Genomic DNA, 204,504 nt, shown 5'->3' on the forward strand with positions numbered 1-204,504 from the left:
CATTAAATCTGATTTTTACAAAGTTAATACATAAATAAAAAAACTACGAGAAAAATCCCGTAGTTTTCTATTTACACAATCAGATGGATAGTCCCGACACGAATCACTTCCTTTTTATGTTAGACTTATCTGATAGATTATTTAAATTCAATCTTAAAATCATCAATCAACAATATACTACCAGGAGCTCCTTCATATAAATCTCCTCTTTTACTAGAAGTAGCAACAAATGCAAGTTTATACTCTTTAGAAGCCTCATAAACCCTATTTCCAACACTTACAAATTCTATATTAAATGACTTCCAGCCATTAGTAGCAACTCCACTCTCCAAGTCTGCACGAAGTACAATTGGAGAATTTTCATCGTTAACAGTTTCTCCATTTAAAGTAATATCATTTCCTTCTGCATCTTTAGCCTCATACAAAATTGCATATATAGCACATTGATCTGTTTCATTTAATTCTTTGCCATTAGCATCATAAAATTTTTCACCTGGAGTATATTTATACCATCCTGAAAAACTTACAGGCTTACCTGATGAACTCAATACTCCAAACTTTGTTGCAGTTAAAGGTTTAGAAATATTATCCAATTTAAAAGTTCCTAAGAATACACTACCAGCTGTTATATTGGGACACATAGCACTCATTATGCCTCCAACAAAACCTCCATATTCTTTAAGGTCAGCCTTAGCTTGCACCAAACTAATTGTTTCAAGATGGGCTGCTTTAGTTCCAACTTTAGCTTCCTCTGTTGGAACAACACAATATGGTGGAACAACAACTTGAGGATTATCTTTATGAATACCTTCAAGAGAACTATAAACTAATGCACTACCACCATTTGTAGTACCAAACGACCCCGATGGAGAAAGATAGTGATAATCCTGATCTTCAACCCAAGTTTCAAAATCATAGATACCTTCTTTTGCTAATAAAGATACCGAATACTTAACAACTGTACCATCCTCAGCAGTAACCGTATAAACTACTTTCCCAGTAAAATCCTGAGCGACACCTGATCCTGGAGTTATAGTAGCTTTATCTGAAACAGTAATAGTAGGAACTAAAGCTTGCAAATCTTCCGTAGTAGCATTCTCACTAACTTTAAAAGTTATAGTTTTTGCATCTTCATCAATCACGGGTTGCATGGTTATTAACTCACTTTCAAAGGTAAAACCTGTAATTTTTGCTTCTCCATTCTCATTTCCAGACAATCTATTTCCTTTATAATTAACTTTTACTTTCATTCCGCCAGCTACATCAACATTAATAACCATATCAATGGTTCCATTACCGATCGTACCTGAAACAGAAGTATTACATGAACCAACAACCAATTCTAAAGTTTGACTTCCTGAAAACTGGAAAGCTTCACCATCCTGTTTTAAAGCGCAATTATCCACAGCAATATCACCGATAGTAATATCAGTACCTGCTACATTTATAACAAAATTCTTTAATTCCAACTTAATTGCAGTATCAGAAGCTTTTGATATATAAACTTTCTGAACCATATCAGAAGCAATAGGAGTACTTACACCTACATAATATACATCCATCTTTCCTTTATATGCACCAGCTAACTCACTATCGACAGGATATTTAACATCATCGTCATCATCACTACAACTTGTAAACATGCTCATTGAGCAAACAAGCATAAATAAATACAATAAACTCTTCTTCATAATTCTCTTATTTAGTTAATAATCTATTTACTGCAAAATCGGGTACAAAGTAACATCTTTATATCAAATTTCACAAGGTCCATTCCCAGTATTTTATGATCTATTTTTAAGATTAAAAAAGCATATATGCAGTAAACATCAACTTTTTAAGGTTTATATTTATACTGTATACAACAAAAAGGGAGAAATTAATCCCCCCTTAACTATTCCACTATTCAAAAATATAACTCTATAAAATATATCCTATTATTCGCCAACAACCTCCAGTTCATCAACGATCAACGTACTATTAGCAGCTCCTCTAAACTTATCACCTTCCTTGCTTGAAGAACAAACGATAGCCAGTTTATACTCTTTAGTACTATCATAAACTTTATCAGGGAAGTATTCAAAAGTAAGTTTAAAAGCAGTCCATGCTTCTTTGTCCGTCCCATCTTTCAAACGAGCTTCTGCTACACGATATTCTGAAGTATTGATGTCTACTCCCGTGAGAGTCACATCTTTGCCACTGGCATCTTTAGCCTCATACAATACCGCAGCAATAGAGCACTCATCTACGACATCAAGACCTTCCTCTACCGGTTTTTTAGAACCATCGATATAATTAGTTCCGGCTTTATATTTATATACACCTTTAAATAATTTAGGCTCCTTGTCATAAGCAATACCAAACTTCGTAGATTTTAAAGGCGCAAGCATATTAAGACTGAATACTCCTGTAAATAAAGAACCGGAAGTAATAGGTGCCAAACTACCTAAAGCATGTCCTCTGGAATCCAATGTTACCAATTTGGCAGCTCCACCATTGAAACCTTCAGTTTCTTTCATCACAGGATAGCCAACTTTGACAGCTGAAGATGATCCATTCAGCATTTTAGCACCACCATTAGAAGTAGCTAAGAATCCGGCAGGTTCCGGAGTCCAATAGTTATCATAACTGCTGCCTGCATCAAATTCTGACCATTCATCCAAAGAATATCTCATGATATTCTGAACACCTTCGATAGAAACTGTATATTTTCTTGAGGTCCCGTCTTCTGAAACCACTGTATAGACAACGCTTTTTCCACCGGAGAAATCCTGCGCAACACCACTTGCCGGAGTTACAGTAGCCTTTTCTGATACAGTGACAACAGGCACCAATGCCTTCAAATCATCAGCAGTAGCTTCGTCATTTACCTTAAATGTAATAGCACTCTTTTCTTCGTCGATAATCGGTGCTACTGTCACAACCTCATTGTCGATAGTAAAACCTGTTATTTTTGCCTCTGAGTTTTCACTTCCTGACAGTTTAGTTCCTTTATAGTTAACCTTCACCTCTATTCCGCCTTCTACATCTACATCAATTACCATTTCAACAGCATTCTTACCAACTGTACCCGAAACGGATGTATTGCATGAACCCACAACAAGACTCAATGTTTGATTACCAGCAAACTTATAAGTGTCACCGCTTTTTGTCAAAGCACAATTATCGACAGTAATATCACCAATGAGAAGTTCGGAACCCGCAACGGTAATAGTAAAGTTCTTCAATTCCAGCTTAACAGCAGTATCCGAAGCCTTTGAAATATAAACTTTCTGAACCATATCAGAAGCAATAGGAGTAGATACACCCACATAATATACATCCATTGTTCCCTTATATGCACCTGCAAGTTCACTGTCAACCGGATATTTCACGTCATCATCGTCGTCACCACAACTTGTGAATAGACTTACTGAACAAATAAGCATGAACAAATACAACAATCTTTTCTTCATAATCTTCATAGTTAATTATTAATTCTTTTTTATCACATAAAATCATGCAAAGTAAAAGATTTAAATTAACCATCACAAGTGCCATTCTTGGCATTATATGTTCCATTCTTAATATATTAAATAATGATATTATAAATACGCAGAATTATTAGTCCCAATATCAATATTCCATTCATAAGTAAGAAGAAAAAACGGAAGATTGGTACCACATAAAAGAACATCTTTTTTTTCATACAAAATCCAAAGCATATTATAATTTGCAGGTCAACATAAGACACCCTTCTGACGTGCTGGAAAAGACATTATCATAATGTTTATATCGCGTAGTCCGCGTATAATTCATATAAGCTCCGGTCAGATACACTCCTTTTCGTAGCTTGACATCCAAGCGTAACCCGGTGGCATGAAGAATTGCCGTTGAACGGTCTCCTTGTGCATTCAGCGTTTTCGGATTATAATTTTCCCAATCCATATTGTTAGGATATCCTTTCCAGGTAAACATATGATAGACATCGTAAGTAGTAGATGCCGAAAACTTATCTTTCTTATAGATGAAATTAAACCCGACTTTCGTACTATAACCGCTTGCCAGGTTATAATTGCGCTCCTCCACCCTGTAATAATCACTGAGAGCACCTCCGAGAAGAATCCCATTCAGATGAGCATATCCGTCTATATCCCAACGTTTAAGCAGTTTACGCTTATAGATAAATCCGGCACCAAACGAAGCCGGCGTACAAAACTTATAAGGAGTTTTTGCCGAAACGCGCGATATGGTGTCCGAATCATAGTAGTCAAAATGCTGATAAAGCCCCAAACTCAGATAGTGCTTTTTATTATCGACCAGTTCTCTGCCTGCCAGCCGTCCCACAATATTCAACTGTCCCAATATCGGTTGCGACTTCTGCACATTCAATTTTGCCTTCACAGAGAAATAATCATACGGCTTCCTGTCATCCGCATCAAAACGATCTCCATATTCTACATCCAGTTCGGTGGCAAACCCGACACCCTTATCAAAGATTTCATCTTCCAATTCAAGCGCACGCACTCCCATAGAAATATCCACACTAACATCGGGCACACCAAATTGCTTGCCCGATGTTAAGCGTCTTTTCCAGGCATCTCCGTTGATAATACGGGTAAGACCACGCATAGGAGAAACCACAAACGAGGCAAATTCCAGCCCAAAACGGGAAACACCGGTCTTCCGGTCATCGAGAATAAGATCGGAAGTTCTATAGAACACTTCGCCCAATGCCATTCCGCCAATCGGTGTCGCTATGATATCGTTGGCAGAAGGATATTCACACTCCATAAACATCTCCCACATGAAACTCCCGCCGAAAGCATACAGGCCTGACTGCCAGTAATTATATCCATTCGAGCGGGCGGCATTGAAGTACAGACTGCCATGATAAGGATGCATGAACATATTTGTACCCATGGCATCATTATCCCAGACAAAGCCATGCTTAATATTTTCCTTGATTGTATGCATATCGATATAAGCAAAATCCGCTTTCCGGATGTAGCGGTCGAAAGCCCAGACGCCCATATTGACGCCAAACGCCATCGCTCCCGCACGGATTCCTCTCTTTTGAGAATAATAGGAAATATCCAGTGAATCAGCTGCCTTTGGGCTAGCAATCTGATGTCGTATAGCCAGTTGAGGATAGGCTAAACTAGTAAATATCAAAGATATAAACAGGAAAAATACTGACTTCTTCATGCCACAAACATAGATAAAAAAGTCGAGTTTTATATCTTATGACAGGAAGATTCCCTCTAATCGGACAATATTATTCTTTTTTTGACCAATGAGGTTTCTCCCGTTAAACATACAATTTGTATCTTTACACCATCCTTTAAAAAAATGCCAAAATGAATATTGAAGAGTTCAGAGAATACTGCTTATCACTCAATGGCGTCCATGAGAGGATGCCGTTTACCGATGTACCCGACCCATATAGCCGCGACGTACTCTGTTTTTATGTAGCAGATAAATGGTTCTGCTTTGTAAACATCGAAATATTCGACTTCTGCTGTATTAAATGTAATCCGAACGAATCACTGGAATTACAGGCTGCGTATCTGGGCATAAAGCCGGGATGGCACATGAATAAGAAGTATTGGATCAGTGCCTACTTCAATCAGGACGTTCCGGACGAGAAGATACGGGAACTGGTACAGAAATCTTATGATATCGTTGTGAAAGGCTTGCCAAAGAAAGTACGGGAGGAGATTGTCTCAGCAGCCAAAGAATAAAAAAGCCTGTAAATCAAGGATCTACAGGCAATAAAGAATACTCGTACTCGAAGCGGGACTTGAACCCGCACAGCCGCAATGGCCAAAGGATTTTAAGTCCTTCGTGTCTACCATTCCACCATTCGAGCATCCTTTCAAAGAGAGCGGAAAACGAGACTCGAACTCGCGACCCTAACCTTGGCAAGGTTATGCTCTACCAACTGAGCTATTTCCGCGTTTTTTCAACGGGTGCAAAGATAAGGAGTTTACTTGTTTCTGCCAAACTTTCACACAAAAAAGTTTGGCAGAAAATATTTATCGTCCCAACAATGCTTTCTCTGCTTCTTCCATTCCACAAAAATTAAAGCCGTCAACGACTTGCTGCATCAATGCGGAGATTGCGTCATTGCAAAGATTGCCGATACTTCCTTCATGCGTATGATGTACTTGCTTGTTGTGAGTAAATTTTCCGGCTTCAATGTCCAGTCCCACCTTTTTATATGCATCCCGGAAAGGCATACCTTCACGTGCCAGACGGTTCACTTCTTCTACACTGAAAATAAACAGGTATTTATCATCATCAAGGATATGCTCATTCACCTTTATCTCATTCATAATGTATGTTGTCATCTGCAAGCAGTCTTTCAATTCCTGAAATGCAGGAAGGAAAACTTCTTTTATAATCTGCAAGTCGCGAAAATAACCGGAAGGCAGATTGTTTGCAATCATCATGATTTGCTGAGGAAGTGATTGCAGCTTATTGCATTTGGCACGAGTCAACTCGAATACATCCGGATTCTTCTTATGAGGCATGATACTGGAACCGGTAGTACAATCATCCGGCAGCTTCACAAAACCGAAGTTCTGACTATTGAACATACAAGCATCAAAAGCCAGTTTGGAGATCGTTCCGGCAATGGTAGCCAATGCAAAAGCAACATTACGTTCCAATTTTCCACGCCCCATTTGTGCATACACCACATTGTAGTTCATCGAATCGAAACCGAGCAAATCAGTGGTCATCGTCCGGTTCAACGGGAAAGAAGAACCATATCCTGCCGCAGACCCCAACGGATTGCGATTGCACATCTTGAAAGCTGCCTGCAGAAATTGCATGTCATCTACCAGACTTTCGGCATAAGCACCAAACCATAAGCCAAAAGAAGAAGGCATAGCTATCTGCAAATGGGTATATCCCGGCATCAGGACATTCTTATATCGTTCACTCTGAAGGATCAACACATGAAAAAGTTGTTCGACAGCTTCCGCTATCTCACGGATTTGTGTACGGGTAAAGAGTTTAAGGTCCAGCAAAACCTGATCATTTCTCGAACGCCCACTGTGAATCTTCTTGCCGACATCTCCCAAACGGCGGGTCAGCATCAATTCTACCTGAGAATGCACATCCTCCACTCCTTCTTCTATCACAAACTCACCTTTCTCAGCCGAAGCATAAATATTTTTCAGCTCAGCCAATAACTGCTCCAGTTCTTCTTTTGTCAACAAGCCGATACTTTCGAGCATCGTAATATGAGCCATAGAACCGAGTACATCATGTTTAGCCAGATAAAGATCCATCTCCCGGTCACGTCCCACCGTGAAACGTTCGATATCTTTATTTACCTGCACGGATTTTTCCCAAAGTTTCTGCGCCATAATTGTTTTAAGTAATACTTAATACCTAATACTTATTAATATTGAATCATCGACAGCATCTCGACCATCTTCTCCAAACCGTCCTGGAGAGGCTTCTGTACCATCGCTTTCATGAACGGATTAATGTCCATACCGATAGTCAACTTTATCTTACACTCTTCTTCGGCAGTCTCTACCAACTGAATCCACATATTAAAAGGAAGTGGAGAATTGGTAGTCGCAAGTTTTATACATTTACAAGGGTCACGCTCAACAATCTGCAACGTTATCTGCCCTACAGGCGAAACATTAAAACTCAAGATATCCGAATCGAAACTCAAATCCTGCACCTTATCTTCCGGCAAACGGTCTTTTACGGATTCCAGATTACTCAAGTCTGAAAGTTTAGCATACACACGTTCCTGACTGTAAGGTATTACCTTCACACTACTTTCAAAATTAGCCATAATTCTTTATTGGTATAAAATAAAAGAAAGAACTATCCGAACAAGGATTGTCCGAATGGTTCTTTCTTACTAAAATTTTCTGTCAAATAATACAATATTATTTTCCTGCATCCCAATGGGCAGGGTCTTTACGCCATTCGTTCAATGTTGCAATATCTTCTTCTTCAATATAACCTGTGCGAAGGGCAACATCAAGCACTGCCTCGTAATTAGTCAACGTCACCAAAGGTACTTTGGCATTCTTAAACGCTTCCTCTGCAACAGGGAAACCGTACGTATAGGCAGCTACCATACCAATCACTTCGCATCCGTCGCGACGAATTGCCTCTACAGCCTTCAAACTACTACCACCTGTAGAAATCAAATCTTCAACCACTACAACTTTCATACCCGGACGAAGTTCTCCTTCAATCAGGTTCTCCAATCCGTGATCTTTCGGGGTAGAACGAACATACACGAACGGCAGATTCAATGCATCAGCCACCAAAGCTCCTTGCGGAATAGCACCTGTGGCCACACCGGCAATCGCATCCACCTGTCCGAATCGTTCCAATATCAGACGTGTAATTTCAATCTTCACAAAATTACGAAGAGAAGGATAGGACAGAGTTTTACGGTTATCACAGTAAAAGGGGGATTTCCATCCAGAAGCCCATGTAAAAGGGTTAGCGGGTTGAAGTTTAATAGCTTTAATCTTCAAAAGTTTCTCCGCGAATAGTCTCTCTAAGTTTTTCATAACTAAACTAACTATTAATTATTTGCCGCAAAAGTACAGAAATTGAATGAGAATAAAAAGAAGAATCCGTTTATTTTTTAACTGAATTGTCCCTCTTCCTCCGGAAGTTCGATACAACGACGTATATCTTTGAGCTCAAAACCCCGGCTCATGGCGAATCGCATCAGCTTTCCATTCAGTTCATAGTCGTCTTTCGCATGGATACTTTTCCGCTTGGAAGCCAGCAAGTCACGAAGGATGGAAAGGTACTCTTCATCATCTATTTCATTCAGATGACGCCATGCCACGTCGGAAGGAATCTTCTTCATGTAGAGTCCCTGCGCTATTTTCATCTTCCCCCATTTGGCAAAACGAAATTTATCGTTCACAAAAGCACGACAAAAGCGTTCGTCATCAATATACTTTTCGGTTTCCAGCCGTTCAAGGATACGCGCTATGGTCTCATAGGCTATTCCCCAACGCTGTAATTTTTCATTTACTTCTGCCCGGCAATGTTCTGCGGCGGAGCAATAAGAGGCTACACGATTCAAAGCCTCTTCATCGGTTAATTGTGCACTCATCGGTTAGCTGTAAGTATTCTATCTTTTCCAAATATGTCTTTTATAACACGAACGTCTCGATATTGGTTCATTTCTATCATGCGTATCATGTCTTGTCCGTATGCCTGATTTATTTCAAAATAGAGTTTACCGTCCGGACGGAGCAATTCACGCCCCAACTCAGCAATCCGGCGATAAAAGCGCAAAGGGTCTTCATCAGGAACGAACAGAGCAAGCTCCGGTTCCCAGTCAAGCACATTCGCTTCCATCTCTCTTTTTTCAGTCTCCGTCACATAAGGCGGGTTGCTGACAATTATATCATAAGATCCGCTCTGCATCCCATCAGCAGAAAAAACATCCTGCCTGCAAAATGTGACCTGCGCATCCAGCTCTTCATTATTCTTTCGGGCAATAGCCAGCGCTTCTTCCGAAATATCCCAGGCATCTACTCTCGCTCCCGGCAGACTTTTGCTCAAAGAGATGGCAATACATCCGCTTCCCGTACCTATATCTAATAGGCAACGGGCATCCGGATTCTCTTTCACAATCAAACTCACCAACTCAGCTGTCTCCGGACGAGGTATCAGCACGCCGGGAGCTACCCGGAAGTTCCTTCCACCAAACTCGGCATATCCCCGAATGTACTGTATAGGCTCATTTTTCTGCAAACGGAATATAATGTTTTCTAATTCACGCTGTTTGCATGCAGATAAAATTATATCTTTGCCCATGTAAATATCAAGCGCATCCACCCCCAAAATGTCGCAACAGATCAGCATCGAAAGAGCCCTGACCTCTTCCGGTGGATAAATATCCTGCAATGACTGACGGATGTAAGTAGTGATGCGGTTCATATTTTACAATTTCGGAGTGCAAAAGTAAGAATAATATAGCGAAGAGCACCAAAATGGAAGAAGAAAAATACATGAGACGTTGTATTGAGCTGGCAAAAAACGGACAATGCAATGTCGCTCCAAACCCGATGGTAGGGGCCGTTATCGTATGTGACGGACGTATTATCGGTGAAGGATATCATATCCGCTGCGGAGAGGCGCATGCCGAAGTAAACGCGATTCGTTCCGTCAAAGACGAGTCGTTATTGAGTCGTTCCACCATTTATGTCAGCCTGGAACCTTGCTCGCATTATGGAAAAACGCCTCCCTGTGCTGATCTGATTATCGAGAAACAAATTCCCCGTATTGTAATCGGTTGCCAAGACCCTTTTTCGCAGGTTGCCGGAAGAGGGATTCAGAAGTTGCGGGACGCAGGAAGGGAAGTGATAGTGGGAGTACTGGAAAAAGAATGCCGGCATCTGATCCGGCGTTTTATTACTTTCAACACACTGCACCGTCCTTTTATCACACTTAAATGGGCTGAATCAGCCGATCATTTTATAGATATCGAACGGACTGACGGCAAACCTGTAGTACTGTCCTCTCCCCTTTCTTCTATGCTGGTACATAAGAAAAGAGCAGAAGCAGATGCAATCATGGTAGGCAGACGGACAGCATTGCTGGACAACCCATCACTGACTGTCCGCAACTGGTACGGACGAAATCCAATACGTATCGTTTTGGACCGTGCCCTGTCCCTTCCCCACAGCCTGCACCTGTTCGACGGGGAAGTTTCCACTATCGTATTTACAGCAGAAAAACATTCGGACGAGAAGAACGTCACATACAAGACGATTGACTTCACCCAAGATGTTTTGCCTCAAATCATGGAAGTGTTATATCAACAAAAAATACAGTCCTTACTGGTAGAAGGAGGAAGTCAATTGCTCCAATCATTCATCGACACCGAACTATGGGATGAAGTATATATTGAGAAATGTCCGTGCAAGCTGAATTCCGGTGTTAAAGCACCTGAAATAAGCGATAATTTTAGTTATTCGACAGAAGAACACTTCGACAGACAGATTTGGCGGTATGTTTTCGGAAGATGGCTAAAATAGTTCTATTCAAGGGGTTCTACGTCGATAAAAACAGCGTTATTATCTATAATTTTATATAAAACTTCCCCTTAATGTTCTATATCGGAAAAAATGTTCCTATTTTTGCAACTTGTAAATAAACACAATCTTTCAAATGAGAATAAAGTTTTTATCAATCATTGCGAGTTTTTTCATGGTGTCATTCGTTATTACGTCATGCCTTGACAATGATAACGACGTCAATTATAGTCCGGATGCGACTATACATGCGTTTGAACTTGACACTATAGGTTACGGGGTAAACTATAAATTCACAATTGACCAAATTAGTCGTTTAATATACAATGTGGATTCACTGCCTGTCAATGCTGACACGATCATTAATAAGATTCTGATCAAGACGCTGACAACAGCATCCGGAATCGTGACGATGAAAGATCAGAGTGATCAGGACTCAATCATTAATATAAATGACTCTATTGATCTGCTCAAATATGTAAATGCTCCCGAAGAAGGGAAATATCTGGTACTAAAGGTATGGGCACCGGATATGCAGACACAGAATGAATACAGAGTAAGTGTACGCATGCACCGTATGGTACCCGATTCACTTAGCTGGGGAAAAGAACCGATAGCTGCGAACCCAGCAGGAATTACCGAACAAAAACAAAAGATAGTAACATTAGGTGACAACATATTACTGTTCACCCAAAATAGTGATAAAGTATATAGTACAACGATACCGGCAGGTTCTCCTACTGATCGTTTAAACTATGGGCAAAATTGGGAGTTGAAGAATGCCACCCTTCCTGAAGGTGCTGATGTTACGTCTATTATTCGCTTCGATGAAAAGTTATACTTACTTGCCAATAATAAGGTATATAATTCCGCAGATGGTCTGATGTGGGCCGAAGATGCTGTCCTCACCCCTAGTGGAGCGACTGTTAGCAATTTGATTACCAGTTTCTCAGACAATGATGGTAGTAATCATAAAAAGATTAACGGTATTGCAAGCATAGTTGAGAAGAATGGACAGAAATACTTTAGTTTTGCAGAAAAGACTGAGAATGAATGGAATATCACAACAGGCGAGGAGATAGTGCCTGCAGAATTCCCTGTCAACAATCTGTCAGCTGATGTATACGCAACTGAGAGCGGAACATTGAATGCTATAGTAGTAGGTAATACTGCAGACGGTTTAGACAATGACACAGCTACAGTTGTTTGGGCTTCAGAAGATGGTAAAGCTTGGATTCCGATGGAAATTCCATCAAATAATAATTGTCCAAAGCTGGTAGATCCATCTATTATACATTATAATGACGCATTCTACATTTGTGGAAAAGAGAATAAAGATGATGCGAAAGGATTCCAGAAGTTCTATACATCTCCAACACTGCTTGTTTGGAAAGGTGTAGACAGAATGTTTATGCTTCCCGGGATTCTTCCTCCGGTCAAACTTGAAGGAGGAGTGACACAATATCCTTATTCCGAATACAGCTTCAAGGGAAAAGAAGTAAACTACACAATGGTAGTTGACAGAAACCATTATATATGGATGGTAGGCGGTAAAGGTATCGACAAGATCTGGCGTGGTAGAGTTAATAAACTCGGATTCCTAATACAATAAGAAGTAGTTAAATACGAACCTTATAATCAAAACATGTCCTATATAGAGAAAATAGACAAAAATCGGATTCCCCAGCATATAGCCATCATCATGGATGGGAATGGGAGATGGGCCAAGCAACGGGGAAAAGAACGAACTTACGGTCATCAGGCAGGTGCAGAAACGGTACATAAAATTATCGAAGATGCTGCACGCCTGGGGGTTAAATATCTGACTTTATATACCTTCTCCACTGAGAACTGGAATCGTCCGCAGGAAGAGGTAGCAGCTTTGATGAACCTATTACTGGACTCTATCGAAGAGGAAACTCTGATGAAGAATAATATTCGTTTCCGCATCATTGGCGATATAGAGAAATTACCTGTGGATGTACAGAAAGGACTATCATCATGTATAGCACACACTGCGAATAATACAGGGACATGTCTGGTACTGGCACTCAGCTATTCTTCCCGCTGGGAGATTACTGAAGCTGTTCGACAGATTGCACAGAAAGCGAAAACGGGAGAAATTTCTCCCGAACAAATAACAGATGAATGCATTACTACTCATCTGACCACAAACTTTATGCCCGATCCGGATTTACTGATCCGCACGGGAGGAGAAATCCGGCTAAGTAACTACCTGTTATGGCAGTGTGCTTATTCGGAGCTTTATTTTTGTGATACGTTTTGGCCGGACTTCGACAAAGAAGAACTCTGCAAAGCCATTTATGAGTATCAGCAAAGGGAGCGCCGATTCGGCAAAACAAGTGAACAAATCAGCTAACATAATCCGAAACATCAAATTATAACATAAATGCATTATCGTATTTCCTTTATATTCGTAACGTTTATCTGCCTGTTCTGCTTTGCAGTTACAGGCACTGCGCAAAATGCCGACACCGACGAAGACTCTAAACCAGTTATCTTATACTCCGGAACACCCAAAAAGTATGAGATAGCAGACATTAAGGTAGAAGGCGTAAAGAATTATGAAGACTATGTATTAATTGGTCTGTCCGGTCTGTCAGTAGGACAAACTATCACCGTGCCGGGTGATGAGATTACCGGAGCAATCAAGCGCTACTGGAAACATGGTTTATTCTCTAACGTACAGATCACTGCCGAAAAGGTGGAAGGTAACAAAATCTGGTTAAAAATAAGCCTGACGCAACGCCCCCGTATTGCGGACGTACGCTACCATGGTGTGAAAAAGTCAGAACGTACCGACCTGGAAGGTAAATTGGGTATGGTAAAAGGTATGCAGATCACTCCGAACACCGTTGACCGCGCCAAGACATTAATCAAACGTTATTTCGACGATAAAGGTTTTAAGAATGCAGAAGTGATTATCTCACAAAAAGACGATCCTGCGAACGAGAATCAGGTGATTGTGGATATCGATATCGATAAGAAGGAAAAGATTAAGGTACATGCTATCCATATTACCGGAAACTCTGCAATCAAAACATCCAAGCTGAAGAAGGTAATGAAAAAAACCAATGAAAAAGGTAAACTTCTGAACTTGTTCCGTACCAAGAAATTTGTGCCGGAGAACTTTGAAGCAGACAAGCAGCTGATCATAGATAAATACAACGAGCTGGGATATCGTGATGCTATGATCGTAAAAGACAGTATAGCGCAATACGATGAAAAGACAGTAGACGTATTTATGGATATAGACGAAGGTCAGAAGTATTACCTCCGTAATGTGACATGGGTAGGTAACACACTGTATCCGTCTGAACAGCTGAACTTCTTGCTCCGCATGAAGAAGGGTGATGTTTATAACCAGAAGTTATTGAGCGAACGTACTTCTACAGATGACGATGCAATCGGTAACTTATACTATAATAACGGTTATTTGTTCTACAATCTTGATCCGGTAGAAGTAAATATTGTCGGTGACTCCATTGACCTCGAAATGAGAATCTATGAAGGTCGTCAGGCTACTATCAATAAGATCAACATCAGCGGTAACGACCGTCTGTATGAAAATGTAGTTCGTCGTGAACTTCGTATTCGTCCGGGACAATTGTTCAGCAAAGATGACCTGATGCGTTCTTTACGTGAAATCCAGCAGATGGGACACTTCGACCCTGAAAAACTGCAACCGGATATTCAGCCGGACCCGATTAACGGAACCGTTGATATAGGTCTGCCTTTGACATCCAAAGCCAATGACCAGGTAGAATTCTCTGCCGGTTGGGGACAAACAGGTATCATCGGTAAACTGAGTCTGAAGTTTACGAACTTCTCTGTTGCCAACTTGCTGCGCCCGGGTGAAAACTATCGTGGTATCCTGCCACAAGGTGATGGACAGACATTGACCATCAGCGGTCAGACGAATGCTAAATACTATCAATCATATAGTATCTCATTCTTTGATCCTTGGTTTGGTGGAAAACGCCCGAACTCACTCTCTGTATCGGCTTTCTTCTCAGTACAGACTGACATCAGCAGCCGCTACTATAACTCCAGCTATTTCAACAACTATTACAACAGTTATTATGCAGGCTATGGTGGCTATGGCTCATACAACTACGGTAACTACAACAACTATGAGAACTATTACGACCCGGATAAATCTATTAAAATGTGGGGACTTTCTCTAGGTTGGGGTAAACGTCTGAAATGGCCGGATGACTACTTTACATTGTCTGCAGAATTGGCTTACCAACGCTACAATCTGAAAGACTGGCAGTACTTCCCGGTAACCAACGGTAAATGTAATGACCTTAGCATTTCATTGACTTTGGCCCGTAACTCTATTGACAACCCGATCTTCCCGCGTACAGGTTCGGACTTCTCGCTGTCAGTGCAGTTCACACCGCCGTACTCATTGTTTGATGGTAAAGACTATAAAGGCTATTTCTATGATGCGGACAATGAACGCATTACTCAAGACAACATGAACAAACTTCATAGATGGGTTGAGTACCACAAATGGAAATTTAAAGCCAAAACATATACTCCGTTGATGGACTATATAGCACATCCTAAGTGTCTGGTATTGATGACACGTACGGAATTCGGTTTGTTAGGTCATTACAACAAATATAAGAAATCACCGTTCGGTACATTCGACGTAGGTGGTGACGGTATGACTGGTTACTCCAGCTACGCTACAGAAAGTATTGCTTTGCGTGGTTACGAAAACAGCTCATTGACACCATACGGAAAAGAAGGATATGCTTATGCACGCCTTGGTATCGAATTAAGATATCCGTTGATGCTGGAAACAAGTACCAACATTTATGTGTTAGGTTTCCTAGAAGCAGGTAACGCATGGCATGATATCTCTAAATTCAATCCGTTCGACTTGAAACGTTCTGCCGGTGTCGGCGTTCGTATTTTCTTGCCGATGATTGGTATGATGGGGATCGATTGGGGTTATGGTTTCGATAAGATTTTCGGTAGTAAGGAATACGGCGGTAGCCAGTTCCACTTTATTTTAGGACAAGAATTCTAACAAAAACATGATTTTAATATATAACCACATTCAAAACTAATTATTATGAAAACAAACTATTTATTATTAGGAGCAATTGCTCTATTATCTGCTTGTGCGCAAGAAGAATTCAATGATTCTAAAACAGAAATAGGGACCAATAAAAATGAAAATGTACTATTGAAATCCCAAGATTACAATATCATACATTTCAATAGTACAAAGCATTTTTTTGAATGTTATGATTCTTTGTTTATCAAAGATTATGATGAACAACTAGCATGGACTACTTCTAAAACCTCCAATTCTCTTTTGAAAAATGCCGACTTATGTACAGATACGATAATGTTATCTATGCCTAAAGCATTCCAAGCACTTTTCAATAAAGATCTCGAAGTAGCTATAAACGATTCTATACTAAAATATGATAATGGAAAGCTATATTTAGTAGAAATCAATAATAAAAAGATCTCAACTCCCATTCTATGCGGTGAAACGGATGCTTCTCCTGTAGAATGTAAAGTACAAACAAGAGAAGGTGGATATTTAGGCTATAATGGCATAGGGTTCAGCCATCAGTATAATTTTAGACGTGCATCTTCCAAATATAAATTTAATTATGTACATGAACTTAAATCATATACAACCAGAGTAAATGATTATGTAGCACAAGTTCTTGGTTTTATGGTTAAACTTGAATACAGAGGTCGTGGTAGTTGGAAAGAAGCTAGTGAACCAAGAGATATAACCATGGACTTGAGATGTAGTGTAGCTGCATCAAGTGGTGGTTCAAATTTTGCATTTTGGGATATTGGAAAACGAACATTTACTAGAAGACAATGGAATATAGAAATTCCTGTTGCAAGAATTGTGCCCAATAATGTACCAGAACGTCAACGTCAATGGCTAATAACAATCGTTGGAACAATTTCTCAAACAATATCGGGTGAAAATGATACCAGATGGAATGATAAATTTTAAAAAACAGATATAATTGAAGCGCTATTAATTAAAATCATGTATATTTGTGTTTGAGATTTCTAGGAATCTCAAACACAAATAATTATATTATACTTATAAACTGAACATTATGAGAAAGTCTATTCTATCCATTATGTTACTGTTTGCCATCAGTATGGCAGCTAGTGCACAAAAATTTGCATTGATCGATACGGAGTATATTCTGAAAAATATTCCGGCCTATCAAAGCGCTAATGAGCAATTGCAACAAGCTACGAAGAAATATCAAGGTGAAGTAGAAGCTATTGCCAAGGAAGCACAGAAGATGTTCCAGGACTACCAGGCCCAGTCCTCTACTCTTTCTGCGGCTCAAAAGACTAAGAAAGAAGATGAGATTGTAGCGAAAGAGAAATCCGCTGCCGAACTGAAGCGTACATACTTCGGTCCGGAAGGCGAACTGGCTAAGATGCAGGAAAAGCTAATTAATCCGATTCAGGATGAAATATATGCCGCTGTAAAAGAACTGTCTCAACTACACGGATATGATCTTGTACTTGACAGAGCATCCGCTGCAGGCATCATTTTTGCCAATCCTCGTATTGATATTAGCGATGAAGTGCTGAGAAAATTAGGATATTCAAATTAATTTCATACATTTGCATCGAAAATAACTAAAAATCATTCAAATAAATTATAGAACTATGCTAAAAAAAATTGCACTTGTATTGTTGCTTGCACTCCCAATGGGTGTATTTGCACAAAATCTGAAATTCGGTCATATTAATGCTCAGGAGATTGTTTCTGCAATGCCTGAATTTGCTAAGGCACAATCTGACATCGAAGCATTAGACAAACAACTGACCAGCGAATTACAAAGAACTCAGGAAGAATTCAACAAGAAATATCAGGAATTCCAGCAAGCTATCGCTAAGGACTCTCTTCCTGCTAATATTGCTGAGAGAAGACAAAAAGAACTGCAGGATATGATGCAAAGACAAGAGCAGTTCCAACAGGAAGCTCAACAGCAGATGCAGAAAGCACAAGCTGATGCTATGGCTCCTATCTACAAAAAGTTGGACGATGCAATCAAAGCTGTAGGTGCTGCTGAAGGCGTGATTTACATCTTCGACCTTGCAAGAACTCCGGTTGCTTATGTAAATGAGTCACAAAGTATCAATCTGACTCCAAAAGTAAAAACGCAGCTTGGCATTAAATAAAAAGCTATAAGCGAAAGAAATAACGAAAGGGAAAGAGAAAAGAAGATCATGCTTCTTTCTCTTTCCCTTTTTTCATGTAACTTTGCGTATATAAATTATCATTCATCATGAAGCAACAACTATCTCATATACCCGGCCCTATCGGAGTCTTTGATTCTGGATACGGCGGTCTGACAATTCTCGAAAAAATAAGAGAAGTGCTACCGGAATACGACTATATCTATTTGGGAGATAATGCCCGTGCTCCTTATGGTACCCGTTCTTTTGAGATTGTATATGAGTTTACCCTGCAAGCAGTCAATAAACTATTTGAGATGGGTTGCCATCTAGTGATACTGGCATGCAATACAGCTTCTGCCAAAGCACTACGCAGCATACAGATGAATGATCTGCCGGAGCTTGATCCCGACCGTCGCGTACTGGGAGTGATTCGTCCCACAGTAGAATGTATCGGAGATATTACACAGAACCGGCATGTCGGCATACTGGCAACATCAGGTACCATCAAATCCGAATCTTATCCATTGGAGATACATAAATTATTTCCGGAAATTCAAGTGAGCGGAATAGCTTGCCCGATGTGGGTGGCACTGGTTGAGAATAATGAGTCACAAAACGAAGGTGCAGATTATTTCATCAAGAAATATATTGACCAGCTACTATCTGAAGATCCTCTGATCGACACGATGATTCTGGGCTGTACACACTATCCCATCTTATTCCCTAAAATACGGGAATATACTCCGGACGGTATCCGCGTCATTGCTCAGGGGGAATATGTAGCCGAAAGCCTAAAAGATTATCTGCACAGACACCCGGAAATGGACGCTAAATGCACCCGTAACGGGAATTGTTTGTTTTATACAACAGAAGCGGAAGAGAAATTCACCGAATCTGCCTCTACCTTCCTGAAGGAGCAGATCAGCGTGAAACGAATTTCTCTTGAATAAATTCAGAAAAGAATAACCATTTGTCCCTCTTTTTTGTTATATTTGTAAATAAACAAACCTCTAATGCCACACAATTATGAAAGAAGAAGATTATAGCAGATCCGTAGAAGTATTCTCAGGCTCTCCATGGGAAGCAGAAATCATCAAAGGATTATTGGAAAGCAATAATATCCGTTGTGTCATCAAGGATGGCATTATGGGGACATTAGCTCCTTATATTGCTCCCGCCGTATCCATTCTCGTCACTGAAGAGGAGTACGAAGCAGCTACTGAATTAATCAGAAGCCGCAACGAGAAAGATACTGACTGATGCGATCCAATCCTGTCTGGATATTCTCCAGAGAGTTCGCATAGGAGAAACGTACATATCCTTCACCTCCCGTTCCAAAATCAATACCGGGAGTAATACCGACATGCGCATTTTCGAGCACATCGAATGCGAAACGATAAGAGTCGGCAGTGAATTTGCGTGCGTCGGCAAAGATATAAAAAGCTCCCTGAGGCTCTACTTTTATTTTAAATCCCATTTCCCGAAGCCGGGTAATCATATACCGGCGACGTTCGTCATAGATGTGTTTCATCCGTTCCACATCCGTATCTGCCTGCCGTAATGCCGCTATTCCGGCTTGCTGTGCTATGCTGGACGCACAGATAAACAGGTTCTGCTGCAACTTCTGCAAAGAACGCATACAGGATTTCGGTGCGATCAGATAACCTAAACGCAGTCCTGTCATTGCGAATCGTTTGGAGAATCCATTCAAGACAAAAGCCTTATCAGTATATTCAAGAATACTATGCGCGCGCCCTTCATAGACAAGTCCATGATAAATTTCATCAGAAATAATGGGGACACCCAATGAGGCAACCTCTTTCAGAAAGCTTTCATCCAACAACATTCCCGTCGGATTCATCGGCGAATTAATAAAGATAGCCGCTGTATGCGGAGTCACACATTTACGGATCGCTTCTATATCATATTGCAGTCCGTTCTCCTCTGACAAAGGCACCAGAACAGGTTTTGCCTGGGCAGCCAGCACAAAATTGCGATAACAAGCATAACCCGGATTAGAAAGTATCACCTCACTATCCGAATTGCAAAGCAACATCAGCACCAGAAGAATAGACGGAGAAGAGCCGGAAGTGACCACGATACAGTCCGGATCAACGACCACTCCATATTCACGTTGATAAAATGCGGCTATCTCCCCGCGTAGTTCCGGATCGCCCAATGAATGGGTATAGTGTGTAAGATGTTGATCATAAGCAGCCTTGGCGGCTTCTGCCACACAAGACGGTACATCAAAGTCCGGTTCACCCACTTCCAGGTGGACAACGTCAATGCCTTGTTTTTGTAATTCATTAGCTCGTTCCAACACATCCATCACAATGAAGGAGGTCATCTGTTCTACTTGAGGATTGGTATGTTTCATTGTTTTTCTTTTATCTATCAGGCTGCAAAGATAATTCTTTTCAGCCTGTTTTTGTAACATATCGACAAAAAGCTCTATATTTGTGCTTTCAAATCGTTAGTAAAAATGGAACAGGAATTTACACGAATAGCAGTAAAAGTAGGTAGTAACGTATTGGCACGTCGCGACGGTACATTAGACGTCACACGCATGTCGGCACTCGTCGATCAGATTGCAGAGTTAGACAAATCCGGAGTAGAGATTATCCTCATATCTTCAGGAGCCGTCGCTTCAGGACGCAGTGAGATACACCCGCAGAAAAAGCTCGACAGTGTAGATCAACGTCAATTATTCTCTGCAGTAGGGCAGGCTAAACTGATAAACCGCTACTATGAACTTTTCCGCGAGCACGGGATTCCGGTAGGACAAGTACTGACTACCAAAGAAAACTTCAGTACCCGCCGCCATTATCTGAACCAGAAGAATTGCATGACAGTGATGCTGGAAAACGGAGTGATCCCTATTGTCAACGAGAATGATACGATTTCTGTCAGCGAGCTTATGTTTACAGACAATGATGAGTTGTCGGGCCTCATCGCTTCTATGATGGATGCACAAGCGCTGATCATCCTCAGCAACATAGACGGGATTTACAATGGTTCTCCTGCAGATCCGGAATCATCGGTCATTCGCGAGATTGAACATGGCAAAGACCTGTCCAGTTATATCCAGGCTTCCAAATCCAGTTTCGGTCGCGGAGGTATGCTGACAAAAACAAATATAGCCCGAAAAGTAGCAGATGAAGGCATTACAGTCATTATAGCCAATGGCAAGAGGGACAATATTCTGGTAGATCTGCTGCAACACCCGGAAGAAACGATTTGTACCCGTTTTATTCCTTCGAATGAACCAGTGTCCAGCGTAAAGAAATGGATTGCCCATAGCGAAGGTTTTGCCAAAGGCGAAATTCACATCAATGAATGTGCCACTGATATATTAAATTCGGAGAAGGCTGCAAGTATCCTCCCGATTGGAATTACACATATTGAAGGCGAATTCGAAAAAGATGAAATAGTCCGCATCATGGACTTCCAGGGAAATCAGGTCGGTGTAGGAAAGGCAAACTGTGATTCCAAACAAGCACGGGAAGCCATGGGCAAGCACGGTAAAAAGCCGGTAGTACACTATGACTACCTATACATCGAGTAGATTTATTTCATTTTTCAACGGGCTTTGTGCCCATCATTCGCTATATTTGCACTGTTCATCTTTCTATTTAACGTAAAAAAGGAGCAAATGACTACAAATTTAAACGAAACCTTCGCTGCCGTACAAGCTGCCAGTCGTGAACTGGCTTTACTGAGTGATGATATCATCAATCAGATACTGAATGCGGTAGCGGATGCTACCATTGCCGAAACAGCCTTCATTCTTTCAGAGAATGAGAAGGACCTGGCACGGATGGATCAAAGTAATCCGAAATACGACCGGTTGAAACTTACGGCAGAGAGACTGAAAGGTATCGCTGACGATACACGTAATGTAGCAACCCTTCCTTCTCCTTTAGGAAGAATCCTGAAAGAAACAACTCGTCCGAACGGAATGAAGCTGACAAAGATCAGCGTACCTTTTGGAGTCATAGGCATTATCTATGAGGCTCGCCCGAACGTTAGTTTCGACGTATTCTCCCTTTGCCTGAAGAGTGGCAATGCCTGCATCCTGAAAGGTGGAAGCGATGCAGACGATTCTAATCGTGCCATCATCAGCATTATTCATAAAGTGCTGAAGAAGTTCAACGTCAATCCGCATATAGTAGAACTACTCCCTGCCGACAGGGAAGCCACTGCCGCTTTGCTGAATGCAGTAGGATTTGTTGACCTCATCATTCCGAGAGGAAGCAGCAATCTGATAAACTTTGTACGCGAGAATGCGCGGATTCCTGTGATTGAAACAGGAGCAGGTATATGTCATACTTATTTTGACGAGTTTGGTGACACAACAAAAGGAGCCGACATTATCCATAATGCCAAAACACGTCGTGTCAGTGTCTGCAATGCGTTGGATTGTACCATTATCCACGAAAAACGCCTGACTGACCTGCCGGCACTCTGCGATAAACTGAAAGAAAGCAATGTAATCGTCTATGCAGATGCCCAGGCTTACCGGGCACTGGAGGGGTATTATCCCGCAGAATTACTGGTACCTGCCACTACAGAAAGCTTCGGAACCGAGTTCCTGGATTATAAAATGGCCGTCAAGACTGTGAAAAGCTTTGAAGACGCATTGGGACATATACAAGAAAACAGTTCAAAACACAGCGAATGTATCATCACTGAAAACAAAGAACGTGCGGCCTTGTTCACTAAGATAGTAGATGCAGCCTGTGTATACACCAATGTTTCTACCGCCTTCACAGATGGCGCCCAGTTTGGTTTAGGTGCTGAAATCGGCATCAGTACCCAAAAGCTGCATGCCCGTGGTCCGATGGGACTGGAAGAAATCACTTCCTACAAATGGGTGATTGAAGGAGACGGGCAAACCAGATGGTAAAACAAAACGGTGACCACAGGGCATAAGACATGAATCAGGGTTGATAAACCGTAAACAACAGATTGGATAATAACGATTAATGATAGATAAAATGAAGAAATTTACTTGTGTACAGGACATCGGCGATTTAAAATCAGCCCTTGCAGAAGCATTTGAAATTAAAAAGGACCGCTTCAAATATGTAGAATTGGGACGAAACAAGACATTGATGATGATCTTCTTCAACTCCAGTCTTCGTACTCGTCTTAGCACACAGAAAGCTGCTATTAATTTGGGAATGAATGTGATGGTCCTAGACATCAACCAAGGCGCCTGGAAGCTGGAAACAGAACGTGGCGTCATCATGGACGGTGACAAACCGGAGCACCTGCTGGAAGCCATTCCCGTGATGGGCTGTTATTGCGATATCATCGGAGTACGCTCCTTTGCCCGTTTCGAAGATCGTGAGTTTGACTATCAAGAGACCATCCTCAATCAGTTTATTCAATATTCCGGACGTCCGGTATTCTCTATGGAAGCAGCTACGCGGCATCCGCTGCAAAGTTTTGCCGATTTGATTACCATTGAAGAATACAAAAAGACCGCACGCCCTAAAGTCGTCATGACTTGGGCTCCGCATCCCCGTCCATTGCCACAGGCTGTTCCCAATTCTTTTGCCGAATGGATGAATGCCACTGATTACGATTTCGTGATCACCCATCCGAAAGGATATGAGTTAGCTCCGCAATTTGTAGGAAATGCCAAGGTAGAGTATGACCAGATGAAAGCTTTCGAAGGAGCAGACTTTATATATGCCAAGAACTGGGCTGCTTATGCAGGAGACAACTACGGGCAGATATTAAGCAAAGACCGCGAGTGGACAGTCAGCGACCGCCAGATGGCAGTAACCAACAATGCATTCTTTATGCACTGCCTGCCTGTCCGTAGAAATATGATTGTTACAGACGATGTGATTGAAAGTCCTCAGTCTATTGTTATTCCTGAAGCTGCCAACCGTGAAATATCGGCTACGGTAGTTTTGAAGAGATTGATTGAAGGGCTATAAAAGTACTAAAGACCGTTCTCATCATTATGAGAGAAAACACCCCCTATTACAGTGAGCTGTTTTTTTCATAATGATGAGAACGGTCTTTTAGTGTTCTATTTCTTTTCCGGCTGCCTGCCAGGCATTGAATCCTTTGCCAAGCTCTATAACCTTATACCCTTTTTCACTAAGAATCGCAGCAGCTTTCTTGCTTCGTTTACCACTACGGCAATACAGAGCTACCGGTTTGCTCTTTTGCAATAACGAATCCGCCATTGAAGCAAAAGAGTCATCCATCACATTAATATTGATCGTTCTGGCAATATGTCCTTCTGAATATTCAGCCAGTGTACGGACATCCAGACGCTGCACTTCTTCATCCTGAATGAAAGAATCGAACTCATCTACATTCACCGTTTTAAAATCTCCTTTCTGCTGACAGGAGAAAAGAGAAGAGAGAAATAAAAATAACCCCACGACTAATTGATTCATTTTAAACATATACACTACATTATTCAATTCTCATCCGGAATATATTCAAATCCCGGATTACAATACTTTTTTGACTCTACTACCGTACCACTTGTATCTGTGGTATGATATTTGAATTTTATTCTGATTGTCTGATGCGGATTCTCTTCATCCACATATTTCGTCAGAGGAACAGAGACATAGGCGCGACGATTGTAAATCTCCTCATCCCCATTTGCGTTGTGGAACAGAGACAAAGTAACGACTTTCTCATCCCCCTCTGACTCAACGCTCTCTTCGACCATCCCAAAAACATGCTGTTTACCACTATTGATATCAATCTTCACATTCAAGATCATATTCAAATAGTCACGTCCCATCCAGATACTGGTCACGTCAACCGGATCGTACTTCAGTCCTCCCTCAAAAGCCGGATCGGTAGCTTCTTTAGGCTCCGGGGCCACTACCGACTGCAAAGAGTAAATGACAGCAGTAGCATCATCCGAATTTACTTCATAGTTACTTATCACACGTCTGGCTGTGTTCGGAGAAATGCTTGAACCGGTACGGTCCTTCGAAACAGTCAGCAACTTTCCCTTATCAGGAAGCAGACTCTTTATCAGTCCATCCGCTCCAGCTTTCACTGTAACAAACTCCAACTTCACAGGAGGATAATAGTAATCTTCATCATCCCCGCAGGCAGTCATCAGGAAAAGCATTCCCAAAAGCCAGACTGTATGTAACTTTACTTTATTCATTGGCAAGCAGCTAAATAGTTTACCAGTGGATTGGCATACATTAATAACAATTTTCCGCGCAAAAAGTCTTCATCTTTATTCGGAATCTTTATTTTGCCCAGTTGTTGCTCAATATAGGTAACGAATCGTTGTTTCTCCTCGGATGTGTAATGGTCAGCAAACTCAGATGTGTTATTCAGCCAGTCATAGGCAACGTAGTTGCCCGAATAAATCCGGTAGTTACCATGAATCCTCCGGTCAATACAAGCAGATATGCCGGAAAACAGCTCCTGTTTCGGCAACGAACGGTCTAACTGCTCCAACTTGTCGTTGATACAGGGAGCTGTCTGAAAATGAACTTTCCCTTTATATCCGAAAAGACCGGTCTGCATACTGATCAAATCGTCCTGAGTCGTTTTCTTGTATCCTTCTATATCTCTTTTCAACTGAAACTCCTGTGCCTTCAGAAAATCACAGGGATCATATTCATATGAAATGGCAAGAGGCGCAATATTCATCTCCATCAAACGATCGATTAAATCGCCTTCGCCACCCATGGCCAGCATCTTCAGCACACTGTCCTGTGTACGGTCATTCGAATCTTTGGCACGTCCTTCGCGCTGGGCAATCCAGATAGACTGTTTCTTCTCATTAATGGTATAATGCATATAACGGGACATCCTTGCCGAAGATTCAAGCATCTGCCGCATGGTCAGCGCCCGCTGCACGATAAAAGATTTATTGACACGTACCAACTTCTTGATCCATGGATAAACCAGCAGATTGTCTCCAATCGCTATCTCTACCGTATCCATCCCCTGATCAATCAGCAAGATGGAAAGGAAGCCCGAATCCAATATAATATCCCGATGATTGGAGACATACGTATAAGCTTTGCTTTTATCCGGTAAAGCCGTATGATCCAGAGTCAGCCCATCCGTATGGTCCGCAGCTATTTTCCACAAAATACCATAACAGAATGTTTCCTGAAAATCCAGTTTGCTTTTGCAAGCGCGTATCTTCTGCGCCAAAAGTTCAAAAGGGACATTCGGTATTGCATCAGTTGCTGCTTTTTGGAAAGCAGGGTCAGCAATCAGTTCCTCAAAGATTTGAGGAAGTTCCTCATCATTGTAAGGACGAATCTCATCAAACTCTGTAGTAGCCATAAGCTATGAATTTTATAAATAAGTATCAGGTATTAAGTATAAAGTATTAGGCTGCGCTGTAAACCACCCGGAATTAATACTTATTACCTAATACTTAATACTTAAAATTTATTTTCTATTATATCAGTCATCACATCCTTTATATCCAGACCGGCAGCACGCACTTGCTGGGGAATAAAGCTTGTAGCGGTCATCCCCGGAGTCGTGTTCACTTCCAGCAGATTGATCTTCTCGCCGGCAGTCACAATATAGTCCACACGGATGATACCGGAGCAGCCCAATATATCATAAATAGCCGAAGTCAGCATTTGCACACGATTCGTCAATTCGTCCGAAATGCGTGCGGGAGTGATCTCGTCTACCTGACCATTATATTTTGCATCATAATCAAAGAACTCATTATGCGTCACTACTTCCGTAGGCGGGAAGATCACCGTCTTGTCTTTGGTTTTATAGCAACCGCAGGTTAGCTCCGTCCCTTCCATAAATGCTTCAACAAGCACTTCCTGCGCTTCTTCAAATGCCTTAACAATGGCCGGTTGTATTTCTTCTTTCGTCTTAACCTTTGTTACACCAAAACTCGAACCTCCCAGGCTCGGCTTGATAAAACAAGGCAAACCGATCTTTTCCATTACATCTTCATCGGAAACCGATTGTCCCTGACGCAGCAGCAATGATTCCGCAATACGTACACCAAAGGCTTTCAGATATTGGTTGCAGGTAAACTTATCATAGGTGATCGCTGCAGCCAGCACCCCGCAACAGGAATACGGAATGTGCATCATATCAAAGTATCCCTGAAGACGACCGTCTTCACCCGGAGTACCGTGAATGGTGATATAGGCAAAGTCAAACTTAATCTTTTCCGCACCCAGCATAAAGCTGAAGTCATTGCGGTCTACCGGTGTTTTTGTACCATCCGGCAGCTGGACTTCCCAGCGGGTTCCCTGCATCTCAACAATATACAATGTATACTTTTCCTTATCTATGAAGGAATATATTCCCTGTGCACTACGCAGGGATACATGAAATTCGGAGGTATCACCTCCGGCTACGATAGCAATTGTGCGTTTCATTCTATTTCTCTGTTACTTATATAGCCTCGCCACTTCTCGATAAGCTGGGTCATGTCATCCGGAAGTTCGGAAGTAAAGTACATCTCTTCGCCTGTGACGGGATGTACGAACCCCAATGTCATAGCATGCAGAGCCTGCCGGGGACAAGTGTCAAAGCAATTATTTACAAATTGTTTGTATTTACTAAAGTGGGTACCTTTCAGTATTTCGTCACCGCCATAGCGTGCGTCGTTGAAAAGTACATGCCCGATGTGTTTCATGTGAACACGAATCTGATGAGTACGCCCTGTTTCGAGTATACATTCTACCAGTGTGACGTATCCCAGCCGTTCCAACACCCGATAATGAGTCACCGCGTGTTTGCCCATTGCCGGGTCGGTCATGACTGCCATCTGCATCCGGTCTTTCGGATTGCGGGCGATGCTGCCTACGATTGTACCTTCATCCTGTTCCACATTTCCCCAGACAAGGGCACGATATTTGCGTTTGGTCGTCTTATTGAAGAATTGTATTCCAAGATGAGTCTTGGCGTCGGGTGTCTTGGCGATTACCAGCAGCCCGGAAGTATCTTTATCTATGCGGTGGACAAGCCCGACATGAGGGTCATTGGCATCATATTCGGGAATATCTTTCATGTGCCATGCCAGTGCATTCACAAGCGTACCGTGATAGTTTCCATGCCCCGGATGTACTACCAGTCCCGCAGGCTTGTTCACTACCATTACATACTGATCTTCGTAAACGATATTAAGGGGAATATTTTCGGGAATAATCTCGTTCTCGTAACGGGGGCGGTCCATCATGACGGTAATGACATCGAGCGGCTTTACTTTATAGCTGCTCTTCACCGGCTTACCGTTGGCCATGACAAATCCATCTTCGGCAGCCTTCTGAATACGGTTGCGCGAAGCATTAACAATACGTTCGAACAGATATTTGTCGACTCTGACCATTGCCTGTCCTTTGTCTACGACCACCCGGAAATGTTCGTAAAGCTGAGATTCATCACCGACAGGTTCTATGTCATCCAAATCATTTTCCAGTTCATCCGGAAGTTCTTCCTCGATCATGTGAGTCTGTTTCGTTATTTATCAATTAAAACCAGCTGTCATCCTGACTTGAAGGGGATTCTGATGCAGCAGGTTCCTCTGTTCCTTCAACATTTTCTATAGAGTCGCTTTCCAACGGTTCATTTTCTCCGTTTCCTACCATCAGAGTCAATGCAGCTCCCAAAGGTACCTTATCTCCCGCTTCTAATGAACGTCCCTGATATTTGATACCGTACACCCAGTCCTTCTCACCGTTCATCAGCTGAATCTCAGTCAGTTTGAATCCGGCAGCAAGCACTTTCGCCTGTGCCTGACGCAGGGAACTGTTGTCCGCTACATCGGGAATAGCACGCAAGGGGATGCTCAGTGTATTTATAGTCAGATAAATGGTACGGCCTTCTTTTACTTTTTGTCCGGCTCCCGGATTGACATCGAGCACAATGCCCGCTGCCTTATTCTTCACATAATTGGAATCGGAAACGACACATACCAACCCATGATTGCGGAACATTTTAGAAGCTTCTTCCACTGTCATCCCTTTTACATCGGGAACGACCACAGCTTCACCGTGACGGGTATAAACATCCAGCCATTTCATCACGCCAAACACGATCAGCACCACTGCCACAATCATGACAACGATATTCACCCAAAAATATTTATTTGTTTTAAAAGAAAAGAATTCTTTGATTGTCATACGCTTTGCTGTTAATCCGCGCCAAAGATACTACAAATTAGTTGAATTTCGGAATAGTGAGCAATGAAAATGTCCCTGCATAAATGCAAGGACACCTATCATCACCACAATTGCTGCAACTATATTCCCCACTCTTATAGATTTCAACAACCTTATATCTTAAGATGCGGCTTCCGGATTCTCTGAACACAACCGTCCGTCACATATATTCCGTCTATGATCTGTGACAAAGAAAGCTAAAAAGTGACAAAGGGAATTCCATTAAACATTATTTAATACACTATTTAACTACTGCACCGGGAATCCTGTATTTTTTGCCATAAAAAGGAAGTTATGACCAACTTTAATGGAAACGAGAGCAAACAAAAAAGGCGGAGTTTTGAACTCCGCCTTTTTTGTTTCTGAGTGATGATTACCACTTCTGTCCGTTGTACTCATCAGAAACAGTCAGTTTCTTTCTGCCTTTCGCACGGCGAGCAGCTAATACTCTACGACCATTAGCCGATGCCATTCTCTCACGGAAACCGTGTTTGTTTTTTCTCTTTCTGTTAGAGGGTTGAAATGTTCTTTTCATTACTGTATCTTGTTTTTATGTTATTATTCTACGTAATCGGGCTGCAAAAATAGAGACTTTTTTTAAATTAACCAAGCGATAACTCATTTTTGCTCAAAAGTTTTTGTGTTTTTTACCGATTTAGATTACTTTTGCACTCGAATTACGAAGAAAACAATTAAATAACAATAATATAATAAGAAAAACAGCAGTATGATTAATGCTCAAGACATCAAAAACGGAACTTGTATCCGTATGGACGGAAAGCTCTATTTCTGTATAGAATTCCTGCATGTGAAACCGGGTAAAGGTAACACTTTTATGCGTACTAAACTGAAAGATGTAGTTAGCGGTTACGTTCTCGAACGCCGTTTCAACATCGGTGAAAAGCTGGAAGATGTACGTGTAGAACGTCGTCCGTACCAGTTCCTGTATAAAGAAGGAGAAGACTATATCTTCATGAATCAGGAAACTTTTGACCAACACCCTATTGCTCACGACCTGATCAACGGTGTAGATTTCCTGCTCGAAGGTGCAGTGCTGGACGTTGTTTCTGACGCTTCTACCGAAACTGTACTTTATGCAGACATGCCGATCAAGGTTCAGATGAAGGTTACTTATACAGAACCGGGTATGAAAGGTGATACAGCTACCAACACACTGAAACCTGCAACAGTAGAATCAGGTGCGACGGTACGTGTTCCTTTGTTCATCAGCGAAGGCGAAACAATTGAAATCGACACTCGTGACGGTTCTTACGTAGGACGTGTGAAAGCATAAATGTCATACAAATGACACAAAGAAACGGTGGATTTGCTTCGGCACTTCCACCGTTTTTTATTACCTTTGTCCATCACTAACCCTAATATTAAGATACAAAAGAATGAAAAAGTTAATTTACACACTACTTTTTGTCCTCATATCCGTTGCAGCCAACGGTCAGGCAAAGTATGTATTCTATTTCATCGGCGATGGAATGGGAGTCAACCAGGTAAACGGTACGGAAATGTATCAGGCAGAACGACAGAACGGACGTATCGGCGTTGAACCTTTGCTGTTCACTCAATTCCCCGTAGCTACCATGGCAACCACTTTCTCTGCCACCAACTCTGTAACTGACTCTGCAGCCGCAGGTACTGCACTGGCAACCGGCAAGAAGACCTACAACAGCGCCATCTCCGTAGGAGAAGACAAGAACCCGATTGAAACTGTAGCCGAAAAAGCGAAGAAGGCCGGAAAGAAAGTAGGCGTCACTACTTCCGTCAGCGTAGACCATGCCACTCCCGCCGCTTTCTATGCTCATCAGGCAGACCGTAATATGAATTATGAAATCGCCATTGACCTGACCAAAGCAAACTTTGACTTTTATGCAGGCGGTGGTTTCCTGAAACCTGACAAGACGCACGACAGGAAAGACGCTCCCAACATCTTCCCTATTTTCGAAGAAGCAGGCTACACCGTAGCACGTGGCTACAACGATTATAAAGCAAAAAGCAAGGATGCCGGCAAAATGATCCTGATACAGGAAGAAGGCAAAGACCCTTCTTGCCTGCCTTACGCTATCGACCGTAAAAGCGATGATCTGACTCTCGCTCAAATCACAGAAAGTGCTATCGACTTCCTGACCAAAGGCAAGAACAAAGGTTTCTTCCTGATGGTAGAAGGTGGAAAGATAGACTGGGCCTGCCATGCCAATGACGCCGCTACTGTATTCAACGAAGTGAAGGATATGGATGACGCCATCAAAGTAGCTTATGAGTTTTACAAGAAACATCCGAAGGAAACTTTGATCGTTGTTACCGCCGACCACGAAACCGGTGGTATCGTACTGGGTACAGGCAGATATGAGTTGAACCTGAAAGCGCTGCAATATCAGAAACATTCCGCTGACGGATTATCCAAGCAAATCAGTGAGCTGAGAAAATCGAAAGGAAATAAGGTGACTTGGGAAGACATGAAAGAATTCCTGGGCAACGAAATGGGCTTCTGGAAACAATTCCCTATTTCTTGGGAACAGGAAAAGAAACTGCGTGACGAGTTTGAACAATCCTTTGTCAGAAATAAAGTGGTATTTGCCGAAAGCATGTACTCCAAGAGCGAACCAATGGCAGCACGCGCTAAAGAAGTAATGGATCAGATATCGATGGTAGGCTGGGTAAGCGGCGGTCACTCTGCCGGTTATGTACCGGTATTTGCTATCGGTGCCGGTTCTCAACTGTTCGGTGAAAAGATTGACAATACCGAAATCCCTAAAAGAATCGCAAAGGCGGCAGGATATAAATAAGAATATCTGCCTTTCCTAATAAAGAGTGCCAATTGTCTTACGGCTGACATCCGTAGATAATTGGCACTCTCTGCATTGTACACACAGTGCCACGCCTTTGGCACAGTTATGCCACCGTGCTGGCACAACTGTGCCAATGCGATGGCACGGTTGTGCCAAAGGCGTGGCACAACACAGCGCTAAGCTTCTTATGAAAAAGGAGCTATAGGTTCATTACATCTTGTTCAAACTGGTCTTTATCTCCGACAGCTTTATTGCGCATTCTACTCCGGTAATTATAGATTGTTGCCAGAGAATAGCCCAGAAAATGAGCAATCTTGTTGCTGTCTACCACTCCCAGACGAATAAGGGCAAAAATCCGAAGTTCCGTTGTCAACAGTTCATCCGATTTAGGATAGACTCTTGCCTCTTCTACCAGCAGATTATTGAAAGAAGTGATAAAGTTGGGGAATAATTTAAGGAAAGACTTATCAAATTCATTATAAAATTCATTGCGTTCATCCCGGATGAACTGTTCGGACTTGATTGCTTTAAACAGGTCGTCTATGCGTGATGACATGGCAAGCTTAGCCAAGGAGCGACGATATGTTTCCAGCTTATCGAGATAATTAACACATCTGTCCAGATAGCGGGCTATATATACTTCCTTTATTTTTCCGGTCTGCTCCAACTCCTTGTTTACCACAGACATTTGTTTGTTGGCCAAACTCAGATTCCGTCGCATCACAGATATCTTTTTCATCCAACGATACAGATAGAAGATAGCAATCAGAAGAAACAGGGACAGCAGACTCACACTAATCAACATGGCACGGGACACGGCACGTTCTTTTTCTTCTTTCAGTTTATAAGCCTTGTCGATAATCGGGAAGAACTCCGTTACTTCAATGAATCGCAGACGGGCATTACACGCCACGGCATCTTCCATCGAACAACTTAAATATTTGTAAGCACGGTCAATATCCCCCAATTCGTACATCAAATGTGCGAGTTTCTGTAATGAGGCATACTCCCTGACAGAAGACTCCAGATCGGCAATAGCTGTCAGTATCAGATAGTAGACTTCTTTCTCAACATCTTTTTTCACGCTATATGCCTCAGAAAGAGTATAATAGATATATACTTTCTGACGCTCGTCTTCCATATCCTTCAGTGCATCGTTCAACATGCCGACAGCCGTATCAGCCTTTCCATTCATGATGCATCTTTCCGCTAAAACAATCGTTTTGTTTGCTTCCGGAGGCATGGCGGCAATAATGGAATCTCTGTACAAGTCGGTCTTTTTCAGGTATTTTTCTTTTTCATTTTTATTCGTTGTATAATCGGCAAGCCATCCGTAACAGGCACGATACGTCTGATAATAAGACAACAAGGTCCATTCATTCAATTCTTTAGGATTGATCTTCGCCAATTGTTCCATAGCTTCAATGTACATTCCCATCACACCCATCGCCGTAGCACGGTTAATGATAATCTCATTTTCCAGCTCCGGACGGTTCAGTTGTGGCAGTATCTCCATTTCACGGTTAATGTAATGAAGCGCCGAATCCGCCTGATAATGCAGGTAAGCACCAAAGAGGGACGCATACAACTCATATTTCCGCACAGGATCGGTAGAATGGGCAAGCTGTACTTTCAAATCGGTTATTTCTTTTTCCCTCTGAATTTGATAAGTCTCCTTCTTACTTATAATATCATCCAGCTTTTTGAGAACTGCCTTATTCAGGTCCGTATGCTTTGCAAACAGAGAAAGAGGAGAAACTAAAAGCAGAAACAAAAGATAACAGGTTAGATTTCTCATAAGGTACTTTTTTAAAGATGATACAAATATAATGATTATAGTAATAAAAACGAAAAATATCGTCATAACTATTTTCATTTTCACTTGTATTTTTCGATAGTGCAAAGAATCATAAGCAGCTTATTATCAACAATATATTCTAAACGAGCATTTATATTTTTATTCTAGCTACAGTACGGCATACCCGATTCCCCTACATTTGCATCATCGGTTCTCCCGAACAAATTTTAAAAATCTAGTTACCATGAAAAGGAATTTATTATTCACTATCTTACTATTATTATTACCCGGTTTTCATCAGGTATTTGCGGCAAACGCTATAAAGAAAGTAGCTCCTGCCTTTTGGTGGGCAGGCATGAAAAATCCCGAATTACAAATACTATTATATGGTGATCGCATATCATCCGCAGACGTCAGTCTTTCTTCCGGTGACATTACGCTGCAAGAAGTGGTGAAGCAGGAAAATCCGAATTATCTGGTTTTATATTTAGACCTTTCAAAGGCTGTCCCACAAAACTTTGACATCATCCTGACACAAGGCAAGAAGCAGACTAAAATCCCCTACGAGCTTAAACAGCGCAGACCGGATGCTTCGGCAGTTGAAGGTTTCGATTCGAGTGATGTACTTTATCTCATCATGCCGGACCGTTTTGCCAATGGTGATTCTTCCAACGACGTCATTCCCGGAATGCTGGAAGGAAATGTCGATCGCAACGAGCCTTTCGCACGCCACGGAGGCGATTTAAAAGGAATAGAAAATCATCTGGACTACATAGCAGACCTTGGCGTCACCAGCATATGGCTCAACCCGATTCAGGAGAATGACATGAAAGAAGGTTCTTATCATGGGTATGCCATTACCGATTATTATCAGGTAGACCGCCGTTTCGGCAGCAACGAAGAGTTCCGTAACCTTACCCAGGCAGCCAATGCCAAGGGGTTGAAAGTGGTGATGGACATGATCTTCAACCATTGCGGTTCAGACAATTACCTGTTCAAGGATATGCCTTCCAAAGACTGGTTCAACTTCGAGGGCAACTACGTGCAGACCAGCTTTAAGACTGCCACTCAAATGGACCCGTATACCTCCGATTACGAAAAGAAAATAGCCATCGACGGTTGGTTCACTCTGACCATGCCTGACTTCAACCAGCGCAACCGCCATGTTGCTACTTACTTGATACAAAGCAGTATCTGGTGGATAGAATACGCAGGTATCAACGGTATCCGTCAGGATACGCATCCTTATGCTGATTTTGATATGATGGCACGCTGGTGCAAAGCAATCAACGAAGAATATCCTAAATTCAACATTGTAGGTGAAACGTGGCTGGGCAGCAACGTACTTATCTCTTACTGGCAAAAAGACAGCAAACTCGCTTATCCGAAGAACAGCAACCTCCCTACTGTGATGGATTTCCCGCTCATGGAAGAGATGAACAAGGCTTTCGACGAAGAGACTACCGAATGGAACGGAGGACTTTTCAGACTCTACGAATATCTGTCACAAGACATTGTTTTCAGTCACCCGATGAACCTGCTGACGTTCCTCGATAATCACGATACTTCCCGCTTCTACCGTTCGGAAGCAGACACAAAAAATCTCGACCGATACAAACAGGCCCTGACATTCTTACTGACAACCCGTGGAATACCGCAGATATATTACGGAACTGAAATCCTGATGGCAGCTGATAAAGCAAACGGAGACGGACTGCTCCGCTGTGACTTCCCCGGAGGCTGGCAGAATGACACAAAGAACTGCTTTGATGCAGCCAACCGCACTCCACGACAGAATGAAGCTTTCTCCTTTATGCAAAAGCTGCTCCAATGGAGAAAAGGAAATGAAGTGATCGCCAAAGGACAACTGAAACATTTCGCCCCGAATAAGGGTATCTATGTTTACGAACGTAAATACGGTAATCAGTCAGTCGTTGTCTTCCTGAATGGTACCGACCGGGAACAGACCATTGACCTGACTCCCTATCAGGAAGTACTTCCTGCTCCATCTGCTTTCGATTTATTGACAGATAAAAAAGTTGAATTAAGAAATGAATTAACACTCCCAAGTCGCGGAATATACCTTTTATCCTTTTAAACAAGTTCACTTCGACTTATATTTATCAGGAAACAAAAAGAAGATAAACATCTGTAAAACAAAATATTATCATTAATACCAACTTGTATTTTTATTCTAGATAGCCCAAAGTCCCGGGATGGTTGCTATATTTGCAATATCCGGAACAAACCGGAGTAAAAATATTAGTTAGCTTATAATTTAATACCATAAATAGAATGAAAAAGAGAAAGATTTTATCGCTCATCGCATTCCTTTGCATCTCATTCATTGCGAATGCACAACAGAAATTAACCTCACCGGACAACAATCTGGTAATGACCTTCCAAGTGGACGCAAAAGGTGCTCCAACGTATGAACTGACATATAAAAACAAGGTGGTGATCAAGCCCAGCACCCTCGGACTGGAATTGAAGAAAGAGGATAATACCAGAACCGACTTCGACTGGGTAGACCGCAGAGACCTGACCAAACTTGATTCTAAGACCAACCTATATAACGGTTTCGAAATAAAGGACGCCAAGACGACTACCTTCGATGAAACCTGGCAACCGGTGTGGGGAGAAGAAAAAGAAATCCGCAATCACTATAACGAACTGGCAGTCAACCTGTATCAACCCATGAATGACCGTTCCATCGTTATCCGTTTCCGTCTGTTCAACGACGGCCTGGGATTCCGTTATGAATTTCCCCAGCAAAAGGCACTGAATTACTTTGTTATCAAGGAAGAACATTCTCAGTTTGCCATGAACGGTGACCACATCGCTTACTGGATACCGGGTGACTATGATACACAGGAGTATGACTATACCATTTCCCGCTTATCGGAAATCAGAGGCTTGATGAAAGAAGCAATCACCCCGAACTCTTCTCAGACTCCTTTCTCACAGACAGGTGTACAAACCGCATTGATGATGAAAACGGATGATGGCTTATACATTAATCTTCACGAAGCCGCCTTGGTTGATTACTCATGTATGCACCTCAACCTGGACGACAAGAATATGATATTCGAATCATGGTTGACACCGGATGCCAAAGGGGACAAAGGATATATGCAAACTCCCTGCAACACTCCCTGGCGTACAATTATCGTAAGCGATGACGCCCGCAACATTCTGGCTTCCCGTATCACGCTCAACCTGAATGAGCCCTGCAAGATAGCGGATGCCGCTTCTTGGGTGAAACCGGTGAAATATATCGGTGTATGGTGGGACATGATTACCGGAAAAGGTTCATGGGCTTACACCGACGAACTGACCAGCGTAAAACTAGGTGAAACAGATTACTCCAAAACAAAACCGAACGGCAAACATTCTGCCAACACCGCTAACGTGAAACGTTATATCGACTTTGCCGCAGCCCACGGATTCGATGCTGTACTGGTAGAAGGCTGGAACGAAGGCTGGGAAGACTGGTTTGGCAACAGCAAAGACTATGTATTTGATTTCGTCACTCCTTATCCCGATTTCGATGTGAAGGAAATCCATCGCTATGCAGCCGGCAAAGGGGTCAAAATGATGATGCACCATGAGACTTCCGCTTCTGTACGCAACTACGAACGCCACATGGACAAAGCTTATCAATTTATGGCAGACAATGGATACAACTCTGTAAAGAGCGGATACGTAGGCAACATCATTCCTCGCGGAGAACATCACTACGGACAATGGATGAACAATCACTACTTGTATGCAGTAAAAAAAGCCGCTGACTACAAGATCATGGTGAATGCACACGAAGCAACCCGCCCAACCGGTATTTGCCGTACGTACCCTAACCTGATCGGCAACGAATCCGCCCGCGGAACAGAGTATGAATCATTCGGAGGCAATAAAGTATATCACACAACGATTCTGCCTTTCACACGTCTGGTCGGTGGTCCGATGGACTACACTCCCGGTATCTTCGAAACTCATTGCAACAAGATGAATCCGGCAAATAATTCTCAGGTCCGTTCTACCATTGCACGCCAGCTCGCATTATATGTCACGATGTACAGTCCTTTGCAGATGGCTGCCGACATTCCGGAGAACTACGAACGCTTCATGGATGCTTTCCAATTCATCAAAGATGTTGCCCTTGACTGGGACGAAACAAACTATCTGGAAGCAGAACCGGGAGAATATATCACAATTGCCCGCAAGGCAAAAGGCACGGACGACTGGTACATAGGCTGCACAGCGGGTGAAAACGGCCATACCTCCAAGCTTGCATTCGACTTCCTGACTCCGGGCAAACAATATGTCGCTACGGTTTATGCTGACGCCAAAGATGCCGACTGGAAAGAAAACCCACAGGCTTACACCATCAAGAAAGGTATTCTGACCAACAAGAGCAAATTGAATTTGCACGCAGTCAACGGAGGCGGATACGCAATCAGCATTAAAGAAGTAAAAGACAAATCTGAAGCAAAAGGTTTGAAGAGATTATAAAGAGAAAGAGATTGAAAGACAGAGAAATTACAATTCGATAGAACAGAGTGTTTTCAAACGCTAGGTATTAAGACGAAGAAAAGGTTTTCAATAGGTATTTTTTAAGAGAGAATGATAAGAGAATTTACAAATTAACTTTAAATACAGAAACATGAAAAAAGGAAACTTTATGTTAAAGGTCCTGCTTATGCTAATAGCTGGAATATTCTTGTCCGTTGGCGCATTTGCTCAGCAAATAACCGTCAAAGGAATGGTAAAAGACGCAACGGGCGAACCGGTTATCGGCGCCAATGTTGTGGTGAAAGGCACTACCACCGGAACAATTACCGATTTTGATGGCAACTTCCAGTTGTCTGCCAGGCAAGGCGACATAATTGTTGTTTCATTCATCGGATACCAACAGAAGGAACTTCCTGCTGCTGCGCAAATGAATGTAATACTGAAAGATGATACGGAAATACTGGACGAAGTAGTAGTAATCGGCTATGGTCAGGTGAAAAAGAACGATATGACCGGTTCGGTGATGGCTATCAAGCCCGATGAACTGAGCAAAGGTATTACCACAAACGCGCAGGATATGTTATCCGGAAAGATTGCCGGCGTCAGCGTTATATCAAATGACGGTACACCGGGAGGTGGAGCACAAATCCGAATTCGTGGCGGTTCCTCTTTGAATGCAAGTAACGACCCGTTGATTGTCATTGACGGTCTGGCTATTGATAACGAAGGTATCAAAGGTATGGCAAACGGATTGTCTATGGTCAATCCTGCTGATATTGAAACCCTTACAGTACTGAAAGACGCCTCCGCAACTGCTATCTACGGTTCGCGTGCATCCAATGGTGTGATCATTATCACTACTAAGAAAGGAAAGAACGGACAGGCTCCGAGTATAAACTATAATGGTTCCGTATCCTTCTCCAAGACTCAAAAACGGTATGATGTGTTGAGTGGAGATGAATATCGTGCTTATGCCACTCAATTGTGGGGTGATAAACTGCCGGCTGAACTGGGTACCGCCAATACGGACTGGCAGGACCAGATATTCCGCACTGCTGTCAGCACAGATCATCATGTTTCTATCAACGGAGGATTCAAGAACCTGCCTTATCGTGTGTCTTTAGGCTATACAAATGACAATGGTATTGTGAAAACATCCAATTTCCAGCGCTTTACCGCTTCTGTGAATCTGGCTCCTTCATTCTTCGACGATCACTTGAAGTTCAACATCAATGCCAAATACATGAATGGTAAGAACCGCTACGCCGACACAGGCGCCGCTATCGGCGGAGCATTGGCTATCGACCCTACCCGTCCGGTTTATTCTACCGACGATCCTTACCAGTTTACAGGCGGCTACTGGCAGAATATAAATTCTACCTCAGGCTTCAGCGACCCGAACTGGAAATATACATCCAATCCGAATTCTCCCCAGAATCCGCTGGCTGCACTGGAGCTTAAAAATGACAAGGCAAACAGTAACGACTTTGTTGGAAATGTGGATGTTGACTATAAATTCCATTTCCTGCCCGACCTCCGTCTGCATGCAAGCATAGGTGGAGAATATGCAGAAGGTACACAAACGACGACTGTTTCTCCATACTCGTTCGGAAATAACTATTATGGTTGGAATGGTGATGTCACCCAATATAAATACAACCTTTCTTATAATATATATGTACAGTATATCAAGTCTTTAGGTGCAAACGACTTTGACGTCATGGTCGGCGGTGAAGAACAACACTTCCATCGCAACGGATTTGAAGAAGGTCAGGGCTGGGACCCCTATACTCAGGAAGCTCATGACGCAAAACTGCGCGAACAAACAGCGTATGCCACCAGAAACACTCTGGTCTCCTACTTCGGTCGTCTGAATTACTCCCTGCTGAACCGTTACTTGTTTACCTTTACTATGCGTTGGGACGGCTCGTCACGTTTCTCTAAAGACAATCGCTGGGGTACATTCCCGTCATTGGCACTGGGATGGAAGATAAAAGAGGAAAACTTCCTGAAAGATGTAAATGTCCTGTCCGACCTGAAACTGCGTCTGGGCTGGGGTATTACCGGACAACAAAACATAGGAGATGATTTCGCATACCTTCCCCTGTATGTAGTCAATAACGAATATGCCCAGTATCCTTTTGGCGATACTTACTATTCCACTTCCCGCCCGAAGGCTTTCAATGAGAATCTGAAATGGGAAAAGACTACTACCTGGAATGCCGGTCTGGACTTCGGATTCCTGAATGGAAGAATTACAGGTGGTATTGATGGCTATTTCCGTAAGACGGATGATCTGCTGAACAGCGTAAAGATTCCCGTCGGTACTAACTTCAACGCCCAGATGACACAGAATATCGGCTCTTTGGAAAACTACGGTATGGAGTTTTCCATCAATGCTAAACCGATTGTGACGAAAGACTTCACTTGGGACTTGAGCTATAACATCACATGGAACCACAACGAAATCACGAAGTTGACGGGTGGTGATGACAGCGATTATTACGTAGAAGCCGGTGACAAGATTTCCAGAGGCAACAACACCAAGGTACAGGCAAACAAAGTAGGCTATGCAGCCAATTCTTTCTATGTTTACCAGCAGGTGTATGACGAGAACGGCAAACCTATTGAAAACATGTTTGTCGACCGTAACGGAAATGGTACCATAGACAGCGGAGATAAATATATCTACAAGAAACCGGCAGGCGATGTATTGATGGGACTGACTTCCAAAATGCAATACAAGAACTTTGATTTCAGTTTCTCACTGCGTGCCAGTCTGAACAACTATGTATACTATGACTTCCTGAGCAACAAAGCCAATGTCAGCACTTCGGGACTGTACTCGAATAATGCATATAGCAATACGAGTGCCGAAGCTGTCGCACTGGGTTTCAGCGGACAAGGAGATTACTACATGAGCGATTATTTTATACACAACGCATCATTCTTACGTTGTGATAACATCACACTGGGCTATTCTTTCCAGAATCTGTGGAAAGGTCAGACATACAAAGGTATTGGCGGACGTGTATATGCAACAGTACAAAATCCGTTTATTATCAGTAAATACAAAGGCCTTGACCCGGAAGTCAAAAGTGGTATCGACGCCAATCCATACCCCAGAGCCATGACTTTCTTACTAGGTTTGAGTCTGCAATTCTAAATTACATTAAATCAATTTATCATGAAAACAAGATATATCAAACAACTATTTTCAGCAGCACTGATCACAGTTCTCTCACTGGGAGTAACTTCATGTATCAACGATCTGGATATTAGTCCCATCGACCCTCAGACAGGAGGTAGTTTCGATCAGCAAGGAGTATTTGTGAAAGGTTATGCCATGCTGGGCGTAACCGGACAAAAAGGTATCGACGGCTCTCCTGACCTGGACGGACAAGATGAAGGTGAATCCGGTTTTTACCGTACCACTTTCAACTGCAATGAGTTGCCTACCGATGAATGTCTCTGGGCATGGCAGGAAAACCAGGATATCCCCCAGCTTACAAGCATTAGCTGGAGTCCTTCCAGCCAGCGTACAGAGTGGGTTTATGTCCGTTTAGGATATGACATCACACAATATAACTTCTTCCTCGACCAGACCGAAGGTATGACAGATGCGGAAACACTGCGCCAGCGTGCGGAAATACGTTTCCTGCGTGCCTTGCATTACTGGTACTTCCTCGACTTGTTTGGAAAAGCTCCGTTCAAAGAACACTTCAGCAACGATTTACCTGTTGAAAAGAAAGGTACGGAACTCTATACCTACATTCAGAATGAACTGAACGAGATTGAAGGTGATATGTATGAACCCCGTCAGGCTCCTTTCGGTCGTGCCGACAAAGCTGCTAACTGGTTGCTCCGTGCACGTTTGTACCTGAACGCCGGTGTATATACCGGACAAACCGACTATGCAAAGGCGGAAGAATATGCCAGCAAAGTGATTGCCTCAGCATATAAATTATGTACCAACTACAGCGAACTGTTTATGGCCGATAACGATGAGAATGAAAATGCCATGCAGGAAATCATTCTGCCCATTCGTCAGGATGGTGTAAAGACACGTAACCATGGCGGTTCTACCTATCTGGTTTGTGGTACTCGCGTGGCCGGTATGCCACGTATGGGAACAACAAATGGCTGGTCCTGTATCTTTGCCCGTGCAGCCATGGTGAAGAAATTCTTCTCCAATCTCGAAGATGTGCCGATGTTGCCCACCGATGTGGAAATTCCGACTAAGGGGTTAGACACGGATGAACAGATCGATGCTTTCGATGCTAAATACGGCATCCGGACAGAAGATATGATTAAGGCTGCCGGTGACGACCGTGCCATGCTATACTCCGGTGTAGGAGGCGGCAGACGCAAGATTCAGACAGATGCTATCAGCGGATTCACCGATGGACTGTCTATTGTAAAGTGGCAGAACTATCGTTCTGACGGAAAGCCTGTCAGCCATGCAACATATCCCGACACTGACATTCCTTTATTCCGTCTGGCAGAAGCCTATCTGACACGTGCGGAAGCTATCTTCCGTCAGGGAGGAGATGCAACGGCAGACATCAACGAACTTCGCAAACGTGCCAACTGTACAAGAAAGGTACAGACTGTAACCGAACAGGAACTTATCGATGAATGGGCACGCGAGTTCTATCTGGAAGGTCGCCGTCGCTCAGACTTGGTTCGTTTCGGCATGTTCACAACCAATAAATATGTGTGGGACTGGAAAGGCGGAGCTATGAACGGGACATCTGTCGCTTCATACTACAATTTATATCCTATCCCTGTATCGGATATAAACAACAATAAGAATATGTCACAAAATGAAGGCTATAAATAACCAGTAGTTCATCCTTATATAAAAGAATGCCATTATGAAAAAAATATCCAATATATTACTTGCTGTCACCTTCGCACTGCCACTATTCACAGCTTGCGAGACAGACAACGACAGCAACCCGATCCTGAATGAGCCCGATACATTTACGCTCAATACGCCTGCGTATGCAGCCAACAATGTATATGACCTGAAGAATGCTCAAAGTGTAGAACTTACTTGTTCTCAACCGGACTACGGTTTTCCGGCAGCTACCACATACACGGTACAAGCCTCTTTTGAACAAGATTTCAAGGAAGCAACAGATGACAGTAAAGCCAACTATACTGTGTTGGAAAACACGTACCCGACAGCAAAAATGAATGTGGATGCTTCCGAGCTCAACAGCGCACTTCTCGACTTATGGACTGCCGTAAACGGAGAACAGGCAGCTCTCCCCACCGAACCGATAGCTGTGTACATCCGCTTGAAAGCCAACATCACAAGCAGTGGAAAAGGGATCTGTTTTTCCAACATAATTGAGTTGCCCAACGTATTAATCTCCAAGAGCACCAGTTCATTGACACCGCCTAAGACCATGTTCATCGTAGGTTCTATGCTGGATGCCGACTGGAAAGTATGGAAACCGATGGCAGGCGTCTACGGCATGGATGGTCAATTCTATGCCATGGTTTACTTCGATGCCAACTCCGAGTTCAAGTTCGGTACCAAAGAAAATGAATATATCGGTATTAATGACAACCGCGTGACTGTTACTGACAAAGCCGGAGCCGGAGTAAGCGGTAATGATAACTTCATCGTAGAAAACGCCGGATGGTATCTCTTCTATATCAAAGCGGCAGTCAAAGGTTCCGACTATGCGTTCACCATCACATTCTATCCGGCTGAAGTCTATTTGTTTGGTAATACAACCGGTGGCTCATGGGCATTTACCGACAGATGGAAGTTTGCGGTTCCCGCTACCAAAGACGGCAACTTCGTATCTCCTGCCATGACTGCGAGCGGAGAGGTCCGCATGTGCTTCAAGACAGACCTCGACTGGTGGAGAACAGAATTTACACTCCACGACGGTGAAATCTTCTATCGTGATTTCAATCTGATTGACAGTTGGACAGAAAAAGGAGAAGGTTATTCCGTACAGGGTTCAGCCGGCAATGTAATGTACTTGAACTTTACGGCAGGCACAGGAGAAAAGAAGTAATTAACTTTAAAAGAACGATTCATCATGAAAAAACATTTAATATACACAGGGATGTTTCTGGCAGCAATCGGGTTTTCTGCCTGTAACGAAGATTTCAAGGACTGGGCTGATCCCCAGTCCAATCCCCAGGAAGAGTCGGCAGGACAGTTGACCGCAACTTTCGCAGCCGGCAAAGATGCCAGCATTGTAATGGATGCAACCACAGCAGATTCCGTAGAAATTGCGAAGTTAAGCTCAACCACGGCTGAAGAAGGCAGCAAAATCGCAGTGAACTCTCTGACACTGAACGAGAATCACACAATCCCATTTACCATGACAGAAGACAATGCCTTTAAAGTAGCATTGTCGCAACTGGACAGTGTGACACAAGAAGCTTACAAAAGTCGTGCAAGCGTGGAACGTGAATTGAAGATCGCGATTAACACCTCTGCCGTTACTCCTTCCGGCGAAGGTATTCAGCTGGTGGGAAATGAGGTGAGCATCACATTGAAGCCTGCCGCAACTCCGGCAGTTGATCCCGACGGATACTATGTAGTCGGCGATTTCACAGGTTGGAATGGTACCGGTGCCCAATTAATGAAGAAGGATGCTCTCGATGAAAATCTGTATACACTGGAAACCGAAATAGAAAGTACTTCAAACTTCAAGATTTTCCCGGCTTCGGCTATTAACGGAAACGATATCGATTGGGACAAAGCTCTGGGAAGTAGTGTGGACGGTGACGACTCCGGCGATAATTTTGTCACCTGGACCAATACAGGAGCTATAAATACGGCACTGGATGGTAAAATCAAAATCTCCTTCGACGCCTACAACTATCGTTTTACGGTGAAAGACAATAGTGCGCCCACCGAACTTTATATGACAGGCAGTGCTTATAACTGGGGAAATCCTGCCGGTGATCCGAATGCATGGAAGGAGCTTGTTCCCGTCAACGGAACAAAGGGAGCTTTCTGGGGAATCTTCCATTTTGCTGCCAACGATCAGGTGAAGTTTGCACCGCAAGCCAATTGGGGTAATGACTTTGGTTTTATAGACGCCATCTCACAAGAATCCAAAGACCTTGCCGGTCTGTCGGACGAGGGAGGCAACTTAAAAGTCGGTGTAGCCGGCTGGTATCTGGTATATGTTTCTGTTATCGGCGATAACAAAGTGATAGAATTTGAAAAGCCGAATGTATACTTAATGGGCGACACCTCTTACGATGGTTGGAACGCACAATTGGTAGAACAGGACTTATTTACCGTGCCCGGAACCGCTGATGGTGAATTCGTTTCTCCGGCTTTCCTGAAAGATGGTGCAGTGCGAATCTGCGTAAACCCGAAAGCTGTCTCTGCCGGCGACTGGTGGAAAACAGAGTTTATCATCTTCGACGGACAAATAGCTTATCGTGGCAACGGTGGTGACCAAGCCGCAGTACAAGGTAAAACCGGACAAAAGGTTTATCTGAACTTCGGCAACGGAACAGGCCGTATCGAATAATACCACAAGAAATCCGAAAAACAGGGAATGGCCGTCGCGAATACAATAGAATCGGGACGGCCCTTGTTTTTCCAAGAGATTACAGTTATTGTTTTTAATACATCATCATTATGAAGAAACATCTCCATTTTTTATCTCTCCTGTGGCTGTCGATGCTCCTGGCATTCATGACCGCTTGCAGCGATGACAAGAATATCACCGAACCTACTCCAGATCCCGAACCGCCCGTCGAAGGACAATGGACGGCACTCGCTGCCTCTCCCGACACATGGGACGAAACCAAGCGTGCAGACATCTCCTACCAACTACTGGTCTACTCCTTTGCCGACAGTGACGGAGACGGGTATGGAGATCTGAACGGCATTACCCAAAAACTGGACTACATCAACCAGCTGGGCGTGAAAGCTATCTGGCTCTCCCCCATCCACCCCTGCATGTCTTACCACGGATATGATGTGACAGACTACACGAAAGTGAATCCGAAACTCGGCACAGAAAGTGATTTCGACCGCTTGGTTACGGAAGCGCATAACCGGGGGATCAAGATTTATCTGGACTACGTAATGAACCACACCGCTACAGATCACCCGTGGTTTACCGAAGCCTGTTCATCATCTGAAAGTCCGTATCGCAATTATTATTCTTTTTCCGAAGATCCGAAAACCGATATTGCGGCAGGCAAAATAGATATGATTACTCAGGAAGGGACAGCCGGATACAATGCCGCGGAATGGTTTCAGGTTTCCGACGAGACCAGTGCAGTGAAAGGACTACTGAAATTTACACTGGACTGGAGCAATGCATCTTCTCCCACCCTTATCGTCACTACAGGAGCCAAAACAGACGAAGACAATCCGGACACAGGCACCACCAATGCCAAGTACTTATACTACGGCGACGGTATCTGCAAAAAGTTTTATGACAAAGGAAACAACCTCTATGAGCTCACTGTTGATTTTGAATCTACCTGGGGGCTTCTGATCCGTACCAGCAATGATTCCTCCTGGCCAGCAGGGACAAAATACGGTGCATCTTCCTCATCCGAGAAAGTCACCCTGAACAAAGAGTTCAAACTGACCAACGCCGGTACTCCTGCCAACATCATGTTCGACAGCCAGCAAATCACCTACTTCCACTCCCATTTCTGTACCGATTGGTTTGCCGACCTGAACTATGGTCCGGTAGATCAAGCCGGTGAGTCACCGGCCTATCAAGCGATAGCAGATGCGGCAAAGGGATGGATTGCCCGCGGTGTGGACGGTCTCCGACTTGATGCCGTGAAACACATTTACCACAGTGAAACCAGTGAAGAAAATCCCCGCTTCCTGAAAATGTTCTACGAAGACATGAACACCTGCTACAAACAGCAAGGACATACGGATGACTTCTATATGGTAGGTGAAGTTCTGTCGGAATATGATAAAGTAGCTCCTTATTATAAAGGTCTGCCCGCTTTATTTGAATTTTCTTTCTGGTATCGGCTGGAATGGGGGATCAACAATAGTACCGGATGTTATTTTGCGAAAGATATCCTTTCTTACCAACAGAAATACGCCGGCTATCGCAGCGACTACATCGAAGCTACCAAACTGAGTAACCACGACGAAGACCGTACATCATCCAAGCTCGGCAAGTCCGCCGACAAATGTAGACTGGCAGCCTCCGTCCTGCTCACTTCAGCCGGACATCCATACATCTACTATGGTGAAGAACTGGGTCTTTACGGAACAAAGGATAATGGAGACGAATACGTACGCAGCCCAATGTTGTGGGGAGATAGTTACACGACCAGCTATACCGACAAGACGGATGCCACCGTATCGAAAAACGTGAAAACGGTAGCCGATCAACAAACGGACGCCCACTCACTTCTGAATATATACCTCACCCTCACTCGGTTACGCAACACTTATCCGGCACTGGCAGAGGGAAGTATGACCAAGCATCCTGTCTACAACGAATCGCAGGAAAAAGATTATAAGCCGATTGCCGCCTGGTATATGACAAAGGATCAGGAGAAATTGCTTGTCATCCACAACTTCAGCGGAACGGCAATGCAACTTCCACTAACAGACAAGATTGAAAAAGTATTGTTTGTAAATGGCGAAGCGCAGCAAAATACGGACAATGACAATTATACCTTAAAACTGGGAGGATATGCCTCTGTAGTATTCAGGCTGAGCAACTAAATACATTAAGACCACGTCTTCACATTCTTCCATGTTATGTGTGAGAATGTATGAAGACGTGGTCTTATATTATATGAATGGAATATCAACGTTTTGATCAATAAGAATCAAAACTGTGTCTCTCCTTCTATATACTCTTCAAGGAAAAGATTTACACCGTCGAATACAGCATATGAAAAATAGTTGATCCAATCGCCCAGAATCAGCACACGGGAAGTAGCGCTCAGCATTAAATCCAGTTCGATGTGACGATGTCCATAGATAAAGAAGTTGATATTGGGATGGCTTCGCAGATACTCCTTCGTATAAAGCACCAGGTGTTCCTTATTCTCTCCCATATAGTCCGGTTCTTTTCCGTCTACCCGTTTTTCACGGCTATGTTTCGCCCATGTCAACCCTAACTCTACACTCCAACGGGGGTGGATGGCAGAGAACAAAGTCTGTAATGTCTTGCTATGAAACATCCAACGCAGCAACTTGAACTTCTTATCCGGATCGCCCAGACCATCACCATGGGCCAGATAAAATTCTTTTCCGTAAATTTCCGTAGTCAACGGTTCGCGGTGAATAATCACTCCACATTCCTTAGCCAGATAATCCCCACACCAAATGTCATGGTTACCGGTAAAGAAATGCACTTCCACACCCATATCTGTCAGTTCGGAAAGCTTTCCCAGAAAACGGGTGTAGCCTTTAGGAACAACCAACTGAAATTCGTACCAGAAGTCGAACATATCTCCCAACAGGTAAACAGCAGAAGCTTTATGCTTGATACTGTCGAGGAAGTTCACCAAGCGTCGTTCCTGTGTACGTCCATGTTCTATGGCACGTGAACCAAGATGCGCATCGGAAAGGAAATAAACGTTCTTCATGAGTTTTGAGTTTAGAGTTATAAGTAATGAGTTTTGCCACTATTCATTATCAAAGCATTACAGGAAACCCAGTTCCAGTTTTGCTTCTTCGCTCATCATATCTTTATCCCATTCCGGTTCGAATACCAGATTGATAGTGGCTGTAGTCACCCCTTCTACCGATTCCACCTTTTGGCGGATATCTTCCATAATAAAATCGGCTGCCGGACAATTGGGAGCTGTCAACGTCATATCGAGTACTACATCTCCGTCATCAGAGACGTCTATTTTATAAATCAGTCCAAGATCGTATACATTCACCGGGATCTCAGGATCGTACACCGTCTTTAGCATGGCTACGATCTTTTCTTCTATTTTAAATTTTTCCATAGGGCTTCCTTATTAATATATATTGCAAAGATAAGAATAAATTTATTCAGAGCAGTCCTTCGTCGGCAAAACTGTAAAACTTATCCTCACAAACAATAACGTGGTCTATCAGGTGAATGTTCATTGTGTCGGCTGCCTGACGAATGTGTTCCGTCAACGTCCGGTCCGGTTGACTGGGCTGGATATTTCCGGAAGGATGGTTATGTACTACGGCTATTTGCGTAGCCCTTTGCAGCAGTGCTTCCCGAAGAATTGTACGTACGTCAGTATAAGTTCCGTCTATTCCACCGGTACTGATACGTACCTTATCGATCAGTCTTGTTGCCTGATTCAATAATAAAACCCAGAACTCTTCCTGTTCGAGGTCGCACATCACAGGTTGGAAAATGTCATAGATATCTTTTGAGCAAGAGATGCGAAGGCGTTCTTTGGTATTTTGCAGCTTCCGCCGTTTGCCGAGTTCCAAGGCAGCCATTACGGTGATACTCTTCGCCGGTCCCATTCCTTTGAAACGGGAATAGTCGCAGACTTCCCACTTTGCCAGAGAATTCAGATTGTTATCACAAGAGAGAAGCAGGCGCCTCATCAGTTCGACAGCACTTTCTTCCGTATTTCCGGAGCCTATTAATATTGCGAGTAGTTCGGCATCACTTAATGCGGCTGCTCCTTTCTCCATCATTTTCTCCCGGGGACGGTCTTCTATTGCCCACTGGTTAATGGATAATTTGTGTTTGTTTTCCATTATCTGTATATTGAGGATACAAAGGTAGCCTTATTTAATTAAACGGCACAGGCTATCGGAACAGGAATTTGTGCACTCGAATTCTTTTTTATGTACTAATGCCCTTTATCTGACACCCGGCTGTCGTGCTACTCTCCTCAACCCTACTTATAAAAGTTACTTCGGAAAGCCTCGAACTCGTCTTTTCCCCTTACACAACGTTGCCACCACGCACGCCAGAATCCTGTTCCATAGCCGATCAGCTGTATAAAAGCAGCCGATATAGAACAAACACCAATATGCAGACTCTTATTCTGAATGGTAGAGTCCAGACAGACCAGCAGCCCATAAAGGATAATCGGGGTAAAGCTAAAGAGACAGAACGGAGTTCCCAGCAATAACAACACTACCCCCAAAGTAAACACCGCAGGAAGCAGATGCACCAATTTCAAAGAATCGGGATATTTTTTATAAAGGTTAATGCGGGCAATACCGGAGTTATGGACTTGCTTAAAGAACTTCTTCATGTCAGTCCGACGCTTGTGATATACCCATGCGTCAGGGAAAAGACGGCAAGTATAACCACCTTTAAATATACGGATACTGAAATCAATGTCTTCCCCGAAACGCATTTTGGAGAATCCTCCCAAAGCTTCATACACTTCGCGACGGACTCCCATATTGAAGCTACGCGGATAAAATTTATCCATCTTCTTCTTTCCACCACGAATACCGCCCGTTGTAAAGAAGGAAGTCATTGAATAATTGATGGCTTTCTGAATATCCGTGAAAGAGTCGTGTGCACGGTCAGGGCCGCCAAACGCATCAGCAGGAGAAGCCAACAACTCTTTCTCTATGGCATCAAAATATCCTTCGGGCAAAATGACATCAGAGTCCAGTATAATGAGATATTCGCCTTTACTTCGCTCTGCTCCGTAGTTACGAGTCTGCCCCGGTCCGGAATTTGCTTTAGAGAAGTATTGAATGTCCAATCGATCTGTATATCGGTCTACGACTTCCTTACAAGGGATAGAAGAACCATCTTCCACTACCACAACCTCAAAATCTTTAAAGTGCTGTGACGCGAGACTTTGCAGTAATTCATCCACCTCATCGGGACGATTGTAAACGGGGATTATGACGGAATAGCGCATATAATAATCTGTCTAAAAATATTTTGTACGCAAAGTAAGGTAAAAAAAACGAGACTTATAAAAGAGTCAACAGTAATTTTGCCAATCAAAAAAGGCGGCCCTGTGATGGGAACCGCCTTTTTCATATCAGTAAGTTAATGATTACTTTTTCAGAATATCCATTGTATCCGATGCAATCAACAGTTCTTCGTCTGTCGGAATCACAACTACCTTCACTTTAGAGTCTGCAGTAGAAATGACAGCTTCTTCACCACGAACTTTTGCATTAACAGCGCTATCCAGTTTAATGCCCATGAATTCCATATCCTTACAAACGGCCTCACGACACTCAAACTGATTTTCACCCACACCACCTGTAAACAATATGATATCTACGCCGCCTAATGCCGCAGCATAAGCACCGATATATTTCTTAATACGGTAGTAATACATCTTTTCAGCCAAAATAGCTCTTTCGTTTCCGTTAGCACAAGCAGCCAACAGTTCGCGCATATCGCTTGATACACCTGAAATACCCAGTACACCGCTCTTCTTGTTCAGCAAGTTAGAAACCCCTGTTGTATTCAAGCCTTCTTTTTCCATGATGAATGTCACTGCACCTGCATCAATATCACCGCTGCGAGTACCCATCATCAAACCTTCCAACGGAGTCAGTCCCATTGTCGTATCCATACATTTACCATCTTTGACAGCAGCAATAGAACCACCGTTGCCAATATGACAAGTGATGATTTTCTGTCCTACCGGATTAACGCCCAGAAATTCGCATACACGCTTTGATACATAACGGTGAGAAGTTCCGTGGAAGCCATAACGGCGTACACCATATTTCTCATACATTTCATAAGGAATAGCATACATGTAAGCATAATCCGGCATAGTCTGATGGAAAGCTGTATCAAATACGCCTATCTGAGGAATGTTGGGAAGAATAGCAGAAACGGCATTCACACCTTTCAGATTAGCAGGATTGTGAAGCGGAGCCAGATCATTGCAAGCAGTAAAAGCTTCCAGCACCTCTTTGTTCAGCAATACAGATTCACTGAAACGTTCACCTCCATGTACCATACGGTGACCGACAGCATTGATTTCATCTAATGACTTAATAGCCCCGTATTCCGGATTTATCAATGTATTCAAAATAAATTCAACGCCAATAGTATGTTCCGGAATATCTTTTTCAAGAACTTTCTTTTCGCCATTCGGCAAAGTTAATTTAAGGAAAGAACCTTTCAGACCGATTTTTTCGATACCACCTTGAGCTATTACTTCTTTAGTGGTCATATCGAATAATTTATATTTGATAGATGAACTACCACAGTTCAATACTAGAATTTTCATATTGTCTTTACTACTTGATACTTAATACTTATTTATTATTTTTTGCAGCAATAGCCTGATTAGCTGTAATAGCAATCATACGATATACGTCTTCGATGGAGCAACCACGAGACAAATCGTTCACCGGACGTGCAATACCCTGAAGGATCGGACCGATAGCGTCAGCATGTCCCAGACGTTGTACCAGCTTATAAGAGATATTACCGACTTCCAGACTCGGAACAATCAGTACGTTAGCCTGACCGGCTACATCAGAACCCGGAGCTTTGCTTGCGCCCACTTCAGGAACAAGAGCAGCATCTGCCTGCATTTCGCCATCCAGATCAAGTGTAGGAGCCATCTCTTTTGCAATTTTGGTAGCTTCCACCACTTTGTCTACTACCTCATGTTTGGCAGACCCTTTGGTAGAGAAGCTCAACATAGCCACTTTCGGATTTTCAATACCGGCAACGGCTTTTGCCGTTTGTGCCGTGCAAACAGCAATCTGCGCCAGCTGGTTAGGGTCCGGAACCGGAGTAACGGCAACATCACCCATTACCAGAATACCGTTCTTACCATATTCGGGAGCATGAGTCAGCAACAACATTGCGCCAGATACACAAGTGATACCCGGAGCTGTCTTGATAATCTGCAAAGCAGGACGCAATACGTTACCTGTCGTGTTGCGGGCACCTGCCAGCTGACCGTCAGCATCACCATTCTTAATCATTAAACAACCATAGAACAAAGGATCATTTGTCAATTGACGAGCTTCCTCAATAGTCATCCCCTTCTTCTTACGAAGCTCACACAACAGCTGTGCATACTCTTCGTGTTTCGGAGAAGTTTCAGGATCGATAATAGTAGCTTTGCTGATGTTGCCCAGCCCCCATTTTACAGCAAGTTCGTTAATTTCAGCGGGTTTACCCAGTAAAATAAGGTCAGCAACTTCATCTGTCAAAATCTGATTGGCAGCTTTTAATGTGCGTTCTTCAGTTCCTTCCGGAAGAACAATACGTTGGCGGTCTGCTTTCGCACGAGCCACGATTTGGTTGATTAAATTAAGCATAGATATATTTGAATAATATTATAAACCTTGTTACGATTTGTAATTTGCGCTGCAAAAGTACTCAATTTTGCAATATCCACATTACAATTTCGGCTATTTTTCTTTTCCAAGTCTAAAATATTATAATATTTAACACTGTACTTCTATTTTTTCTACCTTTGCAGTGTTTTCAAACAAATCAATAGGTAATTAGTGTATGATACGTCAGTGTGCCATTTTATTTGGCTGTTTGGCTTTGGGTGAATTAATCGTTTATTTAACAGGGATCAAGCTCCCCTCCAGCATCATCGGTATGCTGCTGCTCACCCTCTTTTTGAAATTAGGCTGGATCAAACTGCAGTGGGTGCAGGGATTGTCCGACTTTCTGGTAGCTAATCTGGGCTTCTTTTTTGTCCCTCCCGGAGTAGCGTTAATGCTATATTTCGATGTAATTGCGGCGGAATTCTGGCCGATAGTCATTGCAACGATCGTCAGTACTGCTCTTGTATTGGTCGTTACAGGATGGGTACACCAAATCGTACGTAAAATCAGATTGGCGCGCCAAATTAAATTAGCACGCAGCCTTCACTTAACAGATAAAATCAATCTAACACGTAAATTCAATGAGCTTTTTAGAAAATAATTTCTTCCTGCTAGCTGTCACCTTTGGTGTTTTCTTCTTCGCTAAATGGCTTCAGAAAAAAACAGGATTAGTATTACTGAACCCGATATTACTCACAATCGCTGTGCTTATCATCTTCCTCAAAATGACGAATATCTCTTATGAGACTTATAATCAGGGAGGGCATCTCATCGAATTCTGGTTACGCCCTGCTGTCGTAGCTTTAGGAGTTCCCTTATATCTTCAGCTGGAAATGATTAAGAAACAGTTGTTGCCTATCCTTTTATCTCAATTGGCAGGCTGCATTGTCGGAGTTATTTCTGTGGTATTGATTGCTAAATTTATGGGAGCCTCACAAGAAGTAATTCTTTCATTAGCACCAAAATCTGTAACAACCCCCATTGCGATGGAAGTAACCAAAGCTATCGGAGGTATCCCGTCACTGACCGCCGCTGTCGTAGTAGCAGTAGGACTATTGGGAGCAATCTGCGGTTTTAAGACGATGAAAATTATGCATGTAGGCAGTCCGATAGCGCAAGGACTATCAATGGGAACAGCCGCCCATGCTGTCGGTACATCCACCGCAATGGACATCAGTAGTAAATATGGAGCCTATGCCAGCCTGGGACTTACACTAAATGGAATATTCACCGCATTACTGACACCGACCATCCTGCGATTATTAGGTGTTTTGTAAAAACAAAATTCTTTCATTTTCCGTTATATAAAGAGTTAAACGCAAAAAGCATTTATGATTCCATTTAAAGACATTACATTAGCAGACAAAGACACAATAACCGCATTCACGATGAAAAGTGACCGCCGAAACTGCGATCTTTCATTTTCCAACCTCTGTAGTTGGAGATTCTTGTACGATACTCAATATGCAGTTATCGACAATTTCCTGGTATTTAAATTCTGGGCAGGAGAGCAACTGGCATATATGATGCCTGTAGGAAGTGGCGACCTGAAAGCCGTTCTACGGGAATTAATAGAGGATGCCGATAAAGAAAAGCATAACTTCTGTATGCTGGGAGTTTGCAGCAATATGCGCGCCGATCTCGAAGCTATTCTACCCGGCCAGTTTACCTTCACGGAAAATCGTGACTATGCAGACTATATATATCTAAGGAGTGATCTCGCCACTCTGAAAGGAAAGAAATTTCAGGCAAAAAGAAATCACATCAACCGATTCCGTAATACGTATCCCGATTATGAATACACACCGATTACTCCCGACCGTATTCAGGAGTGTCTGGACCTGGAAGCCGAATGGTGTAAAGTGAACAACTGCGACCAGCAGGAAGGAACGGGGAATGAACGCCGTGCCCTTATTTATGCTTTACATAATTTCGAAGCACTCGGCCTGACCGGAGGTATTCTCCACGTCAACGGGAAAATTGTAGCATTTACTTTCGGAATGCCTATCAATCATGAAACATTCGGAGTGCATGTAGAAAAGGCAGATACCAACATTGATGGTGCTTATGCCATGATTAATAATGAGTTCGCCAATCACATTCCCGAACAGTATATCTATATCAACCGGGAAGAAGACTTAGGTCTTGAAGGTTTGCGCAAGGCAAAGCTGTCTTATCAGCCGGTGACTATTCTTGAAAAGTATATGGCTTGTCTGAAAGATCACCCAATGGACATAATCAGATGGTAATAATATAAGGTATGACGACAAAAGAAAAGGTTAAGGCATTATGGCAGTTATGTTTCGACGATAGTGAAGAATTCGTCGAAATGTATTTCAGACTGCGCTATAAAAATGAAATAAATGTGACTATTGAAAGCGGGGACGAAGTGATTTCTGCTCTCCAGATGATCCCTTATCCCATGACTTTTTGTGGAAATACAGTACAGACCTCTTATGTTTCGGGTGCATGCACTCATCCGGATTTCCGCGGAAACGGAGTGATGCGCGAATTACTTTCCCAGGCTTTTGCACGGATGCTTCGCAACGGAACGCATTTCAGTACATTGATTCCTGCTGAACCGTGGTTATTCGATTATTATGCACGGATGGGATACGCTCCTGTATTCCGGTATTCGACCAGAGAATTTACTGTTCCTGAATTTATCCCCTCGAAAGAGATTACAGTTACAGCAGAAATCAATTGTCAAGAGGAAGTTTATCAATATCTAAATAAGAAACTAACTGAACGCCCCTGCTGTATTCAGCATACTTTCGAAGATTTTCAGGTTATTATAGCCGACCTGATTCTGGGTAACGGAGCTTTATTTATAGCCAGACAAGAGAACCGGATCATCGGTATGGCTATCGTATATAGAGGAGAAAAGCAAATTGTTATCAATGAACTTTTTGCAGAGACTAAAGATGCCGAACATAGCTTATTGCATCACATTAAGCAACATACAGGATGCAAAGAGATGCTTCAGCTACTTCCTCCGGATAGTTCACTGACGCTATCTCCGCTAGGTATGGCACGTATAATCAACGCCAAAGAAGTGATGCAATTATATGCATCGGCATTCCCGGAAGATGAGATGCAGCTGGAAGTGCTGGATAAACAGTTATCCGTAAACAATGGTTATTATTACTTATGCAACGGGAAATGTATGTATAGCACCGAGCGTTTACCCGGTGCACATATCAAAATGAATATCAGCGAACTAACCGACAGAGTATTTCAATCGTTCCAACCTTATATGCATTTAATGCTGAATTGAAATATGCTCCTGCCCCGAGAAGTTCTATTTGTCGCCATTCAAATAGCGCACCCGTTCGCAGGCGGCCAGCAGAAAAGCGCCGACCCCAAAGTTAGAAGTAGAATTTGCATCTACTACTTGTCCCGGTATAGCTTTCTCACCAATAGGTTGCACATAGCCAATCTTCCCATCAGGTTGTAAAGCGACTGTTGACAAATATTTCCACGCTTTGTCTACGACAGGTTGATATTGGCGGGAATCGAGAAAACCATTATTAATCCCCCACTGCAATCCATAAGCAAAGAAAGCTGTCCCGCTAGTCTCAGGTCCCGGTGCATGTTGAGGATCAAGCATACTGCGTGTCCAATATCCTTCAGGTTGCTGACAAGCAGCAACAGACTTTGCCAATGTACAGAAACGATCTGCATATTCCGGACGATATTTATCTGTTTCGGGAAGATCTTTCAAGACTTTTGCCAGTCCAGCCAGCACCCACCCGTCTCCACGAGCCCAAAAATCTTTCTTTCCATTTACGCTTTTATGCTTAGGATATACATATTTTCCATCCCGATAGTAAAGTCCGGCTTCTGCATCATACATGATACTGTCAGCATAAGCAAGATACTCATGCAACTTCTCCAGGTAGAGTGGATTCTTAGTAATGTTATACAGTTTTGTCATTACAGGCATCACCATATACAAGCCATCTGCCCACCACCAATAATCATTATTAGGGGTACTCATCTGATATTCCATCACTTCACGGGCGCGGGCAATCTTGTTTGTATCCGGCTCTAAATTATATAAATCGGCATAAGTTTGAAAACAAATCTGATAATCACCGAAAAGTACATAATCATTGCTTTCACCATAACTGTACTTCCAGTTGGCTTTATTATCAGACTTGGCACCTTTCCATTCGTTATGTTCCGCCCACCCTTTCGAATATTCCAGATATTCCGGCTTGTCCGTCAGGAAATAGGCTTCCATATTTCCGGTATGATAAGCGGCATTGTCCCAAAAAGAACGCCCATGCTCCGGATGGTTTGTTTGCCAATAGCCATTTACTTTATGAATGATATCAATAACTTCTTTCGAAGCAGTCTTATTTTTATCTGTGCAACCAGCACACACCAGACTTCCTAAGAGGAATGCCGATAATAACGTTGCGTATATTTTTCTCATATCTTTATTTATTTGTATTCGTATTTGTTTCCAGCACATAAATCATTTGCGGCTCGATTTCTGCCGTACGTTCACCATCTCCTTGGCGGGTATGCTGTACAAACAGATGCAGTTTCCACCGTTCCTTCCATAGCTCGGTATCATGAGACGGTTCCCAGGCATCCACTGAAAAATCAGTTAAATCCGTTACCGACCATTTACCATGGCTGACATCGGTTGTATGTGCCATCGACACACGGCTTCCCCGTTCCTCGTCACGGAAAATATAGAATATCTCTTTATCCTCCACTACAATGCGGGGACGGGCAACAGGAATCATCTTCGTGCCGCCTCCTTTCAATGAAAACGGAGTTTTACGATCAGTCACCTGACGATACTTCCATGTTTTTCCATCATTCCAGACAATACGGTATTGAGGAACATCACTCCCCGGTTCTCTCCAGTAAGTTGCAATATAAGGTTTTCCATCGGCATCGGCACTCATGCTTGTCTGGTTAATCAACTCGCTGTTTTGAGGGATGCGACAGGCATATTCTGCGTTTGAAGCAGTGATAGGAAGCTGATATTTTTCTCCATTCGATTGATACCAAGTCACCCCATTATCAAAAGAACGTGCATAGCAAAGATCATGATTGGTCTCTACATGCCAAGTCTCACGCCATACCCATGACAGATGGATGGTTCCTTTCTCGTCCACATACAGTTGCCAGTAAGCATTCCGCTGATTCTCTCCATCAATCAGAACATCCTGTACACGAGTCCAGGCATGATTCTTCAAAGAATAACGATTCATCACCAGATTTCCGCGACCGGAAGAACCGGAACGATAGGCAAACAGCAAATCCCCTCCGGATAAAGGATAAAATTCCGGATAAGTGACATTACCTTCATCTACACCGGTCATCGGCACTTTTTCTCCTAACTCCAGAGAGCCGGGAGCTATCCCCCGGCAATAATTCAACTTATGCCCATGATGATCGAAAGAAACATGCAAGTATCCTTCCCCATCTACCATCATACTAATAATATTATGAGCGTCTTTTACATTACCTTTGTATTGTGTACGGTGTATTGTCCATTTTTTAGATTTCAGCTTCCGTTTGCCAAGTACCAGATACCCTTCGGCATCGTAGTAGCTAATATACTGCTCCCCCTTATGTGTCACCAAGGAATTGTTACGGAATACCGCTGTATTGACAGAAGTACAACTATATCCCTTAGCCACTTCCACCAATCTCTGTGAAAGACACACAGCAGAAACAGAGATCAGCAAGAAAGTTAGTAGTAGTATCCGTTTCATCATCTATTTCTTCTATTTATCAAAGATTTCCAAGTTCCACTTTTCATGCCAGGGTATCGTAATCGCTCCGTTCTTTATCAATACAGGCAGCCATACATAGCGTGAATCTTCCAGGTCCTTCTTTTTCCAACGGTCAAACATGGCAATATATGCATCCTTCTTTCCAATTATCGGCTGCACATATGTACTCTGTGCATAGAAGGTCTTATCCGCATCCGGTCCTGTACAAGGATTGCCTATTGTTTTCCATGTGCCCATAATGGAGTCAGCAACAGCAATTTCTGCAATATTCGGGTCCCACCCTGTGCAACCGGAACTTAACATATAATATTTACCATTATACTTAAAAACTGCCGGAGCTTCACGAGATTCTTTTATGAAATTACGTGTAAAACGTCCGCTTGGTTTCAGATAATCATCCGTCAGGAGACTGATGTACATAGTCTCGTTGTTTTCTGACGAGTAAAATTGGTAAGCTCGTCCGTCGTCATCTACAAATACGGTCTGGTCACGGCTCATTACATCGTTCGGACGGAAACTTCCCAGATAAGTAAATGGCCCGGCAGGAGAATCGGAAACAGCCACCCCTGCACACGCCTTGCTATAATCTGCACTCTCCACATGCGCCCACATCACAAACTTACCAGTCTTTTTATTATAAATTACTTTGGGGCGTTCCAATACTTTAGACGGATGGAGATCATGGTTCGGATCGTCTTTTACTGCCGGCAGGACAATGCCTTCAAATTTCCAGTTCAGTAAATCTCTGGAAGAATAGCAACCTACTCCCGTCACATCTGTACGATAGCATTCCCATGTAGCCCATTCCGGTAATATCGTTTTTCCTTTTTTATACTCTCCGTACCAATAGTAAGTGCCCTCATGATAAAGCAGTCCCCCACCATGAGCATTAATAGGGTTACCATCCGTATCTTTCCATACTTCACCGGGCATGAAACTTGTATTTTTCTGCGCTTGCGCTTGTATCGGCAGCAGCCCCATAAACATGACTACCGGCAATAAGAATTTAGCTATATACACCATACTTTCAAATTATTCATGATATTATTTAAGATTTATCGTCCACAAAGATACTGGATACATTAAAGAAAAGGGTTCAGAATTGTGTCAAAAAAGGACCAAAAAACGACCAATATCCACGAATTATAAGCTATTTGGGAAATTCTTTACCTTATTTCACTTTATCTACCCATTGAACTCAAGTTCTATTATATACGATATCAATCGATTTTCCACCTATCAACCCATTCGATAAAAGGAGTACCTTTTTCATTAAATTGGATAGGCAACCAGATATAACGTGAGTCTTCCAGACTCTTCGGGCGCCAGTTATCTGCCATAAAAAGGAACTGTTTTTTATCCGGTAAAGGAAGTATATAGGTACTCTGTCCGCCAAATGTTTTATCTGCATTTTCGCCTATACAAGGATTTGGAAGTTGCTTCCATTCTCCAAGAATAGAAGTTGCAGTCAACAAACGAGCTTTATTAGGGTCCCATCCTGTACAGCCGGATGTTATCATCCAATAAATCCCATCCTTTTTGAATATAGCAGGAGCTTCATTATGTCCACCGGGAAAAATCCGAATATATTTACCACTATGGTTGAGATAATCGTCTGTTAATTCCGCAATTTGCAAAGTAAGATTCTCTTCTGAAGAATAAATGTGATAAGCTTTTTCATCATCATCTACGAACAAAGTCATGTCCCGGGACATCTGTCCACCTTCCAGATCACGTTTCACAAACATACCTTTCCGAATTGCTTCATACCATTCTGGTGTCCACCATTCTTTATATTGTTCAAGATTCCATTTTAGCTTGCGTTCTTTCTTAGTCATATTCAAAGGATAAATGCCGGGATTCACACGCCCGGAACGAATAAAGCGATATGGTCCGACAGGCGAATCACTTACAGCAACAGCCGTACGGGCAGGTCCATATCCTTGTCCTTTCAGTTCGAGATGCAGCCACATGACGAACTTTCCGGTCTTCTTATTATAAATAACCTTCGGACGCTCCATGATACATCCTTTCTCAATATCGCTTCCTGCTTCTTCGGAAACTGCAAAAACAATTCCCTCATTTTTCCAGTTAAGTAAATCAGTGGATGAGTAGCAAGCTATGCCTTTTTCTGTGACGAAACCAGTAGCCGGGCGATGTTCTCCAAACCAGTAGTATTTGCCTTCATGAAAAAGTATCCCTCCGCCGTGTGCATTAATCAGCTCACCATCCATATCTCTCCAGACTTCTCCAGAAGCTATTTTTTTCTCTTTCTGATAGACTCTGACATAATCAATCTCATATTTCATTGGCAAGGCGGCCTCATCAATCGGTCCTCCATTAATGCCTCCAATGGCTAAATTCAATAAAAGATACTGTGGTCTTGTAAAAGGATTGGTTCCCTTTCCTATTTTACCATTTATGGTATTCTTTAAAGGTATCTCATTTAAAAGTTCATCGTCCAGATAGAGTTTGATCGCTTCTTCATCCCAATCCATTCGCCAGATATGGAACTTTGAAGCCCAATCCGGATCTTTATCGGTAAAATGTGAATAAGGAGTTGCCTGACTATCCCATTTTGCATGCCATTGCCGATCTGTTCCCCATGCAGCATTTGCAAGAATATGAGGTACTCCTTTGATTTGGTAATACTCCATAATGTCAATTTCACCACATGAAGGCCATTCCATATCACGTCCCAAAGCCCAGATAGCAGGCCATGCACCTTTCGCCACCGGAATACGTGCTTTTATTTCAAAACGCCCATACAAAAACTCTTTTTTCCCGGCAGTAGTGACTGACGAAGAAGTATATTCTACAAACTCTCGTTTTTTGCGCCAGTCTTTGCTTCCTGCTACATAAAGGGGATTCTTTCTATCTTTCTCCTTTCGAGCTTCTATTATGAGATATCCATTTCTGCAGATTGCGTTATCCTGTTGATACCATTGGGCTTCTTCGTTACGTGCATATCCCTGTTCAAAGTTCCACACAGAAGAATCCAAAGGACCATCCGTTTCGAATTCATCACTCCAAACTAATCGCCAATCATTCTCCGCTAATGTACATAGTGAAAATGACAAGCCCATCATTAAATTTACAATCTTTACTATCTTCATATAAGTCTGTTTTTCTTTGGGGTTCCAAAACCTATTGATTAATTTATCCTCCGAAAGATAAATTAGTAGTATTCATTATCGACAAAAATAAGAGTCCAATAATAAATAAAGGTACAGAAATCATGCAATTAGGTCGAACTTTAGATAAAGCCTACCTAAATGACCGACATTCGATTCTATTTGAACGATTTATAGACTAGATCTAGCATGCACTTTATATCGACAAATATCCGGGTATGTCTATCATCGTCATAAACAAAAAACTTAGAGAAGTAACATTTCTCAATTCCACAATATAAAAATTTAGAAATTATCAACAAAGCCAAATTGTGCTGTTATAGTAAGGTACACCTATTTCCTAGATGTACCTTACATAGAGTCATCTACTAGCTTTTATTCTTTACGATAGTAGCTTCTGTTCGATATTCTTTACCATTCTCCATATAATGATACCAAATAGTAAATGTATGCTTCTCTACATCAAAAGTCCCCCCTCCTTTAAGAATAGGAAGATCTTTCCAAGGTTCTATTGTAACCGTATTATCCGTCGGATTAACAATTAATTTCATCGCTGCTTTATCAGCATTAGTTAACTCTTCCGATTCAACTTTATGAAATAGACGAACTGTATACTGGTCAACCGCAATCATTGTACGCGGTGTATTTAAAGAAGATGTTTCACTTACGATTGGTTCATCATTTTCATATCTGACATTTGTTCCACTGATGATATATGTTCCTGAGTATTCATTGACCATTTTGAGATTCACCATTAAAACTGTATCAGTTGGGGTTGGTTCATAATCACTCACTTCTGCTATTCTCAACGGAATAATATAACGCTTATCACAATTTACCTGATCTGCATAAATATGGATAGGAATACGTACATACTCTTCTCCAGCTTTAATAGTGCCTTCCCATGAAGGAATATTGTATAACTCTTGAGGCATAGCTTCATAAGGGATATCATCTCCTACCACATTTTTCTTATTATAATTATCAATATTAATGTAGTCTGCTTGCTCCAGTCTTATAGTTACATCATGATCTAGAGAAACAGTTCCCCCTATTGCCACAGACACAAATATCTCCCGTTCACTACCATAAGCAACCTCCTTTCCTTGCAGTTTATCATAAGCACCAACCAAATAAACCTGCTTTATATATTGTTCTCCATCTATTGGATTTTCAACATTACATGAAGCTAATACAAGTAGAGAAAAACTGAGACACAAGCATCTTGTATAATTAAATAGTTTCATTTTTCGTTCTTTTATAGTTTAACATTATCATTCTGATCACCATCCTGGATTTTGATCAAGTTTCACATTTTTATCCATTACGGTCTGAATAATCGGATAGAACATCAATTTATTGGATATAGTATAAATTGAGTATTGCCAAGTCATTGCCGTCCGCTTATGGTATGCCTCTCTGTTACTACTTTTTGCATTCACATTCATACCATAAAAAGTACCTACATTCTTAGTCAAGTCTCCCCAACGACGTAAATCAAAAAAGCGCCTACCTTCCAAAGCAAATTCTACTTGACGCTCTCTTTTTATTATCTCACGCATTTTTGCAGGATCATTTAATTCTGCATCTGTTACTCCTGGTAAACCAGCACGGAAACGAATCATGTTGAAATATTTTCTCATTTCATCCTTATCCCTTTTCACCGTAATATTATTATCCTCATCTGTATACACAACCCCTTCTTCCATCTCGTTCATGGCTTCTACATAGTTAAGCAAAATTTCAGCATAACGAATAAGGGGGAAGTATTTACTTCTATAACCTCCTTTTGGACTATCCGAAGTATGAACATATTTACAACAATTATAGCCACTAAAACTCTTATCGTCAGGATGATCTCCCCAAGCAGCCCCAGTGCCATCAATATAGTAAGTCACCTCCAGATTCTTCTTGTTAGGTTCAGTACCAGCATAGGAACTCGCTTCCCAATAGCGGTGATTAAAAGCAATAGTAGCATAAAAACGCATTTCACGATTATCATACATCTTTGCAACCTGAGCAGGCATTTGATAACCTGAAAAACTTTTCCCATTATTTCCAATAGGTTTCCATGCTTCTGCCTCAACAGGATAAGGATATTCTTGACTTGATTCATTAATATCATACCCATCAACCATTTTGTAGGCATCCACTAATTGCTGGCTCACATTCAATCCATTACCTCCTCCCATTACTGCAGGAAAAGCAACATATAAAACATCATTATTAAAACCAGCTGTCCAAATATATTCTGAAACATTCAACGCTAGCTCTTCACCTGTAAACATATCATTATAAGATCTAAAAGGATCAATGTCTCCAGCACCATTAGGAAAATTTCCATTTGGCACATTTTTAGGTAGTTCTGGTGTATCTGCATCTTTTGGCACTGTAAATAGAGCATATTTATCTAAATTGATCACTCTTTTTGCTGCCGCAGCAGCTATTCCCCATTTCTGTAAATCTTTTGTTTGAGAAATATATGGCACACCATCTATATGACGAATAAAATCATAATAATAAGGATTACCATTAAACCACGGACTAGCAGCCTCTAAACGAATACGAGAAATTATAGACAATGCAGCACCTTTTGTAGGAACACGATAAGTAGATACATCTGGACGTTCATCTAACAACATGGCAGCAGCAGATTCCAAATTCTCACAAATATAATCTACACATTCATCATAAGTTCCTCTAGGAAAACTTAAAGATTCAGTCGAACCATTAGTCGGCAACGGATCATCCGGCAAAATGGGTACAGGACCATATTGTCTCAATAAACTATAATATAGATAAGCACGTAAGAAGTGAGCACGTCCGGTAAAATCACGACGATCTACCTCCGAGATATCTTCGCATTCGTGAATTCGTTGAATTACTTGATTGGCACGCCGAATACCTTTATAAAATCTATTATAATAATCATATGAACTACTAAAACGATCGATTTTACCCTGAGCATAATCAACAGGAGTCATTTTAAAAGAACAAAAAGCTTCATCAGTAGTTAACGCAAAAGGATCTTCACCTTTCCACCACAAGATTTCTTCACGCGGTAAATACATAGAAGCACCATTTATATATTGCTCGAGCAAAGATTTACGTTTAAATATAGAATCAAGACTAGTCATATCATAAATATAGCGATCTACATCCAGATAAGAGTCACAAGAACACACACTAAAAGCCATGACAGCAGTAATGCCTGCAATAACTATACTTCTTATATTTTTCATATTTTTTGTCCTCATTAAAAATTAAAATTCAACTGCAATGTATAAGTACGCTGAATAGGATATTTAGTTCCATTACCACTAGCCTGTCCCGGGTCCCATAACTTAATATCATCCCATGTACATATATTATTAACAATAAAACTTATGTCAATACCACTTACTCCTATAACGTTACTCAACCACGGATGTGCATAAGAATAACGTGCCGTAAGATTCTTAAAACGCAAGTAACGATTATCTGCTAACCAAAAAGTAGATGCACGATTATTATTCTTATTCTCTCCATATGTTAAACGAGGAAAACGAGCATTTGGATTCTCTGTTGAAGGATTTCCAGAAATTTCACGTGAAGTCCAGCGATTAGATGGCTCTGTTACAATATTCAACAAATTACCTCGGCTTTCCCATGCAAAAGGATAAAAACCAGTACCACCATAAAAATAATTGCTGTGCCCAGCCCCTTCGAAAAGAGCACTTAATGAAAATTTCTTCCATCTAATTTCTGCAGCAAATCCATATTGCAATTCAGGAGTTGCAGAATACGAAAGTGGCACTTCATCATCAGAATTAATAACTCCATCATTATTCACATCTTTATATTTGATATCACCCGGTAGAACTACACTCTCAAAAGTCTGCTTGGGACTACTTTCAATATCAGCTTCATCTTTAAATAAACCTAAGGCAATCAAACCTCTTTGTACACCATTAGGAATGCCAATTCGCGATTGATAAGGATAACGAATACCTGATTCTTCCCAATTAGTAACTTTATTTCGCGAGTAAGTAAAATTGGCACGTAAAGTCATTCTCCAATCTTTATTAAATGCATGATCAAAAGAAATGTTACCATCAAAGCCATGACTTCTCATACTTCCCATATTGGCCCATGGAAAATTGACTAATCCTACTTCAGTTGGAATAGTAGCACGTTGTTGGAATATTCCAGTACGTTTATCATTGAAATAGTCAACAGTAAACTGTACTTTCTCATGAAATAAATGAGCATCTATACCAATATCAAATTTATGGGCGGTCTCCCAAGTCAAGCCGTCAGTACCAATTTGGTCTTCTCCTAAAACCCCGCCACTAGCCCAGGAAGTTCCTGACATTCCTGAATAAATAGTTGTTAAATATGGAAAACGTTTACCTCCAATACGATCATTGCCTACCAAACCATAAGAAGCACGTATTTTAAGGAAATTCAAAAACGGGATTTTTTCTCTTAGGAAGTCATATTGAGTAGGAACCCAACCACCAGAGACCGCTGGAAACCAGCCGAAACGTTCACCTGTCGGAAACTGTTCAGAACCCGTATAGCCAATATTGAATTCTGCAAAATAAGTATCCTTAAAACCATAAGTTACACGACCAGATAAAGACTCATAACGTGTAGGAATCGCTGCCAAATTATCATTAGCATCTGAATTTGAATTACTTTGCAAATAAAAAAGAACCAATCCACCAATTCTATGCTCACCAAAAGTACGGTTGTAGTTTCCTGTTAATTCCCAATAATAGGAGCGTGCGCTATAAACATCCTTACCAAAAGACAAATCTTTCTTCTCACGAGTCCTTTTCAAATTCAAACTTCCATCAGCATTTCTACCATCAGCATAATAAAGATCTGGCATCTTTGTACGAGTAATATTATGCTGCGATTCACCATTGTAAGAAAACACACCTTTAATATCTAAGCCTTTTGTTATAAAAGATAAATCTTGTTTCAGAGTTACCAATAATCCCGTATTTAAACGTCTATTTTCTTTAAATCCCGTATAATTTAATTGAACATAAGGAGAAAGTTCATCAGCATTAGCTCCATAAGTAGCCAATGAACCATCAGAGTATTTGACCGGAGTTGTAAGTGGAGTCAAGTTTGCCTGTGCTTGCCACAAAGCATCATTATTATCACCAAACCCCGGAGCATTTTGATTTACAATCACTTGATTTAGTTTAAGCCCCAAATTGGTTGTTTTTGTCAAGTTTACATCCATGTTCGCCAAAAATGAATACTTATGATAGCTAACGTTCGTATCATATTTATTTGCTGATTTATCCTGCTTAAAAACTGCATCTTTATTCTGTATACTCAATGACATATAGTAACGAGCTGCAGTACCACCACCAGCAACACTTAAAAAATGTTGATTCTGCCATACATGATCTTTCAAAATCACATCCCTCCAGTTCACATTAGGATACAAGTCCTGATCCATGCCTGTACGAATCAATTCCATTGCGACATCAGAATAGATAGGATCTTTACCACGAGAAAGACGAGCTTCATTTGCTAATTGAGCGTACGAATAAGCATCTGCATATTCTGGCATACGTGCAGACTCACTCATTATCAAATTTGTTTTAAAATTAATTCTCAGCTTTCCCGCCTTACCACTTTTTGTTGTTATTACCACCACTCCATTCGCACCACGTACACCATACACAGCAGTTGCGGAGGCATCTTTCAATACAGAAAAACTTTCTATATCTGAAGGGTCAAGATCATTTATATTTCCTTCTACACCATCCACCAATACCAAAGCAGAGGCATTGGCTCCAAAAGTACTAATACCACGAATCCAGAATTCTGAAAAGTCATCTCCAGGCTCACCACTACGAGTCACAGCAATAATACCTGGGACATTTCCACCTAACATATTAGAGATAGAAGTACCTGGTTGGTCCAGAATTTCCGGTTTCACCACTGTAATTGCCCCCGTCACAGAAACCTTTCTTTGGTTAGCCTGTCCAACAACTACAACTTCATCCAGGTCACTAACATCGGCTTTCATTACAATTTTGATTTGCTCTTTGTTGCCTGTTACAACATACTTCTCATTTTTAAAACCTACATAAGTAAAAAGCAATGTTGTTTTATTAAGAAGATTCGGTAAACGGAACTTACCGTCCAAATCAGTGACTGTTCCTTGGGAAGTATTTGCTTGATTAACCACACTTACCCCTATTAAAGGTTCACCGTTTTCGTCCATCACTGTTCCAGCGACCATAAATCCATTTTGTCCCCACGACATCGAAATACATGAAAACAAAAGCGAAATAACAATTAATAATTGTTTCATATATATTTTAATTTAAGATTATTCTACTGCAAATTTTCTCACTACACATCCCCAACGCTCACCGATAAAGAAATTTTCTTCATCATCCATACAAACAACATAAGGATAATTAAAAGTAGATTCTAAAGGTAATCCATCAACGCCGCCACTTTTCTGATATTGTCCAGCAACAGTAGTAAGCATTCCATCAATACGAGAAATTTTTCGTAAAGTATAACCCTGCGAATCACAAAAATATAAGTTACCACTTTTATCAAAAGTAATACCTGCCGGGTTTCTCAATGTAGCTTCCAGGCGAGGTCCATCTTTCCCGCCAATCGAATTAAATCCGGCATAATCCTCCACAGTTTGCCCATCATGAGAAACTTTATAAATCCCTTGCGCATTTTGTAGAGAAAGATAAAAGCAGTTTTCAACAGGATTAAATGCCAAGTAAGAAGTCTCTTTATCAACCTTTCCACAATTTGAATTCAAAATTTCAACATTCTGCGGATTAGCAATTTCGACTCTTCCAAATTTACCATTATGGTCGCGGAAATAAAGATATTTTTCATCATTATCTAACGCACAAGAATGAATTTGCCCTGTGACGTTTGCTATTCCAGAAGTCAAACGTTTAGAAGTCCATGAGTTTTCCCTCGCAAAATAATAAATAGCATGAGGGCTAACTGTTTGAATAACATAAACTCTAGTACGATCTTTTGTGACAGCAGGTTGACCTAGTTTAAAACCTGAGAACAGGGTTGAAACCTTGTTGTCATCAATAGAAACCATACGAACACGTCCATCATCTCCTTCACAAACTATCAAGTTATTTCCTACCACTGAAGCAATACCAGAAATCTTCCCAAAACGTGAATCAATCAATGTCCCATCTGTATAGCCTCCAACTCCCGATTTGCCAGCAACTGTAGATACCTGCTCCACTTTCACATAACGAAAAGTTTGTGGAGATTTACTTTCCTTTCCGTCTACAGTAACAACTACCTCATTAAAGCCATCCTCTTGTTTAGGCATAATCCCATATAAAGTCTCTCCGTTTGTACTGACGAGTACAGCTTCACGATCACCATTAAAAATTACCTTAATTTTTGATAAGTCATTGCCAAAATTGCTTCCTTTTATAACAAAAGGAGTTTTATATCCACCAGAATCAGGTAATATTGCAGTTATTTCCACAGGTTTACTCGAATCATAGGCTGTACTGACATAAGTCGGAGTAACATAAGCATAGTCCTCCTTACAAGAAAAAAGAAGACCGACTAAAAATAAAATACTAAATGTGGATAAGACCGTCTTAAGTACATACCCCACATTCATACTGGATTTCTTTCTTTTCATGCTATTTTTTTTTAAAAGGTTAATAAAGTTATTTTCTATTCTACCGAAAAAATGATTGAAAGTAGTATTGAGATATTTCTCCGTTATCACAATGCAAATATAGGTGCGAACATCTGCACTTTACTCTAAAGATAGTTCTACAAGGTCGAATTTGAGATATTCGACATATTTGAATTATAATTCGACATAGAAGGTTTATTTATATTCTCCCCTGTTATATTACAGCAAAAACATAGTTCACTAATATATCTACATATCTAATTATAGCATAATTAACTTAGAATCAAGTCTACTCTAATATCTTCAAGTCCATATTTTAGTTCGTATGATTATACTCCTTCGAAAGAAGCACTATAATCAATCTTTCATAGAAGTATAGTCTCCGAAAGAAAGACCACAGCCCTACGAAACAATTTGTGTACCTGAAGATAATATCCTTTATTATTAACACACTACCTCATTCTGATACAGAGAGAGGTTTACAATAAACTTAAAAAAGATAATTCAAAAGGCAATTTTACTTAGTCTTTTTCTTTCTCGATAATAAATCGTTCAATATATTCAGACGGTAACATACCAAACTCCTTTTTAAAACAAGAACTAAAATACTTAGGATCATTAAAACCTACTGCATAAGCTAATTCGGAAACACGAATATTGATCCCTTTTTCTTCCATAATCCTACAGGCTGCTTTCAAACGAACATTACGTATAAAAGAAGAAGTATTCAAACCTGCTAAAGACTTCAACTTTTTATATAAAGTAGATTTACTAGTTAACATTTCATCCGCAAATTGCGCTTGATCAAAGTTGGGATCTTCTAAGTGGTTATTTACACAATTAATAGCACGTTGAATAAAATCCTCATCCAAACTGGTATAATTTAAATCTTTCACTTCAAATACAATTTGATTTTTAAAATCATGTGCCATTCGTGCTTTATACTTTAACAAATTGCGAATACGTGCATGAAGAACTGTCAAATTAAAAGGTTTACTAATAAATGCATCCGCACCAATTTCATAAGCTTCCGCTCTATCCTCTTCCTTATTCTTAGCAGTCAATAAAATGACCGGTATATGACTAATCTCCAAATGCCCTTTCACATATTTACAAAATTCTATCCCATCCATTTCAGGCATCATTATATCAGATACAATTAAATCAACATCTTCATTTTCTAATACTATAATACCTTCCTTCCCATTTTCCGCAGTGAAAACATTATATTCGCGGCCCAATAGTTTTGTCATCAGGTTTAGTAATTCCTCATTATCTTCCACTAACAATATGGAATTGGCTTTTGTCGCCAATTCTTGGACTTCAGCAATAACATCTTCCGGTGTATCCTCGTAATCAATAGCTGTTTGCCTCAAAGAAATAACTTCGTCATCAATTTGCTCTTCATCATAATAAGAACGCTCAATAGGGATTCGTACAATAAACTCGGTACCATGATCTACCTCACTTTCTACTGAGATTGTTCCCCCATGCAATGTAACCAAATCTTTTGTTAATGAAAGTCCGATGCCCGTACCAATAGTATTAAATTTACGATAATCCCCCTCATAGAATCGTTTGAAAAGAGTTGCTTGTTTCTCTCTTGAGATACCCTTTCCATTATCTTTAACCCTCAATAACACAAACTCTCTATCTTCTTCATCATAAGATAAAGTTACTTGGATAAATCCATCTTCTTTATTATATTTAGCGGCATTTGACAATAAATTATACATGATTTTATCTAACTTATCTATATCAAAGTAACCAACAATAGATTCAGGGTCACAAAGAAGTGAAAAATGTATCTTACGTTTTTTCACTAAAGGCTTAAAGCTTTCAGTCCCTGTTCTTACAAAAGCAGCAAGATCTCCTGGAGAGACTCGTAACTTCAAATTACCAGTTTCCGCTTTACGAAATTCAAGAATTTGTTGTAACAATCGAATTAGTCGCTGAATATTACTATTCATTACAGTATATAAGTCATTATGACTAGGTGCCTGTGTTTTCAACTCATCAACTGTTGCCGAAATAATTGTTAATGGAGTTAATAATTCATGGGTAATATTAGTAAAGAACTGCAACTTAGCGTGATTTAATTCTTCCGCCTTTGCCTTCTCCATTTCACGAAGCCGTAAGGCATTCTGAAGCAATATACGTTTTTTAATTGTACGGTAAATTAAGACACCAATAACCAATACCAATACCATATATAATAGATAAGCCCACCAAGTTGCCCAAAACGGAGGAAGGACTACCACTGTGAATTCACGTACATAACCACTCCATTCTCCGTTTTCATTCGTTGCTTTCAGTTGAAACGTATACGTTCCACTTGGCAGATTGTTATAATAGGCAAAACGACGATCTGCATCCGTATACTGCCAATCCCGGTCAAAGTTCTGGAGACGATAAGCATACCTGTTCAGTTCAGGATTCTTGTAAGTAAGAGCAGCAAATTCAATGCTAAAATTATTGTATTTATAGGGAAGTTCAATCTTACTTGTATAGGTAGGCATTACCGGAGAAATCTTCTGCTGTAGCTCAACCGGCAAGTTTTTAAAAGAGTGGTTGAATATTTTAATATCTGTTATCAGGAAATTAGTTTCCTGAGATGGGATTTCCATTTTATCGGGAAAAAAACTATTGTAGCCTTTATGGCCTCCAAAGAAGAGTTCTCCATCACGGCTACAAGACGAATTGACAATAAAGTTATCTTGTAGTCCATCAGCAGAAGTATATATACGAGTCGAAAAATCATTTCCAACAGCAGCCACATAAAGTTTCACCAGTCCGGAAACTGTTCCCAGCCATAAATTTCCACTTTTATCTTCTTCTATACTAACGATAACATCTCCCGGAATGCTATATGTCCGTGTCTTTTCTTCAAACTGTCCCGTGCTACGATTATAAAGGTATAATCCTCCTCCCTCTGTCCCCGCCCATAATCGTCCAAAACGGTCAATATGCATGCAGAGAACTGTATTCGTGATTAATTTACGGTTATGAAAACTATAATTCTCATACTTCAGCGTTGAAGGTTGCCGAACATCTCCCGTTATATGAATCACACCAAAATTGGATGTAGCCAACCAAACACTGTTATCCATATCCTGCACGATATCTCTTACATATATCCATCCAGCAGACAAGCTATCATTAAAATTCATTGTTTCGAAGCGATAGTCAGTACCATCAGATAAACGGACTCCTATTCCTCCACGCGTACCAACCCAGCAATTCCCTTCATAATCTTCATATAAAGCCGATACACAATCTGAAGTGAGAAAAGCACTATTCTTCGTTGTTAAGTGCTTCACCTTCTCGCCTTTCCGATAGACGTAAATTCCTCCGTTATACATACCAAACCAGATATCACCACTTTTTTTACGCTGAACAACCGCAAAAAGAGAAGGCAAATCTTTTACACCTGAAAATTCCGGTATATGTGAATACATCTTTAGTTCGCCCGTCACATACTCTCTACGCGCTAATCCGTAAGTTCCAACTCCAATCCATAAATTTTGATCTGAATCGGCAAATAACGTACGAACAGAAGTTACCGGAATATCTTCATCACCGAAATTAAGTGTATGCAAAGCAAATGCAGGTTGCCGTGTATCAGCCATCAAAACTCCACCGCCAATGGCTCCTATCCACATATTCTTCTGACTATCACGCATAATTGAATTTACTTCGTCAGAAGGAATACGATAATCAGATTTCCCTGATTTATAATTAATAAAGGAACTCGACTCATCAAGTCTTAAAATACTTAATCCACTGCGTGTACCAACCCATAAAGTATGAGTATTTATATCTTCAGCTATATCATATACTATATTATCGGATAAACTTGAATCATCGCCATTTTCATGCAGGAAACTTTGGTAAGACACATTCTCCATATCTTTAGGATTCCGTAGTTTAAAAAGTCCATAGCCCCAGCTTCCTACCCAAATATCTTTATTACTATCTTCATAAATAACATGAGAAGAATATTGCTCATTAATTTTGGGATATACTACTACTTTATCTGTAGATGGAGAATAACGAAATAACCCTTGTGCCCAAGTTCCAATCCAAAGATCGCCATCTGAATCTTCTAATAAAGATTTGATTGTAACATATCGTAGCCTGCCATCTCCAAATTCATCTCCACAGACAACAAAAGTGTCTTTCTCCGGAACATAGCGGCATAAGCCATTATCAGTACCTACCCAAAGAGTATTATCACGAGTCACACATAGTGCAGACACTACATTATTAGATATGGATGGCGCTTTGTACTTTTTGATCTCTCCTGTTCTCTTATCCATCACATTCAATCCTTCCGATGTACCAATCCAAAGATTATTATTATTATCATCAACCAGGCAAGTGATGCTATTAGTGGTCAATAAATCCGGAGAATAAAGATTGGATTTATAAAGCGTCGTTTCATATCCATTATATTGGCATAATCCATTACGAGTAGCGAACCAAATAAATCCATCTCTATCTTGATATACTTTTTGAACTTCATTGGTTGGCAGTGAATGTGGAGCGGAAAGTTGCTTAAATTTCAAGTTATAGATAACTTCTTCAGTTGCCGACAGCAAAGTGAAGTTAAAGAGCATGAATGAAATGAAGAAGCCTAACTTATATAAGAAAGTAGTAATTCTTGTGTTTTTCATATAACCAGATTTTGTTCGTTCAAACGCAAATATAATAATCTTAATTTATATATACGACCAAAATTATGAATAAAAAGATTAATAAACAACGACTAAATAATAGTATAGACAGATATACTGATAAGTAGAACATTTTGAAGGAAAATTCGCCTTAGTAAGCAACCACTAATAGCAATTATTCCTACAAAAAAAGACAGTGAAAGCATGCCTCCACTGTCTCTTCTTTCATTTTTATAATATCACTGAAATAGAATTGTTTTTGTTTCTTTTGCAGATAATTGAATTATTACCTGTTTCTTATCCTCCGAGATACGAATAGATTTGACAGGACTCAATTCCTTCTTGGAAAAGGTATTCTTACCATCATTCTTTTTCCATAATTGAAGCATTACATAGATTTTACTGTCAGTTAGTTTATCAGAAGTCATAATCAAGCCACACTGATTACTTACCGGATGTAATCCCTCCGGATACATTGTATATACTTTATTCCAACCAGCCAATGGTATCATTGCAAGCTCATATTCTCCATTAGACAAAACTGGCACTTCCTGTCTATCTACTTTCCGGGATGTTTCTTGGATATTTGTATTCAGACGGGGAAGAGAATAATGTCCTAAACATATCTCTGTCGGCTCAGATACTGAAACCTTATCCACTCTCAGTATTCCGTTTGGCAGCGGAATATCAGCCAGTTGGTACTTTACAGTACTATCTGTTTCGAGCACAGCATCACGACGGTAAATACCATCTTTAAAACTCTGGAATGTATAAAGCCGTAATACCTCCCATTCACCTTTCTTGTTCTTTGTTCCGTAATTCATGGATATTTCCCCGTTATTTCCGTCCGCCATCCACGGAAATTCCGTGTTGTAAGCCAACTTATTGTAGTTTTCTGTACTACGGAACTTTTGCCAGTCCTTTGCAACCGTTTCATGACACCATGAGCGCATCTCGGAAGCACCACTATTCGGATAATTCGTTATTAGCAAATTGGTTCCCGGTTGAAACTGATTATACACATTTCCTTTTTTCAGCTCTTTTTCCCAAGGGCCAGTATTTTCTTTAGCAGTCCAAAACTCAGCATCTTCCGGCAGCAACAAACTTAGGAAAGCTTTACCACACCAGTATACGCTACCACGACAGCTATAGATCTGTACGGCAGGAGCAAAAGGCTCGTAAAAGCCCATTGTCGGAACACCATCTTCTAGAAATTCCGGTCTTTCCAGAAATTGTAATAAAGTAGAAGATGCTATTCTTCTTATCCACCCATAATTTACTTCACCGCTCTGATCATATTCAAGCAAAGCAAGTGGGGCAACTGACGCAAAACGATAGCAGATACTTCGTCCCCACATATTCATCTTACCATCCCGACTGAACATATACGGATAGTTAGCTACCATATCATGTTGATTTGCCAAGAATTGCTGTGCCAACTGAGGATACTGCTTCTTCCCAAACATCTCCGCCCAGATAGGGCCATAGGTCTGGTATGCCCATGCACTGTAATAGTCATAAGCCGGAGCATCGTTGTACCAGCCTTCTCCACGATAACGTGCCAGGAGTTTCTTTAAGTTTGATTCTAAATAATCATCATTCACGACATAGCCCTGATCTTTCATAAAACTTAAGATAAACACATTGAAGAACATCCAGTTGGAACCGATAGTCGGTCCCTCTCCATAACTCAGCATGGTCGCAGCAAGCGAATCCTTTTGTGATTTCGTCAACGGGTCCCACAAAATAGCCTGGGCTGCTTTCATTGAAATAGCCAAAGAGCCTAACTCAAGTAAAGTCTGACTGGGACCTCCCTTACGATGAGGAATATAACTCTTACTTTTCGGATTAGAGAGATTCACCAATTGATGCCGATAATAGTCTGCCACCTTTATTCCGTTCATCACTAAATCCGGGTTATCTTTCAAAAGAGGAGCAGCCACAAACAAGGTTCGTGCCAGTCCCTCCAGCTTGGCAACCGGAACTTGTCCGTCATTATTGGGATATGTTTTGTCCAGTTGCTTCGGAAAGTACATCTGATCGTCCAATGTATGAATATAATTGAATGCACCTTGCAGCAAATATTCGCCCGCCTGTATCCAATGTTGGCGTGTCATTCCTGTATAAGGACTTCTTTGATAATCCGGTTGCTGTACGGTAAACACATTTTCTTGTGCAGCAACTGATCCCCCCAACAAAGAGAGAACAAACAATGCAAGGATTCCTGCCACACTATTTTTTAAAGCTCTCCTTCTCATTTTATTTCTATTTTTTGATCCAACAGTCCGTTAATATATACACATAATACACCTTTATTATACTCCCACTTTAGCTTGAAGCTTTCATACTTTTGTGGAGTGTACCACTTACCACCTGTACTGCGCGAAGTTGTTTTCCAGCAATCAGATGTTCCGAGTATATTGGAACTGGTATACACCTTTCCTTTATATCTCACTTCCGGCTTCATCGTTTTCCCATCCAGATAATACTCAAGATCACCCAGTTGCAAAAGTGTGCCTTGATAATGAGCGGCATCAAGAGTGACCGTTTGTTCCAGTGTAAAAGCCTTCTTCGGGTTGAACTTGAAATTCTTCTCCGTTACAAGATTCTTTTTCTTCTTTGCATCCGGAAAGCCTTTAAAATCACAAGCAATTCCCGTGCAGTAACCTTGCGGATAACGTGAGCTGACAATCCAATCATAATAATTGCCGAACATCCACGTAAGTCTCAAAGGTGAATCTTCCGAACCAGGTATTATATAAGGACGGACATTATTATACTGCGAGTCTTTCGTGACTGCTTCTGTAGAAGCAATCTCCCCGTCTTCATTCAACACAAATTTTATAATCTCGTAGACTTTCCCCTGTTTTCCTTCCACAGGCAGCGAACAATACACATGATTAGTATTCGACGGATCTATAGCCATACCGGCACTATAACATTTTTCCAGATTAGGGGTCTGATGAAAATGACCGCCGGCATTGGCTAGAAATGTCATCTTCCATTCGTGCCCGTTCCACTTCGCATAGTAGTAATCATGGGAGTTCTTATCACTGCTGATACGTACCATGGCAATAACCGGATGATTATTCTCATCCGAAGCAACCTGCCACACCCAATCACGCGCCGACGAATGATCGACCAAAGTAGATGGATACCGGCGTACATAGTCAGTCGTCTTGTTCACTTTAAAGGTACCGTCGGCAATAGCCGAAAGAATATTTCCCCTGACATCCTTCAGCTGCAAAGAGCGGATGTCGATATAATTAAAATACAGAAAATTAGGTTCCTCATTGTCCGGATGTCCGGTCGTATAAGCAAAATAAATCTTATCCTTTCCATTCGACATATACTTGGCATAAGGACGGGCACCTGTAGACTTCACTATCTGATAAGGCCCCCAGTCTACCTTTACCTGATCATCCTGATCGGGCAACGACAAGCGGGCAACAGTAGGATGCCAGCCAATCCCCCGCCAACACAGATAGATATGCTCCGGATCATCCGACAAGATAAACGGAGACGGATAAGTGGTATTATCCTTCGTTTTAATCACCTTTTCATCTCCCAGTGTCGTTATGTCTCCGGGAGTGCGGGAGATACGATAATAGAAACAAGGCTCATCCGTATGGCGCGAATAAAAGATCATGATCCGTTCGTCCGGCAATACCAGAAACGTCGGATTATTATGGTCATCCGGCTGAAAATAAGAGCGGATCAACACCTCATCCTGCCGCTTCTTTTTAAAGTCATACTGCATAGCTTTAATATTGCCATGTACATCAATATAACCGATATATGTCCTGTTTATCGTACCTTTTTTATTTTCATAATGCAAAGCCCGCGGATCGGCAAACCAGCACCAGGCTCCTTCGGCAGTTACTTCATGCCCTTGTGCCGGCCATAAATGACAGAATAAGTATAAAATCAGAAAAGGTAAAATCAGTTTCGCTCTCATAGTAATAATATATTTTTAGATCAGTGCAAAAATAGTGCTTTATAATCAAAAGGATATCCGAATACCGTTCATTAAAGTCTAAATTTAGTTCACAACTTCTATTATGAATGATAATTATCCCCCTTTGACAGATATGTGACCCTTCTTTTATTCAGATAAGACCTATCTTTGTAGCATACGAACTAATAATTATATCTACCTATCATGAAACATTCATTCATCAGAATTATTCTATTTAGTTTGTTCCTTATCGGAACAATGCAAGGCGTAGCACAGAATAAAAAATCAGGCAATCCTATTCTGCCCGGATTCCATGCCGACCCCGAAGTATTGTATTCCCATCTGACAAAACGTTATTATATTTATCCTACCAGCGATGGTTTTCCGGGATGGGGCGGAAGTTATTTTAAGGTCTTTTCATCGAAGAATTTAAAGACGTGGAAAGAAGAAACAGTTATTCTTGAGATGGGCAAAAATGTCTCCTGGACAAATGGAAATGCCTGGGCTCCTTGTATCGAAGAAAAGAAAATAGACGGAAAATATAAATACTTCTTCTATTACAGTGCCAATCCAACGACCAACAAAGGCAAACAGATAGGGGTCGCCGTAGCAGATTCCCCTACCGGACCTTTCACCGATCTGGGTAAACCAATTATCACCTCCTCCCCCACAGGAAGAGGACAGCAGATTGATGTGGATGTATTCACCGACCCTGTATCGGGCAAAAGCTACCTTTATTGGGGCAACGGTTATATGGCAGGAGCCGAACTCAACGACGATATGCTGTCCATCAAAGAAGAGACCATCAAAGTTTTAACGCCCAAAGGGGGAACCCTGCAAACTTATGCCTACCGTGAAGCACCTTACGTGATTTACAGAAAAGGAGTTTACTATTTCTTCTGGTCTGTTGACGATACCGGTTCACCGAACTATCATGTGGCTTACGGCACTGCCCGGTCACCACTCGCCCCGATTGAGGTAGCCAAAGAACCGATCATACTCATCCAGAATCCGGAAAAAGAGATCTACGGCCCTGCCCACAATTCTATCCTGCAAATACCCGGAAAAGATAAATGGTATATCGTATACCACCGTATCAACAAGAATCACTTGAAAGACGGACCGGGCTGGCACCGTGAAGTATGCATCGACCGGATGGAATTCAATCCGGACGGAACAATCAAACCGGTCGTTCCCACCCCATAACAAAGAAACGAGCTATTCATTCTAAAATAATACCAAGATGAAAAACATTCTGACTGCAACATTCCTGACTTGCCTCTGCATCACAGGAAATGCACAAATTAATCATGGGTATCCTATTGACCCTGTACCTTTTACCTCCGTCAAAGTGACGGACAGTTTCTGGGGACAGCGCCTTCAGGCGAGCCGTGAAGTAACTATTCCTTTGGCATTCAGCAAATGCGAAGAGACAGGGCGTTACGAAAACTTTATAAAAGCGGCCCACCCCAGCGATACATATAAAGTAGAAGGATTCTCTTTCGACGATACCGACGTATACAAAACAATAGAAGGAGCCAGTTACTCCCTGCAGACCTATCCGGACAAGAAGCTGCAAAAATACATCGACAGTATACTCGTCATTGTTGCCGGAGCCCAAGAACCGGACGGCTATCTCTATACCGCCCGTACCATGAACCCGAAGCATCCGCACAACTGGGCAGGAAAAGAACGCTGGGTAGCCGTAGAGAACCTGAGCCATGAATTCTACAATCTGGGGCACATGGTCGAAGGAGCCGTAGCGCATTATCAGGCTACCGGAAAGCGAAACTTCCTTGATATTGCCATTAAATATGCCGATTGTGTCTGCCGCGAAATCGGCAACGGGCCCGAACAAAAGAAATATGTACCGGGACATCAGATAGCCGAGATGGCTCTAGTCAAGCTCTACATGGTGACAGGAGATAAAAAGTATCTCGATCAGGCAAAGTTCTTCCTGGATACCCGTGGATACACAAGCCGGAAAGACGCTTACAGTCAGGCACACAAACCCGTAGTAGAGCAGGATGAAGCCGTAGGACATGCCGTGCGTGCCGTTTATATGTATTCCGGCATGGCAGATGTGGCAGCCATCACCGGTGATAGCAGCTATATTAAAGCGATTGACAAAATCTGGGACAACATCGTCTCTAAAAAGATTTATATAACCGGAGGTATCGGTGCACGTCACGCAGGCGAAGCATTCGGTAACAACTACGAACTCCCCAACCTGTCCGCTTATTGCGAAACTTGTGCGGCTATCGGCAATGTGTATATGAACTACCGTCTCTTCCTGCTTCATGGAGATGCCAAGTATTTCGATGTGCTGGAACGCACTTTGTACAATGGTCTGATATCGGGTGTATCACTGGACGGAGGTTCTTTTTTCTACCCCAACCCACTGTCTTCCAGCGGAAAATACAGTCGCAAACCTTGGTTCGGTTGTGCCTGCTGCCCTTCCAATGTCAGCCGTTTCATCCCGTCGTTACCGGGATATGTGTATGCCGTGAAGGACGATCAGGTATACGTGAACCTCTTCCTCTCTAACAAGGCCGAGCTGAAAGTGGATAAGAAAAAGATTATTCTGGAACAGGAAACCGATTACCCATGGAAGGGAGACATCCGTCTGAAAATAGCACAAGGCAATCAGAACTTTACGATGAAGCTCCGTATTCCCGGTTGGGTACGTGGAAATGTACTGCCCGGTGACCTGTACGCTTACGCTGACAATCAAAAACCGGTTTACCGGGTATCCGTCAACGGACAGCCAGTAGAAAGCGACGTGAACAACGGCTATCTCAGTATCGCCCGCAAATGGAAAAAAGGAGATGTAGTAGAAGTACATTTCGATATGCTTCCCCGAATAGTAAAAGCAAATCCGAAGGTAGAAGCCGACCGCGGTCGCGTTGCCGTTGAACGCGGGCCCATCGTGTATTGTGCAGAATGGCCGGACAACAGATTCAATATACACAGCGTACTTCTCAACCAACATCCGCAATTCAAAGTAACAGAAAAACCTGAGTTACTTTACGGTATCAATCAACTAACAACCGATGCACAGGCATTAAGCTATGACATGGCAGGAAAGTTGGTAGCTAAAGACGTAGAACTCACTCTAATTCCATATTATGCCTGGGCGCACCGTGGTGAAGGTGATATGGAAGTATGGCTACCCATCGATGTAAGTGCCACTTCAACACAGCTACAGGAAGCAGGAGTATGGGAGGATAACGGATTCTTTAAGAATTAATACGAACGTTGTGAAATGAAGAATGATGAATGAAGAATTACTTTGCAGCATGATAGCGCAGCCAATTCTTCATTCATCATTCTTCATTCTTCATTTCCACGCAGTTTTCAAGCCTACGTCGCCTGACAAGCAAAATCTTATATCAACAGAGGAAAAAATCAATCAGCCAATATCCTCACATTCGGCGAAGGAACCCGGAACCAATATTCCGTCCATCTTCTTTCCTGTCCCGGAACCGTAAAAGATAATTTGATTAGATTATCATGCAGTCGTTCCACACTGATTTCATTCTTTGTTCCTTGTGTAAAAGTAGGATCAAGCGATCTGTCCACCATTTCCACATAAGTGTTATCCGACGGCAGACTGTACTCACCTTGACAATAAATAACTGCATTTGACTTGCCATCCATACCGGCTGTCATTATATTCATGAATGTTTGGTCAGCCGACACAATCTTTAATACAGGAAATAACAGTATTTTATATCCATGTTCGCCCGGCTGTACGGAGCAACTTTGCCATACTCCTTGCAAAGACCTGTTTTCCACTTCCTGTCCCAACGGCACCACAAGTTCGGGGAAATTAGGCCTCGGTGTATCCTTTCTAGACAGATTAAACATGATCGGAGCAGTGAAACGTACTTTCACCGCCTCACCTCTATCCATTCCCGGTTTCCATTTAGGCATTGATTTCACTACACGTAACGCTTCTTCGTCCAGCAAGGGGTCGACTCCTCTTATAACTTTGGCCTGATCCAATGTTCCGTCTTCCATAATGACGAACTGCACAATCACACGACCGGAAATCCCCTTCTTTTGTGCTTCCACAGGGTACTTGATGTTTGTAGACAGAAACTTCATCATAGCTTGTATCCCTCCCGGAAATTCCGGCAGTTGATCGGGCATCAGATAAACTCCATCACTATCCACCTTCTCCACAGGCTTCTGCTGGGCAAACGAAGGCAGGCATACCAATAATACGAGAAACAGACCGAATAATTTTGTGTTCATAACTATCATATTTAAAGGTTAAACAATTACCGCAAGATAGTGTATTTTTATTGAAACACAGCAAGATTCGTCTGTTTCTTTTCACATAATGAAAAAAATATCAACGCGCTACCAGTACAGCACCTCCTTGCGACCGAATCTCCAGCTGCACTTTACCATTCTCCTTCACCTTCAGCGATGTAAGTTGCGGCTCCCCCTTCTTGTCATCCTTATAAAGAGCCACCGTCTTTCCGGCAAACATCTCCAGATCCAATTTCAGTTTCAACGGTTCCTTTCCGGCATTCACAGCCGCCAGATACCAGATATCTCCATGCCGACGTGCCAACACCACATATTTACCCGGATAACCATCGACGAACCGTGTTTCATCCCACGTTGCGGGTACTTGCTTCATAAAGTCCATACAGACAGCCGGAACATCGTTCAGATTGTTCGGAGCCAATGCTAAGTTCTGAACCGGATTCTGGAACAGAACGGTAGTCGCCAACTGGAACACATCCGTAGTCCGGCGCGTTGTACCACCGTCATTATTACGGTTCAGACGCTTGTTCAGGAAACAACCGCCAAACTCCATCGATCCCACCGTATTGCGGATAAACGGATGAAGGCATGTATTGAATGCCTCCTCATCGCAGAAATGCTGGTTGAACACCATATTCTCCGATGCCAGCACCGCTTCACTACCTACATAGTTCGGATACATACGTTCCCATCCGCGAGGCAATGTACAGCCATGGAAGATAACCATCAACCCATGATCGTCCGCATCACTCAGGATATCTTCATACAACCGCATCGTCTCCTGCTTGTCACCTCCGAAGAAATCGACCTTGATTCCCTTCACACCCAGACTTTGCAGCCATCTCATTTCACGTTTACGGATGATCGCATTGTCCATCCGGTTTACCGGCCCCTGTTCAATGTCATTCCAATAACCGGAAGAACTATACCATAAGAATAATTCCACTCCCTTACTACGTGCATACTCAACCAGTGACTTCATACGCTGATGTCCGATTCTCGTATCCCACCAGTTGTCTATCAACACGTACTCATATCCCATCGCCGAAGCCAAATCAATATAACGCACCTGATCATCATAGTTAATACTGCCGTCCTGCCAAAGAATCCAGCTCCATGTACCGCGACCGAAACGATACTCATGTTTCGTTTCATAAAGCGGACTTACCACGTCCCACGGAACAGTCGTTTCTACAATCGGTTTCAGATTATCTCCCACCGTGATCGTACGCCACGGAGTAGCACCGGGCAATGCAAAAGCAGGAGCGACCGTCCCGTTGCCATTATTTTCTTCCGCCATCGGAAAAGCGACCGTATATAGATTTCCTTCGCTCACGTCACTCAACCGGGAACCGCAATAGCGACTGTCCACACCCGTCTCGCTGACCAGTACCCAGCCGGCATCCCCTACACGGAACAAACAAGGGAAGGTATATCCATGTCCATACTGCGAACGTTCGCTCATCGGAGCATCTGCCTTATATTCTTCCTCATAGCTGGGTTTCGTACGTTTCCAGCCTATCATCGCATCGCTCTGCGGACACAGGAAAGTAGTAGTCTGTTCGGGAAAGCGGAAACCTGTCTTTTCCTCATTCACCGTCACACTGGCTCTTCCACCCTGATGCGGCAAAGTATAACGGAAAGCCACATCATGATCACTCACCCGAAAGACAACTCCAAGTTTCTGCCCTTTCTCATTCTCGAAATGACAAGTCAGTTCATTCGCACGGTAATGTACTTCGGAGACCTTAATACGCGTCTGCCGGTAGACAGTGTCGATCTTGTCAACGGAATGTCCGGCCAGTTTGAGATTCTTCGTAAAATCACCGATATTGGTATCCATACCCAAAGGGGACTTCTCCAGCATCGTTTGTCCGTTATAACTGACAGAATAGCAAGGTTTCGTCTCGTTCTGAGCAAATACCGCCAACTGCAACTTTCCGTCCGGTCCCTTTACAACTACATCCTGCGCTGCAAGAGTACCCATACCAAGAATTGCCACCAAAGCACTTACAAGTTTCTTCATAATATTATTCTTCGTTTTATAATTAAAATGCTTTCCTATTATACCGAAAACAAAAATAGGAAATATAATTATCTCCGCACACAGGCTTCAGGCGTTTGCATGATTTCTCCCCCCTCTTTGATTGATATACAGACATCCCCTCCCGAAACTCCTTATAAAAAGAATCGTTTGACTAAGTATAATCCCGACTTTTTCTATCTTTGTCATCGATAACCATAATCCGTATCCTAATGACGGCAAATAACCGGAAAAACACCAGAATACTCCTATTCCTCATCCTATGTATCAGGATGACGCTGACTGTGAGTGCCGGCGACTTTCTGTTTACGTCGGTCAATACGGCTCAAGGATTGAGTGACAACCAAATACGCTACATGCTCCAGCTACCCGACGGAAGAATGGTGTTTACCACCAACGGGAGCGTCAATCTGTATGACGGCGTGCATTTCAGCTACCTCCACCGCAAGGCAGAAAACGTCTATCCGCTGAAACAGTATGACGGATACTACCGCATCTATCAATGCGGGGATTCTCTTCTGTGGATCAAAGATCGTCATAAACTGATGTGCATCCATCTCCCTCAAGAAGAATACATTGCCGACCTCGACTCTTATTTTCGGGAAAGAGAATATACACGAACCGGTAGAAGACCTTTTCGTTGACCATTCGGGACGTATCTGGCTGCTTACTTCCCGGACATTGCAGGAACTGAAAACAGGCATCCGCATGGCTCTGCCGGAGCATGAGCAGCGAAAGCTACAGGACGTAAATTCAGACGAACGCGCGATTTATTTATTCTATCACACGGGCGAAGTAGCCTGCTACGATCCGAAAACCGGCAAACGACTGTACGAACGGGCAGCTTACCCCGCATCCGAACGGGAGAACTTCGGGTATACCTCTCTTGTCGTTAAAAGCGAGAAAGGATTCTACCAGTTGCGCAATGGACGCAAAGGAGGACTATTCTACTTTAATCCGCAAAACCGGACATGGCAAAAGCTGTTCGAGCAAGACTACACGCTCAACACCTTAATCGTCACCCCACAGAGCGAGAAAGCATACGTCAGTTGTTACCACGGTTTCTGGATCATCGACCTCAAAAACGGGGAACAACAGTATATTCCCGTACTGGAAACAAAGAAAGGACAGCTCGTTTCGACCGAAGTCAGCACCATCTTTCAGGATGCTCAGGGCGGATTGTGGATCGGCACATTCAATCGGGGATTGCTCTATCATCACCCTGCCATGCACAAACTGCTGAACGTCAGCCGTACTTCTTTCCCCGTATCACCGGAAGAGGATGTAACCGTCGAAGCCTTTGCGGAAGACGACGACCACCACATTTATCTGAAAAGTCATTCTAAAATCTATCAGTTGACGACCGACAAAGAAGGTGCCCGTATCCTAGTGCCTGTATCAGCCTCATCGATTTCTACAGAAACTGCAAGAGCGCTGAACCGGGGAAGTGGAAACCAATCGTACAGAAACCAATCGTACACCGCTTTATGCACCGATTCACGAGGATGGACATGGGCAGGAACAGCCGACGGACTGGAGCTTTTCACTGATAACGGGCAAACGCCGGACCACACAGCCTCCCCCCGTGTCTTCTATCGTGAAAACGGACTGAGCAACAACTTCGTGCAGGCAATCATCGAGGATAAGAATAACAATATCTGGGTGACTACCAGCAATGGTATTTCGCGTATTCATGTCCATCCGGAGAATCAGGAGGTCGGTTTTACCAATTTCAACCAGTTAGACGGCGCATTGGAAGGAGAATATATGCAAGGAGCCGTCTTCGAATCTTCCGACGGCACACTTTATTTCGGAGGCATCGACGGCTTTACCATTTTCTGCCCCGACCAGGAACTCGCCACTCCGGGACTGCCCTACAGACCGGTCTTCACCACCCTGCGTCTATATGGTGAGAAAGTCAACACCGGAGAAAGGTACGGAAACCGCATCATCCTGCCCCAAGCTGCTCCTTATACCACGAAGATAGAACTGGACTACAACCAGAACTTTCTGACCTTCGAATGTTCGGCACTGAACTACGTGAACAGTGAACGTACCTATTACCGCTACCAACTGGAAGGAATCGACAAACAATGGATGAACGCCTTCGCAAGCGGACAAGGGAACGCAACCGTCGGCAATGGTATCCTGCAGGCATCTTACACCAATCTGCCACCCGGAGAATATACATTCAAGGTTGCCGCATCCGACAACCTGTTGCAATGGAACGAAAACATCACAAAGATACAGGTCACCATCCACGCCCCTTGGTGGAAAACGACTACTGCCTACGTTCTGTATACAGTCGCCCTATTACTGATCGTCTCAGGCAGCATCCGCCTCTATATCTATCAGACAAAGAAAAAGATGGAACAGCAACATAAAGAAGAAATTCTGCTGCTCCGTATCCGCAACCTGATAGAACAATGCAATAACTATGAGGCCGAACAGAAAAACCGTTCGGAGAAAAAGGACTGCCCCCATCCTGCCTGCGATACGAACGCGACAGCATCTGATAATGGCTCAGCCTTCCTGGTACAGGCCATCGAACTGGTGGAAAAGAACCTTGACGTAAGCGGCTACTCCGTAGAGCAACTGAGCCGTGACCTCTGCATGGAACGTACCGGACTTTACCGCAAGCTAGTGACTTTGCTCGACCAGTCTCCCAGCCTGTTCATCCGTAACATCCGTCTTCAACGGGCAGCACAGTTGCTTGCCGAAGGCCAACTGAGCGTAACTGAAATAGCGGAGCGTACCGGTTTCAGCAGTTCCAGCTACCTAAGCAAATGTTTTCAGGAAATGTACGGGTGCCGTCCGTCGGAATATGCGGAGAAAGCGAAGAAATCAACCTGATTGTTGTTTGTTTCAACCTGGCTATTGTCAGCGAGAAGCCCTTCCGCCCTACCTTTGCCGTATCATAAAGCACTTTTAAAAACCATGAAAATGAATCTTAGAAAAACAGGCATCCTGCTGGCATGGGCAACGATCATTGCCGCAAACGGTACGGCACAAAACGTACAACGCACCTCCCAAGGCATCAAGTATGCAGCACAAGGGATGGACGTCAGTATAGAATTCTATTCGCCTACTATCGTCCGGGTATATAAAACACTAAGCGAAACGGCTTCCGACAAGGAAAGCCTCGTCGTCACCAAAGCACCGGAACAGACCTCGGTTTCTTTCGGTGAAAAGGGGAAAAATGTGACATTGAGCAGCAATGCCATCCAAGTGGAAGTGAACCCCGCAACAGGTGGTATCCACTTCTTCGATACGGCAGGACAACGACTGCTGACAGACAAAGACTACGGAACGCAGTTTACTCCTTTCAACGATGCCGGCGTCCCGTCGTACAATGTCCGGCAGGCTTTCTTGCTGGATAAAGACGAAGTCATCTACGGTTTGGGGCAGCAGCAGACAGGGAAAGTGAACCAGCGTAATCAGAAACTCTTCCTCCGCAACCAGAACATGAGTATCTGCATTCCTTTCATTCACTCTATCAAAGGCTATGCCCTCTACTGGGACAATTACTCTCCCACCACCTTCCTCGACAACCCGCAAGAGACATCCTTCGACTCGGAAGTCGGTGACTGTGCCGACTACTACTTCATCTACGGCGGCAACGCCGACGGAGTCATAGCCGGAGTACGCGACCTGACAGGTCAAGCTCCTTTGTATCCTCTCTGGACTCTCGGATTCTGGCAATGTCGCGAACGCTACAAAAGTCCGGATGAACTATGCGAAGTCGTAGACAAATACCGTGAACTGAAAGTTCCTCTGGACGGAATTATCCAGGACTGGCAATACTGGGGTTGCAACGAAAACTGGAATTCCATGAAATTCCAGAATCCCCGCTACATCAACAAAATGGGTGATCCGGAATACATGAAGTTTCTCCCCAACGGAGAGGACAAGAATGCCAACTACGGAACTCCCCGCATTAAAAGCCCCAAAGAGATGATAGACTATGTACACAAGCAGAACGCACATATCATGATCTCAGTATGGGCCTCCTTCGGACCGTGGACGGAAATGTACCAGAAGATGGACAGTCTGAAAGCACTGCTCCACTTCGAGACGTGGCCGCCCAAAGCCGGAGTCAAACCTTACGACCCATATAATCCGGCAGCACGGGATATCTACTGGGCGGCGATGAAAAAGAACATCTTCGATCTGGGTATGGATGCATGGTGGCTCGACTCCACCGAACCGGACCATATGGATATCAAAGACCAGGACTTCAATACACAGACCTATCTGGGGTCTTTCCGCAGAGTACACAACGCCTTCCCCTTAATGTCCAACAAAGGGGTATACGAACACCAACGCGCCACCACTTCCGACAAGCGCGTATTCCTGCTCACCCGTTCTTCTTTCTTGGGACAGCAACGTTATGCTTCGCATTCATGGAGCGGTGACGTCGTTTCGACCTGGGACGTGATGCGCAAGCAGTTAGCTGCAGGACTGAACTATACATTATGCGGCATCCCCTACTGGAACACAGATTTAGGCGGCTTCTTCGCATGGAGATATAACAATAATGTCAACAACATCGCTTATCATGAATTGCACGTCCGCTGGTATCAGTGGGGAGTATTCCAGCCTATCATGCGTTCGCACAACTCCAGCCCGGTAGCCGTGGAGATATACCAGTTCGGCAAGAAGGGCGACTGGTCTTATGACGCACTGGAAAAATACACTCATTTACGTTACCGCCTGTTACCCTACATTTACAGCACTTCCTGGGAAGTGACCAGCAAGGCAGGCAGCATCATGCGCCCGCTTATGATGGATTTCCCGAAAGACAAAAAGGTGCTCGATATGGACACTGAGTATATGTTCGGACGTAATTTCCTGGTCCGCCCGGTAACAGATTCTCTGTATACTTGGCAAGACGAAAAACAGAACGGTCACCAGAAAGACATGAGCAGGATCGGAAAAACCGATGTTTACCTTCCCCAAGGTGCCCGCTGGTTCGACTTCTGGACCGGACAAACACTGGAAGGCGGACAGACACTCCAGCGTGAAGTACCGATTGACATTATGCCGATCTACGTTCGTGCCGGTTCTATCCTCCCCTGGGGGCCCGCCGTACAATACTCTACGGAAAAGAAATGGGATAATCTGACCATCCGTATTTATCCGGGAGCAGATGCTGAATTTACCCTTTACGAAGATGAGTTCGACAATTACAATTACGAAAAGGGCGCCTATTCCACCATCGCTCTGAAATGGAACGACCAAGACCGTACACTAACCATTGACGACCGGCAAGGCAGCTACAAGGGAATGCTGAAGAACCGTAAGTTCAACCTGATAGTAGTGGAACCGGGAAAAGGCTGTGGTGACGGTGACTCAGCTACATTCGACAAGTCCGTTTCTTACAGAGGAAAGAAGGTGGTTGCAAAGTTATAAATTGACAAGTAACAAATATTTAGGCACGGATTACACGGATTTCACGGTTTTAAGAGATTGGATAGACTATTAAAAACCGTGTTAATCCGTGTAATCCGTGCCTAAATAATGGCAAACTACATACTTCTCTCTTCAGAATAAAACACGTTTTCTTATTGTCACTTATCACTTTTAGGTATAAATCACTGATTACAACACATTTATCGGTGACAATAGCCGGTGATAATAGAGTGATAATACCGCATATCATCCTTCTTATTGTCACTTTCCAAGTGTTATACCATTCTCAGGCTATTAATACCTGAGATGTCACCCATTAACAATTGACCGGTTGATTAAAACCAATCATGCGGTTGATTGAAGCAAAGCGACAGGTGCTCCAGAAAGTTTCAAGCGCTTGAAACTTTAGTTTCTAAGGTATGAAACTATTGTTTCCAATGCTTGAAACTAGAGTTTCTCCTATTTGAAACTTTAGTTTCACCCGCCTGAAACTAATTTTGGAACTACGTGGTATGATTCTTCCTCCTACTTACCATGACCTCCTTCCCCCCTTAACAAAAAAGCTAGTCTGATTTCCTTCAATCGAATGAAAGAGAATCAGACTAGCCGTAACAAATAGACAAACCTCTATTGAAAACCTGTTTATTACCTTATCATTTAGCCTTTTGTGTCTTCAAGCGGATGACCGTGAACGAATAAGCCGGCAGTTGTTGCTTGAAGTTGGCCCCTGCCTCTATCGTATCTGTCACCGGAAGCGGAGTAGTCTCCGGTGCACCTGCCAATACAGTGCGCGTAGCGGAAGACTGGATACCGTCAATTCCCGGTAACTGAACCTCCGTCTCTATGCTGACCGGCAACATATTGACCAGCTTCACAATCACATCACCGGTCTTGCTGTCACGAACGATGGAAGACCCAACGCGAAGTTTCACACGGCTGTCCTGATTGTCCAGACTGATTTGTGAAGGAATATAATGATCGCCTGCATGCTGACCGTACAGTTTCTGCACATAGTATCCTGTTGTCGGTTTCACTTCCCGGTTGTTGAAGTAAATCAGGTCCGGATTCCACTGCGTACGTCTTTCTTTTGCCAGCAAGGGAGCATAGGAAGTCATGTGTACCACATCCCCGTTGCGTTCCAGCGCTGTCAGATAGAGTGCTTCGGTCAGAGCTGTCTCCATATTCGCCTTGCGTCCGGGAATATGGGTGGCATATTCACCCAGATATACTTTCGTCTTTTTGGAACGATCGTACTTGTCGTAGAAGTCCTGATTGTGAAGGAACCATCCCGGAGACTGATAATAATGTTCGTCCACCATCGGGATACCGAGCTTGTCCGCCAGTTTCCAGCCTTCCACATAGTCCGTACCTTCGTTGAAAGGACCTACCGTGCCGACAACGATGATCTCCGGATACTTCTCTTTGATGGCATTAAAGATCATCGTGAAACGTTCCTCAAAAATGTCGGTGATCAGGTCTTCATTACCGATACCGATATATTTCAGATTAAAAGGTTTCGGGTGTCCGGATTCGGCACGTATTTTACCCCATTTTGTTTTCTTCGCATCTCCGTTCGCCCATTCTATCAGGTCGAGGATATCCTGAATGTAAGCATCCATTTCGCTCATCGGGATACCGCCTTGCTGACCGCCTCTCAAATCACCATGACAGGCGGAGTTCTGACAAGGAACACCTGCTGCGAGCACCGGAAGCGGTTCTGCGCCTATATCTTCACAGAACTGGAAGTATTCATAGTAACCCAGCCCCATGCTTTGATGATATCCCCAAAGGTTACGGGCAGATTTGCGGGCTTCCAACGGCCCGATGGTATTTTTCCACTGATAAATGTTCTTCAAGCCGTCTCCATGTGCCACACAGCCACCGGGGAAACGGACAAAGCGCGGGTGCATATCGGCAAGTGTCTGTGCAAGGTCGGCACGCAAACCGTTCTTTCTGCCTTTGAAAGTGTTCTGCGGAAACAGGGAAATCATATCCAGCTCCACCGTACCGGCTGATTGCGGCTGGAGTTCCAGATGGGTGTCAGCCGATGCCTTCGCTGTCAATACCGCCTGATAAGTTTTCCACGAACGGGAAGAGACAGTAACTGTCGTTTCGCCCTGCACAGTGCCGTCGGCATCCACAAGGCGTACCAGTATCTTATTGGTTTTACTGCCTTCGGGGATGCGACCGAACAATGAAAGATGATACTTCTCACCGGCTTTAAGGGCGATTCCATCGAAACCGGTATTGGTCAGTGCGGCTCCCGGGCGGTCGACATTCAGGACTGCATAGTGCGAGTTGTTCGGATGGACAGGGTCGGAGGTTTCTATCGCAAAGGTAGCTTTCTCCCCTTTCAGGCTCCAAGAGTGGGTACTGTTCCAGTTCTTATCTCCTTCCCGGTCGGACGGGGTGTATTCGAAGTCCCGGTTCTGAATCAGTTCGGCATACAGGCCGCCATCGGCGGAGTAGTTGATGTCCTCAAAAAAGATACCCATCAGTAAGTCACTGATCTCTTTGGTTTCTTCCGGTTGTGCTGTGACGGTAGCCTTCACCGGTTTCAAGCCGGCAAAACGTTCTTTGTCCTGCACAGGTCGTTCGCCATACAGGGAGTTACGGTATTGATTGCGCTCGTAAGTTTTCGTCAGTTCGTCCACTACCGACCAGGCTACCCGGTTGACAGTTCCCGTTTCTTCCTGTCCGGCAATCTTTGCTTTGACTCTGGTTCCTTCAAAATCGGATGTAGTACGGGGATATTGCTGGGCTTCCCAATAGATCAGGTCTTTTGATTTAGCCTGACCGTATCCGTCGTGGTCATTCAACTTCCAGATACAGAGCCATTCTCCGCCGGGAAGTTGTTTCAAATTCGGGTCGAGCATCTTTTTCTGCGATCCCCAACGACCATAGTCACAACGAATATAACCGTGTCCCGGCCCGATCTCAAACCAATGCTTCCCGTCCATGCTCCAGGCAAAGCGGAGTCCGCTTCGTCCGTCGTCCCCCCGGGTGGCGTAAGCAAAGAGGGATACCGAATCGGGGGTACTGGTGGTCTCATGAGTTGCGGCACACAGGGGCTGCTGCAACGATACTAATAATACACTAAATAGCAGAAGTAAATGTTTCATGGTATAATTTATAATATAAGATCATTATAACGGCAAAGATAAGATCTTTCCGGCTTGTCCGGCAACTACAATCTCTGCAAAAAAAGAGCGCATATTCACTAAAAAGGTGGAACAGGAGTTTTTTCATGGTATTTATTTGCAAGGTTACATCTTATCGGGTTTGCCGTATGCTTTGAACAGGCGTTTCAGTTCCTTGTCGGTAATCGGCATTACGGTGCCGTGACGCGGATGGAAGTCCATGCTGATCGCATGGTCAATCACTTTAAAGTGGTCCAGATCCGTACTTTCCGTAAACTGATACTTGCCTTTCATATATACATCGTACATCAAGATATACTTGTCCGTACCTATCAACGGGAAAATGCCGGAGCCTTCTACCGCCTCCTTCGTCTGTTGCTTGTAATCTTCCGATTCTTTCCATTGTCCGGAGGTCAGAGAAGCAGTCGTAGCTTTCTTGATACCGTTGCCGTGTCCTTCCGTTTTATAGAACAGATGGTAAAGTCCGTCTTTGTAGATGATGTCTCCGTCAATGCAGGACTTTTTATTCTCCGGAATAAACAAGGGCTTCGGTTCCCCCTCTATATCAGTGAAGTCTTTGTTGGCATATGCGTAGTAGATGATGTCCGGCCCATTACCGTGCTGCATCGACCAGTATACCATGTATTTCTTCGCCTCCCGGTCATAGACGGTTTGCGGTGCCCATACCCGTTTCAGGTCTTCCTGATCCGGATATTTCTTCTGGATATTCACGACATTGGAAGTCCAGTTGATCAGGTCCTTCGATTTCAGCAGAATCATGGCACGGTTGGAACTCCATCCGTTGGCAGAAACCATATCGGTACCGACCATATAGAATGTTTTTCCATCTTCACAACGAAGGATATGCGGGTCGCGTACTCCTCCCGTAGAACTGATCTCGCGGGAGTCGATGACCGGCTGGTTTCTGTTGAGCGCATAGTAATTGTATCCATCGGGGCTGACAGCCATACGAATGGCTTCCTCACTCATCCTGTTTCCGGTAAAATAGACAAACAGATAGGCAGATTGCCGGCTGTATCCTGTCAGCACTCCTGTAAAGAGGAGTGCCAGAAGGAAAATATACTTTTTCATATTCATTTGAGGGTTAATACTTAAAATCAGACGGTTTGACATACACGCGGTATTCACGGATCATGCCCGGGTAGTTCTTTTCGGCACGGGGCAGATAGCGGAAGCCCGTCACTGTTTCCACCTTGCTCAGGTCGATTACCAGCTGATGAGGATAAGCGACATTGTCTACAGTCATCCAGAAGGTAGATTCCTGCAAGTCGAATATCTTGTCTGCCGTCCGGTTGCCGCTGCGTGTTTCTTCGCTATCGGCATAACGGATTTTCCAATGTTCACGGGATACAGGTTTGCCGTCGGCACCCAGCACATCAAATTCTGCAATGGCGGCGATATTGTTATTAGCCTGTGGAGAGAGTGCTTCCAGGCAGAAGAAACGTCCTTTTACCGGAGCCGCGAAACGTACTTCCTGCCAGCCGTTACCCGGAGTGAAGGCTCCTTCGTGCGCCACTTTCTCTCCTGTCAGTTTCAGCTTTTCTCCATCCTTGCGGTGGGTTTCCGGTGCTTTCTCACGGAGTACGTCGAGGATGGGTTTCTTCAATCCTTTCATCGAGGCTTTGGCAGGTCCCTTCAAATCGAGAACGAGGATTTCATTCTCGCCTTCTTTCAGCCAGCAGCCCGGTATGAAAAGTGTCTGTTGAGGGCCGATTTCCCAGAAACGCCCCATCGCATGACCGTTCACCCATACCATCCCTTTGCCCCATGTACTCATGTCGAGGAAGGTGTCACCTACCTTGTCGAGTTTGAAAGATGACTGATAGTAAGCGGGCATAGTCGGTAATATCTTCGTATCCTTGTATTTCTTATTCTTGATAAATGAGTAGTCTACCGGGAAGTTATAGACAGTCCAGTTTTTCAGTTCTTTCGTCCGGTCGCCTGAAAGGAGTTCTACCTTCTCCGTGATTCCCTTCCGGTCGTGAATGGACTTGTCAAAGTTTACACGTCCCATTGCCTCCACCAGAATATCCAGTTGCGTACCTTTCTTCAAGGCCGGTAAGGTAGTGGTAAACTCTCCCTTGCGGCGGTCGAGACGTGCCAATAGTTTGCCGTCAGCAAAGATTTGCGCCCAGTCGTGCACTTCCGTGATTTTTAATGTAGTGCCTGAGCTCACGGCTTCGGGCAATGTAGTACGATACAGGATCGTTCCCCAGCCCTGGTTGAATTGCTCCATCGGCTGGATATCCACTGACTGTCTGGCAGCCGGTAAATTAGAGAAAAACGGAGCTACTTTGGTAAAATGAAATTCAGGAATCTCAATAACAGGCAGTGCATCAGGTACTTCCGGCAATGCTTCACCAGCCGGAAGATAAGTTTTCAGCAGATCGCGGAGGAGGAAATACTTCTCCGTCGTCCATCCGGCTTCGCTAATCGGAGCATCGTAGTCGTAAGAACTGCACATAGCGGAATAAGCAGGATTGTTGGCACCGCCCCAATGTCCGAAGGTCGTTCCTCCGTGAGTCATGTACAGGCTGAAAGAAATGTTACGGTCGAGCATCTCCTTGATACCCTGTACCATATCTTTGGCAGGGCGGGTTTCATGCTTCCGTCCCCAGTGGTCGAACCATCCGCTCCAGAATTCGCTGCACATCAGCGGAGTTTCCGGACGTAGTTCTTTTAATTTCTTGAATTGCTGGTCTATATTGGCGCCTGTTCCGAAGTTGATGGTCCAGATCAGGTCATCGAGCGCATTCCTGGTAAAGTTACTGCTCCAGTCGCATTGGAAGAGAGGCACGTCGGTGAATCCGGATTCACGCACCAGATCGCGTACGGCTGAAACATAAGGCTTGTCAGTGCCATAAGAACCGTATTCGTTTTCTACCTGTACCATGATAATATTTCCGCCTTTGTTCACCTGTAGCGGTGCCAGTTGCTTGCCGACTTCTTTCATGAAGATGCCCACACGCTCCATGTAGTAAGGATCGAGCGTACGAAGTGCCACATCTTTCTTTTTCAGCAGCCACCAAGGCAGTCCGCCCATTTCCCATTCCGCACACACATACGGACCGGGGCGGACGATGACATACATACCGTGTTTCTGTGCGGCACGACAGAAGGCTGCGATATCATTCTGACCTGTAAAGTCAAACTTTCCTTCTTCCTGTTCGTGTATATTCCAGAAGATGTAGATGCAGATAGTATTCATCCCCAACGCCTTGCACATCTCGATGCGATGATCCCAATAGGCTTGCGGAATACGGGTATAGTGCAACTCGGCAGCTTTCACTACAAACGGTTTCCCGTCCAGCAGGAATGTGTTCTTGCCTGCCTCAAATTTACGGGCAGTAGTCTGTGCCTCTGCACTACTGAAAAAGATGACTGTAAAAAGTACCAGTAAAGCAATTAATTTGTTTTTCATGTCCACTCCAAATATAGTATTTTAATAGTATACGGCAAAGATAGGGCATCCACCTAAATCGGCAGGGATAATTATCATTCAAAAAAGGTTAGAAATAAAGCAAAATACCGCGAAATGGAATGTTTCAACCAGATTAATGTACTAAATTACATGAGGGGTAGTAAAAAGTAATGGTCAAAAGATGATGGTCATAAAATGACCATCATCTTTTGACCATTATCCAAGTCTATCGATACCCGACGTCTACAATCCGCTAAAATCAACCCCTTCAAATACCAGCGAAGGGATACGCCAGGAGGAGTTCAGGCGCGGGTCGTTTCCTGTTGCAACCAGTGAGTTCCACAAAGTGATCAGGTTACCGGTAACATTCATTTCGGATACCGGTTGTGTCAGCTTGCCGTTCTCAATCAGGAAGCCTTCGATACCATAAGAGAAATCTCCGGTCGAACTGTTGTTGTTGCCACCATTAAAGCCCGTCACGAGAATCCCTTTATCCACTCCGGCAATCAGTCCTTCGAGATTCTTACCTCCCGTTTCCATCACCAGAATGGAAGAACCGCTGATAGTCGGATCAACTCCCATCTTCTTAGCATTGTAGGTATCAATGAAATAAGTATTCAGCACCCCCTTATCGAAGATGGAACGACGTTCCGTAGCAATCCCTTCATTGTCGAAATAGCGGGCACCGGAGGCTTTTACCAGATGAGGTTCGTCCGTCAGTGTCAACCGGTCGCCGGCTATCTTTTCATTCAGTTTGTTCAGTAAAAAAGAGTTCTTCTGTTGCAAAGCCGAACCGTTCAGCGCACTCATCACCGGACTCAGCAAACGGCTGGAGTTCATCGGATCGACCACCATCGTATATTTGCCGGACTGTACCTTCTTCTGTCCCAGTTTGCGCAACACACGTTCCAGCGCTTTCTGTCCGATTCCTTTCTTGATCAGATCGTTCATATAAAGCGACGACTCATACCAGTAAGCAGAAGGACGTGCCTCTCCTTCCCCCTTAATCGTAATATCGGCAGAAAGTGAATACCACGTGCTTTTCGTCTCTCCTTCGAAGCCATTGCTAATCAGACGATAAGCAAAATTCTCGCCATCACTGTAGGAGGAACCGACAGAGATAATCCGTTCATCCTTACCCAAGGCTTCTTCCGCTACGGCTTTTGCCATGGCTACCTTATCATCCGGGTCGAATGATGCAAATTTGGCATCATACAGTTTCAGATCCGGCTGCCCTCCTTTATAGTAACGGGAAGGGTCTGCCAATACACGTGCTTCGTCTTTAGCCAGATAGCGTGTAGAGTCTATTCCGTTTTTGATAAATGTTTCCAGTTCTTTCCGGTTCAGGCGGTTGGTAGAGATACTGCCGTAACGCCCGTCTACATACAGGGAAAGGCTTAGCCCGCCTTCCGATGCCTGCTGCAATCTGTCCATCTTCGCATCGCGCAGCTCAAAAGAAGTGTTCGAAGAGGAATATAAAAGGACTTTTGCTGCCTGGCAGCCATTCTTCAGGGCATAGTCCATTGCCCATTGTGCCAGTTTTTTATTTTCGTCTGTAATCATAGGTTCGTCTTTTTAAAGTAAACATTTACTTTTAGTTCTCTCCGCCGACAGTCAGTTTGCTAACCAAAGCTGAAGGCATACCGCAAGTTACCGGACAGGATTGTCCGTCTTTGCCGCAAGTCCATGTACCATTATCGATCTTTGCGTTGGTCGCTACCATCGTGATGTCCGCCAAAGCTTTCGGACCATTACCGATGATATTAATGTCCTTGATCGGTTGTGTCAGCTTGCCATCTTCAATCATGTAGCCCGACTTCACAAAGAATGTAAAGTCTCCGGCACCGATCTGTACCTGACCGTTCGTAAAGTTATCTACAAAGATTCCTTTCTTTACAGAAGATATAATATCCGATTCATTCACATTTCCGGCCTCCATATATGTGGCACGCATACGGGGGATCGGCATATTGCGGAACGACTCACGGCGTCCGTTGCCGGTCGGTTCCACTCCGTAATGCTTCGCGCTGATACGGTCGTGGAGATAGCTGGTCAGCACTCCGTCTTTAATCAGATAGGTTTTCTGTCCTTCCGCACCTTCATCGTCGAAGTTCACCGACCCCCGATTGAACGGAATAGTACCGTCATCTACCACGTTGATATGTTCGCTGCAGACTTTCTTGTTCAGCTGGTCGGCAAATATGGAAACGTTCTTCCGGTTGAAATCCGCTTCAAAAGTATGTCCGATAGCCTCGTGAAGCAGGATACCCGATCCTCCGGCACCCATAACTACAGGCATTTCACCTCCTTTAGGTTTGATGGCCTTGAACAGAAGAGAGGTCTGGTCTACCGCTTCGCGGGCGATAACGTCCACCACTTCGTCCGACAGGAAATCGAACCCTCTGCGGTAGGCACGGGCAGCATAGCCGTTCTCCGTCCTTCCGTTTTCTTCCATGATGCACACTGCCCCCAGCGTCACCATCGGACGATAATCGTAGAACATCACGCCTTCCGAATTGCAGAAGAAGATATGCGAGGTGGTGTCGCTTTGGCTTGCCTGCACTTTATGTACCCGCTTGTCCAAAGCAAATATCTGGTCATTCAGTTTTTGCAGATAAGGCATCTTATCCTTCAGACTCACTTCCTCCCAAGGGGAAGCTACGGTATAATAGTTCTTTTTCAGTACCTTTTCGGTGAGATTCAGAGGTTTATTGCCTTTGTTGGCAGAAGCAATGCGGGCGGCTGTGCGGGCAGCTTTCAGCATATCCTCCAATGTAATATTCTCCACGTAGGCATAGCCGCTCTGGTCTCCAATCAGCACACGGACTCCGACTCCATAGTCTATATTCGAATAACTGTTGTTCACCGCTCCATCCATCAGGCGGATACTGTTTGTAATGGTGTGTTCAAAGAAAAGATCGGCGTAGTCGCCTCCTTTCTCCAATGCTGCAGCGAGCACTTTTTTCAAGTCTGCCTCACTCACTCCGAAATGATTCATAGCCAAAGCAACTGTTGCCTTCTTGTCAGCTCCTTCGCCGCCCAATGCACCTGGGGTGGCCAGAGCCATAGCAGAACCTGTCGTCAATGAGCCGAGTAAAGCTATCCCTCCGGTTTTTAGAAAATTTCGTCTGTCCATGTTCACTTATATTTTAGTTTCAGTTATCTTTTGTCAGCAGACTTTCCAGTTCTTCGGCATTCAGACGAAGGTAGAATTGTCCGCGATAAGCCACAGAAATAGATCCGGTCTCTTCGGAGACGATGATGGCATGCGCATCCGACTTTTGCGAGATACCCATAGCCGCACGGTGACGCAAGCCCAGTTCCTTCGGAATATTCAGGTCGTGCGATACGGGAAGGATACAACCCGCCGCTTTGATCCGCTTTTTGCTGATGACCATTGCCCCGTCATGCAGAGGACTGTTCTTGAAAAATATATTCTCAATCAGACGCTGACTGATAGTCGCATCTATTATTTCCCCCGTCCGGACCACTTCGTCCAAAGGAGTGGTATGCTCGATCACGATCAATGCACCTACTTTCTGCTTTCCCATACTCAGGCAGGCCATTACCACCGGCATGATATCGTCATGTTTCAAAGCTTCTTTCTTCGATCCGCTGAAAAAGTGCGCCAGCGCACTGACATGCCGATGAGACCCCAATGTCAACAGGAAACGGCGAATCTCATCCTGAAAAAGAACAATCAAAGCAATCACCCCCACATTCATCAAGGTATCGAATATGGAACCCAGCAGTTTCATTTCCAGGATCTGCGTAACGACCAGCCAGATCAGGATAAACACCAGAATGCCGGTAAAAACCTTGATAGAGCCGGATGCCTTCATCAGCTTGTAAGTGTAATACAACAGCAGGGCAACCAGCAGTACATCGATAAAATCTTTTATGCCAACGTCAAAAAACACGGTATTCGTTCTAATTATAAGTTAGTAATTTATCTTAGTTTCTCCACAATCCGGACAGCTTCCACCGCTTCGCGCACATCATGCACCCGAAGAATGTTCGCTCCTTTCATCAAAGCCACTGTATCCAGTACGGTAGTTCCATTCAAAGCATCTTGCGGAGTTCCTCCCAATAGTTTATAAATCATTGATTTCCGGGAAACACCGACTAACAGCGGAAGTTCGAAAATGCTGAATTCTTCCAGATGGGCCATCAGTTCATAATTATGTTCCAATGTCTTTCCAAAGCCAAATCCCGGATCGAGTATAATGTCCTTCATGCCCAAGTCACGAAGCTGCTGCACTTTGCGTGCGAAGTATATGAAAACTTCTTTGATCAGATTGTCATAATGAGGTTCTTTCTGCATGTTTTGGGGAGTTCCCTGCATATGCATCATGATATAAGGCACTCCCAGTCGGGCAACCGTTTCAAACATCCGGTCGTCCATTTCACCGGCAGCGATATCATTCACAATAGCTACGCCATAGTCCTTCACACACTGCTCGGCTACATCCGCCCGGAACGTATCTACCGAAACAATCGCGTCCGGATGGTTACGGTTCACAATTTCCAGTCCGGTGCGTAAGCGGTTCATTTCTTCCCCGGCAGTGATATGTTCGGCATTCGGACGCGAAGAATAAGCTCCGATATCAATGATAGAAGCACCTTCATCGATAATCTGCCGTGCCCGCACCGCAATTTCCTCCTGCGTCTGCATCCGGCTACCGGAATAAAAAGAATCAGGCGTCACGTTGAGAATACCCATCACTTGCGGAGTGGTCAGATCGAGCAGGCGCCCTTTCACATTTATATAAGTTGGAGAGATCAATTTCATTCTTGATTATATTCCAGTTAGACTGTTGCAAATGTAGATAAAAAATGCAAGTATTCGTATTAAAATTAGGAAATAAACGTATATTTGCAATCAATAGAATGACCGAAAACGAGTGCCATGAGCCAATTGTACCGAATTATCTTAGGATGTATTTTCTCCCTTTTGTTCATCGTTATTCCTGCAAAAGCCCAGAAAGAGGCTGAAGTTTATAACGTGGATTCTTCCCTGTATGCTTACTATCAGCGCTGCCAGGAAAATCTGCTGGAGCCTGTCGTACTCAGCATGTCTGATACGCTGTTCCACATGGCCGCAGAGCAAAACGACCAGCGGATGCAAGCAGTGGCTCTCTCTACCCGGTTAGACTATTATTATTACCAGGGAAACAATGAAGACAGCGTGGTTTTTCATACCAGTAAGGTAAAACAATTCGCAAAGGAAACCCTGCAACCCAAGTACTATTACTTCGCTTGGGCAAATCGGCTGATCCTGTATTACCTGAAAACAGGGAGAAGCAACATCGCCCTCTACGAAGCCGAGAAAATGCTGAAAGAGGCGCAGGAAGAAGACAACAAGACCGGACTTCTGTACTGCTACAACATCATGTCGCAGATTTACACGATCAAGAACTTTGATGTCATGGCCTCCGAATGGCGCCAAAAAGAAATCGAACTGACCGAGAAATACAAATTAGAAAACTATAACATCAGTAATACATATGCCCAACTTGCCAGTTACTATACTACGCATCACCAGCCGGAGCTGGCAGTAAAAGCTCTGGAAAAAGCGGTAAGAACAGCTAATTCTGCCAGCCACAAGATACTGGCAAAGCTGGCATACGTGGATTATTACAGTGAATCCGGTGACTTTCCGGCAGCCGAGAAGATGCTGAAGGAATGCAGGGAGCTGTTTGACCAGGACAAAAGGCTCGACTCGCTCAAAAAAAGGTTTTACCGCACGGAATCTTTCTACTATCAGCGTAGCAAACAGTTCGTGAAAGCACTGGAAGCTACCGAGAAACAGGAAGCGGAAGAGCAACGGCTGAATGAATATGCCATGAACGGCGAACAATACCGTATCAAAGGAGAAATCTACAAGCAGATGGGCAGACCGGAGGAAGCGATTAAGTTCCTGCAAAAATACATAAGAGTGGACGATTCTTTAAAAATTGCCAACGAGCGACTCGCCAGCAGTGAATTTGCCACCCTGCTGAATGTGGAAAAGCTCAATGCGGAGAAAAAAGAATTAATGCTCCAGGCGAAAGAAAAAGAGTTGAGCAATAAAACGACGCTGATTATTTCATTGATTATCCTGTTAGGTATCCTTTTCCTGTTCTTATATCGGGAAGGCCGCCTGAACCGGAAACTGAAAACTTCGGAAAGTGAACTAAAGATTAAGAATGAGGAACTGACTCATTCGAGAGAGGAGTTGCGCAAAGCCAGAGACCTGGCAGAAGCGAACAGCCAGATGAAAACAACTTTTATTCAGAGTATGTCTCATGAAATACGGACACCGCTCAATTCGATCATAGGTTTCTCGCAAGTATTAAGTGATCACTATGGCAATGAGGAAACGAAAGAATTCGTCAACATCATCAAAGCCAACACCGACGACCTGCTCCGGCTGGTTACCGATGTGCTGACTCTGTCAGAACTCGACCAATACGACAAACTCCCTACGGACATCCGGACGGATATTAATATAGTCTGCCAGATGTCCATCGAAGCTGCCGGCGTGCAGGAACGGGATACCGTAGCGTTTCATTTCAGGCCGGAAAGGGAGAATCTGATTATACTCAGCAATCCGGAGCGCATATCACAGTTACTGACCAATTTGATACATAACGCGATAAAGTTCACGGATCATGGCAGCATCGAATTAGCTTATTCGGTGTTGGAAGCAGAAAAGAAACTTGAAATCAGCATTACCGACACAGGTATAGGGATACCGAAGGAGAAACAGGAAGCGGTATTCGAGCGCTTCTTCAAGATGAACTCCTTCTCACAGGGTACGGGCCTCGGACTGTCGATCTGCCGGACGATTGCCGAGAAGTCAGGAGGAAGCCTCCGGATCGACCCTTTCTATACGGACGGCTGTCGGATGGTGCTGACTCTTCCCCTGATATATGCCTGAGTAAAAAACGACTCCAACCGATACCAAATCCGAAAGAATAGCCTATCTTTGCAGCGTTTAAAATAAAAGCCCAGGCTATGAATCTTTCTGCTCTTTACCAGATTTTTCTGGATTGCCAATTGGTGACTACCGATAGCCGGAACTGTCCGGAAGAGTCACTGTTTATCGCTTTGAAAGGCGAGTCTTTCAATGGAAATGCATTTGCCGGAAAAGCATTGGAAACCGGTTGCGCTTATGCCATCATCGACGAACCCGAATATGCGGTCGAAGGAGACCAACGATATATACTTGTAGACGACTGTCTGCAAACACTGCAACAGCTTGCCAATTACCACCGCTGTCAACTGGGTACCCAGGTCATTGGCATCACCGGAACCAACGGTAAAACAACTACGAAGGAACTGATTTCCGCCGTACTCTCGCAAAGCCACAACATTCTTTATACATTAGGGAATCTGAACAATCACATCGGTGTACCCTCCACCCTGCTCCGCCTGAAAGCGGAACACGACCTTGCCGTCATCGAAATGGGTGCCAACCATCCGGGAGAAATCAAGTTTCTCAGTGAAATCGTAGAACCGGACTGTGGTATCATTACCAATGTAGGCAAAGCTCATCTGGAAGGTTTCGGTTCTTTCGAAGGAGTGATAAAGACCAAAGGAGAACTTTATGACTTTCTCCGTAAGAAAGAAGGTTCCACCGTCTTTATCCATCATGACAACGCCTATCTGATGAATATAGCCGGGGGACTGAATCTGATTCCTTACGGCACGGAGGATGACCTTTACGTGAACGGACGAATCACCGGCAATTCCCCTTATCTCACTTTCGAATGGAAAGCCGGCAAAGCCGGTGAAACCTATCAGGTACAGACGCAACTGATCGGAGAATACAACTTCCCGAACGCGCTGGCCGCCATCACCATCGGTCTCTTCTTTGGAGTGGAAGCCGCAAAAATCAATGAAGCCTTAGCCGGATATACACCGCAAAACAATCGCTCTCAACTAAAGAAAACGAATGATAATACGCTGATTATCGACGCGTACAACGCCAATCCGACCAGCATGATGGCTGCTTTGCAGAACTTCCGCAACATGGAGGTACCTCACAAGATGCTTCTTTTGGGAGATATGCGTGAACTGGGCGCCGAAAGCGCTGCCGAACATCAAAAGATAGCAGACTACATCAAAGAATGTGATTTTGAAGAAGTATGGCTAGTGGGAGAACAGTTTGCAGCAGCAGAACATTCCTTCAAGACCTACCCGAACGTACAGGAAGTAATAAAGGAACTGGAAACCAACAAGCCTAAAGGCTATACCATCCTCATCAAAGGTTCTAACGGCATCAAGCTTAGCTCGACAGTAGACCATTTTTAGTTCTTCATTCTCGGTCGAACGACATAATAGGCGATCAGACTCGCCAATGTCGCTCCCGTTGAGTTGGCGGCAAAGTCCAGCCAGTCTCCTCCCCGGTAAGTCGTGCAATATTCTTGCAGCAACTCCACACAGCCGCTAAAAAGTATGGGACAGAGGAATGCTCCTACCCATGCGTGCCATAATGGTGCATTATCGCGGTGATGCGCCCGCAGAAACTCCAGCCACAACATTCCGGACATACCGAAATACATGCAGATGTGAACTAATTTATCCAGGTTCGGTATTTCACTCAAGTCCGTTTTAGGAGGTTTGAAGAAAGACAGATAAATCACAGTCAAGATTATAAAAAGCGAAATAGGATATTTCTTAATATAAGATAGCATATCTAAATAAAATTACAATTTCGGTACAAATATAACTATCATTTTCTATATTTGCATTTTAATACGTACATTTTATAACGATTTGTAAGACAAAACAAGATTTATGACAAAAAATGATAGAGCGAACTTCGGGAGTAAAATAGGCGTAATACTTGCTTCCGCTGGCTCAGCAGTAGGGTTGGGAAACATCTGGAGATTTCCCTATGAGACGGGTAATCACGGTGGCGCAGCCTTTATACTGATCTATTTAGGATGCGTTTTTCTTTTGGGACTTCCCATTTTAATTGCCGAATTCCTGATCGGGCGCCGTTCGAGGGCAAATACGGCGGGAGCCTATCAGAAATTAGCTCCCGGCACTCATTGGCGCTGGGTAGGACGCATGGGTGTTCTCGCCGCTTTCCTTATTCTCAGTTATTACTCCGTAGTGGCAGGATGGACGTTGGAGTATGTGTTTGAAGCTCTTACAAACGGCTTTTCAGGCAAGACTCCTACAGAATTCATCTCTTCTTTCCAACAGTTTTCCAGCAATCCGTGGCGACCGGTTTTGTGGCTGGTTATATTTTTGACGGTTACTCATTTTATTATTGTCAAAGGAGTCGAGAAAGGGATTGAGAAATCTTCCAAGATTATGATGCCTACCCTGTTCATTATCATATTGATACTTGTGATCTGTTCGGTTACCCTGCCCGGAGCAGGTGCCGGTATCGAGTTTCTGTTGAAACCGGATTTCAGCAAAGTAGACGGAAATGTATTTCTGAGTGCGATGGGACAGGCTTTCTTCTCCCTAAGTCTGGGAATGGGATGTCTCTGCACCTATGCTTCTTATTTCAGTAAGGAAACCAACCTGACCAAGACCGCATTCAGTGTAGGAATTATAGATACGATCGTAGCAGTATTGGCCGGATTCATTATTTTCCCGGCTGCATTCTCCGTAGGAATACAACCGGATGCGGGTCCGAGCCTCATCTTTATCACACTGCCTAATGTATTTCAACAAGCGTTTAGCGGAGTGCCGATACTGGCTTATATCTTCTCGGTGATGTTCTACGTATTGCTTGCAATGGCAGCACTGACTTCTACTATCTCCCTGCACGAAGTAGTCACTGCTTATCTGCACGAAGAGTTCAACTTCACACGCGGCAAGGCGGCCAGACTGGTGACCGGAGGATGTATCTTCTTAGGTATCCTCTGTTCATTGTCGCTGGGAGTCATGAAAGGATTCACGGTTTTCGGATTAGGCATCTTTGACTTGTTCGACTTTGTCACAGCGAAGATCATGCTGACACTCGGAGGTCTGTGTATCTCCATCTTTACCGGATGGTATCTCGACAAGAAAATCGTCTGGGCGGAGATCACCAATGACGGTTCGCTGAAAGTTCCTGTGTATAAACTGATCATCTTTATATTAAGATACATTGCACCGATTGCCATCTCCCTGATCTTTATCAATGAGTTAGGGCTTATCAAACTATAATGTGGAAAGACTTTTTTTACTTCACTAAAACCGAACGACAAGGCATTATCGTCCTTGTCGTTCTTGTTATAGGGGCATATGCTATCCCCCGACTCTTGCAGGCTTTCTCTCAACCGGAGAAAACCAATCCGGCTGAACAGGTAAAAGCCGAAAAGGAATATAGTGATTTTATCTCTTCCGTGAAGAAACTAAAGCCAGACAAGAAATATCCTGATTATACAAACAACCGTTCATCAGCAATCCATCCGAAAAAAGAAATCAGGCTTGCCACATTCGATCCGAATATGGCTGACTCCACCACTTTCCTCAGTCTCGGTTTACCTTCCTGGATGGCAAGCAACATTCTGCGATACCGCAACAGGCAAGGCAGGTTCCGGCGCCCGGAAGACTTTCGGAAGATATACGGGCTGACAGAGGAACAATACCGCACTCTTCTCCCCTATATCCGCATTGCCGAAGAGCCGATTTCCCCAGATACCAGCCGGCTACTAGTAGTACAAGCAACAGCACAACATGATACTTTAATGAAGTACCATCCGGGGATTATCATCGACCTGAATCAAGCGGATACCACCGAACTGAAAAAGATTCCGGGTATCGGAAGCCGGATTGCGCAGTCGATAGTGAACCGTCGCAGATTATTAGGAGGGTTCTATCAGATAGAGCAGTTGGAAGAAATTCGCCTGAAAGTGGAAAAGCTCCGGTCGTGGTTCTCTGTGGATGCCACACAGATTCACCGGATCAACATCAACAAGGCAAGTGTCGAACGAATGATGCACCATCCGTACATCAACTTCTATCAAGCCAAAGTGATTGCGGAATACCGGAAGAAAAAAGGGAAATTAAGAGATTTGAAGCAACTGGCACTTTACGAGGAATTCACTTCGGCTGATTTCGAACGAATCATGCCTTATATTTGTTATGACTGATATGCACCCACGTTATTTACGGTTGGCAGAAACACATTTGTTGTGATATATAAAAAAAGATGCATTCCTATCACACCAGACAAGAATGCATCACACACAAACAAAACAAACACTCTACTGACATCTTCACAGACTTACGTAGAGAAGCGACTATAAATATATAGCTAAAAGATTGAACTCACACAACCTTCTAGTGATTTGGTATCCATTTTTAGAAATTTGGTTCCCTTATTAATCTTTTTTAATTGTGCCATCCACCATATGTACCGTTCTATCGGTGATTTTAGCCAATCCCTCATCATGAGTGACTATCACGAAAGTCTGTCCCAGACGGTCCCTCAGGTCGAAGAACAATTGGTGTAAATCTTCTTTATTGTGTGTATCCAGGCTTCCGGAAGGTTCGTCCGCAAGGATGACAGCGGGGTGATTGATCAACGCACGGGCTACGGCAACCCGTTGCTTCTCTCCCCCCGACAGTTCGTTCGGCTTATGAGACGCACGCTCGGTGAGTCCCATGAAAGCCAGTATTTCCATAGCACGGTCGGTAGCTTCCTTAGACGATACTCCGGCAATAAATGCAGGGATCATCACGTTCTCCAATGCGGTAAACTCCGGCAGAAGCTGATGAAACTGAAACACAAAGCCGATATTCTTATTGCGGAAGGCCGAAAGTTCTTTCTCCTTCATCCGGCTGACGACAGTTCCGTCAATCGCTACCGTACCCGCATCCGGCTCGTCGAGCGTTCCCATAATCTGCAACAGGGTGGTTTTTCCGGCACCGCTGGGACCGACAATACTGACGATCTCTCCTTTATTTATTTCCAGATCAATGCCTTTCAGCACCTGCAAAGAGCCAAAACTCTTGGTTATTCCTTCTAATTTGATCATAATAGCTTCTTAGATTCGTTTAATGACATATTCCGCCAGATAGCAGCCGAAAACCGCCGGCATATAGCTGACCGTTCCACAGGTAGATTTCTTATTCCGTTCGTCGTCGGTGAGCAATACCGCTTTCGGGTCCGCCTGCTCGGTACTGAATACGACAGGCAGTTTACGCTTTACCCCCATCTTCTGCAAACGCTTCCGCACTGCTTTGCTGAGCCCGCAATGATAGGTATCCCAAAGATCAGCAAAACGTATCTGCGTTATATCGCTCTTCGCACCGGCTCCCATACTGGAAACAATCTTTATATGACGCTTCATCGCCTCATAAATCAGAAAACATTTAGGACTGATCGTGTCGATGGCATCCACTATAAAATCGAATCTGGCAGAGTCCAGCAATTCGGGAATATTCTCGTCTTTCAGGTAAACGGGTAAGACGGTGAGTTCAATATCCGGATTGATATCCTTATATCGTGCCGCCAGCACTTCCGCCTTCGGCATCCCCAGAGTAGAGTGCATGGCAGGAAGCTGGCGATTCATATTGGTAGGCTGCACGGTATCGGCGTCTACAATCGTCATCCGCCCGACCCCTGCCCGGCAAAGCATTTCGGCAGCATACGCCCCTACGCCTCCCAGACCGACGACCAGTACATGCGAAGCCCGGATACGCTTCATTTTATCTTCTCCCAGCAGGAGTTCCGTCCGTTGTTGCCAGTTCTCTTCCATCAGCTTTTCTTAAACCATTTATAAAACCATTTGCCCACCTTTTCATAATGCTGCGATTCGTTGTAGCCACGCGGGTCGGAGAAAGATACAATTTCCTGCGGATCACCGAACTGGTCGGGATACAGGATAATCAGACTGTTGTTCGAGAAGTATTTGCTCAACTGTGCCGGCAGACGTTCGAAAGAAGGATCATACGAGATAGAACCCCGGCGGGCCGAGATAACGACGAATAAATGATCGTAGTTCACCTGTCCGGTCAACAGCAAAAGATCGCCCCACTCTTCGAGCATGGAAAACTCGGTCGGAGTGCCGCTGAATTTCTTCTTTACCAGTTGTTGCAGGCGCATCAGTGTACGTTCGTTGGCGAAGAAATGTACGCGACAGCCAAGAATACTTCCCATCCGGCAGAAATGCTCTACCCATTTGGAGAAGCCTGTTTCAAATTCGGCTTTAGGCGGAACAGCGATGATAATACGGCGGAGCGTATTGACCGGCATCAGGAATTTGGCTATCATCACTTCGCGGTGAGTACCTTTCAGCAGACTTTCGGCAAGGTTTCCGAAAAAAGAATCGACAATATTGGCCTTGCGGTGCAGACCGATCACTACATCCGTAGCTTCATATTCCTTGATGGTATGTATAATTCCCGAAGCAATGTTCAAATCATAACGGCTCACCATCGTCACCGGGACATCGGCGGCAGCGGCAATCATCGCCGCTTTTTCCAGATTCCGCTTGCCTTGCAGTTCTTTATTCTCCGAGCTGTTATTGTCATTAATCACATTCAGGGCAATCATGCCATTCTTCTGCTTGGTATCTTTGATGACTAGCGCAAGATTGACAAGGTTCTCAATCGTTTCCGGATTGGCTACCGGAATCAAAATCTGTTCCATCGTTTTCTTCACGCCCTTATCTTCCGGCTGCGTATCTTCATTCAGTGCAAAACGACGGGCGGAGCGTTCCGTTACCAGCGAACTGATCACACAGGTGAAAAGAATCATCACGACCGTACCGTTCAGCACATCATCATTGAGCAGCCGCTCGCCGTTCTCCATGATGATTTCGTGTCCGATCAGCACCGCTGCCAGTGTGGCTGCCGCCTGCGCATTACTCAATCCGAAGATCATGCTGCGTTCATTGGACTGCATACGGTAAATCTTCTGCGTGAGCCATGCTGCCAGCCATTTGCTGAAAGTAGCTACCACCGTCATGACTATCGCCACTTTCAGCGCTTCGCCACCTGTAAACAGACTGCGGACATCAATAATCATGCCGACACCGATCAGGAAATAAGGAATGAACAGGGCATTTCCTACAAATTCCAGCCGGTTCATCAATGGAGAAACATGAGGAATCAAACGGTTCAAGACCAAGCCTGCCAGGAAAGCTCCCAAAATACCTTCCATCCCAACAAACTCCATCAGTCCGCCGCCGAGGAAGACCATAGCCAGCACGAACACGAACTGCATCACACTGTCGTCATACTTCCGGAAAAACCAACGTCCGATACGGGGGAAGAAAAAGATGATGAGAAAACCCAGAAAGGCTACTTTCGCCACAAGGAATACCCAGAACAGACCGTCGACAGTGCCTTTGAACATTCCGCCTATGACAGCAAGGATGATCAGGGCAAGAGTGACCGTAATCGCCGTACCGCCAATCGTAATATTGACACTGCGCAAACGGGACAACCCGTAACGGCTGATAATAGGATAAGCAATCAAGGTATGGGAAGCATACATACTGGCAAGCAATACGGCAGTAAGAAAACCATACCCCAGCATGCTCATACTGCTCCATATACCCAACGCCATAGGAATCAGGAAGGTAAGCAAGCCGAAGACAACACTTTTCATCCGGTTTTTCTTGAAGTCTTCCATGTCCATTTCAAGTCCGGCAAGGAACATGATATAGTAAAGTCCGACTTTACCGAACAATTCGAAACTGCTGTCACGATCGAGCACATGGAATCCGTGTTCGCCGATCAGCACACCCGCCAGAATCATACCGATAATATGAGGTATATGAAGGCGCCCCAGAATCATCGGAGCAAACAGAATTATAATTAGTACCAAAAAAAACACCCACGTCGGATCAGTTATTGGTAACGCTAAATTGAATTCAAACAGGTTCATAGGTCCGTGGTTTTAGGATTTCAATGCAAAGGAACAAAAAAGTTCGCATACCTCCAATTCATAGGTAGATAGATTGAAATAATAATTCTTCGACAAAAATGCGGTTTATATGGCAAAATGTTATAATTTTGCAGCCAAATCTATCCTATTCGTCAGAACTGGAAGATAAATACAGTATTCACATTTAACAAAAGAAAAAGATGAAAGTAGCTATTGTTGGCGTAAGCGGAGCCGTAGGACAGGAATTCCTGCGCGTGCTCGATGAGAGAAACTTCCCGATGGACGAGTTAGTTTTGTTCGGTTCTAAACGTAGTGCCGGAACAACTTATACTTTCCGCGGTAAACAGATCGAGGTCAAACTCTTACAACACAACGATGACTTTAAAGGAGTAGACATTGCTTTCACTTCTGCCGGTGCAGGAACATCCAAGGAGTTCGAGAAAACAATCACCAAGTATGGTGCTGTGATGATCGACAACTCCAGCGCTTTCCGTATGGACGCTGATGTACCTCTGGTAGTGCCCGAAGTAAATGCCGCAGACGCGTTGGAGCGTCCGCGTGGCGTCATTGCCAATCCTAACTGTACAACTATCCAGATGGTAGTTGCACTGAAAGCCATCGAACAGCTTTCTCATATAAAAACCGTGCATGTTTCTACTTATCAGGCTGCCAGCGGTGCCGGTGCTGCCGCTATGGACGAGCTGTACGAACAATACCGTCAGGTATTGGCCAACGAGCCTGTGACTGTAGAGAAGTTTGCTTATCAGCTGGCATTCAACCTGATTCCGCAAATCGACGTGTTTACAGAAAACGGTTATACCAAAGAAGAAATGAAAATGTATAACGAAACACGCAAAATCATGCACTCTGACGTGAAAGTCAGCGCAACTTGTGTACGTGTTCCTGCATTACGTGCTCACTCTGAAAGCATTTGGGTGGAAACAGAACGTCCGATCTCTGTGGAAGAAGCCCGCGAAGCATTTGCCAAAGGCGAAGGACTGGTGCTTCAGGACAACCCGGCAGAAAAGGATTATCCGATGCCGTTGTTCCTTGCAGGCAAAGATCCTGTCTACGTAGGACGTATCCGTAAAGACCTGACCAACGATAACGGACTGACATTCTGGATTGTAGGTGACCAGATCAAGAAAGGTGCCGCGCTGAATGCCGTGCAGATCGCTGAATACCTGATCAAGGTAAAGAACGTATAAGATATATAGATAAGACCAGAATAAAGGTCGGCTTGCACTGTGACGATTGTCGCGTAGCAAGCCGGCCTTCTTTGTTTGCTTTGAAGCTACACACACTTTCTTTCCACATCTTCCAGTATCATCAGGCTATTCCCTATTCCCCTGTAGTTCCAAATTCAGTTCCAACCGTTGAAACAGCGTGTTTCATGCCTTGGAACAAAGTATTTCAAGCAATGAAACAAACTGTTTCAAGTAATGAAACAAAGTGTTTCAAGCGGTGGAACAAAGTGTTTCAAGCGCTTGAAACTTTTTGAAACACCTGTCGATAGAGTTGAATGAACCGCACCATCCGGTCAGGTTGACCGGATCTGTTGCTCCAATTCACCTGTTCTTTCAGAAGGCTTGAACCATTTATCGGCCAATAATGCATGACGTCTCAGCTATTAACGTCTGATTTATCAGTTATTAACAGCCGGGACATCAAGCATTAATAGTTAACATATCAAGCATTAACACACTAGAAATCAACAAATAACATCAGGAAAACAATATACTACAGGACAAAAACAGAGTGAGAGCAAACGCTTGCTCTCACTCTGCTACCACAGTTGCTACCATAGCTGAAACACCGATGAACAAAGGGATACAGACAGACAGTGAGAGCATGGGAGCAAAACCTATGTTTAATTCACTTGGAGAGAAAAAGCAGGAAACGGAATCAAGCTATACCTATTTATGGGTACTCATATACCTAAAATTAACCATTATTTGCGATTGTACCATTGGCGATATAGAGCGAAATTTGCACAAAATTTGTTCTATGAGATCTTCTGCACTTAAAATAATGCTTTGCTTGCTTCTTTCTTTCACTGTTTTCAGAATTGAAGCCAGCCCCAACATTTATTCTATCTCCGGTCGTATCTCCGACGAAAGGGCGGGTTCTCCATTACCCGGTGCATCCATCCTGATCAAAGGTACCTATTTGTGGGCAATATCCGATCAAAAGGGAGAATTCACGATACAAGGAGTACAGGAAGGCAAGTATAATCTGGAAGTTTCCTTCCTCGGCTATGTTCCGGCCACAGTTCAAGTGGATGTGAACCATCCTATAAAAGGATTAAAAATACTGTTGAAAGAAAATACGCTCGCATTGGATGATGTGGTGATTACCGCACAGGCTCCCAAAAGCGAACTGAATACAACTCTTGTCATCGGAAGTAATGCGTTGGAACACTTGCAGGTATCTAATGTAAGCGATATCTCTTCCCTTCTTCCGGGAGGGAAAACGAAAGTTCCGAACCTGACCAACAACAATGTATTTTCATTAAGAGACGGAGGTTCGTCTGCAGGTAACGCGGCATTCGGTACGGCAGTAGAAGTGGATGGCGTACGCATTGGCAACAATTCCTCTTTTGGTAACATGAGCGGAATAGACACCCGCAACATTAGTGTAGCAGATATCGAGTCGGTCGAAGTCGTTACAGGAGTACCTTCGGCAGAATATGGAGACCTGAACAGCGGTATGGTGAAGATACATACCAAAAAAGGCAAGACCCCGTGGAATATTCTCCTGTCTGTCAATCCCCGTACAGAACAGGTTTCCTTTTCTAAAGGACTGGATTTAGGGAATGACAAAGGTACTGTCAACATCAGCGGCGAATGGACCAAAGCCACTCAGAAATTAACTTCACCCTATACATCTTACACACGAAGAGGATTCTCTGCCGGCTATAGCAATACATTCCGCAAGGTGCTTAGATTCGATGTCGGATTCACCGGCAACATTGGAGGTATGAACACCAAGGACGATCCTGATGCATACACCGGAGAATACACGAAAGTAAGAGACAATGTATTTCGGGCAAACACCTCATTGACATGGTTGCTCAACAAGTCATGGGTTACCAACCTCAAACTTGACGCATCCGTATACTTCAATGACAATCACTCGCACGCGCATACCTTCTATTCTTACGCGTCCGAACAGCCTGCCGTTCACACCGAACAAGAAGGCTATTTCATTGCCAACAAATTACCATATACCTTTTTTGCCGACCAGATCATCGATTCCAAAGAACTGGATTACGCCGCATCACTGAAATATGAATGGAACCGACGGTTCAACCATGTGAACAGCAATCTGAAGGCCGGTGTTCAATGGAAAGGGACAGGAAACGCAGGAGAGGGAGAATACTATCAGGACCCTTCGTTAGCTCCTAACGGATATCGTCCGCGTCCGTACACATCTTATCCGTACATGCACAATGTTTCGCTTTATGCAGAAGAAAACTTATCATTCCCTGTCGGCAGCACAATGGTAAGACTCATGGCAGGCGTACGTTGGGAGAATCTGTTCATCAGCGGTACACAGTATGAGAAGTTGAATACGGTATCTCCCCGTTTCAATGCCCAATGGCAGTTGAACAGCCACATTTCCATCCGGGGCGGATGGGGAATTACCGAAAAGCTGCCGTCGTACTATGTATTGTATCCCAGACAGGAATACCGGGATATCCAGACATTCGGGCTTTCTTATAATAATAATGAGTCATCCTACATCTATTACAGTCAGCCATACACGTTGCTACACAACGAAAAGCTGCGCTGGCAGCGGAATCAGAATGCGGAACTAGGTATTGACATGAACATGGGCCGGACAAAAGTTTCATTGGTCGGATATTTCAACCGAACGAAACTGCCTTATAAATATACCAACAGCTATACTCCGTTTTCATACAATGTGCTTCAGTTACCGGACGGATTCAGCATGCCCGCCAATCCGCAGATCAATGTGGACAACCAGACGGGAATGGTCTATATACGGGAAAACGAATCCAGCTATTGGACACCGATGGACGTAAAAGTAACAGATCAGACATTTGTCAAGTCTGCTTCACCGGATAATGGAACGGATGTAGTCCGCAGAGGAGCCGAAATGATTGTCGACTTTCCGGAAATAACTCCTATCCGTACACAAATCCGGGTAGATGCCGCCTATACGTATAGCAAATACATTGACAATTCGCTATCTTACTATTATCAGAACGGATGGTCGCACACCAGCCTTGCCAACCGTTCGTACCAATATGTAGGTATTTATGCCAATGGCGACAATCCATCAGCAACAGCCAACGGCAAACGCACACACTCACTGGATGCAAATATCACAGCGATTACCCGTATCCCCAAAGCCAGACTGATTATATCATGCAGGCTGGAAGCTTCTTTGGTGAAGCGGTCGCAAAACATATCCGAGTACAACGGCAGAGAATATGCTTTCAATGTCAGTCAGGACAATCATACAAAAACAGGAGGAAGTATTTATGACGGCAATTCTTATACGGCCATCTATCCGGTGGCATATCTCGACCTGAACAATGAGGTGCATCCTTTTACCGAGGCCGAAGCCGGAAATCCGGAATTTGCCCATCTGATACGCAAGTCGGGCAACGCCTATACATTTGCCGCAGATGGATATGATCCTTATTTCTCCGCCAATATTAATATCACCAAAGAGATCGGTGACCATGTATCTCTGTCTCTCAATGCTATTAACTTTACCAACTCACGACCGTATGTGAAATCGTATGCAACCGGTGTCAGTGCCGTTTTCACTCCGGATTTCTATTACGGACTCACTTGCCGCGTTAAATTTTAAACTTATGAAGCGATCTATATACATATTATTAGTAACTGTTGTTTATGCCGTAGCCGGATGCACGGACATCGACAAGGCCAATCCTTATGATGACCAGCTGCATACGCTGCAAGTCACCGCCGTTTATCCGGATGAATACGCTGAATATCTCCGGGAGGGAGTGACTGTGAAAATAGAGGATGTGGACCGTGGCAACTCTTACCGGACAAAGACCGACAAGAAGGGAACGGCACAATTCTCACTGACCAATGGTATATACCGCATACAGGTCAGCGACAAGAATGGAACGCATATCTTCAACGGACTGGCAGACAATGTGAAACTGGTCAACAGCGACATGACCTTCAGTCTTCCATTGACTCATTCCAGAGCCGGAACAATCATTATCAAAGAAATCTATTGCGGAGGATGCAAAAAGCTGCCACTGGAAGGAGATTACCAGTCCGACAAATACATCATCCTGCACAACAACGATTCGGAAGTACAGTACCTCGACAGCTTGTGCTTTGGAGCACTCGATCCTTATAATTCACACTCTACCAATGTATGGGTGACACAAGACGAGATGACCGGAGCAACGATCTTCCCCGATTTCGCCCCCGTTATCCAGTGCATCTGGCAGTTTGGCGGTACCGGCAAATCGTTCCCCCTCCAACCGGGTGAAGATGCAGTCATTGCCATCAACGGAGCGATCGATCATGCGGCGCAATACCCGCAATCTGTCAACCTGAACAAACCCGGGTACTTTGTATGCTATAACAATGTTTATTTCCCGAATACGCTGTACCATCCGGCTCCGGGCGATCAAATCACACCGGACCACCACCTGAATGTAGTCATCAAGACAGGACAAGCCAATGCGTATTCTTACTCGATTTTTTCTCCCGCCACCATCATCTTCAAGGCTAAAGGGACTACCATACAGGACTATGTTCTTGGAGCGGGCAACGTCATACAAAAGCCCGGAAGCACAGTGGACCAGGTCATAAAGATTCCTCTGGACTGGGTGATTGACGGAGCGGAAGTATATTATGGCGGTTCTTCAAGCAACAAAAAGAGAATCTCCCCTTCTATTGATGCCGGCTACGTCACCCAAAGTGCAACGTACAGCGGACGCAGCCTATATCGCCATATAGACGAAGAGGCCACGCAGGAGGCAGGCTATGAGGTAATGGCAGATACGAACAACTCTTCTACCGATTTTTATGAACGGGATAAACCATCATTGCATGAGTAATATGAAAAGAATCTATATAGAATGTCTGCTGCTGTGTATCGTGTCCGGAATATCGGCACAGACTTATGACATAGTAGAACGACGCAACTCATGGAACGCCGGAGCCAATGTCACAGGTATCATGATGGAGAACACGAACGCCTCCTATGCCGAATTGTATGGCAGCAATAATCAGGGTGACTTCCGCAACTCTTACGAGGCAAGCAAGACGTGGAGTGCCGGAGCGACAGCGAAGTCCATTACGCATCTGAAAGATTACTCTTTAATCGGATCATTCTCGTTCGACCACACTTCCGGCAAGGATATGAGCGGTTCTATGTTTATCCATCCCGGATTTTATCCTGTAGATATTCTGGAGTTCACACCCGGACGCAAAGACCTGCAAACTTACTCCTTTATGGGAGGTATAGCCACCAATTTGAACCCGAACTGGCGTCTGGGAGGAAAGATAGACTTTGCTTCTGCCAACTACTCCAAACGAAAAGATGTGCGTCATACCAATTACCGACTGGATCTGCAAGTGGCTCCCGGCATCATGTATCATTCGGGAGAACTGGCCATCGGGCTTTCCTACATTTTCGGTAAAAACAGCGAATCAGTCAAAGCGGAAGTAATCGGTACGGCAGAAAGTCTGTACAATGCTTTTCTGGACAAAGGATTGATGTACGGAGCCTACGAAACATGGAATGGCAGTGGCATTCACCTGAGCGAATCGGGCATCAACGGTTTCCCTATCAAGGAGTTATCACACGGAGGAGCACTGCAGTTTCAATGGAAGGGTTTCTATGGTGATATTGAATACACCCATTCTTCCGGCTCTGCCGGTGAAAGAGAAACCATCTGGTTCAAATTTCCCACTGACCGGCTCACTTCCCATATCAGCTATCGTTTCAGGCAAGGCAGTAACGAGCATTTTATCCGATTCAATCTGCAATGGTCTCATCTGGTCAACAATGAGAATGTGCTGAGTAAAGAGACTGTCAACGGAGTGACAAATACTCATATTCATGGTTCGAACCGTATCTTCGAAAAAGAAGTTTTCACGGCCAATCCCGAATATGAACTAATGAGCCGTCGGGGAGAAGTGCGTTTGGGAACGCATCTTTCCACCTTCAAACAACTCACTACCCAGATGTATCCTTATGTAGCTTCACAAAAGATGTTTTGCAGCCGGACGTATGTTTCCGGAGTGCTCCATACGGGAAAGTTAGATTTGAAAGCAGCCGTCTCTTTCTCGACAGGAAACTCCAGCGAGAAAAACAGGACTGCCGAAACGAATACGGAACCCGGTGATCCTCCGTATCGTCTGACAGATTACCACAATCTGCAAAACGAATATGCAACGGCTTCCCAAGCAACTTTCAATCTCGGATTACGCTATAACTTCAACCGGGGAATTTATGCGGAAGTTCAGGGCAGCTATACACACGGCTTCAACCTCCGGTATATAGAAGGTTCGAGCCGCTGGAACGAAACGATTAAGTTAGGTTATACTTTTTAAATTTATTCTTTTACATAATATAAAACTATCTAATGATGAAAAAGGGGATATTATTTGTGCTGGCAGCAGCGTTTCTGGCATCCTGCCAACAAGAAGAAGAGAACGGAGTTGTATCATCGGTCGACCGGGTGACTATCACTCCTATTATTACACGTGCCACAGAAGTCAACTTCGAGAATCAGGACCAGATTGGTCTGAGTATCACTAAAGAAGACGGTACGGAATATGCCAAGAATGAGCTTATGACTTTCAATGACGGTGCTTTTACCGGAAGTCTGAAATGGTATCCCGAAGGGGCCGACAAGTCTTCATTCGTGGCTTATTATCCGTATACCTCAGCCGGTGTACCGACTTCATTCACCGTGCATGCAGACCAGAGCGACAAGTACGGAATCTCCGACTTTATGGCGGCAAGCAAATCCGAAGTACTTCCTTCGGCTAACTCAATCAGCATGGTCTTCAAACACATGCTTACCAAAATGGTCATCAATGTGACAAACGAAACTCATTTAGATATTTCGTCGGTAGTTCTCAAAGGGGCTGTTCCCACTGCCAATATCGATCTGGCTACCATGAAGGTAACCGCAAGCGAGAGTGCCGCGGCAGCAAACGTCACAACACAACAGGTGACAAAAAACACCACTTACCGTGCTATCGTAGTTCCACAGACGGTTGCATTCACTCTTGCTGTAACAACCTCAGACAATAAGACTTTGACGCAAAGACTCGCATCTACAACGTTAGTTCAAGGTGGTCAATATAGTGTCAATGTCCGTGTATTGTCCGATGATATCATTGTGACGCTCAGTGGTGAGATAGAAAACTGGACGGAGGAAGGAGAAATCGGAGCAGATAATACGGTTCCTTTTGAAGAGCATCTGGACGAAAACTATTTCTTATATGACGAAGTAAAGTATAATACCGTAACTCTTGCCAACGGTACAATATGGATGGCTGAACCACTTTGCTATCTGCCTAAAGGATATACTCCATCCAGTGACCCGACAGCAGATTCTCATATTTGGTATCCATACGAAATCGTAGACGGTGCAACAACCGCACTAACAGACAATGCTTCTGTAAAAGAGCTGGGCTATCTATACGATATGGAAGCCGCACTTGGTAAAACTATAACCGAAAGCAATTATAATACTTTTGAAGGAGCACAAGGAATTTGTCCGAAAGGCTGGCATATACCGACACGTATCGAATACTTCAATCTTGTTGGTAAAACTACAGCTGATGCCGATGGTAAAACACCGGATAATAGTCAAGATGCCCTCTTCTATGATAGCGGCTATGACGGAGCCAAAATTCAATCCCTGATTGATGCCGGACTCAATTACAAATTCTCCGGAACTCGTATGATGGCAAATTTCACTGCCACTCCCAGTTATCAGAAGACTGTAATATCCAGTGCTACCAGTACAAAGACAGAATGGTATAATAAACCTGCCTTGAATCATTATATGACTTCAACTGCCTATAAGCCAGTGTACAATGCATCAAAGGTACTCACGAACATCCAGTTCTTTGGATTGATGAGTACATTTACATCCGCCAGATATCCGGAAGGCAGATTGTCATTAAGTTACATCAGCATGAAGTCCGGTCAGCAACTCCGTTGCGTAAGAGACAAAGCAGCAGAATAAAATTTTAAACTATATATAAAACAAGCTATAACAATGAAAACAAAAAGACTAAACATCGCAATCGCCCTACTGGCGGTTGCCCTCATCGGAACCTCTTGTGGAAACAAACAACAGAAAAGTTCCTCGGACACAACAACAGAACAGGCTACATCGTCTGCTTTAGAAATTGACTCTCTTCTTGCCAATGCCGAAAGTCTGGCAGGGCAAGAAGTAACCATCGAAGGTGTTTGCACACATACCTGCAAGCATGGTGCCAGGAAAATCTTCCTGATGGGTAGTGACGACACACAAGTGATCCGCGTAGAAGCCGGCACACTGGGAGCATTCGACCCGAAATGTGTGAACTCCATTGTCCGCGTCACCGGAACACTGAAAGAACAGCGCATTGACGAAGCTTACCTCCAGAACTGGGAAGCACAGCTCAAAGCACAAGCTGCCGAAAAGCATGGCGACGGAGAAGCCGGATGCGACTCTGAAAAGAAAGCACGCGGTGAAACAGCCAGCACTCCCGAAGCCCGCATAGCCGACTTCCGTGCCAAGATAGCAGACCGGAAAGCGAACAGCGGTAAAGAATATCTGTCTTTCTATTTCATGGAAGCTAATTCGTATGAAGTGGAGTAACAGCATCCGTAAATGGAGTCGACTGATACACCGTGATTTATCATTTTTCTTTGCCGGAATGGTCTTGATTTATGCCATTTCCGGCATTGTAATGAATCATCGTGACACTATCAATCCCAACTTCTCCATCGAACGGAAAGAATATAAGATTACCGGGAAGCTACCGGGCAAAGAGGGAATGAAAAAGGAAAAAGTACTTACCCTGCTACAACCATTAGGAGAGGAAGGCAACTATACCAAACACTATTTCCCGAAAGCGGACATCATGAAAGTATTTCTGAAAGGAGGGTCCAACTTGCAGGTAAACGTCAGTACAGGAGAGGCTGTCTACGAGTCAGTCACCCGCCGGCCACTCATCGGAGCAATGGCACGTTTGCACTACAACCCCGGACAATGGTGGACTTACTTTGCGGATATCTTCGCAGTCGGCCTCATCATCATCACCCTTTCCGGAGTCATCATGCTGAAAGGCAATAAAGGTATTATCGGCAGAGGAGGAATAGAAATGATTGTCGGAATTATCATTCCCGTCCTTTTTCTTCTCTTCTTTTGAACAGAATAACTGATATAATAAAATGGAACAAATTATAGAATGTAACAACCTGACGCACTATTACGGCAAACGGTTGATTTACGAGAATCTCAGTTTCACAGTCCCCAAAGGACGCATCCTCGGACTACTGGGCAAGAATGGTACCGGAAAAACCACGACCATCAACATCCTGAGCGGCTATCTGAAACCACGCTCCGGAGAATGCCGTATCTTCGGGCAAGAGATACAGACGATGGCTCCGGCATTGCGCCGCAACATCGGACTGCTGATCGAAGGGCACGTACAGTATCAATTCATGACCATCACGCAGATAGAGAAGTTCTACGCAGCCTTTTACCCGGGCCAATGGAAAAAAGAGGCTTACTATGAGCTGATGAACAAGCTGAAAGTAGCTCCCGGACAGCGTATCTCACGCATGTCTTGCGGCCAACGTTCACAAGTGGCTCTCGGACTGATCCTGGCGCAGAATCCCGAACTCCTTGTATTAGATGATTTCTCACTCGGGCTCGATCCCGGCTATCGCCGCCTGTTTGTGGATTATCTTCGTGATTACGCCCGCTCCGAAGGCAAAACCGTCTTCCTGACCTCGCATATTATTCAGGATATGGAGCGACTGGTAGACGACTGTATCATGATGGACTACGGAAAGATTCTGATTCAGAAACCGATTGATGAATTACTGAAAGAAGGACGCCGCTACACATGTACTGTTCCCGAAGGTTACGAACTTCCCGCATCCGATGATTTCTATCATCCTTCCGTTATGAGGAATACGCTGGAAACATTCTCCTTCCTTCCGCCTGCAGAGGCAGAAGTGAAACTGAAATCAATGTCAGTGCCTTATACGGACTTGCATAGCGAGCATGTGAATCTGGAAGACGCCTTCATCGGTCTGACCGGTAAATACTAAGGTTTCCATCATTCACAAATCAAAATTCACCAATCAAAATTCCAAAAGAATGTACGCTATATTTTATAAAGAATGGATAAAGACCCGGTGGTATTTTCTACTTGCCGTGATCACGACGCTCGGTTTTACAGGCTACTGTATGCTTCGTATCAACCGGGTAGTAGAAATGAAAGGCGCTGCGCATGTATGGGAAGTCATGATGCAACGGGACGCCATATTCATCGAGATGTTACAATACATTCCCCTGATTGCCGGAGTACTGATGGCTGTCGTGCAGTTCGTCCCCGAGATGCAGCGCAAATGTCTGAAGCTGACCCTGCATCTGCCTTATCCCGAACTGAAGATGACGGGCAATATGCTGTTCTCCGGTTTAGTGTTGCTGCTTGTCTGCTTTGCTTCCAACTTCCTGCTGATGGAAATTTATCTAAGCGGAGTGCTGGCTCACGAACTGAAGAATCATATATTGCTGACTGCCCTCACGTGGTATCTTGCCGGTATTTCCGGATACCTGCTCGTCGCATGGATCTGTCTCGAACCGGCATGGAAACGCAGAATCATCAATCTCATTATCACCGTGCTATTACTGCGAATCTTCTTTCTGTCGCCCACACCGGAAGCTTACAACAAGTTCCTCCCGTATCTATTGGTTTATACTTTGCTGACCGCTTCTTTCTCATGGCTTTCCATAGTGCGGTTCAAAGCGGGAAAACAGGACTAAGAGAATGAAGAATGAAGAACTAAAAATGAAGAATTAAATAAAGATGAAACGTTTCAGTACCATACTATTATATGTCACCATCGCGTTCCTGCTTCTCTGGCAGTTGCCTTGGTGTTACAACTTCTTTGTCGTAAAACCGGAGAAGACTCCTTTTACGCTATATAGTTTCGTGATCGGCGACTTTGCCTTAATGGGACAGGAAGAAGGAAAAGGAACCGTACGTCGCGATGCTGCCGGAAATATTTATTCCGAAGCGGCCTTCGACAGTATCCTCCCCATGTTTTATTTCCGCCAACTGATGTCCGACGAACGCTTCCCGGATACAATTAACGGGATAGCCGTCACTCCGAAAATCGTACAGACGGAAAACTTCAATTTCCGCAGTGTACCTACGGATATCAATGCTCCTTCTATCGGCCTTTATCCTTTGTTGGAGTCCATGTCCAGACGTGTGGACCTGAAGATGCCGGATGATGTATTCCGCATTACGTCCAAAGGTATTGAGTTTATCGATATGGCTTCGAATAGTGTAAATGCAGAAAAAAGCCTTCAGTTCACAGAAGCGATGGCGAAGAAAGATTTTCATTTTCCTGCCATTGAGATTGTAGGAAATCCTACGGTGAAGAAGGAGTACGATGAAGGATATCTTCTGCTGGATGCCGACCGTCGTCTGTTCCATCTGAAACAGGTGAAAGGACGCCCTTATGTCCGCGCTATTCCGTTACCCGAAGGACTGACATTAGAGCACCTATATCTGACGGAATTCAGAAACAAAAAGACGCTTGCCTTTCTGACAGATGTCAATAATGCCTTTTACGTGCTGAGAAGCCGCACATACGATATAGTGAAAACAGGCATTCCTGCATTCAATCCCGAAACGGATGCACTGACTATCATAGGCAATATGTTCGACTGGACAGTTAGGGTGACCAGCCCGGCCTCTGATAATTATTATGCTTTGAATGCGGATGATTATTCACTGATAAAGAAACTGGAAAATGAATCGAATACGCATTATATGCCCGGTATTACTTTCACTTCTTATACAGATAAATATGTGATGCCGCGTTTTGAGTAATCGATAAAGGGTTGCCCCAAGTCTTGTTACAACAGACCTGCGGCAACTCTTTTCATTAAACGACATATGTATGTAAAACTAAAGTAGCTATCTTTTATTTATTCAACATTATACCTTATCTTTGCCTCATCAAACAATTATCCACACCGCAATTGCCTCTGCGTAACACACAAACAAATACGGTAAAAAAGATAACAACTATAATTATAACCGTATGAAAGTTTGTAAAGCCCTGATTCTTTTGAGTCTTTTCATGGTTGCATTCTACAATTGTGCACCTCCGCCCGATGAAGACACAAAGGAAGAAACAGGAGAAGACACCACTACAGCCGAACTTCCCTGGACAGGAGAAACGGATAAATTTACCATTAATACCAAAGAAGGAGTACATCTCAATGATCCGGAAGAAGATGCCGGCACAGCCTACATCACATTTCCGTCTTCTTCCGTCCATAATACCCGGTGGGAGTTTGGAGTACGTCTGACATTTAATCCTTCTGCCAACAATTATGCCCGTTTTTATCTTACTTCCTCTTCAAATGTCCTTTCCGGTGAATTAACCGGATATTTTATTCAGATAGGAGGAGCCAAAGACAACGTGGCACTTTACCGGCAGAACGGGGCAGAATTAAAACTGTTAGCTTCCGGCAGAGAGCTTATGAAGGGGAACAACTCACCTAAACTCTACGTCAAAGTAGAATGCGACAACAATGGATACTGGACTTTCTGGACACGGTTGCTGTCAGAAGAAGAATATACGAAAGAAAAACAGATCAAAGACAGCAGCATACAAAATTCCGTCTGTTGTGGCATATACTGTGTTTACACAAAGACCCGCTGTGACGGCTTTACTTTCCATCATATACAATTATCCAATGATGTGGAGACAACTACGGAACCGGGGGAAACACCGGATCATCCGGAAGAACCTGAAACACCGGAAAAGCCCGTTCTCCCCGATTACCCGGAAGAAGTAAAGAATCTATTATTGTTAAATGAAATCATGTATGACAACGCAACATATGGTGCAGAATACATAGAGCTTTACAATCCATCCAATTCCACCGTTTCGGTCCCGTCATTAAAACTATTGAGGTACATTGACAATGGTTCCGGTACAACGCAAACCACGACAACTGCCATCTTGAAGCATCCGGACAAGAATCAAAGGCTGGACTTTCCTCCTCATGGATATATCTGTCTGACAAAATCTGCTGCCACACTTATCAATAAACACAAAGCTGATAAAAATAATATCATACAAATATCCACTTTCCCACGAATAAACAATGATGGAGGCTATCTGGCCATAACCACCAATGAAGAAAAACCAAGAATCATAGACAAATGCATTTACTCCGACAAGATGCATAACGAAGGAGTAAGAAACCAGGGTGTATCTCTTGAAAAGAAATCACCGGAGCTAAAGTCGGCTCTAAAATCGAACTGGAGTTCCTCAAAAAACGCAACAGGAGGCACTCCGGGAAGAAAAAACGAACAAGAATAAAAGTTTATAGATTAAAATCCCTACATTTGTCAGCAAAGAAGTAAAAAGAGTTTCGGATGATTTCATCCACAAACGAATTTAAACAGCAGCTATGAGTCCAATCATCTTATCTGTTACGATTATAGCCTATTTTGTGATCTTGTTTACCATCTCCTACATAGCAGGACACAAAGCAGACAATGAAGGATTCTTTGTCGGGAATCGTAAATCAGCATGGTATATCGTTGCTTTTGCCATGATTGGTTCTACTATTTCGGGAGTCACCTTTGTATCGGTGCCGGGTATGGTACAAGCCAGCAGCTTTTCCTATTTACAGATGGTATTGGGATTCATCGTCGGACAGTTCATCATTGCCTTTGTACTTGTCCCTTTATTCTATCGGATGAAATTGGTTTCCATCTATGAATATCTGGAGAACCGATTCGGAACTTCCTCCTACAAAACCGGTGCGTGGTTCTTTTTCATCTCCAAAATGTTAGGAGCAGCCGTACGGTTATTTCTGGTATGCCTGACCTTACAACTGCTTATTTTCGAACCCTTCGGCATTCCTTTCCTGGCAAATGTGATTCTTACCGTATTTATCGTCTGGCTTTACACATTCCGGGGAGGAGTAAAATCATTGATCTGGACTGATGTGCTGAAAACATTTTGCCTGGTCGTCTCTGTTGTACTTTGTATTTATTATATTTCTTCGAGCCTGCATTTGAATTTCGGCGGTTTAATCAGTACCATTTCGGATAGCGATTTATCCAAAATGTTTTTCTTCGACGATGTAAATGATAAACGATATTTCTTCAAACAGTTTCTGGCAGGCGTATTCACAGTGATTGCCATGAATGGGCTCGATCAGGACATGATGCAACGAAACCTTAGTTGCAAGAACTTTCGGGATTCGCAAAAGAATATGATCACCAGTGGCATTTCACAGTTTTTCGTGATATTGCTTTTCCTGATGTTGGGAGTATTGCTTTATACATTCACAGCCCGGCAAGGCATAGAAAATCCGGCTAAAAGCGACGAATTATTTCCCATGATTGCTACCGGAAACTATTTTCCCGGAATGGTGGGCATCTTGTTTATTATCGGGTTAATAGCCTCTGCCTATTCTGCTGCCGGTTCGGCACTAACCGCTCTGACAACTTCTTTCACAGTAGATATCCTCAATGCCCATAAGAAAGAGGATGCGATTCTCAGCAAAATACGAAAACATGTTCATATCGGTATGGCCGTTATTATGGGAATTGTTATTTTTGTATTCAATCTCCTGAATAATACCAGTGTCATTGATGCTATTTATACATTGGCAAGCTATACGTATGGTCCTATTCTCGGGTTATTCGCTTTTGGCATATTTACCAGGAAACAAGTTTATGATAAATATATTCCGTTGGTAGCTATTCTTTCTCCTGCACTTTGCTACATATTGCAAAGTCACTCGGAAGCCTGGTTCAACGGATATCAGATTAGTTACGAGTTGCTTATACTTAATGCTCTCTTCACCTTTTCAGGACTTTGCATACTAATAAAAAGGAAAGACAAAGTAAAAGTATCTGCAAACTCTCCCGATTAAATAAAAAATTAAAGATGAAAATTACAATCAACTGTTTCCTGCCTTTTTGCAGACAGGAAGAAACGATACAGACAGTTAAAGAATTACGCACATCGGAATTGGTAGATAAAATCTATTTGCTGGTACCGGAAGCTACCGATATCTGTCTACCCGGATGTGAACTGATTTCTATAGCGAATATCCAGTCGACAGAAGCGATGAAAGCGATCGCTTCCCATTCCAATGGAACATATACCTTACTTTACACCAAGCATACTGAACTAAAGCTGGGATTATTCGCTCTCGAACGAATGGTTCAAATAATGGAAATGACGCAGGCAGGCATGGTATATGCCGACCGTTATCAGCAAGTGAATGGTATACGGAAAGCGGCTCCCGTTATCGACTATCAATTCGGCAGCCTGCGTGATGACTTTGACTTCGGTTCTGTCATGCTTTTCCAAAGCGAGGTTTTCAGAAAAATGGTAAAGGCTACCAAAGAAGACTATCAGTATGCAGGATTATATGATTTACGCCTCAAAATCTCTCAAAAGAAAAAACTGGTACATATCAACGAATATCTATATACAGAAATAGAAAACGATACCCGGAAAAGCGGTGAGAAACAGTTCGACTATGTAGACCCGAAAAATCGCCGGGTGCAGATAGAAATGGAACAGGCATGCAGCGAACATCTGAAAGCTATCGGCGGATATCTGGAACCCTGTTTTCAGTCAGTCAACTTTTCAGCCTCTACTTTCGAATATGAAGCATCTGTCATTATTCCCGTACGCAACCGTATCCGTACTATCAAAGATGCGGTCCGCTCCGCTTTGAACCAGCAAACCTCTTTTCCATTCAATGTCATCGTAATCGATAATCATTCTACAGACGGAACCACAGAAGCCCTTCGGGAGTTATGTACTGATTATCGGCTGGTTCATATAATCCCCGAAAGAAATGATCTCGGTATCGGAGGATGCTGGAACACAGGTATCCATCACGAGAAATGCGGCAAGTTCGCTATCCAACTCGACAGTGACGACGTATACAAAGACGAGCATACTTTACAAATCATGGTAAACGCTTTCTATGAACAAAACTGCGCCATGGTAATCGGTACCTATATGATGACAGACTTCAACATGAAAGAAATGGCGCCCGGCATCATAGACCACAAAGAATGGACTCCCGAGAATGGTCGCAATAACGCTTTACGCATCAACGGACTGGGAGCTCCCCGTGCCTTCTATACTCCCCTCCTCCGGGAAATCAACGTGCCGAATACCAGCTATGGAGAAGACTATGCACTCGGACTATGCATTTCAAGCAATTATCAGATAGGCAGGGTATATGATGTCGTTTATCTCTGTCGCCGCTGGGAAGGTAATTCGGACGCTGCATTAGCCATCGAAAAGGTTAACCAGAATAATGTATACAAAGACCGTATCCGCACATGGGAATTGCAACGGAGGATTCAAGTAAATAAAATAAAGCTGAAACCTCAAAAAGCAATCCTACAATTAATTGAAGAACAGACCCACTCATGGGAACTTGCCAAACAGAACTATCAGGCATTGGAAGAGTACCGAAAGCAAATGAAAAAAATGAGTCTGGCCGGAAAGGATTTCGATATGCTTGTATATACCTTTCCTAATCCCAAACGCATACTTTCGGCTACTGCGCAGACAGACACCTCCTCCATTCATGCACGCCCCTGCTTTCTATGCCAGGAAAACCGTCCGCAGGAACAAAATTTTGTCAGCTATAAAAATTATCAGATATTGGTAAATCCTTACCCCATATTCAAACAGCATCTGACAATTATCGACAGAAAACATACACCACAATCCATCGTCCAACGTTTCGATGATATGATAGATTTCTCCAGTTTGCTGCAAGAGAACTTCATTTTATACAATGGTCCCGAATGCGGAGCATCTGCTCCGGACCATGCTCATTTTCAGGCTTGCGGAAAAGAGGAGGAACTGGAAGGTGCACTAAGTGCGGATTGGCACAAAGAATTGTTGATTGAGAAGAGTAATGTAGAAATACATTCGATTGACAATCCAGTCACTGCAATTCTTATCCAGACAAAGGACAAAGCAACAATGTCACGTACATTCAAGCAGCTTTACGATATACTCGCTGCTGATAAAAACGGAAAAGAACCAATGATGAATATCCTTACCTGGTACGGTTTGGAAAAACATAAAGATTTTTTCCAAGGATACTACGAATCTGAATTGAAAGATTTGACACTGCGTTATCACTGCATGATCTTCCTGCGTAGCAAACACCGTCCGGACTGTTATTATGCAGAAGGAGATGAACAAATTCTTATCAGCCCGGCTATTGCCGAAATGAATGGCATATTTCCTGTTGTCCGGGAAGAAGATTTTCCCAAACTGACTCCCGAGAAGATATATGAAATCCGTCGGGAAGTTTCTATGCCTCAGGATGAGTTTATAAAAATTACAGAACGCATAAAGGCAGCATTATGAAAGAACCTCAGATAACAGTCGGTATCCTTTCCGGAAAAGAAATCGAGTTCTTTCTCCCGGAAAGTTTCGTTACCCCCGATGGCACGATGGCATCAGGGATACAAAAGGCTGTTTTTCAAAAAGGAAAGATATACTGGCAAGGGAAAGCATATAATGAATTATCATTCTCTCCCATACAGGATACTGATACTTTCTTTGAGCTAAAAGATGTTACCATCGGCATCAATTTCCATTGGGAACGCAAAGAAACACAAAGATTCAAAGGGAGTCTGAAAATAATCGTTGAAGAGGAGAGGCTAACAGCTATCAATGTAATTTCCATTGAAGAATATCTGACTAGTGTGATTTCATCGGAAATGAGTGCCACTGCTTCTTTAAGTCTCTTAAAAGCACATGCAGTCATTTCCAGAAGTTGGCTGGTTCATAAATTAAGAACGAGAAACATTCTAAATGAAGAATTAAGAATGAAGGATGAAACATTAGGGATGGCTACACGAAAAGAAAACACAGTCGGTTCTTCCTCCTCTACTTCTGATGCTTCACTCATCAAATGGTACGATCATGAAGCACATACACACTTTGATGTTTGTGCCGATGATCATTGTCAACGTTATCAGGGAATTACCCGTACTTCCACCCCACAAGCTATCGAAGCCGTATCTTCTACCAGGGGAGAGGTGCTTGTATACGAAGGAGAAATCTGTGACACACGTTTTTCCAAATGTTGCGGCGGCGCTTTTGAAGAGTTCCAAAATTGCTGGGAAAATGTCAGGCATCCATACCTGACCGGTCAACGTGATGCCTCTGCAATCCACCTGCCCGACCTGACGATAGAAAAAGAAGCAGAAAAATGGATACGTACATCACCTTCCGCTTTCTGCAATACGCAAGATAAAAGAGTGCTGAGCCAGGTTCTCAACAACTATGATCAGGAAACAATAGACTTCTATCGTTGGAAAGTCAGTTATACCCAACAAGAACTTTCAGCACTGGTCCATAAACGTTCGGGAATCAATTTCGGAGAAATCATAGACTTGATTCCTGTCGAACGGGGAACTTCCGGACGTCTTGTACGATTAAAGATTGTAGGTACTTTACAAACGCTTATTATCGGAAAAGAACTGGAAATACGCCGTACCTTATCCCCTTCCCATCTTTATAGTTCCGCATTCGTGGTTGACAAAGAAGGGGAAGAGGGTCAAGTACCCACCCGCTTCACTTTCACCGGAGCAGGTTGGGGGCACGGAGTAGGACTTTGCCAGATAGGTGCGGCAGTTATGGGTGAACAGGGATACAACTATAAAGACATTTTATCCCACTATTATCCTGGTAGTGTGCTTGAAAAACAATACGAATAATTCTAAGATCAATACCATGATGACAATAAGAGATACCAATCACAGTATGTCGGTAAAGCGTAGAAATCCCTGGAACTGGATTCCTACACTCTACTTTGCGGAAGGACTGCCCTATGTAGCCGTAATGACAATCGCCGTCATTATGTATAAACGGCTGGGATTGTCAAACACAGAAATTACGCTTTATACCTCCTGGCTCTATCTGCCATGGACCATTAAACCGTTATGGAGTCCTTTCGTTGATTTGGTAAAAACAAAACGTTCCTGGATCATTGCGATGCAAGGTTTAATCGCCGCAGGATTTGCAGGCATCGCCTTTTTTATTCCGACAACACATTTTGTACAACTAACTCTGGCTTTTTTCTGGCTGATGGCATTCAGTTCGGCTACTCATGACATAGCGGCTGACGGATTCTATATGCTTGGACTAAATAACAAAGAACAGTCTTTTTTCGTAGGTATCCGAAATACATTCTATCGTTTTGCCAATATCTTCGGACAAGGTATTCTCGTCATGCTCGCCGGATGGCTCGAAACCTCACAAGGCAACATTCCTTTGGCTTGGAGTATCACTTTTTATCTGATGGCAGGATTATTTCTTGCTCTCACCCTATACCACCGGTTCATTCTTCCACATCCTGATACCGATATCAAACGAGAAGGACTCACGGCCAGTAAGTTGCTCGAAGATTTCTTAAAGACATTTATATCTTTCTTCCAAAAGAAGCATCTGGGACTCATGTTTTTCTTCTTGCTTACCTACCGGCTCGGAGAATCACAACTAGCTAAAATAGCCTCCCCCTTCTTACTGGATGATGCAGAACAGGGAGGCTTGGCGCTTTCTACCGCCACTGTCGGAATGATCTATGGCACAATCGGTGTCATCGCTCTGCTTCTCGGAGGAATTATCAGCGGTTTTCTGGTTTCACGTGATGGCTTTAAGAAATGGATATTACCAATGGCACTGGCTATTAACCTCCCCGACCTCCTATATGTATGGATGGCAGCAGCTACACCGGATAACCCCCTATTTATCTCCATTTGTGTAGCTATCGAGCAGCTAGGATATGGATTTGGATTCACCGCCTATATGCTTTATCTGATTTACATTGCAGAAGGAGAACACAAGACAGCTCACTATGCCATAGGTACCGGTTTCATGGCACTGGGCATGATGATTCCGGGAATGCCTGCAGGATGGATACAGGAGCATATCGGATACACGAATTTCTTTATCTGGGTATGTATATGTACGATTCCCGGTATCATAGCGTCATTAATGATCCGCAATCGACTGGACGATTCATTCGGAAAAAAAATATAGAACAGAATTACTTATAACTTAACACATTAAAAAAGTAACAGTCATGAATGTAACAAGTAACAAACGCCTATTGGCACTCGATGTAATGCGAGGCATTACCATCGCCGGAATGATTTTAGTGAACACCCCCGGCTCCTGGCAACATACGTATGCCCCTCTCAAGCACGCTGAATGGATCGGCTTGACTCCTACTGACCTCGTATTTCCCTTCTTCATGTTTATCATGGGGATTTCGACGTACATCTCTTTACGGAAGTATGATTTTACCTTCAGTATACCTGCCGGTTTAAAGATACTCAAACGAACGGTCATCATCTTCTTAATCGGCATCGGTATCAGCTGGCTTTCCATTCTCTGTTTCCAGCATGATCCTTTTCCAATAGATCAGATTCGCATTCTTGGGGTCATGCAACGGCTTGCTTTGGGATATGGAATTACTGCATTGGCCGCTCTTCTTATCAAACATAAATATATTCCGTATCTGATAACAGTTCTTCTGATCGGTTATTTCATGATTCTTGCCGTTGGTAACGGATACGTCTACGACGAAACAAATGTCCTTTCTATAGTGGATCGTGCTGTATTGGGCCAGGCGCATATTTATGGTGGTGCCATTCTGGACCCAGAGGGTTTATTAAGTACGATTTCTGCCGTCGCTCATGTAATGATCGGTTTCTGTGCAGGCAAACTATTAATGGAGGTAAAGGATATCCATGAGAAACTGGAACGTTTATTCCTGATAGGCACTATCCTCACTTTTGCTGGTTTTCTACTAAGCTACGGTTCGCCAATCTGCAAAAAGATATGGTCTCCTTCTTTTGTTCTGATCACTTGTGGTATGGGTTCCAGCTTTTTAGCACTACTTGTCTGGATCATCGACATCAAAGGCTACAAAGGCTGGAGTAGATTCTTCGAATCATTCGGAGTCAATCCACTTTTTATTTATGTACTCGCTGACATTCTGGCAATTCTTTTTGCTATGATTCCAATGACTTATGCCGGCGAACCAACTTCTTTACACGGATACATATACAGTGCCCTTTTGCAACCGGTTTTCGGAGACAAAGGAGGCTCTCTCATATTTGCCCTGCTCTTTGTCCTCCTCAACTGGGCAATCGGCTATATACTATATAAAAAGAAAATATACATTAAGATATGATACTTATTGCAGACAGTGGCTCTACTAAAACCGATTGGTGTGTCGTACTCAACGGCACGCTGATCAAACGAATCGGAACGAAAGGGATCAACCCTTTCTTCCAATCGGAAGAAGATATTCAACGAGAACTGACCATTTCTCTCCTTCCTCAGCTACCGGAAGGAAAGCTAAATGCAGTCTATTTCTACGGAGCAGGTTGTACAGCTGAAAAGGCTCCGGTTCTCCGGCGTGCCATCGCTGACAGTTTACCAGTCATCGGTAATATAAAAGCAAACTCGGATATGCTAGGGGCAGCCCGTGGATTATGCGGACATGAGAAGGGAATTGTCTGTATTCTGGGTACCGGCTCCAATTCCTGTTTTTATGATGGAGAAGAAATCGTAAGTAATGTCTCACCACTAGGTTTCATCTTAGGCGATGAAGGAAGTGGGGCGGTTTTAGGAAAGCTATTGGTCGGAGATATTTTAAAGAATCAGCTCCCTGCCCAATTAAAAGAAGAGTTTCTAAAGCAGTTTGATCTGACAGCACCTGAAATTATCGACCGGGTTTACCGTCAGCCATACCCCAATCGCTTTTTAGCAAGCCTTTCTCCTTTTCTTGCACAGCATCTGGAGGAACCGGGCATCCGCACAATAGTGCTTAACAGCTTTATCGCTTTCATCCGCAGAAATGTGATGCAATATGATTATACACAGTATCCTGTACGTTTTATCGGCTCCGTTGCTTATTGCTACAAAGAAATACTCCAGGAGGCGGCAAAAGAAACCGGTCTCGGAATAGGAAAGATACTTCAAAGTCCGATGGAGGGATTGATAGAATATCATACTTCTGCCAACCACTTGCTATAGGCTACATTTGCAGGCAGGCAGAAAAGAATGTGCTAAAATTTCAGGCACGGATCACACGGATTTCACGGTTTTAAGAGATTAGATGGACTATTAAACCGTGTTAATTCCGTGAAATCCGTGCCTATATAATAACATTATAAAATGTTACTTTTCACATCCGGCTTATCATCTTTAGAATTCCACCAATATACGGAATACTTTTCCCGGATTAGCTACCCACTCCTGCATTGCTTCCAAAGCTCCTTCAGGTTTTGCAATCTTGGTTATCAACTCTTCCACCGGACAATTTCCCGCCTTCATATAATTGATCACCGCACGGAAATCCGCAGGTAATGCATTTCTGGAACCACGAATATCCAGTTCTTTCTGCACAAAGTATTTCGTCTGAAAAGCGACTTCGCTCTTGGCATAACCAATGCAAACAACACGCCCCGTAAAACCGACTTCATCCACAGCCATCACATAAGTAACCGGACTACCGACCGCTTCAATAACCACATCAGCACCCAATCCTTCTGTAATCTCCTGCATCCGTATATGCACATCCTCTGTTTTGGAGTTAATCACATAAGAAGCTCCGACTTTCTTCGCAAACTCCAGTTTCTCATCATCCAAATCGACAGCAATCACTGTTGCCCCCCTTAATGCAGCACGTACAATAGCACCAATACCAATCATACCGCAACCAATCACCATCACATACTCATTATCAATAACCCGGGCACGGGAAACAGCATGGAATCCTACACTCATCGGCTCTATCAAGGCACAATCCCGGGAAGAAATGTCGCCGGCAGGAATAATCTTAGTCCAAGGTAAAACGGCATATTCGCACATTACCCCATTCCGCTGTACACCCAACGTTTCATTATGTTCGCAGGCATTGACACGACCGTTACGACATGAAGCACATTTACCACAGTTGGTATATGGATTCAAAGTCACATTCATACCCTTCTCGAAACCTGCCGGAACATCTGGTCCGATTTCTTCGATCACTGCTCCCACTTCATGTCCCGGTATTACGGGTAACTTTACCATCGGATTACGTCCCAGAAATGTATTCAGGTCGGAACCGCAAAAACCGACATATTTGATTCTTACCAATACTTCACCGGTACCAGCAACCGGTTTTTCCAGTTCAACCACCTTCATTTCGAAGGGATTGACAATTTGAACTGCTTTCATCTTATATATTTGAAATAAATTTATTAATCGATTACCTTATAACCTTTCCAACCGTAATAGGCACAGAAGACGAAACAAATCATCGGTACACAGTATGCTACATAATAGATATGTTCGTGAGCGTGCATGAAATATGCCGTCAACTGAGGAAGGCAGGCATTGCCGACAATAGCCATCACCAAAAAGGCAGAGCCACTCTTTGTCTGATCTCCCAACCCTTTCAAAGCCAAAGAGAACTGAGTGGGATACATGATAGACATGAAGAAGGAAATAGCCAGCATAGCATACAACCCGATCATCCCTCCGTATATCATTACTACTCCACAAAGAAGAATATTCATCAAAGCATAGAGGAGTAACATGTCCTGCGGACGGAATTTCACCATCAAACCCGTACCGATCCAACGTCCCAGAAGGAAAGCAAGCATATACAGTCCGAAGAAAGTGGTCGCAGTATCTTCCGGAAGTCCTGCATAGGTACAGCAATAAACAAGAAACAGGCTATTGATCGCCGTTTGTCCACCATTATAGAAGAATTGCGCAATCACACCCCAACGTAAATGCGAGTGTTTCAACACTCCAAAGTCTATCAGTTTTTCCTTTTTATCAATGGGTACTTTCTCATCCTCATCTCCGATCTTCGGCAGTTTTGAGAATATAAATACGAAAGCAATGGCTAGAAGCAACAAAGCCAATATCAAATAAGGAAGTTTCATTGCATCCGTTTCCAACTGTATATAAGCCTGCCAACCACCCGGATAATCCACAGGAAGCGTCTCTCGCGTATAATGCGATCCACTCAAAATCAGTTTGCTGAGAAACATGGCGGCAATGAAAGCCCCAAGCCCATTAAAAGACTGTGCCAGATTCAATCGCCGGGAAGCCGTTTCGGGTGTTCCCAACACTGTCACATACGGATTGGCAGCCGTCTCCAGAAAACACATGCCTGTAGCTATGATAAAGAAGATACAGAGATAAGCCCAGTACTCTTTCAAGATAGCAGCAGGAAAAAAGAGCAAGCCTCCGACTGCCGCCAGCACCAGACCAAAGATAATCCCTGCCTTATAACTATAACGTTTCATAAACATAGCAATAGGGATAGGGAAAATAAAATAAGCCAGCCAATAGGCAGTTTCTGTAAAAGAAGCTTCAAATGTGTTTAGTTCGCAGGTTTTCATCAACTGTCTGATCATGGTAGGAAGCAAATTACTGCTGATCGCCCACAAAAAGAAAAGACTGAAAACAAGTGCGAGAGGAATGGTATATGTATTTTTCTTCATTTGTACAATTATTGTTTCATGGTATAGTTATTCTTCTTACTCGGACATATTTTTGATATAGGGAAGCGTAGGAAGACCGGCAAATCCATAGAACTCCCTCGCATTTTCTCCTAGAAACAAAGTTTTCTCGCCTTCTGATAATTCCGGAGACTTCACCACAAAGTCATAAGACATCTTGTAGGTAATAGCGGTAATGGTGCGCGGATAATCCGATCCCCACATCAGTTTCTCTATTCCAACCAGATCGGCAGCTTCACGAATCGCTTTCACCGCTCCCTTAAATGGATAAAACTCATCATTGAAAAGCCAGGTAATCCCACCGGATTCAATCATTACATTCGGATGGCGTGCCAGTTTAATCTGCTCCTTCCAGTCAGGCAGCGTAACCATCCCGAAATGGCCGATAGCAATCTTCAGCCGGGGGCATTCCTGAATTATCTCTTCCATTTCGGGAACCTGTGTTGCCCCGTCCGCCAAATCGATAGACAGTATTACATTCCGCTCTTCCATATAATGAAACATTGCCATCATCTCCTCGTTGTTCAACATCACCCGTCCTTCTTTTAGCAATAAGCGTTGAGCAGGAATCTTTATGGCTTTAAAACCTTCGGCCATAAGAGCTTTGGCTTGTTCTAAGAATCCCGGTTTACGAAACTCACACATACCGCAAACAAAGAAACGGTTAGGATAACGGGAAACAACTTCTGCCAAATACTCATTCTGAATCCCATCGATAAATTCCTGCGTGATGACAGCCGCAGCTACCTGCGCATAGTCCATGTTCGAAAGGAAAACCTCTGCACTATTGACCCCATCCACCATAAAAGGAGGAACCATCTGACGGATCTCTCCCATAAATAGCGAGCGTCCGTTTTCCAGTGTCCGGATGGGAAGATCATTCACCACAGTATCCTGTCGCAGCCATAAATGGGCATGTGCATCAATAATCGTATCATTCATAAGATTGGTCTGCTTTTAAGAGTTTGCCCAACTCACACGTTTCTGATCTCCGATAATGTCCTGTACTTCACGGACGAGTTCCCAGTCAACGGGCTCTTCGATAAAAGCGATGTTCTTTTTTACATTCTCCGGATTAGTGGTGCTGAACAGTGTAGTCGCAACCTTCGGATTACTCACAGAGAACTGCATGGCAAGCTTTTCTATCGGATAGTTTTTAGCTTTACAATGTTCCATCGCTTTCCGACAAACATCTACCAGTGGCTTAGGAGCCGGATGCCAAGCCGGAACGCCCCGTTCGCTTAATAGGCCCATCGACAAAGGGGAAGCATTGATCACACCGATTCCTTTCAATTCGAAATAATCGAGAAAATCAGCCAGTTTATCATCGCAAAGACAATAGTGACAAAAACTGAGAACAGATTCAATAGTTCCGCTTGGTGAATGATCTATCACCCATTTCAGATTTTCAAGTTGCAAGTCAGTGATTCCGACATGGCCTACCACCCCTTTCTCACGCAGCTCGACTAAAGCAGGTAATGTTTCATTCACGACCTGATTCAAATCTGCAAATTCAACATCATGCACATTAATCAAATCGATAAAATCAATGTTCAAACGCTCCATACTTTCGTATACACTCTCCGTTGCACGCTTTGCCGAGTAGTCCCACATATTGACTCCATCCTTGCCATAGCGTCCTACTTTCGTAGAAAGATAGTAACGGTCACGAGGAATATCCTTCAGTGCCTTGCCAAGAACAGTCTCCGCCTTATAATGCCCATAATAAGGGGATACATCTATAAAGTTCATTCCTGCTTCGATGGCCGTAAACACAGCTTGAATGCCTTCCTTTTCTTTTAGATCATGGAAAACTCCTCCCAAAGAGGAAGCTCCGAAACTGAGAGATGATACCTTCATCCCTGTCTTTCCGATTTCATGGTATTGCATACGTATAGGGTTTTAAATTATTTTGTTTGCGACAAAAGTAGGTCAGGAACACCTCTCAATGGACAAGAGAAGGGCGAAAAAGCAACGTAACGGTTTACGTAAAAAATCTTTCTTTAAATGTAGCTACTTATCGAGGAATATGCTTTCTTTGTAAACGAATCAAAGTTGGAAACCTTTAATAAACCGGAGACCTTTCAATGGAATACCAAAAACATACCTCACTCAAGGATCTCGCTCAAGCATTGGGTGTCTCGATTCCTACCGTATCCCGGGCACTGAAGGACAGCCCGGAAATCAGTCGCGAGCTTTGTGCTAAAGCCAAGCAACTGGCCAAAGATATGAATTATCGTCCTAATCCTTTCGCCATGAGCCTGCGCAAAAATGCGCCGCGCATTATCGGGGTAGTAGTTCCGGACATAGTCACCCACTTTTTTGCCTCTATCCTGAACGGAATAGAGAATATGGCAATTGCCAACGGGTACTTTGTAATTATCACAACTTCACATGAATCCTTCGAGCATGAGAAAAGGAATATAGAAAACCTGGTTAATATGCGGGTAGAAGGAATCATTGCCTGCCTGTCTCAGGAAACAACTGACTTTGCTCATTTTGTCGCATTAAAGGAGATCAACATGCCACTAATTCTGTTCGACCGTGTTTGCCTGACTGATCAATTCTCGTCGGTAATAGCAGACGGAGTTCAATCTGCACAGATGGCTACCCAACATCTGTTGGACAACGGAAGCAGACGGATCGCTTTTATCGGAGGTGCCAATCATCTGGATATTGTAAAGAGAAGGAAGCACGGTTATCTGGAAGCCTTACGTGACAATCGGATTCCTATTGAAAAGGAATTAGTCGTTTGCCGAAAAATTGATTATGAGGAAGGTAAGATTGCTACGGAAACATTATTATCTCTCCCCCAGCCTCCCGATGCTATTCTCGCGATGAACGATACATTGGCTTTTGCCGCCATGGAGGTGATCAAAAGTCACGGGCTTAGCATTCCCGGAGATATTGCTATCATCGGATATACTGACGAACAGCATGCCAACTATGTAGAGCCCAAATTATCTGCTGTATCACATCAGACTTATAAAATGGGAGAAACTGCCTGTCAACTGTTGATTGAGCAGATTAAGGGAGACAGAACAATTAAACAAGTGATCATCCCGACACATTTACAGATAAGGGAGAGCAGCATTAAAGAAAATAATATAAAAAGCGCTGTATCTACGTAATTATAGATACAGCACCTTCCATATATAAAGAGAGTTTTATCTTATTATTTCAACTCTGCTTCAGTAGTAGCGAAATCAAGCAATGTGATATCAAAAACAAGAGCCGAATATCCCAAAATGCCAGTAGTACCACTGCTTCCATAAGCATACTCCCAAGGGATATAAACCTTCCAGCGGTCACCAACTTCCATTCTCTGAAGCACTTCACCCCAGCCGGTAATTACCCCGCTGACTTGGAAAATAGTTGTAGGAGAATCTCCTTCACTTGGATTTTCCTCATTTACAACCGGATTATCTCCTTTGAAGTTACCATCAAAATATTCTCCTAAAATATTCGTTCCTTTATAATATACCTTCACATAGTCAGTATATTTAGGACTTCCCGCCTTTACTACATGATCAGTCATTGACGGCATTACTTTATAATAGATGTAATTACCGGGAGCAGTCAACATCTCTATGCGTTCCAAGCCTCCTCTACCAGAAGCCGTAGCATAGACATTCGCCAAAGAGTCAATATATGCCTCGTTCCGCGCACGCCAATTGTCATATTTACCCACTTCTTCCGTTTCACTACAAGAAACAAATGCCAAAGTCAGTAATACTAAGGAGAATAAATAGATTTTTTTACTCATTCGTTAAAGGTTTATTGTAAAGTTTTCAATAATGAAGTGATGCTCACTCTGTCTGCGATAATATTATTCAGTTCAGAGATAGCTACACGTTCTTGCTGCATCGTATCACGATTACGCAATGTTACACAGTTATCTTCCAGTGTCTGATGGTCTACAGTCACGCAGAACGGAGTACCGATGGCATCCTGACGACGATAACGCTTACCAATACTGTCTTTTTCATCATACTGACAGTGGAAATGGAATTTCAGAGCATCGATGATCTCACGAGCCTTTTCAGGCAGACCGTCTTTCTTCACCAAAGGCATTACAGCCAATTTCACCGGAGCCAGAGCAGCCGGCAATTTCAATACAACGCGGCTCTCACCATTTTCCAATTGTTCTTCGCAATAAGCTGCACTCATGATACTGAGGAACATGCGGTCCACGCCAATTGAAGTCTCGATCACATACGGAGTATAAGACTCGTTCAGTTCCGGATCGAAATATTTGATGCTCTTTCCTGAGAACTTCTCATGTTGAGACAAGTCAAAGTTCGTACGTGAGTGGATACCTTCCACTTCCTTGAAGCCGAATGGCATCAGGAATTCAATATCTGTAGCAGCATTTGCATAGTGAGCCAATTTATCATGATCGTGGTAACGATAGCTGGCATCTCCAAAGCCTAATGCCTTGTGCCATTTCAGACGGATTTCTTTCCATTTCTTGAACCAATCCAATTCAGTACCCGGTTTTACGAAGAACTGCATTTCCATCTGTTCAAACTCACGCATACGGAAGATGAACTGACGGGCAACGATTTCGTTACGGAAAGCCTTACCGATCTGAGCAATACCAAAAGGAACCTTCATACGACCGGTCTTCTGCACATTCAGGTAGTTTACGAAAATACCTTGCGCTGTTTCCGGACGAAGATAGATTTTCATAGCACCGTCAGAAGTAGATCCCATCTCAGTAGAGAACATCAGGTTGAACTGACGAACTTCCGTCCAATTCTTCGTTCCGGAGATAGGACATACAATTTCTTCATCAACGATGATCTGGCGAAGCTCATCCAGATTATTGTCGTTCAGCGCTTTTGCAAAACGAGTATGAAGCGCATCGCGTTTTGTCTGATGTTCCAGCACACGTCCGTTGGTAGAACGGAATTGAGCCTCATCAAAGGTTTCACCGAATCTCTTGGCCGCTTTTGCTACTTCCTTATTGATTTTATCGTCATATTTAGCCAACTGATCTTCAATCAGTACGTCAGCACGATAACGTTTTTTAGAATCTTTATTGTCAATCAAGGGGTCATTGAATGCGTCTACGTGTCCGGAAGCCTTCCAGATAGTAGGATGCATAAAGATGGCAGAGTCGATACCGACAATGTTTTCGTGCAACAGTACCATACTGTCCCACCAATATTTTTTAATGTTGTTTTTCAATTCAACGCCCATCTGACCGTAGTCATATACAGCGCCTAGTCCGTCGTAGATATCGCTTGAAGGAAATACAAAACCGTACTCTTTGCAGTGCGATACAAGTTTCTTAAAAACGTCTTCTTGTGCCATTTTCTTATATGTATCTATTAATTTGAATTTGCTTTTTTCCAAAAAAGTGCCACAAAGATAGGCATTTATCTCATAAATAAGACAGGGAGGGTATTAATTTATCTTATTCTTCTGTTTGTTCATCCTACTAAAAGTGTGAAATTCATGTACTATACCGATCTACTTTCCATCATGACATGTGTTTTTAGTCTTTTTGACGCAGACTTTCTTTGTATGATAATGCGAATAAGCATTCGTGTTATTATTGTTTACCATAGCAACTATTTTATAAGAGAGATACTATACATCCTCCATCGAGATATATTGAAAATAGTTTATCTTTTACACAATGACTATTTGAACGTTTCTAATAAATTCTTTCATCGTTTATTAGAAACGTCTCTCTAGTTTATTATAAACGCGAATAGTTCCTTTTGCAGAAAAAGTCTCAAATTTATGCAACAAAAAAGGCTGTAAATCCACTAAAGATTCACAGCCCATTGTTTACACATGAGTTCCCAGCAGGTTATCACTGGCTGATTTTTCCTGTTATATTGTTAGCATATTACACCTATTTTGAGGTAAACACATGCAGATAAATGTTGCAATAAACAATTCTTTTTTCATTAATTTCGGTTTTTAGTCAGGCTTTATAGCCGACTACAAATATACAACATAAAAAGAACGTTGTCAAGTCCCTGGGTAGTTTACTCACGAAAACAAAGGATGATTGGAGTTGTCAGTATCATAAAAAACGTGAGTTCTTTTCGTCCTCATATGAATTAATTTCGTATTTTTGCGTGCACATCCCCTTTTTTTTGATGTAAAGAAGATAATTTGTTGTAAAAGCAAAGCGAAGATTGATATATGAGTGACGAAATCAACGAGATAACGGAAGAACATTCAGACTACAAACCGGCGGACGCGCGGGACGAAAACGTAAAGCATCAGTTAACAGGCATGTACCAGAATTGGTTTCTGGACTATGCTTCTTATGTGATTCTGGAACGTGCCGTTCCCCACATCAACGATGGTTTGAAGCCTGTGCAACGACGTATTCTACATTCCATGAAACGGCTGGACGACGGACGGTATAACAAAGTGGCAAATATTGTGGGACACACCATGCAGTTCCATCCGCACGGTGATGCTTCTATCGGCGATGCACTGGTACAGTTGGGGCAGAAAGACCTGCTGATTGACTGTCAGGGTAACTGGGGTAATATTCTCACCGGAGACGGTGCGGCAGCTCCCCGTTATATTGAGGCACGCCTTTCCAAGTTCGCATTGGACATCGTATTCAATCCTAAAACCACCGAATGGAAACTGTCATACGACGGCAGAAACAAAGAACCGGTGACTCTCCCTGTCAAATTCCCTCTATTGCTGGCACAGGGAGTGGAAGGTATTGCTGTCGGACTTTCATCCAAGATATTACCTCACAATTTCAACGAACTTTGCGATGCCTCTATCAGCTATCTGCGTGGAGAGTCGTTCCAGCTATATCCCGACTTCCAGACAGGCGGTTCCATCGACGTTGCCAAATACAACGACGGAGAACGTGGCGGAGCGGTAAAAATACGTGCTAAAATCAACAAGCTGGACAACAAGACACTGGCTATCACGGAGATTCCATATGGCAAGACTACCTCTACCGTCATCGACTCTATCCTAAAGGCAGTTGACAAAGGAAAAATCAAGATACGTAAAGTAGACGACAACACAGCTGCCAACGTAGAGATACTGGTACATCTGGCACCCGGAACATCATCGGACAAAACAATTGACGCATTATATGCCTTTACCGACTGCGAAGTAAGTATCTCCCCCAACTGCTGTGTGATTGATGACAGCAAACCCCACTTCCTCACTGTCAGCAAAGTGCTGAAAAAGTCGGCAGACAACACACTGGGACTGCTGAAACAGGAACTGGAAATCAAGAAAGGGGAAATACTGGAATCACTCCATTTCGCTTCCCTCGAAAAGATATTTATCGAAGAACGCATCTATAAAGACAAAGAGTTCGAGCAATCCAAAGACATGGACGCTGCCTGCGCACATATCGACGACCGCCTGACTCCTTTCTATCCGAGCTTTATCCGTGAAGTAACCAAAGAGGATATTCTCAAACTGATGGAAATCAAGATGGGACGCATCCTGAAGTTCAACACCGACAAAGCCGATGAACTGATCGCCCGTATGAAAGAAGAGATTGCCGAAATCGACGATCACCTCGCTCACATCGTGGACTATACCGTAAACTGGTACCAGATGCTAAAAAACAAATACGGAAAGAACTTCCCGCGCCGCACCGAACTGCGCAACTTCGACACCATCGAAGCCGCCAAAGTGGTAGAAGCCAACGAGAAACTCTACATCAACCGCGAAGAAGGATTTATCGGAACAGCCTTGAAGAAAGACGAATTCGTCGCCAACTGTTCAGATATCGATGATGTAATCGTCTTCTTCCGGGATGGTAAATATATCGTCACCCCGGTAGCCGACAAAAAATTTGTAGGCAAAAACATACTTTATGTCAATGTCTTCAAGAAGAATGACAAGCGAACCATCTACAACATCACTTATCGGGACGGCAAAGAAGGAACGACCTATATCAAACGCTTTGCTGTAACAGGTGTTGTCCGTGACCGTGAATACGATGTCACACAGGGAACGCCAGACTCACGTATCACTTATTTCAGCGCCAACCCGAACGGAGAAGCCGAAATCATCAAAGTGACATTAAAGCCGAACCCACGCGTAAGACGCATTATCTTCGAACGTGATTTCAGCGAAATCAGCATCAAAGGACGTCAGGCACAAGGAGTGATCCTCACCCGTCTGCCGGTTCATAAGATTGCCTTGAAGCAAAAAGGCGGTTCCACCCTCGGAGGGCGAAAGGTATGGTTCGACCGTGATATCCTGCGCCTCAACTACGATGGACGGGGAGAATATCTGGGAGAATTCCAAAGCGACGACACCATTCTGGTGGTGCTCAACAATGGCGAGTTCTACACCACTAACTTTGACCTGAGCAACCATTACGAGGACAATGTCAGCATTGTCGAGAAGTTTGACCCGAACAAGATATGGACTGCCGCGCTTTATGACGCCGACCAGCAGAACTATCCATATCTGAAACGTTTCTGTTTTGAGGGTTCCAACCGCAAGCAGAACTATCTGGGAGAAAATAAGAATACCCGTCTGATCCTCCTGACTGACGAGTACTATCCTCGTCTGGAAGTTATATTTGGCGGTCACGACAGCTTCCGTGAAGCGATGGTGATTGATGCGGAAGAATTTATCGCAGTGAAAGGTTTCAAAGCCAAAGGGAAGCGAATCACTACCTACACGGTGGATACCATCAACGAGCTTGAACCTACCCGTTTCCCGGAACCGGTAAAGGAACAGCCCGAAGAAGCGGCAGAAGAACCGGAAAATCTGGACCCGGACAGCGATAAAAGCGAAGGGGACATCATTGATGAAATTACGGGACAGATGAAGCTGTTTTAGCTAACGTATACATGCGGTAAAAAATACCCAATGTGCCAATGAAGAAAAACTTATTATACCTAGGGCTGACAGGATACCTCCTGTTCGCCCTTTGCACAAGATTACAGGCGCAGACCGACAGTCTGCAAGCTCATCGCTATGTAACACGTGCCACCATGTACGGGGTCGGATTTACCAACGTGTTCGACACCTATCTTTCGCCTCAGGAATATAAAGGAATAGATTTCCGCATTTCCCGCGAGACGATTCGGATGACAAAATTGTTCGACGGAAATGTTTCTGTGCAGAACTTCTTTCAGGCAGACGTCGGCTATACACATAACCGCGCAGACAACAACAATACCTTTTCCGGACTCGTCAACTGGAATTACGGCCTTCATTATCAGTTTCGTCTGACCGAAAACTTCAAGTTACTGGCAGGAGGACTGTTTGACGCCAACGGAGGCTTCGTTTACAACCTTCGCAATAGTAACAATCCGGCTTCTGCACGGGCATATGTCAATCTGGACGCTTCGGGAATGGCCATCTGGCACCTGAAAATCAAACGCTATCCGATGGTGCTCCGCTATCAGGTCAACCTGCCGGTGATCGGGCTCATGTTCTCACCGCACTACGGGCAATCTTATTACGAAATTTTCTCACTGGGTAACTCCGGCGGAGTCATCCAGTTTACCTCTCTCCACAATCAGCCCTCCCTTCGTCAGATGCTTTCTGTCGATCTGCCAATAGGATATACCAAGATGCGTTTCAGTTATCTGGCAGATTTGCAGCAATCCAACGTAAACGGGATTAAGACACATACTTACTCTCATGTATTTATGGTAGGGTTTGTGAAAGACCTGTATCGGCTTTCCAACAAAAAAGGTACAGGGCTGCCTTCATCGGTAAGGGCATACTAGAATAAGTGGAAAGTTGAAAATTAAAAGACTATAGACAAGAACTGAAAGATTAAGAATGAGAAATAGAATTATACAAATACTTTTGCTGCTCTGTTGCCTCCCCATACAGACGGGATGTATCGGAGAAGATGATTTCGCAGATGATCCTGTAGGAAACTTCGAGCAACTGTGGAAGATCATTGACGAACGGTATTGCTTTCTGGACTCGAAAGGCATTGACTGGGACGCTGTTCATGAGAAATACAGCAAACTGATTGTGCCGGGCATGTCCAATGACGACCTTTTCGATAAACTTAGCGAGATGCTCTATATCCTGAAAGACGGCCATGTCAATCTTTCATCCGCCAAGCGTGTCTCTTATTACGATGCATGGTATCAGGGATATCCGTGGAACTACCGGGAAGATATTCTGTACCAATACTATCTGGGTAGTGCCAGCAAAGACTACTACACATCGGCAGGTATGAAATACAAAATATTCGATAACAATATCGGATATATCCGCTACGAAAGTTTCAGCTCCGGAGTTGGTGATGGCAATCTGGATGAAATCCTTGTCTATCTGGCCACCTGCAACGGACTGATTATCGATGTACGTGACAACGGAGGAGGTAACCTGACCAATTCTTCCCGCATCGCCGCCCGATTCACCAACAATAAAATCCTGACCGGATATATACAGCATAAGACGGGAACAGGACATAGCGACTTCTCCAAACCGGAACCAATCTATTTGGAACCTTCCAACAGCATCCGGTGGCAAAAGAAAGTCGTCATACTGACCAACCGCCGTTGCTACAGTGCAACCAACGACTTTGTTAATCTGATGCGTAGCATAGACAACGGCAATATCATCCAAGTCGGTGACCAGACAGGAGGCGGTTCGGGACTTCCTTTCACATCGGAATTGCCAAACGGGTGGAGCATCCGCTTCTCCGCCAGCCCCCATTTCGACAAAAATATGCAACCACTGGAAGAAGGTATTTTACCTGATATAGACATTGATATGACTGAAGAAGACCAGTCCAAGCATAAAGATACGCTGATTGAAAAAGCTTTCGAAATCTTAAGCGAATAACTTTATTGCCTAATTATTTGTCAAATCAGAAAATCTTCCTATCTTTGCACCGCTAAACAAAAAGCGACGCATGCGGATGTGGCGTAATTGGTAGCCGCGCCAGACTTAGGATCTGGTGCCGTGAGGCGTGTAGGTTCGAGTCCTATCATCCGCACAAAATAAACTAGAAAGCCTTCAAGATTATTCTTGAGGGCTTTTTCATTGATTACACATATGAAAAAACATCAACTTTGCTGCATCGGTCATATTACTTTAGACAAAGTAGTCACTCCTCTAAATACAGTCTACATGCCTGGAGGTACTGCTTTTTATTGTTCACATGCCATTCGTCATTTCAATGACATTGACTATGCATTGATTACAGCCGTCGGTGCTACAGAAATAAAGGTAGTAGAAGAACTGCGTGAAACTGGGATCAATGTTACTGCATTACCCAGCAAACACTCCGTATACTTTGAGAATATCTATGGAGAAAATCCCGATGACCGCACACAACGTGTATTGACTAAAGCCGATCCTTTCACCGCTTCTCAACTCCGGGAAATAGAGGCGGAGATTTATCACCTCGGGTCCCTGTTAGCTGATGATTTTTCTTTAGAAGTGATTAAGGAGTTATCTCAAAAAGGGCTGATAGCTGTCGACTCACAAGGATACCTGCGTGAAGTCCGCGATACCCATGTATATCCGGTAGACTGGACTGACAAACGGGAGGCCCTGCAATATATCCATTTCCTGAAAGTGAATGAGCATGAAATGGAAGTGCTTACCGGACTTTCCGATCCTCACGAGGCAGCACGAAAACTGCATGAATGGGGAGTCAAAGAAGTATTAGTCACATTAGGCAGTATGGGGTCTCTCATATTCGATGGAAAAGATTTCTACCGAATTCCTGCTTATAAGCCTCAGCAAGTAGTGGACGCCACTGGCTGTGGAGACACCTACACAATCGGATATTTATATCGACGGGTATCGGGTGCAAGTATCGAAGAAGCAGGCCGATTTGCTGCTGCCATGTCTACATTAAAGATTGAAAAATCCGGTCCTTTCTGTGGGAATAAGGAAGATGTATTGCAATGTATGAAGACTGCAGAACAAATGTTCTGAGTTCAAAGCAGATATCTACTTTCTTATTTTAAACACCGGAGCAATCTCATTCACTCGTTTATCAGGCATATTAATAATAAGTCCCTGATCAGTACGAGTGAATGTAACCTTTCCGTAACCTAGCAAGTCGATTCTGCTAATCTTCCCGGGATACTGTTCACTTCCTGCCGCCAACGATTTAATAATGACCTGTTTCTCTTCCGGCCATGCCAGCACTATCGCATATAAATTCTTGTCAGTTTGTGTAAACCGAATTTCTTTTGAAGTTGCTCTATTATAAGTTCCTTCATTGAAGCCCTGCGCATTGATAGGAACGGAAGATTCTGCTATCGGACCTTCTCCAAAGACTTTCCACGGACGGGTATCAATAATACCTTCTTTATTAACAGCCATCCAGTCGCCCAAATCATTTAGAATCACTTCTTCTTTTTCATCAAATGTCCCATCTGCCCGAAGAGGAACGCTGAGCAACAGATTACCATTCTTACTGACAATATCGACTAAGAGTTTTACAACTGACGCTGCCGATTTATAACCATTGTGTTCATAAATAGAAGTGTTATAATGCCAACCGCCAATACATGAGCACGACTGCCAGGGTTCTTCGATAATCCTATCCGGAGCACCACGTTCCACATCCCAGACTAAAGCTTTACGTTGTTGTTCATCCAGTATCTTAGCGAGCATCACAGCTTCCAGCTTACCTTTATGATCCGCCATATTATGATTATAGAAATGCGCGGCAATCTTCAATCCCGCATCACTGATAGGATAAAAAGGAAGTACAGTCACATCAAAATAAATCAAATCCGGATGATACCGGTTGATAGCATCCAAGGTACGGTCATAGAAATTCGTACAATATTCCTGAGTAGGCAGACAAACACCCTTTCCCCATGCCCATTGCTTATGGATCATACCATTGCTCCAGCTGCCTTCACTCAGCGGATGATTCTGTGCATATAAATCCTGGGGGTCATACCCTTCCCACCATTTTCCTTTACCATCCTCCTTAGTCAGCTTTCCATCATAAGGAATACCGGCTTTCGGACCTTCCCTGTCATAACGCTGTGAAGGTTCATACCAGGTCCAGGCGTGATCGGCATGGAAGCTAATTCCAAAAGGAAGCTCATATTTACGTGCTGCTTTCTCCCATTCCGCCAGAATATCTCTTTTTGGGCCCATATTCACCGAATTCCACGGCTGGTATTGGCTATCCCAAAGATCCATATTATCATGATGATTGCCCAATGCAAAAAAATACTGTGCCCCTATCTTCTTATATAGTGCAACCAATTTATCCGGGTCCCATCTTTCGGCCTTAAACAGAGGGATAATATCTTTAAACCCCACCTCTGACGGATGCCCATAATGCTTCACATGATGATTATAAGCCCTTGAACCTTCAAAATACAGTTCACGCGCCATCCAGTCACCGGAGCCCTCTACACACTGTGGTCCCCAATGCGCCCAAATACCAAACTTGGCATTTCTAAACCATTCCGGTACTTTATAATTTCGCAGAGATTCCCAGGTAGGCTTAAACTTTCCTTCCATCATTTTTTCATTCTTTTCTGAGACAGGTACAGAATAATCCTGAGCCATTGCCATCTCTGCCGATAATAACAGAGCAGAAGCCAATAATAATAGTCTTGTTTTCATGGTATAGTTATTTATGTATTCCTCCACATTTGTGTGAATGCAAAGATAAAGAGCAATTCGGCATTTCTACTATCTAAAGACGTCATCACATAGGACATTATCGATTTTTATATCTAAAAACAGTTCTTCCGACACGAAAACGAGTGATTCAAGATGAAATAATAGCTTTTCCATTGGATAATAAATATAGTTATCGTTATTTTGCAAGCAGCTTTGTTTTCTATTCAATCATTTGAACCATGACACAATCAATTGACCAGCTACATTTGCTTATATTAAACGTAGGACTAGCCATCCACAACGCAGACTGGAATTGGAGAAACGTGAACAGTCCATTCACCAGACTTTATTATGTAACCGAAGGGGCTGCCCGTATCCTATTGCCGACAGGGATACAGGAATTAAAGCCGGATCATCTCTATCTGGTTCCATCATTTACAACTCACAGTTATTTGTGTGATACCCATTTTGTCCATTATTACCTTCATATATACGAAGACCACCAATCAGAATCAAGCATCCTGGAGGACTTTAGTTTCCCGACAGAGATACCGGCAGGAGATTTAGAACTGCCTCTTATTAAAAGATTGTGCGGAATAAATCCTACCATGCAGCTACCACAATCCGATCCTACAAGCTACGATAACAACCCCACATTAATCAAGAACATCATAAAGAACAAACAACGCACCTTTTGTGACAAAGTAGAATCACGGGGAATAGTTTATCAGCTCATGGCACGTTTCTTAAAAGACGCCCAGCCTAAGACAGAAATAAACGATGACCGGATTCAAAAAGTACTTTCTTATATCCGAAAGAATATTTATAAAACAATAGATATAGATTCATTGGCAGCAATCTCCTGTCTGTCCAAAGATCATTTCATCCGACTTTTCAAAAAAGAAATAAACAACACACCATTGCAATACATCAACCAAAAGAAAATAGAAAAAGCACAGCTTATATTGATAACAGACAGTATGCCGGTAAAGAACATATCTTATCTGCTGGCTTATGAAGACCACTCTTATTTCAACCGCTTATTTAAAAAGCTGACAGGAGTTACTCCACAGCAATACAGAGATAGGTACAAGAAATAATAATACAGTAAATTACACTCCCATATCCAGCCATTGTTTTTCAATATTTGTCCGCAAATAATACCTGATTATGAAGTTATAACAGCAGAGAACATTTCTAGCTGATTATTAAGGCATTAGCAATATCTATTTTTTGGTTTAAAACCAATGCCCCGTTCCTTTAAAACCAACGGCATGTTCCTCGGTGAGGAACGACCTGTTTCTTTTAAAGGAACGGGGCACTACGATTTTCCCTACAGATATTTGTTCTTGTTTTTAACTATCCTTTAGTCCTTATCTCTCTTATACTTTTCTCGTTTTTTCCTGTTCTGAATAAGTTGCCCTACAAAAACACCACTCATTGTGAAAATCATTGCAATGGAAGCCGAGTGCCAACGACTACTCTCCGTACATAAAAGGATAGTAAACGCCCCAAAAATTACAACAAAGAATAATGCTAATTTAATATTATCTTTCATAATTCCTTGAGCACTTTAATTTAACAATCAGGAAATAAGCGCTTTGCAGAAAGATACCAATAAAAATCACTTTTATGCCATCAATATCAAAAGTATGCTCACGCAGAACTTCTACTATTTTTAAAGAACCCAATAGTGCAATCATAAACGTGAAAGAGTATCGCAAAGCCCCATTTCTGATTCTTTGATATTCAATCTTCGTACTTTTGCAGGCCCAAGGGAAAAGACACACCAAACTACAACTTATAAACACAGATACTATGGTATCATATAAGAAAGGGATCATAAGCACCTCATATATTCCCCAAACGGCAAGTAGTATAAGGATAATGATATCAGCTACATTCTCTTTTACATATTGCATAACATTAGTGTATTTTACGACGTTCTCTATAAAAGTCATATACCAATAATAAGGCTGTAAGAGCCAACATTATAAGCATAAAAGTATTAGGATATTTCTCATTTATTCTCATTTTATAGATGAATAAATAAGCAACAGGCAATATCCATATCCTTTTAAGAAGCATTACCAAAATTCTTCTCATATTACTAACCCTCCTCAATGCCACTAAGACATTTAACATTTCTGATTATCAAGACCTTTGATGTTTTTTTTCGTGGATATTTATATTAAAAGCAAAAAATTAACCCCAATTGGAAATCAAGACGCCGTACATAGATTCTATCAAGTTTATCAGGTCGCAACGTTTCTTCCACATCATCAAGTGTCATTTTTATCTTTTTAAAATCGCCAGTTAAAATCGAGAATCCTCCGTTTACTGCAAGATGGCCTGTCAACTTATATTCAATTCCAAAATCCATATTCCCGGCAAATGCACCGGAGCTACATTTAAAATCAGCATTACTACGCCCTTCGTTTCGATAATGCAGATAACCAACTCCTAACACATAACTAAAAAAAGTTCTTTCGTTTATTGGTATTTTAAATCCGAGTTGTGGTCCTAAGTACCAAAGATCCACATTGTCAGCAACATTCGTGCCATCATCAAGACCATAATTGGCAGAAGTACCGGAGAGGTTAAATTTTAATCCGGCAACCCAAAACTTATCAATTCGATAGAGCGCTTTCACATTACACATCAAACCTCCATCATACCCTCCACGATAACCAATACCAAAAGGTGACAAGTTTGATTTTCCAAACAATACACCTTTTCCACCCTCTACTGAGATAAAAAGCTTATCTTTAGAGAAACTTTGTGCAAATCCCACCATAGCAGAAAGCACAAATAAGAAAGATAAAATAAGTTTTCTCATCTTACTATTTTTTATGTCCATAGTCACATGAATAATGACATTAGATATCACCAATTCATGTGACTATTGCTGTTTACACTTATTATTACGGCTTTAAAGAGACAACCTCTTCCGGCTCTATCCACAAGATCGCACTACTCTCCGCGACTACCACAGAAGAAACCAGGGCCTTACGTTCAGTAAGTGGTAATTGAGCATCAGATATAATCTGTACACAACCTTGTGTATATTCTTTCAAATCATCTTCATTAGTTATCAGACTTGCTGTTGAAACATAGCTATGAATCACATCCAACTGCTGAGCATACTCAGGCGCTTTCGCTTTATAGTATGATATTAATTGTTCATCACTTTGCATAAGCTCAGATGTGAGTGGCATCGTTTTTACATTATTCATTATTGCATCTTCATCACTTGCAGACAAAGAATAACCATATTTTTCCGCTTTGGGCACAATAAGATTTGTCCATTCTTCAGCTGTCAAATTCTGATCAAAGATACCTTCATTCTCTTCTGCTATTTCAAGAAGAATTGCATTATGCGAAAATCCAATGCTATCCTCCTGTTCCATTAAACAAGGAATATCTCTTACAAAAGCCACTTCGTTAGGAAGTTCCGGTCTAGGAACAACATAAGCACAAGATGCACCTAACGCAGAAAAAATAGCACCACCAATTAGTGCACCTCCACCTCCAAGAGAAGAGCCTAATAATGCACCCGTAGCATCACAAGCCAACACAGTTCTGAACCACTTCCAAAATCCTCTTGTACTTGTGGACGTAGCATGAGTCGCAGCAAAATCTTGGCTATAAAGATTTAAAGCCTCGTTCAATTTCACATAATTTACTTCAACTTCTGTTTTCTCTTTTACATCTGTTTTAACGTCGTCAGAACACGAAACGCAATAGAAGCTACATAGTAATAGCATAAATAACAATTTAGTTTTCATAAAATCTTAGATTTAGAACATTATTGATTATAACTCTCCAGTTTTAGAATACAACACTCACGAAACTTGGAAAAAGATGAATGTTAATAATAGAACGTTGGCCTCCATTCTTTTTTATTGTTAGTTCCACAAGGAATATAGTTTTTTGTAAAAACACCGTAAAAGTCACTTTAGGATTATTGTAACAAACGTATATTCACAATTTATTTCTTATTGCACAGTAAATATACCTTCCAACAAACAATCATCCAAAGTAATATAGATAGTATACTCTCCTTTATCGCAAGATGACATATCAATCATGACAAAGTTAGTGTTGTGATAAGTTTTGGAATGCACAATTTCACCAGTAGCTTTATTCGTCACAGTAATGGTAGCATAATCTTTCGTTCTATCGAAATTTACATTAAGAATATTAGAAAGAATAGCACAGTTCTCAGAAGGAGGGAAAATGGGTATTTCCATTGGATTGGGGCGTGCTTTTCTTTGCAAACAAATATCATGCGCAGATGCCCACTTCCCTATTACAAGCAAACTACAAAGTAGTAATAATAGTTTTATTCTCATAACACTTGCTTTTATTGGTTATGGTACAAATGTAAGGGATAAGACTTAAATAAATTCAGCTATCTGGTCACAATTAAGTTACAAGATTAAATATAGGCCTCAGTAGTAAGTTACAAAAGAGTTACAGAAAAGTCACAAAGATGTCACACACCCAGTAAACCTCTATAGAACAAGGTATTGTCGTGTAGTCATCCATTCAAAAAAGTCTTCACCCAATTTAATTTTCATACGACTTTTCCTACTTTTAAATGCTCCTTCAGAAGCACGTGTACATAATAAGATTGTTTCTTTAGAGCAACCCAACAAAAAAAATGCGCAATGAAGCAAGTCCTCTTTTGTTAAATCAACGTGTTGAATTTTCAATTTAAGCATAATGTCACCAAAAGTTTCATAAATACTCTCACAAATTATCTGCCCTTCTTGAATACTTAAAGAGACATCAACTCCCATCTTTTTCTCTAAGAAAAGAAGTTTTTCATAAACTTCCGTCCTTCGAAACAACTGAAGACAAAGTTTTAAACTCGGCTCCAGCATTTTTATAAAATCAGATTCACTATTATCCTGACCTTCAATGTCTCCAGAAAGAATATCCGTACGGTTCTTCATTAACTGACTTTGCAGTTCAAGATATTTCTTTTTACGACTTTTATCAATCAAAAGATAAACCGTTCCTCCAATGATAAAGAAGAGCAACAGTAATAAGACCTCTATCTTATATCTTCCTCCGAGTTTCTGTTGATAAAGTTCGATTTCATATTTATCAACCAAATGAGCTGTTTCTACCGCCTTTGTCGTATCGTAGATCGAATCAAGATAATAGATAAAAGAATCTGCAGCCTCTATAACAGCAGGATAATTTTTCTCCTCCTTCTCTAGTTTATATAATTCGCCATAACTCCCTCCACGATTATATATATAAGGAGAAGATTTACTCCGATTCAAATAGTATCGTGCAGAATCTATTTGATGCAAGTTTCGCAGAATCCTTCCTTTCCAGAGATATTCTGTGAATAAACTAGTACCTGCAGGTGCAGAAGATATAGAAGCAGATATATATTGATTTGCCTTCTGAGATTCTCCTTCTTCGCTATATAAAATACCCAATTCACCCAATATAAGAGATTTATAATAATCTTCCCCTATATTTTCAGCAATATCCAATGCCTCTTGATAATAGACCAAAGCACTATCCAGTTGATGTTGAAGCATAAAAACATACCCTATTCCTCTGACAGCATAAAATAAGCCATCATCTTTCTTTTGCTTAATATAAATTTCATGCGCTTTATGATGCGCACGCATAGCATCCTCATAAAGATTCTGCTCCTCATAGCATCCCGCCAAATTCTCATAAATTGCCCCCAAATAAAGATGTTCACTCTCTTTAGGAATAACCTTCAGTGCTTGCAAAAAATCTTTCACTGCTAAATCCATACACCGCATATCCCGATACACGCAGCCCCGATAATAATAAGCCTGCATTTTTCGCTCATCATTCCAACTTCTTTTATAATAATCTACTGCATACCGAATTAACGAATCACTTGATTCATGAATATACATCTTAGTTCTTGCGCGAGTTAAAAATATTGCATAATCAGCCCTATTAGAACCAGACAATTTTTCCACATGTGGAATCGATTCAAGAATAGCCAAAGCACTGTCAGGAAACTCTTGCATCAGCGAATCGGCACGATGTAAAAGAGACGTTTTATCACTATCTCGATGGCAGGCAAAGAGAAATATGAAAAAGAATAATCCTGTTATTGAATATTTATGTAATTTCATTATTTCTTTCGTTTTACAAATGTACATAAAGAAAAGCAAACAAGCAACAAAAAGACAAATAAAAATAATCTACACCTACTCTGACAATGTTAAAATTGAGCTTTCTATGTCTTTCCAAAATCTTTTTTGCATTTCATTTGTTCACTTTGTTACTTTCGCCGGAAGACGGCAGAATAAACTTCAACCTAAATAATAACGAATGGAAAAATTTAATGCAATGAGGACTAGACTTTTACAAGATCTTCAAAAGAAAACCATCTGGTTTAAGAGCATAGTGGCGCTCACTTGCTTGTTGCTGACCTCCGCATCTGCCTTTGCACAGACAAAGACTGTGACTGGTACGGTAACAGATGCCACCAATGAACCGCTGATCGGTGCATCGGTGCTCGTACAAGGAACTTCCACCGGAACCATCACCGATATGGACGGTAAGTATTCAATCTCCGTCACACCGGAAGACGTACTGGTATTCTCTTATGTAGGAATGAACGCACAAAGCGTCAAAGTCGGAACGCAGAATGTGATCAACGTCACGCTGAAAGAAGACTCGCAGATGCTAGCCGAAACAGTAGTTATCGGATACGGTAGTGCCAAGAAAAGAGATTTGACAGGTTCTATCACTAACATCAAAGGAGAGGAAATAGCCAATAAACCTGCGACGAATCCATTATCTTCCCTACAGGGTAAAGTGGCAGGTGTACAAATCGTAAACTCCGGACATGCCGGTGCCGACCCCGAAATCCGTATCCGTGGTACAAACTCCATCAACGGATACAAACCGTTGTATGTTGTAGACGGATTATTCAATGACAACATCAACTTCCTCAATCCGGAAGATATCGAGTCTATGGAAATCCTGAAAGACCCGTCATCACTTGCCATCTTCGGTGTGCGCGGTGCGAATGGTGTCATTATCATCACCACCAAGAAAGCCAAAGAAGGACAGACTCTGGTAAACATCAATACCTCCTTCGGTTTCAAGAAAGTAGTAGATAAAGTGGACATGGTTAACGGTCCGCAATTCAGGGAACTGTACAGCGAACAGCTCGCCAATCAAAAAGACGATCCGTTCGACTTTAGCGGCTGGAATGCAAATACCAACTGGCAGGATGAGATTTTTCAGACTGCCTTCATCACCAACAATAATATCAGCATTACCGGAGCTTCTCCGAAGCACAGCTTCTATCTGGGTGTAGGTTACTCTCACGAACAAGGAAACATCAAGCATGAGAAGTTCAGCAAAGTGACCATCAATGCAAGTAATGACTACAAAATCACGGACTTTCTGAAAGTCGGCTTCCAGTTCAATGGGGCACGTACGCTACCTGCTGATTCCAAGCAGGTATTGGGGGCTCTCCGTGCCACTCCTATCGCACCGGTATACAATAAGGAATACGGCTTATACAGCGTTCTACCCGAATTTCAGAAAGCACAGATCAACAATCCGATGGTAGACGTCGAGCTGAAAGCCAATACGACCAAAGCCGAAAACTACCGGGCATCGGGTAATATCTATGGTGAAGTGGACTTTCTGAAACATTTCACCTTCAAAGCGATGTTCTCTATGGACTATGCTTCCAACAACGGACGTACTTATCTGCCTATCATGAAAGTGTACGACGATACAGCTGCAGGAGATGTCGTGACACTGGGAACCGGCAAAACGGAAGTCAGCCAGTTCAAGGAAAATGAAACGAAAGTACAGAGCGACTATCTGCTGACCTATACCAACAGCTTTGACAATGGCAATCACAACCTGACTGCTACAGCCGGTTTCACCACTTATTACAATTCGCTGAGCCGACTGGACGGAGCACGCAAACAAGGTGTCGGTCTGGTTATTCCTGACGATCCGGACAAATGGTTTGTCAGTATCGGTGATGCCGCAACAGCTACCAACGGAAGTACCCAATGGGAGCGGAGTACGGTATCCATGCTGGCACGTGTGATCTACAACTATAAAGGGAAATACCTGTTCAACGGTTCGTTCCGCCGGGACGGTTCTTCCGCCTTCTCCTACACAGGCAATGAGTGGCAGAACTTCTTCTCATTAGGTGGTGGCTGGCTGATGACCGAAGAAGAGTTTATGAAAGATATCAAATGGCTCGACATGTTGAAACTCAAGGCATCTTACGGTACGTTAGGTAACCAGAATCTGGACAAAGCCTACCCCGCCGAACCTCTATTGACAAATGCTTACTCAGCAGTTTTCGGCAAGCCATCCATTATTTACCCCGGATACCAGCTCGCCTATCTGCCTAACCCTAATCTGCGTTGGGAAAAAGTAGAAGCCTGGGAAGCTGGTTTCGAAACGAACGTGCTGCGCAACCGCCTGCATTTTGAAGGAGTATATTATAAGAAAAGGACAAAAGACCTGCTAGCCGAAGTGCCCGGTATCTCCGGAACAGTGCCCGGCATCGGCAACTTGGGAGAAATCCAGAACATGGGTGTTGAAATGGCAGCCAGCTGGCGTGACCAGATCGGTGACTGGGGATACTCTGTCAGTGCCAACCTGACCACCATCAAGAATAAGGTGAAGAGCCTCGTTCAGGATGGATACTCCATCATTGCCGGAGATAAACAGCAGAGTTACACCATGGCAGGCTACCCTATCGGATACTTCTATGGTTACAAAGTAGCAGGCGTCTACCAGTCGCAAGCCGACATCGACGCATCGCCCGAAAACACCCTTGCCACAGTCACTCCCGGTGACCTGAAGTTCGCCGACGTGAACAGAGACGGCAAGATTACCTCGGAAGACCGTACAATGATAGGTAACCCGACACCGGATTTCACCTATGGCCTTTCGCTCGGACTAACGTATAAGAACTGGTCACTGGGTATCGACATGATGGGACAGCATGGTAACGAGATTTTCCGTACCTGGGACAATTACAACTTTGCACAGTTCAACTATCTGGCACAACGCATGGACCGCTGGCACGGAGAAGGCACTTCCAACAGCCAGCCATTGCTGAACTCCAAACATTCCATCAACACGTTAAATTCGGATTATTACATCGAAGACGGAAGTTTCTTCCGCATCCGTAACGTGCAGCTTGCCTACTCATTCGACAAGTCTTTGCTTGCCAAGATACGCCTGCAGGCACTGAAAGTCTATGTCAACATACAAAACCTGAAGACATGGAAGCATAACACCGGCTACACCCCGGAACTGGGTGGCAGCGCTACCGCCTTCGGAGTAGACAATGGCAGTTACCCCGTACCCGCCGTCTACACCTTCGGTATCAACCTAACTTTTTGATCTTTAAAACAATAATGGTATGAAACTAAATAAATATCTTTTTTCCACTTTCATTGCCGCTTCTGCCTTGCTAATAAGCAGTTGCAGCGACTTTCTGGACCGGAGTCCGCAGGGACAATTTACCGAAGACGACAATCCCAACGCATTGGTCAACGGTAAAATCTATAATGTCTATACCATGATGCGTAACTTCAACATCACTGCCGGCACCCCCGCCCTTGCCATCCATTGTCTGCGTTCCGAAGATTCCGAGAAGGGAAGTATTCCGAGCGACGGATCGGACGTAGCCGAAATGTACGATGACTTTCTGTACACTCCAACCAACGGTCTGTTAGGGGCTTACTGGGGACAGAATTACGCCGTCATCTACCAATGTAATGATATCCTCGATGCCATTGCCGAGAAAGAAACTGCCGGACAAACGGAAGCCGAAGACATCATCAACAAAGGAGAGGCTTCTTTCTTCCGTGCTTACTGTTACTTCAATCTGGTAAGAGCCTTTGGCGAAGTACCTCTGGTGACTTACAAAATCAACGACGCTTCGGAAGCCAACATTCCGAAAACGACTGCTGATAAAATCTACGAGCAGATTGATACCGACCTGAAAACAGCGGAAGAGTCATTGCCCGAAACATGGAGTACCGAATATACCGGACGACTGACCTGGGGGGCCGCCCGTTCACTTCATGCCCGTACCTATATGATGCGCAACGACTGGAACAATATGTACACAGCTTCTACCGACGTTATCAATAAAGGTTTATATAATCTGAAAACACCCTATAATGAAATATTTACCGATGACGGTGAGAATAGCGGAGGTTCCATATTCGAACTGCAATGTACAGCCACAGCCGCTCTCCCGCAAAGTGAAGTGATCGGCAGTCAGTTCTGCGAAGTGCAAGGCATACGCGGAGCCGGTCAGTGGGACTTAGGATGGGGATGGCACATGGCCACCCAGTTTATGGCAGACGCCTACGAAGCAGGAGACCCTCGTAAGAACGCTACGCTGCTCTACTTCCGTAAATCGGACGATGAGCCTATTACTCCGGAAAACACCAACGAGCCTTATGGTGAGTCACCCGTTTCTCCGGCTATGGGAGCTTACTTCAACAAGAAAGCCTATACGGACCCTGCCCTGCGTAAAGAATACACCAACAAAGGTTTCTGGGTAAATATCCGTCTGATCCGGTATTCGGACGTAGTATTGATGGCTGCCGAAGCTGCCAACGAAAAGAATATCCCCGGAGAAGCAATAGATTATCTGGAAATGGTACGCGCACGTGCCAGAGGCAGCAATACGAATATATTGCCGAAAGTAACAACCACCGATCAGGGAGAATTGCGGGAAGCCATCCGCCACGAACGCCGCGTGGAACTCGGACTTGAGTTCGACCGTTTCTATGACCTTGTACGTTGGGGAATCGCTGCGGATGTATTGCACGCCGCCGGAAAAGTAAACTATCAGGCCAAGAATGCCTTATTGCCTTTGCCTCAATCAGAGATTGACAAGTCAAAGGGAGTGCTGGTACAGAATCCGGATTATTAATATAATATGAAATAATAAATTTAGGCACGGATTACACGGATTTCACGGCTTTAAGAGATTAGACAGGCTATTGAAAACCGTGTTAATCCGTGTAATCCGTGCTTAAAAATTAAACAGATAAAACGATATGATAAATAAGAAAATATTTTTTTCATTTCTACTGCTCACTGCCGGCTTCCTGAGTGCGGCAGCGCAGAAATCGCCGCAGGACATGGACCGTTTCATCGACGCACTGATGAAGAAGATGACTGTGGAAGAAAAGATAGGGCAACTGAACCTCCCCGTCGCAGGAGAGATCACTACAGGACAAGCCAAAAGCAGTGACATCGCCGCCAAAATAAAACGGGGCGAAGTGGGCGGCCTGTTCAATCTGAAAGGAGTAGAGAAAATACGTGATGTACAGAAACAGGCAGTAGAACAATCCCGTCTGGGTATCCCCTTGCTGTTTGGTATGGATGTCATCCACGGATACGAAACAATGTTCCCCATTCCGTTAGGACTGTCCTGTACCTGGGATATGACCGCCATTGAAGAATCGGCACGCATTGCAGCCATAGAGGCCAGTGCCGACGGTATCTCATGGACATTCAGCCCGATGGTGGACATCTCACGCGACCCACGTTGGGGACGTGTTTCCGAAGGCAGCGGTGAAGACCCGTTTCTCGGAGCAATGATTGCCGAAGCAATGATACTCGGTTATCAGGGAAAGAATATGCAGCGGAATGACGAAATCATGGCCTGCGTAAAACACTTTGCACTGTATGGCGCAGGGGAAGGCGGACGCGACTACAACACGGTAGACATGAGCCGCCAGCGGATGTTCAATGAATACATGCTGCCCTACGAAGCTGCTGTTGAAGCCGGTGTAGGAAGTGTGATGGCATCGTTCAACGAAGTAGACGGTGTGCCTGCTACCGCCAACAAGTGGCTGATGACAGACGTACTGCGTGGTCAGTGGGGCTTCAACGGATTTGTAGTAACCGACTACACCGGAATCTCTGAAATGATCGACCACGGTATAGGCGACCTGCAAACAGTTTCCGCACGTGCCATCAATGCCGGAGTAGACATGGATATGGTAAGCGAGGGCTTTGTCGGCACACTCAAAAAGTCTGTTCAGGAAGGCAAGGTTTCTATGGCAACACTGAATACCGCCTGCCGCCGTATTCTGGAAGCTAAATACAAACTGGGATTATTTGACAACCCCTACAAATATTGCGACCCGAAACGTCCTGCACGTGACATCTTTACGAAAGCGCATCGCGACGCTGCCCGCAGAATTGCCGCAGAAAGTTTTGTGCTTTTAAAGAACGACGACGTGACACTCATTCCGGGAACTCCTGCGGAACCTCTTCTTCCCTTCAATCCGAAAGGTAACATCGCCGTGATAGGCCCGCTCGCCGACAGCCGGACAAACATGCCCGGTACATGGAGCGTAGCTGCCGTACTCGACCGGTGTCCGTCGTTGGTAGAAGGACTGAAAGAAATGACTGCCGGAAAAGCCAATATTCTTTATGCCAAAGGCAGCAATCTGATCAGTGACGCATCCTACGAAGAACGTGCCACCATGTTCGGACGTTCGCTGAACCGTGATAACCGGACAGACCAGCAACTGCTGGATGAAGCATTGACAGTAGCCAACCAGTCGGATATCATCATCGCCGCCCTCGGAGAGTCATCCGAAATGAGCGGAGAAAGCAGCAGCCGTACCGACCTGAACATTCCGGATGTACAGCAAAACCTGTTGAAGGAATTGCTGAAAACCGGGAAACCCGTTGTATTGGTATTATTTACAGGCCGTCCGCTGACACTGACTTGGGAGCAGGAGCATGTACCCGCCATTCTGAATGTATGGTTCGGAGGCAGCGAAGCTGCTTATGCCATTGGCGACGCGCTCTTCGGATATGTCAATCCGGGTGGAAAACTGACCATGAGCTTCCCGAAGAATGTCGGTCAGATTCCGCTGTATTATGCGCATAAGAATACAGGACGTCCGCTGGCACAAGGCAAATGGTTCGAAAAGTTCCGCAGCAATTATCTGGATGTAGACAACGAACCGCTTTATCCATTCGGATACGGACTTTCTTACACGACCTTCTCCTACGGGGATATCGACCTGAGCCGTTCTACCATCGATATGACGGGAGAGCTGACGGCAGCAGTAATGGTAACCAATACCGGGACATGGCCGGGATCAGAAGTAGTGCAACTCTACATTCGGGATCTTGTCGGCAGTACCACCCGTCCGGTGAAAGAACTGAAAGGCTTTCAGAAGATATTCCTCGAACCGGGACAGTCAGAGATTGTACGGTTCAAGATTGCACCGGAAATGCTGAGGTATTACAACTACGACCTGCAACTGGTAGCAGAACCGGGTGAGTTTGAAGTAATGATCGGAACAAACAGCCGGGACGTGAAATCCGCACGATTCACGCTAAAATAAAAATCGTACAATAGGCACGGATTACACGGATTCACACGGTCTTTAACTGCGCAATCTCTTAAAACCGTGAAATCCGTGTAATCCGTGCCTAAATCTTATTCTCTCATTTAAATCCACAATCAATGAAAAAACTATCTCTCTATATTGCGCTTTTCTGCCTCATAATGACGGCAGGAGCGTGTAAGAACAAGACTGGCGGACAAACCACCGCCAGTTCCGAACTTTCGGATGACGCCCTGATGGACACCGTTCAGCGTCGCACCTTTCTCTACTTTTGGGAGGGTGCCGAACCCAACAGCGGGCTTGCGCCCGAACGGTATCATGTAGACGGGGTATATCCGCAAAACGACGCCAATGTAGTTACTTCGGGCGGCAGTGGTTTCGGTATTATGGCTATTCTTGCCGGAATAGACCGTGGCTACGTCACCCGCGAAGAAGGTCTGGCACGAATGGAACGTATCGTTTCCTTCCTCGAAAAAGCAGACCGCTTTCACGGAGCATATCCGCACTGGTGGTATGGCGATACGGGAAAGGTGAAACCTTTCGGTCAGAAAGATAATGGAGGCGACCTGGTAGAAACCGCTTTCCTGATACAAGGTCTGCTTGCCGTACACCAGTATTATATCAATGGCAACGAGAAAGAAAAAGCTCTGGCCCAACGTATCGACCAAATTTGGCGGGACGTCGACTGGAACTGGTATCGTAAGGGGGGACAAAACGTGTTATATTGGCACTGGAGCCCCACATACGGTTGGGAAATGGATTTCCCGATACATGGCTATAACGAATGTATGATTATGTATATCCTCGCCGCAGCCTCTCCTACCCACGGAGTTCCGGCAGCCGTCTATCACGATGGCTGGGCGCAGAATGGGGCTATCGTCTCTCCGCATAAAGTGGAAGGTATCGAGTTGCATCTTCGCTACCAGGGTACAGAAGCCGGCCCGCTTTTCTGGGCACAGTATTCTTTCCTGGGGCTCGATCCGGTAGGATTAAAAGATGAATATTGTCCGAGCTACTTCCACGAGATGAGGAACCTGACACTCGTGAATCGTGCTTACTGCATCCGTAATCCCAAGCATTACAAAGGTTTCGGACCGGACTGCTGGGGATTGACAGCCAGCTACTCCGTTGACGGCTATGCCGCTCACTCACCGAACGAACAGGATGACAAAGGGGTGATCTCCCCTACCGCCGCCCTTTCGTCCATCGTCTATACTCCGGAATACTCGATGCAAGTGATGCGCTACCTATACAACATGGGTGATAAAGTCTTCGGTCCTTTCGGATTCTACGATGCTTTCAGCGAAACGGACAACTGGTATCCACAACGTTATCTTGCCATTGACCAAGGGCCTATCGCAGTCATGATTGAAAATTACCGCACAGGGCTGCTATGGAAACTCTTTATGAGCCATCCCGACGTACAGGCAGGACTTACCAAGCTAGGTTTTAATACCAACAAGCAGGATGTAAGGCAGAAATAAAGAAACCAACCATCATCTAATTTTCAAGAGTTGCCTCAAAGCATCTCAACTCCCCGCTCTCAAGGAGGATGTGTCTAAATCTGACACATCCTCCTTGTCTATAAACACGTCCCTTTCTAAGAACTTAGAAAGTACTGCTTTCCAAATTATTAGCATATTTTTTGCTCATGTTCTATTTTTTAGCGAATATTGCAGAAAAGTTCAAGACTTTAATACTGCTGACAAATAATTATGAGGTTATCACTTTTCTTGTGTCTATTCGTATATTTCTCTTTTTCTGTACGCGTCTGTGCAGCAAAAGACGACTGCCTCCCTGGGTATTCGAAAATCAGGAAGGTCTTTATTTGGGAGTATCCGAAGTCATGGATGATGCCGGTCTGGCCTTGCTACAAGCCCAGACACGTGCCGTACTGAACTTTTGTCTGACCCAAGGTTTACCTTTCAAAACCATTACTACTTCAGAAATAGATGTAGAAGGAAAAAAAGAATCCACCCGACGTCTGGAAGCAGCACGACTGGAATTGTCAGGTTTTGAATGCGCACTAGAGAAATTATACGCACACCCATCCGGAGAATACTTTGTACTATGTCGGGTAAAACAAGGTAAATCCAATAATAAAATCATTTTCAGCAGGGACGTCAGCAAGAAAAACCATTCCTCCGGGATTGATTCCTGTCTGGTAAGCAGCCTCATCGCAACTACGTTGGGACACCATTCCTACAGTGAATCTGTCGTTTACAACAAGAATAACGGTAAAGAAGAGATCACAGTAAAAGTAGGGGAAAACGTATTACCCGGCAAAACCAGTTATCGCTATGCAGAATACCCTCCACAAGCGAACAAAGAGAAAATGGGCCTGAAGTTTTCTTATGATTTGCAGCATTCCTTTGGACGGGCGTGGATAGGAGCCCTCACGCAAATTCCACTTTGCAATAAAGTAGTATCTGTCGCAAGCGTGATATCTAGTTCTACAAAATCGAATGAAAAAGAAGAGATTGAATCGATATTCAATAGTATTTCAAAACTTAGTGGAACATCGGAAGGAGTTCCTTTTCCTTTATATTGCACAGGTATTACAAAAGGACAGTTAATCATAGAAGCCGGAATTTATGGTACAGTCAAAGAAAATATTGCAGAACAAATTTGTTCCACTGGTATGGGAGAATCTAAAGACGGTATCGCAGCTTGTTCCGACGCATTGGTTACTGTTTTGATAGAAACTGCTTCGATGATTCAGGCAGAAGTAAGTTCAACTATCAAATCCTATGTCCCCAATGATGCCTCGCCCGATGGCAATAAATCAATGCACGCCCTTATCGACGCTTTCACTTCTAAGACAGATCTCTCACTGAAGAATTTCCGAATTGGATGGCAACAATTACCTGAAGGTATTGTCTGTATCTGCACCTGTCCGACACCTAAAACTGGAGCAAAGAAGGAGGTACTGCCATGAAACATAAGTTCTGGAGTTTTCGCTTCTGGCTACACCGAAGCCACCTCTACATTACATTAGGGATTTTCCTTTTCTCATTTTTGGTGATCTATATTCCGCTGAACACCTCTTTCTTCGATCCGGTAACCCGTGCATTCGAAGATTTCCGCCTGTCCGATCTCTTCCTCCGCCTGTCAAACAGGAATTCAATGCCGGAAAGCAATGAGATCTTTGTGGTAGACGTAACCTCCATCCGCAACCGCAAAGCCATAGCAGAGACAATTGCCGAAGTAGCTGCTACTTCTCCTAAAGTGATCGCACTGGATATCATGTTTCCGGACGATGACCGTTCTGAAGACAATCTAATCCTGATGCAGACACTCGATACCATTCCGGCTACAATTGTAACGGCCTCCGAAGTATCAGACGACAACAACGTGCTCTCTTCCTTCTTCACCCCTGCCCTACCGCAACTTCGTGAAGGATATACCAATACAACGATGAACAACACATACAGCAAGTGCCTGCGAACCTATACCACCACAGTCACCAACGAAGACGATACGCTTCGTTCGCTCCCCTTACAAATCGCACTTGCTTACCAGCCAAGCCTCCGTTATGAGAAGGATGCTGAGCAACTGATCAATTATTCGGACGTACACATTCGCAAAGTACTCCCCACCGATATTTCCCTTTTCGCCGACCGTTTCAAAGATAAAATAGTAGTGATAGGCATCGCTTCGGGCAAGGAAGATTTGCATCTGACACCTGTAGGAGACCTTAGCGGACCGGAAATTGTGGCACTCTCTGCACATACCCTTATCCACCATCGGGAAATTACTGAGATGCCGGTCTGGCTGGGAGTAGTGTTAGGCTTTCTACTGACCTATTGCTTTGTAGTGACATGCAGTTACCTGCACATCAAATACGAGAAAACAGATAATATCCGTATTACCCTTTCCGCTATTCTGGTAACTATACTATTGGTATTTATCAATCTGATAGTCAATCATTTCTTCCACTACAGCATTAGTCTTATATATGCATTCACCGGCATCGTACTGACAGGTAATGCGCTTTCGTTCTATGTGGGCTGGCTGCTATGGCTGCAAGAGAAAAAGAAGTTGAAACACCCGGAAAAAACACTTTACTTATGAAAAAAACAGTATGCATATTATGGTTACTTTGCACGGTTCTCGCTTCAGCAATAGCGCAACAAACACCAACCACTGCACAGATAATGAGCAAAGCCTCCGAATACTGGGCCAAGCAGGATTATACACAGGCTGCCAGTTGGTATCGCAAGGCTGCCGAGAGAGGAGATGCCACAGCGCAGAACTGTTTAGGTAACTGTTATTTTTCGGGAAAAGGTGTGGATCAGAGCGATATGTACGCCCTGGCATGGTATCAGAGGGCCGCAGCACAGGACAATCCGGATGGAATGGTGAATTTAGGATATTGTTACTATATAGGCAAAGGCATTGCCCAAGACTATGATACAGCGATGTCGTGGCTGCAAAAAGCCAAAGTTCTTTATACCCGTGCCCGGAAAAAAGGCGCAGATGTACAAAAAGAACTGGACAGAATCAATGCTATGTCGAAAAAGCCGACCTTTGCTCAAAACGAAAGTCCGATACCGGCTTCTTTCGTTACCGGTGAAGCCCCTGTCACACCGGCCTCACCGGTCGTGAAAATTATTCCGCCGGAAGGTTTCCCTTATTTCAGTGAAACTCAACTGGAAATCCGTTACAGCGTAGATACTCCGCCGGACAATCCGGTAAAAGAAGTAAAGGTCACAGTCAACGGTGAGATACAGCCGACAGCGCGTGTCGTAAAAAAGGGACGAAGCGTGACGGTGACTCTGCCCAAAGACGATAGCAGCATATCCATCTCCGCCCGTAATAATACGGGATGGAGTGAAACGGAATTCCTCCGGCTCAAATGGGACAAATCGAAAGAAAACCTGATACGGCCTAATCTTTACGTGCTGGCTATCGGAATCAATGATTACGATCAGATTCACCCTCCGTTGAAAATGGCGGTGAAAGACATGAATGACTTCGTTCGGGTGGTGGAGAAGAAAAAGCATGCGCCTTACGAAAACATTTATGTGACCAAGCTCTCAGACAAGGAAGCTACCCGCCAGAAGATTGAAGACGAATTGTGTCAGTTGGCGGCAAGGGCAGAAAGTACCGACTTTACTTTCATCTTCTTCGCCGGACACGGACTAAAAGATAACAAAGACCGATTCTATCTGGCACCGGTCGATGCGAATATAGAAATGATCCGCAGTTCCTGCATCGATGCCGACAGATTCTCGGGCTATCTGGACGATATACGTGGCAAGGTAGTTGTATTTGCCGATGCCTGCTATTCCGGGGCACTGTTACAGGGACGCCGGAGTGTGTCTTCGCTGGATATGCAGAAGGTTGTTTCGGAGATGAACCGTGCCAAACCGGGAAGATATATTTATGCATCGAGCGAGGATGATACCGTTTCCAACGAGTTGCCGGAGTGGAAAAACGGTGCTTTCACCAAAGCACTGATCGAAGCATTCGAAGGGAAAGCAAAGGCAGAAGGACAAAAGGCACTGACCACCGTCGAGCTCATGAATTTCCTGCGCAAGCGAATGAAGGAAATTATTAAAGGCGACAATAACCGGAAACAGATCCCCGGATTTGACGGCTGGAATGAGGAATTCCCATTATTTACTTATTAACAGGCATCCAATGAAAATAATCCTGACAGCAGTTTTTCTTCTGATCGCTATCCTTTCTCCGGCCACAGCGCAACAGGGAGGAGATTCGTACATTGTCTACTCCGTTGCGGGCAGTGTAAAATCGGCAGGACACCCCATACAGCCCAAACAGAAATTGTTTCCGCTGCAAACAATAACGATAGGCAAAGAAAGCCAGTTAACTCTTCTGAATGAGGATGCCAAATTGCTGTATAGCCTGAACCGTACCGGTACATGGACGGTCAAGGAATATATTCACGACATGAAACCTTCTGTACTTCGCCTGTCTGCCAACTATCTCCGATATATCAAGGACCAGCTTTTCAGCAATACCGACGACACAGCGCCAAACCGGAAACTGGGCAAAGTGACCACCACAGGATACAGAGGAGAAGAAGAAAACCAACAGTTTATCCAGGCAATGTGCGCTTGCCTGCAAGTATCGGGCAACGAAACCCTGCAAGAAGTCTTTGTACAGAAAGATCCTTCACAGAAAAGTAATTATCTGCTGACTTTCGAACTGGTTTCACATCAGGACGGCTCGGTTCTGAAACCGGACGGTTCCAACCTGAAGAATCCTTATTACGTACGGGCCACCAATCATTCCCTTGTCACGCTGTTCGTCAATGTGCTGAATATAGACAGTTCCCTGAATACTTATCTGGTACTCCAGCCGGACAAGCAAGGTCATTTTGCCAACTACCTGCTTCCTGCCGAAAGCACGGTTTCATTCCCGCAACAAACCATTGAGTTCAGCAGGATGTCAACTGAGAATTTCGTATTAATGGCAGCTCCTTTCCCTATCGATTTCTCTTTATTGGAGTCGCCTATACACCGCCAGTCAGAAGAAAGCAAATCAAAAATGAAGATCGGGCTCAGCCGGCTGACGTTTCACTAACACTAATATTTTGTTCTCTTTAAAGTAATGAAACAGACATCAAATAATAAAGCCGGATTTCCCCGGCTTATCTTATGAATTGAAGGTGAGGGTGGTCTACTGACCACCTCCGCCACCGGTACTTCCACCTTCTCCGCCGCCTTTCACGTCATCGTTATTGATGCTTCGGGCTGCTTTCTTCACACTGGCTTTCAGTTCGCCAATCCGGTAGCTGATACTAAATCCAAAGCTGCGGCTCGGCCATTTACTGCTACTCTTCGACAGGAAGTTTACGCCCTCCGTATGATTGTTATAGCTTCTGTACTTCTCAAATATATTATTGCAGTACAAGTTCAGGCTCAAACGTTCTTCTTTCATGAAAGAACGGCTGATCCCCAAACCATAATAATAATAACCGGAACCTTTTCCCTGCAGGTTAATGTACGGAGTACTACCGCCACCATTCAGACTTAACCGTATCTTCAATGGAAGAGTGTGCTGGACACCGCCATAGAAAGAACCGTTCCATCCATAATTATGCAATCCCTGCGCCTCACTTTTCAGGTCGCTATAACTTCCGCGTCCGTTGACGTACAAGCGTGTTTTAGGCGATGCGTTCCAGTTAAGGTAAAAGCTTAATCCCGTATTCCGGCTCTTTCCTATATTGGCATACGTACTGTACAAAGCTCCTTCCGGTGCCACATGTTCCGGATTATCGTCAAACATCTCTCCTCCCGGTTCGGTAATCAACCGGCTTATATTCTCTATGCTGTTATTATTGAACGAATGCCGTAACGACAGATTGACATTGAACTTCGCCCCAAAATTACTATAAGACAAGTCAAACGAATGACTTTTCTCACTCTTCAAGTCCGAATTTCCCTGAGTGATAAACATCGGATTCTGATTATTAAAATAAGGATTCAGATTCCAGATGCCCGGACGCCAGATACGCATATTATAACCCGCCCGTATATTTTGAGTCTTGCCCAGTTTCATACCCAGTGAAACAGAAGGTACGAGGTCACTAAAGTTCGTATGGAAATTCTCACCCGGACCAACAATATACTTCACGCGCTGTATGGTTTGCTCATACCGCATACCCGGTTTGAAAGTGAAATCTTTGTATTTCAGTGTATATCCGAGATAAGCCGCCAAAATATGATTCAAATGGCGATAGTCGCTACTGCGGTCTTCATTGTATAAATAATCCTCGCTTCCTCCGGACGCTTCATAAAGTTTATTGTCGCTGGTATTGCGGCGGAAAATATATTTCGCACCCGCCTCGATAGTATGCAACTTACCAATCGGCGTGGTATAGTCCACCTGAAACGTTTGTTCCATTGTATTGGTCTTTCCGTCCGAATGATAATTTCTCAACAGCAGCCGCTTGACGAGTTCCTCCATCTCATCTTCGGGATAAATATCCTTATAGGTATTATAAGAATTGCTTGTCTGAGGTTGTGTATTAATCTTATAAGAGAAAGTGATCATCCGCTGCTTGTTCTTTCTGGAGGTACGCTGATAGTCTATGTTTCCATTAATGGAGTACCAGGAACCTTTTCCATGATTGTCCATCCGATAGCTGTAGGCTATATCCTCATGGTTAGCGCCGTACATGTTGGTAAAGCCATCACCATAATTCTTACTGTTGCTGCCATACATTCCCAAAGCTACCGTCAGCAGTCTTAGTGTATCGATTTCATAACTGGCTTCCAGATTTCCATACTGGAAGTTGCCTTTCGACTTGGAACTGCTATTTGATTCAAGATACTTTTCCGTTTCCGACTCGTAATTTTCGCGATAGCTATCCGAATAGCCGCGCGGCCTGTCATTGTAGTTATAGTTATAATTGGCAGAGACGGTCATTTTACCCTGCTTGACCATTGCATAGCCACCGGCACCGGCGCCATAATTGCTGGCATTCGCCCGGAAGGTTGCTGTGTATCCTTCGAATCCACCGCCTACTGTCACGATATTCAGAATACCTCCCACTCCTTCGGCGTCATACTTGGCACCCGGCGAAGTTATCACCTCAATATATTTAATGGAATTGGCAGGCATGCTTTTCAGCACTTCTTTCGGATTGTTGCTCATCATGTTATTGGGCTTTCCATTGACGTGCACCTTAAAGCTGCTGCTACCGTTCACCTGTATATTATCTTCTCCGTCCACCGTCACCAAAGGCACTTTCCGAAGCATCTCCAGTATGCTGTTCGACTTCGAATCGGGATCGTCTTCAATGTTATACTCTATCTTGTCTACATCTACCTTAACCAAAGGTTTTTGCGCCACAACTTCCACTCCCTTCAGTTCATTGGTAGCCTCAGCCGAAAGCATCGTTCCCAGATCAATGACTTTAACCGACGGCTTCAACGTAAACTCTCGGGTGATAACTGCCTTACCGATGGAAGAAATAGTAATCACATAATCTCCTGCCGCTGCATTCAGTTTCTCCTGAAACTTACCGCTGGCACCGGTCACCGCCATCTTGATAGCTTTGTCCGGAGCACCCTTTTTAGTAATCTTAATGGTTGCGTAAGGTTCTCCTTCCTGAGTCAGTGAATCTAAAAGTACACCTTTAATGATATACGAGGGAGTCGCAGAATTTTGTGCCCACCCTGTCATCACTGCGGTGAACACGAATAGTAATAGTAGCAATAGTCTGTGTTTCATGCCCCAAATGTTTTAGTTTTTAGTTTATTAGACGAAGATTCCTTCAATTCTTCACAAAATCGGGGGTAAAAGTAGATGGTTTCTTTATCGTTACGAAACTTTCGGAGTTAAGAATAGTAAAAGAAGAGATAAAAAAGATTATACGAAACCTTCAAAACCTTAATAACAACGGCATAATAGAATAATAGTTTTCTCTATAGAAAATAACGTCTGCGCATTCATAAATTAATTCGTCCGGCTATAGGCATCTTTCCGTCCGCCTATAGCCGGACGAAAGGTTGCCTATAGGCAAACGCAACTTTGCCTATAGGCGGACGAATTAATTTATTCACTAAAGGAGATTAAGTTGTGCACTAAAAGATATTATATTTAGAATCCCATATTTTATTTCCTAAAATACAGGAAACAAACGAATTAATATTTCCTTAAAAATAGGAAATGTTATAGACGTCAATACATCTCTTTACAGTCATAACACAAAGAAAAGTACCGTGTGCTGTACCATGATCATTGCCAAAGAGAACCTACGTAACTTCTTACGCTGGCACGAAACCCTTCCCATCAAAGACAGATGCTTTTACACGTCACACTATAAGTTTTCAAATAGGTGGATATCCTTCACCTTTTCTTCGAAACCTTTTATCCATAAGCGATAACGGGTGAAACACATCGCCCTTCACCGATCCTTCATCCAATTTTCATATTGGACCATAAAGAAATCGTTCACTTTGCTATAAGCTAATTTGTTTTTGCTATAATGATATTCGTATTAGCTATAACCTAATCGAAAGATGCTAATAGATTATTTTTTTCTTCCCAATGTTTATTTCAAATCATTGAATAGTTTATTTCAAACATTTACAATGTTTTCTCCACTCACTAGGTGAATAGCCGCCCCTTCACCCGAGACCACTGATGGATAAGAGGTTGGGAGGAAAAAGTGAAGGTGAAAGCGATGCTCGTAACATCTGACGTACGGTTATCTAAAGCTATGCTTTAGCAACCATAAAGCATAGCTTTTGAAGATACAAAGCATTGCTTTACGAAAGAGATAAATGCGCTATGAATAATGGTAGACAACATCTTGAAAACATTATTCAACCAAACACAAAAAAGCCATTCTAAATATCGGACTTCTTTTATTTATTTCCGTTTTTCCATATTATTCCCCAAAAACATATATCTTTGTCATACACTTTCTGCACATCAGCGAGATGTAATAAGCGGGTAGTGCTTTTTATTACTTTATTGGAGTAAATAACGTATTGTCTCTCGTACTCGAAACTAGCAATTTCATACTAAAGAGAGATGATACAACAGATACTCCACGTGAATTGCTATATATCAACATATCAGTTATGGATGTGTTATATATAAACGATTGGCGTGGATGTCTGTTGTTATCATTATCTTTTAGTAGGGTTTGCTAGACCTCGAGTACAGATAATGGTTCAACAGCATCCATGCCTCTTTTGTATCCGGTCGGTTCCCTTCATAATCCCCATACCCCACAACCCTCCGACTGGAAAGCAAAATGCAGGGATGCTTGTTGCACCACACTTACCAAGACTTATTCACTCTTTTTTGTTAAACACATAAACAAAGAAACACTATGCCGAAATGGATTAGCATAGACGAAGCCGTACACAAATACGAAGTCAAGGAGGAAGACGTCTGTTTGTGGGCAGAAACGGAAGCAATTACCGCATCTTTCACTGAGACTACTCTTATCATTGACGAAGAGAGCCTTCAGAAATTCCTGTGCTGGCACGAAGCTCTTCCTATCAAAGAATACATTCAGACGTTGGAGCAACTCTGTATGAATCAAGCAGAAATATGCAAACTATCTCTTGAAGTCATCGAATTGCAAAAACGAGACCTTCAGCATCAGCAAAGAACAATCGCACTACTCGAAAAACGGCAAGCGATGGCAACCGAACAAAACAGGTTAAACCAACAGGTGATCACGATGGTGTCTGATACGCTAAGCAAAACAGAGGATGGGTGGATGGAGAGGTTATGGAGAAGAATTAGCAACAAACAAAAACTATAAAAACAACTTCTTACTCAAATATGATTGCGATAACCGTGAGGCTTAAACCAGACACATTCCTATATTAATTAGAAAAACCTCCATCTCCCACTTTTATTTCCTATTGATAGGAAAATATGGAAAATGAAGGTAAACTTCAGCTAAAATAAAAAGCTTTATTCTATTGCAGCCCAGTCCAAGCAGATATTGCGTACTTAGCTTCTACTGCATTCTCTAAGTTATCCGGTAGATTATGAAAGAAATCCAATCCTGTCAATTCTTCCAATTCGTCAATCGTTCTGGCACATTCCGATAAGGCAGGCTTTGCTGTCGTACTTTGATCCATCCAGAAACCAATTGCTTTATAAGTTTCTCCTTTTTTGCAAAGTAAGGCCATGAAATAATATTTAGGAACAGGCTTCGTCTTATCGCCACCAATATATGTCCATATCTGGCTTTCATTATCTATAGTTCCCCCCTTCACTACATAAAGAGTATCACGGAAAGTACTACTCCGTCCCCAAGTACGAACTTTTCCTTCCAAGTCGCTCCAAACACCTGTATTAAAGTAATTCTTTTGCGGACTCATATTACTATAATAGAAAGTTTGTTCGTTAGCATCTTTTGAATAAAGACGGTCTGAAGAAGCACAAATATGACCACGGTCATATCCCTGCTTTCCAAAATCACTCTGTACTCGTTGATCAGACTGAGAAATATTCGGATCAGACTGCCAAGGGTCACCACCCCATTCTGTCTGTTTCCAATCATTACGATTCCAATTTGTTTGTCCTGTTACATTATAATATTTAAAGGCTACCCAACGGGCATGCTTTTTTCTTTTGTCATACTCCATACTATAGGTAGTCACTTGTTGACCATTGAATATAGTAGTCGGAGATAAAAAAATATCAGCAGTGCTATTGTGTAAAGCAGGCAGTTCAATATCTCCTTCCCACTTCTCATCAAATTCACTAGAGTCATCTTTAGAACAAGATATACCGACGATTATGAAAGCTACAAGAAAAAAAATACTATAATATTTATTATATTGTTTTCTCATTTTATATACATGAGAGTGAAGGAATCTATATGACTATAGGTTCCTTCACTAATTAAACCTTAATTATTCGAGTTTATAACTATCTGACTTATTCACATCTCTCAAGCCTCCAATCCCAAAATAAGTTCTAAATTTACCCTTGATAGTAAGTTTCTTCCCTACATTTTCTGGATTATCCTGCAAATTTACAGCAGTTCGTAAATCTCCCGTTGGCAGATTCACAGCAACACATTTTGTATAATCAGTTTCTCCTTTAGAATCCGCAATTAAAACAACAGTATTTTTGACATCCTGCCCTGTTCCTCCGAATAATACATCCTCAGCAGAACTAATTGTCGTTATTTTAGTATCATTTTTAATTCCTGCAACAATATATCCCACAGCATAAGCAATTGGCGTCTCCGATTGCTTACTAATTACATCAGCAACAGAGAAAGGCTTATCTATTGTACCATCAGCGTCTCCTGGATTTGGTTCTTCTCCACCTTCTCCATACTTAATGTTATCTAACTGATAAGTAGGCATGCCACCAGTTTCAGGTTCAGTTCCCATATATTGAAAACCAATAAAGCCAGTTTGTCCAACATAGCTACTCAAATTCACTTCAATATCTTTTACCCAAGTATAATTAGTCCCAGATGTAGGAATAGCTTCCATTGCAATTTCATGTCTTGAAAGCTTGCCATCAACAGACTTCTGCAAGAAATAAATTTTCAAAGAAGGATTAGCAGCCCAATTAGCTCCTGCACAATCAAATGTTAACTTCTTAGAAGCATTTACAACAAAAGCGGGAGTTATAAACCAAGATTCTACAGTACTTCCTTTATCTGCTCCTTTCGTATTAGCTCTTATATATTTATCAGAATTATATGCAGCACCTTTCCAAGTATATGCATCAGGCATACCCTTATTCACCCAACCAGATAATACATATGTCTGATCCTGCACCATATCCTCAAAATCTACCGTAAAGCTCTCTTTTACATCTGATACATTCAAATCAAAAGGATCATCTTCACCTGGTATTTCTCCTTCTTGAGCACCTGCCTTAATATTATCCAACCGATAACTTAACGCTTCAGAAGAGCTAGTACTTGTATATTTAAATCCAACAAATCCTATTTTACCAGATTGAGCACTCAAATCTGCTGTCAATGTTACCCATGTATTATCTGTGGTTGGCATTCCTGCTACATTGATTGGAGTAGAAACCATTTTGCCATCTACCAACTGAAGAAAATAAACTTCTAACTTAGAGTTAGCAGAAGCCGTCGCATAATTATATACAGCACAGTCAAAAGATACTTTCTTATCCTTAACTTGATCTACTTCAAAAGCAGGAGTTGCAAACCAACATTCAAACTTATCACCAGTACCACCGTATGAAGTAGCTTGAATATATTTGTCTGTTTTACCCGTCGTTGTATTATTAAAAGTCTTTCCTTGCCAACGTCTACCACCCTCAATTGCAACATTATACCAACCTTCCAACTCATAATCATTATTCGCCAGCAAATCTTCAAAGTCAGCAGAGAAAGTGTTATTCTTCTTAGAATCATCCAAGCCTAATGGATTATCTTTATCGCCTGGCTCAGGATCACTGCCATCACCAATATCTTTGCCATCAAGAACCGCAGCAGTAGGATTTTTAAGACCTGCTACACCGAAATATTTCGTCAACTGACCTTTAATTACAACTGCCTTACCCAAATTTGCACCGTTATCTACTAAATTTAGAGCTGCACGAACATCCGTTTGTGATACTAATTGAACAGGAATACATTTCTTATAATCAGTCTCATCAGCATCAGCAGCAATCAAAATGTTTGCAGGATTTGTAAAAGGAGGTGCAAATACAGCATCAGTAGAAATACTCTTATCATTAATACAACCTACAATATATCCCATTACCCAAGCTTCTGAATTATCCTGTTTTGTCATAGCACTTGCTATGTCATAAGGATTCTCTTTCGTACCATCTCCAGTCAAGGCAGGTCCTTCGCCATTCCCGCCCCCTTCAATATCATAAGGAGCAGGAACATCACTACAACTAAATGTGACTAATGTTATAATAGTCAAGAATAAAGCATTTAGAATCTTTTTCATAATAGTTGAATATTTATTTTATTAATTATTTCTTTGAATATCGCTATATGTTCTAGCTACAATCTGCCACGTACTATTATAGCGGCTCAAAATACCTATCACATTAATTTTTCCTGTAGGCATTACCTCCGTTGAGAAGTTGGCATATGCACTCGTACGGAATGTTAATGTTGAGTTGTCATCCAACACTAATGTACGGTTCACGCCATTACCGCCATCTTTCAAATCGTCAGGAGCAAAGGTACTAGTACCATCAGCTTCTTTAATTGTTACATCTTTGAACCTTACAAGCATAGGCGCTAAATCTTTATCAAGAGTTTTTAATTGTGCACCGGTAAGATCGGTCGGGATGAGTTCGTCATACCATAACTGAGGCTTATTAAGGAGTCTAACATGATCCAACCATACAGCTAAATCCATACGACCAATAGCTCCTTTGTAAGTAGTACCTATCTGAGCCTGCATACCATATCCACCGACATTAAGGTTCTCGCAGTCAATCACTACTTTCTGTCCTACCGGACAATTAGCATAAATACCTGTTGAGTTAATACCTACAACAATAGCTCCTGTTTCATCAGCTACAATTAGCTGTTTATAGATATTTCCACTTTCGTCATCACCCACAATTACCCCGGAGATCCGAGTTTCTTCAGTAATTGTCTGGAACTGATTGGCTGAAATAATCGAGCTGTATTTTTCTTTCAAATTAGCAATCGTAATTGTCCGTTGCTCATTTATAGTATTATTACCGTAAGCATTCCCCGTCACCGGTGTATCGAAATCGTCCATACATGACGAAACGCCCAACGTTAGTAACAGCACGGCAGATAAAATTGATGTTATCTTTTTCATATCATTTTCTTATATTAATTTGCCCATTAATTTAGAATCTATATCCAATGTTTAAGAAAGCATTGCAAGCAGGAGCATAATAGTACTTCGAGTTCTTAGAGAATACATATGTACGTGCTTCTCCATCTTCATAGCTATCATCGCGATTCTGCTCATATCCACCAGTGCGCAAGTTTGTATTATTCAGAATGTTGTTTACACTAAGATTAATACTCAAGCTCTTACCATTTTTCAAACGGATATACTTACCAATTGATGCGTCAAGCATAAAACCACCATCAAGCTTTTCTTGCCCCGGCACATCATAACCAACCGGATTACCGTTTGCATCGACAGCGCCATCTGAATATTTTCCTAATACACTACCCAAACGGCGGTAAGTAGAAAAATCCAAATAAACACGTTGATAATAATTTCCGGTAACATTAAAGAACCATCCCTTCAAGCTATAATCTAATCCAAGACTATATACTGAAAGCGGAGTACCGTTATCACGAAGTCCCTTACAATAAACACGGTCAACATTTGATTCACTTTCACTTTCGTATGTACGAACCGCGGTCGGATTATTCATATAACGAGCATCAGACCAAGTAGCAATAGCAGTCAAAGATAAATTAGAGATTATTTTAACAGTTGCAGCTGCTTCTACTCCCCAGTTTTCTTTATCAATTCCACTCATAGAAAGATAAGTAAAACGAGCTTCATTATCATTATAGAATGCATCCATTTCAACTTGATCATTGAAACGAGTATAATATCCGGTGATACGTCCTGAAACAACAGGAGTATTAAAGCGGTAAGTCAACTCTCCATTATAAATCTTCTCAGTTCTCAAGCCATGTGCAAAATCATTCTTGATACGAGGAGCGATGAAAGAGTTATAGGCTAACGGAGCACGGTTTTCATAACCTGCATTTAAGATCAATGCATGATTACCATTAATAGAATATGTAAATCCGGCTTTTACCGCACCTTCCAGGAATTTAGCAGTACCACTGCTTCCTAAAGATTTTTTCGGAGCACGACCATTACGCATCTTACCGTCACGACTGATTTGAGCAGATCCGATCTTTCCTGATACAAAATAATTGAAATGTCCGTCATTATCACCTTGATAGCGCGCCCATACATTCTGTTTGTTTACAAAGATATTATAATCGTAACCAAACTTATCACCTTCGCCAATACGTTTGTTAGGGTTATCCAAATCATTCTGAATAACAGAAGAATTATATCCATAATCGCGAACAGAGAACTTATCAACATCCGTATATAACTCTCCACCAAGCAAATCTTTCATTTTCTTATAGTGCATACCTTTGGTAGAATTTACGGCAACACCTACAATATAACTATTATGCTGATCGATAGTATGATTAAAAATTGAACTAAAGTTGAAAGCTAACTGGTCATTATGACGTTCTTCCTGATAATACAAAGTCTCTTTGCCTAAAGCATTAGCCTGTTGGTTAGCGAAATACATCTGATCCCAATCAATCTGACGAGTTGACTTACTTGTTTTCCAACGTTCTGTCACTTCATTGAACAAAGCCAGTTCATCTTCACTCGGTACAGTCGATTTATCATATACATTGAAAATAGAACTAGGCAGTTTCTTGTAATAATCAGGGCGAGGGTCCGCAGCATTACCTGACCAACCAAGAGCGCTAGTACCATAATTGCTATATTTAAATCCTGCACTTGTTTTCAATTTCATATCTTTATTGATATCAAAATCCCAGGAAGCAATAGCAGAAGGTTCGAAAGAGCGTACTACACGCGCATTACGTTTTTCTCCATTCTGATAACCCCAGTTTGGATTATAATAGTGACTGTTTGCAAGATAATAAGCTTCTTCCGTAGAAGCACCTTGCTGTCCTCTTTCTGTAGGAGCACCCCAAGTAGCTATTGACAAACTATGCTTATCATTAAATACTTTTTCGGCTGCCAGGAAATAAGAGAAAGCATTATAAAATGTACCTTCAATCACCCCCTCATTTGCCCAACGGTATCCAACAGAACCTGTAAACGCCCAGCCATTCTTCAATAAGCCTGTAGAATAAGTATACATACCTCTCAGAATATAGCTACGATTACATCCGGAAAGGCTTAACTTAGATCCCGCTGCATATTGGCTGGCGCGCATATTAATATTAGTAGCTCCTCCAATCGGACCAAAAGTAAAGTTATTCACTTCAAAAGCACTAATACCTTCTTTGTTACGCGTAGCGTCATTCAATCCACCGATCATTCCATAGCTGAAACGTCCAGTTTCTACATCATTGAATAATACGCCATTGATATAGGTATCGCTATACTGCGAATTATAGCCCCTTACGCGAAATCTCATAGGGCTAAACAAATAGCCGACATTAGAAAGATACACATCATTGTTGGAAGAGACAAAAGCAGATACACTTTGAGCAGCATCATCATCTTCATTCAATTGCGATTCGGTGAATGTGAAAGAAGCATTATCTTCACGTGCATTCTTTTGAACCTTCTGTTGAGCAAAAAGAGCTGGCGAAAGACAAAATAATGCAATCACTATTCCTAATCTTTGTTTCATAATTTAAATTATTATTAGTGTTAATTTGTAGCTATAATTTTCACAGTTATGTTACAAGGCGAGTACAAAACAACAAAAAAAAAGGGATATAACAAGAAAAAACAAAGAAAAAATAGGGTATATCACTTGTTTTTCCGTTTTCTTTTTAGATATTTGTCAAATCAATGTAATATTCGGAAACCTAATTAAAAGAAAAATAATGAAAAAGTTTTTAATGGTATGGAGCCTGTTACTGTTCATTTCGATAACAAGCTATTCACAGGAGAAAAAGTATGCACTTTACAGTGCGGCGTTTTATAATCTTGAGAATCTGTTCGATACAATTCATGATGCGGGTAAAAATGACTTCGAATATTTACCTAATGGCAAGAATAAATGGAATGCGATGAAGTATGAAGCAAAGCTGAAAAACATGTCTGAAATACTTAGCCAGCTTTCAACCGATAAATTACCCTTAGGTCCAACCATTATCGGGATGTCAGAAGTGGAGAACAGAAGAGTATTGGAAGACTTGCTGAAACAGCCGGCTCTGTCGGATAGAGGTTATGAAATTGTGCATTATGAAGGTCCGGACCGACGTGGTGTAGATTGTGCTTTTTTCTACAATCCCAAGTTCTTCCAACTCACAGCCAGTAAACTTGCTCCATATATTTACGAAAACAATGATACGACTTATAAAACCCGTGGCTTCCTTATTGCCAGCGGTATCCTTGATGGCGAGAAAGTGCATTTTATCGTGAATCACTGGCCTTCACGCGCGGCTGCATCTCCTGCCCGTGAAAGAGCGGGTGAACAAGTTCGCGCCTTAAAAGATTCATTATTAAATGAGGACTCAAATGCAAAGGTAATCATCATGGGAGATATGAATGATGATCCGATGGATAAGAGTATGGCAGTAGCCTTGGGCGCAAAACGTAAGCCTCAGGACACCAAGCCTCATGATTTATATAATCCTTGGTGGGACACATTGAAAAAAGGAACGGGTACTCTTATGTATGATGGTAAATGGAATCTATTTGACCAAATTGTATTCACAGGCAACCTATTAGGTAATGACAGAAGTACATTGAAATATTTCAGACATGAGATCTTTAGAAGAGATTTTATGTTTCAGAAAGAAGGAAAGTATAAAGGATACCCTAAAAGGACACATGCCGGAGGTGTGTGGCTCAATGGGTATAGCGACCATCTACCAACTATCATTTATTTAATCAAGGAACAAAAAGACTAATGAACAGATAACTCATGAAACAAAAATTCATCCAAACCTTACTATTAATCTTGCTCCCTACCCTGTTTACGGCATGCGGTAGTGATAACAACAATGATCCAGCAGACGATATTAGCGGACTAACCGTTAATACAGACCTTAAAAACAATGAAGTTTCCGCAAAGGGAGGCAGTTTCTTTCTCCAAATAAAGACCGATGGTAAGTGGACCGCCTCCAGTAAGGATAGTTGGTGTACAATAAATAATAAAGAAGGAAACGGAAATGCCTCTACTATCTGTTCAGTATCCGCTAATGATGGGGATGAACGCTATACTGTTATTACTGTAACATCCAATGGAAAGAGTGAAAATGTAACTATCACTCAAAAAGAAGGAAATGGTAAAGAGCCTGATCCGGATCCTGATCCATCAGGATATGCAGGAAGGATTGAAATTCCTAAATTATTAGGAGGGAACATGAATCAATTTATCACTCATAGCACCAAACGAAACGGTAAAGATTATCCAACATATAGTATAGAATATAGTTATGAGTATAAACATTGTTATTGGGTAGCTTATCGTTTTGACAATACAACAGGAGGCAGTGTAGGACGAAATGAGAATTATCAACCTGATCCCAACATTCCTAAGCAATATCAAACCTACAAAGACGATTATAATTTCAGTGCCAATGGATATACAAGAGGACACTTATGTGCTTCATCCGATAGACAATATTCCGTAGAAGCAAATAAACAAACTTTCTACATGTCAAATATAAGTCCACAGTTACAAACAGGATTCAATCAAAGTGGAACTACATGGGATAAAGCAGAAGGAGTCGTACAAAAATGGGGAAAAATAACTCAAGCAAGCGACACTCTTTATGTCATTAAAGGTGGCACCATAGGTCCTAACAAAATTAAAGGATACATTGATAATGGAATCGCTATACCTAAATATTTCTTTATGGCTGTTCTTTATTGTAGCAATAAGAACTATAAAGCTATAGCCTTTTATCTACCACATGAGAATCTCAAAGTTCCACCTTACTCTAGCAAAGAACTTAAAGATTATGTATTGTCAATAGATGAATTAGAAAAAGAAACAGGATTTGATTTTTTCATTAATTTACCTGATGATGTAGAGAAGCAAGTTGAAGCTAATTATACATTAAGCGATTGGAGCTGGTAATATAGATCTAGCATTTTAGAGAGAAAATTTAGCTCTATGTGTTGAATGTCACATAGAGCTATTTTTTAGTTGACAATGCAACTTATCTTCTCACCACAAAGAACAGCACATAAAAGACAGACCTACACTATAAAAGTCTGTCAAAAAGCAGAACTATAATTCTCGGATAACAATTCAGCACATCCTTCTGCAATAGCCTGCATCATCTCTTTTCCTTTTTTCGAGGAATGCTGTTTCCGGTATATAACAAAGAGCCCCCACCCCCGATGTTCCAACTATGCTCAGTCGTTGCAAAGGAGTCAGTTCATTGTCATTCACACCCTGTTTCTTAAGCAGCCGATGAAGTAAATAACGCCCATACCCATCAGGGAGACTGTCTTCAAAAACACCAAAGTTTCCCCAAAAAGGTTGCGGTTTAGCAATAAACAAATCAGGTTTTAATGGTAAGTCAAGCGGAGAGATAGAAAATCCGTCAGCCAACCATTCTCTATCATACTGAAATGCGCATAGCCGGTTATCTGGTGTCATGCTGAGAGTTCCAACACTTCTACTGTGATAGGTAACTATCAGTTTATTTATAAATTTCATTACGCCCCTTCTTTCTATTTTTATTCTTATTAATCATCTCCAGCTCTTCCATTGTGTTGAATAGCGGTTCGGATAGAAGTTCTTTTATTGCTTTGGAATAACCCAACGCTTTTGCTAACGCCACATAAGAGGCCAATGAGATAGTATGCTTTTGCTCGAACTTGGCAATAGTAGGCGTCGGAACTCCGCTAAGTTCAGTAAGAGCCTCACGGGAAAATCCTTTCTCAAGCCTTCGTTTCTGCATGTTCTGAGCGAGAATTGCAAGTAACTCTTCCGTTCTTTCTATATCAAAATTATAAAGCAAAGCATACCATTGTATTCAATTAGTCCGCTATTCGCACTATTCAGATACTATTGTATCTAAATATAAAGATAGCTACTTTCTCAGAGAACAAAATATAATGGAGTATTTTCATATAGCAACCACTATACGAACTCAAATAAAATAGAAGAACAACAGCAGCACAAGATTTACTCCAATCACCGTTCCGAATCCTCCCAGAATCCAGGGGCGTAACTTACTGCCTTTCCCTGCAAAAAACAAAGCATAAAACATATTCACCAGGATATTACTGATAATAGCCTGCATACTGCATGCCACAACAATCAGCACAGCAACACTTCCTGTATTCTGCAACAGGTTCAGTATAAAAGGTGTAATATCGCTAAGTCCGGACACAAAAGAGAGCAGATTCAATCCGCCTGTACCCGCATAAACCAACGTATAATGTGTCAAAACGGTAAATATCACGAAGAGAGTGGCAAAAATCAGGGCTACCTTAAACTCAAGCGGGTTACTGCTGTCCTCCTCTTCCGAGTCAGCCGACAGGTCTTTGGAACGTCGCTGACGGGAATGGATGAACCACGCGACAACAGCAGCTACCACAGACATTATCAACAGATAAGGATAGATAGACATAAAAATCTCTCTGCTAAAGATCAGAATCAATATCATAAAGCGCAGAAACATCATGCTGACTGCAAGCAACATGGCAGCTACATACTCGTTCGCCTCCTGCGCAGAAGCTTTTCGGCTCTTGCGCGCCAGTACCGAAATGGTAGCGGTACTGCTATACAGTCCGCCGATAATACCGGAAACCAACACTCCCGATTCATGAAACACATATCGCTTTAACAAGTAGGATAGATAGGAGATACCCGATACGACGACCGTCGCCAGCCAGATAGAATAAGGAGTAAGGTTGATATCAGGAATCAGATTCTTATGCGGCAGCATAGGCAGTATGATGCCACTGATAGCCAGGAACTTTGCCAGCGTAATCATCTCATCATTCTTCATCCGCTGGGCAAACTCCGTAAAGGTATGTTTGAGCTCTGTCAATAAAAGTACCGTCACAACCACCATCACATAGAACCAGGAAGGCTGGGTAGACACGATAGGGGCCAAACAATAAGTTATCAGCGCAATGATAATGGTCGTCACGCCAAAAACGTGAAACTGGGATTGCTTGACGTAATAATTCAAACCCAGCAACAGACCGAGCACAGCACCGCCACCCATAAACAGGCGCATATCTGCAGGATCGAGTATATAGAGCAGATAGCCTAAAATACCAATGAAAGTAAATGTACGGTCAGTCCCGAAAAGCGTTGTTTCTCCTTCACGCTTCAGGCTAATGCGACGCTGAGACAGTCCGATAAGTAAAGAAAATAGGGTAACCAAGATGAAAGTAACCAGTTCTCTCGGTAAATAATTATACAACTGTTCCATACATTGTTCTTTTAATACTAAAAACAAATATACGGCTTATTTGTTAACATTCACCACGTTTGATACGGCTTTTTCATCAAATGAGAGTTATAGTAGCGTATATCTCCGGTTACTTCCTCACCGATAAACTCCGGTTTCACAAAAGCCTCATCTTCTGACTCCAGCTCCACTTCGGCCACAATAAGCCCTTCGTTCTCGCCATAGAACTCATCAATCTCGAAAACATGATTGCCACAACGAACCAGATAACGGGTTTTATCAATCATGCCCGGTTCGCAAAGCTTCATCAGTTCCTCGGCTTCCGACAGGGGAAGTTCCTTTTCCCATTCATAACGGCTGGTTCCCGATGCATTAGAGGCCCCTTTGATCGTGAGATAACCTTTATCGTCACGAATACGTACCCGCACCGTCCGTCCGCGGGCGCTGCATATATATCCCTGCACTATTCGGCTTTGGGCAAATGCAAAGGGTTTGAAATCACCGGTAACTAAAAATTTACGTTCTATTTCTTGTGCCATGGCACAAAAGTAAACATAAAAATCAGAATCTCGTCATAAACTCAATGACGATTTTATCTCGCTCCGACTCTTTGGGAACACCGGATTTCTTATAGAAGTACTTTTCGAAATTCAACCGGAGATCGGCAATAAAGGCTTTGGAAAGGCTCAGCGTGATACCTCCTGTCACCCGATGACGGGCATAGTCGTTTATCTTCAGAGCGCCTGTCTCGCTATCCGCCAGACCATTGCTATGATCCGTCATCATATCATAACGGGCCAGAAAAGAAACCTTATTGAATACTTTCTTCAACGGCAAGTCGTAATTCACAAAGCTGTTGACCGCATGAACATCCTTAAATGCTTCGTGTCCATACATCTTATACAAATACTCCGCTTCGACATGGAAATTACGATTCTGATAGTAGATACCTGCATCATACATATTAATACGTGTATGCTCCGGCTTTATCATTTGGGTGCTGAGAGTCAGATTCCAGTTTTTATTAGGCAGCAACTGGGCTTTTATCGAATAATTCAGGGTCTTATGCCACTCCTTCTGATTGGTCAGTCCGGAACCATTGAACAACCCTCCTTCAAGGATAAAAGGAAAACCTTCCTTTTGTGTATAGCAACCGGTGAAACCGACATCACGCACATTGCCCACCTGCTTGGCTATAAACGAACGATTGGCAAAATACTGCTGATGAGGCGAACGATGGGCGTCTATCGTGAAAGGCACACGCATCTGACCAAGCGTAAAATTCAGGTTTTTGACAGGAAACACACGGGTATACGCATCGAGCATCTTGATGGAGCCTTCGTCGGACAAGTCGATTTCCGCCTTATAAGCAACGATAGGATGTACATTTCCCGAAACACTGAAACGGGCATTGCGCACTTCAAAACGACTTTCATTTGTTTCTGTCTGGAACTCATATTTCCCCCGGATCGTTCCATGAATTTCGGGCAGATAATCCTTCAGTTCCATAGTCTGCTTATTCAGTTGTTTGCCATCCCCGGCATCTTCTTTGGCCTGTCCATAGGCTGCTGTCGCCAGTAAAAAGATAGCGACGGTTGTTGTGATTCTACTCATTCGGTTACTTGCTACTTAATTCGCGGCAAAGGTACGACGTGCAGAATACGGGGAGATTACAATAGAAATACAGTGAAATTACAGAAAGATTACAATACTGTTACACGAATGACAAAGGTATTACAAAAAAAGAATTCACCACGGACTACCCTGGTCAGCATGAACATTCACCGTCGAGAGATCAACGTTTACTGTCTCCATCCATGCAAAACTGCGTAACCTGTGGTGAATCAATCAGCCGAAAAAGGAATATGCGATCAGCATAATCAGTGCCAGAATAATCAGTGAAACAAATACTATCTTGACTACCCGCTGGGCCTGTTCCTCCTCTTTCTTACTATGTGCTACTTTTCTCTTACTTTTACCCATAATGCTAGCTTTAAAGTTCAACGCTAACAAAGTAAAAACAAATCTTTTAACTTTCCAAAAATAACACTCGCTAATTTTTGTTTTTATGATTCCTGCGATGAAAATTCCATCAGATAAGCTTTGATGAAATCATCTATCTTGCCATCCATCACTCCGTTCACGTCCGAAGTCTGATAGTTGGTACGATGGTCTTTCACACGACGGTCATCGAATACATAACTGCGTATCTGCGATCCCCATTCGATTTTCTTCTTACCGGCTTCTACTTTCGCCTGTTCCGCCATGCGATGCTGCAATTCTTTATCATACAAGATAGAGCGCAACTGACGCATTGCATTCTCGCGGTTCTTCGGCTGGTCACGAGTCTCGGTATTCTCGATAAGGATTTCCTCTTCTTCTCCCGTATAAGGGTCTTTGTACTGATAGCGCAGACGAACGCCGGATTCCACCTTATTGACGTTCTGACCACCGGCACCACCGCTTCGGAATGTATCCCATGAAATGCAGGCGGGCAAGATATTCACTTCGATACTGTCGTCTACCAGCGGAGTGACGAACACGGAAGCAAACGAAGTCATGCGTTTTCCCTGCGCATTGTACGGAGAAACACGTACCAGGCGGTGAACGCCGTTCTCCCCTTTCAGATAACCGTAAGCAAAATCCCCTTCAATATTGATGGTACAGGTTTTGATTCCTGCCTCATCCCCTTCCTGAAGGTTGGCGATAGTAGCCTTATAACCGTTCATTTCGGCATAGCGCAGATACATACGCATCAGCATTGATGCCCAGTCCTGACTTTCCGTACCACCTGCACCGGAGTTGATTTTCAACACACATGCCATCTGGTCGGCCTCATCACGCAGCATATTCTTGAGTTCGAGTGCTTCCACCGCTTCACTGGCTTTCGCATAAGCCGCGTCCACATCTCCCTCGGTCACTAATTCTTCTTTATAAAAATCAAATGACAGTTCCAGTTCATCTGCCAGCGTCTTGACTTCGTTATAGTCATCAATCCACTTTTGCAGGTCTTTCACCAGTTTCATCTGGGCTTCCGCCTTCTTCTGGTCATCCCAGAATCCCGGTGCCTGAGTTCTTAATTGTTCTTCTTCGACTTGAATTTTCTTCCCGTCGATGTCAAAGATACCTCCTCAGCGCATCAGTGCGCTCTTTCACGTCTTTAAGTTGTTCAATAGTAATCATGTGATTTACAATTTTATCATTTACAATTTACAAATTTCTATTTTCGGTGCAAAGGTAAGAAAAATTCCGCTACCTTTGTTTCTGTCACTAAAATGTTGTCACATTATGAACAAACTACTGAAACTTTCATGCTTATCACTTTTCCTCGCATTAGTGATCTGCAGTTGTAGCTCACCGCAGAAGTATAGCTACGAGACAGTGCCTAATGACCCGCTAAAAGCCCGCATCTACACACTGGGCAACGGATTAAAAGTTTATCTCACAGTTAACAAGGAGACCCCGCGCATTCAGACATTCATTGCCGTACGGGTGGGCGGAAAGAACGACCCGGCAGAAACGACCGGACTTGCCCACTATTTTGAGCACTTGATGTTCAAAGGTACGGACAAATACGGCACACAGGATTATGCCACAGAAAAGCCGCTATTGGACCAGATAGAACAACAGTTTGAGATATACCGCAAAACAACGGATGAAGCGGAACGCAAGGCAATCTACCACACCATCGACAGCCTTTCTTACGAAGCGTCCAAATACGCTATTCCTAACGAATATGACAAACTGATGGCTGCTATCGGCTCTACCGGCAGCAATGCCTATACGTGGTATGACCAGACTGTATATCAGGAAGATATCCCTTCCAATCAGATAGAGAACTGGGCTAAGATTCAGGCAGACCGCTTCGAGAATAACGTCATACGCGGTTTCCACACAGAGCTGGAAGCAGTGTACGAAGAAAAAAACATGTCTCTCACCCGGGATAACAGTAAAATACAGGAGGCTATCTTCTCCTCACTCTTCCCCAAACATCCTTACGGCACACAGACCGTACTGGGAACGCAAGAGAACCTGAAGAACCCTTCTATCACCAATATCAAGAACTACTATAAACAATGGTATGTTCCCAACAACATGGCAATCTGTATGTCAGGAGATTTGGACCCGGATGAAACAATTGCCATGATCGACAAGTATTTCGGCAGCTTAAAGCCTAATCCGGAACTTCCGAAACTGGACTTGCCGAAAGAAGATCCTATCACAGCGCCCATCGTGAAAGAAGTGTTAGGTCCGGATGCCGAAAGCGTAGCATTGGCATGGAGATTCCCCGGTGCATCCAGCAAAGACTTTGAAATCCTGCAAGTTGTCTCACAGGTATTGTACAACGGGCAGGCAGGGCTCATCGACCTGAATCTGAACCAGCAGCAGAAAGTACTGAACAGCTACGGCTATCCGATGGGGCTGGCTGATTATTCGGCACTGATACTAGGCGGACAGCCCAAGCAGGGACAGACACTGGAGGAAGTGAAAGACCTGTTGCTGAGTGAAATCAAGAAACTCCGTACCGGAGAATTTGACGAAAAGATGCTGCAAGCCAACATCAACAACTTCAAGCTCAACGAACTGCAAAGCATGGAAAGCAATGAAGGACGTGCCGATATGTTTGTCAACTCCTTCATCGACGGCACAAACTGGGAAGACGAAGTAACCGCCATCGACCGCATGGCCAAACTGACCAAAGAGGATATCGCAGCCTTTGCCAACCAATATCTGAAGGAAGACAATTATGCCGTGATCTATAAGAAGCAAGGCAAGGACCCGAACGAGAAGAAAATGACGAAACCGGAAATTACGCCTATCGTGTCCAACCGGGATGTGACAAGTCCTTTCCTTACCTCTATACAGGAGAGTGTAGTAAAACCAATCGAACCCGTATTTCTTGACTTCAAGAAGGATATGAGCCAGCTGACCGCCAAGTCCGATATTCCGGTACTTTACAAGCAGAACGTTGCCAACGACCTCTTCCAGCTCATCTACGTATTCGATATGGGCAATAACAACGACAAGGCACTGGGAACTGCTTTCGACTACCTCGAATATCTGGGGACCTCTGACATGACACCGGAAGAACTGAAAAGCGAGTTTTATCGTCTGGCTTGTACTTTCTACGTTTCCCCGGGCAACGAACGTACTTATGTAGTACTCTCCGGCCTGAATGAGAATATGCCTGCCGCTATGCAGCTATTCGAAAAATTACTTGCAGACGCACAAGTGAACAAGGAAGCTTACGAAAATCTGGTCGAAGATATTCTGAAAGCTCGTACAGATGCCAAACTGAACCAGGGAAAGAACTTCTCCCGCCTGATGAATTACGCAATGTACGGTCCGCAGTCTCCTGCCACCAACGTGCTGACAGAAGCCGAACTCATCAGCATGAATCCACAGGAACTGGTAGACCGGATTCATAATCAGAACAACTACAAACACCGCATCCTGTATTACGGGCCTAGCAGCAGCAAAGACCTGTTGGCCACCATCGACCAATATCACCAGGTGCCGGCTGTTCTGAAAGATATTCCTGCAGGAAACGAATATCCTTATCTTGAAACTCCGACAACCAAAGTGCTGATAGCTCCTTATGAAGCCAAACAGATATACATGGCGCAAATTTCCAATCTCGATAAGAAATATGATCCGGCTATCGAACCTACCCGCGAATTATATAATGAATATTTCGGAGGCGGCATGAATTCCATCGTCTTCCAGGAAATGCGTGAGACACGCGGACTGGCTTATTCCGCATGGGCCGGCATGTTGCCGCCAAACTACCTGAAGTATCCATACACGATACGTACCCAGATTGCAACGCAAAATGACAAGATGATTGATGCTGTCAATACGTTTAACGATATTATCAATAATATGCCGGAGTCCGAAGCAGCCTTCAAACTGGCCAAAGAAGGACTGATCAACCGTATGCGTACCGACCGCATTATCAAAAGCGATATTATCTGGACTTACATCAATGCACAGGATCTGGGACAGAATGTAGACCCTCGCATCAAACTCTACAATGACGTGCAGACGATGACATTGAAAGATATCGTTGATTTTCAGAAGGAATGGGTGAAAGGACGCACGTATGTATACTGTATTTTAGGAGATAAGAAAGACCTTGATATGAACAAGCTGAAGGCAGTAGGTCCGATTGAAGAACTTACTCAGCAACAAATCTTCGGTTACTGAAAAACGATGTACTTGTATCGGCCGGCCGATACATAAAAAAGAAACGGTGAACAGCCTGCGGAATGCAACCTGTTCACCGTTTATCATTGATCATCTGCCGTTACTCTTCGTACATCTTCTCGATCAGTTCCTTGTAATTCTCAGCAACCACTGATCGTTTCAACTTCAACGTATTCGTCAACTCTCCACGTTCCATACTGAAAGGTTCGGGAAGCAATGTAAAACGTTTGATCTGTTCGTAATGAGCGAACTGTTGCTGCAAGGTCTCTATCCGGGCACGGAACAAACCGATAATTTTAGGATGCTGCAGCAAGTCAGCCATATCTTTGTATTCAATGCCTTTCTCCTTCGCATAGTCCTTGACAAACCCGTACACCGGCACAATCAAGGCAGAAACGAACTTGCGCTGATCTGCGATAATAGCGATCTGATCGATATAGCGGTCAATAACCAGTTTGGTTTCCAGCGCCTGCGGGGCAATATACTTTCCGTTAGATGTCTTGAACAAGTCCTTGATACGTTCTGTAAGGAAAAGCTGTCCGTTCTTGAAATAACCGGCATCTCCCGTATGGAACCAGCCGTCAGCATCAATAGCGGCAGCCGTAGCTTCCGCTTTCTTATAATATCCTTTGGTGATGCTTTTTCCACGAAGCAGAATTTCATTATCTTCATTAATCTTCACTTCCAGTCCCGGTAATACCACCCCTACCGAACCGATGTCATACCCTACCGGCAAAGTACATGACACTGTAGCCGTAGACTCTGTCAGTCCATAGCCGACCACCATATTGATTCCTACAGAATGAACAAATTCATTGATTTCATCGGGCACGGCAGCACCTGCTGTCGGGAAGAAGTTACCATTCTCGATGCCGATCGTCTTCTTCAGCAAAGAATAAATGGTCTTTTCGTAGAACTTATATTTAAGCTGGTTCATCACCGGAGGAGTCTTTCCCTGACGGAGATAATCCAGATTATGGATTCTGCCGACCTTAATCGCATCCAGCATCAATGCCTTCTTCAATCCTGTCGTTTCACTGATCTTTTCCTGTACACCGGCGTATACCTTCTCCCAGAAACGGGGAACGCTGCACATCAGTGTCGGACGGATTTCTTTAATGGTAGTCTGAATATCTGCCGGACGGAGATTGATACATATCTGCACTCCCTTGTGAATACAGAGATAGCTCCATGCTTTCTCGAACACATGTGTCAACGGGAGGAAGTTCATAGAAACATCCTTGTCGGTCATTGTCGTCAGGCGTTCGTCATGCGTATGGAATTGCTCCAGATAGCAAGAATGGTGCAGCATCACACCTTTAGGTTCCCCCGTCGTACCGGAAGTATAAAGGATGTTAGCCAGATCATCGTAAGAAGCACGTGCGGTACGTTCTTCTACCACCTCATTATGCGGCAACCCTTCGCCCATTGCCATAAACTCATCAAAATAGATGGAAGAGACATCACGCGGGTCCTTTACTACCGAACGGTCGAAAATAATCAGTTGTTGCAACGAAGAGCAAAAGCCGAAGATGCTGAATGCAGAATCATACTGATACTGTTCGCCAACAAAAAGATATCGGATTTGCGCATCGTTGATAATGTATTGTGCCTGTGCGGGCGAACTCGTTGCATAGAACGGAATAGTAACCCCGCGATTGGCAAATGCACCGAAATCGACATAGAACCATTCAGGCTTATTCTGTGAAAAAATACCGATATTCTCTTGTTCCTCCACTCCTAGTGCTACGAAAGCATTAGCAGCCTGCCGTACAGTTCCGGAGAATTGATTCCAGGTTATTGGAATCCATTGTGCTGTCTCGTAGTCGCGGTATTTCAAGGCTACCTTGTCGCCATACTTTTCAGCCTGACGATGGACCAAGACAGATAAATGATGATAAGTCATACTCTTTGTATTGATAAATATGGTACAAAGGTATTAGTTTTATTTGAAACTATTGCGCAAAACGAGTATCTTTGTGCAAATATTAAGCTCTAAATTAACAAGTTTGTATATGAAATACGATATTCCAACCATGACAGCCGAAGCTGTAAGCCTGTTGAAATCACTAATCAGCATTCCGTCCATCAGTCGGGAAGAGACGCAAGCAGCTGATTTCCTGCAAAATTATATCGAAGCCGAAGGGATGCAAACCGGACGCAAGGGAAACAATGTCTGGTGCCTCAGCCCTATGTTCGATCTTAAAAAGCCGACCATCCTTCTCAATTCTCATATCGACACGGTGAAACCTGTAAACGGCTGGCGCAAAGACCCTTTCACGCCCCGCGAGGAAAACGGAAAATTGTACGGACTGGGCAGTAACGATGCCGGAGCCAGTGTTGTTTCGCTCTTACAGGTGTTCCTGCAACTATGTCGCACTTCTCAAAATTACAATCTCATCTATCTGGCTTCCTGCGAAGAAGAAGTTTCGGGCAAGGACGGAATTGAAAGTGTATTGCCGGGCTTGCCTCCTGTCTCTTTTGCCATTGTAGGCGAACCAACAGAGATGCAGCCTGCCATTGCCGAAAAGGGATTGATGGTATTGGATGTAACTGCGACAGGCAAAGCCGGACACGCTGCACGCAATGAAGGAGATAATGCCATTTATAAAGTATTGGATGACATCGCCTGGTTCCGCGATTATCGTTTCGAGAAGGAATCGCCCTTGCTCGGACCGGTAAAAATGAGCGTTACGGTCATCAATGCAGGCACTCAGCACAATGTGGTTCCCGATAAATGTACGTTTGTTGTTGATATCCGAAGCAACGAACTTTACTCTAACGAAGATCTGTTTGCTGAAATCAAGAAACATATTTCCTGCGATGCGAAAGCCCGTTCGTTCCGCCTCAACTCTTCACGGATTGACGAAAAACATCCGTTCGTACAGACAGCAGTGAAAATGGGACGCGTTCCTTTCGGCTCCCCGACTTTATCTGACCAGGCATTAATGTCCTTTGCGTCGGTAAAGATCGGTCCGGGACGTTCTTCACGCTCACATACAGCCGAGGAGTATATTATGCTGAAAGAGATAGAAGAGGCTATCGGACTTTATTTAGAATTATTAGACGGGCTAGAACTCTAGTCCGTCTTGGTTTCACCACTCGTCGAGTAGGAAGTCTGCCATGTGACGGTGTTTAACCCCCTCAATGTTATCCTGCCACAATTCATCCATACTAACCACATATTTGGGATAATGATCATCAATTGCCAGCAAGGGTGCAAATTCACGATCAATGGTTGCTTGTGAACCTAGTTGATAAGTAACCTGTATATAAACTTTTTCTTCACGCCTAATGGCTACAAAATCAACTTCTTTTTCATCCTGCTTGCCTACGTATACTTCGTATCCACGACGTTTCAATTCCATACAGACCAGATTTTCAAGCATTCCCCCTATTAATCTATCCCGATATCCCATTACGGAATAGATGAGCGAAAGATCACTTACAAAATACTTTTCATTAGTTTGCAATATTTCTTTACCTTTGATATCATAACGTGGAATACGCTGTATCACAAAAGCATTATTTAAAGCATCCAAATAATTGTAAATCGTATTGATATCCACTTTTCGTTGCTGACTTTTAAAATAGTCGGCAATATTCTTGGCATTCAATTTATTCCCGATATTATCAAAAACAAACTTTACTATCCTTTCGAGCATTTCTACATTACGGATTCCATGTCGCTGCACAGTATCACGCAGAATGACAGAAGAATAAATATCATACACTATTTTGTAAATAGCGTTATAATCATAGTTTGCTGTATGAATAGCCGGAAATCCTCCCATGCGAAGGTATTTCAGAAATTCCGCTTTACGGTCGGATGCAGAAATTGCCAAAGGAACATTATGGAATAACAGATATTCCCTAAAAGACAAAGTCATTATATGAAAAGCAACATATCTTCCTGCTAAATATGTGGAGAACTCAGAAGACAGTAAACGTGAATTGGAACCAGTCACATAAATGTCAGCATCCAAGTCTACCAAGAATGCATTTACCGCCTTCTCCCAATCTGTAACTTCCTGAATCTCATCCAGAAGAATATAATATTTTCCCGAAACTTTCGTAACTTCCCGAATATAAGTATACAGTGCCTTCGCCTCCTTCACATCCATCCACTCAAAGCTTTCAAAGTTCATATAAATAATATGATCTTCAGATACTCCCCTTCGTAAAAGTTCCTCACGGATTAAACGCAACACGACAGACTTGCCACAACGACGGATACCAGTGATCACTTTCACAAATGGTTTATCAATAAAAGGAGTGATTTGCTCCATATAAAGTTCACGATTAATCATACATCCGAAGTTTTTAGGGTTATAGACACAAATATAAATAATTAATCGGAAGTTTTTAGGGTTATACCCCTAAAAACTTCCGATTTCGAACATCTTTTATGGTTATAGACGGAAACAAGAATGGCATTTATGCAAAGAAAAACTCCTTCTGTATCTTTATCCAGGTTAAAAAATTTAGCCACCATCATAATAATGGTAGCTAAATCAAAGAAAAACAACCAGTTTCAATGGTCTATTCAATCCATCCCGGATTTACAAAGAACATAGAGAAAAAAAATTACCCGACTCGTATATACCAAATCAGACATTTCCACACGATCCACTATCATTCGTTTTATTAAGATACTGTTTCCATATCAAAAAGGCAATTATGCCTAACAGATTAAATAACAAAACCAAAATGACCCATAGATATTTATATGGTTTAGTAAGTTGATGACTTTTCAACACTACCAATATCCCAATCAACAAAATCAAAACATAAGCAATTTCAAAAAACATTGGAGACATAATCATAATTTTTATTTTCAATAATCATTAATATGCAGAAACTGTAACACTTCCCTTTCCCGCACTCTTATCGTATGTCCCTGAAGAATTAATAACATAAGAAAGGTTAAAGCCAACAACCTGAGTTATAGTTGCCTTAATTTTCCCCGTACTATTAAATGATATAGCATTTCCTGATACATAGCCACTCGCATAAGATTGAGAATACGTATAAATTGATAATCCTGTTATATCTGTCATTACTGTTACATTTTTATTATCTTCGATCAAAGTTACACTAAACCATGTAAGATTCCAAATCCAATCACTGAATGAATAAATTTCACTACGTGTTTTAGCAAGCGGCACACTAGGTTTCTGCTCTTTAGTAGAATAAAACATACAGCCATTTTCTTCTTTATCCTTATACATCTTTAATTCAACAGGGTGTTCTCTAAGTTGTTTTATATCACGAAACAATTCTTCTATTTCTTCTAATGACATCTCATTTTCAGTTTTTTCTGAAGGATTAATCTCAAAAAAATCGACGTTTACATCATATTTTTCAGCTAATGATGCAATCTTTGTTTTAACTTCTTCCTTCTTAACTTCTGAATTAGCATCAAACTCTTCATTTGTACATGCAATCATTACTACCATAGTAACAACTAAATAAAATAAACTTTTCATATTCATAATGTTTTTATTTAAAATAATAAATCAACTATATCATATTGCTCCGAATATACCTTCTAAAAGACATCAAGATTCTAATTATTCCTTTTCCAACAACCTGATAAAATAGGCACCTACTACAGTACGCCCCGTAAATCCTACTATAGTAGCACGATCCGTATTTATCAAATCAGCCATTGGTGTGCGATCTGTAGTCTCATTCATAAACTTATAAAGCGGCAACATAAGTTTACGGAATTGCATACGGTCAGCACTCAACGAAGCAGACCATACTGTCCAATCCACTTTCGCGTAACTATGTCTGCTATCCAACGGACATCCAAATTCATTCATTTTAGTAAGATAGAAATCCGTCTCTTTCTGAATGACTCTCTCTGGGAAAAGATTCAAGCCAAGCAGCCTGTCCCATATCAGATTATACTTCATCCCCCAACTATCCGGCTGATCAAAAGCCAAGCGATAATGATCACCTGCATAAGCAGCCTTTTCCCATTCTTTCGTCATCTCATGGGCAGCATCCATATACTTCTCCGCTTCTTCTTTCTTGTTCAACATTTCCGCCAGACGTGCGTATGCTGCAATACCTAAAATACCTTTTGCAGACAAGTTAGTATGATGGGGACAGTTTCCTGCGAAATTATCCGTAGTAAGCTGATCACCGGTATCTGTTCCATTTTCCAATAAATACTCAGCCCATTGAGTCAATGTCTTCCAATGTTTCTCCGCATACGAAGCATTCTTCTCCATTTTAGCAATAGCAGCAGTCATTATCAAGCCGTTTCCTGCTTCTTCCACAGGCATATCACCGCCTATCGTCTGTCCGTTTACAGCAGGATATCCGCCTAAGTCATGCGGAGGAAACGGCTTTCCCCATTTTCCGCTTTCACTGTAGTAGAAAAATGGATTAAGCATCGCTTTTACCAAATCAGGATTATAACGGAGATAAAGTGGCGAAGCCGGATAATACTCATCCACAGGCCCCACCTGTGGAGTAAAATAAAGTAACTCACCTTCCGAATCTTCAGACATTTGGAAAGCGGAAACAGACTGACGATAAGCTAAAGCACAAAGTTCGGCATATTCTTTTCCTCCGGCGAGGTAAGCATCTGCCATCAATTGACGGTCAAATGCATAACATTTTGCCATCACTTCTTTATAGTCCTCCTCCGCGTCCGCATACAAATCTTCTATGCTTGTTTTTCCATCTTTATTCCAATAAGGTCTCAGATCCTCTCCAAAATAAGCCATTGTATACAGTCCGTCGAAAGCAGCAGTGAGATGCTGCGGAAAATCACCATCCACATCCAGTTTCTGTGCAAAGGCGGCATATCGTTTTTCGGCAGACTTTCTCATCTGTTTCAGATCTCCCTCTTTCATAAAATATGCCCTCATTTCGGCTGCATCTCCCTGTGCACAGGTTACATCATCCTTTGTTCCCAAATAGAAATATCCCCACGATCGTCCGTCTTTTTCTTGATCTACCCACAATTTCTGATTCTCTTGTCCTGTCTTCATAAGAGACAGTCCATCCTTTTCATACATTTGGGTAGACTGTCCGGCACGAAATGCCTTATGTGGATCTATCTCAAAATAGACAGCAACATCATGCTCCTTACCATCCAACGCCTTAGCTTGATAAGAGATATAATTGACGGGACGGGCAAGCGTCTCCAGATCATCCAACAGGTAAGGAGCAGTAAAGCTAAGTTTCAGTTCCACATCCCCACATTCAAACGTATAATGTGTCTGGGTTGCCTGCACATCAACAGACGTTTGTTCAGCTTCTTTCAATTCTGCATATAGTCCGAAATCAACCAATGCACCTCCCATACGGTTTTCGCAATGAGCAGCAATCACGGCTTTCCCATCTTTCATTGTTTCCGCTATGGAATCCGGAATATTCACCCTAAGATCACTTTTCCATTCATATCCCGTGCTGACCAATTGCATTCCATTCACATACAATTGAAATACATCATCATGTGAATAGCGCAAATACAGTTGCTTGTTTTTCGCCAATGCCGGGTCGAATGTCAATTCGCGTCTCACCCATATATTAGGTGAGAACCAGGGAGTATTCACATTCCGCTGATCATCCGTACCGAAGGCTGCCTGTCCTTCTGTCCATGTTGAATCGTCAAACTCTTTGGCTTCCCAATTTTCCTGAGGTTGCTCCATGGTATATCTCCCCGTCCACTCTTTTTCATAAGAGATGGGAGCTACCCTTTCCACAGGCATAGTCGGTTCCTCGGCAAAGAGTCCGAAGTCTACCAATCCTCCTCCCACACGATTCTCACAATGAGCGGCAATCAACGCTTTTCCACTTTTCATTGTTTGCAGAATAGAGTCCGGAATTTCCACTTTAAAGTTTGCTCCCCAATCATATCCGGTATTTACCAATTGCTTCCCATTAATGTACAATTGGAATACATCATCATGAGAATAGCGCAAATAGATCTTCTTATGTTCCAAAAGATACGGATCAACTTCAATCTCTCTTCGTACCCAAATATTAGAAGAAGTCCATTGTGTTCTTGCTTCCCACATACCAGGCGTACCAAATGCCCCTTCTGACAATTGCCAGTACTTATCATCAAAGTCCGGCTGCTCCCATCCTTCATCAGGTACTAATGAAGTGAACTTTCCTTCCCACTTTTCGTGATCAAGCGCCATCGGAGCGATGGCTTGCATCGGCAGTTCTTTACTACCCATAAAACGATACATAGCACCGTCTACCCGCAAGAAGCCAACAAAAGGAAGTTGTGTGCTGCCGCCAAAAGTCATATTCTGTTTGTTCAGTTCATCCGTCATAGACCAAAGTTTCATATGCGGATGCAAGGTTAATAACGGATAAGCAGGCGCACGAAGGTCACTTTTAGTAGTTTCATCAGAGTACGGAGTACTTTTGCAAGCTGCCAATACCGTTATTAGCAGGTAAATGAATGTTTTATTCATTAGTGTTTTATAAATTCTCATTCGGTTACTATATTTATCTTTTGTATTTCTCTTTCCATCTCCCTCTTCATTCTTTTAATAGCAACAGTCTCTATTTTCATCGGTTTGTCAACAACAGCCTCAGCCATTGCAAGCGATCGCTCTTTTTCACCATTCATTTTGTATAAATGGAATAGTTTATAAAGAGGAAGAAATCGCGAAGGGCACATCATAGATGCACTATTGTAATATTTTTCTGCTAGTTTAGGTTTGTTAAGCTGCTGATAATTTTCTCCTAATATTAGCTCCAGATCATAATCTGCCCAATATTTGCGACATTGTAAAGCGATCTCCAAACTCTTATCATATTGTTTCTTCTCTAATAAAACAGCAGCATAGTTGTAAAGGAAATAAGGATTATCCGCAAATGCTTTCTCTAATTTTTCATATGCGGGAAGCACCGTATCATAGGAATCGGAAAGAGTTAGTTTGGAGATTCGTCCCCACTCCAATTCTGCTTGTATTCGTTCCACTAATTCATAAATGCCAATCATTGAGCAACCTATAACCAAAGCACATACTACATTTTTCTTCCAAGATGCAGCAAAAAAAACCTTTATAGGTTCCTTGATAATTATCAAGACAGATAATAATGTAATAATCCACGTAAAAGGATAAGTAAATGGATAAGAGAACAATGAAAACGTTCCTATTGAAATCAACACATATACAGCAATTTTCTTTTCGATATCAGGATTTAGTTTATAACAATAGATTAGTAAAAAAATGAATGCAAACAGTATCACCAAACCGATAATTCCGAAGTTTAAGAGGATTTCCATGTACTCATTGAAAGGATGCTTCACATTATCGGCTAACATAGCATAACGGTTCTGCTGTCCATGTATTCTAAAGTATTCTGCTTGGTAATCCATATAATGAGCTTCAAAGCTGCCTAATCCATGCCCTATCCAAGGAGAATCTTTTACCATATTTATGCAAGATTGCCAAATAAGCAATCGACCGTCGGCTGAGTCCTTTTTTATCCAATAACAACCTAAGATTAAAGCGACTAAACCAGCTAGCAAAGAGAATTTCAATATGCGTCTATGAAGGAGCTTCTGATACAAGAATATAGTACAAACCGCAGCTAAACTAATGATACCAGCCCTTGAATATGACAGAACAATTGCAACTACTATAATAGTCCCCATTATCCATCCCATAAGACGCATATATCTTTTATTATCTTTCGACAGGAGAAAAGCAGTAAAAGGTACCCCTGCACATAAACACGCAGAAAAGCCAGCCGGATTATCAAAGCTACCAGTAATTTTATAGATTGAAGGAGAATAATACACATTAAAATATTGCAGCAACCCCAATACAGCCTGTAGAAAACAGATTGCAACAAGAACGATTCCTACTCGAAACATATTTATACTTACTGAATGAGCATACCATATTGCGATAGTATAGTACAATACCAATCCTCCAAATACAAACAAAGTAATTAACCACTTCGGTACAATAGATGAGTCAGTAAAATAATGAGACTGAACAAATAGTGCACTCACACATAAAATACTAAACATCAATAGTCCTATATAGTCTCTTAATCTTGCCATAAAAGTATTTATGTAACATATTCAAAATCATCTAAAAAACGAGCAGACACAACACACATTAAGGTCTAATATTTATTTCTCGCCAGATAATTGCTCTAACGTTCTCAATAATTTACGGGTATCTCCTCCGACATTTACCGCTTTTACTATCATATTTTTATCAACTATAATATTAGAAGGATACATATAAATCTTTAGTATATCGGTAAATTCCCCTTTATAATTAGGAACAATTCCTATATCCTCCCAGTCTAAATTCAGTCTTTTCATTAACTTTTGTACTTCTTCAGGAGAATCAGGGGTTAGCCCGACAAACTGAATATTCGGATAATCTTCAGCAAGTATATTTAAAACAATAAGCTCCCGAATACAAATACTACAATGCCTGTTCCAAAAACATATAACTGTATACTCGGATTCATCAAAATCAACAACCTTTCCGTTAATATCACCTAAACCAATCTTAGGAAGAGTTTTACCTATCAATGTTTCAAGTTTAGGGTGTTTATAAACTAGATGAATTTCTGGTATTTCATCTGTTCCTTTAATAGAAATTATATACTGATGAGTTTCTAGAGAATCTCTATGAGCCTGATCTGTAATAGGGTTCCCTTCAGCATCAAAATACAAGAAAGTTTGACCTTCGACACGAACGCTATTATCGCCATAAGTTACTTTTTGAGCAGTAAGCATTCAGCAAACCCCGTATTTCCCCCTCTGAAAGTTCTTCCTAGTTTTGCGTGAATTTAAAACGTGAAACAATGAAGAACTTAACTTTAG

At 43.0% G+C, this 204,504-nt stretch carries 145 protein-coding genes, 3 tRNA genes and 2 pseudogenes; 71 read left to right on the forward strand and 79 right to left on the reverse strand.

What is annotated here, in order from left to right; genetic code table 11:
* Window positions 1-137: 137 nt before the first annotated feature.
* The 3 genes from BLW31_RS09530 to BLW31_RS09540 all read right to left on the reverse strand — a co-directional run bounded on the left by BLW31_RS09530 (window position 138) and on the right by BLW31_RS09540 (window position 5,187).
* Window positions 138-1,691, reverse strand: a complete 1,554-nt coding sequence (locus tag BLW31_RS09530; protein ID WP_010536395.1) for a PCMD domain-containing protein — start codon at window positions 1,689-1,691, stop codon at window positions 138-140.
* A gap of 246 nt (window positions 1,692-1,937) precedes the next feature.
* Window positions 1,938-3,455: a PCMD domain-containing protein gene (locus BLW31_RS09535; RefSeq protein ID WP_029425260.1), complete on the reverse strand. Its 1,518-nt coding sequence runs from the start codon at window positions 3,453-3,455 to the stop codon at window positions 1,938-1,940.
* A gap of 250 nt (window positions 3,456-3,705) precedes the next feature.
* Window positions 3,706-5,187, reverse strand: coding sequence for a DUF3943 domain-containing protein (locus BLW31_RS09540; protein ID WP_029425258.1), 1,482 nt, complete (start codon window positions 5,185-5,187; stop codon window positions 3,706-3,708).
* Window positions 5,188-5,339: 152 nt separating this feature from the next.
* Between BLW31_RS09540 and BLW31_RS09545 the strand changes: the two genes are divergently transcribed.
* Entirely contained in the window at window positions 5,340-5,723 is a 384-nt protein-coding gene (locus BLW31_RS09545; RefSeq protein ID WP_010536392.1) for an MmcQ/YjbR family DNA-binding protein, read from the forward strand.
* A 44-nt stretch (window positions 5,724-5,767) separates the two neighbouring features.
* Here the strand turns inward: BLW31_RS09545 and BLW31_RS09550 are convergent.
* The 7 genes from BLW31_RS09550 to prmC all read right to left on the reverse strand — a co-directional run bounded on the left by BLW31_RS09550 (window position 5,768) and on the right by prmC (window position 9,933).
* Window positions 5,768-5,851 (reverse strand) — tRNA-Leu (locus BLW31_RS09550).
* 14 nt (window positions 5,852-5,865) lie between these two features.
* Window positions 5,866-5,938 (reverse strand) — tRNA-Gly (locus BLW31_RS09555).
* A gap of 79 nt (window positions 5,939-6,017) precedes the next feature.
* Window positions 6,018-7,358, reverse strand: a complete 1,341-nt coding sequence (gene argH, locus BLW31_RS09560) for an argininosuccinate lyase (RefSeq protein ID WP_010536391.1) — start codon at window positions 7,356-7,358, stop codon at window positions 6,018-6,020.
* A 35-nt stretch (window positions 7,359-7,393) separates the two neighbouring features.
* Window positions 7,394-7,804, reverse strand: coding sequence for an SRPBCC family protein (locus BLW31_RS09565; protein WP_010536390.1), 411 nt, complete (start codon window positions 7,802-7,804; stop codon window positions 7,394-7,396).
* A gap of 97 nt (window positions 7,805-7,901) precedes the next feature.
* Window positions 7,902-8,540: an orotate phosphoribosyltransferase gene (gene pyrE, locus BLW31_RS09570; protein WP_010536389.1), complete on the reverse strand. Its 639-nt coding sequence runs from the start codon at window positions 8,538-8,540 to the stop codon at window positions 7,902-7,904.
* 77 nt (window positions 8,541-8,617) lie between these two features.
* On the reverse strand, window positions 8,618-9,100 hold the full coding sequence (locus BLW31_RS09575) for a regulatory protein RecX (protein ID WP_010536388.1): 483 nt from the start codon (window positions 9,098-9,100) through the stop codon (window positions 8,618-8,620).
* The gene (prmC, locus tag BLW31_RS09580) at window positions 9,097-9,933 is read right to left on the reverse strand and encodes a peptide chain release factor N(5)-glutamine methyltransferase (protein ID WP_010536387.1); all 837 of its coding nucleotides are present in this window, start codon (window positions 9,931-9,933) and stop codon (window positions 9,097-9,099) included. The genes BLW31_RS09575 and prmC overlap by 4 nt, the downstream gene beginning before the upstream one ends.
* A gap of 53 nt (window positions 9,934-9,986) precedes the next feature.
* Here prmC and ribD point away from each other — a divergent pair, with 53 nt between their 5' ends.
* The 9 genes from ribD to BLW31_RS09625 all read left to right on the forward strand — a co-directional run bounded on the left by ribD (window position 9,987) and on the right by BLW31_RS09625 (window position 19,511).
* The gene (gene ribD, locus BLW31_RS09585) at window positions 9,987-11,033 is read left to right on the forward strand and encodes a bifunctional diaminohydroxyphosphoribosylaminopyrimidine deaminase/5-amino-6-(5-phosphoribosylamino)uracil reductase RibD (protein WP_010536386.1); all 1,047 of its coding nucleotides are present in this window, start codon (window positions 9,987-9,989) and stop codon (window positions 11,031-11,033) included.
* Window positions 11,034-11,166: 133 nt separating this feature from the next.
* Window positions 11,167-12,642, forward strand: a complete 1,476-nt coding sequence (bamI, locus tag BLW31_RS09590; RefSeq protein ID WP_010536385.1) for a BamI family beta-barrel-assembly machinery protein — start codon at window positions 11,167-11,169, stop codon at window positions 12,640-12,642.
* A gap of 33 nt (window positions 12,643-12,675) precedes the next feature.
* Complete coding sequence (locus BLW31_RS09595; RefSeq protein WP_010536384.1) at window positions 12,676-13,410, forward strand: isoprenyl transferase; 735 nt, start codon at window positions 12,676-12,678, stop codon at window positions 13,408-13,410.
* A gap of 30 nt (window positions 13,411-13,440) precedes the next feature.
* The gene (locus BLW31_RS09600) at window positions 13,441-16,095 is read left to right on the forward strand and encodes a BamA/OMP85 family outer membrane protein (protein ID WP_010536383.1); all 2,655 of its coding nucleotides are present in this window, start codon (window positions 13,441-13,443) and stop codon (window positions 16,093-16,095) included.
* Between the two features lie 45 nt (window positions 16,096-16,140).
* Window positions 16,141-17,055, forward strand: a complete 915-nt coding sequence (locus BLW31_RS09605; RefSeq protein ID WP_010536382.1) for a hypothetical protein — start codon at window positions 16,141-16,143, stop codon at window positions 17,053-17,055.
* A 109-nt stretch (window positions 17,056-17,164) separates the two neighbouring features.
* Window positions 17,165-17,680: an OmpH/Skp family outer membrane protein gene (locus tag BLW31_RS09610; protein WP_022301838.1), complete on the forward strand. Its 516-nt coding sequence runs from the start codon at window positions 17,165-17,167 to the stop codon at window positions 17,678-17,680.
* A gap of 55 nt (window positions 17,681-17,735) precedes the next feature.
* The gene (locus tag BLW31_RS09615) at window positions 17,736-18,251 is read left to right on the forward strand and encodes an OmpH/Skp family outer membrane protein (RefSeq protein WP_010536380.1); all 516 of its coding nucleotides are present in this window, start codon (window positions 17,736-17,738) and stop codon (window positions 18,249-18,251) included.
* 107 nt (window positions 18,252-18,358) lie between these two features.
* Complete coding sequence (gene murI / locus BLW31_RS09620) at window positions 18,359-19,201, forward strand: glutamate racemase (RefSeq protein WP_010536379.1); 843 nt, start codon at window positions 18,359-18,361, stop codon at window positions 19,199-19,201.
* 76 nt (window positions 19,202-19,277) lie between these two features.
* Complete coding sequence (locus tag BLW31_RS09625; RefSeq protein WP_010536378.1) at window positions 19,278-19,511, forward strand: DUF2007-related protein; 234 nt, start codon at window positions 19,278-19,280, stop codon at window positions 19,509-19,511.
* Here BLW31_RS09625 and BLW31_RS09630 read toward each other — a convergent pair.
* On the reverse strand, window positions 19,480-20,631 hold the full coding sequence (locus BLW31_RS09630) for a pyridoxal phosphate-dependent aminotransferase (protein WP_029425255.1): 1,152 nt from the start codon (window positions 20,629-20,631) through the stop codon (window positions 19,480-19,482). The genes BLW31_RS09625 and BLW31_RS09630 overlap by 32 nt on opposite strands.
* Before the next feature lie 105 nt (window positions 20,632-20,736).
* Between BLW31_RS09630 and proB the strand changes: the two genes are divergently transcribed.
* The 3 genes from proB (at window position 20,737) to BLW31_RS09645 (ending at window position 24,205) form a co-directional block, all read left to right on the forward strand.
* A complete protein-coding gene (gene proB / locus BLW31_RS09635; protein WP_010536376.1) occupies window positions 20,737-21,819 on the forward strand; it encodes a glutamate 5-kinase in 1,083 nt (360 codons plus the stop codon).
* An 87-nt stretch (window positions 21,820-21,906) separates the two neighbouring features.
* Window positions 21,907-23,160, forward strand: coding sequence for a glutamate-5-semialdehyde dehydrogenase (locus BLW31_RS09640; RefSeq protein ID WP_010536375.1), 1,254 nt, complete (start codon window positions 21,907-21,909; stop codon window positions 23,158-23,160).
* 91 nt (window positions 23,161-23,251) lie between these two features.
* Complete coding sequence (locus tag BLW31_RS09645; protein ID WP_010536374.1) at window positions 23,252-24,205, forward strand: Rossmann-fold NAD(P)-binding domain-containing protein; 954 nt, start codon at window positions 23,252-23,254, stop codon at window positions 24,203-24,205.
* A gap of 87 nt (window positions 24,206-24,292) precedes the next feature.
* Here BLW31_RS09645 and BLW31_RS09650 read toward each other — a convergent pair whose 3' ends face one another.
* The 7 genes from BLW31_RS09650 to rpmH form a co-directional block, all read right to left on the reverse strand.
* Window positions 24,293-24,685 carry a rhodanese-like domain-containing protein gene (locus BLW31_RS09650; RefSeq protein ID WP_010536373.1) on the reverse strand — a complete coding sequence of 131 codons (393 nt, stop codon included), beginning with the start codon at window positions 24,683-24,685 and terminating at the stop codon, window positions 24,293-24,295.
* Window positions 24,686-24,699: 14 nt separating this feature from the next.
* Window positions 24,700-25,413 (reverse strand): NigD1/NigD2 family lipoprotein, encoded by a 714-nt coding sequence (locus tag BLW31_RS09655; RefSeq protein WP_010536372.1) that lies wholly within the window; start codon window positions 25,411-25,413, stop codon window positions 24,700-24,702.
* On the reverse strand, window positions 25,410-26,558 hold the full coding sequence (locus BLW31_RS09660; RefSeq protein WP_010536371.1) for a 1-acyl-sn-glycerol-3-phosphate acyltransferase: 1,149 nt from the start codon (window positions 26,556-26,558) through the stop codon (window positions 25,410-25,412). Before BLW31_RS09660 ends, BLW31_RS09655 begins: the two co-directional genes overlap by 4 nt.
* Before the next feature lie 101 nt (window positions 26,559-26,659).
* Window positions 26,660-27,634 carry a D-alanine--D-alanine ligase gene (locus tag BLW31_RS09665; protein WP_010536370.1) on the reverse strand — a complete coding sequence of 325 codons (975 nt, stop codon included), beginning with the start codon at window positions 27,632-27,634 and terminating at the stop codon, window positions 26,660-26,662.
* Window positions 27,631-28,704, reverse strand: a complete 1,074-nt coding sequence (locus BLW31_RS09670; RefSeq protein WP_010536369.1) for an RluA family pseudouridine synthase — start codon at window positions 28,702-28,704, stop codon at window positions 27,631-27,633. Before BLW31_RS09670 ends, BLW31_RS09665 begins: the two co-directional genes overlap by 4 nt.
* A gap of 25 nt (window positions 28,705-28,729) precedes the next feature.
* Entirely contained in the window at window positions 28,730-29,380 is a 651-nt protein-coding gene (locus BLW31_RS09675; protein WP_010536368.1) for a PASTA domain-containing protein, read from the reverse strand.
* A gap of 412 nt (window positions 29,381-29,792) precedes the next feature.
* Window positions 29,793-29,954 (reverse strand): 50S ribosomal protein L34, encoded by a 162-nt coding sequence (rpmH, locus tag BLW31_RS09680; RefSeq protein ID WP_005678985.1) that lies wholly within the window; start codon window positions 29,952-29,954, stop codon window positions 29,793-29,795.
* 192 nt (window positions 29,955-30,146) lie between these two features.
* Here rpmH and efp point away from each other — a divergent pair, with 192 nt between their 5' ends.
* Window positions 30,147-30,713, forward strand: coding sequence for an elongation factor P (gene efp / locus BLW31_RS09685; RefSeq protein ID WP_008766998.1), 567 nt, complete (start codon window positions 30,147-30,149; stop codon window positions 30,711-30,713).
* A gap of 103 nt (window positions 30,714-30,816) precedes the next feature.
* The gene (locus BLW31_RS09690; RefSeq protein WP_010536367.1) at window positions 30,817-32,217 is read left to right on the forward strand and encodes an alkaline phosphatase; all 1,401 of its coding nucleotides are present in this window, start codon (window positions 30,817-30,819) and stop codon (window positions 32,215-32,217) included.
* A gap of 202 nt (window positions 32,218-32,419) precedes the next feature.
* Here the strand turns inward: BLW31_RS09690 and susR are convergent, their stop codons facing one another.
* Window positions 32,420-34,018, reverse strand: a complete 1,599-nt coding sequence (gene susR / locus BLW31_RS09695) for a SusR family glycan utilization regulator (protein ID WP_010536366.1) — start codon at window positions 34,016-34,018, stop codon at window positions 32,420-32,422.
* A 244-nt stretch (window positions 34,019-34,262) separates the two neighbouring features.
* Here susR and BLW31_RS09700 point away from each other — a divergent pair, with 244 nt between their 5' ends.
* The 7 genes from BLW31_RS09700 to susG all read left to right on the forward strand — a co-directional run bounded on the left by BLW31_RS09700 (window position 34,263) and on the right by susG (window position 48,242).
* Entirely contained in the window at window positions 34,263-36,116 is a 1,854-nt protein-coding gene (locus tag BLW31_RS09700) for a glycoside hydrolase family 13 protein (RefSeq protein WP_010536365.1), read from the forward strand.
* Window positions 36,117-36,313: 197 nt separating this feature from the next.
* Window positions 36,314-38,530, forward strand: a complete 2,217-nt coding sequence (locus tag BLW31_RS09705) for a glycoside hydrolase family 97 protein (protein ID WP_010536364.1) — start codon at window positions 36,314-36,316, stop codon at window positions 38,528-38,530.
* Window positions 38,531-38,681: 151 nt separating this feature from the next.
* Window positions 38,682-41,696: a starch-utilizationTonB-dependent receptor SusC gene (susC, locus tag BLW31_RS09710; RefSeq protein WP_010536363.1), complete on the forward strand. Its 3,015-nt coding sequence runs from the start codon at window positions 38,682-38,684 to the stop codon at window positions 41,694-41,696.
* A 21-nt stretch (window positions 41,697-41,717) separates the two neighbouring features.
* The gene (susD, locus tag BLW31_RS09715) at window positions 41,718-43,373 is read left to right on the forward strand and encodes a starch-binding outer membrane lipoprotein SusD (RefSeq protein ID WP_010536362.1); all 1,656 of its coding nucleotides are present in this window, start codon (window positions 41,718-41,720) and stop codon (window positions 43,371-43,373) included.
* Between the two features lie 34 nt (window positions 43,374-43,407).
* Entirely contained in the window at window positions 43,408-44,571 is a 1,164-nt protein-coding gene (susE, locus tag BLW31_RS09720) for a starch-binding outer membrane protein SusE (protein WP_010536361.1), read from the forward strand.
* Window positions 44,572-44,595: 24 nt separating this feature from the next.
* Window positions 44,596-46,053 carry a starch-binding outer membrane protein SusF gene (susF, locus tag BLW31_RS09725; protein WP_029425253.1) on the forward strand — a complete coding sequence of 486 codons (1,458 nt, stop codon included), beginning with the start codon at window positions 44,596-44,598 and terminating at the stop codon, window positions 46,051-46,053.
* Window positions 46,054-46,163: 110 nt separating this feature from the next.
* The gene (susG, locus tag BLW31_RS09730; protein WP_010536359.1) at window positions 46,164-48,242 is read left to right on the forward strand and encodes an alpha-amylase SusG; all 2,079 of its coding nucleotides are present in this window, start codon (window positions 46,164-46,166) and stop codon (window positions 48,240-48,242) included.
* Between the two features lie 107 nt (window positions 48,243-48,349).
* On the opposite strand, the gene BLW31_RS09735 is transcribed toward susG, so the two are convergent.
* The 6 genes from BLW31_RS09735 to pta all read right to left on the reverse strand — a co-directional run bounded on the left by BLW31_RS09735 (window position 48,350) and on the right by pta (window position 53,747).
* Window positions 48,350-49,114, reverse strand: coding sequence for a UDP-2,3-diacylglucosamine diphosphatase (locus tag BLW31_RS09735; protein WP_010536358.1), 765 nt, complete (start codon window positions 49,112-49,114; stop codon window positions 48,350-48,352).
* A 57-nt stretch (window positions 49,115-49,171) separates the two neighbouring features.
* The gene (locus BLW31_RS09740) at window positions 49,172-49,483 is read right to left on the reverse strand and encodes an iron-sulfur cluster assembly protein (RefSeq protein WP_010536357.1); all 312 of its coding nucleotides are present in this window, start codon (window positions 49,481-49,483) and stop codon (window positions 49,172-49,174) included.
* Window positions 49,484-49,529: 46 nt separating this feature from the next.
* Window positions 49,530-50,225, reverse strand: a complete 696-nt coding sequence (gene radC, locus BLW31_RS09745; protein ID WP_010536356.1) for a RadC family protein — start codon at window positions 50,223-50,225, stop codon at window positions 49,530-49,532.
* A gap of 143 nt (window positions 50,226-50,368) precedes the next feature.
* Window positions 50,369-51,358: a glycosyltransferase family 2 protein gene (locus tag BLW31_RS09750; RefSeq protein WP_010536355.1), complete on the reverse strand. Its 990-nt coding sequence runs from the start codon at window positions 51,356-51,358 to the stop codon at window positions 50,369-50,371.
* 141 nt (window positions 51,359-51,499) lie between these two features.
* Window positions 51,500-52,699, reverse strand: coding sequence for an acetate kinase (locus BLW31_RS09755; protein ID WP_010536354.1), 1,200 nt, complete (start codon window positions 52,697-52,699; stop codon window positions 51,500-51,502).
* Window positions 52,700-52,727: 28 nt separating this feature from the next.
* A complete protein-coding gene (pta, locus tag BLW31_RS09760; RefSeq protein ID WP_010536353.1) occupies window positions 52,728-53,747 on the reverse strand; it encodes a phosphate acetyltransferase in 1,020 nt (339 codons plus the stop codon).
* Window positions 53,748-53,943: 196 nt separating this feature from the next.
* Between pta and BLW31_RS09765 the strand changes: the two genes are divergently transcribed.
* The 4 genes from BLW31_RS09765 to BLW31_RS09780 are packed head-to-tail and all read left to right on the forward strand — an operon-like array spanning window position 53,944 to window position 57,045.
* Entirely contained in the window at window positions 53,944-54,369 is a 426-nt protein-coding gene (locus BLW31_RS09765; protein WP_010536352.1) for a CidA/LrgA family protein, read from the forward strand.
* Window positions 54,350-55,045, forward strand: a complete 696-nt coding sequence (locus tag BLW31_RS09770; RefSeq protein ID WP_010536351.1) for an LrgB family protein — start codon at window positions 54,350-54,352, stop codon at window positions 55,043-55,045. Before BLW31_RS09765 ends, BLW31_RS09770 begins: the two co-directional genes overlap by 20 nt.
* A gap of 54 nt (window positions 55,046-55,099) precedes the next feature.
* On the forward strand, window positions 55,100-56,017 hold the full coding sequence (locus tag BLW31_RS09775) for a DUF2156 domain-containing protein (protein WP_010536350.1): 918 nt from the start codon (window positions 55,100-55,102) through the stop codon (window positions 56,015-56,017).
* An 11-nt stretch (window positions 56,018-56,028) separates the two neighbouring features.
* Window positions 56,029-57,045, forward strand: a complete 1,017-nt coding sequence (locus tag BLW31_RS09780) for a GNAT family N-acetyltransferase (protein ID WP_010536349.1) — start codon at window positions 56,029-56,031, stop codon at window positions 57,043-57,045.
* A gap of 24 nt (window positions 57,046-57,069) precedes the next feature.
* Here BLW31_RS09780 and BLW31_RS09785 read toward each other — a convergent pair whose 3' ends face one another.
* The 11 genes from BLW31_RS09785 to BLW31_RS09835 form a co-directional block, all read right to left on the reverse strand.
* Window positions 57,070-58,209 carry a glycoside hydrolase family 88/105 protein gene (locus BLW31_RS09785; protein WP_010536348.1) on the reverse strand — a complete coding sequence of 380 codons (1,140 nt, stop codon included), beginning with the start codon at window positions 58,207-58,209 and terminating at the stop codon, window positions 57,070-57,072.
* Between the two features lie 4 nt (window positions 58,210-58,213).
* Window positions 58,214-59,509, reverse strand: coding sequence for an alpha-l-rhamnosidase (locus BLW31_RS09790; RefSeq protein ID WP_029425252.1), 1,296 nt, complete (start codon window positions 59,507-59,509; stop codon window positions 58,214-58,216).
* A 12-nt stretch (window positions 59,510-59,521) separates the two neighbouring features.
* Window positions 59,522-60,553 (reverse strand): glycoside hydrolase family 43 protein, encoded by a 1,032-nt coding sequence (locus BLW31_RS09795; protein WP_010536346.1) that lies wholly within the window; start codon window positions 60,551-60,553, stop codon window positions 59,522-59,524.
* A 197-nt stretch (window positions 60,554-60,750) separates the two neighbouring features.
* Window positions 60,751-62,646: a family 43 glycosylhydrolase gene (locus BLW31_RS09800; RefSeq protein WP_010536345.1), complete on the reverse strand. Its 1,896-nt coding sequence runs from the start codon at window positions 62,644-62,646 to the stop codon at window positions 60,751-60,753.
* A gap of 386 nt (window positions 62,647-63,032) precedes the next feature.
* Complete coding sequence (locus tag BLW31_RS09805; protein ID WP_010536344.1) at window positions 63,033-63,911, reverse strand: BT_3044 domain-containing protein; 879 nt, start codon at window positions 63,909-63,911, stop codon at window positions 63,033-63,035.
* Between the two features lie 36 nt (window positions 63,912-63,947).
* Window positions 63,948-65,906 carry a RagB/SusD family nutrient uptake outer membrane protein gene (locus BLW31_RS09810; protein WP_010536343.1) on the reverse strand — a complete coding sequence of 653 codons (1,959 nt, stop codon included), beginning with the start codon at window positions 65,904-65,906 and terminating at the stop codon, window positions 63,948-63,950.
* A gap of 14 nt (window positions 65,907-65,920) precedes the next feature.
* Window positions 65,921-68,989 carry a SusC/RagA family TonB-linked outer membrane protein gene (locus BLW31_RS09815; RefSeq protein WP_022301195.1) on the reverse strand — a complete coding sequence of 1,023 codons (3,069 nt, stop codon included), beginning with the start codon at window positions 68,987-68,989 and terminating at the stop codon, window positions 65,921-65,923.
* An 18-nt stretch (window positions 68,990-69,007) separates the two neighbouring features.
* On the reverse strand, window positions 69,008-70,330 hold the full coding sequence (locus tag BLW31_RS09820) for an IPT/TIG domain-containing protein (protein WP_010536341.1): 1,323 nt from the start codon (window positions 70,328-70,330) through the stop codon (window positions 69,008-69,010).
* A gap of 521 nt (window positions 70,331-70,851) precedes the next feature.
* Window positions 70,852-75,006 carry a hybrid sensor histidine kinase/response regulator transcription factor gene (locus BLW31_RS09825; protein ID WP_010536339.1) on the reverse strand — a complete coding sequence of 1,385 codons (4,155 nt, stop codon included), beginning with the start codon at window positions 75,004-75,006 and terminating at the stop codon, window positions 70,852-70,854.
* Window positions 75,007-75,245: 239 nt separating this feature from the next.
* The gene (locus tag BLW31_RS09830) at window positions 75,246-77,264 is read right to left on the reverse strand and encodes an exo-beta-galactosidase/exo-beta-(1,6)-glucuronidase (RefSeq protein ID WP_010536338.1); all 2,019 of its coding nucleotides are present in this window, start codon (window positions 77,262-77,264) and stop codon (window positions 75,246-75,248) included.
* The gene (locus BLW31_RS09835; RefSeq protein ID WP_010536337.1) at window positions 77,261-78,964 is read right to left on the reverse strand and encodes a BNR repeat-containing protein; all 1,704 of its coding nucleotides are present in this window, start codon (window positions 78,962-78,964) and stop codon (window positions 77,261-77,263) included. Before BLW31_RS09835 ends, BLW31_RS09830 begins: the two co-directional genes overlap by 4 nt.
* 204 nt (window positions 78,965-79,168) lie before the next feature.
* On the opposite strand from BLW31_RS09835, the gene BLW31_RS09840 reads away from it, so the two are divergent.
* Both BLW31_RS09840 and BLW31_RS09845 read left to right on the forward strand, forming a co-directional pair.
* Entirely contained in the window at window positions 79,169-80,170 is a 1,002-nt protein-coding gene (locus BLW31_RS09840) for a family 43 glycosylhydrolase (RefSeq protein ID WP_010536336.1), read from the forward strand.
* Between the two features lie 37 nt (window positions 80,171-80,207).
* Window positions 80,208-82,214 (forward strand): glycoside hydrolase family 127 protein, encoded by a 2,007-nt coding sequence (locus tag BLW31_RS09845; protein WP_010536335.1) that lies wholly within the window; start codon window positions 80,208-80,210, stop codon window positions 82,212-82,214.
* Between the two features lie 158 nt (window positions 82,215-82,372).
* Here the strand turns inward: BLW31_RS09845 and BLW31_RS09850 are convergent, their stop codons facing one another.
* Both BLW31_RS09850 and BLW31_RS09855 read right to left on the reverse strand, forming a co-directional pair.
* Window positions 82,373-83,224 carry a TonB family protein gene (locus BLW31_RS09850; protein WP_010536334.1) on the reverse strand — a complete coding sequence of 284 codons (852 nt, stop codon included), beginning with the start codon at window positions 83,222-83,224 and terminating at the stop codon, window positions 82,373-82,375.
* 100 nt (window positions 83,225-83,324) lie between these two features.
* Window positions 83,325-85,271, reverse strand: coding sequence for a glycoside hydrolase family 97 protein (locus BLW31_RS09855; RefSeq protein ID WP_010536333.1), 1,947 nt, complete (start codon window positions 85,269-85,271; stop codon window positions 83,325-83,327).
* Window positions 85,272-85,501: 230 nt separating this feature from the next.
* Here BLW31_RS09855 and BLW31_RS09860 point away from each other — a divergent pair.
* Window positions 85,502-88,142: pseudogene (locus BLW31_RS09860) on the forward strand (two-component regulator propeller domain-containing protein).
* An 84-nt stretch (window positions 88,143-88,226) separates the two neighbouring features.
* Entirely contained in the window at window positions 88,227-90,701 is a 2,475-nt protein-coding gene (locus BLW31_RS09865; RefSeq protein ID WP_010536332.1) for a glycoside hydrolase family 31 protein, read from the forward strand.
* Window positions 90,702-91,354: 653 nt separating this feature from the next.
* On the opposite strand, the gene BLW31_RS09870 is transcribed toward BLW31_RS09865, so the two are convergent.
* From BLW31_RS09870 to folP, 7 genes are all read right to left on the reverse strand, one after another.
* Window positions 91,355-93,823, reverse strand: a complete 2,469-nt coding sequence (locus BLW31_RS09870; protein ID WP_010536331.1) for an alpha-L-arabinofuranosidase family protein — start codon at window positions 93,821-93,823, stop codon at window positions 91,355-91,357.
* 144 nt (window positions 93,824-93,967) lie between these two features.
* Entirely contained in the window at window positions 93,968-94,939 is a 972-nt protein-coding gene (locus BLW31_RS09875; RefSeq protein ID WP_029425244.1) for a glycoside hydrolase family 43 protein, read from the reverse strand.
* 7 nt (window positions 94,940-94,946) lie between these two features.
* On the reverse strand, window positions 94,947-97,283 hold the full coding sequence (locus BLW31_RS09880; RefSeq protein WP_010536329.1) for a beta-galactosidase: 2,337 nt from the start codon (window positions 97,281-97,283) through the stop codon (window positions 94,947-94,949).
* A gap of 243 nt (window positions 97,284-97,526) precedes the next feature.
* Entirely contained in the window at window positions 97,527-98,846 is a 1,320-nt protein-coding gene (locus BLW31_RS09885) for a TldD/PmbA family protein (protein ID WP_010536328.1), read from the reverse strand.
* A gap of 31 nt (window positions 98,847-98,877) precedes the next feature.
* A complete protein-coding gene (locus BLW31_RS09890) occupies window positions 98,878-100,419 on the reverse strand; it encodes a TldD/PmbA family protein (protein WP_010536327.1) in 1,542 nt (513 codons plus the stop codon).
* Between the two features lie 19 nt (window positions 100,420-100,438).
* Window positions 100,439-101,203 carry a diadenylate cyclase CdaA gene (gene cdaA / locus BLW31_RS09895; protein WP_010536326.1) on the reverse strand — a complete coding sequence of 255 codons (765 nt, stop codon included), beginning with the start codon at window positions 101,201-101,203 and terminating at the stop codon, window positions 100,439-100,441.
* Window positions 101,204-101,232: 29 nt separating this feature from the next.
* Window positions 101,233-102,075, reverse strand: coding sequence for a dihydropteroate synthase (folP, locus tag BLW31_RS09900; protein ID WP_010536325.1), 843 nt, complete (start codon window positions 102,073-102,075; stop codon window positions 101,233-101,235).
* A gap of 117 nt (window positions 102,076-102,192) precedes the next feature.
* Here folP and BLW31_RS09905 point away from each other — a divergent pair, with 117 nt between their 5' ends.
* On the forward strand, window positions 102,193-104,205 hold the full coding sequence (locus BLW31_RS09905; protein WP_010536324.1) for a tetratricopeptide repeat-containing sensor histidine kinase: 2,013 nt from the start codon (window positions 102,193-102,195) through the stop codon (window positions 104,203-104,205).
* 77 nt (window positions 104,206-104,282) lie between these two features.
* Window positions 104,283-105,581: a UDP-N-acetylmuramoyl-tripeptide--D-alanyl-D-alanine ligase gene (locus tag BLW31_RS09910; protein WP_010536323.1), complete on the forward strand. Its 1,299-nt coding sequence runs from the start codon at window positions 104,283-104,285 to the stop codon at window positions 105,579-105,581.
* Here the strand turns inward: BLW31_RS09910 and BLW31_RS09915 are convergent.
* On the reverse strand, window positions 105,578-105,964 hold the full coding sequence (locus BLW31_RS09915; RefSeq protein WP_010536322.1) for a VanZ family protein: 387 nt from the start codon (window positions 105,962-105,964) through the stop codon (window positions 105,578-105,580). The genes BLW31_RS09910 and BLW31_RS09915 overlap by 4 nt on opposite strands.
* A 103-nt stretch (window positions 105,965-106,067) precedes the next feature.
* On the opposite strand from BLW31_RS09915, the gene BLW31_RS09920 reads away from it, so the two are divergent.
* The gene (locus BLW31_RS09920; protein ID WP_010536321.1) at window positions 106,068-107,438 is read left to right on the forward strand and encodes a sodium-dependent transporter; all 1,371 of its coding nucleotides are present in this window, start codon (window positions 106,068-106,070) and stop codon (window positions 107,436-107,438) included.
* Window positions 107,438-108,367, forward strand: a complete 930-nt coding sequence (locus BLW31_RS09925) for a ComEA family DNA-binding protein (RefSeq protein ID WP_010536320.1) — start codon at window positions 107,438-107,440, stop codon at window positions 108,365-108,367. The genes BLW31_RS09920 and BLW31_RS09925 overlap by 1 nt, the downstream gene beginning before the upstream one ends.
* Before the next feature lie 231 nt (window positions 108,368-108,598).
* Here the strand turns inward: BLW31_RS09925 and BLW31_RS09930 are convergent, their stop codons facing one another.
* From BLW31_RS09930 to BLW31_RS09940, 3 genes are read right to left on the reverse strand one after another with little or no spacing between them, the layout of a single operon-like run.
* Window positions 108,599-109,255, reverse strand: coding sequence for an ABC transporter ATP-binding protein (locus BLW31_RS09930; protein ID WP_010536319.1), 657 nt, complete (start codon window positions 109,253-109,255; stop codon window positions 108,599-108,601).
* A 9-nt stretch (window positions 109,256-109,264) separates the two neighbouring features.
* Window positions 109,265-109,978 carry a tRNA threonylcarbamoyladenosine dehydratase gene (locus tag BLW31_RS09935; RefSeq protein WP_010536318.1) on the reverse strand — a complete coding sequence of 238 codons (714 nt, stop codon included), beginning with the start codon at window positions 109,976-109,978 and terminating at the stop codon, window positions 109,265-109,267.
* Window positions 109,978-112,113: a cation:proton antiporter domain-containing protein gene (locus BLW31_RS09940; RefSeq protein ID WP_010536317.1), complete on the reverse strand. Its 2,136-nt coding sequence runs from the start codon at window positions 112,111-112,113 to the stop codon at window positions 109,978-109,980. Before BLW31_RS09940 ends, BLW31_RS09935 begins: the two co-directional genes overlap by 1 nt.
* A 200-nt stretch (window positions 112,114-112,313) precedes the next feature.
* On the opposite strand from BLW31_RS09940, the gene BLW31_RS09945 reads away from it, so the two are divergent.
* The 17 genes from BLW31_RS09945 to BLW31_RS10025 all read left to right on the forward strand — a co-directional run bounded on the left by BLW31_RS09945 (window position 112,314) and on the right by BLW31_RS10025 (window position 135,477).
* Complete coding sequence (locus BLW31_RS09945) at window positions 112,314-113,321, forward strand: aspartate-semialdehyde dehydrogenase (protein WP_010536316.1); 1,008 nt, start codon at window positions 112,314-112,316, stop codon at window positions 113,319-113,321.
* A gap of 823 nt (window positions 113,322-114,144) precedes the next feature.
* Entirely contained in the window at window positions 114,145-116,958 is a 2,814-nt protein-coding gene (locus tag BLW31_RS09950) for a TonB-dependent receptor (protein WP_029425242.1), read from the forward strand.
* Window positions 116,959-116,962: 4 nt separating this feature from the next.
* A complete protein-coding gene (locus BLW31_RS09955) occupies window positions 116,963-118,195 on the forward strand; it encodes a DUF4876 domain-containing protein (RefSeq protein ID WP_010536314.1) in 1,233 nt (410 codons plus the stop codon).
* Window positions 118,188-119,696: a DUF6850 family outer membrane beta-barrel protein gene (locus BLW31_RS09960; protein WP_010536313.1), complete on the forward strand. Its 1,509-nt coding sequence runs from the start codon at window positions 118,188-118,190 to the stop codon at window positions 119,694-119,696. The genes BLW31_RS09955 and BLW31_RS09960 overlap by 8 nt, the downstream gene beginning before the upstream one ends.
* A gap of 32 nt (window positions 119,697-119,728) precedes the next feature.
* The gene (locus tag BLW31_RS09965) at window positions 119,729-121,348 is read left to right on the forward strand and encodes a fimbrillin family protein (protein ID WP_010536312.1); all 1,620 of its coding nucleotides are present in this window, start codon (window positions 119,729-119,731) and stop codon (window positions 121,346-121,348) included.
* Between the two features lie 33 nt (window positions 121,349-121,381).
* Window positions 121,382-121,969 (forward strand): hypothetical protein, encoded by a 588-nt coding sequence (locus BLW31_RS09970; protein ID WP_010536311.1) that lies wholly within the window; start codon window positions 121,382-121,384, stop codon window positions 121,967-121,969.
* The gene (locus tag BLW31_RS09975) at window positions 121,956-122,522 is read left to right on the forward strand and encodes a PepSY-associated TM helix domain-containing protein (RefSeq protein WP_010536310.1); all 567 of its coding nucleotides are present in this window, start codon (window positions 121,956-121,958) and stop codon (window positions 122,520-122,522) included. The genes BLW31_RS09970 and BLW31_RS09975 overlap by 14 nt, the downstream gene beginning before the upstream one ends.
* Before the next feature lie 22 nt (window positions 122,523-122,544).
* On the forward strand, window positions 122,545-123,432 hold the full coding sequence (locus tag BLW31_RS09980) for an ABC transporter ATP-binding protein (protein ID WP_010536309.1): 888 nt from the start codon (window positions 122,545-122,547) through the stop codon (window positions 123,430-123,432).
* A 49-nt stretch (window positions 123,433-123,481) separates the two neighbouring features.
* Entirely contained in the window at window positions 123,482-124,150 is a 669-nt protein-coding gene (locus BLW31_RS09985; protein ID WP_010536308.1) for a hypothetical protein, read from the forward strand.
* 43 nt (window positions 124,151-124,193) lie between these two features.
* Window positions 124,194-125,228: a DUF4857 domain-containing protein gene (locus tag BLW31_RS09990; protein ID WP_010536307.1), complete on the forward strand. Its 1,035-nt coding sequence runs from the start codon at window positions 124,194-124,196 to the stop codon at window positions 125,226-125,228.
* A 214-nt stretch (window positions 125,229-125,442) separates the two neighbouring features.
* A complete protein-coding gene (locus BLW31_RS09995) occupies window positions 125,443-126,735 on the forward strand; it encodes a lamin tail domain-containing protein (protein ID WP_010536306.1) in 1,293 nt (430 codons plus the stop codon).
* A 91-nt stretch (window positions 126,736-126,826) separates the two neighbouring features.
* Complete coding sequence (locus BLW31_RS10000; protein ID WP_010536305.1) at window positions 126,827-128,305, forward strand: sodium:solute symporter; 1,479 nt, start codon at window positions 126,827-126,829, stop codon at window positions 128,303-128,305.
* A 14-nt stretch (window positions 128,306-128,319) separates the two neighbouring features.
* Window positions 128,320-130,788 (forward strand): DUF4922 domain-containing protein, encoded by a 2,469-nt coding sequence (locus tag BLW31_RS10005; RefSeq protein ID WP_010536304.1) that lies wholly within the window; start codon window positions 128,320-128,322, stop codon window positions 130,786-130,788.
* Window positions 130,785-132,146: a SpoIID/LytB domain-containing protein gene (locus BLW31_RS10010; RefSeq protein WP_010536303.1), complete on the forward strand. Its 1,362-nt coding sequence runs from the start codon at window positions 130,785-130,787 to the stop codon at window positions 132,144-132,146. Before BLW31_RS10005 ends, BLW31_RS10010 begins: the two co-directional genes overlap by 4 nt.
* A gap of 16 nt (window positions 132,147-132,162) precedes the next feature.
* Window positions 132,163-133,470, forward strand: a complete 1,308-nt coding sequence (locus tag BLW31_RS10015) for an AmpG family muropeptide MFS transporter (protein ID WP_010536302.1) — start codon at window positions 132,163-132,165, stop codon at window positions 133,468-133,470.
* A gap of 43 nt (window positions 133,471-133,513) precedes the next feature.
* Window positions 133,514-134,629 (forward strand): acyltransferase family protein, encoded by a 1,116-nt coding sequence (locus BLW31_RS10020; RefSeq protein WP_010536301.1) that lies wholly within the window; start codon window positions 133,514-133,516, stop codon window positions 134,627-134,629.
* Window positions 134,626-135,477 carry an ATPase gene (locus BLW31_RS10025; protein ID WP_010536300.1) on the forward strand — a complete coding sequence of 284 codons (852 nt, stop codon included), beginning with the start codon at window positions 134,626-134,628 and terminating at the stop codon, window positions 135,475-135,477. The genes BLW31_RS10020 and BLW31_RS10025 overlap by 4 nt, the downstream gene beginning before the upstream one ends.
* 171 nt (window positions 135,478-135,648) lie before the next feature.
* Here the strand turns inward: BLW31_RS10025 and BLW31_RS10030 are convergent, their stop codons facing one another.
* Genes BLW31_RS10030 through BLW31_RS10045 form a run of 4 tightly spaced genes read right to left on the reverse strand, consistent with a single transcriptional unit; the run spans window position 135,649 to window position 139,853 of the window.
* The gene (locus BLW31_RS10030; RefSeq protein ID WP_010536299.1) at window positions 135,649-136,665 is read right to left on the reverse strand and encodes a zinc-binding alcohol dehydrogenase family protein; all 1,017 of its coding nucleotides are present in this window, start codon (window positions 136,663-136,665) and stop codon (window positions 135,649-135,651) included.
* A gap of 23 nt (window positions 136,666-136,688) precedes the next feature.
* Entirely contained in the window at window positions 136,689-137,945 is a 1,257-nt protein-coding gene (gene fucP / locus BLW31_RS10035) for an L-fucose:H+ symporter permease (RefSeq protein WP_010536298.1), read from the reverse strand.
* 36 nt (window positions 137,946-137,981) lie between these two features.
* Window positions 137,982-138,905, reverse strand: coding sequence for an amidohydrolase family protein (locus BLW31_RS10040; protein WP_010536297.1), 924 nt, complete (start codon window positions 138,903-138,905; stop codon window positions 137,982-137,984).
* A 15-nt stretch (window positions 138,906-138,920) separates the two neighbouring features.
* Window positions 138,921-139,853, reverse strand: a complete 933-nt coding sequence (locus tag BLW31_RS10045) for an aldo/keto reductase (protein ID WP_010536296.1) — start codon at window positions 139,851-139,853, stop codon at window positions 138,921-138,923.
* A 197-nt stretch (window positions 139,854-140,050) separates the two neighbouring features.
* Between BLW31_RS10045 and BLW31_RS10050 the strand changes: the two genes are divergently transcribed.
* Window positions 140,051-141,094 (forward strand): LacI family DNA-binding transcriptional regulator, encoded by a 1,044-nt coding sequence (locus BLW31_RS10050; protein WP_010536295.1) that lies wholly within the window; start codon window positions 140,051-140,053, stop codon window positions 141,092-141,094.
* Between the two features lie 44 nt (window positions 141,095-141,138).
* Here BLW31_RS10050 and bamJ read toward each other — a convergent pair whose 3' ends face one another.
* A complete protein-coding gene (gene bamJ / locus BLW31_RS10055) occupies window positions 141,139-141,729 on the reverse strand; it encodes a BamJ family beta-barrel-assembly machinery protein (RefSeq protein WP_010536294.1) in 591 nt (196 codons plus the stop codon).
* 11 nt (window positions 141,730-141,740) lie between these two features.
* Complete coding sequence (locus tag BLW31_RS10060) at window positions 141,741-143,282, reverse strand: glycine--tRNA ligase (RefSeq protein ID WP_010536293.1); 1,542 nt, start codon at window positions 143,280-143,282, stop codon at window positions 141,741-141,743.
* A gap of 846 nt (window positions 143,283-144,128) precedes the next feature.
* Here BLW31_RS10060 and BLW31_RS10065 point away from each other — a divergent pair.
* The 5 genes from BLW31_RS10065 to BLW31_RS10085 all read left to right on the forward strand — a co-directional run bounded on the left by BLW31_RS10065 (window position 144,129) and on the right by BLW31_RS10085 (window position 149,855).
* The gene (locus BLW31_RS10065; protein ID WP_010536292.1) at window positions 144,129-146,774 is read left to right on the forward strand and encodes a DNA gyrase/topoisomerase IV subunit A; all 2,646 of its coding nucleotides are present in this window, start codon (window positions 144,129-144,131) and stop codon (window positions 146,772-146,774) included.
* 38 nt (window positions 146,775-146,812) lie between these two features.
* Window positions 146,813-147,673 carry a DUF3316 domain-containing protein gene (locus BLW31_RS10070; protein ID WP_010536291.1) on the forward strand — a complete coding sequence of 287 codons (861 nt, stop codon included), beginning with the start codon at window positions 146,813-146,815 and terminating at the stop codon, window positions 147,671-147,673.
* Window positions 147,674-147,728: 55 nt separating this feature from the next.
* The gene (locus BLW31_RS10075) at window positions 147,729-148,751 is read left to right on the forward strand and encodes a S41 family peptidase (protein ID WP_010536290.1); all 1,023 of its coding nucleotides are present in this window, start codon (window positions 147,729-147,731) and stop codon (window positions 148,749-148,751) included.
* A 72-nt stretch (window positions 148,752-148,823) separates the two neighbouring features.
* Window positions 148,824-148,905, forward strand: a tRNA-Leu gene (locus BLW31_RS10080).
* A gap of 59 nt (window positions 148,906-148,964) precedes the next feature.
* Window positions 148,965-149,855 (forward strand): carbohydrate kinase family protein, encoded by an 891-nt coding sequence (locus tag BLW31_RS10085; protein ID WP_029425238.1) that lies wholly within the window; start codon window positions 148,965-148,967, stop codon window positions 149,853-149,855.
* Between the two features lie 15 nt (window positions 149,856-149,870).
* Here the strand turns inward: BLW31_RS10085 and BLW31_RS10090 are convergent, their stop codons facing one another.
* Window positions 149,871-151,517 (reverse strand): alpha-L-fucosidase, encoded by a 1,647-nt coding sequence (locus BLW31_RS10090; RefSeq protein ID WP_022302193.1) that lies wholly within the window; start codon window positions 151,515-151,517, stop codon window positions 149,871-149,873.
* Between the two features lie 239 nt (window positions 151,518-151,756).
* Between BLW31_RS10090 and BLW31_RS10095 the strand changes: the two genes are divergently transcribed.
* A complete protein-coding gene (locus BLW31_RS10095; RefSeq protein WP_022302192.1) occupies window positions 151,757-152,617 on the forward strand; it encodes a helix-turn-helix domain-containing protein in 861 nt (286 codons plus the stop codon).
* A gap of 447 nt (window positions 152,618-153,064) precedes the next feature.
* On the opposite strand, the gene BLW31_RS10105 is transcribed toward BLW31_RS10095, so the two are convergent.
* From BLW31_RS10105 to BLW31_RS10130, 5 genes are all read right to left on the reverse strand, one after another.
* Window positions 153,065-153,439 carry a hypothetical protein gene (locus BLW31_RS10105; protein WP_010536285.1) on the reverse strand — a complete coding sequence of 125 codons (375 nt, stop codon included), beginning with the start codon at window positions 153,437-153,439 and terminating at the stop codon, window positions 153,065-153,067.
* A 269-nt stretch (window positions 153,440-153,708) separates the two neighbouring features.
* Window positions 153,709-154,356 carry an outer membrane beta-barrel protein gene (locus BLW31_RS10115; protein ID WP_010536284.1) on the reverse strand — a complete coding sequence of 216 codons (648 nt, stop codon included), beginning with the start codon at window positions 154,354-154,356 and terminating at the stop codon, window positions 153,709-153,711.
* Window positions 154,357-154,441: 85 nt separating this feature from the next.
* Window positions 154,442-155,305, reverse strand: a complete 864-nt coding sequence (locus BLW31_RS10120) for a hypothetical protein (RefSeq protein ID WP_010536283.1) — start codon at window positions 155,303-155,305, stop codon at window positions 154,442-154,444.
* A gap of 210 nt (window positions 155,306-155,515) precedes the next feature.
* Window positions 155,516-155,872 (reverse strand): DUF3244 domain-containing protein, encoded by a 357-nt coding sequence (locus BLW31_RS10125; RefSeq protein ID WP_029425235.1) that lies wholly within the window; start codon window positions 155,870-155,872, stop codon window positions 155,516-155,518.
* 162 nt (window positions 155,873-156,034) lie between these two features.
* Window positions 156,035-157,660: a tetratricopeptide repeat protein gene (locus tag BLW31_RS10130; RefSeq protein ID WP_010536281.1), complete on the reverse strand. Its 1,626-nt coding sequence runs from the start codon at window positions 157,658-157,660 to the stop codon at window positions 156,035-156,037.
* Between the two features lie 199 nt (window positions 157,661-157,859).
* On the opposite strand from BLW31_RS10130, the gene BLW31_RS10135 reads away from it, so the two are divergent.
* The 8 genes from BLW31_RS10135 (at window position 157,860) to BLW31_RS10170 (ending at window position 171,472) form a co-directional block, all read left to right on the forward strand.
* Window positions 157,860-160,925 (forward strand): SusC/RagA family TonB-linked outer membrane protein, encoded by a 3,066-nt coding sequence (locus BLW31_RS10135; RefSeq protein WP_010536280.1) that lies wholly within the window; start codon window positions 157,860-157,862, stop codon window positions 160,923-160,925.
* Window positions 160,926-160,944: 19 nt separating this feature from the next.
* On the forward strand, window positions 160,945-162,474 hold the full coding sequence (locus tag BLW31_RS10140; protein WP_010536279.1) for a RagB/SusD family nutrient uptake outer membrane protein: 1,530 nt from the start codon (window positions 160,945-160,947) through the stop codon (window positions 162,472-162,474).
* Window positions 162,475-162,601: 127 nt separating this feature from the next.
* The gene (bglX, locus tag BLW31_RS10145; protein ID WP_010536278.1) at window positions 162,602-164,917 is read left to right on the forward strand and encodes a beta-glucosidase BglX; all 2,316 of its coding nucleotides are present in this window, start codon (window positions 162,602-162,604) and stop codon (window positions 164,915-164,917) included.
* A gap of 164 nt (window positions 164,918-165,081) precedes the next feature.
* Window positions 165,082-166,404 (forward strand): glucoamylase family protein, encoded by a 1,323-nt coding sequence (locus tag BLW31_RS10150; protein WP_372450267.1) that lies wholly within the window; start codon window positions 165,082-165,084, stop codon window positions 166,402-166,404.
* 167 nt (window positions 166,405-166,571) lie between these two features.
* Window positions 166,572-167,858: a hypothetical protein gene (locus BLW31_RS10155; protein ID WP_029425233.1), complete on the forward strand. Its 1,287-nt coding sequence runs from the start codon at window positions 166,572-166,574 to the stop codon at window positions 167,856-167,858.
* The gene (locus BLW31_RS10160; RefSeq protein ID WP_010536276.1) at window positions 167,855-168,994 is read left to right on the forward strand and encodes a CHASE2 domain-containing protein; all 1,140 of its coding nucleotides are present in this window, start codon (window positions 167,855-167,857) and stop codon (window positions 168,992-168,994) included. Before BLW31_RS10155 ends, BLW31_RS10160 begins: the two co-directional genes overlap by 4 nt.
* The gene (locus BLW31_RS10165) at window positions 168,991-170,556 is read left to right on the forward strand and encodes a caspase family protein (protein ID WP_010536275.1); all 1,566 of its coding nucleotides are present in this window, start codon (window positions 168,991-168,993) and stop codon (window positions 170,554-170,556) included. Before BLW31_RS10160 ends, BLW31_RS10165 begins: the two co-directional genes overlap by 4 nt.
* Before the next feature lie 10 nt (window positions 170,557-170,566).
* Entirely contained in the window at window positions 170,567-171,472 is a 906-nt protein-coding gene (locus tag BLW31_RS10170) for a hypothetical protein (protein ID WP_010536274.1), read from the forward strand.
* A gap of 96 nt (window positions 171,473-171,568) precedes the next feature.
* Here the strand turns inward: BLW31_RS10170 and BLW31_RS10175 are convergent, their stop codons facing one another.
* Complete coding sequence (locus BLW31_RS10175; RefSeq protein ID WP_010536273.1) at window positions 171,569-174,127, reverse strand: TonB-dependent receptor; 2,559 nt, start codon at window positions 174,125-174,127, stop codon at window positions 171,569-171,571.
* Window positions 174,128-175,739: 1,612 nt separating this feature from the next.
* Here BLW31_RS10175 and BLW31_RS10180 point away from each other — a divergent pair.
* Complete coding sequence (locus BLW31_RS10180) at window positions 175,740-176,180, forward strand: hypothetical protein (RefSeq protein WP_010536272.1); 441 nt, start codon at window positions 175,740-175,742, stop codon at window positions 176,178-176,180.
* Between the two features lie 160 nt (window positions 176,181-176,340).
* Here the strand turns inward: BLW31_RS10180 and BLW31_RS10185 are convergent, their stop codons facing one another.
* The 4 genes from BLW31_RS10185 to BLW31_RS10200 all read right to left on the reverse strand — a co-directional run bounded on the left by BLW31_RS10185 (window position 176,341) and on the right by BLW31_RS10200 (window position 182,755).
* Window positions 176,341-177,222, reverse strand: coding sequence for a DNA/RNA non-specific endonuclease (locus BLW31_RS10185; protein ID WP_010536271.1), 882 nt, complete (start codon window positions 177,220-177,222; stop codon window positions 176,341-176,343).
* Window positions 177,223-177,285: 63 nt separating this feature from the next.
* On the reverse strand, window positions 177,286-179,328 hold the full coding sequence (locus BLW31_RS10190) for a DUF6359 domain-containing protein (RefSeq protein WP_010536270.1): 2,043 nt from the start codon (window positions 179,326-179,328) through the stop codon (window positions 177,286-177,288).
* A 21-nt stretch (window positions 179,329-179,349) separates the two neighbouring features.
* Window positions 179,350-180,183 carry a DUF5689 domain-containing protein gene (locus BLW31_RS10195; protein ID WP_022302180.1) on the reverse strand — a complete coding sequence of 278 codons (834 nt, stop codon included), beginning with the start codon at window positions 180,181-180,183 and terminating at the stop codon, window positions 179,350-179,352.
* Between the two features lie 31 nt (window positions 180,184-180,214).
* Window positions 180,215-182,755: a TonB-dependent receptor gene (locus BLW31_RS10200; RefSeq protein ID WP_010536268.1), complete on the reverse strand. Its 2,541-nt coding sequence runs from the start codon at window positions 182,753-182,755 to the stop codon at window positions 180,215-180,217.
* 199 nt (window positions 182,756-182,954) lie between these two features.
* Between BLW31_RS10200 and BLW31_RS10205 the strand changes: the two genes are divergently transcribed.
* Together BLW31_RS10205 and BLW31_RS10210 are read left to right on the forward strand one after the other, a co-directional pair.
* Entirely contained in the window at window positions 182,955-183,986 is a 1,032-nt protein-coding gene (locus tag BLW31_RS10205; RefSeq protein ID WP_022302178.1) for an endonuclease/exonuclease/phosphatase family protein, read from the forward strand.
* A gap of 14 nt (window positions 183,987-184,000) precedes the next feature.
* Window positions 184,001-185,161: a DNA/RNA non-specific endonuclease gene (locus BLW31_RS10210; RefSeq protein ID WP_010536266.1), complete on the forward strand. Its 1,161-nt coding sequence runs from the start codon at window positions 184,001-184,003 to the stop codon at window positions 185,159-185,161.
* 216 nt (window positions 185,162-185,377) lie between these two features.
* Here the strand turns inward: BLW31_RS10210 and BLW31_RS10215 are convergent.
* The 7 genes and pseudogenes from BLW31_RS10215 to prfB all read right to left on the reverse strand — a co-directional run.
* Window positions 185,378-185,749, reverse strand: a pseudogene (locus BLW31_RS10215) (HipA N-terminal domain-containing protein); the annotation flags it as partial.
* The gene (locus BLW31_RS10220; protein WP_229035600.1) at window positions 185,733-185,993 is read right to left on the reverse strand and encodes a helix-turn-helix domain-containing protein; all 261 of its coding nucleotides are present in this window, start codon (window positions 185,991-185,993) and stop codon (window positions 185,733-185,735) included. The pseudogene BLW31_RS10215 and the gene BLW31_RS10220, both read right to left, overlap by 17 nt.
* A gap of 192 nt (window positions 185,994-186,185) precedes the next feature.
* Complete coding sequence (locus BLW31_RS10225; protein WP_010536263.1) at window positions 186,186-187,481, reverse strand: MgtC/SapB family protein; 1,296 nt, start codon at window positions 187,479-187,481, stop codon at window positions 186,186-186,188.
* A gap of 50 nt (window positions 187,482-187,531) precedes the next feature.
* Window positions 187,532-187,999, reverse strand: a complete 468-nt coding sequence (locus tag BLW31_RS10230) for a CYTH domain-containing protein (RefSeq protein WP_010536262.1) — start codon at window positions 187,997-187,999, stop codon at window positions 187,532-187,534.
* A gap of 22 nt (window positions 188,000-188,021) precedes the next feature.
* Window positions 188,022-189,074: a porin gene (locus tag BLW31_RS10235; RefSeq protein WP_010536261.1), complete on the reverse strand. Its 1,053-nt coding sequence runs from the start codon at window positions 189,072-189,074 to the stop codon at window positions 188,022-188,024.
* Between the two features lie 234 nt (window positions 189,075-189,308).
* Window positions 189,309-189,443, reverse strand: a complete 135-nt coding sequence (locus BLW31_RS24755) for a hypothetical protein (protein ID WP_010536260.1) — start codon at window positions 189,441-189,443, stop codon at window positions 189,309-189,311.
* A gap of 83 nt (window positions 189,444-189,526) precedes the next feature.
* A protein-coding gene (gene prfB / locus BLW31_RS10240) for a peptide chain release factor 2 (RefSeq protein ID WP_162097087.1) occupies window positions 189,527-190,643 on the reverse strand; the annotation gives its coding sequence in 2 pieces (ribosomal slippage) (window positions 189,527-190,579 and window positions 190,581-190,643; 1,116 coding nt in all).
* Between the two features lie 105 nt (window positions 190,644-190,748).
* Between prfB and BLW31_RS10245 the strand changes: the two genes are divergently transcribed.
* Window positions 190,749-193,667, forward strand: a complete 2,919-nt coding sequence (locus BLW31_RS10245; protein ID WP_029425229.1) for a M16 family metallopeptidase — start codon at window positions 190,749-190,751, stop codon at window positions 193,665-193,667.
* 100 nt (window positions 193,668-193,767) lie between these two features.
* On the opposite strand, the gene BLW31_RS10250 is transcribed toward BLW31_RS10245, so the two are convergent.
* Window positions 193,768-195,573, reverse strand: a complete 1,806-nt coding sequence (locus tag BLW31_RS10250) for an AMP-dependent synthetase/ligase (protein WP_010536257.1) — start codon at window positions 195,571-195,573, stop codon at window positions 193,768-193,770.
* Between the two features lie 109 nt (window positions 195,574-195,682).
* On the opposite strand from BLW31_RS10250, the gene BLW31_RS10255 reads away from it, so the two are divergent.
* Complete coding sequence (locus tag BLW31_RS10255; RefSeq protein WP_010536256.1) at window positions 195,683-196,750, forward strand: M20 family metallo-hydrolase; 1,068 nt, start codon at window positions 195,683-195,685, stop codon at window positions 196,748-196,750.
* Window positions 196,751-196,762: 12 nt separating this feature from the next.
* Here BLW31_RS10255 and BLW31_RS10260 read toward each other — a convergent pair whose 3' ends face one another.
* The 5 genes from BLW31_RS10260 to BLW31_RS10285 all read right to left on the reverse strand — a co-directional run bounded on the left by BLW31_RS10260 (window position 196,763) and on the right by BLW31_RS10285 (window position 204,417).
* Window positions 196,763-197,977: an ATP-binding protein gene (locus BLW31_RS10260; RefSeq protein ID WP_010536255.1), complete on the reverse strand. Its 1,215-nt coding sequence runs from the start codon at window positions 197,975-197,977 to the stop codon at window positions 196,763-196,765.
* Between the two features lie 537 nt (window positions 197,978-198,514).
* Complete coding sequence (locus BLW31_RS10270; RefSeq protein WP_022301384.1) at window positions 198,515-199,156, reverse strand: hypothetical protein; 642 nt, start codon at window positions 199,154-199,156, stop codon at window positions 198,515-198,517.
* An 84-nt stretch (window positions 199,157-199,240) separates the two neighbouring features.
* Complete coding sequence (locus BLW31_RS10275; protein WP_010536252.1) at window positions 199,241-202,138, reverse strand: glutaminase family protein; 2,898 nt, start codon at window positions 202,136-202,138, stop codon at window positions 199,241-199,243.
* A complete protein-coding gene (locus BLW31_RS10280) occupies window positions 202,135-203,724 on the reverse strand; it encodes an O-antigen ligase family protein (protein ID WP_010536251.1) in 1,590 nt (529 codons plus the stop codon). Before BLW31_RS10280 ends, BLW31_RS10275 begins: the two co-directional genes overlap by 4 nt.
* Window positions 203,725-203,796: 72 nt before the next feature.
* Complete coding sequence (locus BLW31_RS10285) at window positions 203,797-204,417, reverse strand: TlpA family protein disulfide reductase (protein WP_010536250.1); 621 nt, start codon at window positions 204,415-204,417, stop codon at window positions 203,797-203,799.
* Window positions 204,418-204,504 lie beyond the last annotated feature (87 nt).

The organism is Bacteroides faecis MAJ27 (genome assembly GCF_900106755.1).
GTDB lineage: Bacteria > Bacteroidota > Bacteroidia > Bacteroidales > Bacteroidaceae > Bacteroides > Bacteroides faecis.

Bases quoted from the DNA above. Each gene is read 5' to 3' on its own strand.
- BLW31_RS09530 (WP_010536395.1), bottom strand. From the start codon at position 1,691: ATGAAGAAGAGTTTATTGTATTTATTTATGCTTGTTTGCTCAATGAGC.
- BLW31_RS09535 (WP_029425260.1), bottom strand. From the start codon at position 3,455: ATGAAGAAAAGATTGTTGTATTTGTTCATGCTTATTTGTTCAGTAAGT.
- BLW31_RS09540 (WP_029425258.1), bottom strand. From the start codon at position 5,187: ATGAAGAAGTCAGTATTTTTCCTGTTTATATCTTTGATATTTACTAGT.
- BLW31_RS09545 (WP_010536392.1), top strand. From the start codon at position 5,340: ATGAATATTGAAGAGTTCAGAGAATACTGCTTATCACTCAATGGCGTC.
- argH (WP_010536391.1), bottom strand. From the start codon at position 7,358: ATGGCGCAGAAACTTTGGGAAAAATCCGTGCAGGTAAATAAAGATATC.
- BLW31_RS09565 (WP_010536390.1), bottom strand. From the start codon at position 7,804: ATGGCTAATTTTGAAAGTAGTGTGAAGGTAATACCTTACAGTCAGGAA.
- pyrE (WP_010536389.1), bottom strand. From the start codon at position 8,540: ATGAAAAACTTAGAGAGACTATTCGCGGAGAAACTTTTGAAGATTAAA.
- BLW31_RS09575 (WP_010536388.1), bottom strand. From the start codon at position 9,100: ATGAGTGCACAATTAACCGATGAAGAGGCTTTGAATCGTGTAGCCTCT.
- prmC (WP_010536387.1), bottom strand. From the start codon at position 9,933: ATGAACCGCATCACTACTTACATCCGTCAGTCATTGCAGGATATTTAT.
- ribD (WP_010536386.1), top strand. From the start codon at position 9,987: ATGGAAGAAGAAAAATACATGAGACGTTGTATTGAGCTGGCAAAAAAC.
- bamI (WP_010536385.1), top strand. From the start codon at position 11,167: ATGAGAATAAAGTTTTTATCAATCATTGCGAGTTTTTTCATGGTGTCA.
- BLW31_RS09595 (WP_010536384.1), top strand. From the start codon at position 12,676: ATGTCCTATATAGAGAAAATAGACAAAAATCGGATTCCCCAGCATATA.
- BLW31_RS09600 (WP_010536383.1), top strand. From the start codon at position 13,441: ATGCATTATCGTATTTCCTTTATATTCGTAACGTTTATCTGCCTGTTC.
- BLW31_RS09605 (WP_010536382.1), top strand. From the start codon at position 16,141: ATGAAAACAAACTATTTATTATTAGGAGCAATTGCTCTATTATCTGCT.
- BLW31_RS09610 (WP_022301838.1), top strand. From the start codon at position 17,165: ATGAGAAAGTCTATTCTATCCATTATGTTACTGTTTGCCATCAGTATG.
- BLW31_RS09615 (WP_010536380.1), top strand. From the start codon at position 17,736: ATGCTAAAAAAAATTGCACTTGTATTGTTGCTTGCACTCCCAATGGGT.
- murI (WP_010536379.1), top strand. From the start codon at position 18,359: ATGAAGCAACAACTATCTCATATACCCGGCCCTATCGGAGTCTTTGAT.
- BLW31_RS09625 (WP_010536378.1), top strand. From the start codon at position 19,278: ATGAAAGAAGAAGATTATAGCAGATCCGTAGAAGTATTCTCAGGCTCT.
- BLW31_RS09630 (WP_029425255.1), bottom strand. From the start codon at position 20,631: ATGAAACATACCAATCCTCAAGTAGAACAGATGACCTCCTTCATTGTG.
- proB (WP_010536376.1), top strand. From the start codon at position 20,737: ATGGAACAGGAATTTACACGAATAGCAGTAAAAGTAGGTAGTAACGTA.
- BLW31_RS09640 (WP_010536375.1), top strand. From the start codon at position 21,907: ATGACTACAAATTTAAACGAAACCTTCGCTGCCGTACAAGCTGCCAGT.
- BLW31_RS09645 (WP_010536374.1), top strand. From the start codon at position 23,252: ATGAAGAAATTTACTTGTGTACAGGACATCGGCGATTTAAAATCAGCC.
- BLW31_RS09650 (WP_010536373.1), bottom strand. From the start codon at position 24,685: ATGTTTAAAATGAATCAATTAGTCGTGGGGTTATTTTTATTTCTCTCT.
- BLW31_RS09655 (WP_010536372.1), bottom strand. From the start codon at position 25,413: ATGAATAAAGTAAAGTTACATACAGTCTGGCTTTTGGGAATGCTTTTC.
- BLW31_RS09660 (WP_010536371.1), bottom strand. From the start codon at position 26,558: ATGGCTACTACAGAGTTTGATGAGATTCGTCCTTACAATGATGAGGAA.
- BLW31_RS09665 (WP_010536370.1), bottom strand. From the start codon at position 27,634: ATGAAACGCACAATTGCTATCGTAGCCGGAGGTGATACCTCCGAATTT.
- BLW31_RS09670 (WP_010536369.1), bottom strand. From the start codon at position 28,704: ATGATCGAGGAAGAACTTCCGGATGAACTGGAAAATGATTTGGATGAC.
- BLW31_RS09675 (WP_010536368.1), bottom strand. From the start codon at position 29,380: ATGACAATCAAAGAATTCTTTTCTTTTAAAACAAATAAATATTTTTGG.
- rpmH (WP_005678985.1), bottom strand. From the start codon at position 29,954: ATGAAAAGAACATTTCAACCCTCTAACAGAAAGAGAAAAAACAAACAC.
- efp (WP_008766998.1), top strand. From the start codon at position 30,147: ATGATTAATGCTCAAGACATCAAAAACGGAACTTGTATCCGTATGGAC.
- BLW31_RS09690 (WP_010536367.1), top strand. From the start codon at position 30,817: ATGAAAAAGTTAATTTACACACTACTTTTTGTCCTCATATCCGTTGCA.
- susR (WP_010536366.1), bottom strand. From the start codon at position 34,018: ATGAGAAATCTAACCTGTTATCTTTTGTTTCTGCTTTTAGTTTCTCCT.
- BLW31_RS09700 (WP_010536365.1), top strand. From the start codon at position 34,263: ATGAAAAGGAATTTATTATTCACTATCTTACTATTATTATTACCCGGT.
- BLW31_RS09705 (WP_010536364.1), top strand. From the start codon at position 36,314: ATGAAAAAGAGAAAGATTTTATCGCTCATCGCATTCCTTTGCATCTCA.
- susC (WP_010536363.1), top strand. From the start codon at position 38,682: ATGAAAAAAGGAAACTTTATGTTAAAGGTCCTGCTTATGCTAATAGCT.
- susD (WP_010536362.1), top strand. From the start codon at position 41,718: ATGAAAACAAGATATATCAAACAACTATTTTCAGCAGCACTGATCACA.
- susE (WP_010536361.1), top strand. From the start codon at position 43,408: ATGAAAAAAATATCCAATATATTACTTGCTGTCACCTTCGCACTGCCA.
- susF (WP_029425253.1), top strand. From the start codon at position 44,596: ATGAAAAAACATTTAATATACACAGGGATGTTTCTGGCAGCAATCGGG.
- susG (WP_010536359.1), top strand. From the start codon at position 46,164: ATGAAGAAACATCTCCATTTTTTATCTCTCCTGTGGCTGTCGATGCTC.
- BLW31_RS09735 (WP_010536358.1), bottom strand. From the start codon at position 49,114: ATGAAGAACGTTTATTTCCTTTCCGATGCGCATCTTGGTTCACGTGCC.
- BLW31_RS09740 (WP_010536357.1), bottom strand. From the start codon at position 49,483: ATGGAAAAATTTAAAATAGAAGAAAAGATCGTAGCCATGCTAAAGACG.
- radC (WP_010536356.1), bottom strand. From the start codon at position 50,225: ATGGAAAACAAACACAAATTATCCATTAACCAGTGGGCAATAGAAGAC.
- BLW31_RS09750 (WP_010536355.1), bottom strand. From the start codon at position 51,358: ATGCGCTATTCCGTCATAATCCCCGTTTACAATCGTCCCGATGAGGTG.
- BLW31_RS09755 (WP_010536354.1), bottom strand. From the start codon at position 52,699: ATGAAAATTCTAGTATTGAACTGTGGTAGTTCATCTATCAAATATAAA.
- pta (WP_010536353.1), bottom strand. From the start codon at position 53,747: ATGCTTAATTTAATCAACCAAATCGTGGCTCGTGCGAAAGCAGACCGC.
- BLW31_RS09765 (WP_010536352.1), top strand. From the start codon at position 53,944: ATGATACGTCAGTGTGCCATTTTATTTGGCTGTTTGGCTTTGGGTGAA.
- BLW31_RS09770 (WP_010536351.1), top strand. From the start codon at position 54,350: ATGAGCTTTTTAGAAAATAATTTCTTCCTGCTAGCTGTCACCTTTGGT.
- BLW31_RS09775 (WP_010536350.1), top strand. From the start codon at position 55,100: ATGATTCCATTTAAAGACATTACATTAGCAGACAAAGACACAATAACC.
- BLW31_RS09780 (WP_010536349.1), top strand. From the start codon at position 56,029: ATGACGACAAAAGAAAAGGTTAAGGCATTATGGCAGTTATGTTTCGAC.
- BLW31_RS09785 (WP_010536348.1), bottom strand. From the start codon at position 58,209: ATGAGAAAAATATACGCAACGTTATTATCGGCATTCCTCTTAGGAAGT.
- BLW31_RS09790 (WP_029425252.1), bottom strand. From the start codon at position 59,509: ATGAAACGGATACTACTACTAACTTTCTTGCTGATCTCTGTTTCTGCT.
- BLW31_RS09795 (WP_010536346.1), bottom strand. From the start codon at position 60,553: ATGGTGTATATAGCTAAATTCTTATTGCCGGTAGTCATGTTTATGGGG.
- BLW31_RS09800 (WP_010536345.1), bottom strand. From the start codon at position 62,646: ATGAAGATAGTAAAGATTGTAAATTTAATGATGGGCTTGTCATTTTCA.
- BLW31_RS09805 (WP_010536344.1), bottom strand. From the start codon at position 63,911: ATGAAACTATTTAATTATACAAGATGCTTGTGTCTCAGTTTTTCTCTA.
- BLW31_RS09810 (WP_010536343.1), bottom strand. From the start codon at position 65,906: ATGAAAAATATAAGAAGTATAGTTATTGCAGGCATTACTGCTGTCATG.
- BLW31_RS09815 (WP_022301195.1), bottom strand. From the start codon at position 68,989: ATGAAACAATTATTAATTGTTATTTCGCTTTTGTTTTCATGTATTTCG.
- BLW31_RS09820 (WP_010536341.1), bottom strand. From the start codon at position 70,330: ATGAAAAGAAAGAAATCCAGTATGAATGTGGGGTATGTACTTAAGACG.
- BLW31_RS09825 (WP_010536339.1), bottom strand. From the start codon at position 75,006: ATGAAAAACACAAGAATTACTACTTTCTTATATAAGTTAGGCTTCTTC.
- BLW31_RS09830 (WP_010536338.1), bottom strand. From the start codon at position 77,264: ATGAGAAGGAGAGCTTTAAAAAATAGTGTGGCAGGAATCCTTGCATTG.
- BLW31_RS09835 (WP_010536337.1), bottom strand. From the start codon at position 78,964: ATGAGAGCGAAACTGATTTTACCTTTTCTGATTTTATACTTATTCTGT.
- BLW31_RS09840 (WP_010536336.1), top strand. From the start codon at position 79,169: ATGAAACATTCATTCATCAGAATTATTCTATTTAGTTTGTTCCTTATC.
- BLW31_RS09845 (WP_010536335.1), top strand. From the start codon at position 80,208: ATGAAAAACATTCTGACTGCAACATTCCTGACTTGCCTCTGCATCACA.
- BLW31_RS09850 (WP_010536334.1), bottom strand. From the start codon at position 83,224: ATGAACACAAAATTATTCGGTCTGTTTCTCGTATTATTGGTATGCCTG.
- BLW31_RS09855 (WP_010536333.1), bottom strand. From the start codon at position 85,271: ATGAAGAAACTTGTAAGTGCTTTGGTGGCAATTCTTGGTATGGGTACT.
- BLW31_RS09865 (WP_010536332.1), top strand. From the start codon at position 88,227: ATGAAAATGAATCTTAGAAAAACAGGCATCCTGCTGGCATGGGCAACG.
- BLW31_RS09870 (WP_010536331.1), bottom strand. From the start codon at position 93,823: ATGAAACATTTACTTCTGCTATTTAGTGTATTATTAGTATCGTTGCAG.
- BLW31_RS09875 (WP_029425244.1), bottom strand. From the start codon at position 94,939: ATGAATATGAAAAAGTATATTTTCCTTCTGGCACTCCTCTTTACAGGA.
- BLW31_RS09880 (WP_010536329.1), bottom strand. From the start codon at position 97,283: ATGAAAAACAAATTAATTGCTTTACTGGTACTTTTTACAGTCATCTTT.
- BLW31_RS09885 (WP_010536328.1), bottom strand. From the start codon at position 98,846: ATGATTACAGACGAAAATAAAAAACTGGCACAATGGGCAATGGACTAT.
- BLW31_RS09890 (WP_010536327.1), bottom strand. From the start codon at position 100,419: ATGGACAGACGAAATTTTCTAAAAACCGGAGGGATAGCTTTACTCGGC.
- folP (WP_010536325.1), bottom strand. From the start codon at position 102,075: ATGAAATTGATCTCTCCAACTTATATAAATGTGAAAGGGCGCCTGCTC.
- BLW31_RS09905 (WP_010536324.1), top strand. From the start codon at position 102,193: ATGAGCCAATTGTACCGAATTATCTTAGGATGTATTTTCTCCCTTTTG.
- BLW31_RS09910 (WP_010536323.1), top strand. From the start codon at position 104,283: ATGAATCTTTCTGCTCTTTACCAGATTTTTCTGGATTGCCAATTGGTG.
- BLW31_RS09915 (WP_010536322.1), bottom strand. From the start codon at position 105,964: ATGCTATCTTATATTAAGAAATATCCTATTTCGCTTTTTATAATCTTG.
- BLW31_RS09920 (WP_010536321.1), top strand. From the start codon at position 106,068: ATGACAAAAAATGATAGAGCGAACTTCGGGAGTAAAATAGGCGTAATA.
- BLW31_RS09925 (WP_010536320.1), top strand. From the start codon at position 107,438: ATGTGGAAAGACTTTTTTTACTTCACTAAAACCGAACGACAAGGCATT.
- BLW31_RS09930 (WP_010536319.1), bottom strand. From the start codon at position 109,255: ATGATCAAATTAGAAGGAATAACCAAGAGTTTTGGCTCTTTGCAGGTG.
- BLW31_RS09935 (WP_010536318.1), bottom strand. From the start codon at position 109,978: ATGGAAGAGAACTGGCAACAACGGACGGAACTCCTGCTGGGAGAAGAT.
- BLW31_RS09940 (WP_010536317.1), bottom strand. From the start codon at position 112,113: ATGAACCTGTTTGAATTCAATTTAGCGTTACCAATAACTGATCCGACG.
- BLW31_RS09945 (WP_010536316.1), top strand. From the start codon at position 112,314: ATGAAAGTAGCTATTGTTGGCGTAAGCGGAGCCGTAGGACAGGAATTC.
- BLW31_RS09950 (WP_029425242.1), top strand. From the start codon at position 114,145: ATGCTTTGCTTGCTTCTTTCTTTCACTGTTTTCAGAATTGAAGCCAGC.
- BLW31_RS09955 (WP_010536314.1), top strand. From the start codon at position 116,963: ATGAAGCGATCTATATACATATTATTAGTAACTGTTGTTTATGCCGTA.
- BLW31_RS09960 (WP_010536313.1), top strand. From the start codon at position 118,188: ATGAGTAATATGAAAAGAATCTATATAGAATGTCTGCTGCTGTGTATC.
- BLW31_RS09965 (WP_010536312.1), top strand. From the start codon at position 119,729: ATGATGAAAAAGGGGATATTATTTGTGCTGGCAGCAGCGTTTCTGGCA.
- BLW31_RS09970 (WP_010536311.1), top strand. From the start codon at position 121,382: ATGAAAACAAAAAGACTAAACATCGCAATCGCCCTACTGGCGGTTGCC.
- BLW31_RS09975 (WP_010536310.1), top strand. From the start codon at position 121,956: ATGAAGTGGAGTAACAGCATCCGTAAATGGAGTCGACTGATACACCGT.
- BLW31_RS09980 (WP_010536309.1), top strand. From the start codon at position 122,545: ATGGAACAAATTATAGAATGTAACAACCTGACGCACTATTACGGCAAA.
- BLW31_RS09985 (WP_010536308.1), top strand. From the start codon at position 123,482: ATGTACGCTATATTTTATAAAGAATGGATAAAGACCCGGTGGTATTTT.
- BLW31_RS09990 (WP_010536307.1), top strand. From the start codon at position 124,194: ATGAAACGTTTCAGTACCATACTATTATATGTCACCATCGCGTTCCTG.
- BLW31_RS09995 (WP_010536306.1), top strand. From the start codon at position 125,443: ATGAAAGTTTGTAAAGCCCTGATTCTTTTGAGTCTTTTCATGGTTGCA.
- BLW31_RS10000 (WP_010536305.1), top strand. From the start codon at position 126,827: ATGAGTCCAATCATCTTATCTGTTACGATTATAGCCTATTTTGTGATC.
- BLW31_RS10005 (WP_010536304.1), top strand. From the start codon at position 128,320: ATGAAAATTACAATCAACTGTTTCCTGCCTTTTTGCAGACAGGAAGAA.
- BLW31_RS10010 (WP_010536303.1), top strand. From the start codon at position 130,785: ATGAAAGAACCTCAGATAACAGTCGGTATCCTTTCCGGAAAAGAAATC.
- BLW31_RS10015 (WP_010536302.1), top strand. From the start codon at position 132,163: ATGATGACAATAAGAGATACCAATCACAGTATGTCGGTAAAGCGTAGA.
- BLW31_RS10020 (WP_010536301.1), top strand. From the start codon at position 133,514: ATGAATGTAACAAGTAACAAACGCCTATTGGCACTCGATGTAATGCGA.
- BLW31_RS10025 (WP_010536300.1), top strand. From the start codon at position 134,626: ATGATACTTATTGCAGACAGTGGCTCTACTAAAACCGATTGGTGTGTC.
- BLW31_RS10030 (WP_010536299.1), bottom strand. From the start codon at position 136,665: ATGAAAGCAGTTCAAATTGTCAATCCCTTCGAAATGAAGGTGGTTGAA.
- fucP (WP_010536298.1), bottom strand. From the start codon at position 137,945: ATGAAGAAAAATACATATACCATTCCTCTCGCACTTGTTTTCAGTCTT.
- BLW31_RS10040 (WP_010536297.1), bottom strand. From the start codon at position 138,905: ATGAATGATACGATTATTGATGCACATGCCCATTTATGGCTGCGACAG.
- BLW31_RS10045 (WP_010536296.1), bottom strand. From the start codon at position 139,853: ATGCAATACCATGAAATCGGAAAGACAGGGATGAAGGTATCATCTCTC.
- BLW31_RS10050 (WP_010536295.1), top strand. From the start codon at position 140,051: ATGGAATACCAAAAACATACCTCACTCAAGGATCTCGCTCAAGCATTG.
- bamJ (WP_010536294.1), bottom strand. From the start codon at position 141,729: ATGAGTAAAAAAATCTATTTATTCTCCTTAGTATTACTGACTTTGGCA.
- BLW31_RS10060 (WP_010536293.1), bottom strand. From the start codon at position 143,282: ATGGCACAAGAAGACGTTTTTAAGAAACTTGTATCGCACTGCAAAGAG.
- BLW31_RS10065 (WP_010536292.1), top strand. From the start codon at position 144,129: ATGAGTGACGAAATCAACGAGATAACGGAAGAACATTCAGACTACAAA.
- BLW31_RS10070 (WP_010536291.1), top strand. From the start codon at position 146,813: ATGAAGAAAAACTTATTATACCTAGGGCTGACAGGATACCTCCTGTTC.
- BLW31_RS10075 (WP_010536290.1), top strand. From the start codon at position 147,729: ATGAGAAATAGAATTATACAAATACTTTTGCTGCTCTGTTGCCTCCCC.
- BLW31_RS10085 (WP_029425238.1), top strand. From the start codon at position 148,965: ATGAAAAAACATCAACTTTGCTGCATCGGTCATATTACTTTAGACAAA.
- BLW31_RS10090 (WP_022302193.1), bottom strand. From the start codon at position 151,517: ATGAAAACAAGACTATTATTATTGGCTTCTGCTCTGTTATTATCGGCA.
- BLW31_RS10095 (WP_022302192.1), top strand. From the start codon at position 151,757: ATGACACAATCAATTGACCAGCTACATTTGCTTATATTAAACGTAGGA.
- BLW31_RS10105 (WP_010536285.1), bottom strand. From the start codon at position 153,439: ATGCAATATGTAAAAGAGAATGTAGCTGATATCATTATCCTTATACTA.
- BLW31_RS10115 (WP_010536284.1), bottom strand. From the start codon at position 154,356: ATGAGAAAACTTATTTTATCTTTCTTATTTGTGCTTTCTGCTATGGTG.
- BLW31_RS10120 (WP_010536283.1), bottom strand. From the start codon at position 155,305: ATGAAAACTAAATTGTTATTTATGCTATTACTATGTAGCTTCTATTGC.
- BLW31_RS10125 (WP_029425235.1), bottom strand. From the start codon at position 155,872: ATGAGAATAAAACTATTATTACTACTTTGTAGTTTGCTTGTAATAGGG.
- BLW31_RS10130 (WP_010536281.1), bottom strand. From the start codon at position 157,660: ATGAAATTACATAAATATTCAATAACAGGATTATTCTTTTTCATATTT.
- BLW31_RS10135 (WP_010536280.1), top strand. From the start codon at position 157,860: ATGGAAAAATTTAATGCAATGAGGACTAGACTTTTACAAGATCTTCAA.
- BLW31_RS10140 (WP_010536279.1), top strand. From the start codon at position 160,945: ATGAAACTAAATAAATATCTTTTTTCCACTTTCATTGCCGCTTCTGCC.
- bglX (WP_010536278.1), top strand. From the start codon at position 162,602: ATGATAAATAAGAAAATATTTTTTTCATTTCTACTGCTCACTGCCGGC.
- BLW31_RS10150 (WP_372450267.1), top strand. From the start codon at position 165,082: ATGACGGCAGGAGCGTGTAAGAACAAGACTGGCGGACAAACCACCGCC.
- BLW31_RS10155 (WP_029425233.1), top strand. From the start codon at position 166,572: ATGTTCTATTTTTTAGCGAATATTGCAGAAAAGTTCAAGACTTTAATA.
- BLW31_RS10160 (WP_010536276.1), top strand. From the start codon at position 167,855: ATGAAACATAAGTTCTGGAGTTTTCGCTTCTGGCTACACCGAAGCCAC.
- BLW31_RS10165 (WP_010536275.1), top strand. From the start codon at position 168,991: ATGAAAAAAACAGTATGCATATTATGGTTACTTTGCACGGTTCTCGCT.
- BLW31_RS10170 (WP_010536274.1), top strand. From the start codon at position 170,567: ATGAAAATAATCCTGACAGCAGTTTTTCTTCTGATCGCTATCCTTTCT.
- BLW31_RS10175 (WP_010536273.1), bottom strand. From the start codon at position 174,127: ATGAAACACAGACTATTGCTACTATTACTATTCGTGTTCACCGCAGTG.
- BLW31_RS10180 (WP_010536272.1), top strand. From the start codon at position 175,740: ATGCCGAAATGGATTAGCATAGACGAAGCCGTACACAAATACGAAGTC.
- BLW31_RS10185 (WP_010536271.1), bottom strand. From the start codon at position 177,222: ATGAGAAAACAATATAATAAATATTATAGTATTTTTTTTCTTGTAGCT.
- BLW31_RS10190 (WP_010536270.1), bottom strand. From the start codon at position 179,328: ATGAAAAAGATTCTAAATGCTTTATTCTTGACTATTATAACATTAGTC.
- BLW31_RS10195 (WP_022302180.1), bottom strand. From the start codon at position 180,183: ATGAAAAAGATAACATCAATTTTATCTGCCGTGCTGTTACTAACGTTG.
- BLW31_RS10200 (WP_010536268.1), bottom strand. From the start codon at position 182,755: ATGAAACAAAGATTAGGAATAGTGATTGCATTATTTTGTCTTTCGCCA.
- BLW31_RS10205 (WP_022302178.1), top strand. From the start codon at position 182,955: ATGAAAAAGTTTTTAATGGTATGGAGCCTGTTACTGTTCATTTCGATA.
- BLW31_RS10210 (WP_010536266.1), top strand. From the start codon at position 184,001: ATGAAACAAAAATTCATCCAAACCTTACTATTAATCTTGCTCCCTACC.
- BLW31_RS10220 (WP_229035600.1), bottom strand. From the start codon at position 185,993: ATGCAGAAACGAAGGCTTGAGAAAGGATTTTCCCGTGAGGCTCTTACT.
- BLW31_RS10225 (WP_010536263.1), bottom strand. From the start codon at position 187,481: ATGGAACAGTTGTATAATTATTTACCGAGAGAACTGGTTACTTTCATC.
- BLW31_RS10230 (WP_010536262.1), bottom strand. From the start codon at position 187,999: ATGGCACAAGAAATAGAACGTAAATTTTTAGTTACCGGTGATTTCAAA.
- BLW31_RS10235 (WP_010536261.1), bottom strand. From the start codon at position 189,074: ATGAGTAGAATCACAACAACCGTCGCTATCTTTTTACTGGCGACAGCA.
- BLW31_RS24755 (WP_010536260.1), bottom strand. From the start codon at position 189,443: ATGGGTAAAAGTAAGAGAAAAGTAGCACATAGTAAGAAAGAGGAGGAA.
- BLW31_RS10245 (WP_029425229.1), top strand. From the start codon at position 190,749: ATGAACAAACTACTGAAACTTTCATGCTTATCACTTTTCCTCGCATTA.
- BLW31_RS10250 (WP_010536257.1), bottom strand. From the start codon at position 195,573: ATGACTTATCATCATTTATCTGTCTTGGTCCATCGTCAGGCTGAAAAG.
- BLW31_RS10255 (WP_010536256.1), top strand. From the start codon at position 195,683: ATGAAATACGATATTCCAACCATGACAGCCGAAGCTGTAAGCCTGTTG.
- BLW31_RS10260 (WP_010536255.1), bottom strand. From the start codon at position 197,977: ATGATTAATCGTGAACTTTATATGGAGCAAATCACTCCTTTTATTGAT.
- BLW31_RS10270 (WP_022301384.1), bottom strand. From the start codon at position 199,156: ATGAAAAGTTTATTTTATTTAGTTGTTACTATGGTAGTAATGATTGCA.
- BLW31_RS10275 (WP_010536252.1), bottom strand. From the start codon at position 202,138: ATGAGAATTTATAAAACACTAATGAATAAAACATTCATTTACCTGCTA.
- BLW31_RS10280 (WP_010536251.1), bottom strand. From the start codon at position 203,724: ATGGCAAGATTAAGAGACTATATAGGACTATTGATGTTTAGTATTTTA.
- BLW31_RS10285 (WP_010536250.1), bottom strand. From the start codon at position 204,417: ATGCTTACTGCTCAAAAAGTAACTTATGGCGATAATAGCGTTCGTGTC.